Genomic DNA, 227,433 nt, shown 5'->3' with positions numbered 1-227,433 from the left:
AGTAGGCTAAGTCAAAACCGAGCAAAGCTTCCGCGTCCTGCTCACGCCCCTTACCTACATCCATGTAGGCAACAAAGAGTAAATCGCCCCTAGGCAGAACCCGAAGGGCAGCGCCTGTTTGGCATTAATGCTGCGTTATCGCCTACTTATGGGGAATAACCACACCAAATAGGCTCTGCCTTGCCTAAATACCAAACAGGCTGCTGCAAATTTAACCTTGAAAGGTCTACAGACCCTTGTGTATTAGCTATTCGTCTTATAGCGGGGGGATTAATACTTTGTTAATGTTCGTCGATTATTCATGGATTGAAAGGCGGGGCGGCAATTAGGCGCTCTATACTCCAAATACAAAAAGAGAAACGTGCTTTATGATCATCTTTTTTATCTGCATAACAATCTTAATACTGGGATATAAGTTTTATAGCCCGTTTGTTGAAAAACAAGCAGGTATGGATACAACAGTTGATACACCACAAAAACGCTTTAGCGAAGGTGTTGACTATGTAGCCATTCACCCTGTGCGTGCATTTTTAATTCAGTTTTTAAATATTGCGGGTGTAGGCCCTATATTTGGCCCAATTTTAGGTGCGCTTTACGGACCGGTAGCACTTGTGTGGATTGTGCTTGGTAACGTATTAGGCGGTGCAGTACACGACTTCTTCTCGGGTGTGATGAGCATTAAAGAAGATGGCAAAAGCTTACCAGAAATAGCAGGGCACTATTACAACGTTGTGTTTAAAGGCTTTATGCTGATATTTACAGCCATGCTACTGTTTTTTGTGGGCGTTGTATTTATTATGAGCCCAGCAGGCTTATTAAGTAACTTAGATGTATTTGAAGGCACTTTTTTTGCTAATAATACTTTTTGGGTTTTGGCTATTTTAGCGTACTACTTTTTAGCAACGCTGCTACCTATTGATAAAATTATTACTAAGTTTTACCCGCTATTTGGTTTATTAATGATTGTAATGACTACATTAATAGCCGGTGCGTTATTACTAGATGCGCCACACTTACCAGTTGCAGGCGACTTTTTAGCCTACTTTGAAGCCGACCACGCGCATGACTTTTTAGAGCCAAACCCTGATGGCCTGCCAACCTGGCCGTTACTGTTTATTACCATTACCTGTGGTGCTATTAGTGGCTTTCACTCTACCCAAGCGCCTATTATTGCCCGCTGTTTAACAAACGAAAAATACGTACGCCCAGTATATTACGGCGCAATGATGTGTGAAGGCATTGTAGGTTGTGTATGGGCACTTGCGGGTATTGCCGCGTTCCCAGAAGGCTACGCTGGCTTAAAAGCATTGCTTGATCAAGGTGGGCCAGGTTTAGTGGTTAACCATGTAGCAAATAGTTACTTAGGCGTAATGGGCGGTATTATGGCCATTATTGCTGTTGCGGTGTTCCCTATTACCTCTGGCGATACGGCGTTCCGTTCACTGCGTTTAACCGTGGTTGATGCGTTTAATATTCCGCAAAGCTTACGTAATCGCTTATTACTGGCTGTGCCAATTTTAACGATTGCCTTTTTTATGACTAAATTAGATTTCTCGGTTATTTGGCGCTACTTTGCATTTTCAAACATGCTGCTTTCAACCAGTGTGCTATGGCTTGCAACTAAGTACTTATTTGATAGACGAGCATTCCACTGGATCACCAGCATACCTGCTGTTATCGCTACTGGCGTAACACTTTCGTACATTATGACTGCTGCTATTGGCTTTAATTTATCGGCCGACTTAGGTAAACCAATTGGTGCCGCTGTGGTTGTTATTGGCTTAGTAGGTTTAGTGTTTGTACACTCTAAGCATAAAAAGCTAGATGTAGCGTAAAGCGTTAAAAATTAAATAAGCGAGCTTAATAAGCTCGCTTTTTTTATGCATAAAATTTACTCTCACACTATGCAATTTTAAAGGTAATAAAATGAAAATAGCCGCCGATTTTACCCAGAGAGTCGTTGTTCATAGTGAGCAACTTAATTGGAACCCTTCGCCAATGGCGGGCGTTGATAGGCGCCCACTTGATAGAGTAGGCGCAGAAGTAGCCCGTGCTACAAGCATTGTACGTTATGCACCAGGGAGCGAGTTTTCGCCTCATGTGCATACAGGCGGCGAAGAGTTTTTTGTACTAGAAGGCGTATTTCAAGATGAGCATGGCGATTTTCCACAAGGCTCTTATATTCGTAACCCACCGCAATCAAAGCACAAACCAGGCTCTGATGAAGGCTGCATAATATTTGTAAAGCTTTGGCAATTTCAGCCACAAGATAGAACCCACGTACGCTTACAAACACAGCATACGGGCAGTGTGCAACACGCCACATTTAAAGGCCTTGCTATAACCCCACTTTATAAAGATGACTTTGAAGATGTGAGTTTATTGCATTTTGAGGCAGACGCTAACATGCAAATTAGTGCAAATGGTGGTGCTGAGTTACTCGTGCTTGAAGGCGATATAAGTGAGCAATCAGACGTATTAGTAAAACACAGCTGGTTAAGGCTGCCTATTAATAGTGAGCTTAATATAACCGCAGGTAAGCAAGGTGCAAAAGTGTGGCTTAAATTAGGGCACTTAACAGATGTAGATAAGCAAATAGAGCGCGTACAAAACGCTTAGCAAATAGCATTATTTAGCAGTATTGTTTGATTTAGTTCAGTACTAATTAACTTAATACGGTGTAGTTTTATAGTTTAACTCAGTAAGTGATGGGTATTTTTGGGGTTTTTATTTTTTAAAGGGAATAATTTCACTTTATAGGCTTTAATTAACTCCAGCTTTCGTTATTAAACCCACTCACACAGGCTGTAAATAACATAAGCGCACCCGATTAAGGAGAGCAGCATGGTACACACAACACATGGTTTATCTATTGGTATTGAACGCGCAGGCCGAGAATTTTTTTTAAAACTAAAAGCTGTAGGAACGCTAACCCACGACGACTATAAAGTCATTACCCCCATGATCGACTCAGCCCTTGGCGAGGTTAAACACCCTATAGCAAACGTGCTTATTGATGCCAGCGAGCTAGAAGGTTGGGAGCTTCGCGCCGCGTGGGATGATTTAAAGCTTGGCGTAAGGCATTCAAAAGAATTTAATAAAATTGCTATTTATGGCAATCAAGAGTGGCAAGCTCGAATGGCAAAAATAGGTAACTGGTTTATTTCAGGCGAGGTGCAATACTACGAAAACGCCACCGCCGCCATAGATTGGCTAGATGAATAGCTTGATTGATAAAGTTTAAGTTACAGCACTCTTATAGAGTGCTTTTTTATATAGGAGCGTTAATAAGTTTTTGAATTTGCTTTATTTTAATTGTTAATACTGCTTAATTAAAATACACTCCTTAGTATTAATAAAACTACACATTATAATAACAATGAAACATGTACTTGCCCTTTTTGTATTACTCATATTTTCTACATCAATACATGCAAAAGACAACACCATATTTACGCCCGTGAGCGATTTATTTTTAGCTGTTTCTAACTTTGATCACGCAAAAATGCGCGCGGCGGTTGACGATTCATTCTTGCTTTTAGAGCACGCTGAAGTGTGGACTATTGATGACTTTGTAAACGTTGTTAAACCCGCTGATTACATAAGAACGAATTATTTTAGTGTTATAAATTCGCGTGTAGAAGGAAATGTTGCGTTTATTAATTACTGGAATAAAGCCAACTTTAAAAACGCCGATAAAAGCGGTGACATTTATTGGTTAGAAAGCGTGGTTGTATCAAAAGTGGGTGACAAATGGCTATTATCGCAAATGCACTCAACCCGTTTACCACAAGGTGAAACACCTAAAAGCGTTACTTTTATTAAGCAATAATTATAAATTAGGTCAAGCCCCGCTATTTGGGGCTTTAACTGTTTATATTACATCAGCTAGCACTGGTAATGCCGGAAATGCTCCTTTAGCTAAACACGCTTTAGAGCCACATTGAAGGGCAAAGTGCAGGGCGTTTTTTATGCTGGTTTCATCATTTAGTTTATCTGCCAGCACTAAATTACTCCCTAAGTTATTTAAATAGTATAAAACCCCCGCTATAAAGCCATCGCCCGCGCTTGTTGTATCTACTGCGTTTATTTTTGGTGCCGATTCGTTAAGTATAAATGCGCTGTGGTAAACCGTAGCAGGCTCTGGCCCGTCGGTTAAAAACACCAGTTTTACTCCGGTATTTAATAGCATTTGAATGTAATCTTCGCCCGTTGTTTCGCTATGCTTTGCTAAAAAATTAAGTTCATCACGCGAAAGTTTAACTATGTCGCAATAAGCGAAGCAGGCTTTTACATTGCTGGCTATATCATGGATGTTTTCCCACAAGCTGTAGCGTAAATTTACGTCAAAACTAACGAGCTTATTATGTGTTTTAGCAAGCTCTAGCGCTTTAACCGTTGTACTAGCTATAGCTGGATCGGTTAGGGTGTTTGAGCAAAAGTGCAGGGTGCTTATGCTTTGCCAATTTATTTGCGCTAAATGCGCTTGGGTTAAAAGTACATCGGCTGTGTTATGGCGATAAAAGCCAAAACTGCGCTCGCCTGTTTCATCAAGGCTTACTATTACCATGGCGGTTTGTGAGCCAGCAATGGTAAACAAATAGTCTGTATTTACATTGTATTGAGCCAATGCATTACTTAATTGATTGGCAAAATGATCGTCTCCTTTACCACCACAAAATGCAGCATCACCGCCAAGTTTTGCATAGCCAACAGCAACATTAGCAGGTGCACCACCAGGGATGGGTAAGTACGCTGAGTTATGAGCATCTTGAGGCAGCATATCAATTAAAAGCTCGCCTAAGCACAGGAGTTTGGTCATTTGGAATATCCTAAAAAGCCTAGCAAGGCTAGGCTAAAAACATGAAGGGTGTTATTTATTCATACTTTAAAAGGCGCTACAGCGATGACTCACTGCAGCGCAATACACACATTTAGTTAAAAAGCGTATTTTAAAGTAACCGACGTAGTGCGGCCGTTAATAGTACGGGCACGAATAATGTCGTTTTCTGGTACTGAGCCTTCTTCGGCTTCTGTAATACCTACTGTATCGAATAGGTTGTTTACATTAAGCGCAAGGTTTAAGTTTTCTGATAAGTCGTAGCTTACAAACGCATTTACTTGCGTGTAGCCGTCAAACTTAAGGTCGTTGTTATCTTGTGCATAAGCATCGGTTGTACCAATAAAGCTTACACCTGCCGCGCCTTTATCGTAGCTGTAACGCGCCATTAATGAGTAAATTAAATCCGCTTGGCGACGTGGTGTGTTACCTACAACTTCAGGAGTTAGCGCATCTTTTGCAATTTCAGCATCGGTCCAAGTAAAGTTACCTCTAAAGTCCCATGCATCCATAAAGTAAGTTGATTCAACCTCAATCCCTTTTGCTTCGTATTCACGGTCGAAAAAGGTTTGCGATGTTGCTTCAAAGTTTTGCTCTTCTGTTTCTGCGTAAAAGGCTGTTGCAAATACCGAGAACGAGTCAAAGCGTTTTTTCACACCAATCTCAAATTGGTTTACTTCATCTACTGCATCTTCATCGGCTACGCTTCCGTCACTGCGTACTTTACCAAATAATAAACGGTCTGCATTTGCGCGCCCACCTTTACTAATACGTGCAAACGTAGCTAGGCTTGGGTCAATTTGGTAGTTAGCACCTACAGAGTAAGACGAGTAGCTCCAATCGTAATTAACTGGGCTTGCATTAGCTATATCAATACCGGCTACGTTTTGCTCAGGAATAGAAATAGTACCGTCGCGGTTCATATCTACTGTTGAGGTTACGGCACCTGCATAGTTACCGCGTGCTTCACCGCTGTCGTAGCGGGCACTTGCATCAATGCTTACATCACCAAGTTTTGTTGAAAACGCAACATACGGTGCGCGAGTGTCGTACTCGGTGTCGTAATCGCGCTGACAACAGTTACCCCAATAAGGCGTGCCGTATGCGTATAAACCGTTTTCTGAATACTCAGTTCCATCGGCTGCGGTTACATTTAAAAGTGCCGCATTGTCGCCTTTAAGCTCCATTACGTAAGAGTTCCATAACCACGACATAGCAATATTTTGCGTAGAGGCAAAGTAACCAAAGGTTAGGCTAGTGTCATCACTAAACGATTTAGTCAGTTTAAAGTCGTTAACAATAGAGCCAAAGTCGTTAAGCGTTACATCAAAAGTGTGAATACGCATGGCAAGTTCATCATTAAATGCTTCACCTGTGTTTGCGTTACTAAGTGTTGCGCCTACACCGCCTATACTTTGTGCAATAGACGATGCGCTGCCAACCTCAGCAGGAATAAGCGAGTTAAAGTTACCGCTAATTGATGACTTACGAAAACGGTTTTCGATACGCCAATCGTTATCTAAATCAAATACAGCTTCAAAACCTACCGAATCCACTTTAGGGTTCATGCCGTCGCGTAAATCGCCACTGCTAATTTGGTTTTCGCCATTTAGGCGCACTGTTTTGGTAAATAATGCTGAATGAGGGGTATCTGATTGCGCATCAAACCCGGCAATAGAATCACCATTTGAGTACATTGGCATAGGAAGGTAGCCAACACTCTTATCGTCTAAGTGTTTGTAATAAAGGCGTACGTAGCCGTTTTCAAAATCTTTAGTAAGGTTTGCTTTAATTTGGCCACCTTTATTTGATGTGTAGCCTGTTTCGCGCGGGCCTTCGCCTTGGCGTACAAAACCACCTACATGAAAACGCACGCTGTCGGTTAAATAGGTGCCGTATTCAAAGTCGGTGCGTACACTGTCGTAATCTAGGCCAACAGTAGTAGATACGCTACCCGATTCGTTTTCGCCATTTTTAGAAATAAAGTTAATTATGCCGCCAGGTGCATTACTGGCTGATGTAGAGGCTGAGCCACCACGAATAGATTCGATTGTTTGCACTGTGTTATCAAGGCGCATAAAAATATCTGCGTTACCAAAGGCAACATCACCAAACTGCATTACAGGCAGACCATCTTCTTGCAGTTGTAAAAACTTGGCGCCACCCGATGCTACAGGTAAGCCACGCACTGCAATATTTGCATTACCTTCACCGCCTGTTGATTCAGCGCGAACACCCGGGATAATTCTAAATGCTTCAGCCGTTGAGCGTGGTGTTGATACCTCAACTTGCTCAAGTGATAAACTGCTTACTGATGAACTCGATGCCATAATAGTTGTGCGGCGAGGTACACCGGTTACAACAATTGTTTCAAGCCCTTGCTTAGCTTGCACTTTGGTTTCTTGCTCGTCTTGTGCATGAACGCCTTGGCTTACTGCAAGTGCTAAGGCACTGATTAAATATAAAGGTGTGTGGTGTGTTGTCATGTTAACGCCTCATTGTGTTGTGTGAGTTTGTTATTTTTACTTAATCGATTAAGTAAAAATAACAAAGTTTTTACAATATGCAAATTATTTTTGTGTGTAATTTGCACTTTTTTTGTTTTTATATTGATTTTAAAGGTGTTTTTTATTCTGGCTTGAGCAGCCATTTATGCATTTTTAGTTAATGCTTTTGCCGCAGGGTCGCGGTAAAAGTTATAAAGCATGGCTAAAAATAAGATCACAGCAAAGCCGGTAGCTAAGTAAAAACCGTAGCGTACGTGGCCAAAGTAATCACTTATCATGCCCATAAATAAAGGCGCAAGTGCGGCCGAAAGCGCGGTAAAAAATAAAATAACACCCGCTACTGCACCATGTTGTGCAACAGGAAAGCACGATATACCTTTAGAGTTTAAAGTAGGGTAAACCATCGACATAAATAAACCCGAAAGCGGAAGTAAGCCTACCGCCCAATCAACTCCGCCTACCAAAGTGCCCACATAACACAGTGCGATGCCTAAACTTAAATAAGCCATAACCCCTTGCCAGCTAAAGTGATTTAAAAGCCATACAGCAATAAAGCGTCCAGCAGCACGTAATACAAAAAATATAGTAAGTGCGTAGGTCGCAAGCAAAGGCCACGAGCCTGTGTAATCTTTTAAAAGTGTTGGCATCCACACGTAAATAGCAACCTCGGTAGCCACATATAATGCAATAGCCAACGAAAAACCAAGTGCATACGGGTTTTTAATCATTTTCATGGTGGTGGCAAGTGAAGCTGGCTTTTCTGTGCTTTTAACAACACTTGGGTAGTCGGCGCGCCATGCCATTAACGCTAAAATTAAACACATAACGCCGGCAATAATGTACAGATAAGTCCAGCTCACGTTTTGAGTAAGCAGTACGCCTACCAGCGCAGGGCCAACTATGGCACCAATACCAAAAAAGCCTTCTACTTTGTTCATGGTTTTAGTGTGCTCTGCGTTACTTGCAGATATGTCGCCAAGTAGCGCTAGTGCGCCGGTTTTAAATAAACCAATGGCAAGCCCTATACAGCACAGCAAAATTAAAAACACCGAAAAGCTATTGCTAAAGGCAAACAAAAAGCAGCTGAGCGAAAAAATAAGTAAGCCCAGCATTATGGTTTGTTTACGGCCTAGGCTGTCGGCTAAAAAGCCTAAAAACAAGCCACTAAAGGCAATGAGTGCCATAGGTGCATAATGAAAAGCACTGGCTTGGGTCATGCTTAAACCAAACTCTGTGATTAGTTCAGGGATGATCATACCTACCGCATCTGAGGTCATCGCAAACATAAAAAACATCATGTAAGTGAGTATTCGTATGCGCTGCATTGGGTCGCTTTGGGTGTGTGTGTGTAAATTTGTCATGTGATTTTTCCTCGTTGTGGCTCAAGTTATAGTAATAACTCAATCACTTACTCTAATTAGTATTACCTTTGCCACAACTTTTGTATGTAAAATATTTAAAAATTACTTGTAAAATTGTACGTGCTAGTTAAAGATATATCTTAATCGATTAAGTTTCAACTTGGTAATCACACATGATGAAGAATAAAGTTCAATTGATCACATACGCTGATCGAATCACAGGGCAAGATATAAACGCACTTACTACGCTTTTAAATGGCCAACTTAAGGGCGTTTTTGGTGGTGTACACCTTTTGCCGTTTTATAATCCGATTGATGGCAGCGATGCAGGCTTTGACCCGATTGATCACAGCGAAGTAGATTCTCGCATTGGTACATGGGCTGATATTCAAGCACTGGGTGAAAACCATGATCTAATGGCCGATTTAATCGTTAACCATGTATCGGCGCAGTCTTATCAGTTTCAAGATGTGCTAGCTAAAGGTAAGCAATCAGAATTTTGGGATTTGTTTTTAACAAAAGAAGACGTTTTTCCAAATGGAATGAGCGAGCAAGAGCAGCAAGCCATTTATCGCCCGCGCCCCGGTAGCTGTTTTACACCCATGCAGTGTGGCGATGGTCAAACGTATGACTTTTGGACTACGTTTACCGATAACCAAATTGATATAAACGTAAAAGTTGAAGCGGGTATAGCGTATTTAAATAACGTATTAACTAAGTTTTCTGAAAATAACGTAAATATTATTCGTTTAGATGCAGCGGGTTACGCAATTAAACAAGCCGGTACTAACTGTTTTATGCTAGACGAAACCTTTGGCTACCTAGATAACCTATCAAAGCAAGCAAACGAGCTTGGCATGGAAACCATTGCTGAAATTCATAGCCACTACCAAACACAAGTAGAAGTAGCAAAGCGTGTAAACATGGTTTACGACTTTGCATTACCGCCGCTTATTTTACATAGCTTATTTAATAACGATGTAGATGCACTGCTTAAATGGTTACAAATTTCACCACGCAACTGTTTAACGGTACTTGATACGCACGACGGCATAGGCATTATTGATGCTGGCCCAATGGGCGACAAGCCAGGGCTATTAAATGCACAGCAAATAGATACGCTTGTAGAAACCATGCATGCCAACAGTAACAACCAAAGCCGCCAAGCTACGGGTGCTGCTGCCAGTAATGTTGATTTATACCAAGTAAATTGCACGTATTACAATGCATTAGGTGCTAACGATTTAGATTATTTGATTTCGCGTGCCATACAGTTTTTTGCCCCCGGTGTGCCGCAAGTGTACTACGGTGGTTTATTTGCCTGCGAAAACGATATGGATTTACTTGCGCGTACCAATGTGGGCCGTGATATTAACCGTCCGTATTTAAATAGTGAAACAATTGAGCACGCACTCAATAAACCTGTAGTAAAAGGTTTAATAGAGCTCATTAAATTACGTAATGAACACCCCGCTTTTGCAGGAGAGTTTAGTGCTCACGGCACCCAGGGAATATGTTGTTTAACATGGCAACTTGAAGATAAGTCTATTGCATTAAGTGTTAATTTTAAAACGCGAGACGCGCTTATTACCCAAGTAAATGGTGATGAAGAAACAACGATAAGTTTAAACGCATTGTTAGCCTAACAGGCTATTAAAACAAAAAGCCAAGCTCAAAAGCTTGGCTTTTGTTTACCCAGTCCTTTTTAACATAACCTATTAACCACTTGCGCCAATATCTAGCTCGTAACTTACATCACATATTTTTTCTTCTTTTGATATAAAGAGCTCGGCGGCCATTACGCCTTTTTCTTGGCTGTTTTGATGAATAGTGGTTAGGCGCGGCACAAAACGAGCGGCTTCGTCTATTCCATCAAAGCCGACAATACGCAGTTCTTCATCTATTTTTATGCCTTGTTTTATCGCTTCTCGCATGGTGGCAAGGGCAATTAAATCACTCATACAAATTATAACGTTAGGGCGAGGGGAGGCACTTAACACCTCTTTAGCGGCAATGTTAGCAAAACGCTCGCTGCTCTCAGGTATATTCCAAATGCGGTCATCAGCTACGGTTATATTTGCCTCACTTAAAGCACGTTGATAACCCCGTAAACGTTGGTGCGAAATAGATTGCCCTGTTTCAAATTCGTGGTGCTCATATACGCGGCACAATACGTTTTCATCAAGTAATCTTAAGCCTAAAATAGCGACTTTATCACTTGGATTTTTTAAAACATGCTTGGCTATTTCGTAACTTGCTTGCTCGTTATTAATATTTACAGAGGCATTGCGGGCTATATCAAAATCAATAGTTACCACATGTTTAGAGACCGTTTTTAGCTGCTCTACTAATGCGTTATTACGAGGGCGGCCATAACAAATAAAGCCATCAACAAAGTCGACCACACTGTTAAGGTTATCGCTATTACCAGAAAACAATAAAACATTAATGCCGTTTTTTTCAAGCACCGAGGTTACACCCCGCATAAAGCTACTGGCCACAGGGTCCGACACCATATATTCCACGCTATCGGGCAGCACTAACGCCACAATATTAAACGTACCACTGCGAAGCGATTGCGCGGCTTTATTGGGCCCGTAATAGCCCAAGGTTTTACACGCTGCAAGAATATCGTCTCGGCGTTTAGCCGATAGCTGATCAGGGCGATTAAACGCATTAGAGACTGTTGCGTTAGATACACCTAACTCTTTGGCAATACTTTTTAGGGTCCAGCGGGTTTGCTTACTCATACCAATTCTTTACTCAATACTCATGTTAATAAACTAACATATTCAGGGCGTTAGCAAAGTAAAAAATAAGGTTTTAGCCTTAATGCCGGCACTCTTTAGGCGCAATGCCAAAGGTTTGTTTAAATACACGACTAAAGTGGCTCGCGCTATTAAACCCAACATCAAAGCACACTTGGCTAATTGCATGGCCTTGTAGTAATTGATTGCGGGCTTTTTTAAGCCTTAATTGTTGCTGCCAAAGGGCTGGGGTAGTACCAAATGCCAGTTTAAACTGCTGATAAAATTTACTGCGGCTCATGCAGGCTATTTTGCACAAGGTATTTATATCGAGCGTTTCGTTTAAGTGCTCTTCCATATAAAGCAGTGCATCGCTTATTTTTGTTTTAAGGCGTGGTTTATCGCTATTAGCGAGTAATAAGTCGCGACTTTGTTGTTGTAGCAACCGGGTGATCAATTCGTTTAATGACAAGTCAATTAAGTAATGTCGCTGTGCGCCTTGTTCGCTAAATAAATGCACCATGCGCTCTAATAATTGCTGTGTTTGGCTATTATGTTGGCTGTGTACCAATTGTGGAACATACTCGAATAAGCCGCCATCGTGTGCAAAGCTTTGCTGCATGTTAAGCGCATTCGCCACAGCGTTTATTTTATCTTTGCTTATTTCAATTGCTAAACATGTGGTTGGGGCGTGCATTGATGCCTGTGGAAAATCAATTAATACACCTTGCTCTGGCGCTAATACAAACGACTCGTGGGGTAAAAATGCTTTATGGTATTGGCTACTTTCTACGTGCATTACTTTTTTACCGCTGAGCATGGCACAAAACAGTAACTCCTTTGAATGCAGTGCCACCTTTTGTGCGCGTTGGTACGTGTCGTAAATGCTCAACTCGCTGTTATCTGCTGCAAATGTCACTTTATTTTCTATTAAAACATCAAGTTGTTGGCGTTTTTTGTTTAACGGAGATGTGTGCATATCAATCCTTTTGGCTTTTATTAGTGTGGACTCACAGACAACTTTTGTGGACAGCTAATCAAGTTTTTAGGTGCTCGTTAGGCTAATGTCAAACTAAATATAAAGCATTTTGTTTTATATAAATGTTCGACCTTTAGCTAACAACAATAAAGAGAGCACACACATGATATATGCAAATCCAGGTAGCGACGGCGCACTCGTAAACTTTAAACAACAATACGGTAATTACATTGGCGGAGAGTGGGTAAAACCTGTAAACGGCCAATATTTTGATAATATAAGCCCAGTAAACGGTAAGGTATTTTGCCAAATACCTCGCTCCGACAAAGACGATATAAACCTAGCACTCGACAAAGCGCATGCAGTGCGAGAGCAGTGGGGCACAACCTCGGTGACCGAGCGCAGTAATATACTGTTAAAAATAGCCGACCGAATTGAGCAAAACCTAGAGCTACTAGCCGTTGCCGAAACATGGGATAACGGTAAAGCCATTCGCGAAACACTCGCGGCTGATATTCCGCTCGCGGCCGATCATTTTCGCTACTTTGCAGGGTGCCTGCGCTCGCAAGATGGCAGTATTGGCGAAATTGACGAAACCACGGTGGCGTATCATTTTCACGAACCGTTAGGTGTGGTGGGGCAGGTTATCCCGTGGAACTTCCCTATTTTAATGGCTGCATGGAAACTTGCCCCAGCTCTTGCTGCAGGTAACTGTGTGGTACTAAAACCAGCTGAGCAAACACCGGCCTCTATTTTAGTTTTAATGGACATTATTGGTGACTTACTGCCTGCAGGCGTGCTCAATATTGTAAATGGGTTTGGTAAAGAAGCAGGCGAAGCACTGGTCACAAGCAAACGCATTGCTAAAATTGCATTTACAGGCTCTACACCTGTCGGCTCACATATTTTAAAATGTGCTGCTGAAAACATTATTCCCTCAACGGTAGAACTTGGCGGTAAATCGCCCAATATATTTTTTAGTGATGTAATGGAAAAAGACGACGCGTTTTTATCAAAAGCCATAGAAGGCGCCGTACTTGCTTACTTTAACCAGGGCGAAGTATGTACCTGTCCATCAAGATTGTTTATTCAAGAAGATATATACGAGCAATTTATTGAGCGCATACTCGAACGTACCCAACAAATTAAACGTGGCAATCCACTCGACAGCGAAACCATGGTGGGCGCTCAAGCTTCAAAAGCACAGTTTGATAAAATACTTAGTTACATAGACATAGGTAAAAAAGAAGGCGCTGAAGTACTCACCGGCGGAAACGTAGAGCAGCTAAATGACGATTTAAATGGTGGTTATTACATACAACCTACACTGCTTAAAGGTACCAACGACATGCGTGTGTTCCAAGAAGAAATTTTTGGCCCTGTTATTTCTATGTCGACCTTTAAAGATGAAGCCGAAGCACTCGAACTTGCCAACAGCTCAGAATTTGGCTTAGGCGCAGGGGTGTGGAGCCGAAACATGAACCGTGCTTATACCATGGGGCGTAAAATTGAAGCTGGCCGGGTGTGGACCAACTGTTACCACATGTACCCAGCACATGCTGCATTTGGTGGGTATAAAAAATCAGGAATAGGGCGCGAAACGCACAAACTAGCACTCGATCACTACCAACAAACTAAAAATTTATTAGTGAGCTATAGCGAAGATCCGCTCGGTTTTTTTTAATAAAACAGTTCAAACTTAAACACAACAACCATTAAGTAATGAGGGCGCTGCATATTTGCAGCGCTTTTTATTCACAGTGCTAACAACACTATTTTAAGCGTGTTGTAATATATAAGTACAATACCAGCCGCGTTTAAAGCGTTAAAACCTAAGCGCGTTAAATAGGCCATTACGTGCGTTAAAAACGATTTTACGATATTAACTTTTTATAAAAGCTGCTCTAAAAATGTGCAGTGATTTATGCATTGTCGGATATTACTGATCTCCCCCATTTGGGTGCATTACAGCATTTACGGAGATTTCTTTGTAGTTAACTAGTTGTTTACAGGTGGTTATTTGCTGGCTAAGATAAGTGCATTGTAATATAGGGACATTTGTCGGTTTATAAAACGACAAATGTCGTAGACAAAGTTGTTAGTTGTACTCAATAAACTCAAAGGAATTACCCTTGGAATATGTTAGAAAAGTTTGGTTTTGGCTTACTTTAATTGTTTGTCCTATTTTAATTCTTTGGGCTTTCTATACCATTGGAAAGTTAGTAGGCCATGCAGTGGTTTCACAATCTAGTATGCCTGCTATTAATAGCACTCATTTGGTACCAATTTGTGGTGGCATTTGTGCTTTGTCTGTTCTCTTAAATACTTTACGTAAAGCAAAAGTACGCTTTGCACGAGCAAACAACTAACAAGTTTATTAAACATCATTACGGCCAAAAAACGGCCTCCACTGGACGCGCAAAAAACGCGCGCCGTTTATAAAAAGCGTTATAAATAAAAGGAAGTTTCGGTTATGAAAAAGAATATTGGCATTCTAATCACTACTCTTATTATTGGTGGATGTGCATCAACGGAAGTAGATAAAGAGTATTCGCACTTATCAGTTACTCACAACGAAATACAATCTTCAAAATGGAGTCAATTAAATCGGTTTCCAGCTAGGTATCCCAAACAGGCTGTAATGAAGTCTATTGAAGGTTGCGCCACCATTGAGTATGTAATCACACCACAAAATGAAGTAAAAGACATAACTGTTATAGCTTCGACAAATAAGCACTTTTCTAAAGCGGCTGAAGATGTAATTAAAAACTGGAAGTGGTCAGAATTACCAAAAAATATCATTACTCATCCAGTTAAAACGCAAACTCGGTTTGATTTCTGTTTTGATAAACCAAATCAACCTTGTTCAACCATAACACCAAAATATTCATGTCCAAGCAAAGATATAATATACTCTACAGGCAAGCGTATAAAGGTAAGTGGTTAATCTATTTATAGCAACATGCCCTTAGGTGGACGACTAGTAAAGCTTAGCTATTAATTTAAAGTGGCAGCTTAATTTGTGTTGGTTATTTCGCAGTCCACACCAAGAATTAAACTAGACACCGTATTAAACTAGACACCCACCTTAAACTTCCCTCTTTAAAAAGCCTAGATTCTAATAGGCTAAATAAAGTGGGTCCCATCATAATTTGTTAGGCCCCATTATAATTTGGTGCCCTGACATAAATTAAAAATTATTCGTAAAAGTGACCCATTAATAAAAGATAAATTCTGAACCTGTATGGCAGATTTAGTTGCACAGTGTTGTTTGTTTTATTAAGGTGACTGCCTAGTTTGTGTGATTCAGGTGGCTGTTTAGTTTATATGATTATTAGTATATTCAGCACCTTAAGTAGAGGGAAATATGTTTTTTGAATCGTGGAGTGAAATAGCGCGCATTGTTACCACAACCTTGATTATTTATCCCTTTTTAATCCTAGCGACGCATTTATTGGGTAAACGCTCATTTGCTAAAATGAATAACTTTGACTGGATAATCACCGTCGCGGCAGGCTCCATCTTAGGTTCTGCTATCTTATTGAAAGACGTGGTTATAGTTGAGGTTTTAGTCGCGGTAAGCTTGCTCCTATTTTTACAATATTTACTCACTTGGATCAGCGCACATTTTTCGATGTTCGACAAAGTAGTCAAAACCTCTCCACAATTAGTTTTTTTCGACGGTGAATATATAGAGGCTGCTATGAAAGACACTCGACTCACCAGCACCGAAGTGGAAGCGAGTGTTCGAAAAGCCGGTTTTGGTGATTTAAGCACAGTTATGGCGGTGGTTTTCGAGGCGGATGGTGAATTAAGTATTGTGCCGAAAAGTAAAAACTATGATCAACTGATTGTGAAGTTACGAAATGTCCCAGATTAATTGAAAAATTTTTAGTGGCCGAAGATTACCTTCAAGCACCAAAATTAATTGGCATGGCTTTTTTACTGCATCATACACATTGCTCACCTACTAAATTAGGTTGGACGATTCTTAAGTTTTTAACTTAGGTGCCAAGTATGTATTTACTTATGTCCCTTAAATCGCTTTTTTAGTATGGTTAATGAACAATAACGTACCAGTAATTTATTTTTAGCTTAAATGGATTTTCATGACTATAAAAACAAAAATAACCAATTATGTATTGCTACCAATTTTACTACTACCAGCAGTTGTAAATGCCGCACAAGAGCCGATTATACCTACTACAACTGAGCAGTGGCGCAGTATAACAGAGCGCGATATTGAGGCAGCATATAGCATTACCGCACAAAATCATCCCGGTATGTTTGATGTTAATAATCCAACGTTCCCTGACTTATTAAAAAAAGCAAAAGCAGAAGCACTTACATTGTCGGCTCAAGCGAGTGGGCCGCAGGTTCATGTAGCGGCAATTTCTCGTTTTAGCACTATTTTACAAGATGGCCACGCCGGTGCGTTTTCAAGCGTAGATAGACCCGCGCGTCGCTGGCCGGGCTTTAGAACTGTGTGGCGAGGTGATGCGCTAAAAGTGTATTACAGTGAAAACAAAAATATTAGCAAAGGCGACGTTGTAAGCCAATGTGATGGGCAAAGCACCGAGACCTTAATACGTGATAGAGTGTTTAAGTTTTATGGGCAAGTTGCACAACCTGGCCATTGGTGGCAACAAGGTTGGCGGTTACTCATTGACGAGGGCAATCCATTTTTAACTCCTTTAAAAGAATGCGAATTTGTTAAAGCCAATGGCGATACCTATACACACGTATTAAATTGGTCTGTAAGGCCTAAGTCAGCCAGTAAGCATTTAGAAAATGCCTACAACGGTGATGAACTCCCCATTGATTTAACCTGGCCTGAAAAAAATATTGCGTGGATTGCTATGCCTAGCTTTTCATCAACCGAAAAGCAAACTGCTGCCTACAATAAAGTGTTTGAAAAAATACAACAGCAGCGTAGTAAGTTACTTACTGCAAAAGCCGTGGTGTTAGATTTGCGCCATAACCAAGGTGGCTCATCTTATTGGAGCTCACAAATAGCCAAAGAACTATGGGGCAAAAAAATAGTAGAACAAAAAGTAGATAATACTTCTCAAAACACGCAAGTGTGGTGGAGAGCATCAAAGGATAATACCGACCATGTAGTGTCTTTATTAGAGGTTGTAAAAAATCAGCCTGAATTATTGAAAATATTTAAAATCACGGCTGCGGGTATGGCTTTATCACTTAAAAGTGGCTCTACATTTTATGTAGAGCAAGAAGCTAATATGCCAATTAACATACCTCAAAAGCCTTTAACTAGTGACTTTAAAACCAAGGTGTTTGTTATTGTTCCACCGCAGTGCGCCAGTGCTTGTTTAGATGCGCTTGATAAGTTTAAGCTTTTTGAAAATACAACGTTATTCGGTGCGCCAAGTAGTGCTGATTCTATGTACATGGAAGTACGCTTAGCTGATTTACCTTCAGGGTTGGGGAAAGTGATTGTACCTAACAAAGTATACGTAAACAGAGCGCGTGGGGCTGGGGATTTTTATAAGCCCGATGTGGCATATAACGGCATTGATTGGACAACTAATGTATTGCTTGAGCAAATAAAAACGTTATAAAAAAAGCCGCTTGTTAAAACAAGCGGCTTAACTATTCTAACTAGGGAATAGTTTAAAACGTGTAACGGGCACCAATTGAGTAGCGTGGGCCGTACTGATTAGCAAATAAAAACTGCTCTTCGTAACGGCCGTAGCCTTCTTCGGTGGCATTATTTAAGTTTATGCCATCAAAAAATACGGTTACGTTTTCGTTTACATCGTAGTTAACGCTCATATCCCATTGGCCGTAGGCTTTAGCATATTGCGGTGGCGCATCGGCTGAGCCTTGTGCTTGGCCTACACCAATTAAGTACGAGTCGCGCCATGCGTAAGTAATTTTGATTGATAGGCCGTCTTTTTCGTAAAAGCCTTGAAAGTTAGCAGAGTCACTTAAACCTGTAAGCGGCGCTTGTTGGTCTAGGCTTTCGCTATCAAATTCTACATCGCCATCTACAAACGTGGCGTTAACACCTACACCAAAACCAGTTTCGCCAATTAAGTGCTGAACAGCCACTTCAAAACCATCTACCGATTTGCTGTCGGTGTTTTGTGGTTGGCTTATGTTCCATACCATAAGTGGGTCATCACTATTTGGCTCAATGACGCCATTCGCATTGCCATAACCATTGCTAATCATTTGCGCAAAAATAGCATCGGTGGTTGCTTGCTCGCCGCGCGATTCAATATCGCTAACTGCTTGTAAGTAACGTGGGCCGTTTAAAATGTCGTATAGGCCTTCAATCGTGGTTTGCGTAATGGTGGTTTGAATAAAGTTATCTACGTCTTTTTTAAAGTAACCAACAGAGGCGTAGCTGCCTTCTGCGTAGTAATACTCTAATGATAAGTCGAGATTGGTTGATTCAAACGGCAATAAATTTGTATTACCTTGGCTACCCGTGCGCGAGCCAGGTTTTGGGCTGCCTGTTAAGCTACGGCCACCGGCTAAATCGCCCAGTGGTGCACGCGACATAGTTTTACCCCATGATACGCGGGCTACAACATCTTCGGTTAAATCAACACTTACATCGATTGACGGTAATAATATGTCGTAATCGCCTTGCTGCTCTAAGAAGTTATCATCGCCGCCGGCAGCATATTGCATTATCCACTCTGAGGCGCTGATCCAGTTTACTTGTTCTTCAACACGTTGGCGTACTGTGCTGGTTACATCTGTTTGCTCGTAGCGCAGGCCTGCGTTTACTTTTACGTAGTAATCGCTTACATCAAACTCCCAGCTTGATTGAATATAAAAGCTGTTTGTAATTTCTTCTACGTAGCTTTCGCTATCAATACCATCCATGTAAGCATTGGCTGCGTATGCATCGCCACCAGTTACATCAGAAGTTAGGTAAGCCATTTGGCGAGCAACTGCTTCGTCAAAATCGTAGGTGTAGTAGTAACCTGGTTGTAAGTTGCTGCCGCCACCATCAAATTGATCTAAAAGGCCCGACGTATCGTGGCGAGTAAACATGCTGTCTGGGAATATTTCTGTGTACGATGGGTTAAAACCAGGGCCACCTACTAAACCACTCCATGCAGTGTAACCACCGGTGTTTTGCTCAGTGCGCGATGCACCAAATTTTACTTTAACTAGGCCAATATCAAAGTTTTCATTGTACCAAGTGGTATGTAATTGTAATTGCTCAATGTTTGATTCACCCGGCGAGTGCGTAAATTGGCTAAAGTTAGAGTCAATTTCGCCTGGCGTTAATTCGCTTGTGCCGTTTAACCAGTTAACTTGAGCACTTGGGATTTCGCCTGTGCGGTAATCGTAAATTTTATTTGCTAGCTGATCAGAGCCTAAAATCACTTGGCCGGTACTGCCTAGCCCGTCATCGGCGCCGTTATCGGTTTCATTTTTAGAGTCATGGTAATCAAGTTCAACGTGCCACGTGTCGTTAATTTCCCACTCTAGGTTTAAACCAATAGAGCGTGCTTTTACTTCTGTGGTGCCTTTGTTAGCTGTAAACGAGGCATCGTTACCGCTAATATCGGCATAAACAGCGGTGCCGTTTTCATCAAGCTCGTAGCCATTAATATTGCTACCAAAGTCGTTCCAGATACCCCAACCAATACTTTCAGAGCCCGTAACCGCTTTACTTGCTGTGTAATCTAAAGTGGCTACAAAGCCATCAACCGGTTCAAATTGAAAAGTAACTTGGCCGTTAGTACGTTCACGCTCTACATCTTCAATAGAGTAGTTCATGTCTTTAGGGAAGTAGTAGTTACCTGATGGGTCAGTACGGTTATCAACAACGTTACTGCTATCTAATTCAGGTAAATCAACATTGGCTTGCCAACCTTGAATATTGGCGCGTTGTTTTTGAAAGTCGCGTTCTTGATGCGAAAACGAAAAACCAAAACCAAATCTGTCATCCGCAAATGTATTGCTATAAACAGCAGAAAGCTCTGGGGTTACATCATCACCGGCTTCGTTTGACGAGTCGTGATTTGCTTTAACCGTGGCTGAAAAATTTTGACCTGGCTTTTGAAAAGGGCGCGCAGTAGAAATATTAACTGTTGCACCTAAACCACCGCTTGGTACATCGGCGCGCGCTGTTTTAAATACTTCTAGCGCACTTACGCCCTCTGAGGCAATGTTTTCAAGGTTGTACGAACGCGTATAACCTGTGCCAGGCATTTGGCGGCCGTTTAGCGTAATTAAGTTAAACTCTGGGCCAAAACCACGTACGGTAATTTGGCTACCTTCACCGTTTGCACGGCTCACCGATACACCGGTAATGCGTTGTAATGATTCTGCTAAATTGGTATCTGGAAATTTACCCATTTCTTCTGCTGAAATGGCATCTACTACGCCCGATGAATCACGTTTCATATCCATAGAACGAATAAGTGAACCACGAATACCTTTTACTTCAATAACTTCTACATCAGGAGATGCTGCAGTGTCTGCCTCGGCAGCAATGGCCGTATTTAACGTGCTTGCAGCAATGATAAGAGACACAGAAGCCGCAAGTTGGCTCTTTTTAAAATTGAATGTGTTCATAATAGCTCTGCTTTATAAAATGTTGTTGTGTAGCAATAGGCGCCATGCGCCTATTGTAGTGTGTTTTATGGATTCGCGATAATCACGTTATCTATGCGGTATAATGCGCCGTTGCCCATATCCCACGTAGGAAATACCATGAGCACGTTTATAGCGCTAATATCTAAGCCCGCATCAAATAGTTCCTGAATAGGGAAGGTGTATGTTTGCCATTCGCCTGTAACAGGTGTTTGCCCTTCATTGCTTTGCGTTAATGCCAGCTCTACTGCGCTTGAAGCGCCAATTGATTCAATTTTAAACAACCATTGTGCATCCACGTTTGAAGGTGCTGTTATTACTTTTAAATCAAACTGTACAACGCCATTTTCTAACAGGGCTGATGCATCAAACGATACGTCTTCATCGGCTAAAAAGCCCATTACAGTAGGTGTTGCACCAATGCTAAACTGAGCCACTGCGCCGTGCTGATCATCGTCGGTTTCTGTTGTAGGTGTTGAACCACCACAGCAATCCCATATGCTCCACTGATCGGCGACTGTATCTGTAAATACGTTTAGCTCACCAGAGGCAACGGGCGCTGCATTAGGGTTGTAAATTTTAACATTATCTACACGGTAAACCGCGCCTTCACCTGCGCCCCATGCCGGAAAAATCATAAGTACATCAATTGCACTTACATCAAGGCCTGCACCTGCGAGATCTGATAACTTAAATGTATAAGTTTGCCACTCGCCAGTCACTGGCGCTACACCTTCAACACTTTGCGTTAGTTCAAGTTCTGCAAATGAAGTTGCACCATTTGCCTCTACTTTAAATAACCACGCAGTTGAAGGGTCGCTAGGGGTAGACGTTACTTTTAAGTCAAACTGAATAACGCCTTCATCTAAAATGCTGCTTGCATCAAATGACTCACCTGCACCACCTACTTCAACACGGCTGTTAAAGCCCATTACTGTAGGCTCTGCACCAATACTAAATTCAGCGGTTACACCGTGCGCTTCATCATCTACCACTTCGATAGGTGTTGAGCCACCACAACAATCCCACATTGGCCATGCTAGGTTTTGCTCATCTTCAAAAATAGTTAGCTCTGGTGATGCGCCTAGGTTGTCTTGTGTAATTTCAACGTCGTCAATTAAAAAGGTTGCGCCTTCGCCCGTGCCCCACTCAGGAAATACCATAAGTACGTCAATTGCGCTGATATCTAAATCTAAGTCAGCAAGGTCAGAAAGTAAAAACGTATAGGTTTGCCACTGACCTACTACAGGTGCTTGGCCTTCAACGCTACTTGTAAGCGGCATATCAGCATCGGTTGAGGCTTCTGTGCTTTCAAGTTTTACAAACCAAGGTGTGTCTGACACGCTTGGTGCGCTGGTTACTTTCATTTTAAAGCGTACGTAGCCTTCTTCTAGCATAGGTGATGCATCAAAAGGTGTTGCAGCGCCGTTTTCGTCAGTAATAAACGCATCGCGGCTAATAAAACCAACCACTGTAGGCTCGCTGCCTATTGTAAATTCAACAACGTCGCCTTGCTCTTCATCACTTACAATTGCAGGTGTAGAGCCACCACAACAATCCCATGCTGGCCAGTTAGGGTTAAAGCTGTCGCCAAAAATAGTTAACGGTGTAGCAATACCTGTAGATGGCGGGCTAGGAATAGGCGCTTCGCCCTCTAGCAGGGCATCGTCTAGGCTATCGTAACCTGGGCGAATAGTTTCACACCCTTTGCCGGTATCTGGGTTTGATGCACATTGATAAACACGTACGTAGTCAATTGCAAATGTTTGGCCGTTTTCAAATGCGCTGGCATCTACGCCTAACTCATTTACGTTTTCAGGCCAGTCGCCGCCTACTGCTAAATTTAACAGTAAGTGAAAGTCTTTATCGTAAGGAGCGCTATCCCAATGAGTTTCTAGCTCGCCAGAACCTTGTTCAAAATACTCTGCAAACCAACCGCGATGTTTTAAACCTGCGGCTTCGCCTTTGGAATTATATAATACTTCTGATTGGCGCTGTGTGGCATATAGGTAGCCATCAACGTACCAGCGTATTTCACCTTCTTGCCACTCTACTGCGTAAGTATGAAAATCATCTGCTGGGTTGCTATCTTCAGGAAATTTGTACTCTTGGCCTGTGTAGCTGTTATCTGGCCATGCACGGCCGTAATGCAATGTGCCATGAATGCTTGATTCAAAACCGCCATCTTCGTCAGCGGTTTTTAGGTTTACTGATTCTAAAACATCAATTTCGCCTGAGCGTGGCCATGTACCGTATTCTTCATCGGTTGGTAGCATCCAAAACGCAGGCCAGCTGCCTTGCCCCGAAGGGAGCTTTGCACGTACTTCAAAGCGGCCATAAGTAAAGTCAGCATTGTAACGGGTATTTAAACGCGCAGAAGTGTAGGGCTTTTCAGCGCCTTCTGTTGCGGGTAGGGCAACAATGTTTAACACACCGTCTTGTATAAAGGCGTTTTCTTCGTTATCGGTGTAACATTGTTTTTCGTTGTTACCACCGCCATCGCAGTTTAATTCAAAGTTCCACTTATTAGTATCAATGGCAGAGCCGTCAAACTCGTCGCTCCATACTAGTTGCCAATCTGAAACTGGCTCAGAAGCGTCGATATTTTCAAAATTAGATGTTGTGGCTGAGTCGCCACCACAGCCAGCTAAAGACGCTAACGAAATAGCAGCCAGTAAGCGAGCAATGTGTGTTTTTTCAATGTTCATAGCTGAACCCCGGTTTCACAGATTGTTGTCAGAATGTGTGTTTAAACTTATTAAAAAGAACCATATTTATTTTTGTAAGCGCTTACATTTATCATGTGTTTTTGTAAGCGCTTACAAATAATATTGCGCACTACGTAAATGGTCAACATATTTGTGTGTTTTATTTACATTTAGTTTACGGTAAGACCAGTTTACCAGTTGGAGTTATTAACTAAATCACTAATAGATTTAACAGCTTACATTATTTGTAATGTTGCATTTTTAATACATCTATTAATACTTTACTTAATTAGTAAATATTAAAGTGACCTGTAGCAATTACATTTAGCGCTAATTGCGATGATTTACCCGTATTAGGCTTACTATATGGCGTGTAATTTTGCTTTTTTACAAAAACGAAAGTTAAAAAAAGTGAAAGTGGTATAGCATTCAATAGGTTAGTAAACCCTTTAAAGTGCTTAGCTTGTAAAGGTTAAATTATAGGGAGTAAGGCTTTGGCGGGGTTTAATAAGGTAAATGTGTAAATTTAAATACGCATTTACCTCTTAATTTATTATTTATTTTAATAGTATTGTAGCCACTTGAAATGGCAGCTTATTTACGTTTAAACGGCATAATTAGCAAGCCCCACAGCGAGGCGTTTTGCTGCGGGTTAGGGTATTCTTTTAAGCCTATATCTATGTCGTTATCGGCTTTTTGCGCTTCATTTTTGTAACTACCAAACAGTTTATCCCACCAAATAACACTAAATCCATAGTTTGAATTGGTTTCGCTCACTCGTTGACTATGATGAATACGGTGCAGTATTTGGGTCATTAATATGAGCCGAAGTGGTTTTTCTATGGCATTGGGTAAACGTATATTGGCGTGGTTAAACAGCGCTAATCCATTAAGTGCTATTTCAAATATTAATACTGCAATAGCAGGTACTCCTAAAGCGGTAACGGCAATCAATTTTATAACTATACTGAGCACAATTTCGATAGGGTGAAAACGCAAACCTGTGCTGGTATCTACATGGGCATCGGCGTGGTGCACACGGTGCAAACGCCACAAAATAGGCACTTGATGAAACAGCCGGTGCTGCCAATAAATAACTATATCAAGTAGTAATATGCTTAAAATAATAGCAACACTACTTGGTGTGGCTATTTGATTAAATAAACCGATACCGTGCTCTTGGTTATAAAACGCTACGGCAGTTAAGCCTATTGGCACACTTAAGCGAGCAATTAATGATGAAGCAAACACCAGTCCAAAATTGGCCAACCATCGGGTGGTGCTTTTTATCGGCGATTTACGGGCAGGCATACGCGATTCTAGCAGCATCATAATAACCAAAATGCTAAAAAAGAACCCTAATCGCCACCAAATTTCATTACTCATTGGTTTGTTTAACCTCATCAGCTTCTTGGCGTTTAAGCGTATTATAACCACCATGTATACGTGTAAAAATAGTAATAGCGCACGCAGTGGCAAAAATACTCGCCATTAGGGCAAAGTGCTGCGGCCAAATACAAAAGGCAATAAACAGCGCGATGGTTTCTGTGCCTTCGGTTAAACCATTTAAATAGTAAAAGCTTTTGTATTTAAACTGGGGTTTTTCGAGCTTAAATTTTTCGGCGGCTATGGCAAAGGCTAAAAAGCTTGAGCCAGTGCCTATAAAGGTGGTCAGTAATATGCTACCTGCAATGGCGTTTTGCTCAGGGTTTGCCAAAATAAAGCCAAGCGGAATTGCCGCATAAAATAAAAAGTCGAGGGTAATATCTAAAAAGCCGCCAGCGCTTGAACTTAAATTTGCATGGCGTGCCAATGCGCCATCTAGCCCATCTAAAATACGATTTAAAGCAATAGCCGTTAACGCTGCGTACCACATTTCATACGCAATTAATGGCACAGCTAATAGCCCTATTAAAAAGCCCGCCACAGTAAGTTGGTCGGGTGTTATGCCGCGCTTGTGCATTAACGCTACAACAGGGGTTAACAGTGGCTTTATTACTGGGGTGATGTATTTGTCTAACATACTTGGTGCCTTGTGCTTTTTGTGCGTTTACTTGGCTAAATTTAAGGTGATCAGTTTGCCGTTTGCAGCCTCTGCATCGCTATGATCGTGAGTTACCATAATAGCGGGCAATTTATGCTCGCGTATTTGGCTAAATACCAGCTCGCGCGTATCTACTCTTAATTGGGTATCGAGCTTGCTAAAGGGCTCATCAAGTAAAATAGCTTTTGGCTCGCTTAATAGCATACGCAATAAAGCAACGCGGGCTTGTTGCCCACCAGAGAGGTTGTCGGGGTGGCGATTAGCCATGCCTTTTAACCCTACTTGTTCAAGGGCGTGCTCTATTTTTTCAAGGCGCTGTCTTTTATTGCCTTTAGGCATAGCAAAGGCAATGTTACCGCTTACCGATAAATGCGAAAATAATAACGCATCTTGATAAAGCACGCCTATGTGGCGTAAATGTGCGGGCAAGTTATTAATATTTTCGCCGTTAAGCCACACTTCGCCATTTGCGCTAAAACCACTGGGTAATGTGCCGGTAAGCCAATTTAATAAACTTGATTTACCACTGCCTGATGGCCCCATAACCGTGAGTATTTCGCCGCCTTTTACCTGCTCGTTTAAGCTAAGTAATTGCTGGTTTTGACGATAAAGCTCACAATTTTTAATCTCTAAAGATGACTGCATTAAAAACCTTTTAATTTATGGGTTAGCGATGGGCGCTTTTAAAAAAGTACTTAGGTAACACCCACGCTAGTATAAAGCCAATGAGTGGCAATGCCATTTGCATAATGGCATACACCGCACTGGTGCGCCTACTTGCGCCATTAGCAAGGGTAACCGCTTCGGTTGTGATGGTTGCTATGCGCCCGCCACCGGCTAAAAGTGTAGGTAAATATTGGCCAAAGCTAATGGCTAAACCAAGTGCCGCCGCAATTAAAACAGGAGCAAATAACTGGGGTAATTTTACTTGTAAAAACACTTTGCAGGGCGTTGCGCCAAGGCTTGCTGCTACATGAGCAAAGCGAGGATCTAAGCGCCTATAACTGCTCGCAAGCGATAAAAATACATACGGGAGTACAAACAATAAGTGGGTAAATACCACATTAAAAAACGCGGCCTGGTTATTTACTAGTTGTTGCAGCCACACTAGGCCAAATAAAAATGCAATACTTGGCACAAGCAGCGGTAAATAAATAATTAAGCTGGTAAAGCGCGACATAGGTTTGGCACTTAACTGCTCTGACTCTAAGCACAAAAGCGTAATAATAATGGCAAATAACGTAGTAACTAGCCCTATAGCAAGGGTATTAAAAAGCGGGTTTTGCATTTGCATTAGCGCACTTTTAAAGTGAAGTAGCGTGAGCTGCTCGGGCAGTGCCGCCGGAAAACGCCAAAATCCGGCAACCGACCACATAATTAAGCCAGTTAACGAGAGCAAAATAAAGCCAATTACAAATACCGTTAATACGGCTGTTATTTTTTGCCAATAAACGCCGCCATATTCTCGCTCGCCATTGGTGAGTAAATCACTAAATAATGCTTTTATCGCTTTTTCGCCTCCAAGCCAAAGAGCTAGTAAACCGCCAGTAAGTACAAGCTGTAATAGTGCCCCCGCAGAGGCTTTAATACGCAGGTTTAAATCTACATCGTTAAACCAGTGCATTATAGCAACAGCAAGCGTTGGCGGGGTATTTGGCCCCAAAATAAGTGGCATTTCTACACTTGCACTGGCATAAGCCAATACGGCTAAAATGGGTAGGCGCAGTAATGGGTAAAGGCTTGGTAATACTACTTTAAAAAAAGCCGTCATAGGGCAGTAGCCCAAGTTAAGCGCTACTTTATGTTGCTGGCGCAGCTTTTTGCCAAGCTCAGGTTGGGCAAGTACACCTAGCGCCATTAACAGTAAAAAAGGCAGCTCTTTGAGGGTTAAGCCTAAAATTATACTAATACCAAACGCGTCATGCGGAAACATGCCGTTAGGTGCAAGTTCCCACCCACTAAACCAAGGCGATACTAAGCGCGAGATCATTCCCGAAGGCGCAATTAAAAAACCAACCGCTATAGCCGCTGCCGCGTGGGGAATTACCAGTATCGGGCTCAATAAACGCTGAATACGGTTAAGCCACGGGCTATTAAAAAATGCCGCTAAAATCATTAATGTAATGGTAAAGGCTAGTAAGGTACTTATTAATCCGCTGCCAACACTTAGCATAACCATGTGTGTTAGGCCGGGTGTTTGCATGAGCATAGTAAAGCCATGTAGGCCAAGTGTTGTATGCTCAAGTACCGGCTCATAACCAAAAGCGGGCAATAGCACGCTAATTAAGCCGCCTATTACCGGCAAAATAAGCAATGCCAGTAAAAATCGTGGGCTCAATGTAACTAATTTACTAAACATATCGGCGCTTTTATGTGGTTTAAGCGTTGAACTCGCTGCTAGCTTATTTGATACAACACTCATTGGCTTACTCCAAAACGCGCTTGCCAACCTTGCAAAATAGCGTTTACCCAGCTTGGGTGAGGCTCACTTAGCGTGCGTTTAATACTATTTAAAGGCAGGGCGCTTGGATGCGGTTGCGTTGTTTTAAATAAAGCTTGCTGCTGTGGTGCTAGCGTTGATTGAATAAGCACGCTTTTATCGCCCCATATAGGTGCTTTTTGTTTTTGAGCTTGCGCCTCTGGGCTTAATAAAAAATTAGCCACTAACTGCGCACTTTGTGCATGGCTTGCATTATAAGGTATGGCTACAAAGTGGGTGTTACTTAAACTGCCATCTTGCATTGCATAACTGCGAATACTTTTTGGTAAATCATAACGTTTAACGGCTGCGGGCACTTCGGGTGCTGAAAACGTAAACGCTATGCTTAGCTCGGTGTCGCCTACTAAACGGCGCATTTGTGCACCACTTTGCATAAAGTGTTTACCGCCGCGCCAAAGTGTTGGGTGCAGCTTATTTAAAAAGTCCCATAATGGGTTTAATACTTGGGCTGTGTTTTGTGCAGTAGCTGGCTGATTTAACTGTGCTTTAAGTGTGTCATCGCTTTGTTGATGTAGCATAACAAGCGCGTATTTTAAAAAGCTCATGCCTAAAAAGTCAGGCGGCTTTGGGTAGCTAAAGCGCCCTGGATTTTGTGCGCTCCAGCTAAGTAATTGGTTTAGGGTTGTTGGTAGTGTGTTATTTGCAGTGCCGTCGATTGCTAAACTGTCGTAGTAAAAGGTGAGCGATGCTTGGCCCCAAGGTGCTTCCATTCCATTAGTGGGTATTCCAAAATCAAAATTAACAGCAGGGTTATTACTAGGGTCGGTGTAGCTAAAATTAGGCAGCTTATTAGCCCATTGTTTAAGTAATAACGAGTGCTCGCTCATGGTTGCAAAGTTAGCACCGTTTATCCAAATTAAATCTACGCTGCCTTTATCGTTATTGTTTGCTGATTTTTCGGCAAGTACCCGGCTTACTGCTTCGCTGGTATCACTGAGCTTTACATGGACTAAGTTAATGTTGTATTTGGCTTTTACTTGCTGCGCAGCCCATTGAATATATGCATTTATTTGCGCATCGCCGCCCCACGCATAAAAATATACGCTTTGGTTTTTACCTAAGCTTTCTATTTGTTGCCAACGGCTTTGTAGTTGTGTACTTGCTAGGCTTTTAAAGCTAATAACAAGGCAAATGCAAAACGCGACACAGCAAAAGCTGTATCGCGATAATGTTTGCCAACATTTATTGGCGAGCATTTAAATCCCAGTTGTAGTCTAAAAATTTAACTTGCATGTTGTTATTTTTAAGCGCTTTTTGCTGAGCGGGTACCAGCTTTAGTGCTTTAGGGTATTGCATAAAAAACTGCTGCAATGTGTTTGCGCCTTTAAAGCCTTTTTCAAAATCCTCGCCGTACCACTTAAATATTGAAGATACACTTAGCGTCTTATCTTGCGCTATATTGCGGGTTGTATCTGATAAAAAACGCACCGTTTGCGCTTGCAATTGGCTTTCTAAATCAGTGGCAGTGTAGGCTTCTTCACGTAGGGCTGGGCAGCCAATACTTGCGCAATTTACAGCAAAGTGAATGCGTGGGTCGTTGTACTTACCACTGCCACGTATTAAACCATGTTCTATATCATCAAGGCTGCGCGTTTTACCAAGTAATGGCACAAACTCTTTGCTCCACGGTGAGCTAAAAAAGCTGCCTAAATCTTTAATTGATTTAAGGTTTGGGTATTTTGTTAATATTAGCTCAACAGTAAAGGCGTTATACGCGTTGATTAAAAACGCCAGTTGCTTTGGTTTTTCCCATGTATCAAACTCATTTTGCGTAACAGCCGATAGCGAATCTAAATAGGTTTTAAGCTCGCTGTGCTTAGCTTTTATTGCTGCGTAATCAACCTCAGTGCTGTGGCCATTATTAATAGCTACAACATGGTTGTTTAATAATGCGTTCCAGCCCTCGTGCATGTTTTGAGCTTGGGCCGAAAATGACGTTGCAAACGATGTTGCAAGCAAAGCAGACCCTAACAATAGCGCTTTTAAAGGTGTTTTAAACATATTAGCCTCTGCGCCATGTGTGGTATTTTTCAAGCATGTTAAGTACTTTTTCAGGTGCGTGAGCGCGTTTCCACTCGCCTGCTGCGTACTTGTTACCTTCAGCCCAAGTAGGGTAGCTGTGAATTGTGCCTAGTATTTTGTTAAGGCCTAAACCGTGTTTCATTGCTAGTACAAACTCAGCTATTAAATCGCCAGCGTGCTCAGATACCACAGTAACACCGAGTATTTTGTCTTTGCCTTTTGGTGTAATTACTTTAATAAAGCCTTTGGTGGCGCTGTCGGTAATGGCGCGGTCTAGCTCTTCAAATTCAAAGCGAGTGATTTCATAGTCAATGCCTTTATCAATAGCGTCTTGCTCGTTTAAGCCAACACGTGCTACTTCAGGGTCAATAAACGTAGTCCACGGAATAACACGGTAATCTACTTTAAACTTTTTAAGATTACCAAATAAGCCATTTACTGCTGCGTACCAACCCTGATGAGCGGCTACGTGCGTAAATTGATACGGACCTATAATATCGCCAGCGGCAAAAATGTTAGGGTATAGCGTTTCTAGGTATTCGTTAGTGACTACAGTACGATTAGTTTCAATACCGAGTTCTTCAAGGCCGTAACCTTTAAGGCGAGCGCTTCGGCCCACAGCACATAGTAGCTCATCGTATTCAATATCGATTTCGGTATCATTATGTTTTACCACAATGAATTTTTTACCGTCGCGCGCTTCACAGCGCAGTGCCTGATGCGAGGTTAAAATGTTTACGCCGCTCTCAATAAGCGCTTCGTGGGCAAAGGTAGACACTTCTAGGTCTTCTTTGATCATGATGCGTTCAGCCATTTCAATTTGCGTAACATTTGAGCCTAAGCGTGCAAAGCTTTGTGCAAGTTCACACCCAATTGGGCCACCGCCAAGTACAACAAGCTTTTTAGGGGCTTCTTCAAGCTCAGCAAATTTAGTCCATAATGTATCGCTTGTTACGTAGCCTGTTTCTTCAATACCAGGAAGTGGCGGTACAAATGGGCGTGCGCCTGTGGCAATAACAATAGTACGGGCTGTGAGTGTTTGCGTGCCACCGTCGTTAAGCTTAATTTCTACAGTCCACGGGTCTAATAATTTACCATAGCCTTTTACTACATCTACGCCTAGGTTAGTGTAACGCTCAACACTATCGTGTGGTGCGATGTCGGCAATCACTTGGTGTACACGTGCCATTACTTTTTTAAACGAAAACTGCGGTGTCGCGTTTTCTAAGCCATAGTGTTCACCGTGGCGAATTTGCTCAGCAATTTTAGCGCTTTTAATCACAGCTTTACTTGGCACACACCCGTAGTTTAAACAGTCGCCACCCATTTCGCCGGCTTCAATTAGCGTTACTTTGGCTTTAACTGCTGCTGCAATGTAGCTTGTCACTAAGCCGCCAGCACCTGCGCCAATAACAATCATGTTACGGTCAAACTTTTTAGGTTTAGTGTAGTTTTTGTATACGCGACGTTTTTTAAACACGTTTAAGATTCCTTTAGCAATAAAAGGGAACACACCCAATAAAGCGAACGATAAAATAAGATCGAGCGATAAAATGCCTGATAAGCTTTCAATTTGCGCAAGTTGCGTACCCGCGTTTACAAATACAAATGTACCCGCCAGCATGCCTATTTGGCTTACCCAGTAAAAGGTCCATGCTTTAATTGCGGTAACACCCATCAATAAGTTAATTAAAAAGAACGGAAATACGGGTACTAATCTAAGCGTAAATAAGTAAAAGCCACCTTCTTTTTCAACGCCTGCGTCAATAGCGTCTAAGCGCTCAGGAAAACGTTGTTTAATTGTATCGCGCAATAAGTAACGTGATACTAAAAAGGCAAGCGTAGCACCTACCGTAGAGGCAAACGAGGCAACCAATAAGCCTTCAACTAAGCCAAATAACGCACCTGCGGCTAGTGTTAATATAGCCGCCCCCGGTAATGAGAGAGCCGTTACCACTACGTATAATAAAAAGAAGCCACCAAAAACCAATAATGGCGATTGCTCTTTATATTGGCTAAATTGATCCATCGAGCCTTTTAAGCCTTCAAGCGTAAGTAACTGGTGTAAATTAAAGTGAAAGAACAAGCCTATAGCCGCTGCTGCAATCAATACCAAAAATAGTTTTTTAATCATGTTCTCTCAACCGCTCTTAAAAATTATGGGTTAGTGTTAATTTTGCGTTTATTGGCAGTTCTGGAAATGCCAATGTTGCGCCAAAGTAACCCCCTTCAAATACTGGGCGCCAGTTTTTTTGATTAGTGACATTGTTTACATCTAATCGCAACTTAGTGCTAGGCGTAAATGCGTAGCTAGTATTAACGTTTAGCGTGTATTGATCACGAATTTTAACTGTTGCTAAAAAGTCTAATGGGTAACTCTTTGTATATAGACCGGAAAAACCCATTTGCCATTTCGAATTAATTGAATAATTTCCGTTAAAACTGAACGACTGCTCAGGAATGCCCTGAACTTGGCGGTTTGAAGGTGCAAACGCGGTAAAACTTGGTGCGCCAACGCCGGTTCCTGCAATAATATCTGGGCGTGAATTGTCAAACGCATCGATTACTTGAGCAGAATCTTGACTGCTTGCAGAATTGTCGTAACGAGCGTCTATGTAGCTGTAACCCGCACTTAGCCAATAAGGGTAGGCATCGTAAAATACTTGGCTTTCAAAACCTGTAGTACGAATACCTGTATTGCTGCCGTCGCGATTACGTAAACTACGGCGCTGGCTAAATACCGCGCCATCAGCGTACCAGTCGCTGTCGGTCGGGGTGTACTTTAAGCCAAACTCAACTAAGGTGTTTTCGGTAGCAAAATTTTGTGCGCTAATTGTGTTATCGCCGCCAAGTGATGTACCGCCCGCCATACTGTTTGATGTTGCTTCGTTATAACTTGCTGCACCATAAGTGGTGTAATCACTATTTAATTTGTAATTAAAGCTAACTTGGCCTGAATGCAGGGTTTCGTTAATGCTGTCGCTTGCGGCAACTTGACCTTGTGGCGCAATAGGATCGTTTGCTTCTACATCGTAAAAGTCAACGCGGTAACCCACGCTAGTATGAAGTTTATCGCCCCAATCTGAGTCTTGCTGAATAGCAAGCCCTGTTTGCCATGAACGTGAGTCGGTGGTGTCTGATAAGTTAAAATCGCCGCTGCCATCGTTATCTAAATCGTATTGACCACCAGGCGATACAAATACACCTGGGCTTAGCTCTACTAAACGCGCTTTTTGTGCATCGGTTAAGGGTATGCGGCGGTTTGAAAGTGGGCCAGTTAAATCAATAGGTAAATCGGCTTCGGTAGTAAATTGGCTGTAGCCAAGTACTTTGTTGTAGCGTACGTCAAAAGCAAAAATTGTTTGTTGGTCGCTATTCCAGCGGTAGGTAAGCTCAGTGCGGTTTTGCGCTGTATCAGCGCCGTCTATAATTTCTACAAAGCTGTTTTGGGCTATTTCTTCACGCTGTAAATGCTGAAAATACGTAATGTTTTTAAGTGAGGCATTAGCACTTAGCTCACGCTTATAAATGCTGTGAATTAAATAAGTGGTTGCTTCGTTTTGGTTATCAGGGTCGGTAAGTACGGTGCTACGATCTATTTTTACTTGCCCAGTAGGCGAAACAATAGAACCCGCTGCTGGTACGGTACTACCATTTGCTTGCACGCCTTGGCCGGTAATATAAAGGCCATCATCAATTAAAGCTTGGGTAGGGCGGTTAATACCGGCGTTATCGGTAAATTCAACTTGGTATAGCTCAAAGTTAATATCCCAACTGCTTTTATCATCGGGCAATATGCGTAGTGATGCAAATAAACTATCGCTTTTAGTGCCTGAGTAATCGTAGTAGCTGCCTTCATCAAGGTGCTCGTAACTTACTCTAAGGCCCACTTTATCTTTTATAATGGGGGCAGTGTAATCTACTTGCGCACTGTATTGATCCCATCGCCCGGCTGAGAGCTTAACTTTACCTTTACTTTCATCTGTAGAGGCAGTCTTTGAGTGTAAATTTACAAAACCACCGTTACGTTGGCTTGAACCAAATAAAACCGGCGGTGCGCCTTTTACTACATCTATTTGTTCTACAGAATTGAACGATAACGGCACGCCAAAGCCATTATTACCTGCTTGGCGGCGTGTACCATCTTGAAAAAGCTCACCTAGCTGGCCACGAATAGTAGGTAAGCTGGGTGCACCAAAGCCACTTGCAGAGTATGTGTTTGGACTTACGGCTAGTACGTCTTGTAGGGTAGTAATATTTAGTTGCTCTATTAACTCGCTTGAAATAGGCGTTACTGAGCGTGCTATGTCTTGCAGCGCAAGGTTGTCGCCGAAGGGGCCATTAATAGTGGCATCTTTTACAGAAAGCCCTTGAGATTTAATCGTTTGGCCTGCTACTTCAATACGTTCAATTGAGTCGGTATTAGCTGCAGATTGTGCCGCATGAGCATAAAAATTAGGTGTGAGTGAAGCGGCTATAAAAAGTGCCAAATATGAATGTTTCAAAAGGGTTCTCATTTTGGTTAGTGTGAATGTGGCAATAAAGACCTGCAGCTTTGTGAATAACTTTCAGTAAATATTAATTCTTTTTATTTTTTAGAATGAAACGTTAAAAGTTTAGCACATTGCTCAAAAGCGTTATTCAGTTTTAGGCACTATGTTTTTGTTTTACAAATACTGTAGTTAGTTATTGCCATGATAAGGTCGTAATTTATAAATAGCGGTTTTATACGCAAACAAACGTAAAGCAGGGCACCGAATTTATTAAAAAATTATACATTAAGATGAAATAAAATATGTGTTGAGCGGTCTTGCTAGTTTCAACATTAAATTATTTAGTTTTAAGGAAATTTTATGACTGGTACAACAGGTACTGACTTTCAAAATCGTTTGCAGTGGTCGCTTTTTTCGCTACGCCTAGGCGTGTTTATTGTAATGATTATGTGGACGTTTGATAAGTTTGTTAACCCTGGGCATAGCGCACGAATTTTTGAGCATTTTTATGGTGTTAGCGGCTCTACTGATGTGGTTGCTTATGTACTGGGGGCGTTACAGCTTATTTTAGTGTTGGCTTTTATAGCGGGTATTAAAAAGCGCCTTACGTATGGCGTTATATTTGTAATGCACGGCCTTTCTACGCTTTCATCTTATAACCAGTATATTGATGGCTTTAATAACTTATTGTTTTTTACAGCGTGGCCAATGTGGGCAGCGTGTTTTGCACTGTATGTGTTACGCGAGCAAGACGTTAAATTTACCATTAAGTAGCGCTGCAAAAAAAAATGGTTATAAGCCATACGGCTTATAACCAATAAGTACACAAGGGAGTGTATGGAAGTCGGTTTAATTAATAACTAATGCATGGCATCGTTATACTGTTTAGCTAGGCTTTCTTTTTGCCCTTCGGTTAGGGCTTTACCCGCTAATTGAAATACTTCATGTTCTTCTTCACTTAAATGATGATGCACTAAATGGTGCAATTTTTTAGCTGCAACTAACCAAGCAGACGAGCTCATTTCGGTGTCTTCAAGTTGTTCTATTAATTCGTCAATTTCATGGTGCTCTGCAACGCTGTGGCGTGCTTTTTCGTGCGTTAAATCGTCAAACATAAGTGGGTTATAAAAATAACGCTCTTCAAATTTTGCGTGATCTTCTAATTCGGTTTTTAGCTCGTCCATTAGCTTGTGGCGCTGCTGTGTATCGCCGTGCGTTTGAATGAGGGCATCTACTAACTCGCGTTGTTTATCGTGGTCGTGACGTAGCGCTTCAAAAATATTCATAACACTTTCCTTGCTGTAATTACTTTATAGACTTTTAAAAGCAAGCGCAGTGCCAGACTTTAATGTGTTGATATAGTTGACTTTAATGTACTTTTGGCTGGTTTGGATGGAGTTGCTCTGTAACTTTTACACATAAACAGCTGCAATTTTTTCAGATTAAAAGAGGTGATTGCTTTTGACGCTACATAAGCTTACATATTTTTACTGGTAGGGTATTTTATTGAGATGGTAAAGTAGCGCATTATTTGGGTACAAGCTGTACATACTTGCCTTACCTATATTTTTATAAAACTTTAGATATTAGGATAGTTTAAGGATGAACTTAAAAAGCCCCACTACAGCATTATTACTGTGCGCGTTATTAAGTGCATGTAGTACAGCCGTGCATTCTGAACGACGTGTATGCATACAAGAGGCAGAAATGACTGAGCTAAGTGGCGCTAAAACAAGCTCAGAGGTTTACAATGAATGTGTAAGCGCTCAAATAAAAAAGGATGCTAAAGGCGACACTTTTGTTGATGAAGTTGGTGTGTTTTTTATTGATCTACTTGTTTTAATAGCCGACTAAGTAAGCAAACTTACAGCTATAATTTAAAGCACAAGGGTGCGTAAAATAGGGTTGAATATGAAAGCGTTTTTAATTGTATTCTTACTGTGTATATTTTTAACTGGCTGTGCGGCAAAGCCTTATGCGGGCTCTGCACAATGTATGGAGCAAGCTGATATAGCTTATGAAACCAATATACATAAAAATGAGCCGCTAGATAATGAATGCAAAGCTACAAAAGTAAATACGCCTAATAAAGAGTTTGAGAATCATAGTATTGTTGATAGAAGTCTTTTACAGCTCATTGTTAGTTTTTTAAACGGTATATTTAGATAATTAAAATACAATTAAATAAGGTATGTATGCAGGAAGAACTAAAAGCAAAAATTATAGCTGTGTGCGATAAAAAAATAGCAGCCAAAGGCGAAAACGTAGGCCTTTCTTTTTACGCTTTTTTTGCAAATAAAAACGACAATCCAGAGCTGCTGATGCAAGCCGCTACATGGTGGATACACATCCATAAGTTAGATCACTTTGAAAAAGCGATAAAAATAAAACAAATGATTATTGAAGGTGACTAATAACATATATTTACGCGATTGCTATTTGGTTTCTGCCATTTTCTTTTGCTTTATAGAGTTGTTGGTCTGCACGTTTAATTAGCTCGCTAAGTGAGTCGCTTTTAGCATCACTTATTGCCACGCCAGCACTAAAGGTAACGTGTGTTTTACTTGGCAATGCCTCAATATGACTGCAGTACTGCGTTAACTTATTTTCAAGATTTTCAAAAAAGTTGTTTATTTTATCGCGATTTTGCGTTTTTAAAACAAATAGCCACTCCTCGCCGCCATAGCGTCCAAACTTATCGTTAGTACTTAGTGTGTCTTTTGCTGCTTGAGCAAATTTTATAAGTACTAAATCTCCTATATCGTGGCCAAATTTGTCGTTAATAGCTTTAAAGTAATCTAAATCAACGATGGCTATTGCTAGGCTCTGCTGGGATAAACACTCATTTGCTTTTTGCAAAATGCCACGCCGATTTAAGCTGTTAGTTAGGTAGTCGGTTAATGCTATAGCATGGTATTTTTTTCGTTGGCGCATTTGGCGGTAAAATAAAAATAGCGACACGATGACTAAAATAAAGGCGATTGAGGCACTTAAGCGCCAAATTATTTTTTGCTGGTGTTCTTCTGTTGCCTGCAGTTTGTTTATGTCTTTTTCGTATTCTAGCTGTAAAATTTTGTCTTCTTTTTCTTTTACTTCAAATTTAACTTGTAAGGTTTTTATATTGGTTTCGCTGGTGGCTTCGTAGTGTTTTATTGTATAAGCAAGCTCATCTTCAATAGCTTTAAATGCATCTTCGGTGAAGTTAAGCTGGCGCTTTAATTTATAGCGTTTACTTAAAAAATCAGCCTTATAAATGCTGCGGCTAAATTTATCTAGGTTTAAAAATACTTCGTCGTTTACTTGGTTGGCTTTATTTAATAAATTTTGTTTTGTGTAGATGTCTGATAATAAAATCATTGATGCTAAATGCATGTCGTTAATGCCGGCAGAGCTTGCAAGTGCAATGTTTTTGTTTACAAGCATTAAAGCCGTGTCGTAATTACCCTGCAGGTATTGAATATTTGCAATAGAATATTGAGCGAAGGCTAAACCTTTTTTCATATTAACTTTGCTAAAATAAGCCAGCGCTTTATTTAAGTATACAAGCGCGTTTTTAGGCTGACCGACCTCAAGTAATACGTTTCCTAAACTCCAATAAGCTTTAGCAGTAAATAGGCCGTCGCTTGTTTGCTCGTATGCATCTACCGCTTTTTGGGCATAATAAATGGCTTTTTCTTTATCATCTTTGTAGAGGTAGTTGTAAGCGTCGGCAATTTTTCTAAAAAAGTAGCCCTGCGAGGCTATGTCTTCTTCTTTTATAGCAAGCTCTAAACCTGTTAACGCCGCACTTAGCGTTTTTTTAAGTTCGTCGGTTTCGGTGTAGTAATAGGCTATAGCCCGAAAAACAATGATTTGTTCGTTAGGAGAAAGCTGTTTTACCTGCGTTTGCAGTTGATTAGCAAGCGATTGCGCATTACTTAACTCTTTGTTAATTGCGAAAAGCTTAAGCTGAGCCTCTAAAAATAGTAGGTGGCTGTTTTTATATGTTACAAGCTCAGTACTCTTTAAATACATTAGCAAATGGGTACTTAGCGCGGTGTATTGTTCTTGTCGAAAAAGTAGCTCTGAATATAAGGCAGCCGCTGCAAGGTGCAACTGTTTATGCTTTGTATGTTTAGTGACATTATAAGCGTGGGTTAGTTGTTTTTGGTGTAAAAGGTAATCTAGCTTGTTGGCTTTAATATCACTAAGCAGGCTTTGGATTGATTTTATATCAGATGAAGTTAATGAAGAGCTACTGGCAAATGTAGCGCTACTTGTTAGTAAAAATAACAGGAGCGCAAAAAAGCGAAACCACACCATATTGATTTTTATTATTATATTGTTCGTCATTTATTTTTACTGAATCAACACCTAAAACGATATAACTAACTATAGCATTACTTGTAAATAACAAGTTAATACTTTATTGGGAATACACCACCACATCCTTTTGAAAGTTCAATTTCTAGTAAATAAGTATGAAAAGCATTATTAAAATAATGATGACATCCATTTAAAACATAACTATGACTCCCATCCTAGATTCTAATTGGAAGTGCACCACCTAATTCATTTCCTCATTTGTTAATTTTAAGATGGGTGTCATAGTTATTAATAGTTATTATTTTGTATAAATCTGTATTGGTTGACATGTAGAATGAATGCTCTACTATGTTGGGTAGAGCATTCATTCTACATGGGTTAAATATTATGCTAAAACAAGATATAGCTGCTGCGCTTGAGGTGGCCTTTAGTCAACATGGCTTTGCTGAGCCTAGTGTGGCTAAGCTGCAAAAACTCAGTGGCGTTAGTTTGCGCACCCTTTATAAATATTACCCGTCAAAGCAGGCAATGATCATTGCTGCGCTTGAGTACCGCCATAATCGCTATATTAATTTTTTACTTAAAGGTGCACCTGCTCCGGGAGTTGAGGCGGTTTTGCACATGTTTGATCAACTAAAAGCGTGGATGGTGCAATTTGCGCCTAATGGCTGTTTATCTATTAATGCGTTGTCGGCGTTTCCTGAAGATGAAGCTATTAGCCTTGCGGTGCAAACACATAAAAATGACGTAAAAAAACTGCTAGGTGAGCAAGGTTTAAATTCATCGTTGGCCAGTAGCTTGTTTTTGCTGCACGAAGGAGTGTCGAGTGCATGGCCAGTTATGGGCGATGAGGCGGTTACATCAGCAAAAAACAGTATTCTTAAATTAATATAATGGAGCAACCAATGGCAAATTTACCTAGCACAATGCACGCTGTACAGCTTACCGAGCATGGCGATTTTGATGTGTTAAAGTATGCAACTAACCTACCGTTGCCAGCGCTTGCACAAACCGATGTACTTATAAAAGTCATGGCGGCAGGTGTTAATAACACAGATCTTAATACCCGCACGGCGTGGTACGCTAAAAAACAAAGCAGTAAAGACGATGCAAGTTGGTCTGGTGATGCGTTTGTTTTTCCTCGTATTCAGGGGGCAGATGTATGCGGCGTAATTGTGGCTGTTGGTAAAAACGTAGATCAAAGCCGTATTGGTGAGCGCGTTATTGTTGAGCCATGTTTAATTAAAGCTAATGGCGAAACGCTTAAATCGCCATGGTATTTTGGCTCTGAGTGTGATGGTGGCTTTGCACAGTTTACCCGCGTTGACTCTATTCACGCTTATAAAATCATTAGTAACTATAGTGATGAAGAGCTGGCCTCTTTTCCGTGCTCATATTCTACGGCCGAAAACATGCTATTTCGCTCAAACCCACAGCAAGGGCAAACTGTTTTAATTACAGGCGCTTCTGGTGGTGTTGGCTCAGCGGCAGTGCAATTAGCTAAAGCACGTGGCGCTTTTGTTATTGCCATTACGAGTAAAAGTAAGGCGCAGCAGCTTAAAGAGTTAGGTGCCGATAAAGTTATATTTCGTGAAGATGATTTAATTCAAGCCTTAGGTAAAAACAGTGTTGATGTAGTCATTGACCTTGTTGCCGGTGAGCAATGGCCTGCACTGCTGGAGGTATTAAAACCAAAGGGGCGTTATGCGGTGTCGGGCGCTATTGGCGGGGCATTAGTCGAGCTTGATATACGTACTTTGTACTTAAAAGATTTAACTTTTTTTGGCTGTACAGTTATAGAGCCTGAGGTATTTAAAAGCTTAGTTAACTTTATTGAACAAGAAAAAATAAAGCCTATTGTGGCGCAAACATTCCCATTGAGCGAAATTGTTACAGCGCAAAAAGTGTTTGCACAAAAACAACACGTAGGAAAAATTGTACTCACTATCCCCCATAGCGAATAACGCGTTAAACAACAAAGCCCGTTACAAAGTAAGCGGGCTTTTAAATGGTAACAAGCTTATAAGCTTTTTTTAGGCGGTAAAGCCACGTTTGCAAATATGAGCCCTGCTACAAGCGACATAAATATTAAAAACGTTTGCTGGCCTATATGCTCGGCGTAAACAAAGTCTTGGCCTTCAATAAGCGAGTTTAAGCCAATATACGTTTTACTGCCGGGTACCAGTACAATTAAGCCTTGCATGGCAACAATGGAAGCTGGCGCATTTGCAACGCGATTAAATAAGTTACTAAACACTCCAACCGAAAGCGCACCAACAAACGTGCCTAACGTGTAGTCAAGGTACATAGCCGAACCAATACTCGTGCCATAGGCTATAAAACCAGATGCGATTGACCATCCAGCATGTTTAAGTTTGGTTCTAAATATCACTATTAAGCTGCTACAAAGTAAAAATATAGCCAGCCACGCAGTCCAGCGCGGTAGTGGCTCGGGCTGTACAAAATCGGTTTGGCCAAATATGGCAAAGCCAATGCCTATGCCAATAAAGGCGCCAAAGTACAGTTTAAATAACAGCATAAACGAGTCCATAACCCGCGCCGTACCCGACACCAAATGCCTAGCGGCAAGCTCTGCTAAACCAAGCGCTAGCGCTAAACCAGGTATAAATACAATAATGGCTGAAAGCACCACCAACCGTATATTTATATCGGGCGAAATATACACACTTATTGCACAAGCCAGCACTGCCGATACTATAGCAACAAGGGGCTCAAGCATGTGAGCAACCCGTTTTGAGCGCCCCGACCACAGCACAAACACATACACCACTAAAGTAAGTAACGCAGACCAAATAACGTCTGTCCAGCTGGTACCCATTAGCATGGCAAATGCCCCCCCCGATGTTGCAAAAGCAATACCGGTAACAAATTTATTGTACGGGTTTGGCATGTCGTAAATGGCATCAAGCTGAGCATCAACCTCTTGTAAGGTGAGCTTGTCGTCGAGCATTTGATTAACTAAGTCGTCGGTGTCGGCAAGTGAGCCTAAGTCGTGATCGCCTGGGTCTACGCGTGCCACGTGGGTGTATTCGTCTTCGTGGCCATCAGTCCAAATTACAAACGTTACCGAAGTTGGCGACATAACAAAAGACGATTTAAGTCCTAAGTAAGTGGCCACTTCCATTAAGTGTGCTTCTAGGCGGTACGCAGGGGTACCGTACTTATGAAGCATTTTACCTAATTTAACGATAAATTTGCGTTTTTCAGTAAAGGTTGCAGTTTTCAAATCTTGTATGGACCAGTGTGTAAATAAATTAGCTAAAAGTATAGGCTAAAACGCCCATTTGTAATGGGCGCGATTTTAAACACAAATCTGTAGGAGTCTAGTCATTTTTAATCTAATTTTTTATTTTTTTCAGCAATCCATTGCGCCATATATTGCGTACTGCGCATAGTATGGTGTTTTAACATTTGTCCGGTGAAGTTTTTTTCCCTATGCGCTTTTAAATCGTTGCTTATAGAGTCAATTTTATTAATTAGCGCCGCGCTTAATTTTACTTTGTCGTACACGGTATTAAGTAGCGTGTTGCCAGCTTGTTGCGCGTGTTCAAAATCGGCTTGATTGGTGTAAAGCTCAACGGCTGCATTTGCAAAATCGTCGGTATTATTAGTCACTTTACCAGGCCATGGTAGTTCGTTGTGCATGCCCTCACTGCCTATATTGGTAGTTACACTGGGGGTTTGCATTATCATTGCTTCTAGCAGCTTGCCTTTTATACCTGCGCCAAAACGAAGTGGGGCTAAACATACGCGTGCGCTTTGCATTACCTCATAGGCGTTATCGGCCCAGCCTTTTATTAAAAAACCGGTTTTAGGGTTATTAAGTGCTGTTGCTTTTGGTGGCGGGTAAGAGCCATAAATATGCAGTTCTGCTTTTGGTAATTGCTTGCGAATAAGCGGCCATATTTTTTGTAAGTACAGCACGGCATCCCAGTTGGGGGCGTGTCTAAAGTTACCTATGGTCATAAAGTGCTCACGTTGTTCAAACGATTTAGTTTGCGCAGGTAAAGCAGTTAAATCGACCATAAAAGGGAGATGATGTAATAAACTGGCTTCTACGTTAAATACACTACTAAGTAATTGCACTTCAAAGCTTGAAATAATTAAGCTTAGGTCGCAGCGCAATATTGCGGCTATTTCGCGTTTTGCTATGTCTGAATGTAAATCGCTGGTGGTAAATTCTCGCTCGCCTTTGTGCGCTTCGTGGCGCGCATTACGTAGGCATTGTAAATCTTCGGTATCGAGTATTTTAATGGCATTAGGGCAATGTTTATCTACACGCCAGCCAAATTGCTCTTCCATCATAAAGCGGTCAAACATCACTATGTCTGGGTTGTACGCTTTAACGTACTCATCAAAACTTTCGCAGTTTAAGGCAATGCTTTGACTGGTTATACCAAAGTGATCTAGGTTTACCATGTGCTCGGTGCGCTGTGCTGGGGTGGCAAATTCTACTTGCCAATTTTGCGCTTTAAACGCATTTAATAACGACATCATGTGCGTACCCGCAGCAGACGAATTTGGCTCTGGCCATACGTAACCAATTACCAGCACTTTTTTCATTACGGTGTTTCTCTAATTTGTAGGTTTACATTTACCAGTGTTTTTACTGGTGCAGTGTTTGTTTGAAGTTGTTCTTGCAGCACTAAAATACTGCGCTTAGCAAGCTCTTGCGTGTTTATATTGGCGCAAGTAAAGCGAGGTTGCATTTCGGTAATATCAGGAATATGTAAGCAGCTTACTATATTGTTTTTTAAATGCGGGGCGGCGGCTAAAACGCCATGCGCAATTATATTATTAGCGCATACAACCGCGTCAATACTCGGATTATTAAGTAATGTGCTACTAAATATTTGCTTAGCATGTAATGGGGTGCTTTTTGAGCACGTAATAGCTGGCTCAGGGGTTATATTGTGTTTTTTACACGCGCTATTAAAGCCACTTAATAAACCTTGTGCAGATAAGCTTTCATCACCCATAAACAGTATGTTTTTAGGCGAATCATTTATTAGCTGCAATGTTACTACATGGCTTGCTTTAGTGTAGTCGGGTAAAACACACGGGGCTGAGCTGTAAGGTACTTCGTGCATTAGGCTAATAACATGGTAGGCAGCAGCAAGGTTGTCGAGCCACTGCGCACAGGTACTAGCCACAGGGCAAATTATAAATGCAGCCACTTTGTATTCTTTTAAATTATTTATTAGCTGCGTTTGGCGCTCTACGCTGTTGTTACTACTAACAATAATGGCCTGAAAAAAAGCTTCGCTTAAAGCCTGCTCTATATTTTTAGCAAGCAATGCCATAAGCGGGTTTGTTAAATCGTCAATCACTACAACCACTAAATTAGAGCGCCCTGAGCGCATAGCCGCTGCATCGCGATTATACACATAACCTAGCTCATCTATGGCTTGTAACACTTTTTGTTTGCTTTTATCGGCTACTTTATTGCTGTGTGTAAGCACCAGCGATACGGTCGATTTAGACACCCCCGCACGGTGAGCAACATCAAAAATAGTGACCGATTTAGCTTTGTTAGGCATGGTATTTTAAGCGCGCAGTAGTGAGTAAATAGCTGCGTAGTGTAGCGTATATAATGCGTTTAAGTCATCTTTTAGCCCTGTAATTTAAAGCTTAATACTTTATGAACAGAGCAAAACATGTTTATATACCTTTTATAATCTTAAAAATAACAAAAGGATAAAAACATGAACGCATTTAGGCTGTTAGTTGCCTTTATTTGTTGTGTTGTAATAATGCCAAACAGCTATGCTGAGCAAGGTTATCAAACACCTTCGCCTGAGCTAGCCGCTGTGGTAGATGCCAAATTAGCACCCACTAGTTTTTTATCGAGCGATGGCCAATGGCTTGCTTTATTTGAGCGTAAGCGCGTAGAGACGCTTGACGAGCTTGCTAAAGATGAGCTTAAACTTGCGGGTATAAAGCTTAACCCTGCTAACTTTTCGCGTTCGCGTGTTAGCGCTAAATACAGCGCGCTTGAGCTTAAGCATGTGCAAAGCGGCACCGTTATTAATATTAATAATTTACCAAACGGTATTATTCGCTCGCCTAAATGGTCATCTAACAGTAAATATTTAGCATTTGTTGTAGAGCAACAAAACCAAGCAAATTTATGGCTTTATAGTGTAGAGACAAAGCAAGCAAAAATGCTCTCAAATGCAGCGCTTAACTCAGTTATTACCGCTACGCCTTACCAATGGCTACCCGATAGCAGCGCACTGGTTGCAAATTTAGCGGTTAATATAGGTAAACCCGCGTTAAAAAACAGCAGTCAAAATGTAGTGCCTGTAATACAACAAAGCACAGGCGAAAAAGCCCCCGCGCGTACCTATCAAAACTTATTAACCAGCCCGTTTGACGAAGCACAGTTTAAATTTTACGGCCAAGGGCAATTAGCTTACGTAACGCTTGATGGCAATACACAAGCCATTGGCAGCCCTGCATTATTTAAATCGTTTTCGGTATCGCCAGATTCAACCAATATATTAGTTGCTGCGATAAACGAGCCGTTTTCGTATCAAGTACCTTACAGCCGTTTTGCCAGCACTTGGCAAATATGGGGAATGCGCGGTTACGCATTAGTCGAACTTGTAAAACAACCGCTTGCCGATAACATTCCACAAGGCTATGACAGTGTTCGCACCGGCCGCCGCGATTTTGAATGGCGCGCGGATCAAGGCGCAGAAGTTATTTGGGCCGAAGCGCAAGATGGCGGCGACATGAAAACCGATGTTAAGCACCATGATTATATTTACAGCTTACGCGCGCCGTTTAAACGCGAGCCTAAACTGTTTGCTAAAGTAGAGCGCCGCTATGCAGGTATTGTTTGGGGTAATCAAAATATTGCCATACTTAGCGACTGGCGCTTTAGCGACCGCCAAGTGCGTACGTATGTTATTCAGCCACGCAATGCAGATAAAAACCGTGTGCTTTTTTCTGAGCGAAGCTATAACGATGCGTATAAAAACCCAGGTAGCTTTATATACGAGCGTAACGATTTAGGCGCCAACGTTATTAAAATTGTTGGCGGGCGTTATATGTATCTGCGCGGTAACGGCGCGTCTGAGCAAGGTAATATTCCGTTTTTAGACCAGTACGATGTAAAAACGAATAGCAGCAAGCGTTTATGGCAATCACAAGCGCCATATTACGAGCGTGTTCGTGCATTGCTTGACGACGAAGGCGAGCGCTTTATAACTGTGCGAGAGTCTAAAACCGAGCAACCTAACTTTTTTATTCGTGATTTAGATAACGATACTCTTACGCAGCTTACTAATTTTGCTCATCCGTACCCAGCATTTAAAGGGGTTACAAAAGAGCAGTTACGTTACAAACGTGATGACGGGGTTGAGCTTTCTGGCACGCTTTATTTACCACCAGGTTACGATGTAACCCAAGGCCCGTTACCTGTACTTATGTGGGCGTACCCACTTGAATACAAAGATAAAGCCGTAGCATCACAAGTGCGCGAATCACCATACGAATTTACTTACATTGGTTATTGGGGCCCTATGCCTTACCTTGCTAAAGGTATTGCCGTATTTGACGACCCTAAAATGCCTATTGTAGGTATTGATGGTAGCGAGCCAAACGATAACTTTAGAAAGCAGCTAGTTTCAAGTGCACAAGCTGCGGTTGATGTGCTGGTTAAAAAAGGCATTGCCGATAAAAACAACATTGCTATAGCAGGGCACTCGTACGGTGCATTTATGGTGGCAAACCTATTAGCGCATAGCGATTTATTTAAAACCGGCATTGCCCGTAGTGGTGCTTACAACCGTACCTTAACGCCGTTTGGTTTTCAGGGTGAAGAGCGTGATTTTTGGCAAGCACAAAGTGTGTACGCTAACATGTCGCCGTTTTTCCATGCTGAAAAAATTAACGAGCCAATGCTGATGATTCATGGCAAAGAAGATCCTAACTCTGGAACTTTCCCAATGCAAAGTGAGCGCATGTACGCCGCCCTAAAAGGCTTAGGTAAAGACGCTCGCTTAGTTATGCTCCCTTACGAGGCACATGGTTACCGCGCTCGTAAAAGCTTATTGCATGTACTGTGGGAACAAGAGCAATGGCTAGATAAGTATTTATTAAGTGATACCGCAAAGCCAGTAGAGGTCATTACTCAGCCAGTGGCAAGTACTGAACAATAGTAGATAATAGGTAACCAATAGCGCGGCTACTTTAGCCGCGTTTTTTGCCTTTAATATAGAGAGAAAAAATGATTGATGTTGCAGCGCTTGCCGTTTTTATTCCTACCTTCTTTTTTGTATCTATCACACCGGGTATGTGTATGACCCTTGCCATGACATTAGGTATGAGCATAGGTGTAAGGCGCACATTATGGATGATGATAGGTGAGCTGTTAGGGGTCGCAAGTGTTGCTATTGCTGCGGTATTAGGTGTTGCAAGCGTAATGCTAAATTACCCTAATGCGTTCGATATTTTAAAATGGGTAGGCGGTGCATACTTAATTTATATAGGTATAAATATGTGGCGCGCAAAAGGTAAAATGTCGATTGATACACATAGCCCAAGTGATGTAAGTCGCCAGTCGCTATTTACGCAAGGCTTTGTAACTGCCATTGCTAACCCAAAGGGCTGGGCGTTTATGATCTCTTTACTACCGCCATTTATTAGCGTTGAACACGCACTCGCCCCGCAACTGTTAGTGCTTGTTTTAGTTATTATGATAAGCGAATTTATTTGCATGTTAGCGTACGCCACAGGCGGTAAAAGCCTACGTTTATTTTTAAGCCGTGGCGATAATATAAAATGGATGAACCGAATTGCAGGCAGCCTTATGGTGCTAGTAGGCATATGGCTGGCATTAGGGTAATTAAATAGCAGTTGATATTATCAATCAATTTGATATAGTTGATTTTGTCATCTATTTTAAGAGAGATACCTGTTTAATGAATACGCCTGCTTTAGTAAATTCTGCGCTCGTAGAGCCTAAAAAAACACCGATCATTTATAAAATAATGGTGATGGTAAGTATTATTGTTTTTGTAGGCGGCAGCTTAACAGGCATTATGACTTACACAAATGTAGGTATAACTGAGCATTTTTATATAGATTGGTTTACTTCGTTTTTAAGTGCGGTGTTGGTTATGGCCCCTGTGGGGTTAGCGATGACAGCCCTTATGAATGCCTTGGTGGCTAAGTTATTACCAAAAGCAAGTGAGCTAAAACGTAATTTAGTGATTAGTGTTTTTATGGCGCTTACCATGGAGTCGCTAATGGCGTTTGTAACCGCTACTAACAATATAGGTTTTGCCAATATGCGCTTATTTTATACCGCGTGGGTAGAGGGGTTATTAGCCGCGCTACCCATTGGTTTAACATTAATGCTTGTTATGTCGGTTACTGTAAAACCTAAATTAGAGCGGTTTTTAAAAAGCTAAATTGCGCTTTTTAAAAACGTTGCCGTGCGGCTATGCTCAGATTGAGCCACATCTTCTGGTTTACCTTGAGCAACAATTAAGCCGCCTTCGTCCCCCGCTCCTGGGCCAATATCAATAACCCAATCGCTGTTACTGGCTACTTGCATATCGTGCTCAACCATAATAACGGTGTTGCCCGCATCAACTAAGCCATTTAACTGCGCCATCAACATGGCTACATCTTTTGGGTGTAGGCCGGTGGTTGGTTCATCTAAAATATACAGCGTATCGCCGCGCTGCGCACGTTGCAGCTCTGTGGCAAGCTTTATGCGCTGGGCCTCTCCGCCCGATAGCTCAGTAGCAGGTTGCCCTAAACGTAAATAGCCAAGGCCTACTTGTAAGAGCGCATTTAGCGCACGTAAAATAGCGGGTTCATCGGAAAAAAATGTATGCGCTGACTCCACCGTTAAATTAAGCACATCGGCAATGGTTTTATCTTTATAGGTAATGTCGAGTGTTTTTTGGTTGTAGCGCTTGGCGTTACACACAGGGCAAGGCGAATACACGCTTGGTAAAAATAACAGCTCCACGCTTACAAAGCCTACGCCTTCGCAGTTGTCGCAACGGCCTTTTTTCACATTAAACGAAAAACGACCAGCATCGTATTTACGCGCTTTTGCCTCTTTGGTACTGGCAAACAATTTACGTACGTGAGCGAACAAACCAGTGTAAGTAGCAAGGTTTGAGCGAGGCGTGCGGCCAATGGCTTTTTGATCAACCGTTATTAGGCGCTTTATATGCTCAAGGCCCTCGGTAATTTTGCCATGGGTTGGTGTTTGGAGTTCTTGATCAAGCAAGTCGGCTTCATCGGTAGGCATTGGCGGCGGCGTTTTTTGTCCTAAAGCATCTTGAATAAGCTCGACTAAGGCTTGGCTTACTAAGCTTGATTTACCTGAGCCAGAAATCCCCGTAACACTTGTAATAACCCCAAGCGGAAATTCGGCACTGATGTTGTGTAAATTGTTACGCTCAATACCACTTAGCTTAAGCCAGGCTGCTGGAGTACGTTGTGTTTGATGATTTGGCTTTGCGTTATTGTTATGCTTAAAAAGATGCTGACTTGTATGTGAGTTGCTCACTTGCTCTAAGCCTTCAATTGGGCCGCTGTAAACAATATTACCGCCATGCGAACCCGCATTTGGCCCTACATCAACCACCCAATCGGCGTGGCGAATTACACTTGTATCGTGCTCCACCACAAATACTGAGTTACCAGCCGCTATTAGCTCATCTAGGGCGCTTAAAAGTGCTTGCGTATCGGCTGGATGTAAACCTGCCGAAGGTTCATCTAGCACATACACAACACCAAATAATTTTGAGCGAATTTGCGTTGCAAGCCGCAAGCGTTGTAATTCCCCAGCTGATAACGATGGCGTAGTACGCTCAAGCGATAAATACCCTAAACCAAGCTTAGTGAGTGCTTCTACGCGTTTGATAATGTCGCTTGTGATGCGCTTTGCCACAATGTTTTTTTCGGGGTTGGCTGCGTTACTTTTAGCGGGGTTATTGGCAGCAATGCTGAGTTTTTCTGCCAGCTCGCCAAGTGTTAATTGCGAAATTTCGCCTATATCAAGGCCTGCTACTTTAACCGATAACGACTCTTTTTTAAGTTTTTTTCCTTCGCACTGTGGGCATTGTGATATTTGCATATACTGCGACACGCGCTTTTTTGTGCGCGGACTTTGAGTGCTCGCAAATGATTGTAAAACAAAGCGTTTAGCACTTATAAAGGTACCCATGTAGCTGGGGCTTTCTTCATTTTTAATAGCCGCTTGGGTTTGCTCAAGCGTGTACTCGGGAAACACGGGTACTGTGGGCGTGTCGTCGGTAAACAAAATCCAATCACGGGCTTTTTTGGGCAGGGTATTCCACGGTTTATTAATATCGTAACCTAACGAGGTAAGAATACGGCTTAGGTTTTTACCTTGCCAAGCTGGCGGCCATGCTGCAATGGCGCGCTCTTTAATTGATTTAGTAGGGTCGGGCACTAACAGCTTTTCGGTTACGTTAAATACGCGGCCAATACCATGGCACTCTGGGCAGGCGCCTTGTGGTGTATTTGGCGAAAACGCATCGGCATACAGTATACCTTGCCCTTTGGGGTATTCGCCCGCGCGTGAGTAAAGCATTCGCAGCGCGTTAGAAATAGTGGTTACGCTACCCACCGATGAACGTACCGAGGGTGCACCACGCTGTTGTTGTAATGCTACCGCGGGTGGCAGCCCTTCAATCGAATCTACATCGGGCTCATCTACTTGGTCTATTAATCTGCGCGCATAAGGCGATACCGAATCAAGATAACGATGCTGTGATTCGGCAAATAATGTTCCAAAGGCGAGCGATGATTTACCCGAGCCCGATATACCAGTAAAAACAACAAGTGAATTACGGGGCAAGTTTACATCCACATTTTTTAAGTTATGAACACGCGCACCTCGTACTTGAATGCTGTGCTCTGGGTTTAATAAAGCCGATTGCGCATTACTAACCTCATGTGAATTTTTAGGTGTGGTTGCCATGTAATTTACTCCTGTTTAATAACCATGTGTTTATTAACGTGCCGCAAAGTATTAATACTAATGGGGAGTCACTGAATGAGCGCTTAGTTAGTTTACTGAGCGTTTAATAGAGTGTTTACATAATAGGTAAAAACTGCGAGTATAAATTTCAATCAATCAATCAAGCAAAGTCGAAATTTAAAAGGACGTTTAATTGTGGCAAAAATTGTAGTTAGCTTTTTATTTTTATTAGTACTTTGCGCCAATGTGTGTGCAGCGCAAAATAATGTACTAAACGTTGACCGAGCCATACCAAATAGCATGCACTTGTCGTTTCCAAACGATAATAATATAACGCCTAAAAAGTCTGACTTTTCTATTGCAAACTATGTACTTATGAGCAACGAAATAGGAGAGCGTTGGGCGGTTATTACCCTTACTAATTTAGCCTCTGGTAAGCGAGAGCTTAATCAAGAACACGTATTAGCGCTGTTTGCAGATGGCAGCAGGCTAACACCAAGTGAATTTAAATTAGGCTTTAAAGGCAATCAAACACAGTCGGTAACGGTATCGTTTACTGAGCATACGTTTCCTATTTTAAGTGTGTATACCAGTAATGATCAGTAACATGTTTTTAGATAAGTTAAATATGTAGCAATTGCTTTAGTTTATCGGCACCGGCTCTGCTGGTGCTTAGCTCAGATTTAATATTATCATTTACAATCACCATTAGCTTGCCGTTAAACCAACGCTGTATTTCTTTAATGTGGTCAACGTTAACCAAATAACTTCGATGAATTCGTACAAAATTATGTTCTGCTAAAGCAAGTTCAAGCTGATCGAGCGTATCGCTTAAATGATGAAATGTATCGCCATTCCACGCCAAACTATTGCCTTGCTCCGATTTAATAAATTTAATGTCACTTGGGGAGAGTAAAAATATCCGCTCACCGTTTTTACTAATGAGCTTATTTATGGTGTTTTTGGTTAATGTAAAGGTTTGCTCGTTGGGTTCATGATTGACTAGCGTATGGGCACGTTGTTGCTCTAGTTGCTGCTGCGCTTTAGCGAGAGCTTTTTTTAGCCTAGCAATAGGAAAAGGTTTGAGTAAGTAGTCAGTTGAGGCCTGCTCAAAAGCTTCAATTGCAAATTGGTCATACGCGGTTGTATAAATAATAATGGGCTGGTAGTTAAGTAAATCAATAAGCTCTAAGCCATTGATTTCAGGCATTTGGATATCAAGTAATACCACATCAGGAGTCAGCTCATTTATTAAGGTAATGGCCTCTTTGCCATTTGTGGCCATACCCACTACTTCAACATGCTCCATTAAACTCAATTGATGGCTTAATTTTTCGCGAGCGGGAAGCTCGTCATCGGCAAATAATACGCGCATTTTAGTTACTGTATTTGGCTGGTTTTTGCTGCTCATAGTGTTAGCTCCAACGTAACCACTGCACCATTATTATTGCTCAGTAGTACCTTACTTTTACCAAGTTGTTTAACGCGTTTTAGTATGTTTTTCATTCCTACACCACTGCCATGGCCGTGTTTTATTACCTCGCTCGAAAAACCCTTACCGTTATCGCTAATTTGTATTTTAACGCCGTTAGGTAGCTCACTAAGCGTTATATTAAGTATTAACGACGTTTGTTTGGCGTTATGTTTAATGGCGTTTTCAATAATTGGTTGAATAAGTAGCGGGGGCAGCGATATGTTTTTAAGCGTATTGGGAATGTGGTAATTAACTTTGAGTTTATCGCCAAAGCGGGCTTTTTCAATATTTAGGTACTTTTCTATTATTGTAAGCTCTTGCTGTAAAGGTATTTGTTGTTGCTCTGCGGTGTCGAGGGAATACCTTAAAATATCAGCCAGTTCATGCAGTACTTCATCGGCTAAATCAGGGTTTGTATGAATATAAGCCGAAATTGTATTTAAGCTATTAAACATAAAATGTGGGTTTAGTTGGTAGCGCAATGTAGCAAGTTGCGCTTGTTTAAGCGCGTGTTTTTCGGCTGTTGCGCGTTTTTTGTTTTCAATAAAAATACTGGTAAAGTAAATACACGAGCCCCAAAGTAAGCCGTTAAAAACAACAAACACCCCCATCGATTTGTGCCCATCAAAAAGCTGTGTGAGTACTATATCGGTAACTACATTACCAAGTGCCATAAATACAACTGCTATTAACCATTCAAACGCTATTTTGTTAATGTGTTTATTGCGCAGGTAAAAAATAACCGCTGCCGCACTCCAAACAGGAACCCAGTAAAAAGTAACAAACCACACGGTAGCAGCGAGTGCACTACCCGCAGTAAAGGGCGCAGAGTTAGCAATTATGAGCCCAAGGGCATAAGCAATATCTACAACAAGTAAAATAAAAAAGCTGTATTTATAAAAAGGATGTTTGAGCATAATATGTGCTTCTTTTTGTAATTGATTAAACCATAACAAAAAACAGTCAAAACCCAAAGAGTTTGTGTTTTGACTGCTACTCTTTTAAAAGTAAGTTAGCTCTTTGATTTGTAGTGTATTTTTTAATGGTTCATTGCTTGCGTCTGGCATTTTACGCCACATTAAGTTTACTCCAGTTAATTCTTTGGCCGACCACGTTACGGGGCTACCAAAGCCAAATTGTTTAAATGTAGTGAAAGGAATATCAAGTGTTGTCCACTCATCGCGCGGCTTTAAAAGTACACTAAAGTGATCCCAATCTTTTACATCACTATGATAAACAGACAAAGCAAAAGGCGTGCTTGAACCTTTATACGTTAGTCGAATACCTTTAAATGATGAGGCATCAGCCGGCGATGTAAATTTTATTTCAGCGCCTGCCCACGCGCCAAAGCTGGTTGGCTGTGTAATGGTTGTATCAATAGTTAAGCTGTTTTTATTTGTGGTAAGTGTTGCCACAGACTGACCACCCATTACCGAGTCGCTCAAGGTTTGCCATGGTGTATCACCGGTAAAATCATCAATAATATTCTGCGCTTGGCGGCTTTTAACTTCTTCATTACAAGTGGGGCCTTGTGGTGTTATAGCCTTGTTTTGCGCAATTAAGGCTGGGCGGTCTACTTGTACTCCTGCTTTATAAACCTCTGAGATAGTATGAATATGGTTTATATCATCAAGTGGGTTTTGCTTAAGCAGTACAAAGCTTGCCTCAAAGCCATTAGCCAGCTTGCCAATGCTCTCGGCTTTATTAATCGCTTTTGCGCCGTTAACTGTGGCTGCATTAATTATTTCACCATTTGTTAAGCCTGCTTTTTTAAGCGCATCTAGCTCGTTATGTAACCCAGTACCGTGCAGCGTGTAAGGGTTTCCGGCATCAGAGCCTGTGCCTATAGTAATATTAGCTTTATGTAGCTTTTGTATATTTGCATAAGCGGTTTTTCGCTCCTCCCACGCGTACTCTTTCCATTTTGAAGGTGCAGGCACGTTATCAAACAAACACCCTTGTAGCTTTTCTGGGATGGTTTTTAGTAACTCGCTTTGTGAGCTAATAGTATGGTTATGCTTTTCATCGCTATGGTTATGATACACCGCAAGGGTAGGAATGTAGGTTACTTTATGCTGTTTCATTAGCGTAATAAATTCATCGTCAATCCCTTCGCTATTAATACCGTGGGCTAAAGCCGTTGCACCGGCTTTAATAGCGCGTTTAGCATCATCTAGTGTAGAAACATGCACAAAATACGGTAAATTAGCCGCTGCAGATCGTTTACCTAGCTCGCTTAATTGGCTATCAGTTAATGATTTACCCACACCGCCAAAGGTTTCAATAACCGCTTTAGTTACATGTGGCTTAGTGCTTATATGTTTTTGCCATAGTGCTGCTATGTCTTCATCTTTTGCAATTTCGTATGCGTGGCCGCCAAACTGCGTGCCGTGTCCGCCAGGGTTAGTAAACAAAGTACCCGCATAAAAAAGGTTAGGGGTTAGTTGGGCTTCTTTTAATTGCGCGGCTTCGTTTAGGGTTTGCTCAAACGAAAACAAATCAACAATATTAGTTACGCCTAAATACAAATTAGAATTAAAGTGCGATTTAACCGGCAAATACTGAAACTCAGTAAAGTTACTACCCGATGAACCCAAATGTACATGTAAATCAATTAAACCAGGTATTGCATATTGGTTGTTGGCGTTAATTGTTTTATCTGCGTTTTGTAGTGGGTCAGTCGCTTTAGTAATACTTACTATTTTACCCTCGTCAATATACAGCGAACTCGGCACAGAAAAGCTTTGCGAACTACTTTGGTATAAACGAATGTTGTCGACCCGCAGGTCAATGGCATACGCACTAAAGTGGCTTGCTAAACTCAGAGCTATAACTGTTTTTGTAATAATGTTCATGACTATATTCCTTATCAATAAATAGGTATTTGGCGTTTTGTTGATAAGAAATTTAGCGAGCTTTTTAACCTGCTTCATTAATGTTTATCTGAATCGACATTATTAGAGGTTGAACCGACATAAAAGTAAATAAGCGTTGTGGTGGGGTACTCAGGCTAACTAAATTAAGTTTTTAAAGGGCCGCGATGAGCGAGAAGCAGTAACTCAGTTGAGTCGACATTAGTTTAGTAATAATAGGAGGAAACTCTCCTCTTATTTACATGTTTATATAAGCTACATAAAGCATAATATTTATAGTTGGCAATAGCTTACGCTATTTGCTATTAATATAAGTACATAAAATAAGGACGTTTTGGCGCTAAAATAAGGAAAGTGTCCTCTGATAAAGTTGTTAGGTTTACATGAAGTATTTATTTTTAATCTCACTAATCGTGTCTTTTTCTTCACTGAGCAACGAAGTAGTCAATAATCAGATTGAAAATACCATTAAATCTTACTTGGAAGTTAGAGAAGGTTACGTGGTAAAGAATAAAATTAAAGGAGTTATTGATGGTTATAGCAAAGAGATAACTATTATTCAGTGGTCTATGCTTGGAGCAACATATTGGCAAGATTATTTATCAGTTTTTAGTGCTGATAATAGTGAAGTTTCAACTATGAAGCTTTTTGGTATTGTTCAAAATGTTCAAGTTAAAGCAGGAATTATTCGGGTTAACATTAAGCAAAAAATGCCTGATGATCCTCGCTGCTGTCCTAGTGGTGAAGAGGAACAATTTTATCATCTTAAAAATGGGGATTTAACTCGTCTAAAGTAAACCTAACAAGGCACTAAAGTAGGACGCTGCTCCTCACCCGTTTTAGTGGGGCGTTAGCTGATTGGCGCAAATAATAAGAACAACTCAACAATTAAATATTTTCTAAAGGAGTTCGAAATATGCAAGAAGACACTGTTAAGTCGACTATAGCAACCATTCAGAATGGCGTGGCTAAAGGGGATGGTAAGCTCTGGGTAACTGAAAGCGAAGTCAACTTTGAATCGTTCCACAACGGCGCCGGACTTGGGTCATACAAAATTGAGCGAAAGTCAATTTCAAAAGTAGACAAATGTTTGGGCAAAGGAGCAGGTATTATTCCTTTAACATCGGATGCCATAGAAATTTCGTTGCAAGACGGTAGTACATATCAATTTATCGTGTCGAACCCAAGTGAATGGATAAGTTTACTTAACAAATAATCAGCAAACAAATTGCTTAAATTGAAAAATAACTGCTGGCTATCGCTTCGCGATTGTAGCCAACCATTATCTTCCGTTTAAAAAGGCGTTATGCGCAAAGGAGGTTAGTTACATGGTAAGTTCTATCCCTTTAATTTTTATATCTATACTTATTTTTGTTCAAATAAAAAAATTCAAAGATCTGTGTAAATATTTATCTTATACCTACCCAGAAGAATGGAAAAAATTATCCCATAACTCTTTAGGTAGCTCTCAATGGTCTGTTACAAATGCAAATTTAAGTGAATCACTTAAAACAGGTTTTTTTTCAACTGTAGTCGATGGAAAAATAAGACAGTTTAAAAAATTTAGATTATTTAATATGTACTTAATGGGGGCGGCGGTATTGCTACAATTAAACCTAGTATATCTGCAGTAGTGTACGCTTAATAAACTGTTAATAGTGCGTTAGGCTCATAGTTAATAATCTACTATATTTAAATTTTAATGAGTAAAGGAATATAAAATGAAAAAATATCTGTTTTAATTTCAATGTGCTTTTTAACTGCTTGTAGTAATACTAACGATGTATCAAGCAACAAAAGACTGCGGAGCTGCTGCTATCGTTGCTAATATCAGAGAAGTTAATAACTGGAATACTAAATACAGAAACTCAAAAACGGCTCCATTACATAAAGCATCAGCACCTAGAAAAGCCTCGTGTAAATAAGCGTAAAAAGCTAATCAAGTGGGACTGTGCTGCTAAAGCATGGCTCAGCTCAACATTATAGCCATGCATTACCTGGTGCGTTTTTTTACTTCAAGTTTAGAGCGTTAATGGAATATTTATGCCAATAAAAAAGTGGATTGTCCAATACGCAATAGCTCTACCAATTATTTTTGTTCTGCTAACTAGTGTTCAATACTTAAAAGGCAGAAGTCTAGAATACTCTATTGGATTTGGTATATCGTGGGCATTGGTGTCGGTAACTATTTTTGCTATTAGACGTTCTTACAATTATCGCAAAAATATTAATTGTGCTGTATGTAATGATTTACCTAATAATAACCAAGACTCTGATAGTAAGTAAATATAACAACAAGTGACTAAGGTTACGACCGTCCGCTCATTTCACTCTTAAGCCACTCGACAACATAAAATGTGATAATAATTGGCAAGGTATTTTACTGTGTCGGATGGCACTTCGCTTATCCGACCTACACTTACACAAGTCGCTTATTTGGATTCACCTACTACCCAAAATAAAACGCTCATTCAACACTAATACCTTGGCTTAAAAGGTACTCCACAGCTGTATTAGTGTGGGGTTTAAATGCCTTCCAACGGCCGATTGCTTTATTGTTAAGTGGTTGGCGTACCTGCACTTTACTTGCAGTAGATACCGGCGCGGTGTTTAAGTGAAAGTCTATACACTGTGCTTGCCACTCTAAATTACAAAAGCTAACTAGCTCTTTTATTTGCTGCTCGGGCTGGGCGACTAGTTCTTCGTATTTTACTAATTTTATATTGCTATGCAGGGCGCTAAAGTGCTGCATGAGTTTATAAAAGCGGCTATAAAATTTGGCTGTGTCGAGTAAATCGAGCGAGTACGCGTAGTAGGGGTTATTAATGGTAAATAACTGGCGATAGTTACCAATGCAGGTGTCCATTGGGTCGCGTAGCATGCAAATAATTTTCGCGTTTGGCAGGGCTTTGGTTATTAAGTCGATATAAAAAAAGTTAAACGGGAGTTTATCTATAAAGTGCTTATGGCTGCCGGTGGTTACGCGGGTGGCGTTTAAATACGTTGTCCCAAGCTGATCAAAATTAAGCTCATACGCTTTAGTGAGTGTTTGAGTATCGAGTACATGCGATGTTTGAGTTTGGCTTAATTTTTTAACGCTTAGGCCAAAGTCTTGTAATTCACCGGCTGATTGTACGTCGCTGTGGCTCGATAAAATACGCTCAACCAATGTGGTGCCAGAGCGGGGCATACCTAATACAAAAATAGGCTCTTGCGTTGGGTTGCCGTGTGTTAGCGCGTGTTTATGCTGCTCACTTAAATGTTTAATGTGTTCAAATAACTCAGTTGAGCTTTTATGATCAAAAGGCTGCATAGCGCGTTTAGTGACTTTTCCTTGCTCTAGGCTGTTAAACGCATCATCAAACTTGCCTATGTCTTGGTACTCTTTTGCAAGTGCGTGGCCAATGTGTAATTTTGCATCGGGGTGTGTTACTTGCTCAAAGACGTTTTTTAAGCGTTCAATATGGTTATTTTGCAGCGTGGCTTTGGTTAAGTCGCTTAATGCGAAATGGCTTGCATGGTGAAGTGGGTTTAGCGCAATGGCGCTTTCAAAGGCATTTTTGGCTTGTTCAAATTGGCCTAAAAATTTAGCGCTTACCCCTAAATTATAATAAAACTGAGGTTGCGGTTTATTTGCATGGTTAGCCAGTTCAATAGCGCAGTTAAAGTAGTTTAGTGCCTCTTTGTGTAGGCCTGCTTGCGTAAGTGCAACACCTAGGGTGTCGGCATCAAGACTCTTTTGTATTTGCTCAACGGGTATCGCTAAAGCGGTGTTTTTGGCTTTGGTAAGCTCACCTGTTAATGCGTAACACTTTGCAAGCTGCGCGGTGTATTCAATGCTTTTACCAAGGCTAAGGGCCTTTTCTATTAGCTTTATGGCTTTGTGAATTTGCCCTACGCGTAAATTAACCATGGCCAGTAAAAAGTAGCCATCGGCAAAGTCGCTTTTTTGAGTCACTAATTCAACGAGGGCTTTATGGGCACGTTGTATATTACCTTGGTTTAAATACTCAATGGCGCTTTGATGAAGTTGCTTTAAGTTTGGCTGCATGATGTTTGTTTTATTTATGTGTTAATAAAGAAAAAAGGCTCAAATAAATTTGAGCCTTATAACATTGTTTAAAAGTGACTATAAATTATATTTCAAATTTGTAGTTAAATTTAACGCCTACTGTTAGTGGGCGATTAATATAGTGGCCGTAGTTACGTTGTATGTCGGCGCCATTTGCTGATGTTATGTCTGCATCTGAGCGACGTACTGATGTAAATGCATATTTGTCGAATAGATTATCAACATAAAGAGTTGTTGACCACTCATCGGCTGTTAACTTAGCAGAAATATTACTTAAGCTGTAACCTGGCAGGGTTTCACCGTTGTCGTGCAGGCCTACTCTTGTGATTACATCGCTTTGGGCGGTTAAACCGTAGTTAATATCAAGGGTTTTATCGCTAAATACATCTGTTTGATAGTTTACACCCATAGAGAACTGGTGCTCTGGCGAGCCCGGTAAACGGTCGCCGTCTTCTGCGCCATCGGTGCCATCGGCATTAAATAAAAATGGGGCGTCTGAGGTTAGCTCTGCTTTAGTGTATGCGTATGTTGCGTACACGGTAAATGAGTCAGATAAAATAGCACGGGTAGATAGCTCAATACCTTTTGCGTTGGCAGAGCCTGCATTAGATAAGTACGGTAATTGGCCTACATCTGTTGCGCCTGCAATTTGCGCATCTTCCCAATCTACATTAAATAAAGCGGCGTTAAAGTGTAATTGGCTTCTAAACCAGGTGCTTTTAAGGCCTAGCTCGTAGTTTGTTGTGGTATCGGCATCGTAAAGCATTTCTTCTGGGCTACCACAACCTGCTTGGTTAGCTGGTAATGGATCAGGACACGGTGCTAAACCATTTGAGCCACCAATTCTAAAGCCTTCACTTACCGTTGCATAACCCATTACTGATGGAGTGAACTGGTATTTAGCGTTAAATTTAAATAGGCTGCCGTTGTCGTCTGCTTCATTTTTTTCAAAATTTAATGAAATCGCATCAGGTGCTGCGCCATCAAATAGGGTATTAAATAGCGGGAAGTCGACAGCTGACTCAGATTCAACGTCGTATTGGTATAAACGCATACCTAAAGTTACGTCTAGTTTTTCTGTTACTTGGTAGCCTATTTCGCCAAATAAAGCTGATTCTGTTATTTCGGTACGATCTACCGAGAAGTACTCAAGTTGATCTGGACGAGATTGCGATGCGCCAAAGTTTTCTACGGCAAAATCACCAAAGCCTGGGGTAAATTCTTTACTTGAGGCGTCTGTTTCTATTTTGTTGTAAAACGCGCCTACAATCCAATTTAGGTCGCTGTCGCTTTGCGATACTAAACGAAGCTCTTGCGTGAAGGTATCTTCTTCGTCAATTTCACGTGTGTATGATGAAAACGCAGGGAACTCTTCATAACCGTAATCTAGGCGGATAAGTAAATCGGTTTGGTCACGTTGGCCGTCGGCATCAAAGCTTGAAATACCGGTTGCCGATACAAGCTCTGCAAAACCTAGGTCGGCTTTTAGCTCTAGGCTTAGTAGTTGATCTTCTTTTTCGCGCGGCTCTTCATAACGATAAGCCGACTCGTATTTACCTACAATATCGCTTAAACCGTTATCATCGTTTAGGCTGTTGTAATGAACAATTGAACGGCCTTCGCTGTCTTGATTTTGGTAAAAGTAATTAAGTGTCCCTTCAAATGTTTCGCTTGGTTTCCAACGTACAGAAATACGGCCTGTGGTAGTTGTTTCGCCGTTAGCATCTTCAACATTTTTAATATTGTTGTTTACTTCGTCGGCGTTACTCCAATCAGGGTCCGGTAGCGATACACCTGGCTCACGCACTGTGTAAGCATAATCAATAAAGCCTGGGTCTTCGTATACGTTCAAGCTTGCACGTACTGCAAGTTCATCTTCAATAAGTGGCAGGTTTACTATAAAGCCGCCTTCGCCGCCTAACGAGTCACTTTCTTGGGTTTGAAACATATCACCAAATATTTCTACCGTCGTAAAATCAAGCTCTGGCTCTTTAAGCATGTAACGAATTGCGCCGCCTAAAGTACCAGCACCATAAAGGGTACCTTGTGGCCCAATAAGTACTTCTACACGCTCTATGTCAACTAAACGCATATCAACTGACACTGGAATTTCGTTAACGTATGTGGCTACGGTGCCGCCATCTGATGATGGACCCGACGAGTTAGTGTTTAAACCACGAACTATAATCGGTGAGCCTGAGCGACCACCTTGATCGGTAATTGTTAAACCAGGTACCCAACGCGCTACATCGGCTAATTCGCCAATGTTTTGATCTTTCATTACATCGGCATCAAGTGCGGTAATGTTTAGCGGTGCATTTTGTACCGATCCGCTGCGTCTTGTTGCTGTAACTTCGATTACTTCGAGTGATTTGTTTTTAGCGGTGGTTTCTTGTTGTGCCACAGCCGAGTTAGAAAATAAAAATGCGCCAGATACAGCGCTCGAAATAGCCAAGGTTAGCAAGCTTGGTTTAAACATAAAAAGTGATCCCCAGATTCAAAATTTAACACCAGTTAATATAAGTTAACCAGTTTATCAGGGAGTTAAAGTGGTGGGAATATTAAAATTGAATTTTAATTCACTTTTTTGGAATAAATATAGCTAGTTACACAACAAAAAATTATATAAATATGTATAACATCCAAGTAATTGGCTAATTAAGGTACAAGGTAGCATATTTTACTCGTTGAGCAAATGTAAATAGCCATTCATATTAGTTAATTACCTAAATGTATTAATACGGTTAAAAAACCTATAAGGCCCTGTTGAATATTTTGCTCAACGGTATTTATTCACGTTTTAGCACTATAAAAGTGAAGTTTGATCCCCATTAACCCTTCATACCGTAAGCTATAGCATTTCGTACTAAAGTACGCGTATTTAAGGAATATTTATGAGCCAATTATTCTCACCTTTAAAGCTCGGTGAACTCACTTTAGACAACCGCATTATTATTGCGCCTATGTGCCAGTACTCAGCAAATCAGGGGTCTGCCAGTGATTGGCACACTATTCATTTAGGGCAATTGAGCTTAAGTGGTGCAGGGCTATTAATTTTAGAGGCCACCGCGGTAAGCCCTGAGGGGCGCATTAGTTACGCCGATTTAGGGCTTTGGAATAACGAAACCCAGCAAGCACTGGGCAAAAGCTTAAAAGCGCTTAGGCAATACAGTCCTATGCCTATTGGCGTTCAGCTTGCGCATGCAGGGCGAAAAGCATCTACTGAAAAACCGTGGGATGGCGGTGGTGCAATTGCACCTAGCGATGAAAACGGCTGGCAAACACTTGCGCCTTCAGCCATTGCCTACGATGACAGCGCCTACCAACCAAAGGCTATGACAAAATCGGATATAACCCAGCTAATAAACGATTTTGCAAGTGCAGCAAAACGCGCTGATGAGCTAGGGCTTGATTTAATTGAGCTACATGGTGCGCATGGTTATTTGTTACACCAGTTTTTATCGCCACTTTCAAACAAGCGTGATGATGAATACGGGGGCAGTTTGCAAAACCGTATGCGCCTTGTGCTTGATGTGTTTAAAGCACTAAGAGCTGAATTTGCAAGCCATAAACCGGTAGGTATTCGTATCTCTGCTACTGATTGGGTAGAAGGTGGCTGGGATTTAGCACAATCTATTGAGCTTGCTAAAGCATTAGATAAGCTTGGCTGCGATTTTATTCACGTAAGTACAGCAGGGCTAAGCCCAGAGCAACAAATACCGGTTAAACCTAACTTTCAGGTACCATTTGCAACCGCTATTAAAGAGGTAGTAAGTATGCCGGTAATAGCCGTAGGTTTAATCACTGAGCCACAACAAGCCGAAGATATTATTAGCGAACAGCAAGCCGATGGCGTAGCACTAGCGCGAGGTATTTTGTATAACCCGCATTGGCCTTGGCATGCTGCAGCGCAGCTTGGTGCAACCGTTAATGCGCCTAAGCAGTACTTGCGATCTAGCCCACATGGGCAGCCTTCACCTATTAAGTAACTTACATTTTTACATTTACCATGGCTACCCACTGCAGTTATATGCAGTGGGTTTTATTATTTATAAATTAGAGTTATTTATGAACCAATCACGTGCACAGCCAGTGCAAATAAGTAATACCTTAGTGAGCATTATTGCTCTGTGCTGTGGCCTTATTGTGGCAAATATTTATTATGCCCAACCTATTATTGAGCTATTAGCGCCCGATGTGGGTTTAAGTGCGCACAGCGCCAGTTTTATTGTGTCGCTTACACAAATTGGCTATGCAATGGGACTGTTTTTTTTAGTGCCATTGGCTGATTTAGTCGAAAACAAACGCTTAATGCTCATTACCTTAGCCATAACATTTTTAAGTTTAATAGGCGCAGGCTTGGCGCAAAGCCCAAGTGTAATGTTGCTATTATGCTTATTGGTGGGGGCGAGCTCTGTATCGGTGCAAGTATTAATACCGCTTGCTGCGCATTTATCGTCAGATGAAAAACGCGGGCAAGTACTGGGTAATATAATGGCGGGGTTGTTACTGGGTATTTTATTAGCCAGGCCAGTTGCAAGCTTGATAGCCGATCATTTTGGTTGGCGAGCCGTATTTTACTTTGCCGCAGGCTGTATGGCATTTATAGCCAGTGTTATATATTTTGCAATACCGAGCAGACAACCGGCACACAATACAACGTACTTTAAGTTATTAAAATCGCTTAAGCAGCTAATAATACAGCAGCCAGTGCTGCGTCAGCGGGCATTGTATCAAGCGCTTATGTTTGCCTCTTTTAGCTTATTTTGGACCAGCGTACCGGTTGTATTAGCCAGAGAATATGGCTTATCGCAATCGCAAATCGCCTTATTTGCTTTAGTAGGCGCAGCTGGTGCTATTGCAGCCCCTATTGTTGGGCGTTTAGCCGACAAAGGTTACACGCATCAGTTATCGTTACTTGCAAAAGTGATTGCTGCTGCGTGCTTTTTACCCAGTATATTTGAGCTTCCGCACGGTATTATTATTTTAGCGCTTACGGGCATGTTTATTGATTTTGCTGTGCAGGCAAATATGGTGCTGGGTCAGCGGGTGGTATATTCATTAGAGCCGCAAAGCCGAGCTCGCTTAAATGCCATATACATGACCAGTATTTTTGTTGGCGGAGCGCTTGGCTCGTTAATGGCAAGCCCACTATACGAAGCTGGTGGCTGGGAAAGCGTGGCGTTAGTGGCAGCGGGTATGCCTGTTATATCACTAGTCGGCTATTTAATGACAAGTAAAAAGTAGCGCGATACAAGTTACATAAAATTTTGTTCTTTAAAAGGCCAGCGCAGTTATGTGCAGGCCTTTTTATAGAGGCGATTATTGTTTTTTAACACTCGAAAATGAGCTACCCACCGAGGCTATAATCACCAATAATATAGCCAACCATTGCCACAAGGTTAATAACTCGCCAAGTATAATAAACCCAGCAAGGGCGGCAAATGCAGGCTCTAAACTTAGCATAATGCTAAACCCTTGAGCGGGCATATTACGCAGTGCAACCATTTCAAGTGTATAGGGCAGTGCACTTGATAAAATGGCAATGCCAATGCCCAGCGGTATAACACTCCATGTAAATGCACTGCTTTGTAATATGCCGCCATAAGGTACAAGTACAATGGCTGCTACGGTCATACCCAGTGCGACCGTTGCGCCGCCCGAGCTTTGCGTGCCGGTTTTTTTGCCAAATAAAATATAGGCTGCCCAGCAAGCACCGGCACCTAGCGCGAGTATTACGCCAATTGGGTCTAGGCTTTCTTGGCTGCTCATATCGGGCAGTAACAGTAAAATACCCGCAATTGCACACGCCACCCAAAATAAGTCGCGCTTAGCGCGTGAGCTAAATAACGCCACCGCTAATGGGCCGGTAAATTCAAGCGCCACACCAATTCCTAAAGGGATACGTTCAATGGCGTAATAAAATAAAATGTTCATTCCGCCTAGGCTTAAACCGTATACCACAATTGATAACCGATTACCTTTAGCTGGTAGGTGTTTCCACGGTTTAAATATTAAACACAAAATAAGTGCAGAAAAGCCAAGCCTAAGTGCAGTAGTGCCTTCGGGGCCAACAACCGGAAATAACTGCTTAGCAAATGAGGCACCAGATTGAATTGTGATCATTGCTAAAATAACGCACACAAACGCGAGCAAAAAGTCTTTAGTGGATGATTGCATTATTTTCCTTGGTAACAATCGTCTAGTTTTGCGCAGTGTATCTGTTTTTTATTGGCTAAGTAATAGCTTGTAAGGCATACACATTAAATTTGGGAGGGAGTGACTAATATGTGCGATGAATTAGCGTAGCTGATTATGCATAACTAAAGGCAAAAGCTGAGTGCCTTAAAATAAAAAAGCCAGCGAATAGATCGCTGGCTCATAAACGTTTAGGTCGTTTTAGTGTGTTTTGCTAGCACTTTTAACTAGGCCATCTAAAGAATAAAGGCCACGTTTTTCATCATTTTTACGTTTGATTTCTTCAAGCGCACGCGCTTCTACCGCGTCAAATAATGCATTAATTAAACGGTTAAAGTGTTTATGCATTGCGGTACGTGCGGCGCTTGCGTCGTGTGTTTGCAGCGCATTATAAATAGCGGTGTGCTCATCCATTACGCAATCGTTATTGTTTTTACACACACTGCCATAATCAGCCACAATTTGTGAATTGTTTAAACGTAAATCCCATAAATTTGCCACTGCATACTCAAGGGCTTTGTTACGTGTAGCACGCGCTATAATTTCGTGAAACTCGCGGTCTGCTTGTTCTACATATAAGCCTTTTTCCATGGCTATTAGCGTTTGCTTTAATTGAGCTAGTTCTTCATCGGTGATTGATTGAGCGGCAAGTGCGGCTATTTCACCTTCAATGAGTGCGCGAGCTTGTGTTAGCTCAAAAGCGCTGATCTCTTTTGTTTTTACAGATGTTTCTTGTTGTTCTATTACATAAACGCCTGAGCCGGTTTTGACCTCTACGCGGCCTCGTACTTCTAATGCAATAATAGCTTCACGAATTGTTGGGCGGCTTACGTCAAACATGTCGGCAAGTTCTCGCTCTGGTGGTAAACGACTCCCAGCAGAAAACTCTCCTTGGTTTATCAAAGCTTCAACTTTATCAACAATGCGCCAAAATAAGCGACGGTTTCCCATATTCTACCTTTATTACCTTAAGGAATAGCGGCTAATAGGCTCAAATAGCCTAAACCTACTGTTATTAGCAGAGGTTACCCCAAAATTCACTATTATGTCAAAATTCTAAAGTGATGTAACGGTCATATAATATTATAAATAAGTGTTAACCTATTTATGTTACCAATTTAGTATAAATTTTAATAATTGGCTAGCTTGATTGGTCATGTTTTTGTGTGCTAAGTTAACTTTGCTCATTTATATAAGCGTGCTTAGAGCAAGCTAATTTTAATGGATTGAAATGTGTGCAATCTAGGCTTGGGTTAATGGTGGTGCTAGGTGAGTAACCTAGTGCGCCTAATAGCTGGCGCAGCCTTGGTTGAATGGTGAATCGATTTATGCAAATTAAACCATTAAAAATCTACACGCTTAAATAAAGAGCCTGTGTAATTTAGCTGTACCTAATAAAAAATAAGTAAGCACATAATTACAACTAGGCTCTTGCCTTGATTGCCCACGGATGGGGGTCAACTTTAGTCCGCTGCTGCGTTTTTATCATTAGGGTAAACTACCCCAAGCTGTTTTCTTGCGGAATCAAGTACGTTCATTACGTCGCGGGCAAGCTGATGTGTATTAACATCTGACTCTCGCTTTTGCGCGTTTATGGTTTGCATAAAGTGTGCAACTTCGTACTTCATAAAGTGCTCATCAAATTTATCAGAAATAACCTCAACCTCCCCGTTATTAGCAACAAACTCTATGTGTTTTAACTGCGACACGGCATGTATTCGTAAGCGTCCGCGCTCACCTTGTATTTCGGTGATGTTATCGCCTTGAGAAATTTTAGAGTAGCTAATAACGGCTTGTTTATCATCGTAATTTAATAATACGTCGCCTGCACCATCTACGCCTGTATCTAATAGTACCCCACTGGCACTCACGTGCTGTGGAGCGCCCCAAAGTGCTATAAGTAGGTAAAGCGGATACACACCTAAATCAAGCAAAGCGCCATTGGCAAATTCGGGTAAAAAGGTATTTGGGCGTTCGCCGTTTTTGTATTTATCGTAACGTGATGAGTACTGACTGTATTGGCCAATAAACTTACGGGGTTTACCTATTTTACTCAGCGCATTTTTAAGTCGCGCAAAGTTTGGCAAATGCGTGGTCATCATTGCTTCCATGTATAGGCGTTTATTGGCGTTAGCTGCAGTTAAAATAGCATTTAGCTCTTGGCTATTAGCGGCTGAAGGTTTTTCGCCTAGTACATGTTTGCCTGCTTCAAGGCACATTACTGCATATTGCTTGTGTAGGCTATTTGGCGCTGCAATATACACCGCATCAACATCGGGGTCTTGGCATACCAGCTCAATTGAGGTGAAAATTTTTACATCGGTATTGGGGTGATTAGATAAAAAGGCTTCGCCGCTTGATTGTTTGCGTGAGCACACACCGTATAAATTAAATGCAGGTAACGTATTTGCTGCGCTTAATAGGGTATCACTAATAAAATTTGTACCGACAATGACAAAGTTCATGCCTGCTCCTTAGCTTAAATAATAAGAGCCGTTACTTTAACATTTTTTTTGCCCTGTATGCGCGTGGAGAATACCCAAACCAGCGTTTAACACTTGCGCATAAGGTTGCCTGTTCGTGATAGCCTAAAAGCATTGAAATAGTGCTGATAGAGTATTGTTTCTGAAGCAAGTAATGCGCCGCTAGCGCCCTACGTGTGGTGTCTTTAAGTTTTACAAAGCTGGTGTTATGTTTAGCCAATTCACGGTGCAAGGTACGCGGGTGCATATTAAGTGCCTCGGCAATAGTTTGGTTTGAACACTGATAAATAGGCAGCATTGGCCTTATGAGTGCGCTTACTTGGGCAGGTAATGACTGACTGTGTTCGTTGCGTTTAGCTAAAAAATTAAAGGCCGCGTCGGTTTTATTAAGGTTATTGTGGTTAAGCTTTATCGATAAGTCGGCTTTGTTTATTACAATGCCCGCACTGTTGCGGTGCTCTATTACTTTACAGCCAAAATAGGTTTTGTATGCGAGTGTATTAGTTGCCAGCTTTTGCGGTAAAAACACAGTGCGAGGCTTGCACTGATTATTACTTAATTTTTTAATTATGCTCATGGCTAAGCCAAGCGTGAGCTCTATGGCTTGGTTTATTTGTGGCAGGGGCTTTAGGTTAAATTCAAACGATAAAAATAAGCTCTCGTCATTATCTAATGAGTGCGTTGTTAAGCACAATGCGGGGCTGTGTAAGTGTAAATATTTAACCACCCAGCTAAGCGCTTCTTCTAAATTAGTCCCACTTTTAGCGGCTATGGCTATGTGGCCTAAAATATCAAAGTTTTGTTTATTTGCTAATTTAAGCCCAAAGCTTGGGCAGTTAAGCGTGTGGCTGCAGTACTCTAATAAATTTGCATAGCTCAAATAGGGTAAATATTGGTTTTCAAGGTTATTAAAGTCGACAGTGACCTTACAGGTTTCCATTACGCTTGCTGGGTCTGCGCCAAGTTCTTTAATTAACGAGTCTATTGAATATAAAGAGGTGGCACGTATTGGGCTGCTCATAAACTGGCGCTGTAAATTAAAGAGGGTGTCTAAAAATATCAAGTTTTTACGATTTAATCTATGCACTATAGAGCGAATAGCACGCTGCAATAAAACTGCTTATTTACAACTGCATGGATGCACAAAGCAGAAGCAGCTACCAATAAGAACTAAATAGTGATGATGCAAAGGCACCTATGAGTAACCACACGTTTGATTATATTATTATTGGCGCAGGCAGTGCAGGTTGTGTGCTGGCAGCGCGTTTATCAGAAGATCAGCATATAAGTGTGTGCTTAATAGAGTCGGGCGGTAGCGATAAGAGCGCTTTAATACAAATGCCTGCGGGTATTGCGGCCAGTGTGCCATACGGTATAAATAGTTGGCATTACAACACGGTACCGCAAAAGGCGCTTAATAACCGATGTGGCTTTGTGCCGCGGGGTAAAGTGCTTGGTGGGTCAAGCTCTACTAATGCCATGGTGTATATACGCGGTAATAAATACGATTACGATAACTGGGCACAAAATGGCAACCTTGGGTGGGACTACAACAGTTTATTACCCTATTTTATAAAAGCCGAAAACAATAAAACGTTTAATAACGCGTTACATGGCACAAAAGGGCCATTGCATGTGCAAGAGCTGACTAAGCCAAGTGCGGTAAACTCTTGCTTTTTAAAAGCGTGTGTTGAGCAAGGGATACAGTTAAATGACGATATAAATGGCGCTGAGCAACATGGAGCACGGCTTTCGCAGGTTACGCAACATAACGGTGAGCGCTGCAGTGCTGCAAAAGCGTATTTAACACCGCACTTAGATAGGCCTAACCTTAGCGTGTTTACCCACAGCCACGTTAATAAAATCATAATCAAAAATAAGGTTGCCCACGGCGTAGAGCTTGAGCGCGGCGGTAAAATTATTACATTAATGGCCAAAAAGGAGGTGCTTTTAAGCGCCGGTGCAATTAACTCTCCGCAGGTGTTAATGCTTTCAGGAATTGGCCCTAAAGCGCATTTAGCAGCGCATAACATACCACTGGAACATGCACTGGAAGGAGTAGGGGCAAATTTACAAGATCACTTAACCGTGGTGCCTTTGTGTAAAGCAAATACTGCAAAAGGCACCTTTGGGGTAAGTGTAAAAGGCGCTGCAAGTATTATTAAAGGGTGTGCGCAGTGGTTTAGTAAACGCAGCGGAATATTAACCAGTAATTTTGCTGAGTCACATGCGTTTATTAATGTGTTGGATAATTCGCCTGCGCCGGATATTCAACTTGAGTTTGTAATTGGGTTGGTGGACGATCATAGTCGCAAAGTTCACCTTGGCCATGGCTATAGTATTCACAGTAGTATTATGCGCCCCAAAAGCCGAGGGACAATAAGGCTTGCCAATAGCAATCCACGCAGTGCGCCGCTTATCGACCCTAATTATTTAAGCCACCCAAGTGATTTATCGCTTATGCTTGCAGGGCTTAAAAAAGCGCTGCGTATTATGCAAAGCCCCGCCTTTGATAAAATTCGTGGCAACTTTGTTTACCCGCTTGATGTAAATAACGATTCCCAGCTTATTGAGTTTATTCGCCAAACTGCCGATACCGAATATCACCCTGTGGGCACCTGTAAAATGGGCACCGACAATATGGCGGTGGTTAATAGCAAACTACAAGTACACGGGATACGCAGCTTAAGGGTTATTGACGCCTCAATTATGCCAACCATAGTAACAGGTAACACAAACGCACCTGTTATTGCTATTGCTGAAAAGGCCGCTGATTTAATTAAATTGAGCTATAAAACAGGGTTATAAAGTGTGGTTGTAAAAGTCAGTAAGCCACGCCTGCCAGTCATCTTCTAGTTTAAGCATTTGTTGGTGCTTTTTAGCGTTAAGGTGTTTGTTTTCATCTTCGGTGGCAATAAAAGGGCCTACCCGACAAAGCGAGCAATGATTTTCACCTAAATACGCAGGCTTTGTAAGGTGAGCGCTTAGTTCGTCAGATTGCGCCAAGATTGCTTTAGGCGTAAACACATAAGTGATGCCACTGGTGTCTTTTACGTGTTTGTCACGGTCTACGTTTCTTATTTTGTAACCATCAAACTGGTTAATATCAAAAGGCATTTGGCCCGCGTACTTAGCCTCAAGGCCATTACTTAAGCTGCCTTCAATATTCCACTCGCGATAGGGTTTTACATCTTTTGAGGTTATGTAGCAAAGCATAGGGCCGCTTTTGTCGAGTGCGTATTTGTTAGCGTATTTAATAAATTGATGTAGTAACGCGCGATTAAGCACGTTCATGCTGGTTTTTTGAGTGTTGCTTTTAAATGCTTCGCGCCCTACAAAGGCTGGAATAAGCGGAAACTGAAAAATAACCACATCAAAGCTGTGCTGGTGCACAGCTAATTTTTGCCAACATAAAGGGGCAGTTACATCAAAGCAATTAATAACCTCAACATGACACTTTTTTAAACTACTTAGCGCATTGTGTTGGTATTTTTTCTCTATGGTTTCGGCGCTATCATAAGTAGATGCGACTAACTTTGCCGGTTTTATATGATTAACCACCGCATTAGAGAACGATAGATCGCCATCGCCTACGGTGAGAATTCGCCAATTAGGATTTAAATACATAACTTAATTAGATTTGTGAGTGTTTTGATCTGCACTTTGAGTATTTTGCGCTTTATTAGCACCATGCAAACGATGAAACGCAAGGCGTGTTTTAAGCCCTTCAATGGCTATTTGTTTTAAAATTAAATTAAAGGTAATTAAAATAGCAAACACAATATGAATAGGGCCATGTGTAAAACCCGCCTCTGGGTTATAAAGCGTAAGCCCAAACAACATAAATAACACCACTAACAGTATTTCTATTAATTGGTTTGAGTAAAAGCTGAGCCGGCCTTCATTTTTGTGATCTTTTTTAATACTAATAGCGCAAAAAAACGGAATAACTTTAATTTTAAAAGCGGCGTTTTTTTCTACGTAGTTTTCGCCAAGCTCGTTAAGCTGCTGGCGTAATGTATCAATCATGGTGCGTCCTTAAATAGCAGTGCGCGGATGTTACACTATTACGCCTAGTAGGTTAAGCAGCACAAGGTTATTTTGGGTAGAGGCTCATACCAATGGTGAGTATGTGACACACAAATACCACTGAGGTAAGAATAAAGCGCATTTTTTGATAATCGCGATGGTAGGTTTGCCATTGTGGTGTGGCTTTTTCAAAGATAAGAACTAACCAAAAACTAGCCCCTAACCAGGCAAGCGCCCACTCCAGCGGAATAAACGATAAAAATGGTACGGGTATAACAGGCACAACCGCTTTAATTGCATCGCTGTAGCTTTGCATCCCAGCACGCCATAAATTGCCCGCCATAAATGCCAGTATAGCAATGCTATAAAAAGTAAAAAACTCCAAGTTAACGCTATTACTGCCAAACATAAGCGGCCACGCTACACAGCCCAAAAAGGGTAGTAACCCCAAATAGCCAAGTTGAATATGATTAACAAATTTTTCCATTACAGCATGCCTTATGTTGTGTGTTTTTTAGCGCGGCTATTGTAGCAGTATTCTTAGCACTTACAGGTAATAAATCGTTTACGAATAGAAGAGCTGGATAGTTCAATCTTAAAAATCGATTGTTTTAATCTAAACAATCAATTTTATTTAGTTTATCAATGGGCTTATTGTATTAATCAAGCCAACGCGAAAGGCCACACATTTTGGCTGCGTTGAGTAACTTTAAAACACTTTAAATATAAATGAGGAATACTATGAGCACTTCATTGATCAACACAAAAATTCAACCTTTTAACGCAACTGCATACCACAATGGTGACTTTGTAGAAGTGTCTGAAAAAGACGTACTAGGTAAGTGGTCAATCTTCTTCTTTTACCCAGCAGATTTCACGTTTGTATGTCCTACTGAGCTTGGCGATGTTGCTGATTACTACGAGCAGCTACAAGAAATGGGTGTAGAAGTTTACTCAGTATCAACTGATACTCACTTCACGCATAAAGCATGGCATGACACGTCAGACACTATTGGTAAAATTAAATTCCCAATGATTGGCGACCCAACTGGCCGTATTACTCGCAACTTCGGCGTTATGATTGAAGATGACGGCCTTGCACTTCGCGGTACTTTTGTAATGAACCCAGAGGGCGAGATTAAAGTAATTGAAACGCATGACCTAGGTATTGGCCGTAGCGCTAAAGAGTTAGTACGTAAAGTACAAGCTGCACAATACATTGCAACTCACGACGGTGAAGTTTGCCCTGCATCTTGGCAGCCAGGTGAAGACACACTTGCTCCTTCACTAGACCTAGTTGGTAAAATCTAAATACAGGTTTACCCACTTTTATGAGGGCAGGTAACTGCCCTTAAACCAACATCATTTCGTTTGTTGGTGCCTCCTATCTCAACTCGGACTCATTAGCACATGCATTAGTTGGCATGGGAGGCTTGCTGTTTAAATTTTCCTAAAAAGGGTTAAGCCATGTTAGATAACAACATTAAAAATCAATTAAAAAGCCATTTTGAATCGCTTACTCAACCTGTTGAGCTGCTTATTGCCTTGGATGACAGCAAAAAATCAGCAGAAGTAGAAAGCTTAGCAAACGACTTAGCATCATTAAGCGACAAGTTTACGGTAGTGAGCAACCCTGATTCGAGCGCACGTCGCCCATCTATGGTTGTGCATTCACCCGAAAAAAACACCCACATTACGTTTGCTGGCGTACCTATGGGTCACGAATTTACAAGTTTAGTGTTAGCGCTTTTACACACTGGCGGACACGCAAGCAAAGCAAAAAGCGAAGACATTGAACAAATAGAATCACTCAATCAAGAACTTAATTTTGAAGTATACATAAGCTTAAGTTGCCAAACATGCCCGCAAGTAGTGCAGGCGCTAAATACAATGGCAGCAACAAACAGCAAAATTAAAGCAACAATGATTGACGGCGCACTGTTTCAAGACGAAGTAGAAGAGCGCAATATTTTAGCAGTACCAGCTGTGTACTTAAATGGCGAACCGTTTAGCCAAGGTGCATTAAGCCTGACCGACATTTTAAATAAAGTAGACACTAAAGGCGCTGCTAAGCAAGCTGCAGCACTAAGCGAAAAAGACGAGTTTGATGTGTTAGTAGTCGGTGGCGGACCTGCGGGTGCCTCAGCCGCTATTTACTCTGCTCGTAAAGGGTTAAACACCGGTATAGTCGCCGATAGATTTGGTGGCCAAGTTGCCGATACGTTGGCTATCGAAAACTTTATTTCGATTAAAGCCACTGAAGGTCCAAAGCTTGTTGCTCAGCTTGAAGAGCATGTTAAAGAATACGATGTAGATGTAATGCATAACCAACGCGCAGCAGGGCTTGGTCGCGGTAGTAATGGTTATGAAATTACCCTTGAAAACGGGGCTACTTTAAAAGCTAAATCGCTTGTTTTAGCAACCGGTGCACGCTGGCGTGAAATGAACGTACCTGGTGAGCAAGAATATCGCGGTCATGGCGTAGCTTACTGCCCACACTGTGATGGTCCGCTATTTAAGGGTAAGCCTGTTGCCGTTATTGGTGGTGGTAACTCGGGTATAGAGGCGGCTATCGACTTAGCTAACATTGTAGAGCATGTAACCGTGCTTGAGTTTGCTGATACGCTGCGCGCTGACGAAGTACTTATTCGCAAAGCGAATAGCTTAAGCAACATCACTATTATTAAAAATGCGCAAACCACTGAAGTAGTAGGCGATGGTAAAAAAGTAACCGGACTTAATTACACTGACCGTGTAACAGGCGAGGAAAAGTCATTAGCACTTGCAGGTATTTTTGTACAAATAGGTTTGATCCCTAATACCGAATGGTTAAAAGAGAGCGACCTTACACTAAGCAAGTTTGGCGAGATAGAAATTGACGCTAAAGGCGCAACCTCATTACCGGGCGTTTACGGTGCGGGTGACGCGACAAATACGCCGTTTAAGCAAATCATTATTGCAATGGGTAGTGGTGCAACAGCAAGCTTAGGGGCGTTTGATTACTTAATTCGCCATAGCGAGCAAAGCAACCAAGACCAAAATGCAGCTTAATAGGCAAACCTTCTCTTGATGTAACAGCAATAGGTACACCCAAAAGCTGTTTGTTAACCCAAGCCGCCCTCTCCAAAGGCGGCTTTTTTAACGACTTTGAGAACTTAGTTAGGTATTCGTTCTTCAAGCCAAACTCTAAGGCTTTTAGGATCTTTGATGAAAGGTATCCTAACCCAGCTTCCATAAGCATATAAGTGGATTGTAGAGTAACCAAAAATACGGCCTAAAAATGTTGTTACTTGTTCAACATTTTCGACACTTTTGAAGCCTAGCTTGTCTTCTCTTCTTGTTAGTATTCCACTAAATACGGTTATCGAGTTATCTATAGCAATAACTTTTATGAAAACTGCTTCCAGAATTTTATGAGAATCTTTTAAGACATAAATTGCAGGTAAGACGACTAAGCTTAGTAGAACATCATTTTTGAACTGCTCACCTATTAATTCTTGCCCTATGAATGAGAAAATTAGATAGACTAATCCTAGGCCAAGGATTCGCGTACAAATTTCTCCAAATGCTTCAATAGAACGCCAGAATTTAGCAATTTTAATTGTTGGCAAAATACCTCCGTTCTACAAAGCTTTAATAGGCCGCTTTAAATTATTAATCACAGCCACCAGAATCCCCACCGCAATCATTATTAGAGTGTGAGTTATTACTAGCATAAATTGAAGAGTCAGTGCTTGTATAAGCTGAACGGCCTTGTGATGCCTTACCACTGATAAACGTAACTAATAGCAATACGCTTGATACAATAACAACGGTTATTGATGAACCCCATTGCCCTGTAGAAATGCCTTTAAATATGGCTAACAGCAGTACAGTAAATAGTAATGTTCTTATTATATTTTTCATTTTATATCCTTACTAGTTAAAGCGAGTTTACTTTAGCTGTATGCTCTAAGGCATTAGAAAGCGCTTTTTCGATATGCGGAAGCTTAAACGGTTTAGAGACAAACATATCCATGCCTGCTTGCTGGCAAGCTAGTTTATCTTGCGACGATGTATTAGCAGTTAGCGCTACAATGTAGGTGCTTTCGCTAGGGCAAATACGTTGCGCTCTCAGCGTTTTAGTGGCTTCAAAACCATCCAGGATTGGCATAATGCAATCCATAAAAATAAGGTCGTAATGCTTTTGCTTACACTTAAAAATAGCGTCTTGGCCATCAATGGCGCAGTCGGCTTTTACGTTTAACTTATCAAGAGAGGCATCAAGCACACGGCGGTTTATATCGTTGTCATCAACAATAAGTACACTGAGCGAGTGGCTGTTTAACTCAATTTTTGATTGAATGTCGTCTATTACTTGCTCTTTACCAAGCTCTAGCGGAATATTAATGCTAAACGTTGAGCCTTTTTGTAGCTCACTTGTCACCTTTATTGTGCCGCCCATGTATTCTACAAGCTCTTTTATAATTGCTAGGCCAAGCCCTGTGCCCCCTTTATTATTTTTAGCGTCAACCTCTTGTGTAAACGGCGAAAATAAAGACTCTAAAAAGGCAGGGGTCATTCCGCGACCAGTGTCAGAAACAGTGATACCAAGAGATAGTGCATCGTTATTATTTATGAGCTGTGTTTTAAGTTTTACATGGCCTTGCTCGGTAAATTTTAACGCGTTACTTAATAAGTTAGAGGTAATTTGGCTCAGGCGTGTGCTGTCGCAAAAGGCCCAGCAGCTATCATCAATTGTATTTTCTATGATTAATTCAACATGGGTTTCTTTAAATAACGGGGTATATAAAGAGGCTAAATCACTAAATATGGTTTTAAGCAGTACATCGGTTGGCTCTAGTTTTAATTCACCATGATTAATTTTAGAAAAATCGAGTACTTCGTTGATAATATTTAATAAAATATCAGCGCTGCGTAGCGCTATTTTTATTTTTTCGTCTCGTTTTTCAGTGTCTTTTTCATCTATTAGGGTGGTGAGCATGCCGGTTATGCCATTTAGGGGGGTGCGTAACTCGTGGCTAATTTTAGCAAATAGCATACTTCTATCTTCTAACATATGCTCTGCTTCGGCTTTTTTCTTTTTTAGCGCTTCTCTAAGTAATATAGATTCGGTAATGTCTTGAAATGTACCAAATAGCCTTATGCAATTACCTTCGTTAAACTCTGCTTCTCCAAAAGTCGAAATCCAAATTTCTTGGTTTTGTGCAGTGATAACCTCAAGCTCTAAATCCCATTTTTCACCTTTGTTTATGGCGTTTTCTACCGCTTTATTTATGGCTTCTCTGCTGGGGCCCTCTTTGTAAAACTCAATTGCGTTATCAACTATTGGCTGGTAGTCATCGGCTACCTGATGAATGCGTTTAGTTTGCTTACTCCAATAAACTTTGTTCTCGATTAAATCGACCTCCCAAGTGCCGATATTAGCGATGTTTTCGAGCTTTGAAAGGGTGTAGCTATTTTTTAAAAGTTGCTCTTTCGTGTCTATTTTTGCAAATTCAGATCCTAACCACTGAGCAAATAGCTCAATGTAATCGTAGGCTTCGTCGCTAAATGCAGTTGACTCGTTAGGCGATGAAAAGTTAACCGTGCCAAAAGTTTTATCGGCTACTTTTATAGGTGCGCCAATGTAGGACTCAAGTTGAAAATTTATGTAACAAGGGTGAGTTGCAATCGTACTTTGTGAGGCTTTATGAAACGATAGCGCCGAGCCCGCAGATAACGTATGGACGCAATAGGTGCCATCTAGCTCAAATTGTGTACCGGGTAATAAGGCGTTATCGGGTGTTAGAGCATGTAATACTGTGTACGTATTAGCATCAATTTTACTAATTATTGCTACATCAAGGCTGAACACTTCTAGGCCAAACGCGAGTAGGTTTTTAATTTTAGAATTAAAATCCAGAGTTTGGTCTGAGACTATATCGTGAAAGCGCCTTAAAAAGTTCACCGCAATTACCTTAATTGTATTTTATATCGTTATGCGTATCGGCAGATAGGCACATTTATTTATATGTTTTTAACAGTTTATACCAACAGTCGTAAACCGTTGAGCAATATATTGAGTAATGGGTGTTAGGCTATCAACACGCGAACTTAATTGTTTTGCTCAATTAGCAAACTTTTCCCATTAATAGGTAGAATTAGGCGTGTATTCTGGGTTTATGTCGCCGCCTACTTCTTCTGGGTCTACATCGTTTATAAGCAACACTTCGCGCACGGCTTCAATATGATCAAGCACCGTTTGATAGCGCTCGCCATATTCGTACTTTGTTACTTCAATTGCTTGCGGCATGTAAGTAAATGCAATTTTTAGTGCGTGTAACGCGTCTGGATTGATTTTATCGCTCATAAATTTCTCTCATTTTATCAATGTATAGTGATTTGTTTAACAGCTGCAAAAAGAGCCTGCCTAGGGACAATTAGCTTTTTGCATATGCCTTAACAAAATAACAATAATTATAGAGTTTGTTGACTGTTAAAGTTAAAAATTTGCCTGTTTAGTCGTTATTTTAATGGGCTAAGCAGTTAAGCACTGATCAGTATGATAACGCAGTTGTTTTTGGGATTATTTAAAAACAGTTTTAGCTCATCATATTTGCCTACCTAAATACCAAGTATGCTCAAAAAATGTAATTTTATAAATAAACAGGCATTGATTGTGCGAATAAAAAGGAGCTTGTTAGCTTATTAAGTAACGATAATATGTTGCATAAATTTACAAATGCGCAATATAATGCAAATAGTTGTTATTTGCATATGCAGATGTGCGCGCCTGCTATTTATTAAAAGAGCTAAAAATGAATAATAAAAAAACCTTTAGCGCTACAAAGCGTCGCCATTTAATGGCGTGCGTATTGGCATTGGTAACCGCTACGGTGATGATCACCGGGATGACTACCTATTTGCCCTTACAAATGAGTGAACAAATTTTACTGCCTATTTTACTGTTTCCAATTATTTGGGTTGGGCTTTTTATATATGCCTACATTAGCGAAAAAGCATGGCAGCCATTTTTACTCATGATCACTTTGTGTTTAGTGCATGGAATTTTAAGTTATTTTGCATTAATGCAGGGGCAAGGATGAAATCAATTACTTTAAAAAAGCTATTTTTATTACATAGTTGGGTGGGCGTAGTAACCGCCGTTTTATTGTTTGTTGTGGCATTTACCGGCGCGTTAGCAGTACTTGCAAGGCCTGAGCTAAAAATTTGGGCCAACCAATCACTGCAGCAAACTCAACATATTCCTAATAGTGAAATAAGCACATTAGTTAATACATACCACGCTCAAGTGCCCAAAGAGTTTGGTGAAAACATTCATGTGTTTATGCCAACAGGGCATAATTTTCACTTATTGGCTTTAGTATTTGAATCGCACCATGGTGATGAAAATTACCAGCAAGAAGTACTTCGGGCATTTGAATTTGACCCAGCGAGCTTAGCGTTGGTAAATACCTACTATGGCCCCAGTAAGCAATATTATGCCAATAGAAAAACAGATGCAGCCAGCTACATTGGTGAGTTTCACGCTGACTTACATTTAGGGCGACCTATAGGGCTTATTTTAACTGGGTTTTTAGGTTTAACATTATTAGTAAGTACGGTAACTGGCTTATTTATACATCGTAAATTAATTAAAGAGCTGTTCACCTTTAGGTGGCTTAAAGGCTTTGATGTAACCATAAGTGACGGCCACAAAGTAATGGGCATTTGGGGCAGTATTTTTAATATTGTAATTGGCTTTAGTGGCGCATTTTTAGGGCTCGCAACCGTAATTTTACTACCTGCAGCAGCCTTTGTTAGCTTTGGAGGCGACCAAGATAAGTTGATAGAAACTTTTACAGCTATTCCTGAGCCAATAATTAGTTATGTAAATCAGCCAACTAACATAACCGCTATTTTAAGTGATGCGCAGCAACGCTACCCACATGCAGTTATTTTAGATGCCACGGTAATGGCGCATAACGATGCTAACACACAAGTGTATTTACGCCTTTTAGGAGGCGAAGCCGTGGCTTCTCAGTTATTGCATTACAATGGGCAAGGGGAGTACATCACTTCAATGAGTAGTTTTGGCGATATTGCAGGGGTATCAATTAAAATTATTGAAGTACTCTTCCCACTCCATTTTGGTAATTTTGCAGGTTTATTTGTGAAGTTACTTTGGGTAATGCTTGGCTTAGCATGTGCCTTAATGCCACTTTCAGGCATGATGATGTGGTTAGCAAAGCGTACCAGAGGCAGCACACCAACGCTTAGCGCTGACGCGTATGCAAGGTGGAACCGCTTTATTATAGGCAGTTGCGGTGGTTTAGTGCTTGCTTGTTGTGTGTTATTCCCTGTGCAAGTACTTTTAAACTATGCCGTGGCTGGTGTTGAGCACAATGCTTACTTTGGGCCGGTATTTTTTTACGCGTGGTTAGTATGGCTAGTAATTGCAGCATTTTGGCAAAACTATAAAAACTACTTTAGAGCAACTTTGTTGCTTTGCGCCTTATTCTTAATAAGTGTTTTACCACTTAATAGTGTATTAGGCGTTAATAATGTTATTAACGCAAACAGTACCCTAGTGGCATTTACAGATATTAGCTTTTTAATTGTTGGACTGGCGTTTTTATGGGGATACTTAAAAACAAAACCTGATGCCATAGCACTTGCAGAGGTAAAAGCAGCATGAGCACCGTTATGATAGTTATTGCACTAGCGTGTTTACTGGCCGCTTTATTATTAATGAGAAGTAAGCACTACAATGTAGCCTATAAGTGGCTGTATTGTTGTGCTTTAATAGCTATTGCCTTAGCGTTTTTTATACATGTTTACGCTGTGCTAGCGGGGATTGTATGCACCATTGCAGCGTTTACTGTAATGGGCATACTGATTGCGCTATCTAAAGGGAAACAACACACTTAGCTTAAAAAGGCTTTGGCTGTATCAATTCCCATTTTGTACCCATCGTTAAGGCGTTTAACATTTTTGGTTGTACGACCCACTCTAAATTGGGGCGGTGGAGCAATAATATTGATTTTGCAATCTTCAGGCGGGTTATTAATAAAATCTATGCTGCTGTTATAAACATGCGCTCTGTTAATCGAGCTATTTATTAAAGCAGGGTAGTTTTTATAAAGTTTTTTAGTTAACCACTGAGATTTACTTGGCTTTTTTCTATAGCCTAGTGGCTGAGAAAGCACCACGGTTATTTCTTGAGCGCCCATTTCGTATGCTTTTATTACGGGAATAGAGTCTGCTACGCCGCCATCGGTCATCGCAATATCATTAATTATAGGGTAGTTACGATACGCAATTGGAATCGCGCACGATGCCTTAAGTTGCTCTACCATCGCATCACTACTTGCTTTGAGGTAATGGGGCTGCCCTGTGGTGATAGCTGTAGAGACGATATAAAATTCGTGAGCCGCCTTTGCAAAGGCTTCTGTATTGAGGGGGATCTCTTTAATAGTTGCTTGCCACAGCCAATCTAAATCAAATAAGTGGCCGCCTTTGATAAAGCGCGCTAAGTTAATAAATTCAGGCCGACACGAAAAATCGGTAATAACATGGTAATTTCGTTTAGGTTGTTGGCATAAATAAGCGGCTATATTGGTAGCGCCAGCAGAAACCCCAAAGTAATTAGTAAAAGGTTGATAGCGCTGCGCTAAAAACTCATCCAGCACGCCGGCGGCAAAAATACCGCGCATTGCACCTCCCTCAACCACTAAAGAATGTTTATTGTTATTATTAATCATACTATTGCCTCCCTGTTGATGATATTACCAACTAACCAGGTAAAGCGCGATAAAATGCTGAAATAATTATACCCATTTGCCACATTACTTAATTCACTCAAGGGATTAAACTTGGCGCTAACGGCGCTAAAAATTTTGATATAAACAGATCAATAACGAAGCTTTTATCCTGTAATCAATATGGTTTAGTATTTAAAACTAAATCACTTAATTAAGCTATTTAGTATTAGTGCACTGTTTGGCTTAGCAAAAGCATTTAGTTGCTAATACGTTTTGTTTAATCGTAAGTGTTGGGTATTTCTGATAAAGTATTTATTAATACAAGGCTTTGTTAATATTAAAGAATCGTTATTTATGAATGACTTAAGTGTGACCGTATTTAGTAACGTGCAAAATAAGTTAGGTGAAAGCCCGCTTTGGCACCCTTTGCTTGAAACGCTATTTTGGGTAGATATAGAAAAAAATCTCCTGCTAAGTAAGTGCTTAACAAAGCCTGACTCACTAACACAAGTTGAAATGCAAGATACGGTTTCGGCTTTAGCGTGGCTTGATAAAGCACACCTTATTATTGGCACCAGTACGGGTATTTATAAATACCATATAGCTTCTGGGGTGCGCCAAACGCTTACATTTTTAGAAAATACCCAGCCCACACGGCGCTCTAACGATGGTCGAGCTGACCCCTGGGGTGGTTTTTGGCTAAGCACTATGGATACAAACGCCCGCTCAGGAGAAGGTAAAATTTACCGTTTTTATCAAAATTCGCTCAATTGCGTGGTGCAAGGTTTAACCATTCCCAACGGGTTATGTTTTGATAAAGCGCGCTCACGTGCTTATTACTGCGACTCTAAAGCCAGCTGTATTTTTACTTTAAATGTAAACCCAGATAGCGGCGAGCCTATATTACCCGCCCAAGTTTTTTATCAATTTAAAAATACCCAAGTGGATCCAGATGGCTGTGTGATTGATGCCCTTGGCAACTTATGGTTTGCGGTATGGGATATGGGCTGCGTTATGTGTTTATCGCCAGATGGGGAAGTTTTAAACACACTGCCACTTGCTGCAACAAAACCTACAAGTGTTGCGTTTGGTGGCAACAACGCACAGTGGCTATTTGTAACTTCTGCAGATGACAGTAATGTAAAAACTAACCAGTCATTACAAGGTAATGTATTTAAAATATCAGGTATAAAAAACGGGCAGCTAGAGCCGCCCGTTACTTTATAATAGATTTAGTTATGTAAATTGGCACACCTTATTACGGCCTGTTTCTTTTGCGGTATAGAGTGCTTGATCGGCTTTGCTTATAAAGCACTGCGGCGTGCTATTTTTATCAGGTGTGGCTGAATAAAAACCGATACTTAATGTTAAGTACTCACTTACGGTAGAATTATTGTGTTTTATGCCTGCCGCGTTAATTGCTTGTTGGATTAAGCGGGTAAATTGTTGGCAGTCTTGCTCATTAGTTGCCGGTAAAATGACCGCAAATTCTTCACCGCCATAGCGCGCGGCTAAATCGCCTTCGCGTCGGCATTGCGACTTAAGCGCAGCTGCCACCTTAACTAAGGCTTCATCGCCTTGTTGATGGCCGTAGCTGTCGTTGTAATTTTTAAAAAAATCTATATCGCACATAATTAAGCTAACCGGTTGCTTAGCACGTGCGCAGCGTTTAATTTCGCTCTCTAGTGCTTTGTCAAAACAACGTCTGTTTGCAATTGCGGTTAGGCTGTCGGTATTTACAAGTTGGTTAAGCTTTTGATTTGCGGTAATAAGCTGTTGTTGAATATGCTGAAGCTCTTGCTTGTAGTTTAAGTTTTTAAACGCATTAGCGATTATTTCACCTACTAGTTTTATCCTAATTAAGTCTAAGTCTGTCCACTCACGTTTTTGCTTTACACAATCACAACCAATAAAGCCTACTAGCTCCTTATCGTAGCGAAGGCCAATACACAGTACCGATTGAATACCTTCACGCTCAAGTTCTTGTTTTTCTTTAGCCGCTTTTGCTGGGAGGCTGGCAACATCATTTACTTTAAATAAGTGTGTGGTGCCCATTAAATTAGCAAAGTAGGGGAGTGAGTTTTTTGGTATGTGCTGTAGTTGATCTTTAAATGGCTGAATCCCTTGGTTGACCCATTCATGGGTATTACGCATTGATTTACCATCGTCAGAAAATTTAAATAAGTAGCTTCTATCGGCATGGCATACAGTGCCAATGGCTTTAAGCGCAAACTCTATATGTGTATCAATATTGTCATTTTGAATATCTATTAAATCGGTAGAAATTTTTGAAATAATTTTATCAAAGTTATATTGCGCATCTTTGTTGTGTTCAATTATTTCAAACGTAGCAATGTAAAAGTGATTATTTAGCGAGGCAAGTTTGGCATTTAGTAATAGGCCTTGCGTTTGTTTTTGTAAAAATACGTGGCAGTTAGTATTTATAACTAAGTATTTTTCAAATAATTGCGTAACAGTAAATTGTTTTTTACTTTCTGTACTACTTAACGTGAGGTGCTTAAAGTCTGCATCTTTTAAAGTGGGCTGTGAGGGTAAATCAAATATACTCTGCGCTTGAGTGTTTGCTTTATAGGCTTGTGTTTTAGCATCATAAAGTACAACGGCAAACGGAATAAGCTTTATAGTACTCCACATATCTTCGATTGGTTTTAAGCCCACTCATTGCTCCCGTTGATTTTACATACAATTTAATTGTTCCTACTATGTTATTTAGTACAACTTTAGCTATTTTGCTAAGTTTTTAGTGCGTTTAAGAGGGCTTCGTATTACAATTGCTACTGTATATCATTACCCTTTTCTACTCTAAGCCACCTGACGGCTTATTTGCATTTTAAGTATAGGTTTTTCAAGCATTTCATGACAGAAATCACTACACACCAGGCGTCTCGTCGTCGGTTACTTATTGCTTTAGCGATAACATGTTCATTTATGGTAATTCAGGTAATTGGCGCTTATTACGCTAATTCGCTTGCTGTACTTGCCGATGCAGGGCACTTATTTGTGCATAATAGCTCGCTATTTATTGCCCTTATTGCCTCAAGCTTAGCAATTCATTTTGCTAAAACCTATAACGATGGCTATCAACGCGCTGAGCTCATTGGTGGTTTAATTAATGGTTTACTGTATTTGGCGATAAGCTCCGTTATTTTATATGAAGGTGTAGAGAGAATTTCCCATCATAACGATGGCCATGATTTAGCAATAAACAGCTTTTTAATGTCGAGTATTGCCTCTGTGGGGTTTTTATTTCATGGTGCTGCAGCGTGGGTACTTTATAAAGGCCGCAAAGCAAGCATTAATGTGTACGCTGTATTTTTACATTCGTTTTTTGACATTATATCGACTATTTCTACGTTTATAGCTGGCGTACTTATATATTTTACGGGCTGGAGCATTATTGATATTTTATCGAGCATGCTAATTGCCTCGTTTGTGTTATTTACCGGCGGTAAAGTGATCACGAGCTGTATTAAAGGGCTGTTCTTTAATAACGCTAAGTTGCCTAAAGTGAAGGATATTGAGCAGTCAATTACTGATTTAGAGCATGTGCATAACGTACATAATGTGACGGTCTCGCGCAAAGACAGCGATATTATTGTTGGCGCTCACGTGGTGTTAAAAGAGCATTGTACAATTGAAAAGCACGATGAAGCCTGCCGCTTAAAAATAGAAAAACTTCTCGCTGCGCGTTTTAATGTTAAAAGCAGCGTGCTGCAAATAGAAAGCCACGAATGCCAGCATATTCATAGCTAACTTTTTATTAAAGTGTGAATATGCTCATGTGTTTCGGGGTTTTGTAATTGCTCTGCCCGCATTGGTTTTGCAAAATAATAACCTTGTAAAACATGACAACCTAACCCTTCTAAAAAGGCTTTTTGTTGCTTAGTTTCAACGCCTTCTGCTATGCAATAAAGCTCCAAGTTTTGAGCTAAAGTGTAAATGGTTTTGATGATCGACTCATCACTTTTATCAATCCCAATGCTGTTAACAAAGCTTTGATCTATTTTAATGACATCAATAGGGAACTGGCTCAAATAAGTAAGTGATGAGTAGCCGGTGCCAAAATCATCGAGTAACAACTTAAAACCAGCCGATTTTAACTTTTGTAGTTGCTTTGCGGCTTTTTGCTTGTCTTCTAGCAGTATGTTTTCTGTTATTTCTAGGCGCAGTTGCACTGGGCTCATTTGATGCTGTTTTAATATATTGGTCAGCTTGGTTGCTATATTCGTCCTTAAAATGTGCTTTGGCGACAAGTTAAGTGAAATATAAAACAATGGGTTGCTGGCCAATGTAGGGGCTAGCTCAGTTAGCGCGCGCTCTAAAGCTTGCTCAGTTAATGCTTCTATCAGGCCTGTTTCTTCAGCAATAGGGATAAATAATGCCGGCGAGACAAATTGGCCGTTATTTTCCCAGCGCATAAGTAATTCAACCCCATTTATTGTTTGTGCGTGCGTGTCTATTATGGGTTGGAAGTGATTAAATAATAGATTATCTTTCGCGGCGTCTTTTAAATCGTTTTCGAGGATGAGCTTTTGTTTTATTTGCTCGTTCATCGAGTCGTTAAAAAACTTAAACCCGTTTCGGCCAGCTTGCTTTGCATGCATCATGGCTACATCGGCGTTTCTGATCAGTAAATCGGTCGAGCTGGCATCAAATGGGTATAAAGCCACGCCAATACTGGCTGATATATTAATAGAAAAATCTTCGATAATGACCTTATTGGCAAGTTCTGAGCTAATACTTTTGACTATGTTATTTAGTGCGGCTATGTCTTCTACGTTATCAATAAGCACTAAAAATTCGTCACCGCTTTGGCGGCCAAGCGTGGCATTACTTGGCAACATAGCGCTTACTCTTTGGGTAATATTACACAGCAGTTGATCTCCCACTGCGTGGCCAAATGTATCGTTTACCGGTTTAAATTTGTCTAAATCTATAAATAGTAAAGCGCTTTGAGTGAGCTGTTGGTGAGCTTTTTTAATCGATTTACCAATTTTTTGATGCATTAAACTGCGGTTAGGCAATTGTGTAAGGGGATCGAAATTGGCTAAATAACGCAGCTCGTCTTCTGCCTTTTTTTGCTCGGTTAAATCCGAAATAACAATCACATAGTAACTTATGCTATGTGTATCTTTAGCGATTGCAGTGGCACTTATATGTATGGGGTGGTGCGGGTTAGTTGCAGTTTTAATAACGGCATCAGTTCGCCAATTTTGTTTTGCTGTTAAGCTTTTTAATGTGCTGGCATAGCTTTTACATTGCGTTTTACCTATCGCATTAACAAACACTTTTAAGCTAAGCGGATGTTTATGAGTTTGCGAAAAGGTTTTTATAAAACTGTTATTTGCAGAAACCGGCACCAAATTATTATCTAAAATAAGCAGCCAGTCGTTTATTTGCCCAAACGCCTCACCTAAAATGTTGGCTTGCTGCTCATTGGCACGTTGCTCTGTTATGTTGGTATATATGCCAGATACAGATACCGGTTTATTTGTTTGTTCGTCATAAATAATTTGCCCTAAATCTTGATACCACAACCAATGGCCAAGCTTATGCTTTAACCGGTAAGTTGCTTGCCAATGCTCATGCTTTTTTTGTTTGGTAAAATTTAACCAGTGCGAAATAACCCGCGGTTTGTCTTCAGGGTGAATTAAAGCTAAATAATGTTTTAATGGAATACGGTTGGGCAAATTAGTATACCCAAGCTCACTCCCCCGGTTTGTATTTACCGAATCGTCGCTGTAATGGTAATCCCAAATGCCACTTTTATTGTTACTGAGCGCAAGCTCGGTTTGTTTTTGTGAGTGTATTGTCGCTTTTTGCGCATTAGCTATGGCTAGCTGTCTGCTTCTGTATTGCCAAAACAGTAAACACAGCACAGTTATAATAATTAAAATATAAGCCGCATACGCATAAGGAGACTTCCAAGGCGCGTATGCCACATTAAAATTTAACAGCGCCGGCTTTGACTCGGTCGCACTATTAAAATTATACGCGCTGGCCTTTAATTGATAATTACCTGGTGGGAGCTTTGTAAAAAATATTTTGTTTGCTTTTAAATCATCATACTCTAGCGAAGTAGGTCCTTGAAGCGTAATTTTGTACCGTGTTTCCGCGCTATTTTGAAAATCAAAATTAGAAAAGCTGACCTCCAAACCCATATCCTCATGTGTTAATTGCAATGCAGAGGTGGCAAACTGATTTGGCTGATAGTCTAAATCGCGCGACATTAAAGTAATATCGGTTATTGAGGTTGTTGTTTGCGTGCTTTGCTGTAAAAACTCAGCGGGGTTAAACGAAATCGCACCATAACTGCTGCCAAACATTACAGTGTTATTTTTAAGCGTAATTGCCCCTAAAGTACTAAATAAATTAACCGATAAACCATCTTTTACTGTAAAAACTCGCAGTCTTAACGTATCGGTATTTAAGCGGTACAAACCATTTTTACTGCTAAACCATAAATAGCCATACTCATCGCTGATAAGTGAATAAATAGACTGCGTTTTTAAAGCGTTACTTACGTTAAAGTGGTGCTTTTTTTCAAAGCTCTGCGCATCAATACCCACTAAGCCTTCGCTGGTTGTTGCTAACCATAAAATGTTATTTTTATCGGTTAACCAGTTTTCTACTGTGTGGTAATTTTGGCTGTCTTTTTTGCTGGTTTTATAAATAGTAGTAAGGGTGTTTGTTTGCTCGTTAAAGCGGTAAAAGTGGGTAGTTGTGCTTAATACAAATTCATTTGGGTAATCATCAAAAGGTCGATGAAAAGTATAGGCCTCTAAAGGGTTTACATGTTGTTTTAACCCGTTAATTTCGCGCGTTAAGCCTGTTTTGCCATTGTACACATAAAAACTGTGATCATTATAAAAAGCGAATGTGTCGGGGGCTACCTCAGACAAACCATAAATAACCGCACCTTCAGACAGTGCGTTATTTAAATCTTTTTTAGCAACGGCTGTGCCTGTTTCTTTGTCAAATAAAATTAAACTGTAGTACCCCGTTAGCCATAAATACCGTGAAGTGGATTCTAAATGCGCTTTATTAATTGCAAAAATAGCGTATTCACCATAAACCGCTTTAGGGTCTTGCGAGGTTAGGTAGTAGGTTTTTTTGTTTTTAGCATTTACATGAGCAAGGCCATTATCGGTGCCGTACCACATAGTTAAATCATCGTCTTGGTAAATACTGTTTATATAGTTGTTTTCGGGTAGGGTGATTTTGTTAAAGCGCCGTGTGTTTATTGACCAAGTAAGCACGCCTTGAGTGCGCGACGCCAGCCAAAACACGCCACTTGAGTCGACCATTAAATCGTTAATAGTATTTTCGGTAATATTAAATTTACTTTGATCAAAGCTAAGAATTAACTCAGTGGTGCCCTTTTCTCGGTTAAATTCGAACAAGCCATGCTCTGTGGCAATAAATTCGCCATAGGGTGTATTGCTGTAATCCCAAATATTGTAATCAGCAATCACGCTTTTAGTGCTTTGAGTTGCAGCAGCTCCTGCTGAGCTATTTAAACTTAACGCGTACATGCCCTCAACGGTGCCTACTAATAATCCTAGCGCGGGGTCTACAGATAAAAACTTAACATTACTGTTATCGACTGTTTGTTTATCGGGAGTATGTAAATTAAGAGGGGTTAATGACTCTGTTTTTAGGTCGTAACTAAATAAACCCGTTTGTGTGCCTATAAATAGCGTATTTTTGTAATATTTTAACGCGCGCACCACGCTGTTTTCATTGCCTATTGTAAACTCTAAAGTAAGTGAATTTGTTTTAGAGTTAAGTGAATACACGTTGTTTAAAATGGCAAGATAAAAGGTATCTTGGTGTTGGGCTATCGCTTCAATTGAAGCGTAACTAGCTGTATTACCTGCAAGATTGCCCGAAAATATATTACGAGTAGTTAACGTTTTTGGGTTAACTAAATAGGCACCGGCAAGCTCAGTAGAAACAATTATATTGCCTGCATGCGTTTTAAATAGTGTAGTGATGAAGTTTTCGTTAAGAGTAAATCCGCCATCAAAAGGGGTTACCGTGTAGCCATCAAATCGATTAAGCCCTTGCGCTGTAGCTATCCAAATATAACCTAAATCGTCTTGCAAAATTTTAGTTACGTAATTTTGGGATAAACCTTCATCGGTAGATATTCGTTGTAGTTGTTGAGCATAATTTGTGGAGGCCGATACGCTAGTAATACAAAGAAAACATACAGTGGTGAAGAGAAAAAACAAAATACTCAATCGCACTAATAAACTCGCTCTAGGGCAGGGGATATACATATAAAAGTTAAATATAGCACATTTTTTAAAATGTGGATTACAACTTATAACAACTAAATTAAAGCACTAATTTTAGTTATTTATAATCATTTAAGCTACGCTTACTAATTATAATTACTTAAAAACGGGGTGTTATGGTTAGTCACAAAAATTTATCTGCAGATAACAGCGTGTTATTAGTGATAGATATTCAAGATAAGCTTTCTCCCGCTATTAGTGGTTTTTCTAATTTACTAGAGTGGGCAATAAAAATTGCCAAAGTAAGCGGCCTTTTTAAAATTCCTAGCATAGTGACTGAGCAATATCCTCAAGGCCTTGGTGGTACACACAGCCTTTTAAAAAACACCCTTATAAACGCACAGACTGTTGAAAAAACACATTTTAGTGCGTGTAATGAGCCCGTATTTAATGCTTCGTTTACAAAGCTTACACGTTCACAAATTATAGTAATAGGCACAGAGGCGCATGTATGTGTGTTACAAACCTGCTTAGATTTAATAGCCCAAGGATTTGAGGTGCATGTAGCGGCAGATGCTGTGGGCTCACGAAATACGATTCATAAATCGCTAGCGCTAGAGCAGTTACAACAGGCTGGGGCAATAATTACAAGCGTAGAAAGTATCATTTTTCAGTGGACAAAAAACGCAGCATTACCTGAATTTAAAGCGGTTTTATCAATTATTAAGTAAAGTTGGCAGGCTAGGCTATATTGATAATTAAATGTGGTCGTAATTATTAGCTAATACGTACAACCTCTGATTTTGTTTAAAAAAATTTTAATAATTAAAGGTATTTATGAATAGTGTAAGTCGTTTATTCACCATAATATTTATTTTTTTGTTTGTAGAGTCTATCGCCCTAGGCTTGTACTTTGGGACACTTACACAAGCATTTATAGTCGGCCTACCTTTAAGTTTAATGCCTATATGGTTACTTAAAACTCAGCAAAATAACCCAATCACAGGCCATGTTGTGGCTGCGGCAATTATGATGTTTTCTTTTTTGCACATACAACAAGCCTTTGGGTTAATAGAAATACATTTCGAAATATTCATATTAATGGCCATGTTGATCATGTTTGTGCAATGGCAGGTGTTTATTACGGCCATTATTTTTGTGGCCGTTCATCATTTAAGCTTTTACTTTTTACAAACACAAAACACCGGTTTTTATGTATTTGACCCAGATAGACTGGCGTTTACTACGGTGCTTATACATGCCGGCTATGCAATAGTAGAAGTGTTTGTAGCAGGCTATATTGCTAAAACTCTACAACAAGAGCGCCGAGCTGGCGTGTCTTTAACCAAAGCGACCGAAGCCATTATGCAAGACCCTGAGCATATACAGCTTTCGCTTAGGGCCGATGATAAAAATAGCAATGCAGTAGCGGGCTTTAATACTTTATTGGGTTATTTATCAGATGTAATTAGGCAAGTGCAAACGCAGTCTCTTTCACTGCAGCAAAATTCGCAGCAATTAATAAACGTACACGATGAGCTAGCAAGCGGGGCAGAGCAAAGAAAGCAACAAACTAATGATATAGCTGACTCTGGTGCTCAAGTTGCACAGGGCTTTAGCTTAGTTGAGCATGAAAGCGAAGTGTTAAAGCAGCAAGTAGATAACATTACTCAAGCTGCAAATAGCGCCTTAAATGACGTTATGCAAACAGACACTAAAAGCACGGAGCTACTTAATTTACTTAATCATACAGAAGAGCAAATAAATCATTTAGTGGCCGCTGGCGATGTAATATCAGGGCTGTTAAATGAAATATCGGGCATTGCAGAGCAAACTAACTTACTTGCGCTTAACGCAGCCATTGAAGCCGCAAGAGCGGGTGAGCATGGCCGCGGGTTTGCTGTTGTAGCCGATGAAGTCAGAACGCTTGCTACAAGCAGTAAAGCCACGACAGATAAAATTGCTTTAACATTAAAAGATTTAGTTACAAACAGTAAAACTTCAACCCAATCGATGAGCCAGTGTGTCGATTTTGTTGTTGATTTAACGCATATCAGCACCACCATGAAAGAAAACATAAGCGCCATGAGTGAGCAAATAAAAGCCGTCAGTCAAAGTACTCACTCTGTAGCGCAAGTTGTTGCTGAGCAAGCTGTAAACACAAAACAAATAGCCTCAAGCACAGAACAAATGCAGCAAAGCCAATATCAAGATACCAAAGTGGTAGAAAAACTAACCGCTAAAGTACAAATGATCGACGTAAGTATTGCGGTATTAGAGCAAAGCATTGCTAAATTTAAGTAATTCATCCATTAAAACGAGTGCAGTGATTGCTCTGTGGTTAGTATTGACGGTTTCTGGTTTAGTTTATTATCAATATAATCAGTTGCGCGTTTTTGACAGCTATGGCGTGCTTGAGCAACCAGGGTGGTTTACTAAATTTAAACAACACATAGGCTTTACAGCAGCAAAGCATAATTCGTTGATTATCGTTACTGACCCTGACTGTGGCTGCACCAAGCAAGCCCAGCCTCATTTAAAACAGTTGGCTGCGTTTTCTAAAGCGCAAAATATTACGCTTATCAATATTGAGCAAACAGCCTCTTTACAAATACTGCTCCCTGCTACACCGGCTGCCGTGGTGATTAACGATAAAGGTGACTTTGTTTATGCCGGCCCACTTTCTCAAGGGCTTGGCTGCGCGCAAGGCAGTGGTTTTGTTGAAACGGTTATAAATAATCTTGTAGCTGGATTTAACAGCGAACTGTTACTTAATAAAACCAGTGGTTGTTACTGTACTGCTTAATATTAGTGAATAATGAATCGCTTCCTAGATTTTCAATTTCAAAAACGTATTTCATTATTGACTCAAGGTAATGCTTAATGACAGACAAATTTAATAAAGTATACAGTGTGAGTGTCGAGCCTGATGAGTTTCTCTTACTTAATGAAACGGGGTTCGAACAAACTATTCAATTGACCAAGGGTCAATTGAATAGTTTGTTCGACGGTATGAGCATGAGAGACAATTGGAGAACGTTGGGCGTTGATTGGTTGCTAAAGCCTAGTACAGCTCACCAAAACTTACAAAAACCTGATATAGCGGGTTTGGGTGTTTCAACAATTGTAGTATCCCCTAAATATTCGCCGCTATTCTTAAACGATTTTAGCAACAATGTTGAGCTGCTTGAATGCAATTTAAAAGGTGAGAAGTGGTTTGCATTTAATGTTGTAGGCTTTGACAAAGCCCTTAGTGAAGAGCACTCCATCCGAAATATTAAAAATGGCAAACCGAGAAGAATTAGAAAGTTCAAAAAGATGGTATTCGAGAAGAGTGCGATTGAAAATCTTGAATTATTTAGAGTACGAGAAGCTGGGCTCCGATACTTTACTACAGATGCTACAAATAGCTTATATAACATCGTTCAAGAACACGTGATAAAAGGGTTGTACTTTCATGAAATAAAAATAGTATAACGTCAGTGCCTACAGATTAATCGTGACTCTATTCTTCAGATTAATGTTTCTAAACCACTACACTTTTCATATTCAATAGGTTTTACTGAAACGCTTGATCATCCTGAAATCATTATATCTGGGTTGGATACCTCATTGATGCACTCGCTTATCAACGATATTGGACAGTTAATCAAGAACGGTCAACGATTTACCAATAACCAATTAAGTGAAGAAGTTATAAAAGGCTATCCGGTCAAATTTAGTAAAATTAGCGAACTCAACAAAGAGGAATACTTAAGGGCGGCTGTTAGTATTTATAGCATTGAAAAGTTTGACGCTCTTCAATGTATTTGGCCTGATAAAGAAGGTAAATTTCAAGAAGAAAGTAACACCGCTCAAGAGGTCTTATCGTGATTGCGTATAACAAAAAAATTAAGTCACTCACTTCGTTCGCTGGGACGCATACATGCGGGGCGGCTTCGCCATTATGCCCCACATGCCTGCGCCCCTTATTTAAAAGTTAGGCTATATATTTCGACCATCGTACTCCGAGGATAAACATGACTGAAAATCAGTTAAAAAAATTGAAATACTACGTGATTGCAATTACCGTATTATTCGTAGGTGGACACCTGTGGTGGGAGCATTTAAATGGTGGAATATTGAGCCATCACTTAATGCACCATTCTGATTATCCTGCAATATCAAACTGGTGGGGGCTATTAATTCTCCCATTCTTAGCGTGGCTTTCTATAGCGCGCATAGAAAAACGTACAATTTTTCAATCTGGTGATTCACCAGTAAAAGAAAAAATTTCAAGCGGAATACTTATTGGTTTTTTCGGCATGCTGACTTTAAGTTTTGTACAGTCATTCAGCTTTAGTGTCGGCTACGAAAACGTTGCAATATACTTGTCTTTAGGCTTGCTAGTAGTCGGGTTGTTCCTCCCCATATACAGATCGGAATGTATTTTTGGCTATGTATGTGGTTCAATAATTTTTACTGGCGCAATAATTCCACTTATAGGCATATTAATAATAGGAGCAATTTCATTGTTTGCTCACGCATGTATAAAACCATTCGCTTTGCGATTTATTAAAGTTGTTATGGCTCAACCGCAGTAGTTTAGCCTAACAAGAAAATTCGCATGGAAACGTAACAGTTGGCTACGTTTCGTTTCGCTACACAATTTTAGCCAACCATTACTTAGCCTTCTATTTGGGTGTTACGAACGTCCGGAAATGGCACAGAACCGCCCGTCGACTCTAACTCATTTTGTCCAAAAATGAGTTAGAGCCTAAGGATGGACACGTGGTAAGAACGTCACCTGTTTATGATTTGAAGCACTCAAGATCACGAGTGCTTCATAAAGCCACTATTAGAAAGAATATCTTACCGTCACAGAGTGATGACCATCTTCCTTAACTTTTACAAGAACTTTAGCACCATTAGGAATAACGACGTCAGCCACCATTTTGTTGTCACCAGCAGGCGCTAGAACTACATCTGATTTTTTACCATCTGCAAGTACAGTAACAATACCCGAAAGCTTTTCTGACGGATATGGCTTACCGTGATCTCGTAAATAAAGGCCGGTTTCTGAGTCACTTCGAACTAATTCAAAAATCATCTCATGCTCAACTTTGACTATTCCACCATGCTGAGGTGTTTCATCACCGTGTGCAAAGGCTGACGTGTTAAACAATAATGAACCTAGTGAAATTAATAGTACGTTTATAAGTTTTGTTTTCATATTTTATCTCTTTGTATTTATGAATTTTAAAATTAAATGTGGGCTTCGCTTTTACATGATTAGGTGCCACACGAAACCCGTTAAATCAATTCTTTTGAATTAGTGCTTAACCATTTCTCTGTAGGTCGTTTGCCAAACTTCCAATAAAGTAAAGGTGTTAGCAAAGTATCCAATAGCGTTGAACTCATTAGTCCTGAAAAAATAACTATGGCGACTGGGTGTAATATTTCTTTGCCTGGTTCATCTGCCGCCCAAAGTAGCGGTATGAGTGCAAAAGCTGTAACCATCGATGTCATCAAAACAGGTGATAACCTTTCTTTAGCCCCTCGAATAATAAGTGCTTTATTAAAAGACTCATTTTCAAATCGGAGTAGATTCAGGTAATGACTGACTTTCAAAATGCCGTTTCGAGCAGCAATACCTGTCAAAGTAATAAAGCCTACGACTGATGCCACTGATAGTGGTGTATGGGTAAACCACATGGCAAATACTGCACCAATCAATGACATAGGCAAGCTACACATAATGATCGAGGCAAATACCATCGACTGATAGCGCAGGTATAAAACGAGAAATATTAGTGCAAATGATAAGGTTGATAGTGCGATTAACAATCTCATTGCTTGCTCTTGTGCTAAGAACTGACCTTCGATACTAACGAAGCTATCTTTAGGTAGTTCTTCTTCAGCGATGGCCTTACGCACCTGTGCTAGAAGCTCATTTACGTCAACATTTTCACTATTCGCGTAAAGCACTAATCTTCTTCGTCCATTTTCGCGTAAAATCTGATTCGGCCCGTCTAGTAATTGAATATCAGCAATGTAGTCAACAGGTATACTTCCAGCAGGCGAGTCTATAAGTGTTTGCCCTAGTTGTTCAGGTGTTCGATTTTGATCATCTAACCGAACAACGAGCTCGAATCGTTGAACACCATCTATCACATCAGCAACCCTTGTACCTTCAGTAAGAATATTTAACTGACGTAGCACAGATCCTGGTGTTAATCCATACTTCGATAAATCAGAATATTTAAGTCTGACACTCAGTTGCGGTATCAATACTTGTTTTTCGATATTGATATCGACTAATCCAGGTATCTCCTCTAATTTACTTCGAATTGATGCCGCGCTGATCCGCAAGCTTTCTAAGTCATCTCCAAAAAGCTTAATCGCTAGTTGCGCTCTTACCCCCGAAAGCAAGTGATCTAAACGATGTGAGATAGGCTGACCAATTGCAATTTGCCCAGGAATAACAGAAAGCTTTTCTCTAATATCTTCCAGCACTTCATCTCGGCTACGCTCTGAGGGGATCAAATCAACATCAATTTCCGATGAATGAACCCCCTCAGCATGCTCATCTAATTCAGCACGCCCCGTTCTTCGACCTACTTGCGACACTTCTGGTACAGATAACAAAAGTGACTCTGCAAGGTGTCCCATTTTATTAGACTCTTGGAGTGATGTTCCAGGTTCGAAAATCATCCCTAATACAAGTGATCCTTCATTAAACGATGGTAAAAATGCTCTTGGAAATTGAGTGACACTTGTTGCTGTTAATACCGCTATCACACCAATAACAGCAATCAACTGCTTAGATTTTGGCAATGCCCATTCGATCCATAATCCCTGCCAATACTTTAGCTTGGCAACAATTACACTATCACCTTGGTGAATAACTTTAGCACCAGGCAATAAGTAATAGCATAACACTGGTGTCACCGTCATCGAAACCAAGAGCGAGCCAAGAATGGCGACAATATAAGCAATGCCCAAAGGTGAAAATAGCCGGCCCTCGATGCCAGGCAAAGCAAATAATGGTAGGAATACCAAGATTACAATAGCCGTCGCGTATACAATGCCTGAGCGAACTTCTACACTCGCTCGCCAAATAACCTCAAAGACTGTTTTGGGTTTCTCTGCTAGCGCGTTTTGTTTTAAACGTCGTAGTATATTTTCAACATCAACAACTGAATCATCGACAAGCTCACCAATAGCGATAGCCAAGCCCCCTAAAGTCATCACATTTATACTTTGACCTAACCATTGAAAAATAAGAACGGTTACTGATAACGAGAGAGGAATGGCAAATAATGAAATTATCGTTGTTTTTACTGATAGTAAGAATAAAAACAAAATAATCGTTACCATAATTGCACCATCTCTCAGTGCTTCGGTTACATTGTCAATAGATGAGGTAATAAAGTCAGCTTGTCTAAATAACACTTTAGGAGCTGCCATGCCTTCAGGTAAGCCTGTTTTCAACTCATCTAATGCTAATTCAATTTGCTCGGTTAACTGGACAGTATCAGTGTAAGGTTGTTTCTGTACATTAATAACAACCGCAGGAGCACCGTTAAAGCCACCATCACCACGTTTGACTGCTGGGGAATAACCAACAGTCGCAACTTGTGAAAGTAAAATAGCTTGTTGTTTATGCCAGCCAACAGCAAGGTTTTGCAAGTTAGTAATGTCTAGCGTGCGTCCTTTGTGACGAATTAAATACTCTTGATTATTGATATCAATAAAACCACCGCCAAAGTTTGCAGCAAAGTCTTCAAGTGATGATTGAAGTTGCTCTAAACTAATACCTAACTGACGCATTCGCATAGTGTTAGGTGCAACTTTTAGCTGCCTGACTTCACCACCGATAGGAATAACTTGAGACACACCAGGAATTGAAAGCAAACGAGGCCGTAGTACGAAATCGGCATACTCTCGCGCTTGCATAGGGTTGCCTTTTTCCTCATCACTTATTGGCAATGCAATAAGCATCACTTCACCCATTATCGAAGAAACGGGCCCCATGACAGAAGTAATACCTGATGGTAACTGTTCAGATGCAAGATCTAAGCGTTCAGAAACTAATTGCCTATTACGGTAAATATCGGTGTCCCACTCGAACTCGACATAAACAATTGATAAACCAATCCCTGATGTAGACCTTACTCTTGTAACGCCTGTCACACCATTAAGTAAATTTTCTAATGGAAATGTAACTAGCTGCTCGACTTCCTCAGGTGCCATCCCCCCAGCTTCAGTCAAAACCGTAACAACGGGTTTGTTCAAGTTGGGGAATACATCAACTGGTAACTTTTGTCCCTGCATCAAGCCATAAACCATCATAACTAGTGCAATAAGCAGTACAACCAACCGATTACTTAGACTCGACTTAACTAAAAAATTAAACATGCCTAAAGCCTACCTTACTTGATTGAGTAATGATGAGCCTTCTACCACAACGCGATTATCAGTGCCTAAACCCTTAGTAATAACTACGAAACCAGGCTCAAGTTCTTCATATTCGACTATTTGTGGTAAGAATCGCTCCGCTGATAACTTTATCCAAACTTGAGGTAAGTTGTTTGCGCTTAACACTATGGCCTTAGCAGGTAAAACAATTCCTTCAATGGTTTCGTTTAAAGGGGCTTTAAGCGTAACGGGTTTATTTATATATAGGTTCTTATTATCCGCACTATTTAACGATTCAAAATTTGCATGAATTAGTCCATTCACAAGTTCTGGAGAATATCCCTTATAATTGAGCTTCACATTAGGCAATTGTGTAATTTCAGCCGTAGTAAATTTACTCAACAAATTGCTATTGCTCGTAGTAGCTTCTACTACAAACTTTCTAGGAGAGACTATTTCAAAAAGCGTCTTTCCAGCCTCAACCCATTGACCTCTAGATACTGATTTATTGACTAGTACACCATCAATTGGTGCAATAAGAGCTTCAGATTTTTCGATACCTTGCTTAAGCACGCTTTCTTGCTGTTTAAAAGTAGTTAGCTGGGTTTCTAATTGCTCTCTTTCTTGCTTAGAGGCTAAATCACCAAGCTTTCTAAGCCTTTCAACATCGCGATTGGTTTGTGCTATTTGATTTCTAACAGCAACGAGTTCACTTGTTTGACTAGCTAAATCAAATGCTGTGTATTGATAGCGTATATAGCCAAGGATCTCACCTGCTTTGACCGACGTTCCACTGGTATACATGCCCTGTTCTGGTGCATCTAATCGACCATCACTGCTTGGTTGAATGATTGCAAAACCATCAGGGTGTGGTCTAACGATACCGAGAAGTTGCACATGCTTATTGGCAGTTGTTACTTCAGCAAACTGTGTTCTGATATTAAGAAGAGCCTGGTGCTTCATTGGCATTAAAACCGAGCTATCTGCTTGTCTGCCAAGCTCCCCATTTCCTTTACTTGAGTTTTGGTCTAAGTGTTCACCATTAGGGCCATGAGCACCTGGAGAAGCAATTAATGTTGTAGATAGCAGGCTGACAGAAAGAAGACTTAGTTTTAAAAATCTAGAATGCTTTAATCTCATGATTTTTTCCCCTTGTTGATACGACCAAAAAGGAAGCCAACACAGAAAACTACAAGTACAATAAAGATTTCGAACCAGGGAATGTGATAATGGTCTTCATTGTTGTGGTCATTAGTTGTATGAGCCTTTGTTATATCAAGATTAGCAACAAGCAAATCACCACTATCTTGTGTCATGATCGTAAGCACTATTTCATGAATTCCATCTGTATTTAAAAGTTCTAGCATCTTTTGATCGGTTAGAAGATACGCTTTTAAAGTGTCTGAATACTCTGTGGTTGCGGAGAGTTGTCCAGACTCCAACTCAATAGAAGCCCCCTTTATTGGTACATTTGTTTTAAAATTGTGTAGGTAAATTACCAATTGTGATTCGAACAACTCTCCCAATACTTCAAACGTCTCAGTAAAGCTTTCAAATTTAGGGTTTGCAGAAGCTAAGACACTATTAGAAGTATCTAAATGCTCACCATTTGGGCCATGAGCACCTGGTGACGCGTATACCATTGATGATAATACGACTGAAGTAAGTACAACGCACAAAATGAACGCAGTAACACGCTGCCAGCATCGCAGCAATAATGTATTAAGAAACATAATTAATCCAAAAAAAACAACAGGTCCTCACGCCTATTTGCGACGAGGTTCGATTAGCTTGTTTGTTTGGATTAGTACCTTGGAGGTGGCTTTATATTTTGGAGATGTGGGGATGACCAGTTACTAGCATACCAAATAACTGTTCCTGATAAGTTTCTGTCACTTGCCTGACGAGGTGAAGCATCAATTAAACCAAAAACACAGCAATCGGTATCAGGTGCTATGTGCTCAAAGGCTTCAACGGAGTAAGACAGTTTAAAGTTACTTTCATCGTCGTGATCATGACTATGAGGCTGCCCTAACTCATGTATTAAACCATGAATATCACCTTGCTGCTTATGCTCATTCTCATACACAACGCTTCCAAGCACCTGTGTACTTAGAAAAAATAGCATAAATGTCATAAGGATAAGTTTGCGCATATGTGTTTTATTAAATAAATTAGCGTGATGAGAGTACCATTCAATTATTAGGTATGCAATAAATTAACAATTGGGTAAATAAATTTCTTTACTTGTCATTGTGGGCGTCCGCTTCACTCATAGTCGGCTTTTAGAGTTATTGCGTTAGCTCGTTTTTGGGCAAAGGTGAGCCAGCGCTGTTCTGGCTGACTCGAAGGCGGACAAAACTGTTAAATCATGCGGCATCACTAAGACGAAGGCTTTCGTAATAGTCTTCCGCCAGAGCGGTCATTTTGAACTCAGCATCTACTCCAGCGATCTTCTCTACGGCATCTTTAATTTCCTCTAGATCGACATTGAAGAACTCCTTCCGAAGATTAATTGCATTAACACGTTGAGAATGGAATTCACGGTGCAAAGCTGTTTCGAGTGCAGGTGCATCATCAGTATAAATCATAGCATGTACGTCAAATGGGAATGGTACACTGGCATCACCAAGCTCTTTAACTCTGTCCATAGGCTCTAGCCTGCGCGTTAAACCTATCTTGTAAACATCTTCTCCAAAGGAACCTATGTTACTTATCACGTACACATGGCCCTTACGAGTTTGTTCCGCCATACTCTTGGCACGTTCTTCTTTGGCTTCAGCTTCGGCCAATTGCTGCTCTAGGATGGCTATTCTTTGTTCCATTTCACTACGTTCTTGTTCATTAGCTTGAGCGAACTCTTGCTGAGCTTTATCAAGAAGGCTTCGATACATTTTTTCTTCCTTCTCAGCTTCAGAAATAGCTTTTTCAAACTCCTTTATTGCTCTCTGCTCTTCACGAATTTGCTCTTTGATGAGCTTCTGCTCGGCAATTTCTTCCTGCTTCTTCAGGGTATATTGATACTGAAGCTTACATTCTTCAAATTTTAGTTCGATGTAGTCAATATCAAAGCCACACTCCAGTGTCGCAGCTGACTTTTCTAGATTGTTTGCTAGTTTCTCAATTCGCTCCAGCGTACGACCAAATGAGCTTGGAGAAAGCTTGCCAATAAGCATGTCACATTCAATATTGAACGCAGTTAGCATTAGCTTAACTTGACCATTGAGGATTTTTTTATTCAAAGACTTATCATTAGAAATAACGTTCGTTTCTGGGAAGGTGACTGCGGTCTTAGCTTTAATCATGTCTTTTTGTTGCTGCCGTATGTCTTTGATCTCTTCAGAATAGCGAGTTGATGTTTCGTAGAGATATTGTGGCATTTCAAAATGGCCATGAGCAGTATATTCATCGAGTCGTGAATACAAGTCTATACCACCCATTAGCTCGTTCAGATCCTGTTCGCTCTTTTCAATATTGGCATTAAGTTCATTTAGAGCGTTTTGGGCTGCGTCAAGAGACTGTTGCTGCTCTAGAATACTAACTTTAAGAAAGTCACCTTGTCCTTTCAAAGCTTGTAGGTCGGCAGTTTCAGCGTTAATTTTGGAAAGCGCCTGCTTTGCTATCTCAGTAGTTTTCTGTAGTGATTCATTTGCTTTCTTTAATGTCTCGTGCTCTTCTTTAGCTTTCGTTAACGCTTCATTAATTGACTTGTACTGTCCAACTTTTTTATCCCCAGAGCGTTTCGCCACTATATAGGTCAGCAAAACTGCCAACAAAGAGATGGCTGCTAATATCAGTAAATTACTATCCATTGTTTACTTTAAAACCTCTTGTATGAATTGTTTTCTAAGGGCGGCTCGTTCTTCGCAGCGGTCTTGGTACTCTTCATTTGCATTTGATAGCGCATTTTTAAATGCTTGCTTTGCTGCGGATTGTTGCTGTCTTACTTGCAGCTTTAGTTCTCGCTGAGCTTCACGCACACCTCTTTCATGCTCTCTAAGTGCTTGAGCTTCAGCACGTTGCCGAGCTTTCTCTCTACGCTGAGCTTCGCGGGTGGCTTGTTTGTTGGCTCTATCTATAGCTTTAACAACCTTTATAGCCGTCCTTAAGCCATTTCCTCGTCTGGCCAATGCATTTCTCCTTTATGCAAATCAGAATTATACTTCCGATGCTAGCACAACAAAATTAGAAGGGTTACATTGAAATTAAATAGATTGCATAAAGTCTATATCTATTAGGGCACTAAGGTTTCAAATAGCTATGTTTCTCACAGGCCGATTAGCCCCTTGCTTTAGGTTAGAAAAAATATTCCAAAGATGGCATGGAGAGTAATTGATCATGCTGTCAAAGACTCATGTTGGAGCAAAAACGAGTTAATCATGAGTGTCCGCTCTTGGCACAGAGCAGACCGCCGGTAATTATTGAGTGATGCAATCCACGGCTATAACTGACCAAGAATAGAAGTTCTTTATGTAATGAAAAATAAAGATGCGCTGTCGCTCCTCTGGCAAGCATCGGCCTAAATAAACTCTACCTCGAAGTAAACCCGATTAGCTTTCGTATAACAGATAGGCAAATTACCACTTCAAATCACTTACTGTAATAGATGTTTTCAAGCGATTTCTCGTTGTTTAAGAAATTTACCTAATAAAAAACATAATTATTTTTAGAGTGTAATTAAGTTAATAAATCTCAATTCAAGTGCCATATTTCATTATAAATCAATAATTTCTCAATGCGCCGTGTATTCTCGACTTAAGTGGCACTGATCAAATTTTTGATCGGCGCCATATAACTTGAGAATCTCAGCCATGTAATAAGATTTCAAAACAATAACTTAGCTTGTGTTCTTTATGGGTACTGCGCCTCTTAAATTGAGAATTATTTATAGCTAAAAACTGCCCCAACACAAATTCTCATCCAGCCAAAAAGTTCTCATTCTGCCTTGCAGATTCTCATTCTGGCACTGAAGAACTCTTACTTGATTTTAATGAGCACATAATTAAGTAGATTCTGTATTCGGTAAATTAGTGGCGAACACTATACGCTAATATTTACTTAGTAAAAGTGTAGTAAATCGATTAGAAAATGGATTTTTAGGATAAAGAGAAATGAAGCCATTTAAGTGAAAGTTAAAATGCAGATATGCGAAGCTTCATTTGTAATGTTGAGTTAATTCAAATTTGGTTTGATTTAGGTTTAGTTATGGATGAAATTACTAAACTTTTATTAAAAAAGGGAAAGTTAAACTTATTGATATTCAGTCGATTAGTTTTAGTGAACTGCCGTTATTGTTATTAATAAAGCATAGGCCGAGAACATGTCTCGGCCTAAAAATTAAAGTTGAAATTACAAAGTACTAAATGTCGAGTGATAGCTGTTTGTTTTGCGTTTTCGCCAACTTCAAAGTATCACAATTAAGTATACGTTTTGAATTATTGCCATGAATGTAAACGGGCCTGAGCTTACCGGTATTAATCAACCTCATTAGTTCTACCTTTGGTATACCGGTGACTTCAGCTACGTTTGCAACGGACATCGTTTTATCTCTTATAAGTTGAGTATGTAATTTACAAAAGGTATCGAATGCTTCAGGCAAAACGTGTATGGAATGCATTAAGTCTAATGAAGGTTTGTATGCTATTGATAATTCTTTATTTTTAGCAGCTATCAGTACATCAGTTATACAGATATTATGAAGAGCCATAAAGCGACGTAGCTCAGAAAGGGGGACGTAATCTTTATTGTGGCTGAACTCGGCTAAAAAGGTATAAACACCTGATATTTCAACGCGAGTATCTGTTCTTAAGGCCTTTTTTGAATCAGTTCTTATCAATCCAACTTCGACTAAAAGAGCGATTTGTTTAAACGTTACCCCAATTATAGAGGAGGCTGTTTGAGCTTCAAACCAAAGCTGAGTTATGGGAGCTTTTGAACGAATATACTCGCTATTATACATTTCATATAGTGTGGATAATGACCCCCATTCACATAGCAAATTCTGAACAATAATTTCAATTTTGTGAAACTCAATGTTCAACGGTAGATCTGTTGGTACACGTTTAGCCCTTTCACTTAAGAATACTCTAGCACTATCTGGGTTATTAAGAATATCAGCCGCTCTATTTAATAATGTGGAGGTAATCTCCTTTGGTGGGAAACTCGTTCGTGTATTACTATCGTCAACTATCACTTTAGCTATGAGGTATGCATCGTGGACTTGTTCAGGTGATTTTAATTGATTATTCAATGGCATATGCGTTAAGCGTAAGCCGCACAAAGGTGATGTGCAGCGGCCATTTAGAAGATTAATGGTAAATTGCAGCGGTGAATTGCAATGAGGGCATTCGGATAACAGGGCACACTCATGAATAATACAGTGTCGTAAAAATGGATTTTGCCACTGGGCCCTAAAATACCCATATTGGTTAACACAATCTGGACAAACTTGTGGCGTTAGCAATCTCGCATGTGTCCAGCACTTTATCTTTAATGATGATAAAGTGCGAGTTATAGGAATAAGGTGATCAAGGAGTTCGTTCTTTGTTGATCTACCTTTGATGATACTGGTTAGCATAGCCTTATTGAGTACGCGAGATTCTGATTGTATGCCATTTCTTTTAAGTAAACGAAGTACATAACCAATACCTGACTCCGCTTCATAGTAAGAGGGTTTTATTGGGAAACGCATTAGCATAACCCCGAATAGAACTGACTTCTAAGGTTTTTATCTTGCTCATTTAGATATGCATCTAATTGTTTTTTTGTTAAAAGTTCATAATCAAATGGATTGACAGCCCCAATTGCATATTTCTCAAAGTTTTCAAATAAGGCTTCTATAAGCTGATCATAGTTTTTTGCATTTCGTGTGTTATTACGTAAAAATAAATCGCGCATTGTACTCATGGTGTGCTCACTGTACGCAAGGTAAATACGATCAAGTAGCTCACTGTGCTCATCCTTTGTTAAATTTGGCAACCCAACTTGTTGAATGAACCAATTACAACAGGCAATCCAGTTTTTCGTTTTAGGAAGGATTGGCTTAATTTCAATGGGGCGCATTTGTCGACGAGACATCTGCTCGTCATCGTCAAATTTACCGGCGGTTCTACCAAATGTAATAAGGCGCTTAGCACTGCTTGTACCGGCGAAAATAATCGAACAACGGATCTTGTTGCTATCGATCAGATAGCAAAAATATTTAATAATTCGTTGAAACTCTATCCCATCATAACTTGAGGCAATATTCTGAATTTCATCAAGAATGATTAGCTCCACTTCTAGGTCTTTGAGAAGTGAGATAAGTTGGGCATCCAATTCAGCTGCAGTAGTGCGAGAGTTTTGTGTTGTTCCCTCTAGCTCTGAAATTAAAAATCGAGTTATCTCTGCAGTACTTTTTTTAAACTCCTTAAAAGCGACATAAAAGATTGGTTTTGTCGTTTTTTCTGGCTTAGTAACAGGTAAAAACTGAGCGTGATACTGCTTTAATATATACGTCTTGCCAGCACCCGAGGCACCATAAATAAGTTGAGCTCGTTTATCCTCTGAAGGTACGTGATACATATTGTGGATTTCCGCTATCCTCTGCCATATCTTCATTTGTATGTCACATGCGAAAATTGTACTGGGCATAGTTACCATTGTTTTTCATTTCCTTCATCATCATTATAACGGGTAGAGGCCATTTCTCTGGTTTTGCTCACTATCGTATCTGCGTAGGTATCTTGTTCACCTGAGTGCGATATCTGTGATTTAAGTTCATTCACTTTATGAGATTTTTTTATTCGCTCTACAATGGATAAGTTCTCTTTCGTATTTTTATTGAAAGACGCTACCTTCGGGCCCCTGTGCTGTTTGCGTTTGGGCTTTTGCTTTACGAATTCAGTTATTTCACCGACATAGTGACCAGTAGGAGTATGGGAGAAAGTTTCTGTATATATTCCGAGTTGGGTCAGAGTTTGATTGCCATTTAGTTCAGCAAAGCTGACTGGTAGTTTAGTATCATGATGGTCAATATTATCAGCCACTATTTCCACAGGATTGTTCTCGCCAGGCAGTGTTGCTTGAACTGTTACTTTTCTGGCATCTAGGTCGTCATGAAACACATAAACAGAGGGGTTTTCACCCAGCTCCATGTCTGTTTTAGTAGCCGCGTATAGTTGTTTTAGCTCATCACTGTAATAATCTTGACCTAAACATCTGATAGTTCCACGTTGCTGTAATTTATGTGAGGCCTGGGCTCTGGACACGTGGAAGCAATGTTGTAGCTGATCATATGTGAATGAAGGCATAGGCGTATCAATAATGGACTGATTCCATTTTTTGATAGGCGTATGGCCAGCCTGTTTATGGTGTTTGTGCATGTATTCTGTCAAAAATATATTCAGTAGCTTTGTAAAATCAGATACCTTTATATCCGCACGTTTAGCTAATGGAATTGTGTCGAGTGAGTTCGGGTTAGTACGTTTTCCTGAATAACTTTGAAATCCAATACTCGTCTCACCACTTTGCGTTTCAATCTTCATACCCGAAAAAAAGTGATCTCTTAACACATTAAAAAATGACTCAATGAATGGCTTCTTAGCAGGTTGATTTGATGGTGTATAATGAATATTTAACTCTAGTCGCTCCGCAGCCTTTTTTATCAAACGATTATTAAACCCTGGGCCATTATCCATAATCAATGTAGTCGGTTTACGTCCATTCATTGTAAGATTACTATCTGCCATAAATATTTGACGTAAAAGATTAAGCCCACCGGCAGAGTTTTCAGGTTCAAAGCTAAGCACCACAGAGATAGGTGCGCGTGTGTATACGTCTATTGCTACATACAAAGAAATAGGCGGTGTCGGAAGACCTGTTTTGTCGTCAATTAAACACATATTTAGCACAACACGGTCGCATTCAACGCGCTGCATTGCGTAATAGGTTTTTATTCGTTTACGTAGCGTTGTTAGTCGCTTATTGATTTCCGCTTGTGAAAGGCCTTTAAAATTAGCAAGTTTTTCGGCATCAGTAAGCTCTTGTAACCGGCGGTAAAAGGTGCGTTGTGATGCGATTTGAATCTCATTATTTTTCAAGCTAGCTTCTTGCGCTTCTCGTTTATAGTTACTGTAATATGCGCCTTTGAAAGCAGAGTTATTACACGAATAGACGGTAGCGATGTAGTGCTGTATGAAAGCCTCAGTGGCCGCATTTAGCCGTATAGGCCTATTACGCTTCACTCCCGCAAGCGCCTCATCATTAAAATCTGATTGAACCCATACGCGCCAATGGCGACATACCGTTTTCCATTGCGGGTGTTTTGTGGCAATAGTTGCAGGATGTTGACTCTCGACTCGTTTGATGAGCTCATCATATGTCTTCTTGGTTGTAGCAGGGTATCCTTCACTAACCAGTTCTTTCAAGATAGATTGATAAATCAATCGTGATGTAACCGTTAACTTTTGATATTCTGTTAGTTCAATATGTGGATGCTGTGCGCTTCTTAATATAAAGCCTTGATCATCAATTGATTTCTCAAAGTCGTCTCGAGGTAATAGGCGCTTCTTAGTCTCTATACCATCACCGGAAAGGAGTATTGATGTACTGTCAACAAACGCAATAGATTCAACGTTACCGTACTTATTAGTCAAGTCAGTGCCCGTAGCATATCCGATCATTTGAGTTGACCTCGCATCAATGTAGTAGAGGCGTTTAACGGCTTCTCCATATCGAATTTATATACATTTGATGCAATTAGTCCATAAGCCTCTGACACTGGGTTTTTAGCTATACCCTCCAAGCATTCGATGAGTTCACCAAAGGTTAAATCTCCATCAGGCAGCATTGTTAATGGGAATGAATGCTCCGAGTAATACATTGTTATCAGATTAAGGTTCGCCATAAAGATAGTATTGAGCTTATCGACGATGATTAACCGTAAACCTATTTGTGCTTTTTTTCGGGTGTACTCATTAAAAAGATGAATTTTCGAGTGATACTCTTTATCAACCTGAGACTCATGATGAACTTCAATATATTCAGCGAAGCCAGAATGATATAGGACTAAGAAGTCGGGTGTATAGCGGTAAACTTTTTTGTCTATAGTCACTTCTATTTGCTCAGGCTGGGTGGCAAACAGCTTCACATTAGGGTCACATTCCAGTTTAAAAGCCAGGATCAGCTCCTGAAATGACTCGGGATTAAGTGCGCACTGATTTTTATGGGAGTAAAATCGTATAACAAATCGACCTCTGTGAACGTTAGCGTTCGTCTTTGTAACGGTCATAATTTTACCTCCCAAAAAATAAATGTCTTTACACTATAGATAATGGGTGATAAATTAAAAGGTTTATCTTTAGAATAGTTGTTCTTGGTAAGCATTTTTACATTATTCCTTTCGTCATAATTAGGCTTATCAATCCTTGGAGCCACTGAAAATTTTGTTTTATTTTCAAGGGTTAATCTCACTTTAAAATTCAAAAGTTAAGTTCAATGTTTTTTCTACGAGCAAATTATTTATTCTCAAAAAAAATTTATCTTTAAAGTACTGTGAAGGTTTCTCGAGTTGTTTTTACCTTATCCAAACCGATTTTATGTTTGTGTTTAACATGACGTTGTTATGTTCAAGTAAAACACCCAAAGCGAAATTAATATTCAGTGCTGCTCCTAAAAGCTTAAATTTAAAAATTTCACACCTAGCCCCAGCAAGGTTGATGCTTTTCAAAAGGCAGTCGCTATGATTGCAGATATTGCAGAAATAGAGAAGGTTAAACTGGTCAGACCACTGGGTTATGTTCTTCTAACTTCTTCGATTTGGGTCTTAAAATCCAATAAATCTCCACTACAATTAACATTAACTGAGTGTGAATATGTGCTTTTTTTTATTTTTTGTGTTTTTTTAAGAAAAAAGAGGGGGTGTTCTCGTTTATTAAGTTAAGGTTAATGGAAGCTTAAATTTTTTTGTAAACAAGATGGAGTGACATATGAAACACAAGCCAGAAGGGTGGGTTGTTTTAACGTTTCAAACTATTGATAGCAAACCTTGCTATGTGTTGTTTTGTTCGTGGAAAAATGATGATGAATGGAGAGTAAGCTCAGGTTCAATGGTTCTACCCCACTTATCAGCCTGTGGGAATTATTGGATTTGGCCTCAAATATCAGGCTCTGTTTATGAGCTTCCCGTTGATGAAGAAAATGGCTATACCTTCTACACTGGCGCTGTATTAGATGAATTGTTAGTAAAAGGGTATCGCGATGGTACTAAGCTAAAGCGCATTGCACTTAAAGATATTATGGAAGATAAATAAGGCGATTAACGCCTTGTAATCTATCTATTATATTTTACTTTTGGGGGTCGTGAGCTCTACATAAGGGAAGATATTAAGGGGCTTTGGTAGGCAAAGATGAGAATCTGTATTATGTAAATGTTGCTAGTTTTACATTAAAAGCTAATAAATGAATACATTAAAAGCTAATAAATGAATACAGTAAAAGCTAATAAATGAATAGAGTATAGGTATAACTAATGCGCACTCCTTTAGTAATCCAGCCTAATAAAATTTGGCTAATATCCAATGAGGTTCTGCTTGCGTTACCGAAGGAGTTGATATTCTGGCCTCATTAATCTTTAATAAGCACAAATATTACTTCACAAAGGATTACTTATGGGAAAGGAACTCGATATTTATAAATTGCACAAACCAGATAGAACATACGATATAATTGACCTAGATATCGTATCGATGGCAGACCAAATTGCCGAAGAAAATAACCTCAGTTATAAAGAAGCAGTAATATTAGCCAAGATTGGTTTTCCAAGCGGCAAAACTAGAATAACGGATATAGTCAAAAACGGATTTAGCTGCAAGGTTGAAAAAGAAGCTTTAAAGCAAGCCTACGACGTAAACTTATTTACGAATTACCTTGTTTTGAACCATAAAGCGTATATTGCCCTAGGGAACTATCTGCAAGTTTACGGGGAATTTATACCGCTTAGGTGTGATAAAGAGCTAATTTTATTTAATCCACTCGTTTTCGAAGAAGAAGACGAATCTCTTACTGAAAAGGCTTACCTGAATGGTATTGAGGATGGCCTCAAATCCTTATCATTTAAATCAGACAAAAATCTTGTTTTTAAATCATGCATGCAAGGTGGGACAGCACTTTATTGTAATGCTGCGTTTAAATCTCTGGTTAATGAAAATAGCTTAAGCGGACTTTCTTTTAACAGTGATTTAGTTAGCATTTTTGCTTAACAAGATAAGCGCGTAATGTATTCATTTAATAAGATCTAACCAAAACTGTCAGATTTGAACAAATAGAGTCAACCAAATCGAACAGACGCATTCGTTCCATGAGCTGTCTTTCCGGTTTAACCCATTTCTGCCCCTAAATGAGTTCCAGCCGCTCAAATTAGGCATTAGATTTGCTAAAATCATGTGAATAACTCTATCTTCAAATATTCTGAGTGCCTGTTTTGTCTTGCTGATTTTCTTCTAAAGCATTGAAGATGACACAGAGTGATTCATGGCATCTTTCACAGAGGTCATTGAAGTGGTTTCTAAGTGAACCAAAGTCCTTGATAGCATCTATTCTGATTTGCTCAGCGGTTTGTCCTGAAATATGTCCCTTGAGAACGCTTCTTAGGTTATGAGCATCATGCCAAGGACTAAGGACGCTACGTGCATGTTCTGCATCAAAACCACACCCTAAGAGGCACCATTCAACTAGTTTCAATTCTCTATCTTTATCAGGAGGATTTTGACCAAGCGTCTTCGCATTAACTTTCAATTGCTTCTTGACTAAACCTTCGACTAATACCTGATCCAACCTTAAAATCTCCTCTTTCCACTCATCGACCGACTTTGAATAAACAGAGTGGAGGGATTGCTTCACAACACGGTTTTTCATTCTCCACCAAGTTGTTCCTTTGGAATCAAGCTCGTCCAATTTTCGTTTGAGATCTTCAACGGGGTTACAAACTTTAAAGCAATTTCCCATAAAGTCGGTTTCTAAAGATCTCTCCGAAATAGGTGTTTTAGGCTTCTCATTATATTGCTTCCAGTGCAATTGTTCTGAGTATGGCAGTTTCTGTAGATCACCTAGATAAGTATGGATTTGTCCAGCATCGTTAATGTCGTAGCTCTTTAAATACCAACCAGCTCTAGATGTTATTGCTCTTTCCTCTAACGTGTATTTATCAGTGTCAGACTTGTATTTGAGAATGACTTCAGCATTGAAGAATGCTGGACTTAATTCAAAGGCTTTATCTGAGTCTGTAAAGTAATTATCAATAGCGGATGGAGCACATGATATCTCTTCAACACGTTTGTTCTTCCAATCTTGAGCAATGAAAGTGGCATACTGCTGTTCTTCTGAGGTATCTTCCTCCTTACCTTCATGTATCGGCGAAAATGCTTGAACACCTCTAAAGTAGCTAGCATGAGAGATGATTTTTCGCTTGCCAAATACACCTTGTTCAGCCACGACTTCTTCTGGTGATGAGCCCCAGCTAGTGAAGTTTGCATGGTCAATTCGATCTACATCAAATAACCTTACGACTGCTGTTTCGGTTAGGTAGCAGTAATCTGCTAATACGCTGAATCTAATCGAAACTACAGTGCCATACTCTTCACCTTCTCTTTCCAACTTATGAATTTTGATGACTTCGTCGATATCACCATTTTTATCAAGTTTGCACCAAGAATTCAGTTCATGCATGTAGTGCAAATCCATAACTTGTACGAACTTTTCGGAGACCTCTATGTAGCTCTCTCGCCCTCTTACTCCGTGAAAAGAACGCTTAAATATTAGAGGCTCACCTTTGCTCAGAACACTAGGTTTACAACTTTCTAGTGGTGGCTCGACCCACGATTTGTCACGACCACCACCACTACAAATAGACCATCCACTATTGTTATAATCCCAAGAAGCCATTTGATGAGGGTCAGATTTAGACAGTTCATTTTTAAGCACAAGGACAGTATTAAGAAGAGTAGTTTTTGCTGATGCATGAAGAATTATATCATCGTCATTTGCATCACTAACTAAAAAATCAACGACATCCTTCTGGGATACCCACTCTGCAAAATCCTCTTTTTTAGAGGGCATTGAAAAAAAATTAATAAGACTTCCAAGACGACAAACATCCATTGCAACAATCCTCATGCAGGGCTTATGATACTAATAATATACTAATCTACTATGCATAAACTGAGCTGCTATTGCAATTAGTGACCTGATTACAGGTTCAGCAGTTTACATATAAGAATTAAAAACAGGGTTGTTAACCATGAATTTCAATTATCTTGAATCGTTCCCTCTGTCAGAATCCATTTTGCCACATAGACTAAAAGAGTTACTGAAGCCTGTAGGTCTATCTCCTGATTTACGTGTTGAGGTCGCTTGCATGCAGGAGACTGATCTTTATGGAGAAAGTGCAGAACACTTACACCTTCAGATTGCTGTTGTTCCTGAGGGTAACGATGGCCCAATTGAAGTATTGAGGGAGGCGGGTGAAGGTGTTGTGGCTTACTCTGTTCCTTTTGGTGAAGAAAAGGCTGAGTCTGCTCAATTCATTCCTTCAATCTCTGGGTATGATTACATAGTCGCGGCTTGGGGGGACGCTTCCTTTTACACTTTTAGCCTCGCTGAAAAAGTTTGGATGACTCTTGGTCTCACCCCTCGCTGCATAGGTAATGAAGAACAACGACTCATATATGACGCCTTAAACTTACCAGAATTTGATGTTGCTGAGGGAGAAGTATCAAGTGAGTATCAAGGTCACTTGAAGCGCGATGTATGCTGGAAAATGTCCAATGAATACCTCCGACGTTATTTGTGGCTGCGAGGCGCTAAAGGCGTGAGGGTTTTTTTCTACGAAGCTCAGTTAGAAGACACCCCAGAGTTGCGAGAATCATTGAATGGTAAATCTCATATTGTATTAAAACCAACTGAAGGCCCTCAATGGTATGAGTTAGACCTCCGAGAACACAAAGGAGGGATTCTTCTTCAGCTCTGGGCTTCGGTTGAAGCTCTTTTACCAGAACTATGCTTGGAGCAAGACGCAGAGACTTTGCTTTGGGCAGATGACAAAGAGCCTATGACACATGCTAGGGCAAATGCGCTTATGGTTGACTATAACGTCTACTTGGATGATCGCTTCCTCGAAAAATATGAGCAAAGTAACTTCTATGACACCACACCCATAAACATCTATGGACGCTGGTGGTGTTCACCTTCATATAAAGGGCAGTGGAGCTTTACTGAATGCCAACGAGTTGGGCGAAACTTAATCCGAGTACCGATTCGTGAGCTTTATAAGGCTAAGCCTGATAGAGAAATTGTTCATGCGAATAATTACGAGATAAAGCCAGAGGTTGTTGAACAATTAGATTTAGATGAAGAGCATATAACAATAAAGGTGCAAAGACTTCTAGAATGCTTGCTTCGTATGGGAGAAGGGTTATCAGCACTAGGAGAAACTACTGGGCAACTGTATTCCCCTGAAGACCTCACAGGTTTTAATCGAGAAGAAGTAGATGCTAATGGATGGTTGCATTACCCATCTCTTGTGCGACTGGCTCAGGTCGCACCGCTAGATATGACACAACAGATGTTTTTGGCTCGGTGTAAGAGCCTCCATGAGATTCTTCAAAAAATTCCAAATGGTTTTCTCAAGTCACTTCTTCGTCATGCTGGGTGTCCAAGCGCTGACGTGAAAAACCTAGGAAGCTTAAAGTTGATGCAAAGTCTTTTGAACGTCCTCGAGTCTTTGAACGAACAGCATGAAACTATTGATTGCTTTACATCAGAAAATGAACCCGAGGGTTGGAAAAAACGCAATGCCAGACTAGCGTCGCTGTTCTTGAATAACGACCTTAGGATCGCTGATGCCCATGATGCAGTTAAGAAATGTATTGATACTCTGCAAGACCTTGGATTTGATACCGCCAGTTTGAGCGTCGGCTATGGAAGAGCTTTTGACTTTGTTATAGATGCTGTAAGTGAATCTATTAGCTGTATTGCCACTCATATTGAACAGCTGCTAGAGCGACATTAATTGCTTCTCGCATTAAAAAATGAACCACTATACTTTTTTCTAATCCAATCGATTGGAGCTATAGCAAAAGTTCTAGCTCTTTTTTGTCCAAAACGAGTTTACCCGACCGTCCGCTACTCGCTCTAACCTCAACTATGTGAAATGGGTAGCCTAAAGGTATTTATTGTTATAAATACTACGGCTTTTTGTTACTATGAAAAAGTAGTCGGACTTACGACTATAGATGGCATAAGCCAAAAATATAGTCGAAAATCATTGTTATGGCTGTTTAGTTAACGAGCGATGGATATATTTAAAGCACGGATCTCATTCCCATTTTTCGAATTTTTCTCGTCAAATTCGAACTTGATTATTGAGCCTGGATTTACATTTTTCCAATCTTCAGGGTTAATGAATTCACTTTTATGAACAAAAAACTTACTTTTATTATAATTAGCAAAACCATACCCTTGACCTTTAAAACATTTGGTAAGCTTGCCTTCGACACCTTCTAATTTCATCTTAAGAGTGAAATAAAAGCGATCATTAGTCTCTTGGGTAATATGGAAAATATCATCACAGCTTTTAATAAGTTTCTTGAGACTAGCAACTTGATAATTACGATAGTCGAAAGAGGGATCAATTCGTTTGATTGCAGTTCCAAAATTACCTAGGTAAGCTTCCCCATCAATTTCGGCGCGATTATATGCTTTTATTAATAAAGCCTCTAAATCAAGATCTTTGTCAGTTTCAACTATATCGTCAAAATCTATGTTATTTATATCGACAAAGTTTTCACAAGCCCTAATTAATCTCTTAGGTGATTTTTTCTCACCTATAACCATACTGTAAATGCCGTATTCTCTTATACGTTGAGCTAAGCTGGCGAAACCGCCATCACTGGTAACCAAACACACAGAGTTTATACGCTTGTTATTATTAATTAACTCTATTGCGTCCATAATCAAGGCATGGTCAGCATCATCTTTTTTAGTATAGTGAAACTGTTGTTTGGGCCGAGAAGCGGTTATCTCTAGGACATTCTCCCAAGATTTACTACAACCGTTCGTCCAGTCAGCGTATACCCACTTCAGTGCTACTGAACCGTGCTTTTCAACTTCGGCTAGCACCCGTGGAAAGGCTTCTGACTTAAAGTTTTCACCATCAACTAAAACTGCAAATACTTTTTCCATAATATGTCCTGCTTATTCCATTTATCAGCTTTAGTAAAACTTAATAAACCCATAATTTCAACAGCTTTAAACACAATTAATCATTAGACTATAGCCTTCGAACTTTCGGTTTTACATCTGCCGTCATTACACTGTAAGTCATTTGTTTTTCATAATAAGGGTGGTTAATAATGTTACGCGAGATAATTAGAGTCTTACCTCTTAAAATAAAGCTAAGTGTGACTTATTTGTCAGTGTTCACTAATAGCTGTGTTTAAGTTGATGCACAAAGTAAAAATAGATTTTTAATAAAGTAAATACCTATAAAGGTTCTCCATATCCGTATAAAACAAACATGCTGTTATTATATTCAATACTTGGTTTAACCTAATTAATTCAATCACATTTAATTATAGGGATATCTGTCCAACGGGTCGTATAATGTGGGGATAAGAAAGCCCGCTTCATATTCCAAGTCTGTGTTAGCTTTTCACTGCCTATTGATAAAGTTCCTACACCATAACGTTTATTTATAGTATCTAAGCACTCCATCATTTTAGGTTTATCCTCACTCACAGAGAACATATCGGCTTGTTGAAATGATTCACTTTCTAATTCTATCGCCCCTATACCGCAGCGATAAAAGCGCGTATTCGGTTTATAAATTTCATCAATGACCGCGGAAACAGCCTTCGCTATAACGCTGGTGTCTGATGTCGGTATGGGAAACTCATATAGAAGTGATTTTTTATAATGCTCATCTTCATGTGGCGAATTGGCCGCAAAAATAACTATACGCTTAGTTAATGACTTTTGTCTTCTGAGTTTTCGCCCAACAATGGCGGCATGTGTTACTAAGGCTGATTTTAACGTTGTTAAATCAGTGACTCTTTCTCCAAAACTTCTGGTCGAGTATATTTCTTTTTTATCTTGTTTTACTTCATCCCAACTTAAACAGGCAATACCATTTAATTCGCTGACCGTTCTCTCTACGACAACACTGAACATACGCCTCATTGCTTTAGGGTTTTGGCAAGCCAAGTCCCAGGCAGTATTAATCTGCATTAACTTAAGCTTTTTCCCTAAACGAGAGCCGATACCCCAGACATCGGTAACATCCATGCGCATGAGTATTTCTTTACGAGATTTTTCATCGTTAATAACGGCCACACCGTTGTACCCAGATAGTTTTTTTGCTGCATGGTTGGCCGCTTTTGCTAGGGTAGGTGTTGTGCCAAAGCCCGCTCCAACAGGCAAACCTGTTTCTCGCCACACAGATCGGCGTATTATATGTCCATAGTCAGCCCAGTCATTGATGATTTTAGAAAAACCAGTAAAACGTAAAAACGATTCATCAATACTATAAACATAATGGTCATCACAAAATCTGTTTATAACTGTCATCATTCTTTCACTTAAATCAGCATAAAGTTCATAATTAGAAGAGCGAACCACGACATGGTGCTGTTCTAAATAGTTTTTAATCTTGAAGTAAGGCTGGAATTTAGGAATGTTAAGCTTTCTTGCAATAGGACATATGGCGCAAATACATCCATCGTTATTTGTAAGTACTACAACCGGTTTTGAGCGAATCGAAGGGTCAAATACCTTCTCCGCACTCGCGTAAAAAGCGACAGCATCTACGAGGGCAAACATCGACTGAGCTCTATTTTGTTTTTGTGTAAGCGGATACTGGTTGTGACTACACCCTCGAGTTTGAAGTCATCTTCAGGTGAAACATAAACAGATTTGTAGCTTTTGGATGCTGAGATTAGCAAGCGGTTTGTTTTATCTATTATTTTACAAACAAACGACCCGTTATAACTCGCAACAACTACATCGCCTGAACTTACATCTTCAGCTCTATCAACAACGAGCAAGTCTCCATCGAATATCCCGACATCTTGCATCGATTGACCTGAGGCCAGCCCTATGAATGTGGCGTTAGGATGCTTGATAATTAGCTCATCGATAGAAATGCCTAGCTCTGTGTATTCTGCTGCTGGAGATTCAAACCCCGAAATCCCTGCCTCAATATAAATTGGAATAACGAACATACACACCTCAAATACTGTTTATATATACAGTATAATTTAAGGTTGTAATTAAGCCAAGATTCTTTTTGTGAGGGTGATAGCTTTATCAGAGCTGATGTAAGCAGATTACATGCTTTAATATTAAAAACCCTTTTAATAACAATTAGTAAAACTTGCTTCCGTTTGTTAAAATTTAGCGAAGGAATTATGAGCCTACTCAAAGCTTATTTTAATTATGGAATAATTTACTAATGACTTTAGTTAAAAACACGATTGTATCTTTTCTGATACTGAGCTTTATTACTGGCTGTTCAGCCTCTAGACACGCCATCATTTCCGGTGACTCTGAATTAACAGATGCTCAAGTGTGTCGAAACTACCTTAATGATAAAGATATCCTCACTAAAGGTTATATCGCTGAGGATACTGATGAAGCGAACTATATTTACGCGCTCAACAAAGAAGTTAAATATAGAGCACTCACCGAATACAAATGTGAGATTTTCGCCGCGCAAGACAGAAAAGAAATCGCTCAAGGCGTTGTTGCAGCAGTTGTTGCGGTAGGTGTCGTCGTTTTAGCTGTTGCTGCCGCAGAAGCTGGCGGGTCAAATAACTATTCTTCTGGTTATGCGTGGGACCAGTTTTATGATGGCAACTACAACTTAGTTTGGCGCTGTCGAGATAAGTCTACGGGCCAATTTGCATATAACAGTGCTTGCTCTGGGCAGTACCAAAATGATAATACATGGACTGGTAAGTAGCTTTCCTATTGAATTTTAAAAGCATAATATCTGAGCTCTACAATTAAAGTTATCAGTCACCACAAATGAGAACTAGTTTATTAACTCATTTATTATATGTGAAATATTTAAACCGAAATAGGCACCAAGAATCATAATGAAAGCATCCACAATTACACTGTTATCAATACTTATTTTCTCTACTGCCTCTTCAGCAAATCAAGAAATCGACTCTTTCAGCAAAGCTAAACGACTTCTAGAAAAGCAGGTTTATAACAATCACCGCATTACCCTTTATTGTGGTGCGACATTTGATGCTAGTAAAAAAGTAACCGCACCTATGGGTTTTTCTACAACAAAGTACGTCAAACGAGCTAAAAAAATTGAATGGGAGCACGTTGTTCCAGCAGAAAACTTTGGTCGTACTTTTAGCGAATGGCGAGATGGGCATAAGCAGTGTGTAAATAGTAAGGGTAAATCATTTAAAGGTCGACGATGTGCGGAAAAAGTAAATACAGAATATCGTTTTATGCAAGCTGATATGTTTAACCTTTATCCGGCCATTGGCGCTGTGAATGCTCTCAGAAGCAATTATAACTTTACTATGCTTCCAGCAGCTCAAAGCGACTTTGGACTTTGTGCAATGAAAATTGACGAGAGAAAAGCTGAGCCACCTGAAATAGCTAGAGGGCAAATTGCACGTACTTATTTGTATATGGAAAACACCTATAAACGATACAACATGAGTAAAGCGCAACGCCAGCTAATGAATGCCTGGGATAAAATGTATCCTGTTGATGCTTGGGAGTGCACTAGAGCTGAGAAGATTTCAAAGCTACAAAAGAATCAAAATGATGTAGTAAAAAGTCGCTGTGAAAGTATAGGTCTCTAACTATGTTGTTCTGTAGTGTGGACTGGGCTTCGGAGCTTTCATTAGATACCGGCTTATAAACTTAAAATACAAAACGGAAGTAAACTTCCGGTTTTTAAGCCAATATTGCTATATTTCGGAAGCAAACTTCCGTTTCAAGGGCTTCAAAGGTAGTTATCGGAAATATACTTCTGTTTTTGAAAGCGTTGGCCTAGATAGCTATATGAGCCATTTTTCGGGGTCTTATTTGAGCGAAAAGCGGAGGGTCGGGTAAACTCGTTTTTGGACAAAAACGAGTTAGATACCTAGATTCTAAAACTGTGGCCAAAATTAGTTGACCACTACAAGTCACCGATTGAAAAACGGGTAACTGTCAGATCAAGTCTGAGCTAGTACACCATTATGTTTTTAAATTAAAGCTGTTGTTTACTTAATAAACATCCAAATACCGGCAGCGATCATAAACAGGTTTTCTGTTAGGGAGATAAACCCTAGTGGTACGTTACTGTCACCGCCTACACACGCACATTTTAACTCTCGTTTATCTATATAGACTGCTTTTATCACTGAAACAGCACCAACCCCACCTATGAACAATGAAATAGGGGCAATAATATAGGCTGGTAATCCGGCTATCATTCCAATGCCAACAAATGCTTCTAAAAATGGGTAAACATAGGCGTACCTGACTACTTTCATAGCGACTAAGTCATAGGTTATAAATGAATTAGTAAAGCTAAATAAGTCTTGAAGCTTTTGTATTGCTAACACTGCCATTGTTAGGGCTACAAATAGTTCAGCGGTTTGCATTGATAATAAGCTATTATTCGCTGCAAAACTAAATGCCACACTAAGCAAAAAACTAACCGAAAAAATCGCAATCACGGGCGTGTAAGTTGTACCTTCTTGCCCAGCTTTTGGCTTATCAAAGTAATCGCGTAAGTCGTCATAGCCACCTATACGTTTATTATCAATAAATGTTTGAGGTGTAGTTTCTACACTGTGTTGTTTTTTAAATTCATCTGTTTGCTCTCGAGAAGTTAATAGCTGATCATCAACTGTATATCCCTCTCGCTCTAGTAGGTCTTTTGATTTTAAACCAAACGGGCAAATATGCTCATCTGTGGCCATTCTAAAAAGTTGGGCTGATTTACTCATGTTTAGCTCCCTTTTATGTATTGGTATAAAATTTTACTTAGCATTAAAATCCGGTACGGTCCTAGATTGTGCTTGCTCCTGAGTTTCTGCTAGGCCATTTTTCTCTATATCCTTTAGTAACCACTGCATTTCTTTAATCTCACGACGCTGTGCCTCAATAATATTTGTTGCAAGCTCTTGGACTCGCTTATCTTTGATTTTTGCCCTTTCACTGGTGAGTATTGCAATTGAATGATGTGGGATCATCGCCGACATCCATGAGCTATCATCAACAGTCGCTTGTGATCGAACTAAAAATAAACTTCCCGCAAATACGGTAACACTAGCAATGAGTACTGTTATATTTTTCTTTTTATCTTTATACATATTGAGCATGAAAAGTAGCATTATCACTGCCATCGTGGCTCCCATATAAAGCGCCATATAAGTACGAGTTTCACTAAAAAAAACATGACTTAGCTGATAAGTATTCAAATACATCAGTACAAACATGACTAATGTTGATGTGGCTATCATTAAGAAAAACTTTAAATACTGCGACATTAGATGGCTCCTTTCTATCATTTACTTTGTATATCATTTATACCAATGGGTAATTCTTACAGGTTATCAGGCGTAAACCCACTATATATTTAATCATTGAATCAATGTTTAACATTACATCAAGAGTTGTGCCATAAGTGTTAAAACTGCTCAGCGTATTTGCTAATATGCTTATAAGTATTCTGCTGTAAATCGTGCGTAAGCATTTCAATATTATATTTATAAAAGCGATCGCCCATTTCCATACCTGGCGTACCAGCAGGCATAGAGGGAACAGAGAGCCCTATCGTCTTTTCAGGATGTTGTTCAGCTAAAAACTGTTTTATATGTTTGGCGGGAACATGACCTTCAAATACAAATCCATCGGCTGAAACGGCTGTATGGCATGACCGCATATTTGGTTTTATTTGATACTGAGATTTAATCGTCCCCATGTCATTGACGTTAATTGCTTTTGTTTGAATATTGTTTTCGCTCAAATGAGCAATCCACTTATTACAACATCCACAATTTTTACTTTTATAAACGGTAAGCTCAATTTTAGGTTTTTCTGAATTCTCATAAGTTATTAATGCTTTATGTTGTTTTTCGATACTTATCGCCGAAAATGACATAGTTAATGATAAAAATAACGCTGAGGTAATGTAGATTACTCGCATTGTTAACTCCTTAATTTGACCAATGAATATGAGTGATTTTCCAACCTGTATCGGTGTTTTTTAATGTGATTGATTCCATTCCCATAGACTTAATATCTTTTCCTTTGTACTTTCCTTGAGTTTTACTTCTTGAAATTGAGTAAGCTATGTCTCCATTTGTGTAAACTTGATGCTCTAGTAGTTCACTATTAACAGCACTTAAGAATTTCATATCCGCTATCATATGATGTTTCGCGTATTCATCTGCAGAACGCTCAACACTTCCGCCTTCAAAAATGATGACATCGTCGGCCAGTAATTTACGTGCAGCTTCGCGATTGCCTTGTTTTAGAGATGCATGAAATAGGCTGACTGTTTTTGCAGCCTCGCTATCAACATTGACAAAGGCCTTGCCTTTTTTTGAATATTTTTCATCGTCATGTGCACTAACAGTAAAAGAACTAACAGTGCTAAAAATTAGTAGCAATAAAATTTTTAAATTAAAGGATTTAATTAACATACGTTTCCCTTTTTATTAATCGTTAAATAGGCGGACCAACAAGTGTGGTAAATACATTTGTTGTAATAAGTACAAACAGGGCAATTACTATTTCAACAGTAATCGAGCGTTTTAATATACTTATATGGTGTTGTTGAGTGATTTGCGGGACTAAAAAAAGCTTATGCCATGCACCTAGGAACAGCATCGCGCTGACGAGTAACAGCTTTAATAATATTAGTTGCCCATAATCTGATGTAAACAATGCAGAAAATGACTCTAGGTACCGCAGGAGCAGAGTTAAGCCCGAAATAAGTAGTACAAATACAATAACAATAGCGAGTTGACCAAAGTAATGCATTAACCGCTTTACTTCACTGGTAGGTAGTAAAGTGCAGCTTTTGTAAAGCGGCCACAATGACCCTAACCAGCTCGCAATGGCAATAAGGTGAAAGGTTAAAATACTTTTCACTAACCCATTTTCGTTTGTACTGTGCCCAGTAAAAGTGAAGCTATAAGCGATAAACCCAAGCATAATTAGTATAACGGCACCGTTTTTATAACCTGTTACGTTATCATCTGATTCCACATTCCACATACATACGCTAATTAGAGCAATAATAAGCGCTGGTATTCTAAACCTTGCTTGGTCACCTATGACTGATTGCCAAACAATTTCAAGCATAAAGGGGTCAAACATTCCCATAAAGCCTGATTCAGCCATTGCTCCAGCTTCTATAGGTACTTGTAAAAGTGCAGCAATACTACCTGTAACTACACACGTAATTTGCCAACGTTTTAAGAACTGATGAAAGCTAATTAAGTGATGCCCTGCAACATTGCTGTTGCCACACATAAAGCGCATTAATAAAGTGCCCGCAAGCCCTACAATTGCTATATAGCTTGCTAGTTTTAATAATAGTAAGAGCACTGACCATTCACTTAATTGCATGATGTTGCTACTTAATGATTATGTTTGCTGTGGGTATTAGATTGTTCTTGCATCATCTTATGCGATTCATTTTTATGTACCATAAATCTAAACGTGCCAGTCATTTTATGTCCATCACCACCCAGTGCTGTCCATTTAACCGTGTAAGTGCCTTGGGCTAGGCTCGGTAATGACCAATTAAAGTCTGTGCTTGGGGTGGCGCTGGGTTTGAAATCAAAGTTTATTGTTTTATTTTTTTCATCTTTGATGATGACTTTTGCTAGCCTTACTTCACCACTAAAAATTAACGAAAGTTCCTCTGGTCCTTGCATTAACATGGCTTCTTGTGCAGGTATTGATTGCTTGAGTGATATATGCGCTGATGCGGAAAATGTAAGCACTAAACCTAAAATGGCTACTGCAGAATTAAAAAATTTCATTATTACCTCTTATTTAAAATGATTAAAACCAAAATTTAATACCCGCAACAAATGCGGTGTTGTTGCTACTTTGTCCACTTGATGTGGCATAGTCGGCGGTATTGCCAAATTTATTGCTCCATTCAACGCCAATATAGGGCGCAAACTGGCGTGTAAATTCATAACGAACCCTAAAGCCAATCGCGCTGCTTGATAGGCCACTTCCAAGCTCGTTTTGTTTATCGTTTTTGCCATAAAGTGTAATTTCGGCTCGCGGTTGTATAATTAGCTTTTGCGTGAGTAGTAGTTCGTACTCTGCCTCTAACGTAAATGCGGTATTGCCTCGCTCACCTACGTATGCTGTCATATCAAGTTCAAACCAATAAGGGGCTAAACCTTGTAAGCCAAAAGCCAACCATTGCCGATTTTCACCTTCTTTATTGTAATCAAGACGAACACCTGCTTGAGTATCCCAATATGCTGATACGGCGTGACCCCATAAAATATCGGTTTGGTTTTCTTCAATACTTCCTTCGCTGAAATCACCCTCGGTTTTAATTACCAATCGATCAAAGGTAGTGCCGTACCATGCTTGTAAGTCAAATACACCTGCGTTTGCTTGCTCGTTATATTCAAGACGATCGCCTAGTAATGCGTAAAATGGATGCTCATCAGCGAGTGTTAATCGCTCATTGCCCTCAAGCGCATATGGGCCTTCTGTTAAAGTTGTTCCCGCAGAGTAAGCATGGGGGTCTCTTGCATCTTTAGGTGCACTTCCTCCTTGTGGTTGCATCTTAGCGCTATTCATTTGTGCCATTTCACTTTGCGCTAATAAAGGGAAACTAATTAATGAAGCCCCAGTTAACATTAATAAACTAAATGATTTAGATAGTTTTAATTGTTTCATGATACGACTACCTCTCTAAACATGCCGGCATCCATATGGAATAATAAATGACAATGCCAAGCCCAGCGCCCTACATCGTGAGGGGTGGTTAAAAAGCTGATTCTTTGTGCGGGTTGAACAGGTATTGTATGACGTCGCACTTGCACATCACCTTGCTCGTTTTCTAAATCACTCCACATACCATGCAGATGCATAGGGTGCGTCATCATGGTATCGTTTTGTAAAATAACTCTTAAACGTTGGTTATGCTTCATATGCACTGGCGTGCTTTTACCAAATTCTAAGCCATCAAATGACCAGCTATAACGTTCCATATTTCCGGTTAAATGCAGCTCAATTTCAGCTTCTGGCTCTTGCTGGTTAGTGATCCCTTCAAGTGAGTGTAAATCTGCAAGTGTTAAAACACGGCGACCATTTTTACGTAAACCAATACCAGGATCATCAAGATTTGTTCTAGGCATATCAACGCGCATATCAACTGAAGCTCCATACTCCGTTTTTGCATGACGCACTTTAGGGCTGGCAACTGCCAATGGGTTTTCAGACATACCATGTTTGCTATGATCCATCGCCATTGCACCGTGATCCATAGCGCTATGATCCATTTCTTTAGAGTTCATACCTGACATGCCAGCCATACCTGCCATTGCAGAATGCTCACCGCCGTGGGTCATATTGCCCATCATATCGGTCATCGTTAACCATTCAACAGGGTCAAGTGCAGGTACTGGCGCATCAATATTAGGCGAGCTTGATAAAGTTCCTTTTGCGTAACCAGAGCGATCCATACTTTGAGCAAAAATCGTATAGGCATCATTTTTAGGCTCAACAATTACGTCGTAGGTCTCACCAGGGCCGAATCTAAATTCATCAACTGTCACTGGTTCAACGTTTTGCCCATCAGCTTGTACAACTGTTAGTTTTAGTTCGGGAATACGAACGTCAAAAAAAGTATTGCTTGAGCCATTAATAAACCTAAGTCTTACTTTTTCTCCAACTTTAAACATTCCTCGCCAATTTGACATTGGCGTACTACCGTTCATTAAAAAGGTCATTGCTGATGCAGATAAGTCAGCTAAATCTGTAGGATTCATTCTCATTTGATTCCACATTTTGCGGCGTTGCAAAGCATTCGAAACACTGCTATTTGAAACGTCATCAAAAAATTCTGGAACAGTGGGCTGATTGAAGTTAAATACATCACTCTGTATTTTTAATTTGCGGAACAGCGCCATTGGGTCATCATCAGTCCAATCAGATAATTGAATAACATGCTCGTTATCTGCACTAATAATATCTTTTTCTCGCGGTTCAATAATTAATGCACCGTACATGCCAGTCATTTCTTGAAAGCCACTATGTGAGTGATACCAATATGTACCGCTTTGTTGTAATTTAAATTTATAAACAAAGGTTTCGCCAGGCATAATCCCTTTAAAACTGATACCAGGTACGCCATCCATTTGATACGGTAAAATAATGCCATGCCAATGAATTGAACTCGGTACTGATAACTTATTTGTTACTCTAATAGTAACGTCATCGCCTTCTTTGAGGCGCAAGGTAGGGGCGGGTATAGAGCCATTGATAGTTGTCGCCATACGTACTACGCCAGTAAAGTTAACCGGCGATTCATCTATAACCAGATCAATTACTTTGCCGCTAAGTTCGGGCACAGTGCCTGTTATTGTTCCTGCTACTAAAGATGATGCAGCATGTAATACACTCGGAAAAGCAGCAAGTACACCTCCTGCAATTAAGCCTTGAACAAATCGTCTTCGTGGTGTGCTAACCTGTTGTGATGACTTTTTAAACCCCATTTCCTTACTCCTTCATACCAGAATATGTATTGAGTATAGAAAGTAGACCTGTCTTAAACATGACGCGAACATTACAAAGTTGTAATGTTGGTGTCATGTTGCTGTAGTGACAGATACTGCATAATATTTGCAGAGGTAGTTGTTAGGACTTTAATGAAGGAATTGTATGCGCTTATTAGTTGTTGAAGATGAATCAAAGACAGGAGATTATTTAAAACAGGGACTAAGTGAAGCTGGTTTTCAGGTTTCTTTGGCGCGCAATGGTCTTGACGGTCATCACCTAGCAATGACCGACTTATTTGATGTAATAATACTTGATGTCATGTTACCTGACGTATCCGGTTGGAAAATTTTACAGTCGCTACGTGAAGCAGATAACAAAACCCCAGTACTATTTTTATCTGCTCGCGATAGTATAGACGATAGAGTAAAGGGGCTCGAACTTGGTGCTGATGACTATTTAATAAAGCCTTTTGCTTTTGCTGAAGTTTTAGCAAGAGTACGCACTCTTATTCGCCGTGGTGTAGTACAAACAGTTGACGATATACTGATAGTTGCTGATTTAGAAATGGATATTCCAAAGCGAAAAATACAACGTGCAGGCAAGCGTATTTTATTGAGTAATAAAGAGTTTAGCTTACTTGAACTATTGTTACGGCGCGAAGGTGAAGTACTGCCACGTTCGTTAATTGCTTCTCAAGTATGGGATATGAATTTTGATAGCGACACCAATGTGATTGATGTTGCCATTCGTAGGCTAAGAGCAAAAGTTGATGATGACTTTACTGTTAAATTAATTCATACGGTTCGTGGTATGGGCTATAAATTAGAGGTTGAAACTGATGGCTATTAAGTCACGGCCTTTATCACTTACGATACGTGTTGTGTTGTTTGTGGCTGTAACCGTTATTGCGTGCTTAACTTTAGTTGCCACCTTAATAAATAGTTCGATAAAACATCATTTTTTCAAGCAAGATAGTAGTGAACTGCATGTTATTAATCAATCTATTGAATTAGTTTTAAGACAACAGTATAAATCAAACCTGAAACTTAAAAATGAATTATCTAACGCTGTAGCGGGTCATCACGGTGTTTACTATCAGGTAAATACCGCAAAAGGAGAGCTCATTTTTCAAAGTTCTGAACGAGATTTTAGTGATTTTGTAATGAGTGCTAAGGCTTCAGCTGGCTTTAACCGTAACAACATTACCTCATGGCAAAATGATACCCACACCTACCGAGCTCTGGTGAGTAATTTAAGTACTGGGCAACAGCAATACAAAATTACTACAGCGATAGACATGAGCTTTCATTTACACTTTCTCAATCAATTTCAACAAAGCCTTTGGGCTATTATGTTTGGCTCTGCGGTACTCATTTTATTGGTGGCTTGGTTTGCTATACATCAAGGATTAAACCCTTTACGAGGTTTGAGTCAGAAAATGCATGACATCCAAACTAATAAGATGGATGTAAGGCTTGATGAAAATAAAGTGCCTATTGAGCTTGTTAATATGGTGCAGTCGTTTAACTCGATGCTCGACAGGCTCCAAGGTGAATTTATTCGTTTATCAAATTTCTCTAGTGATATTGCGCATGAGTTACGTACTCCACTAACAAATATAATCACTCAAACACAGGTTGGTTTATCTAAAAAAAGACAGTTGTTAGAGTATCAAGAATTATTGTTTTCTAATCTAGAAGAGCTGGAACGACTAACTAAGATGGTTAGTGATATGCTTTGGCTTGCAAAAACTCAGAATGGACTGGTTAAACCCGTTCAAAATACTCTAAAAAGCCATGATGAAATTGAAGCATTATTTGAGTACTTTGATGCTTTGGCTGAAGACTCATTGATTACATTTAAGAAAAAAGGTCAAAACCTTTGTTTTTATTGTGACAAATTACACTTTCGCCAATTATTATCAAACCTCCTATCCAATGCAATAAGGTATGCCCCAAAAGGCTCATCAATCACAGTAAATAGTGAAATATTTACCGCTGAAAAAATATGTATTTCAGTGATTAATACTGGGGAGAGAATACCTTCTGAGCATTTACCTTATTTATTTGACCGCTTTTATCGACCCGATAAATCGCGCCAACGACACAGCGATGGAGCTGGTTTAGGGCTTGCAATAGTTAAAGCTCTAGCGCAAGCAAACGGTGGAAATATAGAGGTCAGTTCAAATAATCAAACTACCAGCTTTAAAGTTTTTCTAAATTTAGCTAAAAGCTAATTATTAAATTTAATAACCCAATGTTTGCTTGTACCTCTAGACTTCCCAGCTTTCATTAAACACCGGTTTATAAACTTAAAGTACAAAACGGAAGTAAACTTCCGATTTGTAAGCCTATATTACTATATTTCGGAAGCAAACTTCCGTTTCTAGTGCTTCCAAGGTAGTTATAGGAAATTTACTTCTGTTTTTCGAAAGCGTTAACCTAGATAGCTATATGAGCCACTTTTCGGGGGCTTATTTGAGCGAAAAGCAGACATTGACCGTTAATCGTTTCAACGACGGCAATTAGCCATACGTTGCATGTTTGCTCCCTTACTGGTTTTACGATATCCAAAACCGACATAACGACCATTAAGCAAATACCAAAGTAAAATAGGTATGTGCTCCAATCATATAGCCAAAGAGGATAAAGCGTTAATAGCACTGCTACAGGCCCTAGAATGCTGAAGACAGCTCTGGTATGGTTTTTATTTTTGTGCCAGTTGTATAAGTTTACCAATAGTTCCAAAGATGCAAAAATAGGTAAAAGCGTATTTACAGCTATTCCTTCGAAGTGAGAGAAGAAGCCTAGTCCTAATGCCGATGCAAGTGACCTTAATGCAGGGAAGCAGGCCGTGCCGCTAGCCAAACGCCACTAGAGCCTACTCTGTCTAATATTTTATTTATCATTTGAAAGTCTATTGGTTGATATTACCATCATTCTAAACTCCGTATACAAGTACGGAGTCAATCATTTTAATGAGTCAATTATGGGGCAATGTGTTGGATCTTCGTTTTGCATACAGGTATTTGTCATACCCACAATTACTTTCTCTAAACGTTGAAGGTCATTAATTTTGTCTCGAATGATTGCTAACTTTTGTCGGTTTAATAGCTCAACTTGAGCGCAGTTGCTGTCCATAGACATTAGCGATTTTATTTCTCTTAACGTAAAGCCGAGCGCTTTGGCTTTTGTGATAAACCTAAGTTGTCCTGCTATTGATTCGTCATATTGTCTATAACCAGATATTGGTTTTTCAGGTTGTGTAATCAGTCCTTCTCGTTCATAAAAACGAATGGTTTCTACATTTAAATTTAATGATTGTGCTAATTTGCCAATGGTTTTCATTATTGCCTTTGTGAATACTACTAATCTAAAGTTATATTTAGTTCAACTATCTAATGACTTGATAATGCCACAGACTTCAATTGTACCGTCAGACCCGCAAGAGCTTGCCATTAGTTTTAACTCTTTTTTGAGTGCATTCAATTCCTTCATTCGTTGATTAACTAAAGTTAGTTGTCGATCAATTAATGCATTTACACTAGAGCAACTCTCCTCTGGCTTGTTTTTTAATTCAATGAGTCGCTTAATATCATTAAGCGGAATATCTAAACTTCGACAATGCTTTACGAACTCTAGCTCTTTAAATGCCTTATTAGAATACAACCTGAAATTCCCTTCAGTGCGATCAGGATCTGACAGCAAGCCCTCCTTTTCATAATATCGGATGGTTTGTACTGAATACCCCGATGTTTTCGATAACTCACCAATTTTCATAAAATTTCCAAATAAACTTGACCCTATAGTCACTATAGGATTTATAGTTAGAGCATACAAGTTAATCGGAGATGAAAATGAGCGATTGTGGGTGTGAAGTTGAGCTAAAAGATAACCAGCAAAAAACGGTGCTTTATTGGCTTCTGGCTATCAATGCCTCGATGTTTGTTTTTGAAATTGGCTTTGGTTGGTTATCAGAATCAACGGCTTTAATTGCAGATTCGTTAGACATGCTAGCGGATGCAATCGTCTATGCAATTGCACTATACGCGGTGGGAAAGTCAATCCAACATAAGGCTAATGCTGCTTTAGTGAGTGGCTATTTCCAACTGGGGTTAGGCGTGTTAATTCTAATGGATATTGCTAGAAGGCTGTATGGTGAAAGTGAGCCTCACTCTTGGTTTATGATTGGCGTAGGCATGGTTGCTTTAGTTGCAAATGTGATTTGTCTCATCCTTATTCGAAAGCACAACAACGATGAAGTACATATGAGAGCTAGCTGGATATTTTCAGCGAATGATGTAATTGCAAATCTTGGTGTCGTTATCGCAGGCATACTCGTTATGGTGCTGAAACAGCGTTGGCCTGATATCGTCATTGGTAGCATCATTTCAATGTTAATTCTTCGAGGCGCTTACCGAATACTAAGCGATGCTAAACAAGAATTAGCTGTTGCTGAGAAAACACGTTAAACACCAAATGAAGATAAACAATCAACCTTTGGTTGTTCAAAGTAAGGAAACATCAATGAATAGCAAATATCTAGAAAAAACCAAGATAGTAAATTTTGAACACTCTACAATTCAATCATTAATTTCTGAGCGTAATTGGCAAGAACTCGATGACTTCAACAAAATTGGTGCAGCCTACCAATTTGTTAAAGATGAAATATTATTTGGTTACAATGAGAGTGATGATATTTCAGCAAGCAGTGTTTTAGCCGATGGTTACGGACAATGCAATACCAAGGGTAACCTGCTGATGGCTTTGTTACGAGGATTAGGTATTCAATGTCGTTTTCACGGCTTTACTATTGAGCAGCGATTACAAAAAGGAGCTATTCCAACTTATGTATTTTGGTTAGCACCTAAATATATCATTCATAGTTGGATTGAAGTTTATTTCAAGGATCGTTGGATAAACTTAGAAGGCTTTATATTAGATGAACAATATTTAAGTTCACTACAGCACAAATTTAGTCAAATAAAAAACGAATTTTGTGGTTATGGTGTTGCAACAAAGTGTTTCTCTTCGCCAGATACAGATTGGCGTGGTCAAGATACCTATATACAAAAAGAAGGTATTCATGATGATTTTGGTGTTTATAATTCCCCTGATGAGTTTTATCTCGAAAAAGGAACTAACTTATCAGGAATCAAACGTTGGATGTATCAACGAGTGATCCGTCACTTTATCAATTTTAACGTAGTCAATGTAAGAAATTTAAAAGTTCTTGAGGTGGAAAATGCACGATCATAGCCATAGCCATTCGCATGGAAAAGACGACCGTATAGGTTGGACATTTTTCCTTAATGTTTCATTTACTATTATCGAATTTATTGGTGGTTGGCTAACCAACAGTACCGCTATTATGGCTGATGCTGTACATGACCTGGGTGACAGTTTATCTATAGGATTCGCTTGGATACTGAGTCGTTTCTCGGATAAAGAAGCATCCGATAGATTTAGCTATGGTTATCGTCGTCTTACCCTGTTTGGCGCATTAATTAACAGTATTGTATTAGTTATTGGTTCTGTCTGGGTGCTATTTGAAGCAATACCAAGATTATCTAATCCTGAAATGCCAATGGCTGAAGGAATGTTGGGTCTTGCATTACTTGGGGTTGCTGTTAATGGGTATGCAGTATTTAAACTAAAAGCGGGTAAAACGCTGAACGAAAAAGTACTTACGTGGCATTTGCTTGAAGACGTACTTGGCTGGGTTGCAGTCCTAATTGTTTCTATCGTGCTGCTTTTTGTAGATCTACCCATATTAGATCCTTTGCTTTCTATAGGCTTTACACTGTTTATATTGTTTAACGTTTTGAAAAACCTGAAAACAACATTGGCACTATTTCTTCAAGCTACACCTGATGAAGAAGTGCAGAATAATATTGAAAAAGCGATAAAGGCTATACCTGAAATTAATGGGATTCATCATATGCACTTTTGGTCATTAGACGGGGAAAGTCACGTATTAACTGCTCACCTAGAGTTAGCCCATAACTTTGAGGTTGATAAATTAATTAGGCTAAAACAACAAGTGGCTAAGGAACTTTCTTCTTATAATTTATCTCATACAACCATTGAGTTTGAGTTTCCTCAAGAAACTTGCCGTGACGAGCATGAAAAACATGCGCATGCCTAGTTTAGAAAACCTTTTTTTGATATGATAATTTTTCATATTTAAGTAGGTGTTTATTTTGAAATTCAATGTTGCGTTAAAAATACTATTAGTCGTTTCGATTGTTTTGCAATCGTTAACTGCTGTTGTATCCGCAACACCTGAGAATCACCAGATAGATATAGAGCACCTTCAAACTCAACATGATCATGCAGATGATCGAAATGTTTTAAATGATAATACAGATGATGAACAGCACGATGTAAAGGATTGTCATCACTGCGGACATTGCAGTGGCAGCCATTTATCTTGGATTTTAGTCAGTAATTCAAATGTCGATGGTAAGCTAAATATTATCAATAAAACTCCTTATCAAATTGATCAAACAAGTACCTTTCTTGAAGCGATACTTCGTCCGCCTATTTCTTAATTAGATTAATTTTTAATGACCTATTTATCCTTTAATAATGGATAAAGGTTTCGTGTTTATTAATTTTAAAATTAAGAATTTTTATGTATATATATTTAAAAAATGCAGGTTTAGTCCTGTCTTTATGCATGGCTGTGAGTTTTTCAGTTGCCACTTATGCCAAACAGAAAAGTATTTCATGGCTAGATAGTCAAATAAATAAAGATCCCGAAGTTGTTGCGGCTAAAGAGTTACTTAATGCAAGTAATCATAGAGCCAAGAGCTTAACTAAAGCCGTATATAACCCAGAGCTTGAAGCAAGCTATGAAAAAGAGGGTGATTTTGATAATTATTCTATTGGTATCAGTCAAACGATTGATTTTTGGGATAAGCAATCAGCAAATAAAAGCATTGGTGAAATTGGTGTTTATGCAAACCAGCAACAATTGTTATCTCTACTCAATTCTAAAAAGGCTAACGCTTTAACTGCAATAGTTAATTGGCAAGCAGCAAAAAAGGTGGCTCAGTTACTTTCAGTAAGAGAAAATCAATTACAAACGCTCGTTGGAATTGTTGAAGATAAGCGAAAAGCAGGACTTCTAGAGCCACTTGACGCTGAACTGGTTTATTTAAACTTGTCCCAAGTTTTCAGTGAAATATCTGAGTCGCAAATTGCTTTGAAAAATGCAGAGGTAAATGTTCAGGAGTTATTGCCTGATTGGACGCCTAATACTACCAATTTGTTTTCATTTACTTTTGGAGCAACAAACTATTCATTTAACTCTCAGTGGGTTGAGGAACATCCAAAAGTTAAACTCGCTAGAGCGCAATGGAAGCTAAAACAATCTAAAGCTCAACTAACCACTATGGAATCTAAAGCCAATCCAACCATTGGAGTTAACGCAGGGAAAAGTGGAGATGAAGACTTGATTGGCGTGACTTTCTCAATTCCTTTAAATATCAGAAATAACTATTCAGATACTGTTAAAGCCGCTTATTCAGAAGCAATTGCAGCAGAGGCTAAGTTTCGGTCGGTTTATCGAAAGCAGTCATTTGAAGCAAAAGCTAATTATGAATCGCTTATTGTCAGTAAAAAATACTATGAGCAATGGCAAAAACTGACAAAAGGCAGATTAGATAGCAGCGAAAACTTATTAAATAAGCGCTGGGAAGCTGGTGACATTAATACTTCTGACTACTTACTTGCATTAAATCAACGTGCGGAAGGGCTTCATGCAGGAATACGTTTGGAAAATCAATTCAAGCTTGCAGAAATATCCTTCATTTTAAGTATGGGTCAGTTATCCAAATTTGAGATTTGAGCGCTTTGTTTTTTCAGTAGCGAAAAACGAAATCTTAAATTTATTAAAAATATAGGTTACAAAAATGAATACAGTAATTAGTAAAAAATTTTTAGCCGTAGTAATTAGCAGCCTGTTAGTTGGGTTTACTACAAATCATGATGCTTTTGCACAGTCGTCAGATGGAACTGGTTCTGTCACAAACGTTTCGAAACAAGAAGAAAAAGAACATCAAGATGAGCATGAACACGAAAAGGGACATGAAGAAGATAAAGGTGACCATGACGAGCACGGCCATGAAGGTGGTAATAGAGAGGGAGAAGAAGAACATGAAGAAGGTATCACTATTGATCCAAAGAAGATGTCGCTTGCTAACATTAAAGTGGAAAGTGTTAAGCCTGAATATCAATTTAGCTCCGTATATGCACCTGGCGAAATAAAAGCTAATGGCTATAAAAGTTATGTGGTATCACCACGTACAGAGTCAGTCATTATCAGTCGCCATGCAGCGCTTGGCGAGTATGTAGAAATAGGTCAGAAGTTAGTTACATTATTTAGTGAAGCAATGGCACAAGCACAAGCTGACTATTTAATCGCTTCAACCGAATGGCAACGTGTAAAAAAGCTGGGTAATAAGACGGTGAGTGAAAGTCGATTATTACAAGCTGAAACAACATACAATGCGAGCTATGGCAAGCTCATTGCTTTAGGGTTAACTGAAAAAGCAATAAATGGTATTTCTAACAAAGACATTAAAGCATTTGGACAATATGCATTAACGGCGCACCGTGAAGGTGTCGTGCTTCAAGACGACTTTATCCAAGGGCAACGTGTTGATGCTGGGGATTCAGTCATGTTGTTAGCTGATGAAAAACAACTATGGGTTGAAGCAAAAGTTTCTCCAAATAAAAAGCTAAATTTATCAATTGATTCTCCTGCGGTACTTAAATTAGAAGGCCAGAGTTACAATGCCAAAGTTATCCAAGAAGCCCATACAATTGATCCCGTAACTCGTACAAGAATTATTAGATTGGGGGTACAGAATGCTGATGATAACCTTCATTCAGGTATGTTTGTAAAAGTTTACTTTCAGTTTGCCACAAAGCAGAAAGTGATGGCTGTGCCAGAAGAAGCATTGATCCGCAGCGCAGATGGTGATTGGACCGTATTTGTCGAAGACCACCCTGGAGAATTTAAAGCTGTAGAAGTAGAACTAGGCCGAGCCTTAGGTGATTTTAGGGAAATCATTGGCCTTGATAGTGGGACGCGAATTGTAACCAAAGGCGCATTTTTTGTTGCTTCTGAAATCGCTAAAGGCGGATTTGATCCGCATAACCACTAAGGAGTAAGACTATGTTTAATAAAATAATAGATTGGTCTGTTAATAATAGACTCCTGATTTTGATTGCGCTGTTTGCCACAATTGTCGGCGCAATTATGGTTATACCAAAACTAAATTTAGATGCCTTTCCTGATGTTACTAATGTTCAAGTTGCTGTAAATACTGAAGCGCCAGGACTAGCTGCTGAAGAAGTTGAACAACTCATTACGTACCCCATTGAAGCGGTCATGTATGCCTTACCTGATGTAGAACAAGTGCGCTCAATTTCTAAAACAGGCTTGTCTGGCGTCACGGTTGTTTTCAAAGAAGGCACCGACATTTACTTTGCAAGACAACTCGTATTTGAGCGTCTTCAAGCCGCAAAAGAACTGATACCAGAAGGTGTCGGCACACCCGAAATGGGGCCAAACACCTCAGGGCTAGGCCAAGTATTTCAGTACCTTCTTATTTCAGATAAAGATGCAGGCTATGATGCTATGGCACTCAGGAGTCTCAATGATTGGGTAGTAAAATTACTCGTTATGCCTGTCGATGGTGTTACTGATGTACTCTCCTTTGGAGGTATTGTTAGGCAGTACCAAGTAAATGTAGATCCATCTAAGCTTCTTTCTTATAACCTAACGCAAGAAGACGTTGTTGGTGCCCTAGATAACAACAATGCCAATGTTGGCGGATGGTATATGAACCGTGGGCAAGAGCAGCTTGTTATTAGAGGTGCAGGTTGGTTTGAAAGTGGTGACGCTGGTATTAGTAATATCAAACAAGTTCCCGTCAAAACAGTTGATGGGACAGTTGTGACGGTTTCGGATATTGCTAAAGTTGAAATGGGCAGTGAAATTCGTCAAGGCGCTGTCACAATGACGCGCAAAACCGAAGACGGTAAAGTCGAAAATTTAGGTGAAGTTGTCTCTGGCATTGTCTTAAAACGCATGGGGTCTAATACTAAAGCCACCATTGATAGTATCAATGCAAGAATCCCATTGATTAATCAAGCATTGCCTAAAGGTGTTCGCTTTGAACCATTTTATGATCAGGCTGATTTGATTGAAAAAGCCGTTGATACAGTAGTTGATGCACTATTACTAGCATTTATTTTCATCTGTATTGTATTAGCACTATTTTTAATGAATATACGTGCAACCTTCCTTGTCCTAATATCTATTCCAATTTCAATTGGTATCGCGTTAATGATCATGGCTTGGTGGGGCATTTCTGCAAACCTTATGTCATTGGGGGGCATTGCCGTAGCCATTGGTATGCTAGTTGATGGTTCAGTCGTGATGGTTGAAAACATGTTTAAGCATTTAAATAGACCAGACTCTACCCATTTAAAAACTGTAAAAGAAAGAGTGCCTAGTGCTGATACTGATCCACATGATGTAGAACAAGATGAGCATGGTATTAAGTTACGTCTTCAAAATGCGGGTAAAGAAGTGGCTCGTCCCGTATTTTTTGCAGCTTCTATTATTTTAGTCGTATTTACGCCTTTATTTAGCTTTGAAGGTGTTGAGGCAAAGTTATTTCAACCTATGGCAATAAGCATCATTTTAGCTGTTATATCTGCTATTGTGGTTGCGTTGTTTTTTGTACCCGCTTTAGCTACTTATTTATTTAAGTCAGGTGTAAAAGAGAGGGAAAGCTTTGTTCTTAGGCCATTAGACAAACTCTACAGAAAAGGGCTTACATTCGCACTAAAACGCACCAAATTAGTCATTTCAGCCGCACTTATATTAGTTTTCTCTGCCTTTGCATTAGTTCCATTAATTGGTACTGAATTTGTACCTGAGTTAGAAGAAGGGACGATAAACTTAAGAGCAACGCTTGCACCTTCTTCCAGTTTAGATACCGCGCTCACTGTGGCACCAATTCTAGAAGAAAAACTAATGGCTTTTCCTGAAGTAACCTATGCATTAAGCCGAATTGGTCGAGCAGAAATAGGTGGAGACCCAGAGCCAGTGAATAACATCGAAATTTACATAGGGTTGAAGCCTGTTTCTGAGTGGACCAGTGCATCTAATCGATATGAACTTCAAGGAAAAATGGAGAGATCTTTAGAAGAATTCCCTGGGTTGCTACTCAACTTTTCTCAACCTATTGCGACTCGTGTCGATGAGCTACTATCTGGTGTTAAGGCTCAGTTGGCGATAAAGTTGTTTGGGCCTGAACTTGAGGTACTGGCGGCTAAAGGTCAAGAAATAGAAACAGCAATTAAAAACATTGAAGGTGCAAGGGATGTTGCATTGGAGCAAATTGCTGGTGAAGCGCAATTGGTGATAAGTCCTAACAGGCAAGAACTATCACGCTTTGGATTGTCTGTGAGTGACATAATGGAGGTTGTGCGTGATGGTATTGGTGGTGTTGCAGCCGGACAAATAATCAATGGTAATGAACGTTATGATATTTACGTTCGCATAGAGGAAGAGTACCGAAGTAACAAAGAAGCTATTGCTGATATTCGGCTTCAATCACCTACTGGTGCTTGGGTGCGACTGGGTGACGTAGCCTCAGTCTCATTTGAGTCAGGCCCACCACAAGTTAGACGCGATGATGTACAACGAAGAGTCGTTATCCAAGCAAATGTACAAAATCGAGATATGGGAAGCGTGGTTGCCGATATCAGAACGGTAATTGCTGAAAAGGTTGACTTACCTTCAGGTTATTCTGTTTCGATTGGCGGCCAGTTCGAAAGTCAAAAACGTGCTCAAAATAGGTTAGCTATAGTTGTACCTTTATCGTTAGCACTAATCGCACTACTACTTTACTTTGCCTTTGGTTCTGTTGGTCAAGCTATGCTGATATTGGTCAACGTGCCGCTTGCTGTAATTGGCGGAGTTTTCTCCTTATATTTATCTGGACAATACTTGTCTGTACCAAGCTCCGTTGGCTTTATTACCTTATTTGGTGTAGCGGTATTGAATGGGGTCGTTATGGTAGAAAGTATCAACCAACGTATTAAAGACGGTCTAGAAGCATCTAAAGCCGTTTTTGAAGGCGCTACTTCAAGATTAAGACCTGTACTTATGACTGCTATAACATCAGCTTTAGGTTTGATACCGATGTTAATGTCTAATGGTGTTGGTGCAGAAATACAGCGCCCATTAGCGAGTGTTATTGTTGGCGGCTTGGTAACTGCAACACTGTTAACATTATTTGTTTTACCTGTTTTATATCGCTGGTTTTCAGAGAAAAAAATAAAAGAGCTATCAAGATAAAATTACTGTGAACTCTAACCCCACGCTAAAGTCACGTTTAGCGTGGGGTTATTGAGTAGATGAACGAAAAGAAAGATTAGATTTAACAATAAACTAATAGTCATGACTGCTTTGTCGGAATATTTGTCGTTAAACAGGCCAAAGCTAACTTCCGCTTTCGTATCTTTGCAGTCTTAATCTCTATGTGTCTCAAGGTCGGCTTATGGCACAGAGCAGACCGCCGGTAATTATTGAGTGATGCAATCCACGGCTATAACTGCCCATGAATACAAGTTCTTTATGTAATGAAAAATAAAGATGCGCTGTTGCTACTCCGCAAAGCATCGGCCTAAATAAACTCTACCTCGAAGTAAACCGATTAGCTTTCGTATAACAGATAGGCAAATTATCAATTCAAATCACTTACTGTAATAGATGTTTTCAAGCGATTTCTCGTTGTTTAAGAAATTTACCTAATAAAAAACATAATTATTTTTAGAGTGTAATTTAGTTAATAAATCTCAATTTAAGTGCCATATTTCATTATAAATCAATAAGTTCTCAACGCGCCGTGAATTCTCGATTTAAGTGGCACTGATCATTTTTTGAAAAATAACTAATTTTTATTCCACAAACAATTGATAACCATTATTGTTTAGATTAATATGCACCTAATAAATGAAATTGAGAGTAGTTTGTATTCATGTATATTTGTCTTTGTCACGGGGTGACCGATAAAAAAATTGAGCAAACAATTGACGATGGTGCAACTACCATGCGTGAATTAACTAAAGAGCTTAAAGTAGGCAGCCAATGCGGTAAGTGTTGTTGTTGTACTAAAAAGATCCTAAATCGCAAACTTATTGAGATTGCAGATATTACCGATCAAGTTGCTTAATTCATTATTACAAAATTCAAATACAAAAAAAGCAGCTTATAAAGCTGCTTTTTTTATGACCTAAATTTACCTTACAGTTGAGACTGTAAGTAATTTTCAAGTCCCGTATTTTGAATAAGTAATTGCTGGGTTTCTAGCCAGTCAATTTGTTCTTCCTGCTCGTTCAAAATATTGTCGAGTGCTTCACGGCTAATATAATCTTTTTTGTTTTCAGCTAATTTAATTGCACTGCGCAAATCATCAATTGTATCAAGCTCAAAGCTCATATTTGCAGCAATCATTTCTTCGCTGTTTTCGCCAATGCGTAAACGGCCTAGGTCTTGTAAGTTAGGTAAGCCTTCTAAAAATAAAATACGTTCGATTAAACGATCGGCGTTTTTCATTTTTTGAATTGAAACTTTGTAATCTGCTTTATCAAGCTGGCTAAAACCAAAATCTTTAAACATGCGGGCATGCAAAAAGTATTGGTTAATACCCACAAGCTCATTAGCGAGTACTTTATTTAAAGCTGCTATAACGTCTTTATCGCCTTTCATACTTTATGCTCCTTACTCGCCCATTTGTGCTTGGTGGTAGTTTTGCGTACCAATTTTATCAATTAGACCAAGTTGTTGCTCTAACCAATAAACGTGATCTTCTTCGGTATCAAATAATAGCTTTTCTAACACTTCGCGAGACTGATAATCTTGCTGCTCTTCACAAATAGCAATTACCTCTTTAACACATGCAACTACTTCAAGCTCCAATGTTAAGTCGTTTTGCATCATGCTTTTTACATCGTTACCAATTAAAAGGTCACGGCGTTTAGTCATGTTAGGCACGCCTTCTAAGAACAAGATGCGTTTGATTAGCCAATCAGCATGATCTTTTTCTTCTTCCATTTCATGGTTAAGGCGTACATATAATTTATCTAAACCCCAGTCATCATACATGCGTGAATGAATAAAATACTGGTCAATTGCGGCTAACTCATTGGCTAGCAAAGTATTAAATGCATCGATTACTTTTTGATTACCTTTCATGATAAATCACCTTAACTATTTTAATTGTGCATAGTGTAGTTAAATTTGCGTGTTTTGCAAGTTTTTCTATAAAAATCATTAATTTACAATTGGTTTTGATTCTTATTTAAATTTGCGTTATTGCTTGGTTTATGTACAGTTTTGCATTTTCATTTAACGGGTAATTCTATACCCACTTGTGCCGTTTGCACCATAAATAAACACCACTGAGTATAAAAAATGCTAACGACAGTGATATTAAAAGCCATACAAATTTTACAATCGGCCCTGCAAATGCGCCAGTATGAAACACATATTTAAAGTTCCATACATGGGTGACTGCATTTGCTTTACTGGCATCATACGCGCTAAGCACTTTAGCGTTGTATGGATTTACCCACACCCAGCTATAAGCATGGCTTTCTCCTGGGTTTTGTATGCGTAAAGCGATTGGGTCATTGTGTTTTTTAGGTAAGTAAATACGATACAAAACCCCCTCAGGAAATACATCAAGGGCTTTATTTATTGCTTGGTCGTAGTTAAAACTTGCTGTTGATTTTGCTATCACTTTTGGCGCTTTAGGCCTATTTTGTACTTGAGAAAATGCCACGGTTTCTACTAATGTTTTGGTCGCGCTTTTCCAATTAAAGGTGATACCTGTAAAGGCTATAAGCAATAGCGGTAATAAAACATAAACACCCATCACGGTGTGTAGCTGATACATAAGTACTTTAAATTTGGCTTTAGGTTTAATCGCCAGTCGTTTTAGGCGGTTTTTAGGCTTTACCCATAAATAAAAACCCACTAACACATTTATTATTAATAATAGGGCGCATACAGAGACCACATTTTTTAGCGGTTTTTCACCAGAGACTGTTTCAAATAATAGCCAGCGATGCAAAGCAAGGGTAAAACCATACAGCGTGTCATTTGTTTGGTATTGAAAAATTACTTTGCCTGTATACGGGTTCACACTGGCGTTGCTGCCATCACCTAATCTAAATTGCCAGCTGGCATTAGGGTTACTAAGGGGCATAAAGCGGGTGATTTTTTTATCTGTTTGCTGCTGTACTGCGCGGATTAACTCTGCGTGGCTAAGCGTTTTGGTTTGTGGTTCTACCTGCCATTTGTCGGGCTGAATATAATATTGTATGTCATTTGCATAAAGTAAAATGGCGCCGCTAATACTGAGTATTAACAAAAAAAGGCCACTTAGTAAGGCAAGGTATAAGTGAATTCGACGTAACCAGATTTTCAAAAGTAATCTCTATAATAAGCAGTTACAGCAATTGTAAGTGATAGAACAGGTGTTTATCAATTTTTAAAATGTGACCCTTTGTGTAAGCAAACTCCTGTATATAAAACCGCGAACAACACGCCAAGCTTTAGGCCCTTAAATAACGTTTAAAAATTTAGTGGCTTTAAGTCAGTAAAAGTTCGTATGAGTAATGCGCTTTAATTTTTATAATAATGAAATAAACACCAGCTAAAAATTAAAAAATGCACGGTTTGCGTTATTGCTTATTTTTGCGTGTAAATTTTAATTGCAACTTATTGATGTTTAAACTGTAATTATGTGATGTATTTTAAACGCTTTACGGGCTAAAACTTGCGTCTTTTAGGTTTTAGTGCATTAATATAGGTAATAAATAATACAATTACAGTTGTTGGATATATAGCATGGTTGAAGGAAAAAAGTATGGGCTGCTAAATGGCACAGCTCAGTCTGTGCGTAGTAAGCTGATCATTACTTTTTTAGTTATTGCTATTGTTCCACTTTGCTTGCTGACCTGGTTTAGCTTACAGCACGTTAATAATACCTTGCAAAAAAATGCAAATGCAGAGCTTCATGAATTAAGCTCTATCGCATCAGAGTTTGCTAATTTATGGTTTGATGATCACCTTACTGATTTATATACCTTTAAAAATCAGCTTTCTAACTTCCCGCTTGAACAAAGCAAATTAATAAATCATTTTGTTAATCAATATGACTTTGTAAATAGTATAGAAATTATAGCTGCATCGGCGCTTAAGCAGCCCATTATCTCGCCTTACGGGCAGATAAACAAAGGTGAGCTTGGTACGCTTATAAATTCGGTTAATACCTCAACGCCAGCCGCTTTTGGCTCTGTTATGTTAAATGGCAAGCAGTTTAATATTGTGGCTATGCCTTTGCTTAATTCGGCGCAACAACTAGAGGGGGTAATTCTCACAGAAGTCAATATTAATGGCCTTTTAAAAAGCTTAAACACCATTCACAACATGCACAACGAAGTGAGTTTTTTTGTACTACATAATAATAAAATAGAGCGCTCTTCAGTAACAAATGCAGATGAGGCGCCTGTTTTTTCGCAAACGGCCCTCACCAGTAAGCAAGTGTTTGATTACGCCAGTGCCAACGGCACGACATACCATGCATATATTAGTGATTTAAATTTTTTAGGTGTGCAAGGGTGGCAACTTTTAGCAGCAAAACCTTTGCACATTATGCTCAAAGACTCTACTTATTATAAGCAGCTGGCTATTTTTACAAATGCAGTTTCTTTACTTCTCATTTTATGCGCAGCGTGGTGGTTTAGTCGGCGCTTATCTAAGCCTTTAATTCAGCTTACCTCAGTAATGGCCCGAATTACCGATGGCGAGAAAGTAAAGGTACCTACTTTAACTGATAGTCTCGAGTTAAATAGGTTATCAGTAGATCTTCAAAAAATGGTGGCATTTAAAGAAGAGCAGCAGAGCATATTGCAAAAGCAGCGCTCTGCTTTGCAAACTGCGTTTAAACAATTGGATGAGCAAAAAAGTGCCCTCGATGAGCATGCCATTGTTGCGGTAACAGATTTAGCGGGCACCATCACTTTTGTAAATAAGAAGTTTTGTGAAATTAGCGGCTATGAAGAACATGAGCTTATAGGCCAAAATCACCGTTTACTTAACTCAGGAAGGCACGACAAAAGCTTTTTTAAAAGCATGTATAAAACCCTTAAACGGGGTGAAGTATGGAACGGCCAAATATGTAATAAAGCAAAACATGGTGGCTTTTATTGGGTAGACACCACCATAGCGCCATTTTTTGATGAGCACGGTAAACCGCAAAGCTATATAGCCATTCGTACTGATGTCACGCCATTAAAATTACAAGAGCTTGAACTTGAGCAGCACAAAACCCAGCTTCAGTTAGTCATAGATACCACCGCCGTAGGAATATGGGATTGGTTTATAGATACCAGCAAAGTGACTTTTAATAATCGCTGGGCAGAAATAATAGGCTATAAACTCAGCGAGTTAGAACCTACCACTATCAATACTTGGTATAAGTTTGCACACCCCGATGATTTGGTTATTTCAGAGCAAAAGCTAAAAGCGCACTTTAATGGTGACACTGATTACTATGTCAGCGAAGCGCGAATGAAACACAAAGATGGCCACTGGGTTTGGGTACTCGATACTGCAAAAGTAGTCGACTGGAACCTAGATGGGTCGCCTCGTCGTATGATTGGAACACATTTAGATATTACCGAGCGCAAGCAAATAGAGTCAGAGCTACAGTATAGCCGCGATCGCTTTGCTTCTTTAGTGGAAAATATTCCGGGGGTTATTTATCGATGTAAGTTCGATAAAGCTTGGACCATGTTGTACATGAGTGACCAAGTAAAAGACATAACAGGCTATACGCCTGGTGACTTTATTAATAATAAAACACTAAGCTTTGCCGCTATTATTCACGATGGCAATCAAGATGTTGAGCTGCAGGTAAGTACCTGTATTGCACAAAAGCTGCCCTGGTCTATTGAATACAGAGTAAAAAGAAATGATGGCAGTATTCGTTGGGTACACGAAAAAGGCCAAGCAATTTATGGCGATGACAACGAGGTTCTTTATTTAGATGGCTTTATTTTAGACATTACTGAGCGCCATAATACTCAAGTAGAAATTACCCGCCAACAAAACCTGCTTGAGGCAATGAGTAAACAAGGCCAAATTGGCGCATGGGAAATAAACCTTGAAAACCAAACCATGTATTGGTCAGACGAAGTAAAAGTCATACACGAAGTTCCCGACGGGTTTGAACCTAATATTGATACAGCCATTAACTTTTATAAGCCAGGAGAGCACCGCGATAAAATTAGTACGTTGTTTGAATGTGCGGTGACTTTAGGCGAAAGCTGGAGTGTTGAGCTGATAATTTTAACTTATACCGGTAAAGAGCGCTGGGTTAAGTCGATGGGGCAGGCGGAATTTAAAGACGGCAAATGTGTGCGTGTTTTTGGCTCGTTCCAAAGTATTGATGCACATAAACGCCTAGAGTTAGAAAGCGAAAAAGCAAACGCCTATAACAAAAATTTAGCGTCATTAACGGTTTCGCCTGAGGTACAAAATAGCGACGTTGCGCAAGTTAAAAAGCTGACGATAAAGTCGATGGTAGAGGTATTAAATGTTGAGCGTGCCTCTATTTGGATATTTAACAAACAGTGCGACGAAATGGCGTGCCATGGTTTATATACTCGACAAGATGGATTTGTAGATTTTGACGGCGTTCTTAAAAAGGTTGATTTTCCAAGTTACTATGAGGCTATTTTTGAGCAAAACCTAGTGGCAATTGAAGATGTATATACGCATAAGGCAACCATTGAATTTACGCAAAGTTATACTCAACCATTAAATATTCAGTCAATGCTGGATGCGGTTATTTCATCAGGCGATGGAAATTTAGGTATTTTATGCGCAGAAACTGTAGGGGTTAAGCACACTTGGACGCAAAGCGAAGAAACCTACTTGCGCTCTTTGGCTACGTTAGTCGGTAGTACCTTGGTCTCGCAAAAGCGTAAAGAAACCGCTGAAAAGCTAAAGGTTGCTTTAGTGCAAGCACAAGATGCTGCTGTAGCAAAAAGCCAGTTTTTAGCAACTATGAGCCACGAAATTCGTACACCGATGAATGGCGTATTAGGCATGTTAGAGCTGGTAGAATTAGAACCATTAAGTAAACCAATAGAAAAAAAGGTCGCTATTGCTAAAAGCAGTGCTCATTCTTTACTCGGCGTTATTAACGATATTTTAGATTTTTCTAAGGCGGAAGCAGGCAAAGTTGAGCTTGAGCATATACATTTTAATGCGCGCGACTTAATTGGCGAAATAGCCGAGGCACAGGCCTTTACCGCACAAGAAAAAGGCATTGAGATTATTTTAGATTTAGTCTCCTTGGAGCCTTCACATTTAATGGGCGACCCCGGGCGCATACGCCAAGTGGTAACCAACTTAATTAGTAATGCGGTTAAATTTACCAGTCAGGGTGAAGTGGTGGTGAACGCATCTATAGAAAAAACCGACCAAGACCTACTGCTAAATATAAAAGTAAAAGACTCAGGAATAGGCATAACCGAAGCAAAACAACAGCAATTATTTACCCCTTTTTCGCAAGTGGATGCATCAACCACGCGAGAATACGGAGGCACGGGGCTGGGGCTTGCAATATGTAAACAGTTATGTGAGCTAATGAATGGTAAAATTTCACTGGCGAGCGAACCTGGCAAAGGCAGCGAATTTACTGCAACCATGCAAGTGGCTGAAGGCATCGAAAAAGAACGTACCATCCCTAATATCAATATGAGTTCCTTAAATGTACTAGTGGTTGATGATAACGAGACAAACCGCTTAGTTATCTCTCAGCAATTAGGGCATTGGGGGGCTAATGTTACGCTTGCTAGTAGTGCAAAACAGGCGCTTGAACTATGTGCACAGCGCATAGAAAATGATCAGCCTATGTTTGATATTGCCGTGCTAGACATGCAAATGCCAGAAATGGATGGAATGGAGCTGTGTAAAGTGCTTAAAGCACATGATGACTATAAAGCCATGCCATTAGTAATGATGACCAGTATTGCAGGTATGGAAGGCGCTCAGCGCTACTCAAAAATTGGTTTTCAGGCTTATTTTCCTAAGCCGGTTACAACCGCCGATTTAATTTCTGCGTTATCGGTTATTACAAGTTCAGACAGCACGGAGCCCCTTCCTTTGGTGACCCCAGGGTATATTTCGTCACTCAGAAAAGAAAAATCAGACACACCTGCAAAAATTTTATTAGTTGAGGATAACCCCGTTAATCAGCATGTTTCTACACTGATGCTTAAAAAGCTAAATTGCGAAGTGATACTGGCGCAAAATGGTCAAGAAGCCATAAATACCTTAAGTGAGCATAACGAAGGGTATTTTGATTTAGTGTTAATGGATTGCCAAATGCCGGTAATGGATGGCTTTGACGCCACGGCTAATATAAGAGACGGTATGGCAGGGGATGAGCACAAAGCAATAAAAATAATTGCCCTAACCGCCAATGCAATGGACTCAGATAAAGAGCGTTGTATTAATGCCGGTATGGATGACTACTTAACTAAACCCATTCAGCTTGATATTTTAAAAGAAAAAATAGAGCAGTACTTTTAGGATTAATAACATGAGTAAGCAAATACAAATACGCGACGCTAAAAAAAGCGATGCGCCAACCATTTTACAGTTTATTACCGAACTGGCCATTTACGAAAAAGAACCCGATGCAGTAAAAACAGATGAGCAAGCAATTATAAAAACGCTGTTTAGTGAGGGGGCAACTGCACACAGTGTTATTTGCTTTGAAGATGATGAGCCTATTGGCTTTGCGGTGTATTTTTATAATTACTCTACCTGGCTGGGTAAAAATGGCTTATATCTGGAAGATTTATACGTAAGCCCCGATAGCCGTGGCAATGGTGCGGGCAAACTAATAATGAAACACCTTGCTAATAAAGCTATAAAAAACGACTGTGGACGTTTTGAGTGGGTAGTACTGGATTGGAATAAACCCGCTATAGATTTTTATAATAGCATTGGGGCAAAAGCTCAAAACGAATGGATAATCTACCGCCTAGCAGGCCAAGACTTGCTCGATTTTGCAGAGCAATAGTGATACTAAAACGCTTAATTAAGTGGGTTGGTATAATACTTTTTTAAAAGCAGATGAGTGCCGAAAACGGCCAGTATCTGCTTTAAAAATTGTTATGCTAAGGTACGTTTTATTGATTAAGACCCTACATGAATAATCAGTATTGGCAAAAAGCACGGCAAAGCCGCGATGCACGATTTGATGGCTTGTTTTACGTTGCAGTAAAAAGTACCGGTATTTATTGCCGGCCAATTTGCCCCGCGCCCACCGCTCAAGAAAAAAATGTGGTGTATTATCAATATGCGCATAACGCAGCGCAAGCAGGTTTCAGACCGTGCATACGCTGCAGGCCCGATAGCGCTCCGGGCAGCGCTGCTTGGCAAGGGGTAAAAACAACAGCGCTCAGAGCTAAGCAGTTAATTGATTTAGGTGACAGCTGTAATTGCGAAATGCTAGCTACTCGTTTGGGTATTACCAGTCGATATTTGCGACGCATATTTAATCAGCACTTTGGTGTGTCTGTTACTCAGTATCGGTTATTTAACCAATGTCAGTTTGCTAAAAAGCTGATTCAAGAGACCACATTACCTATAACCGATATTGCATTTGCCGCTGGGTTTAAAAGTGTGCGACGTTTTAACGATGCTTTTTTACAACAATTAAATATAGCGCCATCAAAGCTCAGAAAATCAAAAAAAGAGGCAACCCCAGTGATTGTATTAACTCTCCCTTTTAGACCTCCTTACAATTGGCAGGCTTTGCACAGCTTTTTGTCAAAGCGGTTAATAGAGCCTATGGAGTGGATAACCCCAACCAGTTACGGGCGAACATTTAAGCTAAAAGGGGCGGTAGGTTATTTTAATGCGCAGTTTAAGGCGCAAAATAACCATTTTAAAGTTGAAATAGTAATAAATAATACCGAGCACTTACAAAAAGTAATTAATAATATACGCCGTGTACTTGATGTAGATGCCGATATAAACCCTATTGAAAGCCACTTAAAAAACAGTATTAATGGGGCATTTACATTAAGTGAAGGGCTACGCTTACCTGGGATATGGTCAAGCTTTGAAGCGGGGATCCGCGCTGTATTGGGCCAACAAGTTAGCGTGGGGGCAGCGCACACTTTAGTTACAAAGCTGGTCGCAGAGCGAGGCGATAAACACGCAGATAAAGTGTATTTTCCACAGCCTGAGGATTTAGCGACATGCGACTTTGAATTTTTTAAAATGCCGCAATCGCGCAAAAATGCATTAAAAAATTTATCTAAGTACTGCGCAGATAACCCCGATAACAGGGTTTTGGATAATTGGCTCGATATAAAAGGCATAGGCCCATGGACTGTTAACTACGCTAAACTGCGCGGGCAAAGTAACCCAGATATACTATTAGCCGGCGATCTCGGGGTAAAAAAGGCGCTGATCAATGCTAAGCAATTTAACCCAGAGCTGAGCGCTCCATTTCGCTCGTACTTAACGTTTCAACTATGGCAGCAACTTTCATGATTATACAGACCGCAATTTCGAGCCCGATTGACGATGTTATTATTCAAGCGACTGAAAACGGGGTGAGCTATGTTGGTTTTTACCCAAGAACACACTACACCCATACACCCGTTGAGCAAGTAACAAATGAAGCGGTTTTAATCTGCGTAAAACAATTAAACGAATACTTTAATGGTCAGCGCAAAACCTTTAATGTGCCATTAGATACACAAGGTACGCCTTTTCAAAATGGTGTGTGGCAAGCGTTGCTCAGCGTCCCTTTTGGCAAAACCATGACCTACGGCGATATAGCTAAACAATTAAATAACCCTAAGGCGGTAAGAGCAGTCGGGGCTGCAAATGGCAAAAACCCCATCAGTATTATTGTGCCATGCCATCGAATTATTGGTGCAAACTCAAGGCTTACTGGGTACGCTGGTGGCCTTGAGAGAAAAAGTTGGTTACTAAAGCATGAAGGGATAATTTAACTGTTGCAGCACTGGCAGCTTTGTTATCACAAGCTACAATTTACATTATTTACTAATAAAAATTATTATGAGTATCAGCAGCTTAAATTATTTATTTATATTTGGTTTGATGTTTTCTTCAGCAGTGTTTGCTAACCCACAAACACTTATATTTTGCTACGAAGATAAAGACGTTGCACCTATGTTTTTGGGCATTGGGCAAGAGGTACCTATAGATAACCCTGGCGCCTCAATTGAAATTTTAAAGCAACTAGATGCCGACATACCCCATGTGTCTATTTCATTTGTTAGAAAACCATGGCGCAGATGCTTAAACGATTTAGAGCTTAACCGTGTTAATGCCGTTATTGCCAGCTATCGTGATGGGCGTGAACGTTTTGCTGTGTACCCTACAAACGAAAAAGGGGTGTTGCTAGAAAAATTTGCAGTGAGTCGTTTTAGTAGCTGCTTAATAGGGCGGGCTCGTTTTCATAAACAATGGCAAACACGCGAAGTATTTCAAAATAAAGCGTTCACTATCGCCATTCCTAATGGCTATGGCTTAAACAGCGCGCTAAAAGAAGAGCCTTTTTACATCCATAATACTTTTTCAAAAGAAAAAGCATTTGAATTACTTGATAAAGGAGTGGTACAGGCAAGTGTTGATTTATGCCAAGTAGATGACTTAAAAGTGTCGAGCTATCAACATAAAGGGAGCGATGTAAAACCCCTTTACCCACCTTATGAAACAACCGACGGTTATTTAATTTTTTCAAAGCAGTTTTACCAGCAAAATAGCCAGCTTAGTAAAGAGATATGGCAATGGTTAGCGCGCTTTGACAGTGCACAAATTTATATAAAATACTTGCAAGCTGTTGAGTAGTAAGAAAATCAAAGTGCTTATTAACTAAAATAGCGATATGAAATTGGTATTAATCGCATATTAAGGTAGCATAAGCGCACTTTTTATCTTAAGGCACGGCAATGGCTCAATTATACTTTTACTACTCTGCGATGAATGCGGGTAAATCAACCACCTTATTACAATCTGCGTTTAACTATCGTGAGCGCGGTATGGAGCCAGTTATTTTAACGGCTGCAATTGATAACCGCTCTGGTGTAGGAAAAGTATCGTCTCGTATCGGGCTGCAAGCTGATGCGCATATATTTGATGCGTCAAAAAATGTTTTTGAGCTGATCCAAAATCTGCAAAACGAAAAAAAGCGCCACTGTGTATTGGTTGACGAATGCCAGTTTTTGTCTAAAGAGCAAGTTATGCAGCTGACAGATGTGGTTGATGAACTTGGTATTCCGGTATTGTGTTATGGCCTGCGAAGCGACTTTAGAGGTGAGTTATTTATTGGCTCTCAGTACTTGCTAGCATGGGCCGATAAACTGGTTGAGCTTAAAACAGTGTGCCATTGCGGCCGTAAAGCCAATCATGTATTGCGTACAGATGAAAACGGCAATGCCATTGCCGATGGTAACCAAGTAGAAATTGGCGGCAACGACCGTTATGTGTCGGTGTGCCGCAAGCACTATAAGGCTGAGTTAAATATGGGCCGCTAAGGCTCGTATAAAAGTATCTATATCATCTTTGTTTATATCAAGATGAGTGACTAGCCTAAGCTGTTTGCTTGGGCTGATTAATATGCCTTGTTGTGCTAATTGCTCGCTAATATGCGCTATATTTAACTCACTTGAATAGCGCGCATACACCATGTTAGTGGTGTTACTCATATCAACGCTAAACCCATTGAGCTCATTAAGCTTACCTGCTAAATAACGCGCATTAGCGTGATCGTCTTTTAAGCGAGAGACGTTATTTTCAAGTGCGTATTGCCCCGCGGCTGCCAGCATTCCTGCTTGGCGCATGCCACCACCGAGTACTTTTCTCCAGCGCCGTGCTTTTGTGATAAGCGCCTTTGTGCCTAGTAATAGCGAGCCAACGGGAGCACCTAGCCCTTTCGATAAGCAAATTGAAACAGAGTCAAAGTGCTGGGTAATATCTGTAATATCAACGTTTAATTCAACCGCCGCATTAAACGCACGTGCGCCATCTAAGTGCAGAGCCAACGAGTGCTCATTTACAAAATGACGTGCTTTGGCTAAGTAGCTAAGGGGGAGTACTTTTCCGCCTATGGTGTTTTCAAGGCTAAGTAAGCGGGTGTTGGCAAAATGGCTATCGTCTGGTTTTATTGCTGCGGCAATTTTATCAAAGCAGAGGCTGCCATCGGGTTCATTCTCAATCGGTTGTGGTTGAATAGAGCCTAATACTGCAGCGCCACCGCCTTCAAATTTATAGTTATGGGCATTTTGCCCGCAAATATATTCATCTCCGCGTTCGCAATGAGCCATAAGCGCAAGTAAGTTAGCTTGCGTGCCAGAGCTACAATAAAGTGCGGCTTCAAAGCTAAAACGCTCACTTGCATAGGCTTCTAGTTGGTTTACGCTAGGATCATCCCCGTACACATCATCGCCTACTGGCGCGTTATACATTATATCGCGCATGGCTTTTGAGGGTTTAGTAACCGTGTCTGAGCGAAAATCTATCATGGTGGTTATTCCTTTATTAAGTACTACAGGCTTTTTTGTTTTTTATGGGTTTAAACAAGCTCTTCAAAAATTTGTTCACGGGTGGCTTTATCAAAATAACTCCAGGCAATAAAGCGACTTACTTTTTGTCCTTGTGCCATGTCTATAATTTTATATTCGGCAATAGGGAGGGTGCTTAATTTATTTTCTAACACTTTAAGCGTTTCTTTTTTTGAAACCAAGGAGGTAAACCATATTACTTGCTCTGCAAATTGCTCACTTTGGGCAATCATATTGCTAATAAACTGTGCTTCACCGCCCTCGCACCATAACTCATTATTTTGCCCGCCAAAATTAAGGGTGTTTTTAGGTGATTTTCCTAAGTTTTTCCATTTGCGCTGCGACCCTTTATTGGCCTCTTCTGCGCTTGCGTGAAACGGGGGGTTACACAAGGTTAAATGAAATAAATCTTTGTGATTTATAATATTTTCAAAAATAGATGATGCGTTTTTTTGGTGTTTAAGGGTTATTTTTAAACCATTAAATTGGGCGATTTGTTTCGCTATTTTTATAGAATTTCCATCGATGTCGCTACCAGTAAAGTGCCAGTTGTATTCATGATTACCCGTTAACGGGTAGACCAAATTGGCCCCTGTGCCAATATCGAGCACCTTAATTTGCCTGCCAGTTGGAATATTTTGTTGGTTATCGTCGCTTAATAAGTCTGCCAAGTAATGAATGTAATCAACGCGACCAGGAATAGGAGGGCAAAGATTATGCTCAGGAATATCCCAAAAATCTATTTTATAATGCGCTTTTAAAAGCGCTTGATTAAGCGTTTTTACTGCTGTGTTATTGGTAAAATCAATGCTTTTACTCCCCGCAGGGGTGACGATGATGAATGGGGTTAACGCATCGTGCTTATCACATAGCATGTCTAAATCGTAGCCATGTAAATGTTGGTTGCGTGGGTGGAGCTTGTTAGAGACTTGTTTTGATTTCATAGCATTAATTTAGCAATTAAATAATGGCGCAATTGTATCAAATGCCCCACTAAAAAGTGCAACCATTTACTTTAGAATTAACAGTGGTACTGGTAGGATGAGTGGCTAAAAATAATAAAGGAAAATTTGTGGCAATTACACAGCACTCACATTTTGTTCAACTAGGCAATCAGCAAACGCTACATTTACGCCGTATAGCAAACGACAAGCAAGCGGGCCCCGTGGTGTTTTTTATGCACGGCGCAGTAGAAAACGGCAAAATTTTTTATACTCATAGCAATAAGGGGCTAGCTCCTTATTTGGCTGAGCAAGGCTACTGCTGTTATGTAGCAGACCTGCGCGGGCGTGGAGAGAGCAAGCCGCTTATTTCGCCGCAGGCTAAATATGGTCAAACAGAGGCAATAGTAGAAGATATCCCCGCCTTTATTAATTACATTGAACAATTTGAGGGTAAAAGGCCAGACTATTGGGTTGCTCACTCTTGGGGAGGCGTTTTAATGAATAGTGTTTTTGCACGTTTTCCTGAGTATTTAAAAGAGGTTAAAGCGTGTGCTTATTTTGGCTCTAAACGCTCTTTGTTTAACAATCACCCTAAAAAGTTACTACAAGCAAATGTAATTTGGTATTTTATGGCGCCCATATTGGCTAAAAAACAGGGTTACTTAAACGCTAAAGGCTATAAGTGGGGCAGCGATAACGAATCGCAAAAGTCGCATTATCAAAGCATGCAGTGGGCTAAAAAAAGGCCATGGATAGATAGCGATGATGGTTTTGACTATGCAAAAGCCTTAGCTAAAGTGCAGGTGCCTCCTACACTACATATTGGCGCTGTAAACGATAAGGCTCTTGCGCAGCCTATTGATATTACAAAGTTTATGGCAGAGTCCGGGCCTGGAAAACAAACCCTTAAAATTTATGGCAAGCGCCATGGTCATAGTGTGGATTACGATCATATTAATATGCTTACTCACCCTCAGGCACGGGATGAACAATTTAAAGATGTTGTAAGCTGGTTTAACGAGCACAGTTAGGCAATTAGGCTCATTCAAATTGTTTTAAAAGCGGTGTTTTATAGCGCTCCCAATGCGCGAGTGCCTGTGTATTAATTGGCTGCCTAATGGCTTGTTTGCTTAATGTGCTAACAGCAGCCTTACGCTTATAAAATGCTAAGCATTGCGGTTCATACTCACACCCTAAAAACGAAAATAAAGCACTTAGCTGCGACTCAGGCTCGGCAACTATTTGCTCATAATGAATATCGTATAGCGCTAATGAGGGCAGGCTGCGCCAATGGTCCATTAATTTTGCATACAACGCATGGTAAAGTTTAAATTCTTTTAAATCACAAAAGTACGGCTCATTTTCGGCAAAGTAGTTACTGAACACCGAAAAAGCAGTGGCATTAAAATCTCTACTTAAATTAATAAATTTAGCATTAGGGAACAGCAAGTAAATTAAGCCAATAGACTGATAGTTACTCGGTAGCTTATTAATAATGAAAGGGCGTACAGGCTGTGCTTTTTTTAATTCCTCAATATAAATATTGCGAGCTTTTGCGATTAAATCGTTACTAAGTGCGCTTAAGCATTGCGGGTAAGGGGTTTGCGTTTGCTGCTCTATAAACGCCACCACTTGGTTAGCGATACTGGTGTTTTCACCTAATGTAGCAAACTGTGAGTGGCAGGCCATCATTTGCTCAAGTAAGGTTGAGCCGCTGCGGGGCATACCAATAATAAACACGGGCGTAATAGTGCCGGAAAAAGTGTGATCGGCAGATGCAATTAGCTGTTGTGTATTATGCGTTATGATTGTTTCATAAAAAGGCACTAAGTCACTGGTTTTAAAGTGAGTAAGCTTTTTTTGAAGTTTGTTGGCAAGCACATAGTAGTTAAATGCTTGCTCTGTATCTTCTAGTTTGTCGTAGCTTTTACCTAACGCGTAGTAACACACCATTTTTAAACGCACGTTATTCGTTTGCGTTAAAAAGTGGTGCAGGTTGCTCACATAATTATGTTCTTTATTGAAACGGCCTAATTGTACTAGTTCAAATAAAGTATAGGCAGTTACGGGGTATAGCCCCATGCTTAGCGCATGCGCAAATGTGGTGTGTGCTTTGTCTAATTCGCCGTAGCTTAAATAATGCTGAGCTAAATAATAATGAGGCTCTGGGTTATGGCTTGCGAGACTTTTAGCATATTCGAGTACTTTAAGCGCATCATTAGGGGAATTAACACCATTAAATGCATCGGCAAGGGCGTGCAGTGGCTCAAGCATATGGGGTAAACGTTCGCATGCTTTTTGTAATAAGTATACCGCTGCATCATAGCGCTCTAACCTAAGTGCTATCCTGCCTAAACCAAATAATGCTTCGCCGCTTTGCGGGTTACTATTTAAAATTGCTTTAAAATGAAACTCGGCTTCTTTGAGTTTATTTTCTTGTAGTAATTGATTGGCTTTTTTAATTAGCATAATGAGGCATTATCGTTTTTTAATTAATATAAAATAAAAAAGGCGAAATGTCTTAACATTTCGCCTTGGTTTATCATGAAAAAATATTAGAAAGTATAGGTTGCTTTCGCGTAGTAGAAGCCACCGTTAATACCGTATGGAGATGTCTCGTAGTATTGGCCACCCCAGTTATTGTTAGGGATACCCGTACGGTCTTCAAAATCAAGTTTTTCAGCGTCTTGGTCAAAGATGTTTTGTGCACCTACCGAGAAACTAATAGACTCATTTAAGAAGTACGTTATTTCAGCGTCAATAGTTACTGCTGCGTCAGCTGTTTTTGCTGTTGCATCGTAATCTACGTGAACACCTTGGTATTCGCCGTAGTAATTAGCACGGGTAAACATTGAAAAAGATTCCCACTGCTGTGCCCAAGTAAGCGTTGCACGGTGATTAGGTAAATCTTCTTCTAAACGCTTAACTTTAAACTCACCAGTAATGTCGCTGAACTTAGTTACCTCAGTTTCATTCCAGTTGTAAGCAAGGCTAAATGTAGAGCTTCCGCCTAGCATGTCAGCTGTGTAGTTTGCTACTAAGTCAATACCTTGCGTTGTTGTATCAAAGTCATTTGTGAAAAAGCTCACTTGTGCATAGCTTTGCGCATTTGGTACGCCTGCTGCTTCTAACGTGTCTTTATCATCTTGGCTAAGTACAATTTTTTCAGATTGGCTGATACGGTCATCAACTTCAATATTGTAGTAATCAAGTGTTACAAATAAATCACCAATAGTGTAAACCGCACCTAATGTGTAGCTTTGCGATTCTTCTGGCTCAAGCTCTGTACCACCTAATTGCACTGCAATTGGGTTTGTTGGTGGTAAAAGTGCTGAATCTTGTAATACACCATCACTTAAGTTGGTTTGTACGTTACTAACGTTCGCTTGGCCAACAGTAGGGGCACGGAAACCTGTGCTTACTGAGCCACGAATATTTAGATCTTCAGTTACGTGGTACTGCGCCATTACTTTGTAGTTTGTTGTTGTACCAAAGCTGTCGTAATCTTCAAAACGTACCGCAAGGCCCATTAAGAATTCTTCTGTAAATGGTGCTTCAATATCTACATAAGCTGCGTAGTTACGGCGAGTATATTCGCCAGCATCAGAAGGTTTGAAACCAGGGAAACCATTAGAGCCAATACCAAAACCTTGCTCAGTTAAAGGACCTGCAGTGAATGATGCTTCATCACCAGAAATTACAGTAAATGTTTCTTCGTGCCATTCTAAACCACCGGCAATATTTACATCGTACGCCAGGTCAAAATCAAAGCCTTTAGAAAGGTCAAAGTTAAAGTTTTTCTCTAGTTGCTCATATTTACCTGGGCTAAAATCACGTGGGCTGTCTGCACCTAACGACGCATTAACCGTGTCGTAAATAAAGTAGCGAGATTCGTTTAAACCCACCGTACCGCTTAAATCGTAAAATGCATCTTTAAGGAAACCACCCGTAAACATACCCTTTGTACCAATAGTTAAAGAGGTATCTGTGATGTTACCACCAAAGTTAGGCGTAAAACCGCCAGGAATGGTTTCGTTAAATGCAAAACAATCAGGGTTATTAGCAACACCGCTAATGTAGTCTGGGTTATCTAGTACGTTGTCATCAATTGCGATAGTAGGACAGTTACCGCTCATGTCTTCTGTTAAATCGGCAACAAGCAGTGTTTCACCGCCATCGTTTGAGTATACACCTGGGCGAGTGTGCGGGTTACGGTAGTAAAAACCACCACGTACATCACGCTCAGAGTAGTTACCAAACATATAAAATTCTGAGTCGTTTGTTAGTTCTAAACCAAAGTTACCAAAAATTGAAATGTCGTCATCAACCTCTGGGGCACCCCAAACTTGCGCAAGCGAAGACACTTCTGGTACACCTGCAGCAGAAAGCGCAGCTGCATCAGGGCGTTGCTCTGAGCGACTTGTTGCATCTGCTGTTTTATATTGAAAACTTAAGTTAGCAAAACCGTTGTCAGTAAATGGTAAGCCTACGTTACCCGATATCTGTGTGGTATCACCGTCGCCTTCGTAGTATTGACCATGGCGTACTTCAAGTTTACCGCCTTCAGAGGCATCTTTAAGTTGGAAGTTCATTACACCTGCGATTGCATCTGAGCCGTATTGTGCTGCTGCACCATCACGTAGTACTTCTACTTGCTTAAGTGCAATGCTAGGAATAACTGAAATATCAGCGCCTTGTGCACCATCGTTAATACCACCACCTAAAAATGCAATAACAGAAGCACGGTGACGGCGTTTACCGTTTAAAAGAATTAATGTGCTGTCTGAAGGTAAGCCACGTAAGTTAGCTGGGCGTACTAGTGATGCAGCATCACTGATAGGGTTTTGGTGAACATTAAAAGAAGGAACAGAGCCTTTAAGTAGCTCTAGCATGTCTGTGTTACCAGACTTTTCTAGCTCTTCACCGCCAATAATATCAATAGGAACCGGTGAATCACCAATAGAGCGTGGCGCTGAGCGAGTACCCACTACGGCAATTTTTTCAACGTTTTTATTAACTTTAGTTTCGCTTTCTTCTGCTGCAACAGCAGAACCTGAAATAAACAAACCTGCTGTGGTTGTTGTTGCTAATGCAAATTTAATTGCTTGATTTAGCGCATTGCTTTTAAGTTTCATTCTAATTTTCCCCAGTTAGAATATATTTTGTACGTAATGCAGTAATTAACATTACTTATTTATAATTTTGGACGTGTTCACATGGGGATAAAGAGTCAACCTACTCGACTTCTTAAAGCTAAAAGCCCACCTCATGTGAAGTCCTATGTACAGCCTATACATAAAAAACTTTCAGGGCAATTAATAATTAACTCTTTAATAACAAAAAGTTCAAAATAAAATATATTTGCAACAATGGTGCAGTATGTAACTAATTTGAACTAATAAAGTGCGATTTTAACGCTTTTACGAAGATTTAATGCGCGAAGTGGGTGGGTGGATGTTATCAACTTGTTTCTTTTGGTGAGGCGGGTGGTGTGTTTTGCGCTTGCCAGTCGCGATATTTTTGTCTGTATTCGTCCCACACGCAAGGGCTACAGCTACCTCCGCCGCAGCATTCATCAGGCTGTGGTTTTTGGGGTTTGGGGAGTACTATTATTTGTTTGCTTTGCATAAAAATGAGCTTGTGAGCACTGTTATGGTGCAAAAGAGTAAAGTATAGGGCGTATTAAGTAAATTATTCTTGTGTAAAACCCTTTATGTGTGAAAATAAAGGGTATGCGATTATATAAAGTTATTCACCGTGCGCCTTGGCGGGTAGTTAAAATTAGTAAAAAGCGCCAACAGCTTCGCTTTCGTCGTGCAATGGTGGCGCTAAAAATTGCTCTTGCGCAAGAAAGGCAAGAAACCATAGAAATGCTCACCATTTATAGGCGTTACACGCAAGGGCAAACCAGCAAAGAAGAGTTAAAGCGTGCTAATGAGCAGTTTGTAGATATTTTAAAAGGGCTTGGCTTAGGTGTATTTGCCGTACTGCCGTTTGCCCCTATTACTATTCCATTGGTTGTAAAGCTAGGTAGAATGGTAGGTGTAGATGTGTTGCCTAGCTCGTTTAACATTAATAAACCAGTTAAAGAGCTAGACGCCGAAATAGTTAAAGAGGATTTAAAACAACACACTAAAGCGCCAAATAAAGAATAAAGCTGGCTAAAATTAGCTATACCTTTTAGCCGGTCTTATTGGTATGCTTTGAGCTACCATTTTTTATTATATGAGCTTTTCAATGAGTGCATTACTTCGTCATACTTCTTCTGGTATTCCTTTATCTTTTATTCTTAAAAACGAGTTAACTGACTGGCAATCACAACAACCGGCTTTTATCCAAACATGGTTAACAAATAGCGGCTTTGAAAAGCAAGGTTTAGCGCTTGTGCCTGACGCGCAAACCGGTGAGCTAAGCCACGTTTATTGTTTATTACAAAGCCAAGATGATTTTTGGGCCGCAGGCGAGCTTGCCAATAAATTACCGCTGGGCACGTATCAAATTCAAGGCGATGATGCCTTTATAGAGCAAGTCGCGCTTGGTTTTGTGTTAGGCGGCTATGAATTTAGTGAATATAAAGAAAAACCAACGGCCAAAGCACAATTAGCCATTGCCGATGAAGCGCTGTATCAGCGTATTAAGCAACAAGCCGATGCCATTTATTTAGCGCGTGATTTAGTAAACACACCTGCGGTAGATATGATGCCGCAGCATTTATCGCAAGTAATGGAAGATTTAGCCAATAATTACAACGGCGAATTTACCCAGTGGATTGGCGATGAGCTACTTGAGCAAAATTACCCAACAATACACATGGTCGGGCGCGCCAGCGAAAACAAACCGCGTTTACTTGATTTAAAATGGGGCGATGAAAACGCACCACTTATTACCTTAGTTGGTAAAGGGGTATGTTTTGACTCTGGCGGGCTTGATTTAAAACCAAGCTCGGGCATGCGTAACATGAAAAAAGACATGGGCGGGGCTGCGCACGTTATTGCTTTAGCACAGCTAATTATGGCGGCTAATTTACCAATTAGACTGCGTGTTTTAGTGCCTGCGGTTGAAAACGCGGTATCGCGAAATGCATTTCGCCCAGGTGATGTAATTAAAACGCGTAAAGGCATTATGGTAGAAATTGACAATACCGATGCTGAAGGGCGTTTAGTATTGTGTGATGCGCTTAGCGAGGCACAAAACGATAACCCTGAGCTAATTATTGACTTTGCGACCCTTACCGGTGCTTGTCGTGTTGCTTTAGGTACTGAGCTACCGGGCTTTTTCTCAACAGAGCGCGATGTAGCAAATGGTATTATTGATGCCGGTATGGATGTAAGCGACCCTGTATGGCAATTGCCTTTATTTGATCAGTACAAAAGCTTTTTAAAGAGCGATGTAGCCGATATGGCAAACTGTGCCAGCACACCATTTGGTGGTGCAATTACCGCGGCGCTTTATTTAAAAGAATTTGTAGAGCCAACCACTCCATGGGTACATTTTGATGTAATGGCATGGAATTTACGTGCATTACCTGGGCGCCCAACCGGCGGCGAAGCGTTAGGTATTCGTGCGGTATTTAATTACTTGCAAAGCCGCTTTAAATAAACCTTGTTATACGAGGGTTATACCTCGTATAACTCAAGCGGTAAGTTATCTGGATCGGCAAAAAAGGTGAATTTTTTGCCGGTTATTTCATCCACTCTTATCTCTTCCACTGTTATATTTTGTGACTCTAAATACTGCTTTGCTTGGGCAACGTTTTTAACTTTAAATGCTAAATGCCTCAAGCCTTGCGCTTCTGGGTAGCTTGGTCTTGCAGGTGCTCCATCAAACGAAAATAACTCTATTTGACTGCCATCAGGCATCGCTAAATCTAATTTATACGAATTACGCGCGGCCCTAAAATGCTCGTTAATAACTTTAAGTTTAAGTACGTTACTATAAAAGTGCTTAGAGCGGGCGTAGTCACTGCAAATAATAGCAGCATGATGAATGCCTAATAGTTCCATGTAGTTAGCTCCATGTAATTAGCTCCATGAGTTTGTTCTCCTAAAAACAAAAACGCACTAAAAAGTGCGTTTAATTTTTATGTGCTTTAAAAACGTTTAGCTAGGCTCAGCGTCTTTGCAGGCTTTAACTGCGGGGGCTACAAGCTCAAGGCCTGTTAGCTCACACGGTGGCAAAGTTGCATCACTTACTTTAATCGGCGTTACACGCTCGCCCCATTTTATATAGCTTGCTGCCCACGTTAAACCTGCGCCAAACGCTGCCGACATAATATTTGAATGCGGCTTAATTAAGCCTTGCTCTACGGCTTCACATAACGCAATAGCAATCGTAGCGGCTGAGGTATTGCCGTAGTCAGCAATGTTTACCATTACTTTTTCATCCGGCACTTTTAAACGATGCTGAATTGCTTGAATAATACGTAAGTTAGCTTGGTGTGGCACTAATACGTTTATGTCATCAAGGCTTAGGTTGGCTTGCGTTAATACATCATCACACGCTTCGCTCATACCTTTAACGGCACGTTTGAAAATTTCACGGCCTTCAAATAATAAGTCTGATGGGCCAATTGGCTCATATTTATTTAAATCACTACCAAAGTTGGTGATATGCAAAATGTCTCTGTCTTCACTGTCGCAACCGGTTTTAGTACCAAGTAGGCCTGCGGGTGTATCTGCGGCTTCTAGTACTACTGCGCCTGCGCCATCACCAAATAATACAGCGCTGTCACGGCGTGCCCAGTTTACATACCAAGTCATGCGCTCTGCAGCAATAACCACGGCCTTTTTAATCATACCCGCCTGAATTTGTGCGGTAGCAGCTTGAAGGGCATATAAAAAACCAGAACACGCAGCATTGGTATCCATAGCTGCAGCGCCGGTCGCACCAATGTTTTTTTGTATTAAAGAGGCGGTATTGGCCACCACAGTAGAAGGGGTACACGTTGCTAAAATAACTAAATCGATATCTTTTGCGTCAATCCCTGCACAATCGATGGCGTGCTTTGCGGCAACGGTTGCAAGTTCTGCAGTGCTAACATGGCTAACCCTACGAGATTTAATACCAGTACGTGTGGTGATCCACTCATCGTTGGTATCAACTATTTCGCTAATTTCATCGTTGCTAATGCTTGCTGGTGGAATACATTTACCCCAACCAGTAATATGTGCGTAGGCCATAGTGTGTTCTCTTAAAAAGGTGGTCTGACGTGTATTGCTAATGGGTGAGTTATATCAAAAATTGCCCTTTAAGAGAAGTTATTAACCTGTTTTGTCTCGTAAATAATAGTAATTGTGGGCAATTTAACGTAAAGCTTGTTTAAAGAGTAAGCAAGTATTAAAACTATACGTAGCGATGTGTTAAACAGCATATAATTGAATAGTGCATGATTCTGCGGCTTTACTTAAACGTAAGTGGCTTGCGTTTATGGCACTGCGTTCAAGCTGTTAGCTTGAGTGAATTAAAGTAAGCCGATATTATTAATTACTGCCCGTTTAACGTATAAACACACAAACACGTGGCAATTGCATACATAATAAGGAAACCCATGAGCAATAAAATAAAAGTGTCGTTGTTTAATCACTTGATTGAGGCCGAACGACAGTTGCTCGACCCCGATGTCCGTCAATCAAGCCATGCATTAAATGCCTTACTTGATGATGAATTTATTGAAATTGCAGCTAATGGCACCGTATTTGATAAGCAGCACGTACTCACACGTTTACCTACCGAGGTTGTTCCGCAGTTTTATAATCAGCACTTTAAAGGGCGAATGCTTAGCGATAATGTCGCGCAAATTAGTTACCAAGCGGCTTATAGGCGCTCAGCCCGAAGTGAGTTTAATTACTCCTTACGTATGTCGCTTTGGCGTAAAAGTAATGAACAATGGAAAATGGTGTTTCATCAAGGGACCCCGTGCGCGCTGTTTACTATATCAATGGATGAAGATTAACTTTTTAACGTATTAAATTTTATAGGTATATCACACCTTGTTTATGCAAACCGACCCGACCATTAGTCGCCTTTTAATGCTGCGAAGTGGTGCTATTGCTGTGCAGTTAATTGCTGTACTAAGCGTGTATTTTTTATTAGAACACCAAATAGCGCTACTCCCTTTATTAGTGGTAATAGCTATAGAGGCGATATTTCAATTAGTAAGTGTATTCGCCTATCGAAATGTTAGCCAAGCGCGCCCTATAGGGATGTTAATGCAGCTCACTGCGGATGTCCTGTTTTTAACTATTTTGCTCTCATTAAGTGGTGGCGCAACCAATGCGTTTGTATCGCTATTATTGCTACCTATCATGATTGCAGCGGTCACTCTTCGTGAAAAAAGCTTGGCTTATATCGCCGTACTGGCAATTGCCGCTTATAGCTTTTTACTCATTAGGATGCCCGATCACAGTATGCATCAAATGAATATGAGCGGGCATTTTATAGGCATGTGGGTTAACTTTGTTTTAAGTGCAAGCGTTATTGCTTTGGTTATAGGCGCTATGAGTAGAGCATTAAAGGAGCGAGAGCGCACAATAGCTAAAGCCCGTGAGCAGCAATTGCGTAACGAGCAACTGGTAACCCTAGATGGCGCAGCTGCGCAAATAACCCATCAACTAGCCAGTCCTATCGCTAACTTACAATTACTATTTGAAGAGCTTTTAGAAGAGGAGCCAAATAACCCTGTCGTGGTGCAAATGCAAACACCGCTCAAGCAATGTGCTAGGCAATTAAATGACTTTAGAAAGCTCTCTGCTCAGCTTCGTAATAAAAATACCACCGAGCACATTACAGTAAACCAGCTACAAACGCAGATCATCGATACATTATTACTGCAATACCCTGATCAGCACATTAATTGGTTAAGTGAGCCAATAGCAGCCACCTTAAAAAGTGATGCAATGCTATTGCCCGCCATACTTAATTTGCTACAAAATGCATGCATTGCTAATCAAAAAAATAACCTAACCCAGTTAGAGCTAAGCTGGCAGCAAGATAATCAACACAGTGAATGTATATATTTGCTAATTCGTGATTTTGGTAGCGGTTTTAGCCAATCACAATTAGCAGAGCTTGGCGGGCAACTTATGCCTAGCAGCCAAGGTATGGGGCTTGCGGTTTTACTTTCTAATGTGACGTTTGAGCGACTAAACGGCTCGTTAACTTTGTATAATCACGCTGGTGGCGGGGCAGTGGCTAAAGTAAAATTAGCCATAGCAAATAATGAGCAATCACTTTCATGAAATTACTTATAATTGAAGACGATATAAACCTTGCCAGTACACTTGCTCGGCGTTTAACAAAACAAGGCTTTAGTTGTGAAGTTGCGCATAACCAAAGTGATGCATTACTCAGTGCACGTAAACACTTACCAGATTTTATTTTGCTCGATATGAAACTAGGTGACGACAACGGCCTTGCCTTAATTAAGCCACTTCGCAGCTTATTACCGCAAGCGTATATTGTATTATTAACAGGGTTTGCAAGCATAGCCACCGCTGTAGAGGCCATGCGTTTAGGCGCTAACGACTACCTTACTAAACCCGTTGATATGGCCACGTTATTAAAGGCCCTAAACGCAGATTTAAATACACAAAATGTTAGTGATGTTGCCACACCCGTTATGTCACCAGAGCGTTTAGAGTGGGAGCATATTCAGCAAGTGCTACATAGTAATAACGGTAATGTGTCGGCCACTGCGCGGAAACTCAATATGCACAGGCGCACATTGCAGCGTAAGTTACAAAAAAAGCCGGTTCAGCAGTAACCGCTTAAGGGGTATAAAATGAGTGATGATGCGGCTACATTAATGCGTAATCAAAAAATTATATTATTCGATGCACAGTGCAAATTATGTAGTGCGTGGTGTAATTTTATTATTAGGGCCTGTTTATCTTTCGAGGTTAAATTTGCAGCAGTCTGTTTGGTAATTAGGCAAGACAGAGCCTATGTAGTGTGGTTGTTCCCCATAAATAGGCGATAACGTAGCATAAATGCCAAACAGACGCTGCCCGAAGGGTTTCTGCCTAGGGGTCATTTACTCTTTGTTGCTCGGTTTTTACTTAGCCCACTAGGTTACAAATCTCGCGCCGCGATTAAATGGCCCCTAGATTGAACAAATTTTAATCCTGAAAGGTCAACAGGCCCTAGTAACGATGCCACTGCCATTTTTAAACTGTGCAGCGTGCAATCCCCAAAAGGTGCATTGTTATTAACTCACTTTGGTTTTTCAACCACACAATACGCCTCAATGGTGTACCTACAAAACGGCAAAGCGTACACGCAAAGCCATGCTTTTTTTGAAGTGGTTAAGCAGCTAGGTTATCCCTTTAAACTAGCCACTGCATTTAGTGTTTTACCCAATACCTTTAATAATTGGCTGTACGATAAAATTGCTTTAAACCGCTATACCTTATTTGGCAAATATCAGTATTGCAGAATACCCAACCCAGAGGACGTAAAACATTATTTATAACTGATCGCAGGTAAAGAAATTTACTATCGTGTTCAATCATTGTCTCCATAAACAAGTATATTGTGTAGTCCCAAAAAATTAGGTGCTGATATGTTTAATAAAAGTAGAGTCTTTTTTGTTGTAATGCTTTTAAGTTCACTCGCTTGGAGTGCATATTTAGTAACCGTTGTTTCAGAAGGTCTGACTACGAAAAGTTGGCCTATGGTTGAGGGTACTGTTATTTCTAGTAATGGACTACGTATACAACATAACCAAGAGCGCTATATTATAGAGGTTGAATACTCTTATATGCTTGATGAAAAGCTATTTGTTGGAAATCGAGTATCAAACGTCAACTCTATGCTTGATAGAGCGGAGCGAGATTTACAACTTAAAAAATATCAAACAAGGGATAAAGTTAATGTTTATTATAATCCTCAGGAGCCTAGTAAATCCTACCTAATGGTTGGTGTAGGCTACGGTATTTATCTTTTGTTGTTTGTGTGTATAGCTATGGTATTTTTCTCAGCTGTGAATTTAAGAACGTTATTAAAAAACTGATTTTAAAAAGGCTCTTAGCAGAAGCAGAAAACTAATTGGGTTAGGTTTTTATTATTGCCTTTGGTTGCTGCTAATATTGAGGTGTTAACTAATACAAATCAATAGGTTATGATGTTTTTGGCCTCGCAGTTTAGAGTGTACGGATGCGTTATAGAGCAATCCTCCCGGAAAGTTAATAGAATCCAAATATGAAAAAATTTATATCTATGTCTAGATTGTTAGTTTTAATGGTTGTGGTCTTTTCTGTAAAAGCATTTCCCTTACAGGAAAGTATAGAATGTAAAAAAGTATCATGGGGTCAACTGTTTAAGAATCAAAATGATTTGGTTGGAACTAAGGTGTGCTTAGTTGGACATTACGGACACCTTGATTTTTATGAAGATCGTGCAGCTCTAGAAAAAATGTCAAAGCAATACTTAGTATTCCCATTTTACGGTGATGTAATTGAGGGGTTTGTTAAGCATTGTAGTGATCGAATGCTTTTAGTGGAGGGATTTATTGCCAGTCATGAAAAAAGTAAAGTACCACGAATTAGAAAAGTAACTAGGTTAAGCCCGCTCTCGGCCCCTGAATATAGCTGTTTAGACCAAATATCAGGTTTTGTGAATTAAAGCGTGCTATTGGGTAACGCCAATTATTTGATTGGTCAGCTATAAGTAGATGCTAGGTTTAGGTGGCTGTGCTAAAATCGCCGCGTTTTAAATTATCAGGGCTTTGAAATGGCAAGTACAGCGCACGCACTCCACATATTGGTTAAACACAAAGAAATAGCAGAAGACATTATTAAGCAATTAGGTAAAGGTGCCAAGTTTCAAACCTTAGCTAAAAAATACTCGTCGTGCCCATCAGGTAAAAAAGGCGGTGACCTTGGCGAATTTAGACGCGGGCAAATGGTTCCACAGTTTGACAAAATAGCCTTTAATGGCGCAATTTTAGAGCCACATTTAGTTAAAACCAAATTTGGCTGGCATGTAATTAAAGTGCTTTATCGTACTTAATAAGCTCGCTGACAAATACTAAAAAGGCTGCACACTGCAGCCTTTAAGATATAACCTTACCCGATTATTAATTATCCAAATTAAACTCAATTGTCATTTCTAAGTTTTTATCAGGTACAGCAACACCATTAACAACTTTAGGTGAGTATTGCCATTTAGATAGGGCACGTTTGGCTTCGCTATTAAACACTTGTTCAGGTTTAGCGTTAATAACTTTAATATTATTTGGGCGCCCATAACTATCTACATCATAAGACATGGTAACAAAACCTTCTGTTTTGTTACGTACCTCTGCAACAGGGTATTTAGGGGGAACTGTTGATTTTACTGTTGCGGTAGGACTGTCTTGAAGTGGAGTTGTAGTACAGCCAGTAATGATTAGAGCGGCAATGATAGACAGTAAGTATTTCATTTTAATTCCTTTTATTATTTAGTTAGTACCCTTTTTTACACTAAAATACCAGTCATGTAAAATAACCTGGTTAGTTATCAAGCTCATTATTTAACCTGAGTTAAGGTTATTTAATAAACATCCAGATACCCGCAGCAATCATAAACAGGTTTTCGGTCAGAGAGACAAACCCCAGCGGTACATTACTATCTCCGCCAACACAGGCACATTTAAGCTCTCGTTTGTCTATGTAAACAGCCTTAATCACCGACACGGCGCCAACACCCCCAATAAATAAAGAAATTGGTGCAACAATATAAGCTGAAAGCCCTGCAATCATGCCAATACTTACAAATGCTTCTAAAAAGGGGTAAACATAAGCATACCTAACAACTTTCATCGCAAATAAATCATAGGTTATAAAAGAATTACTAAAGCTGTATAAGTCGCGTAATTTTTGAATAGCCAGTACGCCCATTGTTAACGCGACAAACAGCATAACTGTATGCATAGAAAAAAGTGCAAAGCCAGTCGAGTAGCTAAATGCAAAGGCAAGCAATAAGGTAACAGCAAAAATGGCCGTTACGGGAGTATAAGTAGTACCTTGTTGACCAGGCTCCGATTTATTAAAGTAAGCGCGCAGGTCGTCATACCCGCCAATGCGTTCGTTATCGATAAATGTTTGTGGTGTGGTATCAACATTGTGCTTTTGTTGAAATGCATCGGTTTCTTCGCGCGAAGTCAGCGGTTTATCATCTACCTTATAGCCTTTTCGCTTAAGTAAATCTTTTGATTTGAGTCCAAATGGGCAAATATGCTCATTAGTTACCATTCTGTATAATGTTGCTGACTTAGCCATGCTTGCTCCTTATGCGTATTTAGTTACTCGTTAGCCCTTAAATAATAGTGAGTGAATGGCGGTATGAAAGAAGTTAATAGCACCTTGTAATATTTACGTGGCATTTGAAATAAAATAGCGCGCAGCACACTCATTAAGAACACAAAATAGACAATGCACGTATAGTGCCAGCACTTTTATAAAAGTGCAGAGGGTAAGGTTTGAGTCGCAGAGGTTTTTGTTAAAAGCTTATTGAAAAAATAGGTTCACGTAGACAGTAAAGTCACGCTGCACCTTTAAAACCATATAAGACTGCATTGCGCAGCCTTATATATGTTAAACAGCAGCTTACTTGCTAAGCGTCTTGTTTTGCTTCTTCTTCACTAATTTGTTTTAGTGCTTGAATAAATGAGTCGCTTGGTTGTCCGCCACTGATTGCATATTTATCGTTGATAATAAATGTAGGGACTGAAGTAATACCCATTTGCTTAAAGCGGTCTTGCTCTTGTCGTACTTTTTGAACGTATTTATCTGAGTGTAAAATACTACGCGCTTGTTCTTTATCAAGGCCAACACTTGCGACTACATCAAGCAGTGCGTCTTCTTGATTTAAGTATTTTAAATCGGTGAAGTGTGCTTCAAACATGGCAAGCTTTAATTCGGTTTGCTTATCTTCTTCACGCGCCCAAGTAAGTAGGCGGTGTAAATCAAAGCTGTTGATCATGATGCGCTCACCATCAAAATTAAAGGTAAAACCGGCACGCTGACCTGCTTCGAACATGTTTTTACGATTTTCATCGCCTTGCTCTTCGCTTAGGTTGTATTTTTGCATTAGATGCTCGTTTAAGTTTTGACCTTCAAGCGGCATGTCAGGGTTTAACTCAAAAGGATGCCACGTAATATCTGCACTCATCTCGTCTTTAAGTTGGCCAAGCGCTGTCTCTAGGTTTTTGTAACCTATTACGCACCATGGGCACATTACGTCTGACACGATATCAATTTTAAAGTTTTTCATATTCATCCTTTTGCGGATTGCTTTTGTATAACAGAGGATATTGGGATGATCTGTACTTTATCAACGAATAAACTAAAAAGAGCAGCTAATGGCTGCTCTTTATAAAGGGTTTAAGCGTTAAGCCCAAACGGGTCGTCAATACTATAACTTGGTTGTGTAAACCAATGCGGACCGTTGTCGGTCATATAAAAGTGATCCTCTAAACGTACACCAAACTCATCAGGTATAACTAGCATTGGCTCGTTACTAAAACACATGCCAGGTGCAAGTGGGGTTTTGTCTCCACCGACTAAATAAGGCCATTCGTGAATGTCTAACCCAATACCATGGCCCGTACGATGCGGGCAGCCGGGTGTTTGATACTGTGGCCCCAATCCTTGAGTCGCTAAATAGTGACGAGCGCCTGCATCAACTGCTTCACACGTAGCGCCAATTTTTGCAGCACTAAAAGCGGCGAGTTGCGCTGCTTTTTCATGATCCCAAAACATCCGTTGTCGCACTGTTGGCTCACCAAATACATAGGTGCGGGTTATATCTGAAAGGTAATCATGCACTTTGCAACCGGTATCTATTAATACCATATCGCCTTTTTTAAGCACTTGCGCATCTTTAACGCCATGTGGAAATGAGGTCGCCACACCAAACAATACAATGCAAAAATAGTTACCGGGGGCACCTACCTTTTGATGCGCTTTTTTAATGAAGGCTTCCACCTCTGTGGTGGTAATACCTTCATATAGCATACTTGCGGTTGCTTGATGTACAGCTAAAGTCATATCCATTGCGCATTGCATGAGCGCTAATTCGTTTACCGACTTATGCATGCGGCAATGTGCAGTAACGCTCTGTGCATTAACTATATTTAGGCCTTTTTGCGCTTTGTTTATACCGTCGAATATAAAAAACTGTGCACTTTCATCAATGCCTATTGTGGCATTGTCAGGTATGTTGAGCTGCTTGAGTACACTTACAAATAACGCATATGGACTTTCGTGTTCTTGCCAGCCATGAATGGGGCCTTCAATCACTTTAAAGCCGTTTAGGGTGCCAATTTCAAAATAAGGGGCTATGTATTGTACATCACCTATAGCGGGTAAAATGGCGCCAACCATGCGCTCACTTGCATACCATTTCATGCCTGTAAAATAAGTAAGGTTTGTACCTGCATTTAAATAAATTGCATCTATATTATTTGCTTGCATATAAGCTTGTGCTTTTGCAATGCGCTGTAAATATTCATCTGCTTGAATAGGGGTTACATTGGCGGTCATATTGCTTAATCCCGCTAATGCTTGCTCGCTTGTGTGTGTACCAACGCCTAGTGTGGCCATAAAAGTCTCCTTGGATTCAATACCAAGCTGCATAAATACTTGAGCAATTGAACAAATTAAATTTCACTAAAATGTTAAAAAGCCCCAATAAGCAGATTGGTGTTAGGCATTGTGTTTAATGTAAAAGCATAATTCAATATTATACGACAACATGCATGCTAAGGTTTTTTAGCGTAAGGTAAACGCGATAATTTATTGCTAGTGTGGTAGCTATCAAGCCCTGTTACAGCCACTGTTTCAATGGCTTGTAAATCTAAAAAGCCATCACTTTGTAGCGCTGCTTCATCTAAATACACATCGGTAATTTCACCTATAACCAGCTCGGTGCCATTAACGGCTAAGTGTTGGTGCTCAACGTATTTTACAGAGTATTTTAATCGCGACTCTTGCACAAAAGGTGCTGTAAATTCATTTAGGTATTCTGGCGTTAAACCTGTCGCGTCAAATTCTGACTCGCCTTTATCGTAGCGAGCTGATGTTTGATGAGCTTGCTTATATATGGCCTTATTAACTTGGTTAATGGTGTAACAGCCGGTTTCTATGATGTTTTCGAACGTATGGCGAGGCACGCTATTAGGGCGCATTATCATGCCAACCAATGGCGGGTGAGCCCCTAAATGAATAACCGAGCTAACAATAGCTACATTTGTATTGCCTTGCTTGTCTTGCGTGCCAATTAAGTTGGCGCTTTTAAAACCCGAAAGTGAATTAATTAAATGAGTACGAGTGTGTTTTTCAAGTGCGTTTATGCGCTCTTTAGTAAAATGCATTAAAGGTCCTTACCAGGGTATGGCTTCGCCTTGCCAATCTAAATAGGCGGGCTCACCGTTAAGTTCTAAATGAGGGTTATTAAACGTAAGTGTAAAAAGCTGTTTAGCTACAAATTCAGCGCTAAAAAGCTTATCCGCAGGTACGTTTTTTTGAAATGGCTTTGAAAGGGCAGTATCGGTAGTGCCCGGATGAAATAACACCAGTTTAGTATTTTTAGCTCGGCGCGCCAGTTCTACCGCTGCGGTTTTAAATAGCATGTTTAAGGCCGCTTTAGATGCGCGGTATGTATACCAACCGCCTAATTTATTATCGTTAATACTGCCCACACGCGCACTGAGCGCCGTTATAGTGCACAGCGTTTTATGTGTTAACAGCGGTAAAATGCTCTGCAAGCATAGTAAGGGAGTGAGTGTGTTGGAATTAAATAATTCATTAAAATAGTTTGCGTTTAGCTCTTCTAGCTTTTTTTCTGGCATGTGGGTTTTGTTGTGTAAAGTGCCATTAAACATAACGACTTGTTGAATATCGGCATTTTGCTCTTTTAAGTAAGTTGTAACCTTGGCTAAGCTTTGCGCTGTGTAATCGCTCTTTAGGTAAACAACATTACTATTTGTATCTGCCTTTTTTGAGCTAACACATATAACTTGCACTGTGGGGGCATTTATTTGTAGGTGCTCAATATAAGCTTGTGCTATTGCGCTGCTGGCACCGAATAAAACAATTGTTTTCATTGTTTGTCCTTTGTATTAACAGTGCATTGGCCGTTTAAACAGGAGGCGTTTGGCATGAGCAAACGGCTTATTTTTTGTCTGTGTTTTGCAAAAAACACATAGGCGGCGTCAGCGAAGTAGCGAATTATTGGCAAGCGAAAAATTTTCAACCAGCGGTATTTGCCTACTGTTTTCCACGCTTGATAGGTAACATCTAAGCCGTAAATCATCTCGCCAGTTGGTAACTGTGCATGCAATATAGCCATGGCCTTGTTTTTATTAACACTTGGATAACGTGCGCTAAAATCGTGGCTATTAAGGTCTTCTAAAACAATTTTATGTTTAGTATCAGCATCTTTTAGGTGCTGCATTTCGGTATTGCAAAGCGGGCAGCTGGCGTCGTAAAAAATGATCATAAAAGCCGTTTTCTAATAATTTACATATAGCTAATTACGATTCACCATTGCAAATGGATCTATTAAATCTGCGCTCATGATGATATTAATAGCATTCCATGAAACAAAGGAGACTGAGAAATGAGTGAACAATATGCCGCCTTGCGAGGTAATGTTAATTTACTTGGGCAGCTACTAGGACAAACTATTAAAGATGCCCAAGGCCAAGCGATTTTAGATAAAGTAGAGGAAATTCGTGCTTTATCAAAGTCATCTCGCAGTGGTAATGAAGACGACAGACAAGCGCTAATTGAGGTACTACATGCGCTTAGTGATGAAGAGCTTTTACCGGTTGCCCGTTCATTTAATCATTTTTTAAATTTAGCGAATGTAGCAGAGCAGTTCCACACTGTTTCGCGTTTTAATGATGTTGGTTTTTGCCAACTAAACCCTCTCACTCAAACATTAAAAACGTTAACTGCAAAAGCAAAAGAAGGCCAATTAGATAGTAATCATCTGGCCGAAACACTCTCAAAACTCCACATAAACTTAGTATTAACCGCTCACCCAACCGAGGTGACGCGCCGTACAATTATTAATAAGCACGTAGAATTAAGTGATTGTTTAGCATCGCTTGAGCGCAAAGACAATTTACCACAAGAGCGTGAAGCTATTTTAAACCGTATCGCTCAGCTTATCAGCCAAGCATGGCACACTGATGATATTCGTCGTTCTCGCCCAAGCCCAGTTGATGAAGCTAAATGGGGATACGCTGTTATTGAAAACAGCTTATGGCATGCTGTGCCACGTTTTTTACGTGAGTTTTCAGACCAAGTTAAAGAGCATTTAAGTTTAGAGCTCCCAATTGATTACAGCCCCATTGAGTTTACCTCTTGGATGGGCGGAGACCGTGACGGTAACCCATTTGTAACCGCACAGGTAACACAGCAAGTGCTTGACCATGGTCGTTGGATGGCGCTTGATTTATACAGCCGTGATATTGACACGCTAAGCGCAGAGCTGAGCATGTCAGATGCAAGCGATGAGCTAATTGAGCTGGCAGGACAAGACTTTGAACCTTATCGCGCTGTACTTAAAAAGCTTAAAAACCAAGTCTCTGAAACAGTGGTGCATTTAGGTGCAAAAATCAAGAATAAGCGCAGCGATTCAGAAGACTTAATCACTGATATAAATCAAATCAAGCACCCAGTAGAGGTGTGCTATCGCTCTTTATTAAAGTGCAACATGAAAGTTGTCGCCAATGGTTTATTACTTGATTTACTGCACCGTATAAATAGCTTTGGCCTGCGTTTGGCAAAACTTGATGTACGCCAAGATTCAGACCGCCACAGCGATGTGTTTTCTGAGCTTACACGCCACCTAGGCTTAGGCGATTACAACCAATGGCAAGAGCAAGACAAACAAGCATTTTTGCTTACCGAGCTTAACTCACGCCGCCCGCTTATTCCTAAAAACTGGCAACCAAGTCCAGAGGTGCAAGAAGTACTCGACACCTTTGATGTAATAGCTAAGCAAGATGAAAAAACATTTGGCTTGTACATTATTTCAATGGCGCGTACCGCCTCTGACATTTTAGCTGTACAACTGCTTTTAAAAGAAAGTGGCTGTCAGTTTGATTTACCAGTAGCGCCTTTGTTTGAAACGCTTGACGATTTAAACGCTGGTAGCGATGTAATTACCACGTTGCTTGATAACGTATGGTACCGCGGGCATATTAAAAATACCCAAAATGTCATGATTGGTTATTCTGATTCAGCTAAAGATGCCGGCATGATGGCCGCAGGCTGGGCACAGTACGAAGCAATGGATAAACTAGTGCAGCTTGCCGATGAGCGCGGCATTGAACTTGTTTTATTCCATGGTCGTGGTGGTACGGTAGGGCGCGGTGGTGCACCTGCTGCACAAGCATTGCATTCACAACCGCCTGGTTCATTAAAAGGTGGCTTGCGTGTAACTGAGCAAGGCGAAATGATCCGCTTTAAGTTTGGTTTACCCGATGTAGCACTGCAAAGTTTAAATATTTACGCGGGTGCCGTACTGCAAAGTAACTTATTACCACCGCCAGAGCCTAAGCAAGAATGGCGTGAAGTGATGAAGTTGATAAGCGAGCAGTCGTGCGATCACTACCGTAATGTGGTTCGCCATGATGAAAACTTTGTTCCTTACTTTAGAATGGCAACGCCTGAGCTAGAGCTGTCTAAATTACCATTGGGCTCGCGTCCTGCTAAACGTAATCCAAATGGTGGGGTTGAGAGCTTACGTGCTATTCCATGGATTTTTGCATGGAGCCAAAACCGTTTAATGTTACCTGCATGGCTTGGTGCATTAACAGGCTTAAAAGCGGCACTCGATAAATACGGCATAGAAACACTGCACGAAATGAGCTTGCAATGGCCATTTTTCAGAGCACGTCTTGAAATGCTAGAAATGGTATTTAGTAAAGCCGATAGCTGGTTAAGTGAGCATTATGATAACGCGCTGGTGGAAGATATGTACAAACCACTGGGTACCTCGTTACGTAAAGAGCTAGAAGAAGCAATTAGCTTAGTGCAATCGCTTAGCCCACAAAATAGCTTATTGGCAGATCAACCATGGATAAAAGAATCGATTGCGCTGCGTAATCCGTACACCGATCCGCTTAATGTACTGCAAGTTGAGCTGTTGCGCCGCTCGCGCTCAAGCGATAAAGTAAGTGAAGGTGATATTGATAATGCATTAATGATCACCATGACAGGTATAGCTGCAGGTATGCGCAATACTGGTTAGTCTACTTTAACTTAAAAATAGGGGAGCACAGTGTGCTCCCTTTTTTTGCTGGCATTTAGGCGCCTAACCTTTTAAACTACTTAGCCATTAAATAATTATAATATGTTATGGCATCAGCAACTTTTACTGTGCAACAAGACACAGCACTCACAAATTCACATATCTCACTAAGCGTTACGCAAACTCAAGCATTACGCAGCCAATTAAAAGCCCAGCGCGGTATTTTACATCCTAACGATATTAGCCAATTATGCGCGCAACTTAATGTATCTGATGACGCGTTATTACAAGGTTTAGTGCCTCTGGCGTCTGAATTTTCGGTGGCTCCTGTTTCTCATTTTCATGTGGGAGCTATTGTTAAAGCACTTGATGAGCAAGGGGATATAAATTTTTATTTTGGTGCTAATGTTGAGTTTGATCACCAAGCGCTTAGTTTAGTCGTGCATGCAGAGCAGTCGGCGATTAACAATGCGTGGTTAAATGGCGCAAAAAAAATACTAAAAATAGCAATTAGCGATGCCCCATGTGGTTATTGCAGGCAGTTTATGAACGAACTGGCTGATGCAAAAGAGTTTGATATTTTACTACCAGATCAGCACTTTAAATTAGCTGATTTATTACCGCATTCATTTGGCCCCACAGATTTAGGCAACGATTTTAGCCTGTTTAACCCAAAACAGCAGCAACACACATTTGCAGATACAGCTCTTGATGAAAAACTAGCAGCCATGGCGCTAATGGCCTACGTACCTTACAGTAACAACTTTAGCGCAGTTAAAATAAGTACCTTTAATAATGGTGACTTTTACGGCAGTTACGCAGAAAACGCGGCTTACAGCCCAAGCCTTTCGCCACTACAAAGTGCGCTTAGTCAATTGTTTTTAGCGGGTCTTAGCTTTAACGACAAAACGATTAAAGCAATTACACTGTTAGAAACCCAAGGTCATGAAAACCAAGGGGGAGTAGCACGTGCGGTACTTGCAAGCTTTAGCAATTTGCCAGAAATAGAAGTGATTAGCGCAAAGCTAAGGTAACCAGAGTTCAGGTTAAGCTAAAAACAATAAAGCACAGCAATTGCTGTGCTTTATGCGTTTTATTAAAGCGCTAAAAAGGCATTAGCCTAATAGTACTTTTGCAGCTTCTAAAACCACAGCCACAGATTTTTTCTCAATTTCACCGTGATCAACATTTGGAATTTCTTGGCGAGTACGGTTAACCAATACACCGGCAACACACGCCGCTTTAAGGCCTAGCGCTGCACACATGGTAAATAAGGTAGCAGACTCCATTTCGTAGTTCATCACGCCTAGGTTTTGCCACTCTTCACAGCTACCTTGTAATGACTTAGGTACATAACCCGAGTGCGTATCGTAACGCTCTTGCCCTGGGTAGAATGTATCGCTTGAGGCAGTAATACCAATGTGGAAGTCGATATCTAGGTTTTTACACGCTTGCACCATAGCTTGAGTGGCAAAAAAGTCAGATACCGCAGGGTAGCTAAGTGGTGCAAAGTGTTGGCTTGCGCCATCTAAACGCACAGACGCTTGGCTTACTAAAATATCACCTTCATTAATATGTGGCTGAATTGCCCCAGTAGTACCAATACGTAAGAAAGTACGTACACCAAGCTGTGCCAGCTCCTCTACAGCAATAGAGGTTGAAGGGCCGCCAATACCGGTTGAACAAATCACCACAGAGTGACCATTTAACTGGCCTAAATAAACATGAAACTCACGTGTTTGAGCAAGGCAGGTTGGGTTGTCTAGGAATTGAGAAATGCGTGCAGCACGATCTGGGTCACCAGGGACAATAGCAAGTTCAGCCCCTTTTAAATCGTCAATACATAATCCTAAGTGAAATACCTTTTCCATAACTAAGCCTTTTTATAAAAATTTGTTGTCAATCTAGCATCATTACGGCAAATGTAAACTAAGTACAGGACGTATGTCCGATGTTGAAAAATACTTATAAATGATGGCTTTATTCATTCACATTGAATATTAAATCAAAGGCTTAAAGTTCGTTAAAAGGCGGGTGGTTGACTTGTTTATTGAGAGTCTATATGTATTGATTATGGTGATAATTTAAATTTATCAATACGTGGTTTGAAGCGTTTTTAGTTATTTAATAACAAATAGTTACGGTTGGATTTCGGCTTTATTTTAACGGCTTTTATTTAAGCGTGTAAATAATGCTTGAGCAATAAGTGAGCGCATTACGCGTTAATTGCAAATAAGCCGATAATTTTAGTTTTTGCATAACTAATCAAAACCACATGAATAAAACACACAAGTATAGGATTTATTATGAGCACACAATTTGACGCGTTTAAACGTAAAGTAGAGCACTGTTTATGTGCACCTGGCGATGGTGTATTTACAGTTAATACCGCGAAAGAGCGTAAAGCGGCATTACGTAATAAATTGTATGGGCAAAGCGAAAATGTTGATGTTTTGTGGCGTGATTCTTTAACACAATTACCCGAATCTCCTCACAAAGCGGTTATGTTAGGTATTAGCTCAGATTGTGGCGGCGGTATTTTACGTGGGGCAAACTGGGGGCCATTATTCTTACGCTCAGCCTTGATTGATCAGCAAACCCAGTGCCGCTCTTTCGACTTAGGTGATGTGCGTGTTATACCGCATTTATTACATGATAAATACTTAAACGACGCCACAATTTCAAACTGCCAAAAAGCCCTATACGGCGATAAAAACGATGATTACTACGTAAGCCCGCTTTCTATTACCGAAGATGTGTGTGACAGCTTTTACGCCACATTTAAAGATAAAGGCATATTTGGTATTGGGGGCGATCACTCAATCAGCTACCCGCTAACTAAAGCGTATTTAAAAGCTAAGCGCGAGCAAGGCAAACGTACCGCTATTATTCATTTTGATGCGCATACCGATTTATTAGTAGAGCGCTTAGGCATCGATTTATGTTTTGGCTCCTGGTGTACGCATATATTAGAGTTTTTACCTGCACCGCATCATTTAATCCAGTTTGGTATTCGCTCAAGCGGTAAACCTAAATCGCACTGGGAAAGCACCTTTGGTGTAAAACAACATTGGGCTAATGAAATTATAGAACGTGGTGCAAAAGCGGTTGCGGATGAAACCATTGCGCAGCTTAAAGCCGATAACGTAGATGAAGTGTACGTAAGCTTTGACATAGACGCACTCGATGCCGAATTTGCCTCAGCAACGGGCACACCAGAAGATAACGGCTTAACCCCGCAACATGCACTGGATATTTTACAAGCTATTGCCGATGAGTTTCCAATTACTGGCGCCGACATGATGGAAATAGCGCCATTTACCGACAGCTCATTAGTAGGCCAAGCAAGTTCAGAAACAACATTACGTGAAGGCGCTAAAATTTCAGCGTTCTTAATTAGTGCAATGAATAAATAGCAAGTTAGTCTTTAAAAAATCTAGTCCTATCAGCGTATAGGGCTAGGTTAAAAACTAGCGGTTCGGTTACCCTCGGCTATAGTTGGTGTATATCTGTTTTAGTTTTGAGGCGAAGCTAAATGAAGCTGTACTTATTTTTGTTGTGTTTTGCATGCATAAGGCTTAATGCAGCTGAAATTACAATAGTGACCGAAGTATTCCCCGACTTTCAATACATTGACGAAAACAACCAACTTGCAGGGCGCTCTGTAGATAAAGTGAGAAACGCGCTCGCCAATACAGATATTAAATACACTATGTTAGCGCACAGTTGGGCTGTGTCTTATAACGCAGTATTAAGAGATACGAATACCTGTATATTTTCTATTGTAAGGTTACCTAAGCGAGAAGATAAGTTTAGCTGGGTGGCTGAGCTTGAAAGTTTTGACTCTGCTATTTATGCCCTTAAATCACGTAACATTCGCTTAAAAACGCTTAACGATGCTAAAAAATATAAAACAGCGGTGCTTAGGGATAATTTTAGCCACCATTATTTGCTAGAGCGTGGCTTTAGTGAAGCTAACAACTTATTGATAATTGATAGCTTAGACAAGATAGATAAATTAATAAGCACACGGCACGATATTCTCGACTTTGTTATATTAAGTAAAAAACAATTTAACTACCGCGCACAGTTTGAGCCAAAGCTTAAATTATTAGAGCCTATATTTACGCTCAATACACAACACTCCCCCCTTTACTTTGCCTGTAATAAAAACATGTTGCAAAGCCTACAAGATAGACTTACGCTGGCATTCGATGAAGCAAAAAAGCAAAATAAACAACGTTAATTCAATGGCTTATTAATTTACCCTGTAAAAGTATAAATATAAATTGCCGCGTTTAAAAAAGCGTCTATAATCAGCTGCTTTTTATTGAAAAAGCGCTAACTTTTTGGAGCGTTAAATGGGTGATTTAATCGGGATTAGCTTATTGATCTTGATCAGTGCGTTGTTTGCCATGTCTGAAATTGCTATTGCAGCGTCGCGTAAAATTAAACTGCGGGTAATGGCCGATGAAGGCAGTGATAACGCGGCCGCGGTATTAAAACTGCAAGAAAACCCTGGGGCGTTTTTTGCGATGATCCAAATTGCCCTAAACGCGATTGCTATTTTAGGCGGAATAGTGGGCGAACAAGCGCTATCGCCTTATGTACAAAGTATCTTGGTGCTTTTTTATCAAGGTGTACACCTTGAAAAAATTAGTTTTTTATTTTCGTTTTTTACCATTACCTCGCTGTTTATATTATTTGCTGATTTAATGCCAAAGCGTTTAGCGATGATCATGCCCGAAGCGGTGGCTGTGCGTGTGGTAACAATAATGCGATGGGTCACTTTTGCACTTACGCCATTAGTAATGTTTTTTAATGGTTTAACTAATTTTGTACTGCGTTTATTTAAAGTACCCGCAGAGCGAGAAGATATTGTTACCACCGAGGACATTGTGGCGATGATGGATGCGGGCGCAGAATACGGCAGCTTACAACAACAAGAGTATGAGCTAATTGGCAATGTGTTTGAACTAGAAGCACGCTTTTTATCAAGTGTAATGACCCCACGCGACCAAATAGTTTATTTTGACTTAAATGAAAGCAGCCACGATATAGCCACCAAAATTATTGAAAACCCCCATAATCACTTTTTAGTGGTCTCGGGTAATTTAGATAAATTACGCGGCTCTGTTGAGTCAAAAGATATACTACGACAAGTACTAAAAGGTGAGCCAGCTAATATTAAGCAAGAGCTGATTGAAACAGACGTGTTTTATTTACCTGAAACCCTAAGCCTGTCTGAAGCGCTAAATGCGTTTAAAAGTGCTGCAAAACCGTTTGCTGTGGTAGTAAATGAATATGCCTTGTTAGTCGGTATTGTTACAGTAAAAGATTTAATGAAAGGGTTTATGGGAGATTTAATTACCCACCAAGGCGATGAACTTATTATTGCCCGCGATGAGCACTCATGGTTAGTGGATGGCTTAACCCCGATTTCTGATTTAGCAAAAGTATTAGACATTGAAGAGTTTCCAGATCAAATGCACTTTGAAACCGTGGCTGGCTTTTTAATATACACAATGAAGCGTATACCTAAACGTGCTGAGCACTTTACCTTTAATGGCTTTAAATTTGAGGTGGTTGATGTTGAGGGGATAAGGGTAGAGCAATTATTAGTGTCTCGTATAAGTAAATAGTTATAAATTTGTATTAAAGCCAAGCTTAGCTTGGCTTTTTTGTTGCAGGTTAATAAATAACGCACTGCATTAAAGTTTATTTTTCATACTTTTCCGTTTTATTTTTCATCAAATTAACACCTTCTACAACCTATGGCGTAGTTTAATTTTACAACTGTAAGTTAGTGTAAATTTGCACCCGTTTTAATTTATTCTCGTTTAGATTTACTTTAGAATGATCGTTCACTCTAGACATAAATAGACTAAAAGGTATTTAACATGCAGCGTTCTCGCATCGCTTTATTTGTATTAACAGCCCTCGTTGGATCTGTTGCTTTAACAGGTTGCGACCAAGCAGCTGACTCGCAACAAGCTTCAGCTCCACAAGCAGTACCTGTTGGTGTAATTACATTAAAAAGCCAAGCGCTTACACTAAAAAAGGAGCTTCCCGGTCGCATTAGTGCTTTTCAAATTGCGGAAATCCGCCCGCAAGTAAGTGGCATTGTGCAATCGCGTTTATTTAAAGAAGGTGCTCAAGTTAAGCAAGGCCAAGCGCTTTATCAAATTGACCCCGCTACGTTTGAAGCTGACCTAGCAGCAAGCGAAGCAGCTGTGGCCCGCGCTGAAGCAAGTATTGCCAGCACTAAATCAAAAGCGTCGCGTTATAGCGAGCTTTTAAAAATTAAAGCCGTAAGTCAGCAAGACTTTGACGAAGCAGATGCAGCGCAAAAGCAAGCACAAGCAGAGCTATTAACGGCAAAAGCACAGCTTAAATCGGCGCAAATTAACTTAGACTACAGCCATGTATCTTCTCCAATCAGTGGCCAAATTAGTAAATCGAGCGTTACTGTTGGTGCGCTTGTTAGCGCTAATCAAACAACAGCACTGGCAACAGTGACCCAGCTTGACCCTATTTATGTTGATTTAACCCAATCAAGCAACGAGCTAACTCAACTTAAAAAAGCTATTTCATCAGGTTCATTGAGCGTTGATTCACAATCGCAAACAGATGTTGAACTGCAAATGGAAGATGGCTCAACTTATCCACTTAAAGGCACGTTACAGTTCTCTGAAGTGACAGTAGACCCAAGCACAGGGTCGGTTACCTTACGCGCTAAATTTCCAAATCCTGATAAGTTATTATTACCGGGTATGTATGCACGTGCCTCTGTGGTTGAGGGCGTAAAACAAGACGCTATTTTAGTGCCGCAACGTGGGGTTAGCCGTAATACAAAAGGCGAGCCAACAGCCATGGTTGTTAGCAAAGAAAACACCGTTGAAAGCCGCGTTTTAAAAGTAGACAGAACGATTGGTTCAAACTGGTTAGTAACCGACGGGCTAAGCGATGGCGATAAAGTGATTATTGAAGGGTTACAAAAAATTCGCCCTGGAGCGCCGGTAACACCGACTGAAGTTTCACCATCAGCAACTGCTGACAAAGCGCAATAACGGAGAGTTTTAATGTCACGATTTTTTATCGACAGACCCATCTTTGCATGGGTACTTGCTATCGTGGTTATGCTTGCAGGTGTTTTAGCTATTCAAAGTTTACCAATAGCTCAGTACCCGTCAATTGCCCCGCCGGCAATTAGTATTACTGCAACATACCCGGGCGCATCAGCACGTACCCTAGAGGATACGGTTACCCAAGTTATTGAGCAAAAAATGAAAGGCCTTGATGGTTTGCTATATATGTCATCGACTTCTGAGTCGAGTGGTTCAGCAACCCTTACGCTTTCATTTAGCTCCGAAACTGACCCAGATATTGCACAGGTACAAGTGCAAAACAAGTTAGCCACAGCCACCCCTTTGCTACCTGAAGAAGTGCAAAGGCAAGGTGTATCGGTGGCTAAGTCCGCACGTAACTTTTTAATGGTACTGGGTTTTGTATCAAAAGATGGCAGCATGACGAATATCGATATTGGTGATTATGTGTCATCTAATGTTCAAGATATTGTTTCGCGTGTTGAAGGGGTAGGTGAGGTTCAGCTGTTTGGTTCTCAGTATGCTATGCGTATTTGGTTAGACCCAGCTAAGCTGCAAAACTACAAGTTAACCCCTGCTGATATTAGTGCATCAATCAGTGCTCAAAACGCCCAAGTGTCTGCTGGGCAATTAGGCGGCATGCCTGCGGTTGAAGGGCAGCAACTTAATGCTACCGTTACTGCACAAAGCCGTTTACAAACAGCAAAAGAGTTTGAAGACATTATAGTTAAGGCAAACGCCGATGGCTCGTTTGTACGCCTTGAAGATGTAGCCCGTGTAGAGCTTGGTGGTGAAAGCTATCGTGTTGTAGCGCGTTACGATGGACAACCAGCATCGGGCTTAGGTATTAAGCTTGCCAGTGGGGCAAATGCACTCGATACCGCAGAAGGTGTAAAAGCCGCTATTGAAGAGTTAAAAGCATTTTTTCCTGAAGGCTTAGACGTTGTTGTCCCTTATGATACCACTCCATTTGTTTCGTTATCGATTGAAAAGGTAGTGCATACGTTAATAGAAGCGGTCGTGCTGGTATTTGTTGTTATGTATCTGTTTTTACAAAACTTCCGCGCTACGCTTATTCCAACTATAGCTGTACCTGTGGTGTTGTTAGGTACTTTTGGTATTTTGTACGCGTTTGGCTATTCAATAAATACATTAACCATGTTTGCGATGGTACTTGCCATAGGTCTACTGGTTGATGATGCGATTGTTGTAGTAGAAAACGTTGAGCGTGTAATGAGTGAAGAAAAACTCTCTGCGCTTGAAGCAACACGTAAATCTATGGATGAAATTAAAGGCGCGCTAGTAGGTATTGCCATGGTGCTGTCGGCTGTATTTATTCCGATGGCGTTCTTTAGTGGGTCTACCGGTGTTATTTATCGTCAGTTTTCTATTACGCTGGTATCAGCAATGGGGCTATCGGTATTAGTGGCACTTATTTTAACACCTGCATTGTGTGCCACGCTTTTAAAGCCTAGCCACGTGCATGATAATAGCTCGTTGTTTGGCCGTTTTTTCAGTGGCTTTAACCGCGGGTTTGATAAAACAAATGCCGGCGCGCAAAGTTTTGTAAGCCGTATGATCCGCTTATCTAAGCGCTACCTTTTATGTTATGGCCTTATTGTTGCGGGCATGGTGTATATCTTTTCAAGCCTACCTACAGCGTTTTTACCTGATGAAGACCAAGGTATTTTGTTTACCCAGGTTTCACTGCCTGCAGGCTCAACAACCGAAGAAACATTAGAAGTGGTTAAAAAAGTAGAAAACCACTATTTGAACGATCAATCTGAAGCTGTTAACGGTATTTTTACGGTAACCGGATTTAGCTTTGCAGGTTCTGGTCAAAACTCAGCAATAGGGTTTGTAAACTTTAAGCATTGGGATGAGCGCGAACGTGATGATTTATCTGTGCAAGGTGTGGCAGGTAAAGCAATGGGTTACTTCTCAACGATTAAAGAAGCGTTTGTATTTGCTTTCCCGCCGCCAGCCATTGTTGAGCTAGGTACTGCAAATGGTTTTAATGTTTTCTTACAAGACAGGGTTGGACTTGGCCACGATGCTTTATTAGCAGCGCGTAATCAATTACTTGGTTTAGCGAGTCAAAGCCCAATTTTGGCGGGTGTACGCCCTAACGGACAAGAAGATATGCCCGAGCTGCAACTTGATGTTGACCTTGCTAAAGCACAAGCACTCGGTGTGTCTCAGGCTGATATTAACAGCACGCTATCAACTGCGTGGGGTAGTAGTTACGTTAATGACTTTATTGACCGTGGCCGCGTTAAAAAGGTATACCTTCAAGGTGAAGCGCAAGGGCGTATGGTGCCAGAGGATTTAAACAAGTGGTATGTACGTAATGACAGTGGCGATATGGTGCCATTTTCAGCCTTTGCAAGTTCGCATTGGACTTATGGTTCACCACGTCTTGAGCGTTACAACGGCTTTTCAGCAATGGAAATTCAAGGTACTGCTGCACCAGGTTACAGTACTGGCCAAGCAATGGATGAAATGGAGCGCTTAGTTAAACAACTTCCTAATGGAATTGCCTCTGAGTGGACGGGTATTTCGTTCCAAGAGCGCTCTAGCAGTGGCCAAGCACCGTTACTTTACGGCATATCGCTATTGTTTGTATTTTTATGTTTAGCAGCGCTTTATGAAAGCTGGTCTGTACCGTTTGCGGTTATGCTTATTGTGCCATTAGGTATATTTGGTGCGACGGTTGCCGCGGTAATGGCAGGTTTATCTAATGATATTTACCTTCAGGTAGGTTTATTAACCACCATAGGATTAGCCTCTAAAAATGCAATATTAATCGTAGAATTTGCGATTCATAAAATGCAAGAAGGCCTAGGGTTAGTCGATGCGGCTATTGCAGCAGTACGCTTACGCTTACGTCCAATATTAATGACCTCAATGGCCTTTATTTGTGGTGTTATACCACTTGCTATTGCCTCAAGTGCCGGTTCAGGTGCGCAAAATGCACTGGGTATTTCGATTATAGGTGGTACGCTTGCCTCTTCTATTTTAGTGGTGGTATTTGTGCCGTTATTCTTTGTTTTAGTTCGTCGTGTATTTCCAATGAAAAACACCGACGATAAAAAGGAGAGCGCACAATGAGCATTAAACGCTTCACTTTAAGCGCAATTACATTAGTTGTTTTAAGTGGCTGCCAACTAGCCCCTGAGCAAAAAGACCTTGCTTTACCAGTGCCAGATACTTATGTATCTGACACTGAGCAAGCAGCAGCGCAGCAGTTACATTGGCAGCAATTTTTTAATGATGAAAAATTGCAAACCTTGATTAGCTTAAGCCTTGAGCATAATAAAGATATGCAAATAGCGGTATTAAATGTGCAGCGTGTACGCGGTTTATACCAAATTGAAGATTCGGGCTTATACCCTTCATTAGATTTTAATGGTGGGGCTACGCGCCAACGTTTACCGGCTGATTTAACCAGTACGGGTGAAGCAGGTATTAGCTCACAGTACAGCGCAACGGTCGGTATTACCTCTTATGAATTAGATATTTGGGGCAAGGTACGTAACCAGTCTGAGCAAGCCCTGCAAAACCTCTATAACACTGAGCTTACGCAATACAGCACGCAAATTTCACTCATTGCTGAGCTTGCCAATGCTTGGTTAAACTACGCAACTGACTTACAGCTATTAGAGCTTGCTAAAGAAACATTAAGCTCACAGCAGGAGTCGCTCTCGCTTACGCAAAAAAGCTTTGATTTAGGCGCTACATCGGCAATTACGCTTGAGCAGCTTAAAAGTACGGTTGCCACTGCAAAAGTAGATATAGCAACATATAAACGCTTGTTAAAACGTGATAAAAGCGCGTTAGATTTACTGGTAGGGCGCCCTGTATCGAGTGATTTATTACCGACTAACTCGTTAACTAATTTACTGGATTTACCAGAAGTACCGGTTGGTTTACCCTCTGATTTATTAACGCAGCGCCCTGATATTAAAGCCGCTGAGCATGCTTTATTAGCCGCTAACGCGAATATAGGTATAGCGCGTGCGGCGTTTTACCCAAGCATTAGCTTAACCGCAACTGCGGGCAGTACGTCTAGTGATTTAAGTGGCTTGTTTGATTCAGGCTCAGGGACGTGGAGCTTTGTACCGTCAATCAACTTACCAATTTTTACTATGGGACGTAACCAGGCAAACCTTGATGTGGCAAAGGCCGATCAAGAAATTGCGGTGGCGACCTACCAGCAAAAGATTCAAAATGCATTTCGTGAAACCGCCGATGCATTAGCAGATAGAGAAGGCTACAAAGAGCAACTTGATGCCCTCGATATGCTAATTAGTTCGCGTCAGCTAACGTACGATTTATCAAAAATGCGTTACGAAAAAGGCGCTGATAGCTACCTACAGGTACTTGATGCACAGCGTACGTGGTACTCGGCTCAACAGCAGTTAATAACAGGTCAGCAGGCTTACCTTGCCAGCCAAATTAATTTGTATAAAGCTTTAGGTGGCGGCTGGAATATAGCTAAAACACCTGTGCAAGAGCAGTAAAATGAAAGGTGTTGTTAAGTTAAGCTATGCAATGAACTTACGCTGTATTAAGTATGCGCTTAATACCGGAGTAGGGTTATGAGCACGAAAGCTAAAAGGCATATAGACCCAGCATTAGCACAAGCTAGGCGAGAGCAGGTGCTTAGTGCTGCCTCAGAGTGTTTTAAACGCAAGGGATACCATGGCGCAGGCATGGCCGAAATATCCCGTACGGCAGGCATGAGCGCTGGGCATATATATAACTATTTTGAAAGCAAAGAGGCAATAATTGAAAGTATTATTGCTAAAGACATGGAAGAAATGTTTTCTATCTTTCAGGAGTTTGAAGATCACCCAGGTGATGTTCTGCAAGCGCTTATAGATGGCTTAAACATTGGTGTACAAAGGCATATGGATACCGGTGCCTGTGTGGTTGATTTAGACATGATGGCGGAAGCGGGTCGCAATACTAAAGTGGCCTCGCTTTTACGAGATATGGATATTCAAGCGCGGGGGCGCATGCGCCAACTACTCACCAGTGAACGTAGTGCACTTAAAGACACTGATGAACACGAACTTGAAAGCCGCATTAACGTTATTTTTTCGATGATGGCGGGGTTACTGCTTCGTAAGATGCTCTACCCTGAGCTCACCGAAGAAACGGTGTTAATCGCGCTAAGGCCTGCGATGAAAACCTTACTAATGCCGTTTGATAAAACCAAGTAATAGAAAACTAAAAAGCGAGTCAAAAGACTCGCTTTTTTAATGCTAAATGCGCTCTACGCACCACAATAGTGCCATTGCAGCGATAGCAAGGGAGCCAATTGGCATCACCCACTTTATGTAAATAGGTTTATTGCGCATTGTTAGTAACACCGGCAGTGCAATACACAATATACTCAGCTGCCCAAGCTCTACACCTAAGTTAAACGCTAAAATGCTGAGCAATTGATAATCGCTCGAGAGCCCAAGCTCACCCAGTACACTGGCAAAGCCCATTCCATGTAACAAACCAAACGCAAAAGTAAGCCAGCCAAGGCGTAATATAACCGGCCATACATTGTTTAAAGCCGCAAATAATACCGAGATTGCAATACCTAGCTCTACCCAGCGGCTACTTGGCGAAACAAGATTAAGAGCCGTAGCAGTAAGGGTAAGTGAATGCGCAAGGGTAAACGCAGTCACAATCCACGCAGTGTGCTTAATAATGTGCTTTTTACTTGCTATTGCCTGCCAGTGACTTTCAGTGCGGGTTAAAACGCAGGTTAAAAGTAGAGCGATTAAAAATAAAATATGGTCAATGCCAATCCAAATATGTAACACGCCTTGATAAACATATTGGTTAAAAGTCGTTAAATAACTCGATTGCCCAGTGGTAAAAGTGTGTTGTTGCTCATCTATAGTGAAAACCCGCGAAACCTGATTTACATTTACAATAACTTTGTGATTTGCGTCTTGGTTAAAAAAAGCGCGGTACATTAACGTTACATCTGCATCAGTGTTACAGCTAAAAACTAGCGGCAAGACTAAATATGCTTCATTAAAATGATTATCTAATTGATAGTTATCGGTGATTGTTAATGGGCAAGTTTGCTCATTTTGTAAAACCGATAGAGTATTTTTGGCATAGCGATTAATAGCCGACTTTTGTGATTTTAATTCGCCCCAGCTTATTTGTGTGTCTTGGTTAACATCAAGCGCAACGTGCTGTTCTAAATCGCTAATATTTATTTGCCAGGTGCCTGTGTATTGCTTTTCGTTGTTGGTATTATCCAGTGAAATGTAGCTTGTGCTCAACTGATGTGCTTGCACACTAAAGTTAGCAACTAGCGCAACTATAAATAAAACAAATAACGCGTTTATTTTACTCATAAAGAATCCCTAACCATCGTATTTGCTTGGCTTAGTAAGTGTTTATCTGTACTCATTTTTGCTTGCTGCCAATTTATATTTGCCCAGTATTGTGCCTTGGCTTGGTTTGCTTGTACATGAATATAGTAGTTAGCTAAGTCGTTGGCATGGAAGGTATCTTGGCGTTGTTCACGTAATTTTACGCGCTGTTGCATGAGTGGTTGCCACACCGTATTAGTGTGCATATTACTGCGTTTTTCAGCTATGGCTAACTTGAGCAAAATAGCGTCTTCAAGCGATGAGTGGCTATTGGCAAGTTTACCGAGTGTATTAAGCACTTTTTCAGGGTTGTTTTGCTGCAGTTGAATATCGGCCCACAGCACAATAAGGCTCACCGGGGCTGTGTTTAAATCAATATTATTTATATGCTGCTGCGCACGGGTGAATTTATTGAGTCTAAACGCCATTTCGCTGAGCACATGTTTTGTCGCTAAGCTGCTGTTTTTGTTTTGCGTAAGCTTAACTAACGCGTGATAACTTTCACTAAGTTTGCCCTGTTGGCTTTGTACATCTAGCACACACGTGCTGGCCGTTAATAGGCTGGTGTTACCAATTAATGCCACACAATGACGCTTAGCTTGTTCAAATTTGCCTTGTGTCATCAACATATTAGCGAGTAATAAATGGGTGTTTACATGATCTGGCTGGGTTTTTAATACGTTATTAGCAACGTCTATGGCACGCGAAAACGCATGCTCCTTTTGAAGTACCCGTGCATATAAATAACCGGTTTGTGCAGTTGCAGAAGCGGTATATAAGTTTTTTAAGCGTTTTTTTAATACACCTTGATAGCGCTCTGTTTGGCCTATGTATTGGCTATTTATCACCAGCGCAGTGAGTTGCTCAAGGGTTAAATTAGCACTTAATGTTGCATTGCTTGTGGCAATAATTGCGTTATCTTTTGGGGTAATTGGTTTTGCAAGCACGTTATTTACACACAGTGCAGCGCAAAAAACAAAGAGCATTTTTTTATAATGACTGCGCATTGTTTTATCCTCTTAAAAAAGCCATCCATGGCCATCAGCTTAATTTACTTACTGAGTTAGTTACCAGAAGAGCCCGATGAAATACCGCTTACGTCTGTGTCTGTATTGATAAAGACACGTCCGTTGGTAGATAGCGGTTGCGCAGTGGGGCTTTGATTAAATGCATCGCTTGCAAATTGTGCAAAGTCCACTTGCAGTGCTTCAATGGTTATATTTACCGCTGCAGTCACTTGCTGGTTAACACCGTCTGATACACCAAACATAAAGCTGTCGCTACCGGTTGCTTCTTTGTTTGGGGTATAGGTAAAGCTGCCATCGCTATTTACTACAGCGTTACCTAATGTCGGCTGCGAAGTTAATGTGTATGTTAATGTATCGCCATCAGCATCGGTGGCCACTAACATGTCGTTAATTTCAACTTCTGTTTGTGTGGTTAACATTGCATCACTAGCATTGGGCGCAGAATTTACAAGCGGTGTGGGCTGTTTGTTATCATCATCACTGCTACACGCGCCTAGTGCCAAAGCGCATAACAATATACTGCTATGGGTAAGGTTTAAATTACGCATACGTTACTCCTTATTTAGAGCCTGCAAGTGGGGTGGCTAAGTATGGGAAAGTGGCATCCATCATGCTCGCATCAACTGGAGCACCATCAGTGAATGGCACTGTACCTACATCAGCATCCTCTGGTGTACATAGGCCTAAGTCGGTGTCTTCACCATTTACAGGAATAGGATGACATAAACGCCCCATTACCACGCGAAGTGCAATATCAACGACATCGTCACCTGGACGGCGCCCGTTTGGAAAACCTGCTAAATCATCACCGGCTACACCAAATGCAGACTGATCAGTTTGTGCTGTGGCTGCAATTGCAGTATTTAAACGTAGCATTTCTGATGGCGTTACGGTGGCTTGTTGGTTTACCCCTGCAAAACCAGTTAAAAATGCGGTGATTAAATCAGTACGTGGAAAGTTAGTTGGAGCAAGAGTTTCTAAATTAGCGCCAAGCGTGGTATTTACTGCATCTTTAAATAAAATATTTAACAGCTCTGGTAAAGACGGGTGCGAAACGTAATCTAAAAACTGTGCATCGTCTTTAGGGTGAGCCGTTGAGAAGGTATCTTTGTCTTTAATACCAATAACGAGCTCATTAACTAATGGATTACCTAAGCGTGAAACCTGCGTTAATGCACCGCCATTTACCGCGTTGTCTGCAAATTTAGCGTTAGGGTTTAAAATGCGTGCTTGAGGTAGGCTCGCTGTTGTCCATGAACCAATTACGCCGTTGCCTTCACCTACAATACAGCTTTTAGGCATTTCAACTGCAATTGAGGTAACGTTTTTATCTACGAGGTCGTCATTCTCACTGCTTTGTGTAATCCCTCCAGGGAAACCACCGCCATCCCCAGCACCTGGCGCACTATCACCTTCAACGGGAACGTAATTTACTAAATCGAATGTTTTACCTAAGTTGACGACAAACGGGTCTTTGCGCTGACCAACAAATACTTTGGCCATACTGTCACAGCCTGGTACCGAAACTTGATAAACAAACTGATCTGCATAGGTTTGGTAATCAGCCATTGAACCAAATGTTTTGTCACCAATATAATCAAGCGGTTTATTAAACGTGGTTGAACTGGTAGTGGTATTACTTAATGCTGTACTGGTACCCGTGCGTTGTGGACCGCTTATCATGCTGAGTGTGTATGACTCGCTAAAATTAGCGGCGCTATCATCACCTGCCGCTACACCACCAACGTTTTTAAGTGGTACAGATACAGTACGTTGATTATCTTCTGGGCCAACGGTTAATTGCACACCTTGATTATCGTTTGGCAGCATACTGGTAAAATTAAAGGCAAAGGTAATATCCTCTACTGCATCACCGTCGTTATCAATATGAATACTGTAGGTTGCATCTGGGTCCATAGCAAAGTAGTTAGGGCCGCCGTAGGCATCTTGTAGAGGAATATAGTTGGCAATAAACGTAACGTAGTCGTCTCTGCCTGCTTCATAACTATTAAATACGTAAAAGTCGGTAGAGTCTAAGGTTGGAAAGCGGCTAATGTTCGGCGCTTCACGATGACTTGATGCCTCGCTAGAGGTGCTTACTAAGGTACTGCATACTACTACTGCGAGTATAGATGGAGTTAAAGCTTTCATGACTTTTTCCTTTAGTTTTGATTGGAGTCATAACTAATAACGAAACAAAAAGCACAATGGATGCAAAAAAGTTAAATATTTTTTTATTTTGTTAATAAAGGGGTGTTTAACGTTCAAGATTAAATTTTCAGCAGGCTGTTTTGCATTTAGATAAGGAAGTGATAAGAGAGTGTTAAGGGGCTGAAGCGGTTTGGTTTTATACTTATTACAGGGGGTGTATGCAATTAAAATAACGCAGCAGGTATTGAGCACACAATATGATAAGCATCGCAGTACGATTAAGCCTACTTTAGTTTAATCAAATATTAATGGTAAAGGGCGGTAGACCCAAGATAAATAAAAAGGTTGGCCAAACAAAGTTTGACCAACCAGTCGCGTTTATTTAGTTATAAAATAACTAAATCTGTCGTGTACAGTACTTGTGTTGGTAGGCCGTTTGGCGAGCCACCTAAAGGCTCTAAGCTAACAGCGAGTAGGGCAATGTCTTGCGCCTTAAAGCGTGTGCCTTTGAGTAACTGTTTTTCACCGTTTTTAGGCAGTAGACCCAACGAAATTGGCGTGTCTTGCCCTTTTAAAATCATCCACAGCTCGTAGTCTTTATCGGTTTGCGCAACAAGTTTATCACTGGCTTTAACCGATAATGTTTGCTCATCTACGTTAATAAACCACAGTGATTGCTTATCTTGGTTTTGTACTAAAGCAATTTGTTGGCTGTATTGGGGCTGATATGTGGGCTGAATAACCAAAAATGCTAAGATAATACAGGCAGCTGTGGCTATAAATGACCAATTTCGCCACAGCGATGTAGCTGGTTTGATCACCGTTTTAACGGGTTGATTGGTGTGTTCTAATGTATTTAAAATATTCTGCCACACTTGCGCGCGGGGTGTTTGAGGCGTAATTGCACTGGCTAAATCATTTAAATTTTGCTCCCACATTATAGTGGCTTCTCGGGCTTGCGGTAAGCTGAGCATTAAGCGTTGAAAACGTTTTCGTGCCAGGCCTTTTAAAGTACCTAATACATACTGCCCTGCTAAAGCATCAAGTAATTCTGGTTTATTATAATTCATAATGTTAAACACCTCTGCAACTGCTGCAAACCACGCCTGATCCAGCTTTTAACTGTGCCTAAGGGCGTTTCTATGTGATTGACTAACTCACCATGGCTTAGCCCTTTGTAATAGGCTAAATGAATGGCTTGTTTTTGTTGGGGATCAAGTTGCTCAATACAATTAACAAGTTTGGTTTGTTCGTCGTAACTAACATCGACTGCTTGTTCGTCGTATTCATCGTCACCCATTGCCTGCTCTTTTCTTACCTTGTGATAACGCAATGCATCTAAGCTGCGGTATCTCACAATGCTTATCATCCAGCAAATAACAGTGCCTTTAGATGAATTGTACTCTGACGCGTTATGCCAAATTTTTATAAATGCCTCTTGCAGTACTTCTTCTGCGTGCGCGCGGTTTGACAGCATATTTAAACTAATCGCAAAAAGCTTTGCGCTTGTTTGCTGATACAAATCAGCAAACGCGGCTTTGTTACCCTGTGCTGTTTTACACAAAAGGGGAAGTAAATTGTCGTTTTCCATAAGGTTCCTGTTGTTTTTATTATTACCGAGGTGTGTTGAGCTTCGTGAATTAAAAATTGTTTTATTTAAGCGCAACTTAATCGCTTTGAAATAGAGATTAAACAGGCTGTTATAAATTTAACCAATAAAGATAAACACACTCTCAATAAACGTGTGAAAAGAGTGATTGGATGCAAAACTTTTAAGCTGACATTTATATTAGCTGCTGTACACATTGAAACAAGTTTTAAATATAAACAGTTACCTTTGAGTAGTGAGAAAAAATGACCGATTACTGTGTAAAAAGCGCCTAATATGCGAATACAGCTAAAGCTAGCTACTTTTATTTATTTTATATCAGTTACTTAGTGTTGTTTTTGTTCCTAAAAAACAACTTTTATTGGCGTGTAAATTGCTACTACACTTATACACAGCTGTAAAAAAATGTGCCAAAACAGTAAAAATAAAGGAGAAAATATGTGGGCTGCAACGAGTTATTTAATTTTAGCGTTAATTTTTATATTTATAGGGTGGGAGGTTAACTCGGTATATTTTGCAGTGGTATTTTACTGGAGTGCATTGTCGTTAATTCTTGTCAGTGGTGCTTATATTTTTAACTTGGCGAAAATTTTTAGAAAGCGTGAAAATGGTGTTATTCCATTTTATATTCGCTGGGCATTTGTGCCTTTTTTACTGGGTGCTCAAATTTACAATGCGTATTCTCGCAAGCACGATAAAGTCCCTCCCATTCAAAAAATTAACGACCATTTATTTTTAGCATGCCGATTGTTCCCCTCTGATATTGATACGTTAAAAGAAAACGGCATAACGGCAATATTAGATGTAACGTGTGAGTTTGATGGCTTAGAATGGAGCTCTACACAAGAAAATATTAGCTATTTAAATATTCCGGTGCTTGATCATAGTGTGCCTACCCACTCGCAATTAAACCAAGCCATTAACTGGATACATCATCATATTAAAGAAGACCGCCGCGTGGTAGTTCACTGTGCACTGGGCAGAGGGCGTTCGGTATTTGTTATGGCAGCGTATTTACTGAGCCAAGATAAAAACGCCGATGTTCACCAAGTGCTCGCGCAAATAAAAGAAACCCGCGAAACCGCAAATCTTAATAAGCATCAGCTTCGTCATTTAGCAAAGCGACATAACAAGGGCGACTTAGTTATTAAAAACAAAGCCGTTATTATTGCAAACCCTGTGTCGGGTACCAAAATGTGGCAAGACAAAGAGCATTTAATAGTGGCTAGGTTGTCGGCGTATTATGATTTAGAAGTATTAACCACCACCAAAGAAATAGACGGTATTGAGCTTGCTAAACAAGCTATTAAAGATAAGCCAGATATAATAATTGCCTGTGGCGGCGATGGAACCGTGACAGAAGTAGCAAGTGTGTTGGTAAACACTCAGTGCAAGCTGGGTATTATCCCAATGGGCACAGCCAATGCCTTAGCGCATGTGCTTATGGGGATTAGCTCTAAAATCATTCCTGTTGAGCAGGCCTGCGATCTTATTATTGATGGGCAAACCCAAACAATTGATACGGCCTATTGTAATGACGAGCTAATGCTGTTGTTAGCTGGGATTGGTTATGAGCAATCAATGGTAGAAAAAGCAGATAGAGACTCAAAAAACGAATCGGGTCAGCTTGCCTATTTAAGTGGTTTTTTTCAGGCATTTAGTGAGCAAAAAGCGCAAACCCTTTATGTCACCCTTGATGATAATCAAATGCAGGAGGTAAATACAAATAGCTTTATTGTAGCTAATGCTGCGCCATTTACTACGTTATTAGCCCAAGGAGGTGGTCAGCCCGATCACGAAGATGGCCTATTAGACATTAATTGGCTGCTACCTAGTGATGAAAACACCACTCGCGTGTTAAGCATTGCTGAACTTATGTTTAGTAGTATTACACAAACGCATTTAGCAATTAGCTCGCATCATACCAACGCTAAAAAAGTAACGATCACCGCAGACGAAGAAATTAAGTATGTACTCGATGGTGAAATAAAAATAGCGGATACGCTTACTATTACAGTTGACCCTGCCTCGTTAAATGTAATTAGTAAGGAGTTATAAAATACAAAATGCACGTACTTAACGTGCATTTTTGTGTATTACTTTTTAATGCTTGGCCAAACAAAACCACTGCTATCGCTTTGGCTGGCAGGCTTAGGGCGCTGAGCGCTTTTGGGTTTACGCAGCGGTTTGTTACTTAACGTATGTAAGTAGAGAGCTTCAACTTTATCGCGAGCCCAAGGGGTTTTACGTAAAAATTTTAAGCTTGATTTAATACTCGGTGAGTCGGTAAAACATTTAATGTTTACTTGCTCGCCCATGGCTTTAAACCCTAAGCGCTGCTCAAGCTCTACTAAAATTTGTTCTAACGTTACCCCATGAAGAGGATTTTTTGGTTGATTATCCATAGCCATACTACTTATTTAAACTGTGCGCATTGTAGCGTAAATCCTCTTTTAGCGCTAATTGACCGTAATGGTTTTAGGCTTTGTGGGATAAACAATATTGCCTTTTTTATCTAATTTTAGCCAAATTAGCTCACTGTTATTATGCTGTGGGTTATTAGCTGCGCACACTAAGGTAAAAGAATGTACTTGCACCAGCGCGCCTTCACTATAACGTTTGTTGTCGTACCAACAAATATCACCATTATTAATAATCTCATTAGCGTCAATAATAGAATGCGTTTTGACTGTTTTTGCATAACTGCTAGGGGCTAAAGTGAACGCTATTAAAAAAATAAATAAAACCATAATATGGCGCATGAGCGACCTCGAATTTTGATAGTTTAAAAATAGTACACACGATTAAAAAACATGCTAGGGTAAGTAATAGCGTTAAACAACACTGACTTAAACACACAATTATAAAAAGGTGAACACATGCAATTTAATCAAACAATGATAGATGAATTTACGTTATTAGCTAAATTTCCACGTGAGAGCAAAATGCAAGGGATTAAGTTACATTCGGATGCTGAACCAAATTTATTAAGCGCGGCACAAAGGTTGTTTGATAAAGGCGTGATAGACAGCCCAGATGGCGGCTATTTAACCGAACTGGGCCTTGATTTAATAGAGCACGTGAGTGTTATTCACTGCGCGTTAAAAAGTTAAACTGCATCGCGCTGATTTTGCGGCGCGGCGTCATTAAAAGCGGGCAATGCATTACAACGTGCATAAATGGCTGCAATTTTTGGATACGCAGCCATATCTACATTAAAACGCAATGCATTAAATACCTGTGGCACTAAACATATATCAGCGAGAGTGGGTGTATTGCCTACGCAAAACTCATTGTTTTCACTTAGCATCATTTCAATTTTTTCAAACCCAAGCTCTACCCAATGCCTATACCAGGCGGCTTTAGCTTGCTCGTCTACACCCAATTCGTTACTTAAATACTTCAGCACTCGTAAATTATTTACTGGATGAATATCACATGCCACTGCATAGCTAATATTACGAATTTGCGCTTTTTGCCATGCAGTGCCATAAATTAACGGCGTTTGCGGATAGCTTTCATCTAACCACTCTAAAATAGCGAGTGATTGCACTAATACGCCTTCGTCCGTTTCAAGAGCAGGAAGTAAACCTTGCACATTTTTATCTAAGTAAGGCTGCGCTAGCTGTTCCGATTTAAGTAAATTAACGAATTGCATATCATGCTCAATGCCTTTTAAATTAAGTGCTATGCGTACACGGTATGCGGCAGATGAGCGAAAGTAGCTATATAGTTTCATTGTTATTATTCCTCGCCTGTAAAATGTTTTGTGATACTACGCCAGCACTGAGTGTAATTAGTTTGGCGCTCTTTTCCTTCAAGGGCATATTTAGTGGGCGATATTATGTAACGAGACTCGAACATAAAGGCCAACGTGTTCTCGTATTTTTGCGGTGCAAGCTCAGCGTTAGATGCTTTTTCGAATACCTCGGCTTCAGGCCCATGTGGCGACATACAATTATGCAAACTAGCGCCTCCTGGTACAAACCCGTGCTCTTTTGCATCGTAAACCCCTTCTATTAAGCCCATAAACTCACTCATAATATTGCGATGATAGTAAGGAGGTCTAAATGTATTCTCTGCCACCATCCAGCGCGGTGGAAAAATTACAAAATCTACATTTGCCATGCCTTCAGTGGCTGAAGGGGAGGTAAGTACAGTAAATATAGAAGGATCTGGGTGGTCAAAACTCACGGTATTAATAACATTAAAACGTGCTAAGTCGTATTTGTACGGTGCGCTGTTACCGGTCCAAGCAACTACATCAAAAGGCGAGTGTGTGATAGGGCAACTAAATAAATGACCGTTAAATTTAGTGACTAATTCAAAGCTACCTTCTTTATCTTCAAATGCAGCAACAGGGTATTTAAAGTCTCTGTCGTTGGCGTAGCCATTTGCACCGACGGGGCCGCGCTCGGCAAGTTCAAATGCATGACCATAGTTTTCACAAATGTAGCCACGTGCGGTTTCATCAATTAAATCAACCGAGAATTTAATCCCGCGAGGAATGACGGCAATTTCCCCCGGCTTTACTGTGAGCTTTCCACATTCAGTGTGTAATAACAGTTCGCCATGCTGAGGCACAAACAATAGCTCACCATCGGCATTACAAAAATAACGCTCTTGCATAGAACTGTTAGCAACATAAACATGAATACCAATACCGGTTTGTCCATTGGCACTGCCATTTGCAGCCATTGTAATTAAGCCATCAATAAAATCAGTGGGCTTTGAAGGAATATCAATAGGGCTCCAGCGCATCATTGTAGGGGGCGTAATTGCTTCAGTTATAGGCGCTGTTCTTATTAGAGCGTTATCTATAGCGGTGTATTCACCTTGTACCACCGATGGACGAAGGCGGTACAGCCACGTGCGACGATTAGCGGCTCGCGGTGCCGTAAAGGCCGTGCTGCTAAATTGCTCGGTGTATAAATTGTACTTCACCTTTTGTGGGGTAAATTGCCCGACAGGCAATGCACCGGGTAGCGCTTCGGTTTCAAACTCATTGCCAAAACCGCTCATGTAGTTTATTTCGCTGGCCATATTTAGATCCTGTGAGAGTGACATTGTTTTATTTTTCTAGGGCCTGTTTATCTTTCGAGGTTGAATTTGCAGCAGTCTGTTTGGGAATTAGGCAAGGCAGAGCCTATGCAGTGTGGTTGTTCCCCATAAATAGGCCATAACGTAGCATAAATGCCAAACAGGCGCTGCCCGAAGGGTTCTGCCTAGGGGCCATTTACTCTTTGTTGCTCGGTTTTTACTTAGCCCACTAGGTTACAAACCTCGCGCCGCGATTAAATGGCCCCTAGATTGAACAAATTTCAATCCTGAAAGGTCAACAGGCCCTAATTAGTTTAAAGTACTCTCAAGTGAGAGTAATTTCAAATGGGCGCATGTTTTAGCCTGTAAATAAAAATGCACAGTTTTCACAGTGTGTAAATGCGATGAGAAAGTAATAATGGAAATAGATCTAGATCAGTTTTTGCCCTATCAGTTGAACCAAATGGCAAATCTCATAAGCGATGATTTTGCGCGTGTTTATCAGCAAAAATACAACTTAACCATCCCTCAATGGCGGGTGTTGGCAAACTTAGCACAATATGGCAAAAGCAATGCAAAAGATTTATGTACTCAGGCCAATATGGACAAGTCAACGGTTTCGCGAGTTATAAAATCATTGCTGCAAAGAGGGTATGTTGAAGCACAGCTAAATCAGCAAGATAAGCGAGTAACGCAGGTTATGTTAAATGAGCAGGGCTATGCACTTTACAAGCTCATAGCACGTGATGCACAAAACTGGGAAGGGCAATTAGCTGAAAAATTTAGTAAGCAGCAACAAGTCCAATTGCTAAATTTACTAAAAGAGCTTAAAGAGGCCTTATAAAATCAATCCGCAATAATACTTAATCATTTTGAGGGGATAAATAGATCATTTAATTAAGCTGGTTGGTAAAAAAAAGCCCATCAAAAGATGGGCTTTAATTAGTCGTTTTTTACGCTAATGCGATTAGAAAGTGTAACGAACACCTACACGCATTTGCCATAATGACGCATCAGATTGTACTGATGTATTTGCGTTGTTTTCATTAAAGCCTGAGTAAACGTAACGGCCTTGCTCATCAATTGATGTTGAAATCATGCTAGCGCCAACGAAAGGACCTTTTTTAAGTACGCCCCAATCATCGTTTAACAGGTTAGTTAAGTTATCAATTACGAAGAACGCTTCACCTTTATGGCCATCCATAAAGCCTGGTAATTCTTGAGTAACTTTAAAGTTAAATTTAACAAACCAATCTGAGTTTTCAGCATTACGGCCAGTGATTTCACCACGCTCTAAACCGTTAGATGCGATAAAGTCGTTAAACGCGTTAATTTCATCAGCGCTCATGTCGTAAACAACGTTAGGATCGTTTTCAAGTGGTACGTAAAGTAACTGACGGTCACCATTCCAGTTAGCATCGCCCCATGCGTCATCACTTCCGTCAAATGTGTAGCTGTATGGTAAGCCTTTGTATGCTTCACCGTATAGGTTAAAGCGAGTAGCAAAACCATCTACAAATTCATGAGAGTAGCCAAGCGTCATAGTAAAACGATGTGGAATTTCGTAATCAGATGATGCAACACCAGGGTTACCAGGATCCGTTAGCGCAATGTTACCGTAGTTTGAGCCAGCAACAGAGCTTGTCATTGGGTTAACATCGTCTGAATCTGTGTACGCGTAACCAAAGTTAACGCTTACGCCATTATCAAACATTTTGCTTACTGCTAATGAAATAACCGATGAATCACCGCTATCGCCACTTACATTTGTAAGAAGGTATTCACCATCACGGCCTTCGATTGACTCGTAAATAGGACGACCATCAAAAGTTGTTTCACCTGTATCTTCAAGTGCGATATCGCGCATTAACGCTGCATCTTTCTTCTTAGAGTATAAGTAATCAAGTGAAATAACATACTCGTTTTCAGTTGTGTATGTAGCACCAATTGAGTATTTCCACTCTGAAGGAATTTCAAAGTCTGGGTCAACTGCATTTACTGTAGCATCACCTGAACCAATTACAGTGTTAGCAACTTCATCAAACATTTCTTGTGGTACTTCAAAACCAGGCGTGCCGCCATTTACGTTAGGCGTGTTGAATAAATCAACCGAGCTGCGGTAAGTACCGATGTTTGTAATACCATCGTTAGAGTAAGAGTTAGATAACCAAACATTCGGGTTACCACCAGAGAATAAGCCAACACCAGCACGAACTTCTAACTCGTCAGTTGCATACCACTGGAAGCCTACACGTGGTTGAAGTAAATCAATACCATCGAATGTGCTTTGGTTACTGTAGCCGTAACGGTCAGTAAAGTTTTGGTTGAAGTTAGGTACGTCATCGCTTGTGTATTTATCATAACGTAAACCAAATGTGATGTTTGCATCTAGGTCTGTAAATGCGTATTCGTCTTGAACATAAAATGTATGCTGAGCGTATGAGAAGCTTGCAGCTGCATCGTTAGGATCATTAGTACCGGCAGCATTGTTGTAGTAAACAGCGTTTGCGATACCTTGTTCAAATAAATCTATACCAGTTAGGCCTGCATCTCTATCGTTGTAAAAACGGTATTCGCCTTCAGTATGTTGTACGAATAAGTTAAATACGTCTAACTCTTCAAACTCATAACCAGCAGTAATTGTGTGTTGGTCAAGGTAGTATGTACCCGCTACTTTAAATGTAGTGGTATCGTAGTCTAAATCATTTGATTGACGAGAATCATCTGGACCAATGTAAACTGTACCACCGTTATCAGTACTAATTTGCATTTCACCAAAGCTGCTTGCAGCATCAAGCGATTGTACCGTTGCGTCTAATTCTGATTTACCAATACGAACTTCAGTAGAAAAATCATCTGACCAATCTGAGTAAACAGAAGCAATGATTGAAGTAAATTCTGCACTTTGGTCGTAAAAGTGGTTTGATAGTGAAACACGGCTAGAACCAGTGTCTGACTGTGAAACCGTATTACCATCGTTGTAGTTATAGATTAAGTTTGCACGGTGATCTTCGTTGATGTTCCAATCTAATTTAACTAAGATTTTTTCATCTTCAACCGGCATACTTGAAGGCATACCGCCTACGTCATAACCATATACAGATTGAGCAACACTTGTAATACGAGCAATATCATCTGCAGTTACACTGCCGCTGCTTAAACCGTCGTAGTTAAACTGTTGCACACCTTCAAGTTTTTCGTATGAAGTGAATAAAAATAGTTTATCTTCGATTAACGGTAAGCCAACGTTAAAGCCGTAACGTTTTTCGGTGTAGTTACCGTTATCAACGTCTTCGCCTTCAATTTTATCGCCTTTTAATGAATCACTTGTGAAATCGTAGAAGATGCCACCGTGAACTTCATTACCACCAGATTTTGTTACCGCATTAATGTTACATGAGGTAAAGCCACCGTACTGTACGTCAAATGGTGCTAGCTCAGCTGAAACCTGTTCAATTGAATCAAAAGAGAAAGGGGCACGAATAGTTGGGTAACCGTTAGAGCTTAAACCAAAGTTATCGTTCATACGAACGCCATCTAGCGTTAAGCTGTTGTAACGAGGGTTACCACCACCACAGTTAATTGAACCGCGGCTATCATCAATTGTGATACGCGGGTCAATACGAATAATATCTTTTAAATCACGGTTAATAGCAGGCGTGTTTTCAAGATCAGTTAAAGTAAATGTAGACGCTGGGCCAGTACCACCAGACATAGAGCTGATAGGTGCACCCGTTACTACAATTTGCTCCATGCTTGATTGTGGCTCAAGTGCAGCATTTACTGGGTAATCGTTACCAATGTTTAGGATAATGTTATTAAATTCTTGATCAGCATAAACATCAGAATCAACGATTACCTTGTAAGGACCACCAACACGAAGGCCTTTAGCAGTAAAGTAACCTGCATCGTTTGCTTCTGTTGTTTTAACTGAGCCAGACGGTACGTGTAAAATTGTTATTTTGGTACCTGGAGCTGGGTTACCGTTTGGACCGGTAATTTGACCCTTAATCGCAGAGGTTGTTTCGTTGGCGAATGCAGCGCCACTTACACTTACACACGCAGCGATAGCAAGTGAGAGTGCTGTTTTTTGAAGTTTAGTCTTCATTTTCATTTCCCGTGAAAGTTATAATTAAATTGTTATTTTAAGTAGTATAAAGTCAGCAGTGTTGTTGAATTTATACTCTTGTAATATGCAAAATTAATTTGCACAATTTATACTTGTATACTTAACTAAATTTGGATTAATTACTTATTGTTATGTTACCGCCGCTATGTGACAGTATTATGAAATGCAAACTTTATAATTCCTTTTACAATTAATTATTTACATTTTGTAATTAATACATTTTTAGCTGTATTATTTTAGCTATACTCCAGAGAGTGTATAAACATAAATTAATTCCCGTGTGTAGGTTTTTTATTTATAGGTTGATTGTTATTTTGTCGTTATTTTTAATTTTTTATTCTCATCTGACGAATCAAATAAATAGTTTAATACACCCGCAAGCCTAACGCCTGCTTTTTGCAAACGCTGTTTAACAAGCGGATTGTATTTGAAAACATAACTATAGCTCACTTCATCACTGGTTGAGGTATAAATATCTTCGGCCAGTTTGTGAGATTCCATCAGCCAAGTAGTAGGGCTGCTGTTTAAGTATGTTTTAATTAATGCTGCATCGTTGGTATCTATAAACTGAGCGTATTCAGTGTAAGCTAAGTTTTCATTTTCTATTAATCCAGTGTCCCAAAGGCTATGCAAATTGGTTTCGTTGTCAAAAAAATCAACTTTAATTAAATTGCCGCCTCTATCTTCACTTCGCCCAGCATGAAATGGTTGATGGCTGTCGCCAACCAAGTGAACTAAAAACTTTAAAGCAAACTGTTTTTCATTAAGGGAAGAGGTAGATGACTGAAGTGTATTAATAGAGAAGTAAATACCTTCTAGAATATTTGTTACATCGTCTTTGCTGTGTGTATGTGCGTGATTTAGAGAAAGTGTTTTATTTTTAGGAAGGTTTATGTAATGCCAGCGTGAAGATTTTTTACGCCAAAATAGTTCAGGACTAGATCGCATTTCATCTGCCCAAGTAGAAATTTGAGCTAGGGATTGTCCTTCTAATAGTGGCAACAGGTTCTGCACTGTTTCGTCACTCAAATGTTGCTCAGCAATATGCCCAACAATTCGATGACCATTTTGACCCCACGCATACGCTTTAGAAGTTGTAAAAACAGCACCAATTATTAACGTTGTTGCTACGAGAGTAGCAATTTTAATGCGCATCAATGTTTCCTGCATTTATTTTTATTCACCTATTAGCTGGTGTAAACATTGTGATTGTTTTTGCTAAATATAGAAAGGAGTCAAGAGTATTCATTATTTCTTATTCATAATCGCATTAAATCAATAACTTACCTTTGATGGGTAAAATTACCTGTTGTAATAAGTAAATAATATTGTTCAAATAAAGCCTTAGCGTTGTTAGGTACATCTTATTGATGGGGTTTGGAAAGGTCATGTTACATAAACTGTCGTTTGTTACACTTTTGTTTCTGGTTATGGTTGCTGCATGGTCTGTTGGAAAGGTGAGCGTTAAAAGTGATGAAATAAATTTCCCAGAACTAATAAAAACGTCAACACAATGTTATACAACAGCCAGTGAAAACAAAAATCAGCTTATTGTATTTACGCCATCCCAAAGCGTGGCAGAGAAGCTTACAGAGTCTCTATGCCTTGATACCGTGGTAACGAAACAATACGGTTCAGTTAAAGGTTACTGGGGTGACAGTACAACGGAAAGCTTCGATTTTGTCGGCAAAGGGATTGCAGACCTCGTACTTGCAAAAAATAATATAATGGATGCCTTTAATGCAGAGCTAACTTATAACTATCAATCTGTGGTGGGCTTTTCTGATTACACCGCATTTTTTATCTCCTCAAAAGAGAAGCCACGTTTAACAAAACAATACTTTTTAGATAAGCGTATAGGCTTATTAGATTACCCTACAAGCCGCTCTGGCCATATACTTCCAAAGAAAATGTTTAAAGATTTAAATATCAACTTAGCCAATCTAGATATTACTTACGCCAGTTCGCACAGCGAGCTTCGTGACTTATTAGCTAATGGGCAGGTCGATATTATTGCGTCTTTTTGGAAAGAAAGTGATGCTGCTCGTTTTTCAAAAAATTATATAACCCCTTTAAGTAATAAAATTTCAGGTTCGCGCTGGTATCTAAAAATGCAGCAAAACAATACAGACCTTTTATGTGCTGTACAGCGTCATATTCTTGATATGTCAAAGGAGCAAACACTGAGTTATTACAAAGAGGCGCAATCGTACTGGGATTGCAGTTCAGAGCAGGTAACAGCTAAAGATGAGAGCGTTAAAAATGGATAAGTATAAATATGTTTTTTTTGGCTGCGCTGTTTTTATTATTAACTGTTTAGTGTTTTATGTGTCTGTAATTAATGAGCAGAGTGACGCAATTAAACGCCAGGTTATTGAAACCGAAAAACAAGTTGCACTGGATTTACCGTTAATTGCGCTCTCTAATGAGCTTTTAAAGCACTCGGGTAACCAACATGCAGTGCAAGACTACTTATTAAAGCTCAACGGCTATTTAGACAATAATCTTCGCTTAGTTAAAATTGTGCCAAAATCTGCTAAGCCTTTAACTTTAAAGCCAAACCAGTTTGTAAGAACACTCAAGTCGAGCACTACCCATGTCTCTTTAGTGTTTGAGAAAAACGCACAGTTTTGGTCAGAAAACAGGTTTTTAATTTGTTTGTTATTTTTGGTTTTGAGTATTTTATTTAGCAAATGGCTGAAGTCTATTATAGGTATGCCTGTAGATGCAAAAGGCCCATCACTGAACGCTGATACTGACTTAGGAAAACCAAAAGAGCTGGCATTGATCATTGATTTAAACACTAAAACACTCAGTAATAGTTATATGCCTGAGGCTACAGTGTGTTTAGCTAACAAACCGCTATGCTTTTATTTAGCATTAATAGAGTTTTGTCGTGATAATAAAGATGTTGTGCTAAATCAAAATAAATACGTGCCAGATGAGCTTATAGAGCTTGCTAATAAGTACTTTTATAGGTTGATTGAGCTTGGGCATACTATACGCAAGCGGCCAAATTTTAATAGCAGCTTAGAAAAAACACTCAGTGAGATTCGTGCAGCTCTTGACGAAGTCTTAAATGAACACCCTGATATGAAAGACATTTATTATCCGCCTAAAGCATATGGCGAGGGCTCTCGCTCACGTTTACACAGTTACGGCTTAATAAATATTGCAAAGGGAAACATAGAAATAAAAGGAAAGTAGTCAGCTACTTTCCTTAAACATTATCTTTTAATAACGTTTTGTTATTTAGGTGCAAACTGCGCAGCTTTAAGTGGACTATTTTGTGAGACAAAGGTTTTAAGTGCCTGGGCATCGGTTTCATCTGTGCTAACAAACCCTTTTAGTTTATTAATAGCAGGGTAACCGTCACCACCTGATGCGTTATAGCTATTTAAACTCATACGGTAAGTTTTATTTTCATCAAATGGCTTACCATCAATGAGTACACTGACTAATTTGCCATTTTTACGGGTAAACGCTAATTTGTGATATTGCAAATAGGCACCTGCATCAACAGGGAAGCTGGTCACTGTTTCTAAGTAGTTCCATAAATCACGCCCTTGCCAGTCCATGTAAGTAATGCGATTTTTAAACGGGTGTACTTTTAAAATATCTTTATAGCTAATATCGCCAGCTTCAATAGAGCTTCTTATTCCGCCACCACTAATAAGGCCAAAGTCGGCGCCAACTACATTCATTTGTGCTTGTATAATCACACGCGCTAAATTAGTTTGTTGGTAACGTACCTTGTTTCTATCGCCCTCTAAACGCGCATCAACACTGCCAATTTTACCTGCAATTTGTTTTGCGCCTTTTGCTTGGTAACTTGCTAAAAAAGCTTCTAGGGTCGGATCGGGTTTAATGTATTCGTTGGCTAATACTTGTTTACTAGACCCATCGGCTTGAATTTCATCAACATATAAATTAACTGGCAACAATTTATAATCGAGTAGGGTGAGCTTTTCGTTTTCTAGCTTAAACTCTGCCTTACCCACATACTTGCCCCACTCATGTGCTTGCATAATCCATGTGCCGTTTTGCTGATCGGGCTTACACGCAAGACCGGGTTTAAAGTTATCGTCATTCTTATTTTTAGCTGCCATACAAACCGGCTCTTGCGAGTGACCACCAATAATCATATCTAAGGTATTAGCGGGTAAAGAGCGGGCAAGTGTGACATCGCCCGGGGCATTAATCCCAAAGTTTGCATCTACATAATGGCCCATGTGAGTAAGTGCAATAGTGATATCGGGGTTGTATTGCTCATTAATTTTTTTAGCGAGAGCTGCCGTCACATCAACGGGGTCTTTAAATTCTAAATGGCCAATATATTGTGGGTTAGCTATTTTAGCGGTGTCTGTAGTGGTAAGTCCTATAACCGCAATTTTTAAGCCCCCCTTTTCAAAAATTTTATAGCCTTGAAATGCGCTTTCCCCAGTTGCTTTGTCAAAAATATTTGCAGACAGTAAAGGAAAGGTAGCCCATTGCTGCTGCTTACTTAAAACGCTCAGTGGGTTATCAAATTCATGGTTACCAATTGCCATAGCATCGTAACCGAGTAACGACATCCCCTTAAAGTCAGGCTCTGCGTGTTGTAAGTCTGACTCAGGTATACCGGTGTTAATATCACCGCCAGAAAGCAGCAATACTGCATGGCCTTGCTGTTGAGCTTTGTTACGTAAAGCGTCAATTAACGTTTTACGCGCTGCCATACCATATTCACCTTTTTCGTTATGCCAAAAGCGCCCGTGATTATCGTTAGTATGTAATACAGTAATATACTGTGGGGCAGTGGAGGTGTTTAAAGGTGAGTTTGTACAACCTATAACAGATAAAATAACTGAAAATAAAATAATTATACGCATGAAATACCCATTTATTATGGTGTGCTTAATTTATTAGGCGGTTAGTTTAAACTAATTTAGCGATAAATAACGTACTTATTTTATACTTTTTTATATTCGAGTTTTAAAAGTAATATTAAATTATTAAATGCTTTTACACAAAGCGAATACAGCGAGTGTTATTTAAAAGAATATGTAATGAAGTGTAACTAAAAGGGTGTTAATTGTAGTTGTGCCTTTTAAATGCTTTTTCTTGGCGTATAGTGTGGATTATAATTAACACTTAATTTAAATAACAATAACAAAAAGGACTCATAATGAAAAAGTGCCTGATTGGCTCACTACTTGCGTTTTCGTGCTTTACTAGCCAAGCCACTATTGTTGAAATGCAAACTTCGCACGGGGTGATAGAGCTTAACTTGTTTGATCAACAAGCCCCCAATACGGTTGCTAACTTTTTAAGTTATATTGAAGATGACGCATACAACCAAACCGTAATACACCGCTCAGTCAGCGACTTTGTAATACAAGGTGGTGGCTTTACATTTACCGACGAATTAGTGCCAATAACCACCAAGCCTGCTGTTGTTAATGAGCCTGTTTTATCTAATGTGAAGGGCACAATCGCGATGGCTAAATTAGCCAACGATGAAAACAGCGCAACGAGCCAGTGGTTTTTTAATGTGGTTGATAATAGCGAAGCGCTTGATACTCAAAATGGCGGTTTTACAGTATTTGGACAAATTACAGCGCAAAGCCAAGCTACGCTCGATAATATTGCTGGATTGGTACACTGCGGCGATATCCCGTTGGTTGATATAACCAGTGAACAATGCTCAAGTAGCGACGTCGCTCTGAGCAGCGCTAACTTTGTAACTATTAATAGTGTGGTGGTATTAGATGACGACCCGCTTTCATCTGCCAACTTAAACCCAACAGCCAATACATTAATAAGCCAAGACGATTCATCAGCAGAGGCTGGCTCATCGAGCAGTTCGGGTGGGAGTATGGGTATTGGTTTTTGCTTAATTGCACTGCTTGGTGTGGGTAAACGCTTAAAACGCGCTAAATACTAATTATGTGTTAAACAGTAAATAAAAAAGCGGCTAATTAAGCCGCTTTTACTAAAATGCTAAAATTCGCCAAACAATCGCAAGCCATAAAGCAAACACACTGGCGCAGCCTAGTAAAAAAACATTAAAGCGCAGTCTTACATTATTACTGCCAATATGAATAACCGTATGCACAATACGCGAAATAACAAATAAGCACGCAAGCGCAGTAATTAAGTAGCTAGCGCTGTTAAGTTGCAATGCAACAATACAACCGATATAAAAAAGCACTGGTATTTCAAACTGATTGGTAAAGTTTCTATCAGCTACGCGTACGGTATCGCCTGCGTTATCAAGGCGCATGGTTTTAAAATCGCTCAACTGTAATTGTTTGTTTTTTGCAGCAGCAAAGCGTCGCTTGCCCATAATTAACATTACAACGAGCGATAACGTTACTTGTGCAAACATGGCGAGTATTATTATTTTTTCCATCCTATTTCCTTCGTTATTATTTTACTGACTTTAAGTATGCAGGTGTTTTTCACAATGTGTTACATAAATTAGTATTATTTTGTGGTAAACCCTTAATTGTTAGTGTTAATTTAGCTCTATTACGTTGTTTTGAGCGCATCCTAAGCGCAATTTTAATGGAAAAACATAATGAAAAAAATTCTTGGTTTTAGCGTCATCGCTTTAGCAGTTTTAAGTGGCTGTACAAATACATCATCTACCTCATCGGTTGCTAGTTCTTCGCAAAGCTTCTTACTCTCAGACACATTAGTTGTAAGCCCAAATGATACGCGTGAATATAAAACTCTTACCCTCGAAAACGAAATAGAAGTCATTTTAGTCTCTGATCCAAGCGCTGAAAAATCAGCAGCATCGCTAAGTGTAGGCGTAGGCTTACTACACGACCCTATGATGCAGCAAGGTATGGCACATTACTTAGAGCATATGCTTTTTTTAGGCACAGAGCGCTACCCCGATACAAAAGGCTACTCTGACTTTATGACCAAAAATGGCGGGGTAAATAATGCGTATACCTGGCTCGATATTACCAACTACATGTTTAAAATTAATAACGATGCCTTTGATGAAGCGCTAGACCGTTTTGCTGATTTTTTTAAAGCCCCTAAGCTGTACCCTGAATATGCAGATAAAGAAAAAAACGCTGTAAATGCCGAGTGGTCGATGCGCCGCGAAATGGACTTTTTTGGCCAGTTTAAACTTGCCCGTAAAATGATGGGTGATCACCCGGCAAATCGCTTTTTAATTGGTAACCTAGAAACGCTAGGAGACAAAGAAGGCAGCCAATTACACAAAGAAACGGTCGACTTTTACAATAAATACTATTCATCAAATATCATGAAAGTGGCGCTTATTTCAAACTTGCCAATTGAGCAAATGGAGCAAAAAGCAAAAACTTATTTTGCCGATATCGAAAATAAACACATTGAAAAGCCAACCGTTACTGCAGAGCTTGATTTTGATAAAGCCGGTGGCAAAAAAGTATATTACTCACCTAATGAAGACGTAAAACAGCTGCAACTTGAGTTTACGATTAATAACAACAGCAGCGACTTTGCGGTTAAACCTAACCGTTATGTCAGTTATTTATTAAGTAATGAGATGCCAGGTAGCCCGGCACAATTACTACGCGACAAAGGCTGGGTATCGCAATTAACAGCGTCTCCTTCTCCTAGTCAGTACGGCAATTACGGCGCGCTTACTATTTCGCTAGAATTAACCGATGAAGGCATGAAAAACCGCGAAACAATTGTCGCAACTATTATGCAATACATTGAACTGATTAAAAAAGAAGGTGTAGATGCTAAGTACTTTAATGAAATTCGTACATCACTTAGCAATCAATTTAAGTTTTTAGAAAAAGGCGATGAGTTTAGCTATGTCAGCGCGCTTACTGGTAGCATGCAAGATTACCCATTAAATCATGCCATTGATGCACCTTACTATTATGCCAAATTTGACGCAGAGGCGATAAACGAGGTACTTAAACAATTAAATGCCGATACGCTGCGCGTTTGGTATATTTCGCAACAAGAAGAAACCGACTCGCAACTGCATTTTTATGATGGTAAATACCGCATAGAAGATATTAGCGATGCCGAAATTGCCAGTTGGAAAACATCAAGCGAGTTTAAGCTTGCTTTACCAAGTGTAAATAACTTACTACCTGAAAGCTTCGCGATTAAAACAGCTGAGTTTAAAGAGCAGAAACACCCTAAACTGGCTTACGATAAAAACGGCGTAAAAGTATGGCGCCAAGCAAGCCAAAAATTTGCTGCCCAGCCTAAGGGGTTGGTTGAGGTATATATTAATACCCAACCAGGCTTAAATGATATTAATGCTGAAGTACTTTACTCAGTATGGGCCGACTTATATAACATTCAACAAAGCCAACTAAGCACCGAAGCCGCCATTGCCGGCATGAGTGTAAACCTTGCGCCAAGTAATGGTTTAGTTTTATCAATGAGTGGCTTTACCGATAAGCAAGATGTACTTTTAAAACAAGCGCTAAGCGGGTTAAAAGCCGACGTAACTGCACAAGCATTTACCCAAGCAATTGATCGCTATATACGTGGTTTGTTAAATCAGCAAAAGCAATTTCCGTATGCACAAGCATTTGGCGCCTACTCTAAACTTATCCGCACAGGCAGCTTTGATACAGAGGCACTGATAAAAGCGGCAGAATCGCTAAGCGTTGCCGATTTAAACAAGCTAAAAACAGCCACATTTGCCACCAACGATTTACGTGTATTTAGCTACGGTAATTACAACCAACAAGATATAGAATCGATAGCCACTGAGTTAAGTGCCACTTTACCAAGCAATCATACATCGAGTGAGTTTGCGCGTAGTAAAGCATGGTTACCACAGCCAGGCGAAACGCGAGTATTGCAAAAAGATATTGATGTTGCTGATGTGGCAGTTGTTGATATGACTGTTCACCCAGTGCCAGGGTATAAACAAAAAGCGCAAGCTGCGGTGTTACAAAGCCACTTTAGAACCATTGCATTTGATAAAATGCGTACCGAAGAGCAACTTGCATACGCCGTAGGCGCGCTGGCTCGCCCAATAGAGGATTACTCGGCAATTGGCTTGTTTATTCAAACACCTGTTAAAGGGCCAAAAGAAATACAGGCACGTTTTGATCAATTCAAAAAAGAGTACGCGGTAGAGCTTGATAATATGAGCTTAGATACTTTTGCTCAACTTAAAAATGCCACGCTTGTATCACTAAAAGAGCAGCCTAAAAACCTAAGCGATGAAATGGGGCCACTTATTACTGATTGGTATCGCGAAAACTTTAACTTTGACTCTAAGCAAAAGCTAATTGATGAAGTTGAAAAAGTAACGCTTGAGGATATTAAGCAGTACTACAAACAAACTATGTTAAACCCACAAGCCGCACGTTTAAATGTGCAGTTACGTGGTACTAAGTTTGTAGAAAGCGACTTTGCTGATTTACCAAATCAAACCAAAATTCAATCGCTTGAAACCTATTACAATGGTATTAAATTACAAAAATAAGCTATATATATTTATACAGCTAAAAGAATGCCAATCCGCTTAATTAAGTATTATTGTGGATTGGTAAAACACCCCAATGTAGTACTACATTGGGGTGTTTTATTTAAATTAACTTAATTTATGCCATAACAATAAAGCCGACAACGGCAAGTGCCGCGGCAACTAATGTATAAGGCAGTTGCGTTACTGCATGGCTCATTAAATTACAGCCAGAGCCTTGTGCTGCAAGTACGGTAGAGTCTGAGTAAAAACAGGCTTGGCTACCAAATGATGAGGCCGATAACAACGCGCCAATAACCAGTGGAATATTAGCGTCAACGGCAGTTGCCAGTGGCATAACTATTGGGATCGACACAGCAAAAATACCCCAACTAGAGCCTGTAGCAAACGCTAACACCGCCATAGCAATAAATACCACCGCCGGTAAGTATTGTGCAGTCATGTACGGGCTCAAACTACCGATCACAAACTGCGGTAAGCTAATTAAGTCGCACACATCTTTAAATATAAATGCCGCTATTACAGTGCCAATAGCCGGTATCATGCTTTTAAAGCCATCAAGCATGCGCTCTATCATTTCGCTAAAGCTCATTAATTTTTGTAGTGCATAAAAAGGAAGCGTTACCGCCATAGTTGCCAATAAGCCTTTATATACATCTATTTCAAAGTAAACTGTAAAGGCTACTAGTAAAATTATAGGCAGTAAAAAGTTGTGTAATTTTCCTTTAGGGTCGGCATCTTCAAAGCTTTCTTCTACTGCTTTTACAGCGTATTCGTCGGCTGTTTGAATATCACTAAATTGCGCAGGGTCTACAGTGGCTTGCTCAACTTGCGCTAACCTTTCGGCTTTTTTCATAGGCCCAATAGCAGGTATAACACCCAGTACCACTAACAAAACCACCAATACTGCAAACCAGGCGTAAAACATATAAGGAATGGCTTGAATATAAACCGCAATGCCTTTGCCCTCCTCGGCAATGCCGTTATCGACTAACAAGCCGCCAAAAAATACCGCCCAAGTCGATAAAGGGACAAGTACGCAAATAGGTGCCGCTGTTGAATCTACAACGTAGGCGAGCATTTCTCGGCTAACTTTAAATTTATCGGTAATGCGTTTCATCGTTTCACCAACGGTAAGCGCATTTAAATAGTCATCAATAAAAATAACCACACCTAAACAAAAGGTCATAAATAAAGAAGAGCGTTTACCTTTAGTGTATTTTAGCGCTAATTTGCCAAACGCCGACGCACCGCCAGTGCGCACTAATAAAGCGATTAAAGCGCCAAAGCCTCCGCACACGAGTATTAACCAACCTATGGTTTCGTCGGTCATTACTTTAAGTGATGTGCTGGCAAAGTTAGCAAGCACCTGAGCTGGGTCGGCTATTACTAAGCCAACTAAAGCGCCAATAAGTAAAGATAAAATAGGGCGGCGTAAAACAACAGCCAATACCACAACCACCGCTGGTGGCAGTAAACTTAATGCAGAAGGTTCAAGCATTTAAAGATTCACAAAATTAAAAGCATATTTAAATAATAAATTGCTTAACAAAAACAAAGCAGGTAATAGTTATTACGTGCCAAGTCACTGCTTTTGCCGCGTAGGGTGCTTTGCTGTTATGTTAAATTAATAGCGAAAGGGAAACGCGTTGGCTTTGGCGCCAGACGGTGCAAGAGAAGCATGCCGCTATTGTTGTGCCTGTAAAAACATCGGCGCAAAAATAATCCGGTTTTGTATTTCAGTCAATAAAAATTTACGTACAAAATAACTTTTTATAGGAGATAACGTGGAGGCCGTATTTAAAACCCAACGTTTATTATTACGCTATGCAAATGAGCACGATGCAGCCATGTTACTTACTTTGGTGAATCAGCCAAATTTTATAAAATATATTGGCGATAAAGCCATTTATACGCACAGCGATGCCACGCGCTACATTGAGCAATCGTTTAGGGCATCCCATAAACACCAAGGGTTTGGCCCTTATATTATTACTTTACACAATAGTGAAGTACTAGGAGTTGTGGGCTTTTATAAACGCGACGTACTGCAACTGCCAGATTTAGGTTTTGCCTTGTTAACCCGTTATGAGAAAAACGGTTATATTTTTGAAGCGGCCAAAGCGCTATTACATAATAGGCACGCACTTGGGATAAAGCAGGTCAGTGCTATCTGCGCAGCTAATAACACCGCTTCTCAGTGCGTATTATTAAAGTTAGGTTTTAATAGGGTAGGCAAGGCGGTTATTAATAATGATAAAACCGCCATAATTATATATGCTTATTAAAGACGCGCTTGCTCTATGGCTTTTGCTACGCTTAGGTTTATGTTTTGCCAAGTTTGCTCAAGGGTAGCCACTAAGCCATCGTAACCATCATCTTCTATTGGAACTACATGCGAAAAATTATGCACACTAATCAGGCTGCGGCCGGTTTCTGGGTGGGTGTAATATAAGCGCCACAGGCCAGAAATATCAGCGTTGCCTTGCATATCACCATTAAAGTGGTGCACTTCATATTCAAGCTCGTAAAACGTTTGCTGATCAAGCTCGGTAATTACCGGTAAGCCCTTAATAACCATCCAATTAGGCATTGCATTAAAAAGGGTTTGTTGCGCTGTAGCGGTGAGCATCACATCGGGCGATTCACCCCATAGGTTGTAATTTGCCGCATGAATTTGGTTGCTATCAATTTTCATTGCTATGCCCAAATTATTTAATGCGCCTCTAAGGGCTACAGTTTGCACTCTTAATTGGGCATCAGTTTCTTTTACATGGCGTGATGATGAAGCAATGGGTTGTTCAAACTGATAATACTGCGTTGCGGTTTGAATTGACGCACTGCACCCTGCAAGGGTAATTAACACGGTTATGGCTAAAAATAAGTGTTTCATTATTGCTTCCTTGGTTGTGGATCAGCAGGGAGTGCTTTATCAAAAATAAACATATTAGGTTGTTCGTTTAAACCCCGTGTAAGAGGCTGAATTTCTTCACTTAAGCGTTTAAATTCAAGCAAGGTTTGCTGTAATTGATGATGAAACTCAGAGCCGGCCTGATAACTTGCCATGGTTTTATCAAATTGACGCATGGTCACTTCAAACTGCTCCATACTTTTGGTCATTTTATCAAAGTTACGGTTAAAGTCGCCGGGTAAGTTTTGGGTATCTTTTTGGCTTAATAACGCACGCATTTCGTTAGCAAGCGCTTGGTAGTCACTAAATGTAGCCTGCATTTGCGCTAGGCTGTCTTCAATTTTTAAATCGTTTACCTTGTTAAGCACATCCGAGACCTGATCGGCAAGCACCGTAATGCCGCTAGAAATACTCGGAAATACATCATATTGGGCAAGTTTTGCTAAATGCGCTTTTGGTGCGTCGGGGTATATATCAAAATCTACATACACTGCGCCAGTTAAAAGGTTGCCGGGTTTTAAAGAAGCGCGCATACCATTTTTTATCCAGCCGGTTAGGCTACTTTGCCAAAACTCTTTGGCCGCTGCGCTATCGTGATATAAACGACCATACTCTATTTTAATCAGTACCGGCACCGCTGTATTATGGTTTTTAAAATGTGCAGGTTTACCATTAACAATAACGTTAGCGGGGGCTTCTACCACGGTACCAATTCGGGTGCCGCGATATTCCACAGGAGCGCCGGGTCTTAGGCCACGTATAGATTGTTCAAAATCAATAATGTAGTAATCAAAGTCGTAAAAGCGCTCTTCTAGTGCTTCTTTGTAGCTTTGGCTTAGCGAAAAGTTGTGGCCGTCTTGGGCTAAGTCACCTGGGGCTTGTTGCTCTGGCAAGCCAACCGAAATACCGCCTTTGAGGAGTTTACTTAATGAGCCGGTACTTATATTAATACCATCGGCCGACAAATCTATTTCAATGCCGGCATTAACCCAAAATATAGAGTTTAATGTTATGAGGTTTTGATACGGTTCGTTAATAAAAATACCGTACTTCATTGCTTGGTTTTTCCAGTCAAAAGTAGCGGTTTCTATTTGGCCTATTTTATAGTTTTTAAAAAATATCCCAGTGCTTACCTCTAGCACTTCAGCGTTGTAGCTGAGTAACTGAAAACGCCCACCTTTTACATCTTTACCAATAAGGGCTGGCTCGTCTTGTAATACAAAACGCTCTTTTAGTTTTTTACTCTCCCCCGGTGAAAACTCTAAATAAACACCCGACAAAAGCGTACTCATACCACTAATGCCCGTTTCGTCTATACGAGGTTTAACAACCCAAATTTTGGCATCCTCGGTGAGGAGCTCATTATAGTTTTTGTCTATTTGTGCGCGGGCAATAACGCTATCTTGCGAGTCAGAAAGGCGTATAGCATCAATTTGACCAATTTTAACACTGCGCACTTTTATTTCTGTTTTACCTGCAATAATGCCCTCTGCGTGGGGCATTTTTATATAAATAGTAGGGCCTACATTTGCTTGGTATTGATACAACATCCATATACCAACTAATAAGGCTATCAGTGGAATAATCCAAATAGCAGAAATTTTTGGTTTTGTTGTTACATTAGCCGTTTCGGTCATGCTTTATTCTCTGAATGTTTGTTTTTTGGTGTATCCCACAACAAGCGCGGATCAAACGCATGTGCAGCCATCATTTGGCATATTACCATAACAGTAAAAAATACAATGCCTAGCCCTGGGGTAATTGACATTAAGTTGCCTAGTTGCACTAAGGCAACGAGTATAGCAACAACAAATACATCGATCATTGACCATTTGCCAATAAATTCAGTAAGTTGATAAATTTTAGTATAGCCTTTTGTGTGCTTGTTAGCAGGTTTTGCCACCATAATGCATAAAAAGCTAAGCACAAAGGCTTTGGCCAGTGGCACCACTACGCTGGCCAAAAATATAATGGCAGCAATGGGGTAGGAACCACTTTTCCAAAGTGTCAGTACGCCGCCAATTAAGGTTGACGGTGACACATCACCCAGGCTGGTGGTATGCATTATTGGTAATAGATTTGCAGGTATGTAACACAGTACAGAGGTCACCAACCAAGCCGTTGCTTTTTGAACACTGTTGGGGTTTCTTACATGGGTTTTAGTGTGACAGCGCGGGCAAATACTACTTTTACACAGTTGATGGCATACGTGGCAAGCTTTAATGTTTTGATCAATAGCGCGTTTGGCATGTGCTGCGTCTTCGAGTGTTGTTGCTGGTTTAATATGTGCCCATAAGCGCTGCTTATTTAAATGGGCAAGCGCCGCAATGTACATAATAACAAAGCCAATATATGCCCAAAAGCTGGTGCCAAAACTAATGTCGGCAAGCGACATAATTTTAACCATGCTTACTAACACGCCAATTAAAAATATTTCAGACATGATCCACGGCTCAAGGGCCAAGGTAAACTTGAGCAATCGCCTAGCGATGGCCTCAGGCAAAGATTGCAAAAGCCCAAGATGCATAGGAATAAGAATGATCAGTAAGCTCATTGGCAGCGCAATAATGCTTAAATCAATAAATAAGCCAAGTAACTCACTGTCGTAATTAAATAAAATTCGGGCAGCATCGGGCAGGGTGATGGTTTGCGTTATTCCGCTGCTACTAAATGAAATAAACGGGTAAAACATGCTGCTTAATAGCATTAGTAATGAGCCAATACTTAGCGCAACTACTTTACTGTCGTTGTTTACATCACCTTCGCACAACTTATGGTGACAATGCGGGCACACGGCCATTTGCTTATCGGCTATTGCGGGTATATCAATTATTAGGTCGCAGCACGGGCAAATTGTTTGCAAGTTATAACCATCAAAGAAGAATGTTTACGCAATTTTGCTATATTTAAGTTATTAATACAACGCGATTCATCATTAAGCGCAATAACAATACGTCAAGGATAGATGTGAGGCTGTTATTACTTTGCTTTATTACCTGTTTTTTTATAAGCCCGCCAGTGTCTGCCGCTTGGCAAAAACAGCCAATTGTGATTGCTGCCAGTGCGACTATTCCTCCCTATGTAATAGAAAAAACAGATACGGGTATACAACGTAATATAATTAAAGCGGCACTTATTGAGCAGGGCTTAGATAATATTGTGGTTATTTACATGTCTAACAAGCGCGCCGAGCAGCAACTGCATAGCGGTAATGTGGATATACTGCTTAATTACGCAGGAAAGCGCGGCGCAGGTATTTACCCTAGTTATCAGCCAGTATTGAGTTACAAAAATGTGGCGGTATCACTTAAAAAGCGCAACTTTACTATTGAGACTATAAAAGAGCTAAACAATAAAAGTGTATTAGGATTTCAACATGCGACAGCTTATTTACCACCCCCATTTGCAAAAGGGGTTGCTCAGTTTGCAAGTTATGAAGAAGTAGTCAATCAGCGTGCGCAAGTCGATAGGCTAATGAAAGACTGGGTGGATGTAATTATCCTCGATGAGCGCATATTTCATTACTATAATAATGACTATGCGCACTCATTACCCGTTAATATTCACCCAATTTTTCCAAAAGCCCCACGCCCTGCTTATTTTAACAACGCAGTGCTGCAAAAAACATTTGATAAAGGCCTGCTAACTATAAAAGCAAAGGGAAAATATCAACAAATAATGAGTGGTTACCACTAAGCTCATTAGTAAGCTAAGCGGTACTTAATCAAACAAAGCAACGGTTTGACGTGTCAAAGCTATTAGCTCCCCCGATTGCGACCAAATACAGCCATCTTCTAAGCCATAACCCCCTTTAGCATGATGTGTAATTGCTTCAAAGCCTAACCATTCACCGGGTGTAAGCGTTGGCTCTTGCACAAATTCTAAATACCACGACATGCTACTTGCAGGAGCCGGCTGTTTAAACATTTGTAATAATGTAGGAGGCCATGCATCGGTAAGGGCTATTATATGTGCTTCGGTAATTGCCTCTGGGGTATGTTTAAAGCGCATCCAGCCGCCTAAATGCGAGGTCTGTGCAGCGCTAAAAGGCATAGCGCCTTGTTGCGGACATAAATCAACATGCTGAAAAAACTCAGGCATTTGCCCTTCAATAAACGGCAATGTATGACGTGCATCCACAGGCTTTAATCCCATTTCTTTACTAACCGGTACATTAACACCCGATTGCCTATCAATAGCAAAACACGCTTGGACAATAACGCACACTTGTTCACTCTGAATCACTTTAGCTAATACCTGAGTACTGCTTTTACCTTGGCGTAAAATTTCAACTGACAAGGAAAAAGGCGTGTCGGCAAGCAGCGGCCCAACAAAATTAGTGCTCAAAGACAGTAATCGTCTACTTGGGTCAATGTGTTTTCTGATTGCTTGATAAAGTAGTGCAGCAGAAAGGCCACCAAAAGCGGTTCTACCTTGGCACCAATTAGCAGGAAACTCCATTGTATTGCTGTTATTGGCAAGCGAAGCGGAAGAAGAGTTTGAAATAGCAGAGGCTTGTTTTAATAAGTCATCAAAATGCATCGTTAATATCCTTGAAATTATCATTATCAGACATATATAGCACATAACAACTGGTCAGACTAGTTGTGTTGAATAGGTGTATTTGGCGTAAAAAACATCAAACCCTACTTTTATTAAGGTTTTTTGTTAAATAAATTACAAAAAATGAATTTTTTTTCATTTTTACAGTTGAATTAACTTTGTGGCATCCCTATTTACTAGTCATCGAACGTATTAACGAATTTGAAGTTGGAGAAGATTCATGGGTAAAATTATTGGAATCGATTTAGGTACTACAAACTCTTGTGTTGCAGTACTTGATGGTGATAAAGCACGTGTTATTGAAAATGCGGAAGGCGATCGCACAACCCCGTCTATTATTGCTTACACGCAAGACGGCGAGACGCTAGTAGGTCAACCTGCTAAGCGTCAAGCGGTTACTAACCCAACTAACACGTTATTTGCAATTAAGCGTTTAATTGGTCGTCGTTTTGAAGACGAAGAAGTACAACGCGATATCGGTATTATGCCGTTCAAAATCATCAAAGCTGATAACGGCGATGCATGGGTTGAAGCGGGCGGTGAAAAACGCGCTGCACCACAAATTTCTGCAGAAGTACTTAAAAAAATGAAGAAAACAGCAGAAGACTTCTTAGGTGAAAAAGTAACTGAAGCTGTAATCACAGTACCTGCATACTTTAACGATTCACAACGCCAAGCAACAAAAGATGCTGGTCGTATTGCGGGTCTTGAAGTTAAACGTATTATCAATGAGCCAACAGCTGCTGCCCTTGCTTACGGCATGGACAAAAACAAAGGTGAAAACGTTGTTGCAGTATACGACTTAGGTGGTGGTACTTTCGATTTATCAATCATTGAAATTGATGAAGTTGAAGGCGAGCACACATTTGAAGTACTTGCTACAAACGGTGACACTCACTTAGGTGGTGAAGATTTCGATAACCGCGTAATCAACTACTTAGTAGCTGAATTCAAGAAAGACCAAGGCATCGATTTACAAAACGATCCGCTTGCTATGCAACGTGTTAAAGAAGCGGCTGAAAAAGCGAAAATCGAACTATCATCTGCACAATCTACAGAAGTTAACCTTCCGTACGTAACTGCCGATGCATCAGGTCCTAAGCACATGAACGTTAAACTAACGCGTGCTAAACTTGAATCATTAGTTGAAGACTTAGTAACTAAGTCAATTGAGCCACTTAAACGTGCACTAGCGGATGCTGATTTATCTGTAAATGATATTAACGATATCATTTTAGTAGGTGGTCAAACACGTATGCCACTAGTACAAAAAACAGTTGCTGAGTTCTTTGGTAAAGAGCCACGTAAAGATGTTAACCCTGATGAAGCTGTAGCAGTAGGCGCGGCAATTCAAGGTGGTGTATTAGCAGGTGACGTTAAAGACGTACTATTACTAGACGTGTCTCCATTATCGCTAGGTATTGAGACAATGGGCTCAGTAATGACCGCGCTAATTGAGAAAAATACAACGATTCCTACTAAGAAATCGCAAACGTTCTCTACAGCAGAAGATAACCAATCTGCCGTTACGATTCACGTACTACAAGGTGAGCGTAAGCGTGCTAGCGACAACAAATCTCTAGGTCAATTTAACCTAGAAGGTATTCGTCCAGCACAACGTGGTACTCCACAAATCGAAGTAACTTTCGATGTAGATGCGGATGGTATCTTACATGTATCAGCGAAAGATAAAGATACAGGTAAAGAGCAAAAAATCACGATTCAAGCGTCTTCAGGCTTAAGCGATGAAGAAGTAGAAAAAATGGTTCGTGATGCAGAAGCTAACGCGGAAGAAGATAAAAAGTTTGAAGAGCTAGTAGCAACTCGTAACCAAGCTGATGCAATGGTACACGGTACTCGCAAGCAAATTGAAGAAGCTGGCGATGCACTACCAAGCGAAGACAAAGATGCAATTGAAGCAGCTGTTGTTGACCTTGAAGCAGCTATTAAGAGCGACGACAAAGCAGAAATTGAAGCTAAAACGCAAGCACTTGCTGAAAAGTCTCAAAAGCTAATGGAAATCGCTCAAGCTAAAGCGCAACAAGGTGGCGCAGATGCAGGCGAGCAACCACAACAGTCTGCTAAGCAAGACGACGATGTAGTTGATGCTGAGTTTGAAGAAGTAAAAGACGACAAGTAATTGTCAGCTAAGCTTCTAACTAGCCTAAACAACATGATTTGCTCAAGTTTTTAGGGTAGGATGAACTTTTGAGGCGCGCAGGCTACAGCTTGTCGCGCCTTTTGTATGTATTTAAGGTTTAAAATTTTCATGATAAATCGATGTGATTTATCGGTTTATCCCGCAGCCTAGCTGCAAATAGAAAAGAGTAGTGTGATAGATATGTCAAAACGCGATTATTACGAAGTTCTCGGCGTAAGCAAAGATGCAAGCGAGAGAGACATAAAAAAAGCGTATAAACGCTTAGCGATGAAATATCACCCAGATCGTACCGCCGGTGATAAAGATCTCGAAACTAAATTTAAAGAAGTAAAAGAAGCTTACGAGATTTTAACCGACGATCAAAAACGTCAAATGTATGACCAATACGGCCATGCTGCCTTTGAACAAGGCGGTGGCGGCGGTCACGGTGGCTTTGGCGGTGGTGGTCAAGGCGATTTTGGTGATATTTTTGGTGATGTGTTCGGTGACATTTTTGGTGGCGGTGGTGGCCGTCGTCAATCGCGTCAACAACGTGGATCAGATTTACGTTACAACATGGACCTAAGCTTAGAAGAAGCGGTCCGTGGTAAAGAAGTAGAAATAAAAGTACCTACATGGGTTAGCTGTAAACCATGTGATGGCAGTGGTGCAAAAGCGGGCTCTAAGCCTAAAACATGTACTACGTGTCATGGTGCTGGCCAAGTACAAATGCGCCAAGGTTTCTTTGCTGTTCAACAAACGTGTCCAACGTGTCAGGGGCAAGGTCAGATTATTTCAGACCCATGTGATAAGTGTCACGGACAAGGGCGTGTTGAGAAAACAAAAACGTTGTCAGTTAAAATTCCAGCAGGCGTAGACACAGGCGATCGTATTCGTTTAACCGGTGAAGGCGAAGCGGGTATGCACGGAGCGCCAGCTGGCGACTTATACGTGCAAGTATCTGTACGCGAACACCCAATTTTTGTACGCGATGCGAATAACTTGTACTGCGAAGTGCCAATTAGCTTTACTACCGCAGGTTTAGGTGGCGAAATTGAAGTGCCTACGCTTGATGGCCGTGCAAAACTTAAAATACCGTCTGAAACACAAACGGGCAAAATGTTCCGTATGCGTGGCAAAGGTGTTAAATCGGTTCGTAGTGGTGCTCAAGGTGACTTAATTTGTAAAGTAGTGATTGAAACGCCAGTTAACTTAAACGAGCGTCAACGCGAGTTACTTAAAGAGTTAGACGAGAGCATGGGTAAAGATAGCTCAAAAAACCGTCCTAAAGAGCAAGGCTTTTTTGACGGCGTTAAAAAGTTTTTTGACGATTTAACTAAGTAATTAGTTATCGTAAAAACTAAAAAAAAACGGTGCTTGATGCACCGTTTTTTTTGGCTCAAATTCCTGTGGTTTAACAATATTACTGGGCAGCTACGAGCAATATTATAAAGTGCGTATACTCAATCGATTAATTCACTGAGCAATTTTGTTCCCGTGTGCAATTGACTCCACACTGCTTTACCCTTTGTACCTATACCCTCGTCAATAAAAGGCTTTTTACGTCTCTGCTATTAAGTTACTCTTCAAAATGATTAACCCTTATTGTAGATTAATAATGCGCTTAAAATAATGTGGCTAAATTGTATGACCCCGGCAATAGAATTACTGAAAAAACAAAATGTGCCTCACGATGTACTTAGTTATCAACACGATGCTAATACAACGCGTTATGGCCAAGAAGCCGTTGAAAAGTTAAACCTTAACAGTGAGCAGGTATTCAAAACCCTCGTGCTTGAAACCAATGAAGGGCAGTTAATTGTTGCCGTTACACCGGTATCCCAGCAAGTAAATTTAAAGCAATTAGCCAAACTGAGTCACGCTAAAAAGGTCGCAATGGCAAGCGCGCCAAAGGTACAAGCCGCCACAGGGTATATTTTGGGAGGGGTTAGCCCACTTGGGCAAAAAAAGCTCCTAACCACTTATATTCATTCAAGCGCTATGGCCTTTAAAACAGTGTATGTAAGTGCAGGTAAGCGAGGGCTTGAGGTAGCGCTATCGCCAACCGATTTAAAGGCACAAACATGTGCCACCTATGACGATTTTTAAAAATCTCCACAAAAACCAACGCGCCCTATACCATATATTTTAAAGGCGATAATTTGCTGCTTAGGGTATTTTTAACTACAGTCAAAATACCCTTGTACACTATGCATTATGGCAGTATGTATGAATTTTACTGATGTTAATTTTTTTGCCGTGCTTGTGGCGGCGCTTTCCTCTTTTATGCTTGGCGGTATTTGGTATTCAAACGCTTTTTTTAAAAATGCCTGGTTAGAGTGTACAGGCCTTACGGAGCTTGATTTACAAACAGCAAAACCGGCGTTAATTTTTGGCGGCAGTATGGTACTTGCACTTTTGTCGGCGGTGGTGCTTTCATTATTTTTAGGTAAAGAGGCAGGAATGGGAGAGGGCGCCTTTACAGGTTTTGCCATCGGTTTGTTTTGGGTAGGTAGCTCGCTGGGGCTCAGTTACATTTATGAGCAGCGGCCAATCAAGTTATTTATAATTAATGCTGGGTATTACACATTACAATTTACATTAATGGGTTTTATTATAGGTGTATGGCCCTAAGCACGCTAAATAAGGCGCCACCTTTAAGCGCTAAAATACAATAAAGATAAATATGAAAATATTAGTCGTTGATGATATGCCACTTATGCGCCACGTATTAATTAACATGCTAAGGCAGCTTGATTACAAAAATGTTGTAGAGGCGACTGACGGCCAACAGGCGTTAAAAATACTGCGTCAGCAAAAATTTGATTTAGTAATAACCGACCTACATATGCCTAAAGTAGACGGTGTAAACTTGCTCGATAACATACGCCACGACCAAGCCTTAGTCGATTTACCTGTTATTATGGTCACGTGCGAAGATAACGCTGATACAGTAAAACAAGTTATTAAAGCAAAAGTGTCGGGGTTTATTATTAAACCATTTAATATGAATGTGTTATCAGCGCAATTAAACCGTTTGTTTTTTAGAGATTAGCGAAACGCTTTTATGGCGTTTTATATCGTACCTATTATTTAATCCCCTGTGTTTTCTCCACCGCTTATTAGGCAGTTTACCTAGCTTCTGTAACGTTTTTATTTATTAACTGCTAAAATGCCTGCTTTGTATCAATGTAGGTATGTTAAGGAGTGTATGGCTAAGCCAAATAAAAAAGGGCCGACTAAAACAGTCGATATTTTTTGCTCTGCTTGCAAAGCGGCGCTGTTTAAATATAGAAAAGGTGGCAAAGGCGCTTTAGTAAAGTGTTTTATAGAGCGAATAACCCAAGATTACACAACTACACCGTGTATTTGCCCCCAATGCGAGCGCCCATTTGCGCGCCCAGCAATCATTCGCGGTACGCCAGCTTATAAAATAATTGGCGGTAAGGTTACCTTTAAATAACCCAATACGTTTAAAAATGTAATAACTACAAAAGCTTAGATTGGCTGATTAGTAAGGCGGACAATTGACCTTGTACCAATAAACAAGCCTGATATACTCGCCCGGTTTTGCTGTTTCAATGATTGAAAAACACCCTCCCCAAGGATAGGGCCAGTTAGTTGGGTTTTTTAAGCAAAGGATAAACGTGTGATAGCACTGTTATTTGATATTGTAGGTATGGCGGGTACTTTCTTAGTTGTTGGTGCATTCTTTTTATTACAACTTAATAAAGCATCCCCAACGGGGTTATTGTACAACATAATGAATTTAACAGGGGCAATTTTGCTGTTAATCAGTTTGTGTTACAACTTTAACCTTGCAAGCTTTGTAATTGAGATTTTCTGGATTGCAGCTTCACTGATCGGCTTATACAAGTACGCTAAAAATAAGCCTCAATTAGCCACTAACTCGTAATTTTAGTACCGCTAATGATGTTTACTGTTGCGAGTCAGTACAGACTTGCAGCAGTTTATAAATAAATTAAGATTTATTGTATTTGTTAACACAAAGTTTCTGTTGTTAGCGCCCATAACCCGTTAAACTAGCGCCCTTAAATTTTATAGCTATTTTGTTGTGAGCTAGGGCATGTTCTCCTTTTCTAAAAAACTTCTTTTATCTTTTGTTGTACTGATAGTGCTATTGTCGGTCGTGTTTTGCTATGGCCGAACTCATTATTATAATCAGGCCGAGCAAAAAGCAGCCCAGCAAGCAACTCAGTTAAAGCATTATATTGATGCTGAGCTTGCGCGTTTTTCAAAAATTCCTCAGCTTCTTACCTATAACAATGAGGTTATTGATTTTTTAGGTGCGGGGCAAAATAACGAAAAAAAGATTAATAACTACTTAGCTGATATACAACAAGCCAGTGGTGCCTCAGATATTTATATTCTTGATGAGCAAGGCGCTGTGATTGCAAGCAGTAACTGGCAGGCCGATCATAACTTTTTAGGCAGCGATCTGTCGTTTAGACCGTATTTTAAGCGCGCATTTGCAGGTGAAAAAGTAGCGTATTTTGCCCTAGGCATGCGTACAAAAGAGCGAGGCATCTATTTTTCACAAGCCATTTATAACAATAATCAAGCGGTAGGGGTCGTTGTTTTAAAAGTCAATGTGAACAAATTTGAAAGTGACCGTGAGCTTTTAAATACCGCCAAAGGCAGCCACTTTTATGTGCAGCTAGAAGATAGCGTGATTGCTATTTCAGATATGGAAAATTGGCGCCTGAATACGTTTTCTACACTCGATATTACTCATCGTCGAGACATCGCTCAGCGTCGAGCGTATTTAGATTATCAACCTAAGCTGATTCCCCATTCAAATTACACATCACAAAGGTTACTGTTTAGCACAATTGATGAGCATAATTATTTATCGGTAGAGCAAAAATTACGCTTTTTGAACGCATCGGTTACCGTATTAGTAAATGTATCTAATGCTAATATTGCCCAATTACCGGCGTTATTTGGCTTTGTGGTAATTTATGCGCTTATTATTGCCCTAGGGTATGTTGTCTTAAGGCGCTTTGTTGGCGTTAAAAAGCTGGTTTATTCCCATCACAGTGTCAGTCAGGAAATTAGTGCACGTACTAATGCTTTTAAAGCACAGCAAGATGCGCTTGTACAATCAACTAAGCTTGCAACAATTGGCCAGCTTAGCATGGGCTTTAACCACGAAATTAACCACCCGCTTAATACCATTAATACTTACTTAGCCAGTGCTAAACGCTTGCTAGCTAAAGGAAAGTTTGAAGCCCTAAACGAAAATTTACAGTTTGTTGAAGCCTTAGTAGCAAGAGTGCATAAGATAGTTGCACAGCTAAATTATTTTTCTGATTCTGCAAAAACGATTATTAGCGAAGTGCCATTAAGTGAATCAGTAGCCAAGGCACTTGAGATTAATAAAAACCAGCTAAAGCAGGACAATATAAGTGTTTTACCGCCTAAAATTGACAGCCAATTAAACGTGTTAGCAGATAAAGCGGCCCTTGAAGAAGTGTTAGTTAACTTAATATCGAATGCCAGCCAAGCAATGCAGGGGTGTATTACTCGCGAGTTGAGTATCAGTGCCAATTATCTACATAATAGTGTGCAACTGTGTATTG

At 40.2% G+C, this 227,433-nt stretch carries 198 protein-coding genes and 1 pseudogene (1 of these 199 cut by a window edge); 96 read left to right on the top strand and 103 right to left on the bottom strand.

Going from position 1 to position 227,433, the window contains the following annotated elements:
- Positions 1–368 precede the first annotated feature (368 nt).
- The 4 genes from CWC04_RS04855 to CWC04_RS04840 all read left to right on the top strand — a co-directional run bounded on the left by CWC04_RS04855 (position 369) and on the right by CWC04_RS04840 (position 3,832).
- On the top strand, positions 369–1,835 hold the full coding sequence (locus tag CWC04_RS04855) for a carbon starvation CstA family protein (RefSeq protein WP_004589533.1): 1,467 nt from the start codon (positions 369–371) through the stop codon (positions 1,833–1,835).
- A gap of 91 nt (positions 1,836–1,926) precedes the next feature.
- Positions 1,927–2,619 (top strand): cupin domain-containing protein, encoded by a 693-nt coding sequence (locus tag CWC04_RS04850; RefSeq protein ID WP_138684774.1) that lies wholly within the window; start codon positions 1,927–1,929, stop codon positions 2,617–2,619.
- A 225-nt stretch (positions 2,620–2,844) separates the two neighbouring features.
- Complete coding sequence (locus CWC04_RS04845; RefSeq protein WP_004589535.1) at positions 2,845–3,225, top strand: SpoIIAA family protein; 381 nt, start codon at positions 2,845–2,847, stop codon at positions 3,223–3,225.
- A 154-nt stretch (positions 3,226–3,379) separates the two neighbouring features.
- On the top strand, positions 3,380–3,832 hold the full coding sequence (locus CWC04_RS04840; protein ID WP_138684773.1) for a nuclear transport factor 2 family protein: 453 nt from the start codon (positions 3,380–3,382) through the stop codon (positions 3,830–3,832).
- Positions 3,833–3,874: 42 nt separating this feature from the next.
- On the opposite strand, the gene CWC04_RS04835 is transcribed toward CWC04_RS04840, so the two are convergent.
- The 3 genes from CWC04_RS04835 to CWC04_RS04825 form a co-directional block, all read right to left on the bottom strand.
- Positions 3,875–4,822: a carbohydrate kinase family protein gene (locus CWC04_RS04835; protein WP_138684772.1), complete on the bottom strand. Its 948-nt coding sequence runs from the start codon at positions 4,820–4,822 to the stop codon at positions 3,875–3,877.
- Between the two features lie 116 nt (positions 4,823–4,938).
- Positions 4,939–7,326 carry a TonB-dependent receptor gene (locus CWC04_RS04830; RefSeq protein ID WP_138684771.1) on the bottom strand — a complete coding sequence of 796 codons (2,388 nt, stop codon included), beginning with the start codon at positions 7,324–7,326 and terminating at the stop codon, positions 4,939–4,941.
- 164 nt (positions 7,327–7,490) lie between these two features.
- On the bottom strand, positions 7,491–8,708 hold the full coding sequence (locus tag CWC04_RS04825) for an MFS transporter (protein ID WP_138684770.1): 1,218 nt from the start codon (positions 8,706–8,708) through the stop codon (positions 7,491–7,493).
- Between the two features lie 173 nt (positions 8,709–8,881).
- Between CWC04_RS04825 and gtfA the strand changes: the two genes are divergently transcribed.
- Positions 8,882–10,354 carry a sucrose phosphorylase gene (gene gtfA / locus CWC04_RS04820; RefSeq protein WP_138684769.1) on the top strand — a complete coding sequence of 491 codons (1,473 nt, stop codon included), beginning with the start codon at positions 8,882–8,884 and terminating at the stop codon, positions 10,352–10,354.
- A gap of 72 nt (positions 10,355–10,426) precedes the next feature.
- Here the strand turns inward: gtfA and CWC04_RS04815 are convergent, their stop codons facing one another.
- Positions 10,427–11,458, bottom strand: a complete 1,032-nt coding sequence (locus tag CWC04_RS04815) for a LacI family DNA-binding transcriptional regulator (protein ID WP_138684768.1) — start codon at positions 11,456–11,458, stop codon at positions 10,427–10,429.
- Between the two features lie 79 nt (positions 11,459–11,537).
- A complete protein-coding gene (locus CWC04_RS04810; RefSeq protein WP_138684767.1) occupies positions 11,538–12,434 on the bottom strand; it encodes an AraC family transcriptional regulator in 897 nt (298 codons plus the stop codon).
- A 163-nt stretch (positions 12,435–12,597) separates the two neighbouring features.
- Between CWC04_RS04810 and exaC the strand changes: the two genes are divergently transcribed.
- The 5 genes from exaC to CWC04_RS04785 all read left to right on the top strand — a co-directional run bounded on the left by exaC (position 12,598) and on the right by CWC04_RS04785 (position 18,016).
- Positions 12,598–14,118: an acetaldehyde dehydrogenase ExaC gene (exaC, locus tag CWC04_RS04805; RefSeq protein WP_138684766.1), complete on the top strand. Its 1,521-nt coding sequence runs from the start codon at positions 12,598–12,600 to the stop codon at positions 14,116–14,118.
- 448 nt (positions 14,119–14,566) lie between these two features.
- Complete coding sequence (locus tag CWC04_RS04800) at positions 14,567–14,803, top strand: hypothetical protein (protein WP_138684765.1); 237 nt, start codon at positions 14,567–14,569, stop codon at positions 14,801–14,803.
- A 104-nt stretch (positions 14,804–14,907) separates the two neighbouring features.
- On the top strand, positions 14,908–15,381 hold the full coding sequence (locus CWC04_RS04795; protein WP_138684764.1) for an energy transducer TonB: 474 nt from the start codon (positions 14,908–14,910) through the stop codon (positions 15,379–15,381).
- 420 nt (positions 15,382–15,801) lie between these two features.
- The gene (locus tag CWC04_RS04790) at positions 15,802–16,314 is read left to right on the top strand and encodes a DUF421 domain-containing protein (protein WP_138684763.1); all 513 of its coding nucleotides are present in this window, start codon (positions 15,802–15,804) and stop codon (positions 16,312–16,314) included.
- A 229-nt stretch (positions 16,315–16,543) separates the two neighbouring features.
- A complete protein-coding gene (locus CWC04_RS04785) occupies positions 16,544–18,016 on the top strand; it encodes a S41 family peptidase (RefSeq protein ID WP_138684762.1) in 1,473 nt (490 codons plus the stop codon).
- A 52-nt stretch (positions 18,017–18,068) separates the two neighbouring features.
- On the opposite strand, the gene CWC04_RS04780 is transcribed toward CWC04_RS04785, so the two are convergent.
- The 10 genes from CWC04_RS04780 to CWC04_RS04735 form a co-directional block, all read right to left on the bottom strand.
- Complete coding sequence (locus CWC04_RS04780) at positions 18,069–21,002, bottom strand: TonB-dependent receptor (protein WP_054981730.1); 2,934 nt, start codon at positions 21,000–21,002, stop codon at positions 18,069–18,071.
- Positions 21,003–21,067: 65 nt separating this feature from the next.
- Complete coding sequence (locus tag CWC04_RS04775) at positions 21,068–23,728, bottom strand: glycoside hydrolase family 16 protein (RefSeq protein WP_138684761.1); 2,661 nt, start codon at positions 23,726–23,728, stop codon at positions 21,068–21,070.
- A 594-nt stretch (positions 23,729–24,322) separates the two neighbouring features.
- The gene (locus CWC04_RS04770; RefSeq protein ID WP_138684760.1) at positions 24,323–25,114 is read right to left on the bottom strand and encodes a sterol desaturase family protein; all 792 of its coding nucleotides are present in this window, start codon (positions 25,112–25,114) and stop codon (positions 24,323–24,325) included.
- A complete protein-coding gene (locus CWC04_RS04765; protein WP_138684759.1) occupies positions 25,107–25,751 on the bottom strand; it encodes a CDP-alcohol phosphatidyltransferase family protein in 645 nt (214 codons plus the stop codon). Before CWC04_RS04765 ends, CWC04_RS04770 begins: the two co-directional genes overlap by 8 nt.
- A 27-nt stretch (positions 25,752–25,778) precedes the next feature.
- Positions 25,779–26,417: an ATP-binding cassette domain-containing protein gene (locus CWC04_RS04760; protein ID WP_138684758.1), complete on the bottom strand. Its 639-nt coding sequence runs from the start codon at positions 26,415–26,417 to the stop codon at positions 25,779–25,781.
- A gap of 22 nt (positions 26,418–26,439) precedes the next feature.
- Positions 26,440–28,194, bottom strand: coding sequence for an ABC transporter permease (locus CWC04_RS04755; RefSeq protein WP_138684757.1), 1,755 nt, complete (start codon positions 28,192–28,194; stop codon positions 26,440–26,442).
- Positions 28,191–29,468, bottom strand: coding sequence for an ABC transporter substrate-binding protein (locus CWC04_RS04750; RefSeq protein ID WP_138684756.1), 1,278 nt, complete (start codon positions 29,466–29,468; stop codon positions 28,191–28,193). The genes CWC04_RS04755 and CWC04_RS04750 overlap by 4 nt, the downstream gene beginning before the upstream one ends.
- Positions 29,455–30,273 carry a DUF547 domain-containing protein gene (locus CWC04_RS04745; RefSeq protein WP_138684755.1) on the bottom strand — a complete coding sequence of 273 codons (819 nt, stop codon included), beginning with the start codon at positions 30,271–30,273 and terminating at the stop codon, positions 29,455–29,457. The genes CWC04_RS04750 and CWC04_RS04745 overlap by 14 nt, the downstream gene beginning before the upstream one ends.
- A gap of 1 nt (position 30,274) precedes the next feature.
- Complete coding sequence (locus CWC04_RS04740; RefSeq protein WP_138684754.1) at positions 30,275–32,428, bottom strand: dihydrolipoyl dehydrogenase family protein; 2,154 nt, start codon at positions 32,426–32,428, stop codon at positions 30,275–30,277.
- A gap of 16 nt (positions 32,429–32,444) precedes the next feature.
- Positions 32,445–34,799 (bottom strand): TonB-dependent receptor, encoded by a 2,355-nt coding sequence (locus CWC04_RS04735; RefSeq protein ID WP_138684753.1) that lies wholly within the window; start codon positions 34,797–34,799, stop codon positions 32,445–32,447.
- A gap of 348 nt (positions 34,800–35,147) precedes the next feature.
- On the opposite strand from CWC04_RS04735, the gene CWC04_RS04730 reads away from it, so the two are divergent.
- Positions 35,148–35,561 (top strand): hypothetical protein, encoded by a 414-nt coding sequence (locus CWC04_RS04730; RefSeq protein ID WP_138684752.1) that lies wholly within the window; start codon positions 35,148–35,150, stop codon positions 35,559–35,561.
- Positions 35,562–35,647: 86 nt separating this feature from the next.
- Here CWC04_RS04730 and CWC04_RS04725 read toward each other — a convergent pair whose 3' ends face one another.
- Complete coding sequence (locus tag CWC04_RS04725; protein WP_004589589.1) at positions 35,648–36,073, bottom strand: hemerythrin domain-containing protein; 426 nt, start codon at positions 36,071–36,073, stop codon at positions 35,648–35,650.
- A gap of 316 nt (positions 36,074–36,389) precedes the next feature.
- On the opposite strand from CWC04_RS04725, the gene CWC04_RS04720 reads away from it, so the two are divergent.
- The 3 genes from CWC04_RS04720 to CWC04_RS04710 are packed head-to-tail and all read left to right on the top strand — an operon-like array spanning position 36,390 to position 37,201.
- A complete protein-coding gene (locus CWC04_RS04720) occupies positions 36,390–36,641 on the top strand; it encodes a hypothetical protein (RefSeq protein ID WP_138684751.1) in 252 nt (83 codons plus the stop codon).
- A 57-nt stretch (positions 36,642–36,698) separates the two neighbouring features.
- Entirely contained in the window at positions 36,699–36,956 is a 258-nt protein-coding gene (locus CWC04_RS04715; RefSeq protein ID WP_126009226.1) for a putative periplasmic lipoprotein, read from the top strand.
- A gap of 26 nt (positions 36,957–36,982) precedes the next feature.
- Entirely contained in the window at positions 36,983–37,201 is a 219-nt protein-coding gene (locus CWC04_RS04710; protein ID WP_064387059.1) for a DUF6500 family protein, read from the top strand.
- 10 nt (positions 37,202–37,211) lie between these two features.
- Here the strand turns inward: CWC04_RS04710 and CWC04_RS04705 are convergent, their stop codons facing one another.
- A complete protein-coding gene (locus tag CWC04_RS04705; RefSeq protein WP_138684750.1) occupies positions 37,212–39,119 on the bottom strand; it encodes a tetratricopeptide repeat-containing diguanylate cyclase in 1,908 nt (635 codons plus the stop codon).
- A 360-nt stretch (positions 39,120–39,479) separates the two neighbouring features.
- Between CWC04_RS04705 and CWC04_RS04700 the strand changes: the two genes are divergently transcribed.
- Together CWC04_RS04700 and CWC04_RS04695 are read left to right on the top strand one after the other, a co-directional pair.
- Positions 39,480–39,986 carry a TetR/AcrR family transcriptional regulator gene (locus CWC04_RS04700; RefSeq protein WP_138611065.1) on the top strand — a complete coding sequence of 169 codons (507 nt, stop codon included), beginning with the start codon at positions 39,480–39,482 and terminating at the stop codon, positions 39,984–39,986.
- 11 nt (positions 39,987–39,997) lie between these two features.
- The gene (locus tag CWC04_RS04695; RefSeq protein WP_138684749.1) at positions 39,998–41,056 is read left to right on the top strand and encodes an alcohol dehydrogenase family protein; all 1,059 of its coding nucleotides are present in this window, start codon (positions 39,998–40,000) and stop codon (positions 41,054–41,056) included.
- Positions 41,057–41,112: 56 nt separating this feature from the next.
- Here the strand turns inward: CWC04_RS04695 and CWC04_RS04690 are convergent, their stop codons facing one another.
- The 3 genes from CWC04_RS04690 to CWC04_RS04680 form a co-directional block, all read right to left on the bottom strand.
- Positions 41,113–42,339, bottom strand: a complete 1,227-nt coding sequence (locus CWC04_RS04690; protein WP_029773039.1) for a threonine/serine exporter family protein — start codon at positions 42,337–42,339, stop codon at positions 41,113–41,115.
- A 107-nt stretch (positions 42,340–42,446) separates the two neighbouring features.
- Positions 42,447–43,676 (bottom strand): glycosyltransferase, encoded by a 1,230-nt coding sequence (locus tag CWC04_RS04685; RefSeq protein WP_138684748.1) that lies wholly within the window; start codon positions 43,674–43,676, stop codon positions 42,447–42,449.
- Positions 43,676–44,653 carry a LacI family DNA-binding transcriptional regulator gene (locus CWC04_RS04680; protein WP_138684747.1) on the bottom strand — a complete coding sequence of 326 codons (978 nt, stop codon included), beginning with the start codon at positions 44,651–44,653 and terminating at the stop codon, positions 43,676–43,678. Before CWC04_RS04680 ends, CWC04_RS04685 begins: the two co-directional genes overlap by 1 nt.
- Positions 44,654–44,818: 165 nt before the next feature.
- Between CWC04_RS04680 and CWC04_RS04675 the strand changes: the two genes are divergently transcribed.
- The 3 genes from CWC04_RS04675 to CWC04_RS04665 all read left to right on the top strand — a co-directional run bounded on the left by CWC04_RS04675 (position 44,819) and on the right by CWC04_RS04665 (position 48,535).
- A complete protein-coding gene (locus CWC04_RS04675) occupies positions 44,819–47,281 on the top strand; it encodes a S9 family peptidase (RefSeq protein WP_138684746.1) in 2,463 nt (820 codons plus the stop codon).
- Between the two features lie 68 nt (positions 47,282–47,349).
- A complete protein-coding gene (locus CWC04_RS04670) occupies positions 47,350–47,967 on the top strand; it encodes a LysE family translocator (protein ID WP_024032743.1) in 618 nt (205 codons plus the stop codon).
- 76 nt (positions 47,968–48,043) lie between these two features.
- Positions 48,044–48,535, top strand: coding sequence for a DUF2798 domain-containing protein (locus CWC04_RS04665; RefSeq protein ID WP_138684745.1), 492 nt, complete (start codon positions 48,044–48,046; stop codon positions 48,533–48,535).
- Here CWC04_RS04665 and uvrA read toward each other — a convergent pair.
- Positions 48,532–51,093 (bottom strand): excinuclease ABC subunit UvrA, encoded by a 2,562-nt coding sequence (gene uvrA / locus CWC04_RS04660; RefSeq protein ID WP_138684744.1) that lies wholly within the window; start codon positions 51,091–51,093, stop codon positions 48,532–48,534. The two genes, CWC04_RS04665 and uvrA, sit on opposite strands and share 4 nt — an antisense overlap.
- Positions 51,094–51,288: 195 nt before the next feature.
- Here uvrA and CWC04_RS04655 point away from each other — a divergent pair, with 195 nt between their 5' ends.
- Positions 51,289–51,699, top strand: coding sequence for a hypothetical protein (locus CWC04_RS04655; protein WP_054981758.1), 411 nt, complete (start codon positions 51,289–51,291; stop codon positions 51,697–51,699).
- 16 nt (positions 51,700–51,715) lie between these two features.
- Here CWC04_RS04655 and CWC04_RS04650 read toward each other — a convergent pair whose 3' ends face one another.
- Genes CWC04_RS04650 through CWC04_RS04640 form a run of 3 tightly spaced genes read right to left on the bottom strand, consistent with a single transcriptional unit; the run spans position 51,716 to position 55,422 of the window.
- Positions 51,716–52,504: a LytR/AlgR family response regulator transcription factor gene (locus tag CWC04_RS04650; RefSeq protein ID WP_138684743.1), complete on the bottom strand. Its 789-nt coding sequence runs from the start codon at positions 52,502–52,504 to the stop codon at positions 51,716–51,718.
- Positions 52,501–53,541: a sensor histidine kinase gene (locus tag CWC04_RS04645; protein WP_138684742.1), complete on the bottom strand. Its 1,041-nt coding sequence runs from the start codon at positions 53,539–53,541 to the stop codon at positions 52,501–52,503. The genes CWC04_RS04650 and CWC04_RS04645 overlap by 4 nt, the downstream gene beginning before the upstream one ends.
- A gap of 27 nt (positions 53,542–53,568) precedes the next feature.
- The gene (locus CWC04_RS04640; RefSeq protein ID WP_138684741.1) at positions 53,569–55,422 is read right to left on the bottom strand and encodes a CIA30 family protein; all 1,854 of its coding nucleotides are present in this window, start codon (positions 55,420–55,422) and stop codon (positions 53,569–53,571) included.
- 401 nt (positions 55,423–55,823) lie between these two features.
- On the opposite strand from CWC04_RS04640, the gene CWC04_RS04635 reads away from it, so the two are divergent.
- From CWC04_RS04635 to CWC04_RS04625, 3 genes are all read left to right on the top strand, one after another.
- Positions 55,824–56,237 carry a hypothetical protein gene (locus CWC04_RS04635; RefSeq protein WP_138684740.1) on the top strand — a complete coding sequence of 138 codons (414 nt, stop codon included), beginning with the start codon at positions 55,824–55,826 and terminating at the stop codon, positions 56,235–56,237.
- A 119-nt stretch (positions 56,238–56,356) separates the two neighbouring features.
- On the top strand, positions 56,357–56,656 hold the full coding sequence (locus CWC04_RS04630) for a hypothetical protein (RefSeq protein WP_126009197.1): 300 nt from the start codon (positions 56,357–56,359) through the stop codon (positions 56,654–56,656).
- 112 nt (positions 56,657–56,768) lie between these two features.
- The gene (locus CWC04_RS04625) at positions 56,769–57,074 is read left to right on the top strand and encodes a hypothetical protein (RefSeq protein ID WP_126009195.1); all 306 of its coding nucleotides are present in this window, start codon (positions 56,769–56,771) and stop codon (positions 57,072–57,074) included.
- Between the two features lie 833 nt (positions 57,075–57,907).
- On the opposite strand, the gene CWC04_RS04615 is transcribed toward CWC04_RS04625, so the two are convergent.
- Positions 57,908–59,491, bottom strand: a complete 1,584-nt coding sequence (locus CWC04_RS04615; protein WP_138684739.1) for a tetratricopeptide repeat-containing sulfotransferase family protein — start codon at positions 59,489–59,491, stop codon at positions 57,908–57,910.
- 85 nt (positions 59,492–59,576) lie between these two features.
- Complete coding sequence (locus tag CWC04_RS04610) at positions 59,577–61,991, bottom strand: TonB-dependent receptor (RefSeq protein WP_138684738.1); 2,415 nt, start codon at positions 61,989–61,991, stop codon at positions 59,577–59,579.
- A gap of 415 nt (positions 61,992–62,406) precedes the next feature.
- Here CWC04_RS04610 and CWC04_RS04605 point away from each other — a divergent pair, with 415 nt between their 5' ends.
- Together CWC04_RS04605 and CWC04_RS04600 are read left to right on the top strand one after the other, a co-directional pair.
- Complete coding sequence (locus tag CWC04_RS04605) at positions 62,407–63,501, top strand: NADH:flavin oxidoreductase/NADH oxidase (protein ID WP_138684737.1); 1,095 nt, start codon at positions 62,407–62,409, stop codon at positions 63,499–63,501.
- A 79-nt stretch (positions 63,502–63,580) separates the two neighbouring features.
- A complete protein-coding gene (locus tag CWC04_RS04600; RefSeq protein WP_024032731.1) occupies positions 63,581–64,759 on the top strand; it encodes an MFS transporter in 1,179 nt (392 codons plus the stop codon).
- A 75-nt stretch (positions 64,760–64,834) separates the two neighbouring features.
- Here CWC04_RS04600 and CWC04_RS04595 read toward each other — a convergent pair whose 3' ends face one another.
- The 4 genes from CWC04_RS04595 to CWC04_RS04580 form a co-directional block, all read right to left on the bottom strand.
- Positions 64,835–65,692, bottom strand: a complete 858-nt coding sequence (locus CWC04_RS04595; RefSeq protein WP_054981767.1) for an EamA family transporter — start codon at positions 65,690–65,692, stop codon at positions 64,835–64,837.
- Between the two features lie 219 nt (positions 65,693–65,911).
- Positions 65,912–66,661 (bottom strand): FadR/GntR family transcriptional regulator, encoded by a 750-nt coding sequence (locus CWC04_RS04590; protein ID WP_004587131.1) that lies wholly within the window; start codon positions 66,659–66,661, stop codon positions 65,912–65,914.
- Between the two features lie 512 nt (positions 66,662–67,173).
- Positions 67,174–68,175 carry a Gfo/Idh/MocA family protein gene (locus tag CWC04_RS04585; RefSeq protein ID WP_138684736.1) on the bottom strand — a complete coding sequence of 334 codons (1,002 nt, stop codon included), beginning with the start codon at positions 68,173–68,175 and terminating at the stop codon, positions 67,174–67,176.
- 31 nt (positions 68,176–68,206) lie between these two features.
- Positions 68,207–69,214, bottom strand: coding sequence for an AraC family transcriptional regulator (locus CWC04_RS04580; RefSeq protein WP_138684735.1), 1,008 nt, complete (start codon positions 69,212–69,214; stop codon positions 68,207–68,209).
- A gap of 176 nt (positions 69,215–69,390) precedes the next feature.
- Here CWC04_RS04580 and CWC04_RS04575 point away from each other — a divergent pair, with 176 nt between their 5' ends.
- Positions 69,391–71,001: a GMC family oxidoreductase gene (locus CWC04_RS04575; RefSeq protein WP_138684734.1), complete on the top strand. Its 1,611-nt coding sequence runs from the start codon at positions 69,391–69,393 to the stop codon at positions 70,999–71,001.
- On the opposite strand, the gene CWC04_RS04570 is transcribed toward CWC04_RS04575, so the two are convergent.
- From CWC04_RS04570 to CWC04_RS04560, 3 genes are all read right to left on the bottom strand, one after another.
- On the bottom strand, positions 70,996–71,820 hold the full coding sequence (locus CWC04_RS04570) for a class I SAM-dependent methyltransferase (protein WP_138684733.1): 825 nt from the start codon (positions 71,818–71,820) through the stop codon (positions 70,996–70,998). The two genes, CWC04_RS04575 and CWC04_RS04570, sit on opposite strands and share 6 nt — an antisense overlap.
- 3 nt (positions 71,821–71,823) lie before the next feature.
- Positions 71,824–72,222: a hypothetical protein gene (locus CWC04_RS04565; protein ID WP_138684732.1), complete on the bottom strand. Its 399-nt coding sequence runs from the start codon at positions 72,220–72,222 to the stop codon at positions 71,824–71,826.
- A gap of 67 nt (positions 72,223–72,289) precedes the next feature.
- Entirely contained in the window at positions 72,290–72,709 is a 420-nt protein-coding gene (locus CWC04_RS04560) for a DUF3429 domain-containing protein (protein WP_054981772.1), read from the bottom strand.
- Positions 72,710–72,963: 254 nt separating this feature from the next.
- On the opposite strand from CWC04_RS04560, the gene ahpC reads away from it, so the two are divergent.
- Positions 72,964–73,533 (top strand): alkyl hydroperoxide reductase subunit C, encoded by a 570-nt coding sequence (gene ahpC, locus CWC04_RS04555; RefSeq protein ID WP_126009177.1) that lies wholly within the window; start codon positions 72,964–72,966, stop codon positions 73,531–73,533.
- Between the two features lie 156 nt (positions 73,534–73,689).
- Positions 73,690–75,273 (top strand): alkyl hydroperoxide reductase subunit F, encoded by a 1,584-nt coding sequence (ahpF, locus tag CWC04_RS04550; protein ID WP_054981773.1) that lies wholly within the window; start codon positions 73,690–73,692, stop codon positions 75,271–75,273.
- 104 nt (positions 75,274–75,377) lie between these two features.
- Here the strand turns inward: ahpF and CWC04_RS04545 are convergent, their stop codons facing one another.
- From CWC04_RS04545 to CWC04_RS04530, 4 genes are all read right to left on the bottom strand, one after another.
- A complete protein-coding gene (locus CWC04_RS04545; RefSeq protein ID WP_171038557.1) occupies positions 75,378–75,833 on the bottom strand; it encodes a PH domain-containing protein in 456 nt (151 codons plus the stop codon).
- A 43-nt stretch (positions 75,834–75,876) separates the two neighbouring features.
- A complete protein-coding gene (locus CWC04_RS04540; RefSeq protein WP_138684730.1) occupies positions 75,877–76,128 on the bottom strand; it encodes a hypothetical protein in 252 nt (83 codons plus the stop codon).
- A gap of 16 nt (positions 76,129–76,144) precedes the next feature.
- Positions 76,145–78,172, bottom strand: coding sequence for an ATP-binding protein (locus CWC04_RS04535; protein ID WP_138684729.1), 2,028 nt, complete (start codon positions 78,170–78,172; stop codon positions 76,145–76,147).
- Positions 78,173–78,352: 180 nt separating this feature from the next.
- A complete protein-coding gene (locus CWC04_RS04530) occupies positions 78,353–78,574 on the bottom strand; it encodes a hypothetical protein (protein WP_024032720.1) in 222 nt (73 codons plus the stop codon).
- A gap of 448 nt (positions 78,575–79,022) precedes the next feature.
- Here CWC04_RS04530 and CWC04_RS04525 point away from each other — a divergent pair, with 448 nt between their 5' ends.
- Genes CWC04_RS04525 through CWC04_RS04515 form a run of 3 tightly spaced genes read left to right on the top strand, consistent with a single transcriptional unit; the run spans position 79,023 to position 81,135 of the window.
- Complete coding sequence (locus tag CWC04_RS04525) at positions 79,023–79,310, top strand: hypothetical protein (RefSeq protein ID WP_029774445.1); 288 nt, start codon at positions 79,023–79,025, stop codon at positions 79,308–79,310.
- Positions 79,307–80,902 (top strand): PepSY-associated TM helix domain-containing protein, encoded by a 1,596-nt coding sequence (locus CWC04_RS04520; protein ID WP_138684728.1) that lies wholly within the window; start codon positions 79,307–79,309, stop codon positions 80,900–80,902. The genes CWC04_RS04525 and CWC04_RS04520 overlap by 4 nt, the downstream gene beginning before the upstream one ends.
- Positions 80,899–81,135 carry a hypothetical protein gene (locus CWC04_RS04515; protein WP_138684727.1) on the top strand — a complete coding sequence of 79 codons (237 nt, stop codon included), beginning with the start codon at positions 80,899–80,901 and terminating at the stop codon, positions 81,133–81,135. Before CWC04_RS04520 ends, CWC04_RS04515 begins: the two co-directional genes overlap by 4 nt.
- On the opposite strand, the gene CWC04_RS04510 is transcribed toward CWC04_RS04515, so the two are convergent.
- Positions 81,132–81,968 (bottom strand): patatin-like phospholipase family protein, encoded by an 837-nt coding sequence (locus CWC04_RS04510; RefSeq protein ID WP_055253856.1) that lies wholly within the window; start codon positions 81,966–81,968, stop codon positions 81,132–81,134. The genes CWC04_RS04515 and CWC04_RS04510 overlap by 4 nt on opposite strands.
- 354 nt (positions 81,969–82,322) lie before the next feature.
- On the opposite strand from CWC04_RS04510, the gene CWC04_RS04505 reads away from it, so the two are divergent.
- Positions 82,323–83,195 (top strand): SMP-30/gluconolactonase/LRE family protein, encoded by an 873-nt coding sequence (locus CWC04_RS04505; RefSeq protein ID WP_138684726.1) that lies wholly within the window; start codon positions 82,323–82,325, stop codon positions 83,193–83,195.
- 9 nt (positions 83,196–83,204) lie between these two features.
- Here the strand turns inward: CWC04_RS04505 and CWC04_RS04500 are convergent, their stop codons facing one another.
- On the bottom strand, positions 83,205–84,647 hold the full coding sequence (locus tag CWC04_RS04500; protein ID WP_138684725.1) for a sensor domain-containing diguanylate cyclase: 1,443 nt from the start codon (positions 84,645–84,647) through the stop codon (positions 83,205–83,207).
- 198 nt (positions 84,648–84,845) lie between these two features.
- Between CWC04_RS04500 and CWC04_RS04495 the strand changes: the two genes are divergently transcribed.
- Positions 84,846–85,742, top strand: a complete 897-nt coding sequence (locus CWC04_RS04495) for a cation diffusion facilitator family transporter (RefSeq protein WP_029774437.1) — start codon at positions 84,846–84,848, stop codon at positions 85,740–85,742.
- Here the strand turns inward: CWC04_RS04495 and CWC04_RS04490 are convergent.
- On the bottom strand, positions 85,739–90,274 hold the full coding sequence (locus tag CWC04_RS04490) for an EAL domain-containing protein (RefSeq protein ID WP_349304518.1): 4,536 nt from the start codon (positions 90,272–90,274) through the stop codon (positions 85,739–85,741). The two genes, CWC04_RS04495 and CWC04_RS04490, sit on opposite strands and share 4 nt — an antisense overlap.
- A 134-nt stretch (positions 90,275–90,408) precedes the next feature.
- Here CWC04_RS04490 and CWC04_RS04485 point away from each other — a divergent pair, with 134 nt between their 5' ends.
- The 6 genes from CWC04_RS04485 to CWC04_RS04460 all read left to right on the top strand — a co-directional run bounded on the left by CWC04_RS04485 (position 90,409) and on the right by CWC04_RS04460 (position 94,815).
- Positions 90,409–90,963 carry a hydrolase gene (locus CWC04_RS04485; RefSeq protein ID WP_138684723.1) on the top strand — a complete coding sequence of 185 codons (555 nt, stop codon included), beginning with the start codon at positions 90,409–90,411 and terminating at the stop codon, positions 90,961–90,963.
- A gap of 106 nt (positions 90,964–91,069) precedes the next feature.
- Positions 91,070–92,536 (top strand): methyl-accepting chemotaxis protein, encoded by a 1,467-nt coding sequence (locus CWC04_RS04480; RefSeq protein WP_138684722.1) that lies wholly within the window; start codon positions 91,070–91,072, stop codon positions 92,534–92,536.
- Positions 92,520–93,038 (top strand): DUF6436 domain-containing protein, encoded by a 519-nt coding sequence (locus CWC04_RS04475; RefSeq protein WP_138684721.1) that lies wholly within the window; start codon positions 92,520–92,522, stop codon positions 93,036–93,038. The genes CWC04_RS04480 and CWC04_RS04475 overlap by 17 nt, the downstream gene beginning before the upstream one ends.
- A 77-nt stretch (positions 93,039–93,115) precedes the next feature.
- Complete coding sequence (locus tag CWC04_RS04470; protein ID WP_138684720.1) at positions 93,116–93,709, top strand: hypothetical protein; 594 nt, start codon at positions 93,116–93,118, stop codon at positions 93,707–93,709.
- Positions 93,710–93,724: 15 nt separating this feature from the next.
- The gene (locus tag CWC04_RS04465) at positions 93,725–94,105 is read left to right on the top strand and encodes a DUF4262 domain-containing protein (RefSeq protein WP_138684776.1); all 381 of its coding nucleotides are present in this window, start codon (positions 93,725–93,727) and stop codon (positions 94,103–94,105) included.
- A 146-nt stretch (positions 94,106–94,251) separates the two neighbouring features.
- Positions 94,252–94,815, top strand: a complete 564-nt coding sequence (locus CWC04_RS04460; RefSeq protein ID WP_138684719.1) for a hypothetical protein — start codon at positions 94,252–94,254, stop codon at positions 94,813–94,815.
- Positions 94,816–95,069: 254 nt separating this feature from the next.
- On the opposite strand, the gene CWC04_RS04455 is transcribed toward CWC04_RS04460, so the two are convergent.
- The 11 genes from CWC04_RS04455 to CWC04_RS04405 all read right to left on the bottom strand — a co-directional run bounded on the left by CWC04_RS04455 (position 95,070) and on the right by CWC04_RS04405 (position 108,902).
- On the bottom strand, positions 95,070–95,444 hold the full coding sequence (locus CWC04_RS04455) for a hypothetical protein (protein ID WP_138684718.1): 375 nt from the start codon (positions 95,442–95,444) through the stop codon (positions 95,070–95,072).
- Between the two features lie 80 nt (positions 95,445–95,524).
- A complete protein-coding gene (locus CWC04_RS04450) occupies positions 95,525–98,632 on the bottom strand; it encodes an efflux RND transporter permease subunit (protein WP_138684717.1) in 3,108 nt (1,035 codons plus the stop codon).
- Between the two features lie 9 nt (positions 98,633–98,641).
- Entirely contained in the window at positions 98,642–99,772 is a 1,131-nt protein-coding gene (locus CWC04_RS04445) for an efflux RND transporter periplasmic adaptor subunit (protein ID WP_138684716.1), read from the bottom strand.
- A complete protein-coding gene (locus CWC04_RS04440; RefSeq protein WP_138684715.1) occupies positions 99,769–100,365 on the bottom strand; it encodes a hypothetical protein in 597 nt (198 codons plus the stop codon). Before CWC04_RS04440 ends, CWC04_RS04445 begins: the two co-directional genes overlap by 4 nt.
- A gap of 71 nt (positions 100,366–100,436) precedes the next feature.
- Positions 100,437–100,721: a hypothetical protein gene (locus CWC04_RS04435; protein WP_249326035.1), complete on the bottom strand. Its 285-nt coding sequence runs from the start codon at positions 100,719–100,721 to the stop codon at positions 100,437–100,439.
- Positions 100,722–101,001: 280 nt separating this feature from the next.
- The gene (locus CWC04_RS04430) at positions 101,002–102,444 is read right to left on the bottom strand and encodes an SNIPE associated domain-containing protein (RefSeq protein WP_138684713.1); all 1,443 of its coding nucleotides are present in this window, start codon (positions 102,442–102,444) and stop codon (positions 101,002–101,004) included.
- Between the two features lie 3 nt (positions 102,445–102,447).
- Entirely contained in the window at positions 102,448–102,762 is a 315-nt protein-coding gene (locus CWC04_RS04425) for a hypothetical protein (RefSeq protein WP_138684712.1), read from the bottom strand.
- A 1,229-nt stretch (positions 102,763–103,991) separates the two neighbouring features.
- Complete coding sequence (locus tag CWC04_RS04420) at positions 103,992–105,323, bottom strand: TniQ family protein (RefSeq protein WP_161804172.1); 1,332 nt, start codon at positions 105,321–105,323, stop codon at positions 103,992–103,994.
- Positions 105,323–106,231 (bottom strand): TniB family NTP-binding protein, encoded by a 909-nt coding sequence (locus CWC04_RS04415; protein WP_223866401.1) that lies wholly within the window; start codon positions 106,229–106,231, stop codon positions 105,323–105,325. Before CWC04_RS04415 ends, CWC04_RS04420 begins: the two co-directional genes overlap by 1 nt.
- 35 nt (positions 106,232–106,266) lie before the next feature.
- Entirely contained in the window at positions 106,267–108,294 is a 2,028-nt protein-coding gene (locus CWC04_RS04410; protein WP_055011436.1) for a TnsB C-terminal domain-containing protein, read from the bottom strand.
- Positions 108,291–108,902, bottom strand: coding sequence for a TnsA endonuclease N-terminal domain-containing protein (locus CWC04_RS04405; RefSeq protein ID WP_055011435.1), 612 nt, complete (start codon positions 108,900–108,902; stop codon positions 108,291–108,293). The genes CWC04_RS04410 and CWC04_RS04405 overlap by 4 nt, the downstream gene beginning before the upstream one ends.
- Positions 108,903–109,599: 697 nt before the next feature.
- On the opposite strand from CWC04_RS04405, the gene CWC04_RS04400 reads away from it, so the two are divergent.
- Positions 109,600–109,923 (top strand): hypothetical protein, encoded by a 324-nt coding sequence (locus CWC04_RS04400; RefSeq protein ID WP_054981787.1) that lies wholly within the window; start codon positions 109,600–109,602, stop codon positions 109,921–109,923.
- 357 nt (positions 109,924–110,280) lie between these two features.
- Entirely contained in the window at positions 110,281–110,871 is a 591-nt protein-coding gene (locus CWC04_RS04395) for a hypothetical protein (RefSeq protein ID WP_138684710.1), read from the top strand.
- Positions 110,872–111,070: 199 nt separating this feature from the next.
- Here the strand turns inward: CWC04_RS04395 and CWC04_RS04390 are convergent, their stop codons facing one another.
- Positions 111,071–112,768 carry a hypothetical protein gene (locus tag CWC04_RS04390; RefSeq protein WP_138684709.1) on the bottom strand — a complete coding sequence of 566 codons (1,698 nt, stop codon included), beginning with the start codon at positions 112,766–112,768 and terminating at the stop codon, positions 111,071–111,073.
- Positions 112,769–112,907: 139 nt separating this feature from the next.
- On the opposite strand from CWC04_RS04390, the gene CWC04_RS04385 reads away from it, so the two are divergent.
- Positions 112,908–114,677 (top strand): hypothetical protein, encoded by a 1,770-nt coding sequence (locus tag CWC04_RS04385; protein WP_138684708.1) that lies wholly within the window; start codon positions 112,908–112,910, stop codon positions 114,675–114,677.
- Positions 114,678–114,949: 272 nt separating this feature from the next.
- On the opposite strand, the gene CWC04_RS04380 is transcribed toward CWC04_RS04385, so the two are convergent.
- From CWC04_RS04380 to CWC04_RS04370, 3 genes are all read right to left on the bottom strand, one after another.
- On the bottom strand, positions 114,950–115,849 hold the full coding sequence (locus CWC04_RS04380; protein WP_138684707.1) for an NYN domain-containing protein: 900 nt from the start codon (positions 115,847–115,849) through the stop codon (positions 114,950–114,952).
- A 375-nt stretch (positions 115,850–116,224) separates the two neighbouring features.
- Complete coding sequence (locus CWC04_RS04375; protein WP_138684706.1) at positions 116,225–117,484, bottom strand: Y-family DNA polymerase; 1,260 nt, start codon at positions 117,482–117,484, stop codon at positions 116,225–116,227.
- On the bottom strand, positions 117,469–117,885 hold the full coding sequence (locus tag CWC04_RS04370; RefSeq protein ID WP_138684705.1) for a LexA family protein: 417 nt from the start codon (positions 117,883–117,885) through the stop codon (positions 117,469–117,471). Before CWC04_RS04370 ends, CWC04_RS04375 begins: the two co-directional genes overlap by 16 nt.
- Positions 117,886–118,115: 230 nt before the next feature.
- Here CWC04_RS04370 and CWC04_RS04365 point away from each other — a divergent pair, with 230 nt between their 5' ends.
- Both CWC04_RS04365 and CWC04_RS04360 read left to right on the top strand, forming a co-directional pair.
- The gene (locus CWC04_RS04365) at positions 118,116–118,625 is read left to right on the top strand and encodes a hypothetical protein (RefSeq protein ID WP_138684704.1); all 510 of its coding nucleotides are present in this window, start codon (positions 118,116–118,118) and stop codon (positions 118,623–118,625) included.
- Positions 118,626–118,761: 136 nt separating this feature from the next.
- Positions 118,762–119,496, top strand: coding sequence for an endonuclease (locus CWC04_RS04360; RefSeq protein ID WP_138684703.1), 735 nt, complete (start codon positions 118,762–118,764; stop codon positions 119,494–119,496).
- A 405-nt stretch (positions 119,497–119,901) separates the two neighbouring features.
- Here CWC04_RS04360 and CWC04_RS04355 read toward each other — a convergent pair whose 3' ends face one another.
- From CWC04_RS04355 to CWC04_RS04320, 8 genes are all read right to left on the bottom strand, one after another.
- Positions 119,902–120,633, bottom strand: coding sequence for a MauE/DoxX family redox-associated membrane protein (locus CWC04_RS04355; RefSeq protein WP_055018909.1), 732 nt, complete (start codon positions 120,631–120,633; stop codon positions 119,902–119,904).
- Between the two features lie 33 nt (positions 120,634–120,666).
- Positions 120,667–121,176, bottom strand: a complete 510-nt coding sequence (locus CWC04_RS04350) for a DUF305 domain-containing protein (RefSeq protein ID WP_064387011.1) — start codon at positions 121,174–121,176, stop codon at positions 120,667–120,669.
- Positions 121,177–121,316: 140 nt separating this feature from the next.
- Positions 121,317–121,835, bottom strand: a complete 519-nt coding sequence (locus CWC04_RS04345; protein WP_064387012.1) for a DUF411 domain-containing protein — start codon at positions 121,833–121,835, stop codon at positions 121,317–121,319.
- A gap of 10 nt (positions 121,836–121,845) precedes the next feature.
- Positions 121,846–122,334, bottom strand: a complete 489-nt coding sequence (locus tag CWC04_RS04340; protein ID WP_008109928.1) for a YybH family protein — start codon at positions 122,332–122,334, stop codon at positions 121,846–121,848.
- 22 nt (positions 122,335–122,356) lie between these two features.
- Positions 122,357–123,265, bottom strand: coding sequence for a CopD family protein (locus CWC04_RS04335; RefSeq protein WP_138684702.1), 909 nt, complete (start codon positions 123,263–123,265; stop codon positions 122,357–122,359).
- 11 nt (positions 123,266–123,276) lie between these two features.
- Positions 123,277–123,684: a copper resistance CopC family protein gene (locus CWC04_RS04330; RefSeq protein ID WP_004588802.1), complete on the bottom strand. Its 408-nt coding sequence runs from the start codon at positions 123,682–123,684 to the stop codon at positions 123,277–123,279.
- 22 nt (positions 123,685–123,706) lie between these two features.
- Positions 123,707–124,570: a copper resistance protein B gene (locus CWC04_RS04325; protein ID WP_055011431.1), complete on the bottom strand. Its 864-nt coding sequence runs from the start codon at positions 124,568–124,570 to the stop codon at positions 123,707–123,709.
- On the bottom strand, positions 124,567–126,390 hold the full coding sequence (locus CWC04_RS04320; RefSeq protein WP_138684701.1) for a copper resistance system multicopper oxidase: 1,824 nt from the start codon (positions 126,388–126,390) through the stop codon (positions 124,567–124,569). The genes CWC04_RS04325 and CWC04_RS04320 overlap by 4 nt, the downstream gene beginning before the upstream one ends.
- A 166-nt stretch (positions 126,391–126,556) precedes the next feature.
- Here CWC04_RS04320 and CWC04_RS04315 point away from each other — a divergent pair, with 166 nt between their 5' ends.
- Both CWC04_RS04315 and CWC04_RS04310 read left to right on the top strand, forming a co-directional pair.
- A complete protein-coding gene (locus tag CWC04_RS04315) occupies positions 126,557–127,243 on the top strand; it encodes a heavy metal response regulator transcription factor (protein ID WP_004588805.1) in 687 nt (228 codons plus the stop codon).
- A complete protein-coding gene (locus tag CWC04_RS04310; RefSeq protein WP_138684700.1) occupies positions 127,233–128,630 on the top strand; it encodes a heavy metal sensor histidine kinase in 1,398 nt (465 codons plus the stop codon). The genes CWC04_RS04315 and CWC04_RS04310 overlap by 11 nt, the downstream gene beginning before the upstream one ends.
- 205 nt (positions 128,631–128,835) lie before the next feature.
- Here CWC04_RS04310 and CWC04_RS04305 read toward each other — a convergent pair whose 3' ends face one another.
- From CWC04_RS04305 to CWC04_RS04295, 3 genes are all read right to left on the bottom strand, one after another.
- A complete protein-coding gene (locus CWC04_RS04305) occupies positions 128,836–129,261 on the bottom strand; it encodes a MerC family mercury resistance protein (protein WP_249326033.1) in 426 nt (141 codons plus the stop codon).
- Positions 129,262–129,363: 102 nt separating this feature from the next.
- Positions 129,364–129,741, bottom strand: coding sequence for a MerR family transcriptional regulator (locus CWC04_RS04300; protein WP_004588890.1), 378 nt, complete (start codon positions 129,739–129,741; stop codon positions 129,364–129,366).
- A gap of 42 nt (positions 129,742–129,783) precedes the next feature.
- Complete coding sequence (locus CWC04_RS04295) at positions 129,784–130,173, bottom strand: Cd(II)/Pb(II)-responsive transcriptional regulator (RefSeq protein ID WP_004588889.1); 390 nt, start codon at positions 130,171–130,173, stop codon at positions 129,784–129,786.
- A gap of 77 nt (positions 130,174–130,250) precedes the next feature.
- Between CWC04_RS04295 and CWC04_RS04290 the strand changes: the two genes are divergently transcribed.
- The 8 genes from CWC04_RS04290 to CWC04_RS04255 all read left to right on the top strand — a co-directional run bounded on the left by CWC04_RS04290 (position 130,251) and on the right by CWC04_RS04255 (position 139,658).
- Positions 130,251–130,865 carry a cation efflux transmembrane domain-containing protein gene (locus CWC04_RS04290; protein ID WP_004588888.1) on the top strand — a complete coding sequence of 205 codons (615 nt, stop codon included), beginning with the start codon at positions 130,251–130,253 and terminating at the stop codon, positions 130,863–130,865.
- Between the two features lie 55 nt (positions 130,866–130,920).
- Positions 130,921–131,652, top strand: coding sequence for a transglutaminase-like domain-containing protein (locus CWC04_RS04285; RefSeq protein ID WP_138684699.1), 732 nt, complete (start codon positions 130,921–130,923; stop codon positions 131,650–131,652).
- Positions 131,639–132,541, top strand: coding sequence for a cation diffusion facilitator family transporter (locus CWC04_RS04280; protein WP_138684698.1), 903 nt, complete (start codon positions 131,639–131,641; stop codon positions 132,539–132,541). Before CWC04_RS04285 ends, CWC04_RS04280 begins: the two co-directional genes overlap by 14 nt.
- 55 nt (positions 132,542–132,596) lie before the next feature.
- A complete protein-coding gene (locus tag CWC04_RS04275; protein WP_024032402.1) occupies positions 132,597–132,947 on the top strand; it encodes a hypothetical protein in 351 nt (116 codons plus the stop codon).
- Between the two features lie 83 nt (positions 132,948–133,030).
- Positions 133,031–134,248 carry a TolC family protein gene (locus tag CWC04_RS04270; protein ID WP_138684697.1) on the top strand — a complete coding sequence of 406 codons (1,218 nt, stop codon included), beginning with the start codon at positions 133,031–133,033 and terminating at the stop codon, positions 134,246–134,248.
- A gap of 64 nt (positions 134,249–134,312) precedes the next feature.
- Complete coding sequence (locus CWC04_RS04265) at positions 134,313–135,569, top strand: efflux RND transporter periplasmic adaptor subunit (RefSeq protein WP_138684696.1); 1,257 nt, start codon at positions 134,313–134,315, stop codon at positions 135,567–135,569.
- Between the two features lie 11 nt (positions 135,570–135,580).
- Positions 135,581–138,781 (top strand): efflux RND transporter permease subunit, encoded by a 3,201-nt coding sequence (locus tag CWC04_RS04260; RefSeq protein WP_138684695.1) that lies wholly within the window; start codon positions 135,581–135,583, stop codon positions 138,779–138,781.
- Positions 138,782–139,463: 682 nt separating this feature from the next.
- A complete protein-coding gene (locus CWC04_RS04255) occupies positions 139,464–139,658 on the top strand; it encodes a (2Fe-2S)-binding protein (RefSeq protein WP_004588794.1) in 195 nt (64 codons plus the stop codon).
- Between the two features lie 71 nt (positions 139,659–139,729).
- On the opposite strand, the gene bfr (CWC04_RS04250) is transcribed toward CWC04_RS04255, so the two are convergent.
- The 3 genes from bfr (CWC04_RS04250) to CWC04_RS04240 all read right to left on the bottom strand — a co-directional run bounded on the left by bfr (CWC04_RS04250) (position 139,730) and on the right by CWC04_RS04240 (position 141,917).
- Complete coding sequence (gene bfr, locus CWC04_RS04250; protein WP_004588793.1) at positions 139,730–140,194, bottom strand: bacterioferritin; 465 nt, start codon at positions 140,192–140,194, stop codon at positions 139,730–139,732.
- A gap of 12 nt (positions 140,195–140,206) precedes the next feature.
- Positions 140,207–140,680, bottom strand: coding sequence for a bacterioferritin (gene bfr, locus CWC04_RS04245; RefSeq protein WP_024031963.1), 474 nt, complete (start codon positions 140,678–140,680; stop codon positions 140,207–140,209).
- 166 nt (positions 140,681–140,846) lie between these two features.
- The gene (locus tag CWC04_RS04240; protein WP_138684694.1) at positions 140,847–141,917 is read right to left on the bottom strand and encodes a PepSY-associated TM helix domain-containing protein; all 1,071 of its coding nucleotides are present in this window, start codon (positions 141,915–141,917) and stop codon (positions 140,847–140,849) included.
- Positions 141,918–142,339: 422 nt separating this feature from the next.
- Between CWC04_RS04240 and CWC04_RS04235 the strand changes: the two genes are divergently transcribed.
- The 6 genes from CWC04_RS04235 (at position 142,340) to CWC04_RS04210 (ending at position 151,092) form a co-directional block, all read left to right on the top strand.
- Entirely contained in the window at positions 142,340–147,097 is a 4,758-nt protein-coding gene (locus tag CWC04_RS04235) for a PAS domain-containing protein (protein ID WP_138684693.1), read from the top strand.
- A gap of 10 nt (positions 147,098–147,107) precedes the next feature.
- Entirely contained in the window at positions 147,108–147,593 is a 486-nt protein-coding gene (locus CWC04_RS04230) for a GNAT family N-acetyltransferase (RefSeq protein WP_126009107.1), read from the top strand.
- Positions 147,594–147,721: 128 nt separating this feature from the next.
- The gene (locus CWC04_RS04225; protein ID WP_138684692.1) at positions 147,722–149,077 is read left to right on the top strand and encodes a DNA-3-methyladenine glycosylase 2 family protein; all 1,356 of its coding nucleotides are present in this window, start codon (positions 147,722–147,724) and stop codon (positions 149,075–149,077) included.
- Positions 149,074–149,544 carry a methylated-DNA--[protein]-cysteine S-methyltransferase gene (locus CWC04_RS04220; protein WP_138684691.1) on the top strand — a complete coding sequence of 157 codons (471 nt, stop codon included), beginning with the start codon at positions 149,074–149,076 and terminating at the stop codon, positions 149,542–149,544. Before CWC04_RS04225 ends, CWC04_RS04220 begins: the two co-directional genes overlap by 4 nt.
- Before the next feature lie 67 nt (positions 149,545–149,611).
- A complete protein-coding gene (locus CWC04_RS04215; RefSeq protein WP_138684690.1) occupies positions 149,612–150,406 on the top strand; it encodes a transporter substrate-binding domain-containing protein in 795 nt (264 codons plus the stop codon).
- A gap of 101 nt (positions 150,407–150,507) precedes the next feature.
- Entirely contained in the window at positions 150,508–151,092 is a 585-nt protein-coding gene (locus tag CWC04_RS04210) for a thymidine kinase (protein ID WP_004588785.1), read from the top strand.
- Here the strand turns inward: CWC04_RS04210 and ltaE are convergent.
- Entirely contained in the window at positions 151,075–152,079 is a 1,005-nt protein-coding gene (ltaE, locus tag CWC04_RS04205; RefSeq protein ID WP_138684689.1) for a low-specificity L-threonine aldolase, read from the bottom strand. The two genes, CWC04_RS04210 and ltaE, sit on opposite strands and share 18 nt — an antisense overlap.
- Before the next feature lie 50 nt (positions 152,080–152,129).
- Positions 152,130–153,062, bottom strand: coding sequence for a 23S rRNA (adenine(1618)-N(6))-methyltransferase RlmF (gene rlmF, locus CWC04_RS04200; protein WP_138684688.1), 933 nt, complete (start codon positions 153,060–153,062; stop codon positions 152,130–152,132).
- Positions 153,063–153,190: 128 nt separating this feature from the next.
- On the opposite strand from rlmF, the gene CWC04_RS04195 reads away from it, so the two are divergent.
- The gene (locus CWC04_RS04195) at positions 153,191–154,093 is read left to right on the top strand and encodes an alpha/beta fold hydrolase (protein WP_138684687.1); all 903 of its coding nucleotides are present in this window, start codon (positions 153,191–153,193) and stop codon (positions 154,091–154,093) included.
- Between the two features lie 10 nt (positions 154,094–154,103).
- Here CWC04_RS04195 and CWC04_RS04190 read toward each other — a convergent pair whose 3' ends face one another.
- From CWC04_RS04190 to CWC04_RS04180, 3 genes are all read right to left on the bottom strand, one after another.
- The gene (locus CWC04_RS04190) at positions 154,104–155,531 is read right to left on the bottom strand and encodes a tetratricopeptide repeat-containing sulfotransferase family protein (RefSeq protein ID WP_138684686.1); all 1,428 of its coding nucleotides are present in this window, start codon (positions 155,529–155,531) and stop codon (positions 154,104–154,106) included.
- A gap of 86 nt (positions 155,532–155,617) precedes the next feature.
- Positions 155,618–158,197: a TonB-dependent receptor plug domain-containing protein gene (locus tag CWC04_RS04185; protein WP_024031950.1), complete on the bottom strand. Its 2,580-nt coding sequence runs from the start codon at positions 158,195–158,197 to the stop codon at positions 155,618–155,620.
- Between the two features lie 325 nt (positions 158,198–158,522).
- The gene (locus CWC04_RS04180) at positions 158,523–158,690 is read right to left on the bottom strand and encodes an oxidoreductase-like domain-containing protein (protein ID WP_126009090.1); all 168 of its coding nucleotides are present in this window, start codon (positions 158,688–158,690) and stop codon (positions 158,523–158,525) included.
- Between the two features lie 104 nt (positions 158,691–158,794).
- Here CWC04_RS04180 and CWC04_RS04175 point away from each other — a divergent pair, with 104 nt between their 5' ends.
- Positions 158,795–159,217: a hypothetical protein gene (locus tag CWC04_RS04175; protein WP_024031949.1), complete on the top strand. Its 423-nt coding sequence runs from the start codon at positions 158,795–158,797 to the stop codon at positions 159,215–159,217.
- A gap of 82 nt (positions 159,218–159,299) precedes the next feature.
- Positions 159,300–160,661, top strand: a complete 1,362-nt coding sequence (locus CWC04_RS04170) for a leucyl aminopeptidase family protein (protein ID WP_126009088.1) — start codon at positions 159,300–159,302, stop codon at positions 160,659–160,661.
- Between the two features lie 17 nt (positions 160,662–160,678).
- On the opposite strand, the gene gloA2 is transcribed toward CWC04_RS04170, so the two are convergent.
- Together gloA2 and CWC04_RS04160 are read right to left on the bottom strand one after the other, a co-directional pair.
- Entirely contained in the window at positions 160,679–161,065 is a 387-nt protein-coding gene (gene gloA2 / locus CWC04_RS04165) for an SMU1112c/YaeR family gloxylase I-like metalloprotein (RefSeq protein WP_004588776.1), read from the bottom strand.
- A gap of 96 nt (positions 161,066–161,161) precedes the next feature.
- Positions 161,162–162,241, bottom strand: a complete 1,080-nt coding sequence (locus CWC04_RS04160; RefSeq protein ID WP_138579147.1) for a ketoacyl-ACP synthase III — start codon at positions 162,239–162,241, stop codon at positions 161,162–161,164.
- Positions 162,242–162,609: 368 nt separating this feature from the next.
- On the opposite strand from CWC04_RS04160, the gene CWC04_RS04155 reads away from it, so the two are divergent.
- The 7 genes and pseudogenes from CWC04_RS04155 (at position 162,610) to CWC04_RS04120 (ending at position 167,069) form a co-directional block, all read left to right on the top strand.
- A complete protein-coding gene (locus CWC04_RS04155) occupies positions 162,610–163,014 on the top strand; it encodes a nuclear transport factor 2 family protein (RefSeq protein WP_138684685.1) in 405 nt (134 codons plus the stop codon).
- Positions 163,015–163,057: 43 nt separating this feature from the next.
- Positions 163,058–164,299 (top strand): ATP-binding protein, encoded by a 1,242-nt coding sequence (locus CWC04_RS04150; protein ID WP_171038558.1) that lies wholly within the window; start codon positions 163,058–163,060, stop codon positions 164,297–164,299.
- Positions 164,296–164,823: a response regulator transcription factor gene (locus CWC04_RS04145; RefSeq protein WP_138684683.1), complete on the top strand. Its 528-nt coding sequence runs from the start codon at positions 164,296–164,298 to the stop codon at positions 164,821–164,823. The genes CWC04_RS04150 and CWC04_RS04145 overlap by 4 nt, the downstream gene beginning before the upstream one ends.
- Before the next feature lie 393 nt (positions 164,824–165,216).
- Positions 165,217–165,531: pseudogene (locus CWC04_RS04135) on the top strand (thiol-disulfide oxidoreductase DCC family protein); the annotation flags it as partial.
- A gap of 90 nt (positions 165,532–165,621) precedes the next feature.
- On the top strand, positions 165,622–166,071 hold the full coding sequence (locus CWC04_RS04130; protein WP_064386594.1) for a DUF3592 domain-containing protein: 450 nt from the start codon (positions 165,622–165,624) through the stop codon (positions 166,069–166,071).
- 188 nt (positions 166,072–166,259) lie between these two features.
- Complete coding sequence (locus CWC04_RS04125) at positions 166,260–166,682, top strand: hypothetical protein (RefSeq protein ID WP_138684681.1); 423 nt, start codon at positions 166,260–166,262, stop codon at positions 166,680–166,682.
- Between the two features lie 108 nt (positions 166,683–166,790).
- The gene (locus tag CWC04_RS04120) at positions 166,791–167,069 is read left to right on the top strand and encodes a peptidylprolyl isomerase (RefSeq protein WP_004588770.1); all 279 of its coding nucleotides are present in this window, start codon (positions 166,791–166,793) and stop codon (positions 167,067–167,069) included.
- A gap of 67 nt (positions 167,070–167,136) precedes the next feature.
- Here the strand turns inward: CWC04_RS04120 and CWC04_RS04115 are convergent, their stop codons facing one another.
- The 7 genes from CWC04_RS04115 to CWC04_RS04085 all read right to left on the bottom strand — a co-directional run bounded on the left by CWC04_RS04115 (position 167,137) and on the right by CWC04_RS04085 (position 172,541).
- Positions 167,137–167,481 carry a TonB family protein gene (locus CWC04_RS04115; protein WP_029771693.1) on the bottom strand — a complete coding sequence of 115 codons (345 nt, stop codon included), beginning with the start codon at positions 167,479–167,481 and terminating at the stop codon, positions 167,137–167,139.
- Between the two features lie 106 nt (positions 167,482–167,587).
- The gene (locus CWC04_RS04110; protein WP_029771692.1) at positions 167,588–168,319 is read right to left on the bottom strand and encodes a MauE/DoxX family redox-associated membrane protein; all 732 of its coding nucleotides are present in this window, start codon (positions 168,317–168,319) and stop codon (positions 167,588–167,590) included.
- Positions 168,320–168,653: 334 nt separating this feature from the next.
- Positions 168,654–169,313: a DsbA family oxidoreductase gene (locus CWC04_RS04105; protein WP_138684680.1), complete on the bottom strand. Its 660-nt coding sequence runs from the start codon at positions 169,311–169,313 to the stop codon at positions 168,654–168,656.
- Between the two features lie 110 nt (positions 169,314–169,423).
- Positions 169,424–170,644, bottom strand: coding sequence for a M24 family metallopeptidase (locus CWC04_RS04100; protein WP_138684679.1), 1,221 nt, complete (start codon positions 170,642–170,644; stop codon positions 169,424–169,426).
- Between the two features lie 158 nt (positions 170,645–170,802).
- Positions 170,803–171,414 carry a flavin reductase family protein gene (locus tag CWC04_RS04095; RefSeq protein ID WP_004588763.1) on the bottom strand — a complete coding sequence of 204 codons (612 nt, stop codon included), beginning with the start codon at positions 171,412–171,414 and terminating at the stop codon, positions 170,803–170,805.
- Positions 171,415–171,423: 9 nt separating this feature from the next.
- Positions 171,424–172,146 carry an SDR family NAD(P)-dependent oxidoreductase gene (locus tag CWC04_RS04090; RefSeq protein WP_138684678.1) on the bottom strand — a complete coding sequence of 241 codons (723 nt, stop codon included), beginning with the start codon at positions 172,144–172,146 and terminating at the stop codon, positions 171,424–171,426.
- Positions 172,143–172,541 carry a thiol-disulfide oxidoreductase DCC family protein gene (locus CWC04_RS04085; RefSeq protein ID WP_138684677.1) on the bottom strand — a complete coding sequence of 133 codons (399 nt, stop codon included), beginning with the start codon at positions 172,539–172,541 and terminating at the stop codon, positions 172,143–172,145. The genes CWC04_RS04090 and CWC04_RS04085 overlap by 4 nt, the downstream gene beginning before the upstream one ends.
- Before the next feature lie 120 nt (positions 172,542–172,661).
- Between CWC04_RS04085 and ppc the strand changes: the two genes are divergently transcribed.
- The gene (gene ppc, locus CWC04_RS04080; protein WP_126009065.1) at positions 172,662–175,307 is read left to right on the top strand and encodes a phosphoenolpyruvate carboxylase; all 2,646 of its coding nucleotides are present in this window, start codon (positions 172,662–172,664) and stop codon (positions 175,305–175,307) included.
- 107 nt (positions 175,308–175,414) lie between these two features.
- Positions 175,415–176,341 carry a cytidine deaminase gene (gene cdd, locus CWC04_RS04075; protein ID WP_055253932.1) on the top strand — a complete coding sequence of 309 codons (927 nt, stop codon included), beginning with the start codon at positions 175,415–175,417 and terminating at the stop codon, positions 176,339–176,341.
- 81 nt (positions 176,342–176,422) lie between these two features.
- On the opposite strand, the gene udp is transcribed toward cdd, so the two are convergent.
- Entirely contained in the window at positions 176,423–177,178 is a 756-nt protein-coding gene (gene udp / locus CWC04_RS04070; protein ID WP_004588758.1) for a uridine phosphorylase, read from the bottom strand.
- A 435-nt stretch (positions 177,179–177,613) separates the two neighbouring features.
- On the opposite strand from udp, the gene CWC04_RS04065 reads away from it, so the two are divergent.
- From CWC04_RS04065 to CWC04_RS04035, 7 genes are all read left to right on the top strand, one after another.
- Positions 177,614–178,723 carry an arginase family protein gene (locus CWC04_RS04065; RefSeq protein WP_024031934.1) on the top strand — a complete coding sequence of 370 codons (1,110 nt, stop codon included), beginning with the start codon at positions 177,614–177,616 and terminating at the stop codon, positions 178,721–178,723.
- Between the two features lie 119 nt (positions 178,724–178,842).
- Positions 178,843–179,553: a substrate-binding periplasmic protein gene (locus CWC04_RS04060; RefSeq protein ID WP_138684676.1), complete on the top strand. Its 711-nt coding sequence runs from the start codon at positions 178,843–178,845 to the stop codon at positions 179,551–179,553.
- Positions 179,554–179,668: 115 nt separating this feature from the next.
- Entirely contained in the window at positions 179,669–180,949 is a 1,281-nt protein-coding gene (paeA, locus tag CWC04_RS04055; protein ID WP_138684675.1) for a polyamine export protein PaeA, read from the top strand.
- A 258-nt stretch (positions 180,950–181,207) separates the two neighbouring features.
- Complete coding sequence (locus CWC04_RS04050) at positions 181,208–182,377, top strand: efflux RND transporter periplasmic adaptor subunit (protein ID WP_054981828.1); 1,170 nt, start codon at positions 181,208–181,210, stop codon at positions 182,375–182,377.
- Positions 182,378–182,389: 12 nt separating this feature from the next.
- On the top strand, positions 182,390–185,524 hold the full coding sequence (locus CWC04_RS04045; RefSeq protein WP_126009057.1) for an efflux RND transporter permease subunit: 3,135 nt from the start codon (positions 182,390–182,392) through the stop codon (positions 185,522–185,524).
- Entirely contained in the window at positions 185,521–186,936 is a 1,416-nt protein-coding gene (locus CWC04_RS04040) for an efflux transporter outer membrane subunit (protein WP_004588752.1), read from the top strand. The genes CWC04_RS04045 and CWC04_RS04040 overlap by 4 nt, the downstream gene beginning before the upstream one ends.
- Before the next feature lie 78 nt (positions 186,937–187,014).
- The gene (locus tag CWC04_RS04035; protein ID WP_138684674.1) at positions 187,015–187,641 is read left to right on the top strand and encodes a TetR/AcrR family transcriptional regulator; all 627 of its coding nucleotides are present in this window, start codon (positions 187,015–187,017) and stop codon (positions 187,639–187,641) included.
- A gap of 42 nt (positions 187,642–187,683) precedes the next feature.
- Here CWC04_RS04035 and CWC04_RS04030 read toward each other — a convergent pair whose 3' ends face one another.
- The 6 genes from CWC04_RS04030 to CWC04_RS04005 form a co-directional block, all read right to left on the bottom strand.
- Positions 187,684–188,787, bottom strand: a complete 1,104-nt coding sequence (locus tag CWC04_RS04030; RefSeq protein ID WP_138684673.1) for a HupE/UreJ family protein — start codon at positions 188,785–188,787, stop codon at positions 187,684–187,686.
- Positions 188,784–189,812 carry a tetratricopeptide repeat protein gene (locus CWC04_RS04025; protein ID WP_138684672.1) on the bottom strand — a complete coding sequence of 343 codons (1,029 nt, stop codon included), beginning with the start codon at positions 189,810–189,812 and terminating at the stop codon, positions 188,784–188,786. The genes CWC04_RS04030 and CWC04_RS04025 overlap by 4 nt, the downstream gene beginning before the upstream one ends.
- A 56-nt stretch (positions 189,813–189,868) precedes the next feature.
- A complete protein-coding gene (locus tag CWC04_RS04020) occupies positions 189,869–190,381 on the bottom strand; it encodes a cadherin-like domain-containing protein (RefSeq protein WP_138684671.1) in 513 nt (170 codons plus the stop codon).
- A gap of 10 nt (positions 190,382–190,391) precedes the next feature.
- On the bottom strand, positions 190,392–191,984 hold the full coding sequence (locus CWC04_RS04015) for a DUF4331 domain-containing protein (RefSeq protein ID WP_029771656.1): 1,593 nt from the start codon (positions 191,982–191,984) through the stop codon (positions 190,392–190,394).
- 386 nt (positions 191,985–192,370) lie between these two features.
- Complete coding sequence (locus tag CWC04_RS04010) at positions 192,371–193,054, bottom strand: anti-sigma factor (protein ID WP_138684670.1); 684 nt, start codon at positions 193,052–193,054, stop codon at positions 192,371–192,373.
- Positions 193,051–193,575: a sigma-70 family RNA polymerase sigma factor gene (locus tag CWC04_RS04005; protein WP_138684669.1), complete on the bottom strand. Its 525-nt coding sequence runs from the start codon at positions 193,573–193,575 to the stop codon at positions 193,051–193,053. Before CWC04_RS04005 ends, CWC04_RS04010 begins: the two co-directional genes overlap by 4 nt.
- 456 nt (positions 193,576–194,031) lie before the next feature.
- Between CWC04_RS04005 and CWC04_RS04000 the strand changes: the two genes are divergently transcribed.
- Positions 194,032–195,651 carry a diacylglycerol kinase family protein gene (locus CWC04_RS04000; protein ID WP_138684668.1) on the top strand — a complete coding sequence of 540 codons (1,620 nt, stop codon included), beginning with the start codon at positions 194,032–194,034 and terminating at the stop codon, positions 195,649–195,651.
- Between the two features lie 38 nt (positions 195,652–195,689).
- On the opposite strand, the gene CWC04_RS03995 is transcribed toward CWC04_RS04000, so the two are convergent.
- Positions 195,690–195,998: a VF530 family protein gene (locus CWC04_RS03995; protein WP_004588743.1), complete on the bottom strand. Its 309-nt coding sequence runs from the start codon at positions 195,996–195,998 to the stop codon at positions 195,690–195,692.
- Between the two features lie 54 nt (positions 195,999–196,052).
- A complete protein-coding gene (locus CWC04_RS03990) occupies positions 196,053–196,355 on the bottom strand; it encodes a DUF1496 domain-containing protein (RefSeq protein ID WP_004588742.1) in 303 nt (100 codons plus the stop codon).
- 117 nt (positions 196,356–196,472) lie between these two features.
- On the opposite strand from CWC04_RS03990, the gene CWC04_RS03985 reads away from it, so the two are divergent.
- Positions 196,473–196,706, top strand: a complete 234-nt coding sequence (locus CWC04_RS03985) for a TIGR02647 family protein (RefSeq protein ID WP_004588741.1) — start codon at positions 196,473–196,475, stop codon at positions 196,704–196,706.
- Here the strand turns inward: CWC04_RS03985 and maiA are convergent.
- A complete protein-coding gene (gene maiA / locus CWC04_RS03980) occupies positions 196,703–197,332 on the bottom strand; it encodes a maleylacetoacetate isomerase (RefSeq protein ID WP_138684667.1) in 630 nt (209 codons plus the stop codon). The two genes, CWC04_RS03985 and maiA, sit on opposite strands and share 4 nt — an antisense overlap.
- Before the next feature lie 5 nt (positions 197,333–197,337).
- Positions 197,338–198,636 (bottom strand): homogentisate 1,2-dioxygenase, encoded by a 1,299-nt coding sequence (gene hmgA / locus CWC04_RS03975; protein ID WP_138684666.1) that lies wholly within the window; start codon positions 198,634–198,636, stop codon positions 197,338–197,340.
- 415 nt (positions 198,637–199,051) lie between these two features.
- On the opposite strand from hmgA, the gene CWC04_RS03970 reads away from it, so the two are divergent.
- Positions 199,052–199,477, top strand: coding sequence for a MarR family winged helix-turn-helix transcriptional regulator (locus tag CWC04_RS03970; RefSeq protein ID WP_138684665.1), 426 nt, complete (start codon positions 199,052–199,054; stop codon positions 199,475–199,477).
- Positions 199,478–199,600: 123 nt separating this feature from the next.
- On the opposite strand, the gene CWC04_RS03965 is transcribed toward CWC04_RS03970, so the two are convergent.
- Together CWC04_RS03965 and CWC04_RS03960 are read right to left on the bottom strand one after the other, a co-directional pair.
- Entirely contained in the window at positions 199,601–202,741 is a 3,141-nt protein-coding gene (locus CWC04_RS03965; RefSeq protein WP_126009037.1) for a TonB-dependent receptor, read from the bottom strand.
- Positions 202,742–203,071: 330 nt separating this feature from the next.
- Positions 203,072–203,917 carry a S1/P1 nuclease gene (locus tag CWC04_RS03960; RefSeq protein ID WP_138684664.1) on the bottom strand — a complete coding sequence of 282 codons (846 nt, stop codon included), beginning with the start codon at positions 203,915–203,917 and terminating at the stop codon, positions 203,072–203,074.
- Between the two features lie 233 nt (positions 203,918–204,150).
- Between CWC04_RS03960 and CWC04_RS03955 the strand changes: the two genes are divergently transcribed.
- Entirely contained in the window at positions 204,151–205,032 is an 882-nt protein-coding gene (locus CWC04_RS03955; protein ID WP_004588735.1) for a type 2 periplasmic-binding domain-containing protein, read from the top strand.
- On the top strand, positions 205,025–205,969 hold the full coding sequence (locus CWC04_RS03950) for a hypothetical protein (protein WP_164521649.1): 945 nt from the start codon (positions 205,025–205,027) through the stop codon (positions 205,967–205,969). Before CWC04_RS03955 ends, CWC04_RS03950 begins: the two co-directional genes overlap by 8 nt.
- 41 nt (positions 205,970–206,010) lie before the next feature.
- Here CWC04_RS03950 and ushA read toward each other — a convergent pair whose 3' ends face one another.
- Complete coding sequence (gene ushA, locus CWC04_RS03945; RefSeq protein ID WP_138684663.1) at positions 206,011–207,633, bottom strand: bifunctional UDP-sugar hydrolase/5'-nucleotidase UshA; 1,623 nt, start codon at positions 207,631–207,633, stop codon at positions 206,011–206,013.
- 296 nt (positions 207,634–207,929) lie between these two features.
- Here ushA and CWC04_RS03940 point away from each other — a divergent pair, with 296 nt between their 5' ends.
- Positions 207,930–208,688 (top strand): peptidylprolyl isomerase, encoded by a 759-nt coding sequence (locus CWC04_RS03940; protein ID WP_126009027.1) that lies wholly within the window; start codon positions 207,930–207,932, stop codon positions 208,686–208,688.
- A 48-nt stretch (positions 208,689–208,736) separates the two neighbouring features.
- On the opposite strand, the gene CWC04_RS03935 is transcribed toward CWC04_RS03940, so the two are convergent.
- The gene (locus CWC04_RS03935) at positions 208,737–209,156 is read right to left on the bottom strand and encodes an MAPEG family protein (RefSeq protein ID WP_054981846.1); all 420 of its coding nucleotides are present in this window, start codon (positions 209,154–209,156) and stop codon (positions 208,737–208,739) included.
- A gap of 168 nt (positions 209,157–209,324) precedes the next feature.
- Between CWC04_RS03935 and CWC04_RS03930 the strand changes: the two genes are divergently transcribed.
- The gene (locus CWC04_RS03930; protein WP_138684662.1) at positions 209,325–212,216 is read left to right on the top strand and encodes an insulinase family protein; all 2,892 of its coding nucleotides are present in this window, start codon (positions 209,325–209,327) and stop codon (positions 212,214–212,216) included.
- A 118-nt stretch (positions 212,217–212,334) separates the two neighbouring features.
- On the opposite strand, the gene CWC04_RS03925 is transcribed toward CWC04_RS03930, so the two are convergent.
- Positions 212,335–213,717 carry a Na+/H+ antiporter NhaC family protein gene (locus CWC04_RS03925; protein ID WP_138684661.1) on the bottom strand — a complete coding sequence of 461 codons (1,383 nt, stop codon included), beginning with the start codon at positions 213,715–213,717 and terminating at the stop codon, positions 212,335–212,337.
- 286 nt (positions 213,718–214,003) lie between these two features.
- On the opposite strand from CWC04_RS03925, the gene CWC04_RS03920 reads away from it, so the two are divergent.
- The gene (locus tag CWC04_RS03920; protein ID WP_138684660.1) at positions 214,004–214,504 is read left to right on the top strand and encodes a GNAT family N-acetyltransferase; all 501 of its coding nucleotides are present in this window, start codon (positions 214,004–214,006) and stop codon (positions 214,502–214,504) included.
- Here the strand turns inward: CWC04_RS03920 and CWC04_RS03915 are convergent.
- From CWC04_RS03915 to CWC04_RS03905, 3 genes are read right to left on the bottom strand one after another with little or no spacing between them, the layout of a single operon-like run.
- Positions 214,501–215,109, bottom strand: a complete 609-nt coding sequence (locus tag CWC04_RS03915; protein WP_004588727.1) for a PqiC family protein — start codon at positions 215,107–215,109, stop codon at positions 214,501–214,503. The two genes, CWC04_RS03920 and CWC04_RS03915, sit on opposite strands and share 4 nt — an antisense overlap.
- On the bottom strand, positions 215,109–216,764 hold the full coding sequence (gene pqiB, locus CWC04_RS03910; protein ID WP_138684659.1) for an intermembrane transport protein PqiB: 1,656 nt from the start codon (positions 216,762–216,764) through the stop codon (positions 215,109–215,111). Before pqiB ends, CWC04_RS03915 begins: the two co-directional genes overlap by 1 nt.
- Positions 216,761–217,927 (bottom strand): paraquat-inducible protein A, encoded by a 1,167-nt coding sequence (locus CWC04_RS03905; RefSeq protein WP_249326040.1) that lies wholly within the window; start codon positions 217,925–217,927, stop codon positions 216,761–216,763. The genes pqiB and CWC04_RS03905 overlap by 4 nt, the downstream gene beginning before the upstream one ends.
- A gap of 167 nt (positions 217,928–218,094) precedes the next feature.
- Between CWC04_RS03905 and CWC04_RS03900 the strand changes: the two genes are divergently transcribed.
- Positions 218,095–218,823, top strand: coding sequence for a substrate-binding periplasmic protein (locus CWC04_RS03900; RefSeq protein ID WP_138684657.1), 729 nt, complete (start codon positions 218,095–218,097; stop codon positions 218,821–218,823).
- Positions 218,824–218,847: 24 nt separating this feature from the next.
- Here the strand turns inward: CWC04_RS03900 and CWC04_RS03895 are convergent, their stop codons facing one another.
- A complete protein-coding gene (locus CWC04_RS03895; RefSeq protein ID WP_064386624.1) occupies positions 218,848–219,669 on the bottom strand; it encodes a thioesterase family protein in 822 nt (273 codons plus the stop codon).
- A 241-nt stretch (positions 219,670–219,910) separates the two neighbouring features.
- Between CWC04_RS03895 and dnaK the strand changes: the two genes are divergently transcribed.
- From dnaK to CWC04_RS03855, 8 genes are all read left to right on the top strand, one after another.
- Positions 219,911–221,830, top strand: coding sequence for a molecular chaperone DnaK (dnaK, locus tag CWC04_RS03890; protein WP_126009018.1), 1,920 nt, complete (start codon positions 219,911–219,913; stop codon positions 221,828–221,830).
- Between the two features lie 201 nt (positions 221,831–222,031).
- Positions 222,032–223,174, top strand: a complete 1,143-nt coding sequence (gene dnaJ / locus CWC04_RS03885; protein ID WP_024031901.1) for a molecular chaperone DnaJ — start codon at positions 222,032–222,034, stop codon at positions 223,172–223,174.
- 303 nt (positions 223,175–223,477) lie between these two features.
- Entirely contained in the window at positions 223,478–223,939 is a 462-nt protein-coding gene (gene ybaK, locus CWC04_RS03880; RefSeq protein WP_138684656.1) for a Cys-tRNA(Pro) deacylase, read from the top strand.
- Between the two features lie 120 nt (positions 223,940–224,059).
- On the top strand, positions 224,060–224,464 hold the full coding sequence (locus CWC04_RS03875) for a DUF1761 domain-containing protein (protein WP_004588719.1): 405 nt from the start codon (positions 224,060–224,062) through the stop codon (positions 224,462–224,464).
- A gap of 52 nt (positions 224,465–224,516) precedes the next feature.
- The gene (locus tag CWC04_RS03870; protein ID WP_024031358.1) at positions 224,517–224,885 is read left to right on the top strand and encodes a response regulator; all 369 of its coding nucleotides are present in this window, start codon (positions 224,517–224,519) and stop codon (positions 224,883–224,885) included.
- Positions 224,886–225,041: 156 nt separating this feature from the next.
- Positions 225,042–225,293 (top strand): hypothetical protein, encoded by a 252-nt coding sequence (locus CWC04_RS03865; protein WP_004588717.1) that lies wholly within the window; start codon positions 225,042–225,044, stop codon positions 225,291–225,293.
- A 186-nt stretch (positions 225,294–225,479) separates the two neighbouring features.
- The gene (locus tag CWC04_RS03860; protein ID WP_004588716.1) at positions 225,480–225,746 is read left to right on the top strand and encodes a CBU_0592 family membrane protein; all 267 of its coding nucleotides are present in this window, start codon (positions 225,480–225,482) and stop codon (positions 225,744–225,746) included.
- Between the two features lie 171 nt (positions 225,747–225,917).
- Positions 225,918–227,433, top strand: the 5' portion of a protein-coding gene (locus CWC04_RS03855; protein WP_138684655.1) for a sensor histidine kinase. Its footprint extends 209 nt past the window's final position; only the first 1,516 of its 1,725 coding nucleotides appear in the window; the start codon lies at positions 225,918–225,920; its stop codon lies beyond the right edge, outside the window.

Origin of the sequence: Pseudoalteromonas sp. S2893, from assembly GCF_005887105.1 — a bacterium.
In the GTDB taxonomy this organism is placed as follows: Bacteria; Pseudomonadota; Gammaproteobacteria; order Enterobacterales; family Alteromonadaceae; genus Pseudoalteromonas; species Pseudoalteromonas atlantica.
Note: the sequence above shows the minus strand (reverse complement) of the source record. Positions and strands in the feature narration are given on the sequence as shown.

Excerpts from the sequence above, each read along its gene's own strand:
- CWC04_RS04360 (WP_138684703.1), top strand. The coding sequence starts at position 118,762 with ATGAAAGCATCCACAATTACACTGTTATCAATACTTATTTTCTCTACT.
- CWC04_RS04170 (WP_126009088.1), top strand. The coding sequence starts at position 159,300 with ATGAGTGCATTACTTCGTCATACTTCTTCTGGTATTCCTTTATCTTTT.
- CWC04_RS04835 (WP_138684772.1), bottom strand. The coding sequence starts at position 4,822 with ATGACCAAACTCCTGTGCTTAGGCGAGCTTTTAATTGATATGCTGCCT.
- CWC04_RS04050 (WP_054981828.1), top strand. The coding sequence starts at position 181,208 with ATGCAGCGTTCTCGCATCGCTTTATTTGTATTAACAGCCCTCGTTGGA.
- CWC04_RS04440 (WP_138684715.1), bottom strand. The coding sequence starts at position 100,365 with ATGTTTCTTAATACATTATTGCTGCGATGCTGGCAGCGTGTTACTGCG.
- CWC04_RS03875 (WP_004588719.1), top strand. The coding sequence starts at position 224,060 with ATGAATTTTACTGATGTTAATTTTTTTGCCGTGCTTGTGGCGGCGCTT.
- CWC04_RS04350 (WP_064387011.1), bottom strand. The coding sequence starts at position 121,176 with ATGTCGCAGTATTTAAAGTTTTTCTTAATGATAGCCACATCAACATTA.
- CWC04_RS04185 (WP_024031950.1), bottom strand. The coding sequence starts at position 158,197 with ATGAAACTTAAAAGCAATGCGCTAAATCAAGCAATTAAATTTGCATTA.
- CWC04_RS04590 (WP_004587131.1), bottom strand. The coding sequence starts at position 66,661 with ATGGGAAACCGTCGCTTATTTTGGCGCATTGTTGATAAAGTTGAAGCT.
- CWC04_RS04670 (WP_024032743.1), top strand. The coding sequence starts at position 47,350 with ATGATTGATGTTGCAGCGCTTGCCGTTTTTATTCCTACCTTCTTTTTT.
- CWC04_RS03930 (WP_138684662.1), top strand. The coding sequence starts at position 209,325 with ATGAAAAAAATTCTTGGTTTTAGCGTCATCGCTTTAGCAGTTTTAAGT.
- CWC04_RS04015 (WP_029771656.1), bottom strand. The coding sequence starts at position 191,984 with ATGAAAGCTTTAACTCCATCTATACTCGCAGTAGTAGTATGCAGTACC.
- CWC04_RS04335 (WP_138684702.1), bottom strand. The coding sequence starts at position 123,265 with ATGCAATTAAGTGAATGGTCAGTGCTCTTACTATTATTAAAACTAGCA.
- maiA (WP_138684667.1), bottom strand. The coding sequence starts at position 197,332 with ATGAAACTATATAGCTACTTTCGCTCATCTGCCGCATACCGTGTACGC.
- CWC04_RS04040 (WP_004588752.1), top strand. The coding sequence starts at position 185,521 with ATGAGCATTAAACGCTTCACTTTAAGCGCAATTACATTAGTTGTTTTA.
- CWC04_RS04445 (WP_138684716.1), bottom strand. The coding sequence starts at position 99,772 with ATGAGATTAAAGCATTCTAGATTTTTAAAACTAAGTCTTCTTTCTGTC.
- CWC04_RS04295 (WP_004588889.1), bottom strand. The coding sequence starts at position 130,173 with ATGAAAATTGGTGAGTTATCGAAAACATCGGGGTATTCAGTACAAACC.
- CWC04_RS04010 (WP_138684670.1), bottom strand. The coding sequence starts at position 193,054 with ATGAATTATAATAAACCAGAATTACTTGATGCTTTAGCAGGGCAGTAT.
- CWC04_RS04315 (WP_004588805.1), top strand. The coding sequence starts at position 126,557 with ATGCGCTTATTAGTTGTTGAAGATGAATCAAAGACAGGAGATTATTTA.
- dnaK (WP_126009018.1), top strand. The coding sequence starts at position 219,911 with ATGGGTAAAATTATTGGAATCGATTTAGGTACTACAAACTCTTGTGTT.
- CWC04_RS04005 (WP_138684669.1), bottom strand. The coding sequence starts at position 193,575 with ATGGAAAACGACAATTTACTTCCCCTTTTGTGTAAAACAGCACAGGGT.
- CWC04_RS03935 (WP_054981846.1), bottom strand. The coding sequence starts at position 209,156 with ATGGAAAAAATAATAATACTCGCCATGTTTGCACAAGTAACGTTATCG.
- CWC04_RS03925 (WP_138684661.1), bottom strand. The coding sequence starts at position 213,717 with ATGCTTGAACCTTCTGCATTAAGTTTACTGCCACCAGCGGTGGTTGTG.
- CWC04_RS04110 (WP_029771692.1), bottom strand. The coding sequence starts at position 168,319 with ATGGCTAAGTCAGCAACATTATACAGAATGGTAACTAATGAGCATATT.
- CWC04_RS04115 (WP_029771693.1), bottom strand. The coding sequence starts at position 167,481 with ATGAAATACTTACTGTCTATCATTGCCGCTCTAATCATTACTGGCTGT.
- CWC04_RS03995 (WP_004588743.1), bottom strand. The coding sequence starts at position 195,998 with ATGGATAATCAACCAAAAAATCCTCTTCATGGGGTAACGTTAGAACAA.
- CWC04_RS04685 (WP_138684748.1), bottom strand. The coding sequence starts at position 43,676 with ATGAAAAAAGTGCTGGTAATTGGTTACGTATGGCCAGAGCCAAATTCG.
- udp (WP_004588758.1), bottom strand. The coding sequence starts at position 177,178 with ATGGAAAAGGTATTTCACTTAGGATTATGTATTGACGATTTAAAAGGG.
- CWC04_RS04815 (WP_138684768.1), bottom strand. The coding sequence starts at position 11,458 with ATGAGTAAGCAAACCCGCTGGACCCTAAAAAGTATTGCCAAAGAGTTA.
- CWC04_RS04330 (WP_004588802.1), bottom strand. The coding sequence starts at position 123,684 with ATGAAATTTTTTAATTCTGCAGTAGCCATTTTAGGTTTAGTGCTTACA.
- CWC04_RS04570 (WP_138684733.1), bottom strand. The coding sequence starts at position 71,820 with ATGTATTTAAATCCTAATTGGCGAATTCTCACCGTAGGCGATGGCGAT.
- CWC04_RS03895 (WP_064386624.1), bottom strand. The coding sequence starts at position 219,669 with ATGCATTTTGATGACTTATTAAAACAAGCCTCTGCTATTTCAAACTCT.
- CWC04_RS04505 (WP_138684726.1), top strand. The coding sequence starts at position 82,323 with ATGAATGACTTAAGTGTGACCGTATTTAGTAACGTGCAAAATAAGTTA.
- CWC04_RS04610 (WP_138684738.1), bottom strand. The coding sequence starts at position 61,991 with ATGTTTAAACCAAGCTTGCTAACCTTGGCTATTTCGAGCGCTGTATCT.
- pqiB (WP_138684659.1), bottom strand. The coding sequence starts at position 216,764 with ATGACCGAAACGGCTAATGTAACAACAAAACCAAAAATTTCTGCTATT.
- exaC (WP_138684766.1), top strand. The coding sequence starts at position 12,598 with ATGATATATGCAAATCCAGGTAGCGACGGCGCACTCGTAAACTTTAAA.
- CWC04_RS04855 (WP_004589533.1), top strand. The coding sequence starts at position 369 with ATGATCATCTTTTTTATCTGCATAACAATCTTAATACTGGGATATAAG.
- CWC04_RS04340 (WP_008109928.1), bottom strand. The coding sequence starts at position 122,334 with ATGTTAATTAAATCCTTTAATTTAAAAATTTTATTGCTACTAATTTTT.
- bfr (WP_024031963.1), bottom strand. The coding sequence starts at position 140,680 with ATGAAAGGTAATCAAAAAGTAATCGATGCATTTAATACTTTGCTAGCC.
- CWC04_RS04720 (WP_138684751.1), top strand. The coding sequence starts at position 36,390 with ATGAACTTAAAAAGCCCCACTACAGCATTATTACTGTGCGCGTTATTA.
- CWC04_RS04625 (WP_126009195.1), top strand. The coding sequence starts at position 56,769 with ATGGTAAGTTCTATCCCTTTAATTTTTATATCTATACTTATTTTTGTT.
- CWC04_RS04530 (WP_024032720.1), bottom strand. The coding sequence starts at position 78,574 with ATGAGCGATAAAATCAATCCAGACGCGTTACACGCACTAAAAATTGCA.
- CWC04_RS04775 (WP_138684761.1), bottom strand. The coding sequence starts at position 23,728 with ATGAACATTGAAAAAACACACATTGCTCGCTTACTGGCTGCTATTTCG.
- CWC04_RS04710 (WP_064387059.1), top strand. The coding sequence starts at position 36,983 with ATGCAGGAAGAACTAAAAGCAAAAATTATAGCTGTGTGCGATAAAAAA.
- gloA2 (WP_004588776.1), bottom strand. The coding sequence starts at position 161,065 with ATGGAACTATTAGGCATTCATCATGCTGCTATTATTTGCAGTGACTAC.
- CWC04_RS04300 (WP_004588890.1), bottom strand. The coding sequence starts at position 129,741 with ATGAAAACCATTGGCAAATTAGCACAATCATTAAATTTAAATGTAGAA.
- CWC04_RS03905 (WP_249326040.1), bottom strand. The coding sequence starts at position 217,927 with ATGGCCGTGTGCCCGCATTGTCACCATAAGTTGTGCGAAGGTGATGTA.
- CWC04_RS04285 (WP_138684699.1), top strand. The coding sequence starts at position 130,921 with ATGAATAGCAAATATCTAGAAAAAACCAAGATAGTAAATTTTGAACAC.
- CWC04_RS04770 (WP_138684760.1), bottom strand. The coding sequence starts at position 25,114 with ATGAGTAATGAAATTTGGTGGCGATTAGGGTTCTTTTTTAGCATTTTG.
- CWC04_RS04280 (WP_138684698.1), top strand. The coding sequence starts at position 131,639 with ATGCACGATCATAGCCATAGCCATTCGCATGGAAAAGACGACCGTATA.
- CWC04_RS04795 (WP_138684764.1), top strand. The coding sequence starts at position 14,908 with ATGAAAAAGAATATTGGCATTCTAATCACTACTCTTATTATTGGTGGA.
- CWC04_RS04220 (WP_138684691.1), top strand. The coding sequence starts at position 149,074 with ATGATTATACAGACCGCAATTTCGAGCCCGATTGACGATGTTATTATT.
- CWC04_RS04395 (WP_138684710.1), top strand. The coding sequence starts at position 110,281 with ATGGGAAAGGAACTCGATATTTATAAATTGCACAAACCAGATAGAACA.
- CWC04_RS04375 (WP_138684706.1), bottom strand. The coding sequence starts at position 117,484 with ATGTTTGCCCTCGTAGATGCTGTCGCTTTTTACGCGAGTGCGGAGAAG.
- CWC04_RS04470 (WP_138684720.1), top strand. The coding sequence starts at position 93,116 with ATGACAGACAAATTTAATAAAGTATACAGTGTGAGTGTCGAGCCTGAT.
- CWC04_RS04190 (WP_138684686.1), bottom strand. The coding sequence starts at position 155,531 with ATGCTAATTAAAAAAGCCAATCAATTACTACAAGAAAATAAACTCAAA.
- CWC04_RS04745 (WP_138684755.1), bottom strand. The coding sequence starts at position 30,273 with ATGTTTAAAACACCTTTAAAAGCGCTATTGTTAGGGTCTGCTTTGCTT.
- CWC04_RS04765 (WP_138684759.1), bottom strand. The coding sequence starts at position 25,751 with ATGTTAGACAAATACATCACCCCAGTAATAAAGCCACTGTTAACCCCT.
- CWC04_RS04780 (WP_054981730.1), bottom strand. The coding sequence starts at position 21,002 with ATGAACACATTCAATTTTAAAAAGAGCCAACTTGCGGCTTCTGTGTCT.
- CWC04_RS04580 (WP_138684735.1), bottom strand. The coding sequence starts at position 69,214 with ATGAGCAGCCCAATACGTGCCACCTCTTTATATTCAATAGACTCGTTA.
- CWC04_RS04850 (WP_138684774.1), top strand. The coding sequence starts at position 1,927 with ATGAAAATAGCCGCCGATTTTACCCAGAGAGTCGTTGTTCATAGTGAG.
- CWC04_RS04615 (WP_138684739.1), bottom strand. The coding sequence starts at position 59,491 with ATGCAGCCAAACTTAAAGCAACTTCATCAAAGCGCCATTGAGTATTTA.
- CWC04_RS04380 (WP_138684707.1), bottom strand. The coding sequence starts at position 115,849 with ATGGAAAAAGTATTTGCAGTTTTAGTTGATGGTGAAAACTTTAAGTCA.
- CWC04_RS04030 (WP_138684673.1), bottom strand. The coding sequence starts at position 188,787 with ATGAGTAAAATAAACGCGTTATTTGTTTTATTTATAGTTGCGCTAGTT.
- CWC04_RS04595 (WP_054981767.1), bottom strand. The coding sequence starts at position 65,692 with ATGCAATCATCCACTAAAGACTTTTTGCTCGCGTTTGTGTGCGTTATT.
- CWC04_RS04750 (WP_138684756.1), bottom strand. The coding sequence starts at position 29,468 with ATGCTCGCCAATAAATGTTGGCAAACATTATCGCGATACAGCTTTTGC.
- CWC04_RS03990 (WP_004588742.1), bottom strand. The coding sequence starts at position 196,355 with ATGCGCCATATTATGGTTTTATTTATTTTTTTAATAGCGTTCACTTTA.
- CWC04_RS04085 (WP_138684677.1), bottom strand. The coding sequence starts at position 172,541 with ATGATCATTTTTTACGACGCCAGCTGCCCGCTTTGCAATACCGAAATG.
- CWC04_RS04325 (WP_055011431.1), bottom strand. The coding sequence starts at position 124,570 with ATGAAACAATTAAAACTATCTAAATCATTTAGTTTATTAATGTTAACT.
- CWC04_RS04145 (WP_138684683.1), top strand. The coding sequence starts at position 164,296 with ATGAAATTACTTATAATTGAAGACGATATAAACCTTGCCAGTACACTT.
- hmgA (WP_138684666.1), bottom strand. The coding sequence starts at position 198,636 with ATGGCCAGCGAAATAAACTACATGAGCGGTTTTGGCAATGAGTTTGAA.
- CWC04_RS04215 (WP_138684690.1), top strand. The coding sequence starts at position 149,612 with ATGAGTATCAGCAGCTTAAATTATTTATTTATATTTGGTTTGATGTTT.
- ahpC (WP_126009177.1), top strand. The coding sequence starts at position 72,964 with ATGAGCACTTCATTGATCAACACAAAAATTCAACCTTTTAACGCAACT.
- CWC04_RS04125 (WP_138684681.1), top strand. The coding sequence starts at position 166,260 with ATGAAAAAATTTATATCTATGTCTAGATTGTTAGTTTTAATGGTTGTG.
- CWC04_RS04090 (WP_138684678.1), bottom strand. The coding sequence starts at position 172,146 with ATGAAAACAATTGTTTTATTCGGTGCCAGCAGCGCAATAGCACAAGCT.
- CWC04_RS04560 (WP_054981772.1), bottom strand. The coding sequence starts at position 72,709 with ATGGAAAAATTTGTTAATCATATTCAACTTGGCTATTTGGGGTTACTA.
- CWC04_RS04400 (WP_054981787.1), top strand. The coding sequence starts at position 109,600 with ATGAAACACAAGCCAGAAGGGTGGGTTGTTTTAACGTTTCAAACTATT.
- CWC04_RS04650 (WP_138684743.1), bottom strand. The coding sequence starts at position 52,504 with ATGAGCAGCAAAAACCAGCCAAATACAGTAACTAAAATGCGCGTATTA.
- CWC04_RS04100 (WP_138684679.1), bottom strand. The coding sequence starts at position 170,644 with ATGGCCACACTAGGCGTTGGTACACACACAAGCGAGCAAGCATTAGCG.
- CWC04_RS04355 (WP_055018909.1), bottom strand. The coding sequence starts at position 120,633 with ATGAGTAAATCAGCCCAACTTTTTAGAATGGCCACAGATGAGCATATT.
- CWC04_RS03870 (WP_024031358.1), top strand. The coding sequence starts at position 224,517 with ATGAAAATATTAGTCGTTGATGATATGCCACTTATGCGCCACGTATTA.
- CWC04_RS04830 (WP_138684771.1), bottom strand. The coding sequence starts at position 7,326 with ATGACAACACACCACACACCTTTATATTTAATCAGTGCCTTAGCACTT.
- CWC04_RS03950 (WP_164521649.1), top strand. The coding sequence starts at position 205,025 with ATGGATAAGTATAAATATGTTTTTTTTGGCTGCGCTGTTTTTATTATT.
- ltaE (WP_138684689.1), bottom strand. The coding sequence starts at position 152,079 with ATGATAGATTTTCGCTCAGACACGGTTACTAAACCCTCAAAAGCCATG.
- CWC04_RS04105 (WP_138684680.1), bottom strand. The coding sequence starts at position 169,313 with ATGAAAAACTTTAAAATTGATATCGTGTCAGACGTAATGTGCCCATGG.
- CWC04_RS04675 (WP_138684746.1), top strand. The coding sequence starts at position 44,819 with ATGAACGCATTTAGGCTGTTAGTTGCCTTTATTTGTTGTGTTGTAATA.
- CWC04_RS04460 (WP_138684719.1), top strand. The coding sequence starts at position 94,252 with ATGACTGAAAATCAGTTAAAAAAATTGAAATACTACGTGATTGCAATT.
- CWC04_RS04525 (WP_029774445.1), top strand. The coding sequence starts at position 79,023 with ATGAATAATAAAAAAACCTTTAGCGCTACAAAGCGTCGCCATTTAATG.
- CWC04_RS03955 (WP_004588735.1), top strand. The coding sequence starts at position 204,151 with ATGTTACATAAACTGTCGTTTGTTACACTTTTGTTTCTGGTTATGGTT.
- CWC04_RS04665 (WP_138684745.1), top strand. The coding sequence starts at position 48,044 with ATGAATACGCCTGCTTTAGTAAATTCTGCGCTCGTAGAGCCTAAAAAA.
- CWC04_RS04490 (WP_349304518.1), bottom strand. The coding sequence starts at position 90,274 with ATGTATATCCCCTGCCCTAGAGCGAGTTTATTAGTGCGATTGAGTATT.
- cdd (WP_055253932.1), top strand. The coding sequence starts at position 175,415 with ATGGCATCAGCAACTTTTACTGTGCAACAAGACACAGCACTCACAAAT.
- CWC04_RS04130 (WP_064386594.1), top strand. The coding sequence starts at position 165,622 with ATGTTTAATAAAAGTAGAGTCTTTTTTGTTGTAATGCTTTTAAGTTCA.
- CWC04_RS04740 (WP_138684754.1), bottom strand. The coding sequence starts at position 32,428 with ATGATTAAAAAACTATTTTTGGTATTGATTGCAGCAGCGGCTATAGGC.
- CWC04_RS04235 (WP_138684693.1), top strand. The coding sequence starts at position 142,340 with ATGGTTGAAGGAAAAAAGTATGGGCTGCTAAATGGCACAGCTCAGTCT.
- CWC04_RS04180 (WP_126009090.1), bottom strand. The coding sequence starts at position 158,690 with ATGCAAAGCAAACAAATAATAGTACTCCCCAAACCCCAAAAACCACAG.
- CWC04_RS04540 (WP_138684730.1), bottom strand. The coding sequence starts at position 76,128 with ATGAAAAATATAATAAGAACATTACTATTTACTGTACTGCTGTTAGCC.
- CWC04_RS04260 (WP_138684695.1), top strand. The coding sequence starts at position 135,581 with ATGTTTAATAAAATAATAGATTGGTCTGTTAATAATAGACTCCTGATT.
- CWC04_RS04210 (WP_004588785.1), top strand. The coding sequence starts at position 150,508 with ATGGCTCAATTATACTTTTACTACTCTGCGATGAATGCGGGTAAATCA.
- CWC04_RS04025 (WP_138684672.1), bottom strand. The coding sequence starts at position 189,812 with ATGCGCAGTCATTATAAAAAAATGCTCTTTGTTTTTTGCGCTGCACTG.
- CWC04_RS04605 (WP_138684737.1), top strand. The coding sequence starts at position 62,407 with ATGAGCCAATTATTCTCACCTTTAAAGCTCGGTGAACTCACTTTAGAC.
- CWC04_RS03915 (WP_004588727.1), bottom strand. The coding sequence starts at position 215,109 with ATGAAACACTTATTTTTAGCCATAACCGTGTTAATTACCCTTGCAGGG.
- CWC04_RS04405 (WP_055011435.1), bottom strand. The coding sequence starts at position 108,902 with ATGACCGTTACAAAGACGAACGCTAACGTTCACAGAGGTCGATTTGTT.
- bfr (WP_004588793.1), bottom strand. The coding sequence starts at position 140,194 with ATGAAAGGCGATAAAGACGTTATAGCAGCTTTAAATAAAGTACTCGCT.
- CWC04_RS03965 (WP_126009037.1), bottom strand. The coding sequence starts at position 202,741 with ATGAAGACTAAACTTCAAAAAACAGCACTCTCACTTGCTATCGCTGCG.
- CWC04_RS04290 (WP_004588888.1), top strand. The coding sequence starts at position 130,251 with ATGAGCGATTGTGGGTGTGAAGTTGAGCTAAAAGATAACCAGCAAAAA.
- CWC04_RS04705 (WP_138684750.1), bottom strand. The coding sequence starts at position 39,119 with ATGACGAACAATATAATAATAAAAATCAATATGGTGTGGTTTCGCTTT.
- CWC04_RS04790 (WP_138684763.1), top strand. The coding sequence starts at position 15,802 with ATGTTTTTTGAATCGTGGAGTGAAATAGCGCGCATTGTTACCACAACC.
- CWC04_RS04485 (WP_138684723.1), top strand. The coding sequence starts at position 90,409 with ATGGTTAGTCACAAAAATTTATCTGCAGATAACAGCGTGTTATTAGTG.
- CWC04_RS04345 (WP_064387012.1), bottom strand. The coding sequence starts at position 121,835 with ATGCGAGTAATCTACATTACCTCAGCGTTATTTTTATCATTAACTATG.
- ushA (WP_138684663.1), bottom strand. The coding sequence starts at position 207,633 with ATGCGTATAATTATTTTATTTTCAGTTATTTTATCTGTTATAGGTTGT.
- CWC04_RS04785 (WP_138684762.1), top strand. The coding sequence starts at position 16,544 with ATGACTATAAAAACAAAAATAACCAATTATGTATTGCTACCAATTTTA.
- CWC04_RS04000 (WP_138684668.1), top strand. The coding sequence starts at position 194,032 with ATGTGGGCTGCAACGAGTTATTTAATTTTAGCGTTAATTTTTATATTT.
- CWC04_RS04760 (WP_138684758.1), bottom strand. The coding sequence starts at position 26,417 with ATGCAGTCATCTTTAGAGATTAAAAATTGTGAGCTTTATCGTCAAAAC.
- CWC04_RS04420 (WP_161804172.1), bottom strand. The coding sequence starts at position 105,323 with ATGCGTTTCCCAATAAAACCCTCTTACTATGAAGCGGAGTCAGGTATT.
- CWC04_RS04450 (WP_138684717.1), bottom strand. The coding sequence starts at position 98,632 with ATGTTTAATTTTTTAGTTAAGTCGAGTCTAAGTAATCGGTTGGTTGTA.
- CWC04_RS04255 (WP_004588794.1), top strand. The coding sequence starts at position 139,464 with ATGTATATTTGTCTTTGTCACGGGGTGACCGATAAAAAAATTGAGCAA.
- ahpF (WP_054981773.1), top strand. The coding sequence starts at position 73,690 with ATGTTAGATAACAACATTAAAAATCAATTAAAAAGCCATTTTGAATCG.
- CWC04_RS04630 (WP_126009197.1), top strand. The coding sequence starts at position 56,357 with ATGCAAGAAGACACTGTTAAGTCGACTATAGCAACCATTCAGAATGGC.
- CWC04_RS04680 (WP_138684747.1), bottom strand. The coding sequence starts at position 44,653 with ATGCCTAACAAAGCTAAATCGGTCACTATTTTTGATGTTGCTCACCGT.
- gtfA (WP_138684769.1), top strand. The coding sequence starts at position 8,882 with ATGATGAAGAATAAAGTTCAATTGATCACATACGCTGATCGAATCACA.
- CWC04_RS04565 (WP_138684732.1), bottom strand. The coding sequence starts at position 72,222 with ATGATTGATACATTACGCCAGCAGCTTAACGAGCTTGGCGAAAACTAC.
- CWC04_RS03940 (WP_126009027.1), top strand. The coding sequence starts at position 207,930 with ATGAAAAAGTGCCTGATTGGCTCACTACTTGCGTTTTCGTGCTTTACT.
- CWC04_RS04230 (WP_126009107.1), top strand. The coding sequence starts at position 147,108 with ATGAGTAAGCAAATACAAATACGCGACGCTAAAAAAAGCGATGCGCCA.
- CWC04_RS04370 (WP_138684705.1), bottom strand. The coding sequence starts at position 117,885 with ATGTTCGTTATTCCAATTTATATTGAGGCAGGGATTTCGGGGTTTGAA.
- CWC04_RS04715 (WP_126009226.1), top strand. The coding sequence starts at position 36,699 with ATGAAAGCGTTTTTAATTGTATTCTTACTGTGTATATTTTTAACTGGC.
- CWC04_RS04430 (WP_138684713.1), bottom strand. The coding sequence starts at position 102,444 with ATGGATAGTAATTTACTGATATTAGCAGCCATCTCTTTGTTGGCAGTT.
- CWC04_RS04700 (WP_138611065.1), top strand. The coding sequence starts at position 39,480 with ATGCTAAAACAAGATATAGCTGCTGCGCTTGAGGTGGCCTTTAGTCAA.
- CWC04_RS04725 (WP_004589589.1), bottom strand. The coding sequence starts at position 36,073 with ATGAATATTTTTGAAGCGCTACGTCACGACCACGATAAACAACGCGAG.
- CWC04_RS04695 (WP_138684749.1), top strand. The coding sequence starts at position 39,998 with ATGGCAAATTTACCTAGCACAATGCACGCTGTACAGCTTACCGAGCAT.
- CWC04_RS04755 (WP_138684757.1), bottom strand. The coding sequence starts at position 28,194 with ATGAGTGTTGTATCAAATAAGCTAGCAGCGAGTTCAACGCTTAAACCA.
- CWC04_RS04150 (WP_171038558.1), top strand. The coding sequence starts at position 163,058 with ATGCAAACCGACCCGACCATTAGTCGCCTTTTAATGCTGCGAAGTGGT.
- CWC04_RS03985 (WP_004588741.1), top strand. The coding sequence starts at position 196,473 with ATGCAATTTAATCAAACAATGATAGATGAATTTACGTTATTAGCTAAA.
- CWC04_RS04310 (WP_138684700.1), top strand. The coding sequence starts at position 127,233 with ATGGCTATTAAGTCACGGCCTTTATCACTTACGATACGTGTTGTGTTG.
- CWC04_RS04060 (WP_138684676.1), top strand. The coding sequence starts at position 178,843 with ATGAAGCTGTACTTATTTTTGTTGTGTTTTGCATGCATAAGGCTTAAT.
- CWC04_RS04455 (WP_138684718.1), bottom strand. The coding sequence starts at position 95,444 with ATGAAAACAAAACTTATAAACGTACTATTAATTTCACTAGGTTCATTA.
- uvrA (WP_138684744.1), bottom strand. The coding sequence starts at position 51,093 with ATGGCAACCACACCTAAAAATTCACATGAGGTTAGTAATGCGCAATCG.
- CWC04_RS04515 (WP_138684727.1), top strand. The coding sequence starts at position 80,899 with ATGAGCACCGTTATGATAGTTATTGCACTAGCGTGTTTACTGGCCGCT.
- CWC04_RS04510 (WP_055253856.1), bottom strand. The coding sequence starts at position 81,968 with ATGATTAATAATAACAATAAACATTCTTTAGTGGTTGAGGGAGGTGCA.
- CWC04_RS04840 (WP_138684773.1), top strand. The coding sequence starts at position 3,380 with ATGAAACATGTACTTGCCCTTTTTGTATTACTCATATTTTCTACATCA.
- CWC04_RS04635 (WP_138684740.1), top strand. The coding sequence starts at position 55,824 with ATGAAGTATTTATTTTTAATCTCACTAATCGTGTCTTTTTCTTCACTG.
- CWC04_RS04385 (WP_138684708.1), top strand. The coding sequence starts at position 112,908 with ATGAATTTCAATTATCTTGAATCGTTCCCTCTGTCAGAATCCATTTTG.
- CWC04_RS04575 (WP_138684734.1), top strand. The coding sequence starts at position 69,391 with ATGAGTAACCACACGTTTGATTATATTATTATTGGCGCAGGCAGTGCA.
- CWC04_RS04495 (WP_029774437.1), top strand. The coding sequence starts at position 84,846 with ATGACAGAAATCACTACACACCAGGCGTCTCGTCGTCGGTTACTTATT.
- CWC04_RS04810 (WP_138684767.1), bottom strand. The coding sequence starts at position 12,434 with ATGCACACATCTCCGTTAAACAAAAAACGCCAACAACTTGATGTTTTA.
- CWC04_RS04520 (WP_138684728.1), top strand. The coding sequence starts at position 79,307 with ATGAAATCAATTACTTTAAAAAAGCTATTTTTATTACATAGTTGGGTG.
- ybaK (WP_138684656.1), top strand. The coding sequence starts at position 223,478 with ATGACCCCGGCAATAGAATTACTGAAAAAACAAAATGTGCCTCACGAT.
- dnaJ (WP_024031901.1), top strand. The coding sequence starts at position 222,032 with ATGTCAAAACGCGATTATTACGAAGTTCTCGGCGTAAGCAAAGATGCA.
- CWC04_RS04035 (WP_138684674.1), top strand. The coding sequence starts at position 187,015 with ATGAGCACGAAAGCTAAAAGGCATATAGACCCAGCATTAGCACAAGCT.
- CWC04_RS04225 (WP_138684692.1), top strand. The coding sequence starts at position 147,722 with ATGAATAATCAGTATTGGCAAAAAGCACGGCAAAGCCGCGATGCACGA.
- CWC04_RS04845 (WP_004589535.1), top strand. The coding sequence starts at position 2,845 with ATGGTACACACAACACATGGTTTATCTATTGGTATTGAACGCGCAGGC.
- CWC04_RS04160 (WP_138579147.1), bottom strand. The coding sequence starts at position 162,241 with ATGGCCTACGCACATATTACTGGTTGGGGTAAATGTATTCCACCAGCA.
- CWC04_RS04020 (WP_138684671.1), bottom strand. The coding sequence starts at position 190,381 with ATGCGTAATTTAAACCTTACCCATAGCAGTATATTGTTATGCGCTTTG.
- ppc (WP_126009065.1), top strand. The coding sequence starts at position 172,662 with ATGAGTGAACAATATGCCGCCTTGCGAGGTAATGTTAATTTACTTGGG.
- CWC04_RS04415 (WP_223866401.1), bottom strand. The coding sequence starts at position 106,231 with ATGAAGATATGGCAGAGGATAGCGGAAATCCACAATATGTATCACGTA.
- CWC04_RS04730 (WP_138684752.1), top strand. The coding sequence starts at position 35,148 with ATGACTGGTACAACAGGTACTGACTTTCAAAATCGTTTGCAGTGGTCG.
- CWC04_RS04320 (WP_138684701.1), bottom strand. The coding sequence starts at position 126,390 with ATGGGGTTTAAAAAGTCATCACAACAGGTTAGCACACCACGAAGACGA.
- CWC04_RS04640 (WP_138684741.1), bottom strand. The coding sequence starts at position 55,422 with ATGAACATTATTACAAAAACAGTTATAGCTCTGAGTTTAGCAAGCCAC.
- CWC04_RS04175 (WP_024031949.1), top strand. The coding sequence starts at position 158,795 with ATGCGATTATATAAAGTTATTCACCGTGCGCCTTGGCGGGTAGTTAAA.
- CWC04_RS04045 (WP_126009057.1), top strand. The coding sequence starts at position 182,390 with ATGTCACGATTTTTTATCGACAGACCCATCTTTGCATGGGTACTTGCT.
- CWC04_RS04390 (WP_138684709.1), bottom strand. The coding sequence starts at position 112,768 with ATGGATGTTTGTCGTCTTGGAAGTCTTATTAATTTTTTTTCAATGCCC.
- CWC04_RS04410 (WP_055011436.1), bottom strand. The coding sequence starts at position 108,294 with ATGATCGGATATGCTACGGGCACTGACTTGACTAATAAGTACGGTAAC.
- CWC04_RS03970 (WP_138684665.1), top strand. The coding sequence starts at position 199,052 with ATGGAAATAGATCTAGATCAGTTTTTGCCCTATCAGTTGAACCAAATG.
- CWC04_RS04365 (WP_138684704.1), top strand. The coding sequence starts at position 118,116 with ATGACTTTAGTTAAAAACACGATTGTATCTTTTCTGATACTGAGCTTT.
- CWC04_RS04095 (WP_004588763.1), bottom strand. The coding sequence starts at position 171,414 with ATGCATTTTACTAAAGAGCGCATAAACGCACTTGAAAAACACACTCGT.
- CWC04_RS04600 (WP_024032731.1), top strand. The coding sequence starts at position 63,581 with ATGAACCAATCACGTGCACAGCCAGTGCAAATAAGTAATACCTTAGTG.
- CWC04_RS04585 (WP_138684736.1), bottom strand. The coding sequence starts at position 68,175 with ATGAACTTTGTCATTGTCGGTACAAATTTTATTAGTGATACCCTATTA.
- CWC04_RS04155 (WP_138684685.1), top strand. The coding sequence starts at position 162,610 with ATGAGCAATAAAATAAAAGTGTCGTTGTTTAATCACTTGATTGAGGCC.
- rlmF (WP_138684688.1), bottom strand. The coding sequence starts at position 153,062 with ATGAAATCAAAACAAGTCTCTAACAAGCTCCACCCACGCAACCAACAT.
- CWC04_RS04065 (WP_024031934.1), top strand. The coding sequence starts at position 177,614 with ATGAGCACACAATTTGACGCGTTTAAACGTAAAGTAGAGCACTGTTTA.
- CWC04_RS04120 (WP_004588770.1), top strand. The coding sequence starts at position 166,791 with ATGGCAAGTACAGCGCACGCACTCCACATATTGGTTAAACACAAAGAA.
- CWC04_RS04480 (WP_138684722.1), top strand. The coding sequence starts at position 91,070 with ATGAATAGTGTAAGTCGTTTATTCACCATAATATTTATTTTTTTGTTT.
- CWC04_RS04270 (WP_138684697.1), top strand. The coding sequence starts at position 133,031 with ATGTATATATATTTAAAAAATGCAGGTTTAGTCCTGTCTTTATGCATG.
- CWC04_RS03865 (WP_004588717.1), top strand. The coding sequence starts at position 225,042 with ATGGCTAAGCCAAATAAAAAAGGGCCGACTAAAACAGTCGATATTTTT.
- CWC04_RS03960 (WP_138684664.1), bottom strand. The coding sequence starts at position 203,917 with ATGCGCATTAAAATTGCTACTCTCGTAGCAACAACGTTAATAATTGGT.
- CWC04_RS04825 (WP_138684770.1), bottom strand. The coding sequence starts at position 8,708 with ATGACAAATTTACACACACACACCCAAAGCGACCCAATGCAGCGCATA.
- paeA (WP_138684675.1), top strand. The coding sequence starts at position 179,669 with ATGGGTGATTTAATCGGGATTAGCTTATTGATCTTGATCAGTGCGTTG.
- CWC04_RS04265 (WP_138684696.1), top strand. The coding sequence starts at position 134,313 with ATGAATACAGTAATTAGTAAAAAATTTTTAGCCGTAGTAATTAGCAGC.